This is a genomic window from Pullulanibacillus sp. KACC 23026 (assembly GCF_029094525.1).
Classification (GTDB): Bacteria; Bacillota; Bacilli; order Bacillales; family Sporolactobacillaceae; genus KACC-23026.
Genome location: NZ_CP119107.1, coordinates 4,383,035 through 4,613,720 on the forward strand (window position 1 = coordinate 4,383,035; position 230,686 = coordinate 4,613,720).

The 230,686-nt window shown below is 40.0% G+C and carries 206 protein-coding genes, 10 tRNA genes, 3 rRNA genes, 1 pseudogene and 3 riboswitches (2 of these 223 cut by a window edge); of the genes and pseudogenes, 42 read left to right on the plus strand and 178 right to left on the minus strand.

The window, feature by feature from the left end:
• The 4 genes from PU629_RS20315 to PU629_RS20330 all read left to right on the plus strand — a co-directional run.
• Positions 1–142, plus strand: the 3' portion of a protein-coding gene (locus PU629_RS20315) for a sensor histidine kinase (protein WP_275281840.1). The gene continues 1,367 nt to the left of window position 1, outside the view; the window shows 142 of its 1,509 coding nt (coding positions 1,368–1,509); its start codon lies beyond the left edge, outside the window; its stop codon occupies positions 140–142.
• A 1,058-nt stretch (positions 143–1,200) separates the two neighbouring features.
• Positions 1,201–1,707 (plus strand): RNA polymerase sigma factor, encoded by a 507-nt coding sequence (locus PU629_RS20320; RefSeq protein WP_275281841.1) that lies wholly within the window; start codon positions 1,201–1,203, stop codon positions 1,705–1,707.
• Positions 1,704–2,918, plus strand: a complete 1,215-nt coding sequence (locus PU629_RS20325; protein WP_275281842.1) for a hypothetical protein — start codon at positions 1,704–1,706, stop codon at positions 2,916–2,918. Before PU629_RS20320 ends, PU629_RS20325 begins: the two co-directional genes overlap by 4 nt.
• A gap of 574 nt (positions 2,919–3,492) precedes the next feature.
• A complete protein-coding gene (locus PU629_RS20330) occupies positions 3,493–4,077 on the plus strand; it encodes a hypothetical protein (RefSeq protein WP_275281843.1) in 585 nt (194 codons plus the stop codon).
• A gap of 171 nt (positions 4,078–4,248) precedes the next feature.
• Here the strand turns inward: PU629_RS20330 and PU629_RS20335 are convergent, their stop codons facing one another.
• The 4 genes from PU629_RS20335 to PU629_RS20350 form a co-directional block, all read right to left on the minus strand.
• A complete protein-coding gene (locus PU629_RS20335; RefSeq protein WP_275281844.1) occupies positions 4,249–4,446 on the minus strand; it encodes a hypothetical protein in 198 nt (65 codons plus the stop codon).
• 180 nt (positions 4,447–4,626) lie between these two features.
• Positions 4,627–5,133, minus strand: coding sequence for a CBO0543 family protein (locus PU629_RS20340; protein WP_275281845.1), 507 nt, complete (start codon positions 5,131–5,133; stop codon positions 4,627–4,629).
• A gap of 198 nt (positions 5,134–5,331) precedes the next feature.
• A complete protein-coding gene (locus PU629_RS20345; protein ID WP_275281846.1) occupies positions 5,332–6,522 on the minus strand; it encodes an MFS transporter in 1,191 nt (396 codons plus the stop codon).
• A 592-nt stretch (positions 6,523–7,114) separates the two neighbouring features.
• On the minus strand, positions 7,115–8,674 hold the full coding sequence (locus PU629_RS20350; RefSeq protein WP_481900522.1) for a right-handed parallel beta-helix repeat-containing protein: 1,560 nt from the start codon (positions 8,672–8,674) through the stop codon (positions 7,115–7,117).
• A gap of 635 nt (positions 8,675–9,309) precedes the next feature.
• On the opposite strand from PU629_RS20350, the gene PU629_RS20355 reads away from it, so the two are divergent.
• Positions 9,310–10,581, plus strand: a complete 1,272-nt coding sequence (locus PU629_RS20355; RefSeq protein WP_275281848.1) for an FAD-binding protein — start codon at positions 9,310–9,312, stop codon at positions 10,579–10,581.
• A 307-nt stretch (positions 10,582–10,888) separates the two neighbouring features.
• Here PU629_RS20355 and PU629_RS20360 read toward each other — a convergent pair whose 3' ends face one another.
• The 10 genes from PU629_RS20360 to PU629_RS20405 all read right to left on the minus strand — a co-directional run bounded on the left by PU629_RS20360 (position 10,889) and on the right by PU629_RS20405 (position 18,477).
• Positions 10,889–11,245 carry a GNAT family N-acetyltransferase gene (locus PU629_RS20360; protein ID WP_275281849.1) on the minus strand — a complete coding sequence of 119 codons (357 nt, stop codon included), beginning with the start codon at positions 11,243–11,245 and terminating at the stop codon, positions 10,889–10,891.
• A 431-nt stretch (positions 11,246–11,676) separates the two neighbouring features.
• Positions 11,677–12,039: a hypothetical protein gene (locus tag PU629_RS20365; RefSeq protein ID WP_275281850.1), complete on the minus strand. Its 363-nt coding sequence runs from the start codon at positions 12,037–12,039 to the stop codon at positions 11,677–11,679.
• Between the two features lie 121 nt (positions 12,040–12,160).
• The gene (locus PU629_RS20370; RefSeq protein WP_275281851.1) at positions 12,161–12,670 is read right to left on the minus strand and encodes a nucleoside deaminase; all 510 of its coding nucleotides are present in this window, start codon (positions 12,668–12,670) and stop codon (positions 12,161–12,163) included.
• A gap of 115 nt (positions 12,671–12,785) precedes the next feature.
• Positions 12,786–13,577, minus strand: a complete 792-nt coding sequence (locus tag PU629_RS20375) for an SDR family NAD(P)-dependent oxidoreductase (protein WP_481900462.1) — start codon at positions 13,575–13,577, stop codon at positions 12,786–12,788.
• Between the two features lie 151 nt (positions 13,578–13,728).
• On the minus strand, positions 13,729–14,079 hold the full coding sequence (locus tag PU629_RS20380; protein WP_275281852.1) for a hypothetical protein: 351 nt from the start codon (positions 14,077–14,079) through the stop codon (positions 13,729–13,731).
• Between the two features lie 134 nt (positions 14,080–14,213).
• Entirely contained in the window at positions 14,214–14,600 is a 387-nt protein-coding gene (locus PU629_RS20385) for a DUF5071 domain-containing protein (RefSeq protein WP_275281853.1), read from the minus strand.
• A 246-nt stretch (positions 14,601–14,846) separates the two neighbouring features.
• Positions 14,847–15,296 carry a YrvL family regulatory protein gene (locus tag PU629_RS20390; RefSeq protein WP_275281854.1) on the minus strand — a complete coding sequence of 150 codons (450 nt, stop codon included), beginning with the start codon at positions 15,294–15,296 and terminating at the stop codon, positions 14,847–14,849.
• 164 nt (positions 15,297–15,460) lie between these two features.
• Positions 15,461–15,760: a hypothetical protein gene (locus PU629_RS20395; RefSeq protein WP_275281855.1), complete on the minus strand. Its 300-nt coding sequence runs from the start codon at positions 15,758–15,760 to the stop codon at positions 15,461–15,463.
• A 532-nt stretch (positions 15,761–16,292) separates the two neighbouring features.
• Complete coding sequence (locus tag PU629_RS20400) at positions 16,293–16,979, minus strand: NAD(P)H-dependent oxidoreductase (RefSeq protein ID WP_275281856.1); 687 nt, start codon at positions 16,977–16,979, stop codon at positions 16,293–16,295.
• Positions 16,980–17,172: 193 nt separating this feature from the next.
• On the minus strand, positions 17,173–18,477 hold the full coding sequence (locus tag PU629_RS20405) for an MFS transporter (protein ID WP_275281857.1): 1,305 nt from the start codon (positions 18,475–18,477) through the stop codon (positions 17,173–17,175).
• A 581-nt stretch (positions 18,478–19,058) separates the two neighbouring features.
• Between PU629_RS20405 and PU629_RS20410 the strand changes: the two genes are divergently transcribed.
• Entirely contained in the window at positions 19,059–19,400 is a 342-nt protein-coding gene (locus tag PU629_RS20410) for a hypothetical protein (protein WP_275281858.1), read from the plus strand.
• Between the two features lie 12 nt (positions 19,401–19,412).
• Here PU629_RS20410 and PU629_RS20415 read toward each other — a convergent pair whose 3' ends face one another.
• The 26 genes and pseudogenes from PU629_RS20415 to PU629_RS20535 form a co-directional block, all read right to left on the minus strand.
• On the minus strand, positions 19,413–20,246 hold the full coding sequence (locus tag PU629_RS20415; protein ID WP_275281859.1) for an AraC family transcriptional regulator: 834 nt from the start codon (positions 20,244–20,246) through the stop codon (positions 19,413–19,415).
• Between the two features lie 149 nt (positions 20,247–20,395).
• Positions 20,396–22,492, minus strand: a complete 2,097-nt coding sequence (locus PU629_RS20420; RefSeq protein WP_275281860.1) for a beta-galactosidase — start codon at positions 22,490–22,492, stop codon at positions 20,396–20,398.
• Between the two features lie 50 nt (positions 22,493–22,542).
• Positions 22,543–23,391, minus strand: a complete 849-nt coding sequence (locus PU629_RS20425; protein WP_275281861.1) for a carbohydrate ABC transporter permease — start codon at positions 23,389–23,391, stop codon at positions 22,543–22,545.
• Between the two features lie 2 nt (positions 23,392–23,393).
• Positions 23,394–24,245 carry a carbohydrate ABC transporter permease gene (locus PU629_RS20430; RefSeq protein WP_275281862.1) on the minus strand — a complete coding sequence of 284 codons (852 nt, stop codon included), beginning with the start codon at positions 24,243–24,245 and terminating at the stop codon, positions 23,394–23,396.
• A gap of 412 nt (positions 24,246–24,657) precedes the next feature.
• Positions 24,658–25,947: an ABC transporter substrate-binding protein gene (locus PU629_RS20435; protein ID WP_275281863.1), complete on the minus strand. Its 1,290-nt coding sequence runs from the start codon at positions 25,945–25,947 to the stop codon at positions 24,658–24,660.
• 692 nt (positions 25,948–26,639) lie between these two features.
• Positions 26,640–27,815, minus strand: a complete 1,176-nt coding sequence (locus PU629_RS20440; protein ID WP_275281864.1) for a glycoside hydrolase family 53 protein — start codon at positions 27,813–27,815, stop codon at positions 26,640–26,642.
• Between the two features lie 512 nt (positions 27,816–28,327).
• Positions 28,328–28,468 (minus strand): hypothetical protein, encoded by a 141-nt coding sequence (locus tag PU629_RS20445; protein ID WP_275281865.1) that lies wholly within the window; start codon positions 28,466–28,468, stop codon positions 28,328–28,330.
• Between the two features lie 73 nt (positions 28,469–28,541).
• Positions 28,542–29,750 (minus strand): hypothetical protein, encoded by a 1,209-nt coding sequence (locus PU629_RS20450; protein ID WP_275281866.1) that lies wholly within the window; start codon positions 29,748–29,750, stop codon positions 28,542–28,544.
• Between the two features lie 2 nt (positions 29,751–29,752).
• Positions 29,753–30,214 carry an RNA polymerase sigma factor gene (locus tag PU629_RS20455; protein WP_275281867.1) on the minus strand — a complete coding sequence of 154 codons (462 nt, stop codon included), beginning with the start codon at positions 30,212–30,214 and terminating at the stop codon, positions 29,753–29,755.
• A 175-nt stretch (positions 30,215–30,389) separates the two neighbouring features.
• Complete coding sequence (locus PU629_RS20460; protein ID WP_343076320.1) at positions 30,390–31,511, minus strand: hypothetical protein; 1,122 nt, start codon at positions 31,509–31,511, stop codon at positions 30,390–30,392.
• Positions 31,512–31,553: 42 nt separating this feature from the next.
• Positions 31,554–32,012: pseudogene (locus tag PU629_RS22500) on the minus strand (immune inhibitor A domain-containing protein); the annotation flags it as partial.
• Positions 32,012–32,596 carry an immune inhibitor A domain-containing protein gene (locus tag PU629_RS20465; protein WP_275281868.1) on the minus strand — a complete coding sequence of 195 codons (585 nt, stop codon included), beginning with the start codon at positions 32,594–32,596 and terminating at the stop codon, positions 32,012–32,014. The pseudogene PU629_RS22500 and the gene PU629_RS20465, both read right to left, overlap by 1 nt.
• The gene (locus tag PU629_RS20470; protein WP_275281869.1) at positions 32,583–32,825 is read right to left on the minus strand and encodes a hypothetical protein; all 243 of its coding nucleotides are present in this window, start codon (positions 32,823–32,825) and stop codon (positions 32,583–32,585) included. Before PU629_RS20470 ends, PU629_RS20465 begins: the two co-directional genes overlap by 14 nt.
• 309 nt (positions 32,826–33,134) lie before the next feature.
• A complete protein-coding gene (locus tag PU629_RS20475) occupies positions 33,135–33,260 on the minus strand; it encodes a hypothetical protein (protein WP_275281870.1) in 126 nt (41 codons plus the stop codon).
• An 82-nt stretch (positions 33,261–33,342) separates the two neighbouring features.
• A complete protein-coding gene (locus PU629_RS20480; RefSeq protein WP_275281871.1) occupies positions 33,343–33,468 on the minus strand; it encodes a hypothetical protein in 126 nt (41 codons plus the stop codon).
• A 134-nt stretch (positions 33,469–33,602) separates the two neighbouring features.
• Positions 33,603–33,728: a hypothetical protein gene (locus PU629_RS20485; protein WP_275281872.1), complete on the minus strand. Its 126-nt coding sequence runs from the start codon at positions 33,726–33,728 to the stop codon at positions 33,603–33,605.
• 134 nt (positions 33,729–33,862) lie between these two features.
• Positions 33,863–33,988: a hypothetical protein gene (locus PU629_RS20490; RefSeq protein ID WP_275281873.1), complete on the minus strand. Its 126-nt coding sequence runs from the start codon at positions 33,986–33,988 to the stop codon at positions 33,863–33,865.
• Complete coding sequence (locus tag PU629_RS20495; protein WP_275281874.1) at positions 33,967–34,092, minus strand: hypothetical protein; 126 nt, start codon at positions 34,090–34,092, stop codon at positions 33,967–33,969. Before PU629_RS20495 ends, PU629_RS20490 begins: the two co-directional genes overlap by 22 nt.
• 412 nt (positions 34,093–34,504) lie before the next feature.
• Complete coding sequence (locus PU629_RS20500) at positions 34,505–35,386, minus strand: STAS domain-containing protein (protein ID WP_275281875.1); 882 nt, start codon at positions 35,384–35,386, stop codon at positions 34,505–34,507.
• Between the two features lie 339 nt (positions 35,387–35,725).
• On the minus strand, positions 35,726–36,496 hold the full coding sequence (locus PU629_RS20505; protein ID WP_275281876.1) for a DeoR/GlpR family DNA-binding transcription regulator: 771 nt from the start codon (positions 36,494–36,496) through the stop codon (positions 35,726–35,728).
• Positions 36,497–36,808: 312 nt separating this feature from the next.
• On the minus strand, positions 36,809–37,798 hold the full coding sequence (gene glpX, locus PU629_RS20510; protein ID WP_275281877.1) for a class II fructose-bisphosphatase: 990 nt from the start codon (positions 37,796–37,798) through the stop codon (positions 36,809–36,811).
• A 226-nt stretch (positions 37,799–38,024) separates the two neighbouring features.
• The gene (gene rpiB, locus PU629_RS20515) at positions 38,025–38,489 is read right to left on the minus strand and encodes a ribose 5-phosphate isomerase B (protein ID WP_275281878.1); all 465 of its coding nucleotides are present in this window, start codon (positions 38,487–38,489) and stop codon (positions 38,025–38,027) included.
• A 359-nt stretch (positions 38,490–38,848) separates the two neighbouring features.
• Positions 38,849–40,126: an MFS transporter gene (locus PU629_RS20520; protein WP_275281879.1), complete on the minus strand. Its 1,278-nt coding sequence runs from the start codon at positions 40,124–40,126 to the stop codon at positions 38,849–38,851.
• Between the two features lie 253 nt (positions 40,127–40,379).
• Positions 40,380–41,027: a dihydroxyacetone kinase subunit DhaL gene (gene dhaL, locus PU629_RS20525; RefSeq protein WP_275281880.1), complete on the minus strand. Its 648-nt coding sequence runs from the start codon at positions 41,025–41,027 to the stop codon at positions 40,380–40,382.
• 12 nt (positions 41,028–41,039) lie between these two features.
• The gene (dhaK, locus tag PU629_RS20530) at positions 41,040–42,041 is read right to left on the minus strand and encodes a dihydroxyacetone kinase subunit DhaK (protein ID WP_275281881.1); all 1,002 of its coding nucleotides are present in this window, start codon (positions 42,039–42,041) and stop codon (positions 41,040–41,042) included.
• A 67-nt stretch (positions 42,042–42,108) separates the two neighbouring features.
• Entirely contained in the window at positions 42,109–42,930 is an 822-nt protein-coding gene (locus PU629_RS20535) for a sugar phosphate isomerase/epimerase family protein (protein WP_275281882.1), read from the minus strand.
• 278 nt (positions 42,931–43,208) lie between these two features.
• On the opposite strand from PU629_RS20535, the gene PU629_RS20540 reads away from it, so the two are divergent.
• From PU629_RS20540 to PU629_RS20550, 3 genes are all read left to right on the plus strand, one after another.
• Positions 43,209–43,982: a DeoR/GlpR family DNA-binding transcription regulator gene (locus PU629_RS20540; protein ID WP_275281883.1), complete on the plus strand. Its 774-nt coding sequence runs from the start codon at positions 43,209–43,211 to the stop codon at positions 43,980–43,982.
• A gap of 212 nt (positions 43,983–44,194) precedes the next feature.
• The gene (locus PU629_RS20545; RefSeq protein ID WP_275281884.1) at positions 44,195–45,094 is read left to right on the plus strand and encodes a 2-hydroxy-3-oxopropionate reductase; all 900 of its coding nucleotides are present in this window, start codon (positions 44,195–44,197) and stop codon (positions 45,092–45,094) included.
• A 219-nt stretch (positions 45,095–45,313) separates the two neighbouring features.
• Complete coding sequence (locus PU629_RS20550) at positions 45,314–46,204, plus strand: AEC family transporter (protein ID WP_275281885.1); 891 nt, start codon at positions 45,314–45,316, stop codon at positions 46,202–46,204.
• An 85-nt stretch (positions 46,205–46,289) separates the two neighbouring features.
• Here PU629_RS20550 and PU629_RS20555 read toward each other — a convergent pair whose 3' ends face one another.
• The 18 genes from PU629_RS20555 to PU629_RS20640 all read right to left on the minus strand — a co-directional run bounded on the left by PU629_RS20555 (position 46,290) and on the right by PU629_RS20640 (position 66,298).
• Positions 46,290–48,083, minus strand: a complete 1,794-nt coding sequence (locus PU629_RS20555; RefSeq protein ID WP_275281886.1) for a C40 family peptidase — start codon at positions 48,081–48,083, stop codon at positions 46,290–46,292.
• Positions 48,084–48,718: 635 nt separating this feature from the next.
• Positions 48,719–48,844: a hypothetical protein gene (locus tag PU629_RS20560; RefSeq protein ID WP_275281887.1), complete on the minus strand. Its 126-nt coding sequence runs from the start codon at positions 48,842–48,844 to the stop codon at positions 48,719–48,721.
• Complete coding sequence (locus tag PU629_RS20565; RefSeq protein ID WP_275281888.1) at positions 48,841–49,152, minus strand: STAS domain-containing protein; 312 nt, start codon at positions 49,150–49,152, stop codon at positions 48,841–48,843. The genes PU629_RS20560 and PU629_RS20565 overlap by 4 nt, the downstream gene beginning before the upstream one ends.
• A 23-nt stretch (positions 49,153–49,175) precedes the next feature.
• Positions 49,176–51,224, minus strand: a complete 2,049-nt coding sequence (locus tag PU629_RS20570) for a FapA family protein (protein ID WP_275281889.1) — start codon at positions 51,222–51,224, stop codon at positions 49,176–49,178.
• 44 nt (positions 51,225–51,268) lie between these two features.
• The gene (locus PU629_RS20575) at positions 51,269–52,072 is read right to left on the minus strand and encodes a PP2C family protein-serine/threonine phosphatase (protein ID WP_275281890.1); all 804 of its coding nucleotides are present in this window, start codon (positions 52,070–52,072) and stop codon (positions 51,269–51,271) included.
• Complete coding sequence (locus PU629_RS20580) at positions 52,072–52,392, minus strand: STAS domain-containing protein (protein WP_275281891.1); 321 nt, start codon at positions 52,390–52,392, stop codon at positions 52,072–52,074. Before PU629_RS20580 ends, PU629_RS20575 begins: the two co-directional genes overlap by 1 nt.
• Before the next feature lie 12 nt (positions 52,393–52,404).
• Complete coding sequence (locus PU629_RS20585; protein ID WP_275281892.1) at positions 52,405–54,012, minus strand: methyl-accepting chemotaxis protein; 1,608 nt, start codon at positions 54,010–54,012, stop codon at positions 52,405–52,407.
• A gap of 13 nt (positions 54,013–54,025) precedes the next feature.
• Complete coding sequence (locus PU629_RS20590) at positions 54,026–55,465, minus strand: class I adenylate-forming enzyme family protein (protein ID WP_275281893.1); 1,440 nt, start codon at positions 55,463–55,465, stop codon at positions 54,026–54,028.
• Between the two features lie 4 nt (positions 55,466–55,469).
• Complete coding sequence (locus PU629_RS20595; protein ID WP_275281894.1) at positions 55,470–55,706, minus strand: acyl carrier protein; 237 nt, start codon at positions 55,704–55,706, stop codon at positions 55,470–55,472.
• Positions 55,696–56,784 carry an alpha/beta hydrolase gene (locus PU629_RS20600; protein ID WP_275281895.1) on the minus strand — a complete coding sequence of 363 codons (1,089 nt, stop codon included), beginning with the start codon at positions 56,782–56,784 and terminating at the stop codon, positions 55,696–55,698. The genes PU629_RS20595 and PU629_RS20600 overlap by 11 nt, the downstream gene beginning before the upstream one ends.
• A gap of 59 nt (positions 56,785–56,843) precedes the next feature.
• Positions 56,844–57,800: an ATP-binding protein gene (locus tag PU629_RS20605; RefSeq protein WP_275281896.1), complete on the minus strand. Its 957-nt coding sequence runs from the start codon at positions 57,798–57,800 to the stop codon at positions 56,844–56,846.
• Positions 57,801–57,812: 12 nt separating this feature from the next.
• The gene (locus tag PU629_RS20610) at positions 57,813–58,505 is read right to left on the minus strand and encodes an SDR family oxidoreductase (protein ID WP_275281897.1); all 693 of its coding nucleotides are present in this window, start codon (positions 58,503–58,505) and stop codon (positions 57,813–57,815) included.
• Positions 58,506–58,511: 6 nt separating this feature from the next.
• Positions 58,512–59,330 carry a 6-carboxytetrahydropterin synthase gene (locus PU629_RS20615; RefSeq protein WP_275281898.1) on the minus strand — a complete coding sequence of 273 codons (819 nt, stop codon included), beginning with the start codon at positions 59,328–59,330 and terminating at the stop codon, positions 58,512–58,514.
• A gap of 14 nt (positions 59,331–59,344) precedes the next feature.
• Positions 59,345–59,914, minus strand: a complete 570-nt coding sequence (gene folE, locus PU629_RS20620) for a GTP cyclohydrolase I FolE (protein ID WP_275281899.1) — start codon at positions 59,912–59,914, stop codon at positions 59,345–59,347.
• 119 nt (positions 59,915–60,033) lie between these two features.
• A riboswitch (cyclic di-GMP riboswitch) is annotated at positions 60,034–60,120 on the minus strand.
• A gap of 776 nt (positions 60,121–60,896) precedes the next feature.
• Positions 60,897–62,978, minus strand: a complete 2,082-nt coding sequence (locus PU629_RS20625) for a LuxR C-terminal-related transcriptional regulator (RefSeq protein ID WP_275281900.1) — start codon at positions 62,976–62,978, stop codon at positions 60,897–60,899.
• Positions 62,963–63,214 carry a hypothetical protein gene (locus tag PU629_RS20630; RefSeq protein WP_275281901.1) on the minus strand — a complete coding sequence of 84 codons (252 nt, stop codon included), beginning with the start codon at positions 63,212–63,214 and terminating at the stop codon, positions 62,963–62,965. Before PU629_RS20630 ends, PU629_RS20625 begins: the two co-directional genes overlap by 16 nt.
• A gap of 13 nt (positions 63,215–63,227) precedes the next feature.
• The gene (locus tag PU629_RS20635; protein ID WP_275281902.1) at positions 63,228–64,649 is read right to left on the minus strand and encodes a DUF7125 family protein; all 1,422 of its coding nucleotides are present in this window, start codon (positions 64,647–64,649) and stop codon (positions 63,228–63,230) included.
• Between the two features lie 155 nt (positions 64,650–64,804).
• A riboswitch (cyclic di-GMP riboswitch) is annotated at positions 64,805–64,885 on the minus strand.
• A gap of 591 nt (positions 64,886–65,476) precedes the next feature.
• Complete coding sequence (locus PU629_RS20640) at positions 65,477–66,298, minus strand: methyl-accepting chemotaxis protein (RefSeq protein WP_275281903.1); 822 nt, start codon at positions 66,296–66,298, stop codon at positions 65,477–65,479.
• Positions 66,299–66,837: 539 nt separating this feature from the next.
• Between PU629_RS20640 and PU629_RS20645 the strand changes: the two genes are divergently transcribed.
• Positions 66,838–68,529 (plus strand): MutS-related protein, encoded by a 1,692-nt coding sequence (locus PU629_RS20645; RefSeq protein WP_275281904.1) that lies wholly within the window; start codon positions 66,838–66,840, stop codon positions 68,527–68,529.
• A 182-nt stretch (positions 68,530–68,711) separates the two neighbouring features.
• Here PU629_RS20645 and PU629_RS20650 read toward each other — a convergent pair whose 3' ends face one another.
• The 9 genes from PU629_RS20650 to PU629_RS20685 form a co-directional block, all read right to left on the minus strand.
• A complete protein-coding gene (locus tag PU629_RS20650; protein ID WP_275281905.1) occupies positions 68,712–69,251 on the minus strand; it encodes a PilZ domain-containing protein in 540 nt (179 codons plus the stop codon).
• Positions 69,252–69,254: 3 nt separating this feature from the next.
• Complete coding sequence (locus PU629_RS20655) at positions 69,255–69,971, minus strand: EAL domain-containing protein (protein WP_275281906.1); 717 nt, start codon at positions 69,969–69,971, stop codon at positions 69,255–69,257.
• Positions 69,972–70,048: 77 nt separating this feature from the next.
• Positions 70,049–70,133, minus strand: a riboswitch (cyclic di-GMP riboswitch).
• A gap of 95 nt (positions 70,134–70,228) precedes the next feature.
• Entirely contained in the window at positions 70,229–70,384 is a 156-nt protein-coding gene (locus tag PU629_RS22675) for a helix-turn-helix transcriptional regulator (protein WP_481900523.1), read from the minus strand.
• Complete coding sequence (locus PU629_RS20660) at positions 70,366–70,617, minus strand: hypothetical protein (protein ID WP_275281907.1); 252 nt, start codon at positions 70,615–70,617, stop codon at positions 70,366–70,368. Before PU629_RS20660 ends, PU629_RS22675 begins: the two co-directional genes overlap by 19 nt.
• 688 nt (positions 70,618–71,305) lie before the next feature.
• Positions 71,306–71,806 (minus strand): carbonic anhydrase, encoded by a 501-nt coding sequence (locus PU629_RS20665; RefSeq protein WP_275281908.1) that lies wholly within the window; start codon positions 71,804–71,806, stop codon positions 71,306–71,308.
• A 92-nt stretch (positions 71,807–71,898) separates the two neighbouring features.
• On the minus strand, positions 71,899–74,529 hold the full coding sequence (locus PU629_RS20670) for a DUF2309 domain-containing protein (RefSeq protein ID WP_275281909.1): 2,631 nt from the start codon (positions 74,527–74,529) through the stop codon (positions 71,899–71,901).
• Entirely contained in the window at positions 74,504–76,060 is a 1,557-nt protein-coding gene (locus tag PU629_RS20675) for an NADH dehydrogenase subunit 5 (RefSeq protein WP_275281911.1), read from the minus strand. The genes PU629_RS20670 and PU629_RS20675 overlap by 26 nt, the downstream gene beginning before the upstream one ends.
• 180 nt (positions 76,061–76,240) lie before the next feature.
• Positions 76,241–76,603: a Na-translocating system protein MpsC family protein gene (locus PU629_RS20680; protein WP_275281912.1), complete on the minus strand. Its 363-nt coding sequence runs from the start codon at positions 76,601–76,603 to the stop codon at positions 76,241–76,243.
• Between the two features lie 479 nt (positions 76,604–77,082).
• Positions 77,083–77,541, minus strand: coding sequence for a divergent PAP2 family protein (locus tag PU629_RS20685; RefSeq protein ID WP_275281913.1), 459 nt, complete (start codon positions 77,539–77,541; stop codon positions 77,083–77,085).
• A 970-nt stretch (positions 77,542–78,511) separates the two neighbouring features.
• Here PU629_RS20685 and PU629_RS20690 point away from each other — a divergent pair.
• Together PU629_RS20690 and PU629_RS20695 are read left to right on the plus strand one after the other, a co-directional pair.
• Positions 78,512–78,655 carry a hypothetical protein gene (locus tag PU629_RS20690; protein ID WP_275281914.1) on the plus strand — a complete coding sequence of 48 codons (144 nt, stop codon included), beginning with the start codon at positions 78,512–78,514 and terminating at the stop codon, positions 78,653–78,655.
• Positions 78,656–79,143: 488 nt separating this feature from the next.
• A complete protein-coding gene (locus PU629_RS20695) occupies positions 79,144–79,704 on the plus strand; it encodes a hypothetical protein (RefSeq protein ID WP_275281915.1) in 561 nt (186 codons plus the stop codon).
• 344 nt (positions 79,705–80,048) lie between these two features.
• Here the strand turns inward: PU629_RS20695 and PU629_RS20700 are convergent, their stop codons facing one another.
• The 12 genes from PU629_RS20700 to groES all read right to left on the minus strand — a co-directional run bounded on the left by PU629_RS20700 (position 80,049) and on the right by groES (position 94,261).
• Positions 80,049–80,612: a DUF6241 domain-containing protein gene (locus PU629_RS20700; RefSeq protein ID WP_275281916.1), complete on the minus strand. Its 564-nt coding sequence runs from the start codon at positions 80,610–80,612 to the stop codon at positions 80,049–80,051.
• A gap of 310 nt (positions 80,613–80,922) precedes the next feature.
• Positions 80,923–81,159, minus strand: coding sequence for a hypothetical protein (locus PU629_RS20705; RefSeq protein ID WP_275281917.1), 237 nt, complete (start codon positions 81,157–81,159; stop codon positions 80,923–80,925).
• Positions 81,160–81,279: 120 nt separating this feature from the next.
• Positions 81,280–82,527, minus strand: a complete 1,248-nt coding sequence (mmsB, locus tag PU629_RS20710; protein WP_275281918.1) for a multiple monosaccharide ABC transporter permease — start codon at positions 82,525–82,527, stop codon at positions 81,280–81,282.
• Positions 82,524–84,089 carry a sugar ABC transporter ATP-binding protein gene (locus PU629_RS20715; protein WP_275281919.1) on the minus strand — a complete coding sequence of 522 codons (1,566 nt, stop codon included), beginning with the start codon at positions 84,087–84,089 and terminating at the stop codon, positions 82,524–82,526. The genes mmsB and PU629_RS20715 overlap by 4 nt, the downstream gene beginning before the upstream one ends.
• 109 nt (positions 84,090–84,198) lie before the next feature.
• The gene (locus PU629_RS20720; RefSeq protein ID WP_275281920.1) at positions 84,199–85,413 is read right to left on the minus strand and encodes a substrate-binding domain-containing protein; all 1,215 of its coding nucleotides are present in this window, start codon (positions 85,411–85,413) and stop codon (positions 84,199–84,201) included.
• A 509-nt stretch (positions 85,414–85,922) separates the two neighbouring features.
• Positions 85,923–87,161 carry a response regulator transcription factor gene (locus PU629_RS20725; protein ID WP_275281921.1) on the minus strand — a complete coding sequence of 413 codons (1,239 nt, stop codon included), beginning with the start codon at positions 87,159–87,161 and terminating at the stop codon, positions 85,923–85,925.
• Positions 87,161–88,978 carry a cache domain-containing sensor histidine kinase gene (locus PU629_RS20730; RefSeq protein WP_481900524.1) on the minus strand — a complete coding sequence of 606 codons (1,818 nt, stop codon included), beginning with the start codon at positions 88,976–88,978 and terminating at the stop codon, positions 87,161–87,163. Before PU629_RS20730 ends, PU629_RS20725 begins: the two co-directional genes overlap by 1 nt.
• A gap of 15 nt (positions 88,979–88,993) precedes the next feature.
• The gene (locus PU629_RS20735; RefSeq protein ID WP_275281923.1) at positions 88,994–90,001 is read right to left on the minus strand and encodes a substrate-binding domain-containing protein; all 1,008 of its coding nucleotides are present in this window, start codon (positions 89,999–90,001) and stop codon (positions 88,994–88,996) included.
• Between the two features lie 1,251 nt (positions 90,002–91,252).
• Positions 91,253–91,444, minus strand: coding sequence for a YwbE family protein (locus PU629_RS20740; RefSeq protein WP_275281925.1), 192 nt, complete (start codon positions 91,442–91,444; stop codon positions 91,253–91,255).
• The gene (locus tag PU629_RS20745; RefSeq protein WP_275281926.1) at positions 91,441–91,722 is read right to left on the minus strand and encodes a hypothetical protein; all 282 of its coding nucleotides are present in this window, start codon (positions 91,720–91,722) and stop codon (positions 91,441–91,443) included. Before PU629_RS20745 ends, PU629_RS20740 begins: the two co-directional genes overlap by 4 nt.
• 545 nt (positions 91,723–92,267) lie before the next feature.
• Complete coding sequence (groL, locus tag PU629_RS20750) at positions 92,268–93,893, minus strand: chaperonin GroEL (protein ID WP_275281927.1); 1,626 nt, start codon at positions 93,891–93,893, stop codon at positions 92,268–92,270.
• A gap of 83 nt (positions 93,894–93,976) precedes the next feature.
• Positions 93,977–94,261: a co-chaperone GroES gene (gene groES, locus PU629_RS20755; protein ID WP_275281928.1), complete on the minus strand. Its 285-nt coding sequence runs from the start codon at positions 94,259–94,261 to the stop codon at positions 93,977–93,979.
• Between the two features lie 423 nt (positions 94,262–94,684).
• On the opposite strand from groES, the gene PU629_RS20760 reads away from it, so the two are divergent.
• Both PU629_RS20760 and PU629_RS20765 read left to right on the plus strand, forming a co-directional pair.
• Positions 94,685–95,371 carry a CPBP family intramembrane glutamic endopeptidase gene (locus tag PU629_RS20760; protein WP_275281929.1) on the plus strand — a complete coding sequence of 229 codons (687 nt, stop codon included), beginning with the start codon at positions 94,685–94,687 and terminating at the stop codon, positions 95,369–95,371.
• On the plus strand, positions 95,371–95,559 hold the full coding sequence (locus PU629_RS20765) for a hypothetical protein (protein ID WP_275281930.1): 189 nt from the start codon (positions 95,371–95,373) through the stop codon (positions 95,557–95,559). The genes PU629_RS20760 and PU629_RS20765 overlap by 1 nt, the downstream gene beginning before the upstream one ends.
• 386 nt (positions 95,560–95,945) lie before the next feature.
• Here PU629_RS20765 and map read toward each other — a convergent pair whose 3' ends face one another.
• The 5 genes from map to moaC all read right to left on the minus strand — a co-directional run bounded on the left by map (position 95,946) and on the right by moaC (position 99,250).
• On the minus strand, positions 95,946–96,713 hold the full coding sequence (gene map, locus PU629_RS20770) for a type I methionyl aminopeptidase (protein WP_275281931.1): 768 nt from the start codon (positions 96,711–96,713) through the stop codon (positions 95,946–95,948).
• A 464-nt stretch (positions 96,714–97,177) separates the two neighbouring features.
• Complete coding sequence (gene tatC / locus PU629_RS20775; protein WP_275281932.1) at positions 97,178–97,921, minus strand: twin-arginine translocase subunit TatC; 744 nt, start codon at positions 97,919–97,921, stop codon at positions 97,178–97,180.
• On the minus strand, positions 97,921–98,097 hold the full coding sequence (locus tag PU629_RS20780; RefSeq protein ID WP_275281933.1) for a twin-arginine translocase TatA/TatE family subunit: 177 nt from the start codon (positions 98,095–98,097) through the stop codon (positions 97,921–97,923). The genes tatC and PU629_RS20780 overlap by 1 nt, the downstream gene beginning before the upstream one ends.
• A 1-nt stretch (position 98,098) precedes the next feature.
• Positions 98,099–98,746 (minus strand): redox-sensing transcriptional repressor Rex, encoded by a 648-nt coding sequence (locus PU629_RS20785; RefSeq protein WP_275281934.1) that lies wholly within the window; start codon positions 98,744–98,746, stop codon positions 98,099–98,101.
• A gap of 18 nt (positions 98,747–98,764) precedes the next feature.
• Positions 98,765–99,250, minus strand: a complete 486-nt coding sequence (moaC, locus tag PU629_RS20790; protein WP_275281935.1) for a cyclic pyranopterin monophosphate synthase MoaC — start codon at positions 99,248–99,250, stop codon at positions 98,765–98,767.
• A 561-nt stretch (positions 99,251–99,811) separates the two neighbouring features.
• Here moaC and PU629_RS20795 point away from each other — a divergent pair.
• Complete coding sequence (locus PU629_RS20795) at positions 99,812–101,749, plus strand: ABC transporter ATP-binding protein (RefSeq protein WP_275281936.1); 1,938 nt, start codon at positions 99,812–99,814, stop codon at positions 101,747–101,749.
• Positions 101,742–102,068, plus strand: coding sequence for a hypothetical protein (locus PU629_RS20800; protein ID WP_275281937.1), 327 nt, complete (start codon positions 101,742–101,744; stop codon positions 102,066–102,068). Before PU629_RS20795 ends, PU629_RS20800 begins: the two co-directional genes overlap by 8 nt.
• Before the next feature lie 1,682 nt (positions 102,069–103,750).
• Here the strand turns inward: PU629_RS20800 and PU629_RS20805 are convergent.
• The 6 genes from PU629_RS20805 to PU629_RS20830 all read right to left on the minus strand — a co-directional run bounded on the left by PU629_RS20805 (position 103,751) and on the right by PU629_RS20830 (position 108,714).
• Entirely contained in the window at positions 103,751–104,533 is a 783-nt protein-coding gene (locus tag PU629_RS20805; protein ID WP_275281938.1) for a methyltransferase domain-containing protein, read from the minus strand.
• A 370-nt stretch (positions 104,534–104,903) separates the two neighbouring features.
• Positions 104,904–105,938 carry a tRNA (adenosine(37)-N6)-threonylcarbamoyltransferase complex transferase subunit TsaD gene (gene tsaD, locus PU629_RS20810; protein WP_275281939.1) on the minus strand — a complete coding sequence of 345 codons (1,035 nt, stop codon included), beginning with the start codon at positions 105,936–105,938 and terminating at the stop codon, positions 104,904–104,906.
• The gene (gene rimI, locus PU629_RS20815) at positions 105,935–106,414 is read right to left on the minus strand and encodes a ribosomal protein S18-alanine N-acetyltransferase (protein WP_275281940.1); all 480 of its coding nucleotides are present in this window, start codon (positions 106,412–106,414) and stop codon (positions 105,935–105,937) included. The genes tsaD and rimI overlap by 4 nt, the downstream gene beginning before the upstream one ends.
• Complete coding sequence (gene tsaB / locus PU629_RS20820; RefSeq protein ID WP_275281941.1) at positions 106,381–107,085, minus strand: tRNA (adenosine(37)-N6)-threonylcarbamoyltransferase complex dimerization subunit type 1 TsaB; 705 nt, start codon at positions 107,083–107,085, stop codon at positions 106,381–106,383. Before tsaB ends, rimI begins: the two co-directional genes overlap by 34 nt.
• Positions 107,082–107,543, minus strand: a complete 462-nt coding sequence (gene tsaE, locus PU629_RS20825) for a tRNA (adenosine(37)-N6)-threonylcarbamoyltransferase complex ATPase subunit type 1 TsaE (protein ID WP_275284508.1) — start codon at positions 107,541–107,543, stop codon at positions 107,082–107,084. Before tsaE ends, tsaB begins: the two co-directional genes overlap by 4 nt.
• 22 nt (positions 107,544–107,565) lie before the next feature.
• Positions 107,566–108,714, minus strand: coding sequence for a trans-sulfuration enzyme family protein (locus PU629_RS20830; protein ID WP_275281942.1), 1,149 nt, complete (start codon positions 108,712–108,714; stop codon positions 107,566–107,568).
• Positions 108,715–108,915: 201 nt separating this feature from the next.
• On the opposite strand from PU629_RS20830, the gene pepF reads away from it, so the two are divergent.
• A complete protein-coding gene (gene pepF / locus PU629_RS20835) occupies positions 108,916–110,730 on the plus strand; it encodes an oligoendopeptidase F (protein ID WP_275281943.1) in 1,815 nt (604 codons plus the stop codon).
• 810 nt (positions 110,731–111,540) lie between these two features.
• Here the strand turns inward: pepF and rrf are convergent.
• The 13 genes from rrf to PU629_RS20900 form a co-directional block, all read right to left on the minus strand.
• Positions 111,541–111,656 (minus strand): 5S ribosomal RNA (gene rrf, locus PU629_RS20840).
• Positions 111,657–111,720: 64 nt separating this feature from the next.
• A 23S ribosomal RNA gene (locus PU629_RS20845) occupies positions 111,721–114,637 on the minus strand.
• Between the two features lie 124 nt (positions 114,638–114,761).
• Positions 114,762–116,322 (minus strand): 16S ribosomal RNA (locus tag PU629_RS20850).
• The 16S, 23S and 5S rRNA genes sit together here with 10 tRNA genes alongside, the layout of an rRNA operon.
• Before the next feature lie 196 nt (positions 116,323–116,518).
• Positions 116,519–116,595: transfer RNA gene (locus PU629_RS20855), tRNA-Ile, on the minus strand.
• 14 nt (positions 116,596–116,609) lie between these two features.
• Positions 116,610–116,683, minus strand: a tRNA-Gly gene (locus tag PU629_RS20860).
• Positions 116,684–116,690: 7 nt separating this feature from the next.
• Positions 116,691–116,767, minus strand: a tRNA-Arg gene (locus tag PU629_RS20865).
• Between the two features lie 11 nt (positions 116,768–116,778).
• Positions 116,779–116,864: transfer RNA gene (locus PU629_RS20870), tRNA-Leu, on the minus strand.
• A 39-nt stretch (positions 116,865–116,903) separates the two neighbouring features.
• A tRNA-Lys gene (locus PU629_RS20875) sits at positions 116,904–116,979 on the minus strand.
• Between the two features lie 4 nt (positions 116,980–116,983).
• A tRNA-Gln gene (locus PU629_RS20880) sits at positions 116,984–117,058 on the minus strand.
• A 5-nt stretch (positions 117,059–117,063) separates the two neighbouring features.
• Positions 117,064–117,139, minus strand: a tRNA-Asp gene (locus PU629_RS20885).
• Between the two features lie 16 nt (positions 117,140–117,155).
• Positions 117,156–117,230 (minus strand) — tRNA-Glu (locus tag PU629_RS20890).
• 18 nt (positions 117,231–117,248) lie between these two features.
• Positions 117,249–117,339 (minus strand) — tRNA-Ser (locus PU629_RS20895).
• A gap of 5 nt (positions 117,340–117,344) precedes the next feature.
• A tRNA-Asn gene (locus PU629_RS20900) sits at positions 117,345–117,419 on the minus strand.
• A 1,112-nt stretch (positions 117,420–118,531) separates the two neighbouring features.
• Here PU629_RS20900 and PU629_RS20905 point away from each other — a divergent pair.
• A complete protein-coding gene (locus PU629_RS20905; RefSeq protein ID WP_275281944.1) occupies positions 118,532–118,675 on the plus strand; it encodes a hypothetical protein in 144 nt (47 codons plus the stop codon).
• A 169-nt stretch (positions 118,676–118,844) separates the two neighbouring features.
• Here PU629_RS20905 and PU629_RS20910 read toward each other — a convergent pair whose 3' ends face one another.
• Positions 118,845–119,330, minus strand: a complete 486-nt coding sequence (locus PU629_RS20910; RefSeq protein ID WP_275281945.1) for a SprT family protein — start codon at positions 119,328–119,330, stop codon at positions 118,845–118,847.
• A 90-nt stretch (positions 119,331–119,420) separates the two neighbouring features.
• Here PU629_RS20910 and cmpA point away from each other — a divergent pair, with 90 nt between their 5' ends.
• On the plus strand, positions 119,421–119,540 hold the full coding sequence (gene cmpA, locus PU629_RS20915; protein ID WP_275281946.1) for a cortex morphogenetic protein CmpA: 120 nt from the start codon (positions 119,421–119,423) through the stop codon (positions 119,538–119,540).
• Positions 119,541–119,877: 337 nt separating this feature from the next.
• Here the strand turns inward: cmpA and PU629_RS20920 are convergent, their stop codons facing one another.
• The 14 genes from PU629_RS20920 to acpS form a co-directional block, all read right to left on the minus strand.
• A complete protein-coding gene (locus PU629_RS20920; protein ID WP_275281947.1) occupies positions 119,878–122,067 on the minus strand; it encodes a Tex family protein in 2,190 nt (729 codons plus the stop codon).
• 240 nt (positions 122,068–122,307) lie between these two features.
• Complete coding sequence (locus PU629_RS20925) at positions 122,308–122,928, minus strand: SpoIIE family protein phosphatase (protein ID WP_275281948.1); 621 nt, start codon at positions 122,926–122,928, stop codon at positions 122,308–122,310.
• Entirely contained in the window at positions 122,925–123,722 is a 798-nt protein-coding gene (sigB, locus tag PU629_RS20930; protein ID WP_275281949.1) for an RNA polymerase sigma factor SigB, read from the minus strand. The genes PU629_RS20925 and sigB overlap by 4 nt, the downstream gene beginning before the upstream one ends.
• Entirely contained in the window at positions 123,691–124,173 is a 483-nt protein-coding gene (gene rsbW / locus PU629_RS20935) for an anti-sigma B factor RsbW (RefSeq protein ID WP_275281950.1), read from the minus strand. The genes sigB and rsbW overlap by 32 nt, the downstream gene beginning before the upstream one ends.
• Entirely contained in the window at positions 124,170–124,496 is a 327-nt protein-coding gene (locus tag PU629_RS20940) for an STAS domain-containing protein (RefSeq protein ID WP_275281951.1), read from the minus strand. Before PU629_RS20940 ends, rsbW begins: the two co-directional genes overlap by 4 nt.
• A gap of 57 nt (positions 124,497–124,553) precedes the next feature.
• Positions 124,554–125,561: a PP2C family protein-serine/threonine phosphatase gene (locus tag PU629_RS20945; protein ID WP_275281952.1), complete on the minus strand. Its 1,008-nt coding sequence runs from the start codon at positions 125,559–125,561 to the stop codon at positions 124,554–124,556.
• Positions 125,562–125,581: 20 nt separating this feature from the next.
• On the minus strand, positions 125,582–125,983 hold the full coding sequence (locus PU629_RS20950; RefSeq protein WP_275281953.1) for an anti-sigma regulatory factor: 402 nt from the start codon (positions 125,981–125,983) through the stop codon (positions 125,582–125,584).
• Positions 125,983–126,342 carry an STAS domain-containing protein gene (locus tag PU629_RS20955; protein WP_275281954.1) on the minus strand — a complete coding sequence of 120 codons (360 nt, stop codon included), beginning with the start codon at positions 126,340–126,342 and terminating at the stop codon, positions 125,983–125,985. Before PU629_RS20955 ends, PU629_RS20950 begins: the two co-directional genes overlap by 1 nt.
• Before the next feature lie 2 nt (positions 126,343–126,344).
• Positions 126,345–127,175, minus strand: a complete 831-nt coding sequence (locus PU629_RS20960; protein WP_275281955.1) for an STAS domain-containing protein — start codon at positions 127,173–127,175, stop codon at positions 126,345–126,347.
• Positions 127,176–127,376: 201 nt separating this feature from the next.
• Complete coding sequence (locus PU629_RS20965) at positions 127,377–127,727, minus strand: type II toxin-antitoxin system PemK/MazF family toxin (RefSeq protein ID WP_275281956.1); 351 nt, start codon at positions 127,725–127,727, stop codon at positions 127,377–127,379.
• 5 nt (positions 127,728–127,732) lie between these two features.
• Positions 127,733–128,008: an antitoxin endoai gene (locus tag PU629_RS20970; protein WP_275281957.1), complete on the minus strand. Its 276-nt coding sequence runs from the start codon at positions 128,006–128,008 to the stop codon at positions 127,733–127,735.
• Between the two features lie 116 nt (positions 128,009–128,124).
• Entirely contained in the window at positions 128,125–129,273 is a 1,149-nt protein-coding gene (gene alr, locus PU629_RS20975) for an alanine racemase (protein ID WP_275281959.1), read from the minus strand.
• Positions 129,274–129,418: 145 nt separating this feature from the next.
• Positions 129,419–130,420 carry a LolA family protein gene (locus tag PU629_RS20980; protein ID WP_275281960.1) on the minus strand — a complete coding sequence of 334 codons (1,002 nt, stop codon included), beginning with the start codon at positions 130,418–130,420 and terminating at the stop codon, positions 129,419–129,421.
• Positions 130,421–130,701: 281 nt separating this feature from the next.
• The gene (acpS, locus tag PU629_RS20985; RefSeq protein ID WP_275281961.1) at positions 130,702–131,067 is read right to left on the minus strand and encodes a holo-ACP synthase; all 366 of its coding nucleotides are present in this window, start codon (positions 131,065–131,067) and stop codon (positions 130,702–130,704) included.
• A gap of 152 nt (positions 131,068–131,219) precedes the next feature.
• Here acpS and PU629_RS20990 point away from each other — a divergent pair, with 152 nt between their 5' ends.
• The 3 genes from PU629_RS20990 (at position 131,220) to PU629_RS21000 (ending at position 133,902) form a co-directional block, all read left to right on the plus strand.
• Positions 131,220–131,834: a rhomboid family intramembrane serine protease gene (locus PU629_RS20990; RefSeq protein WP_275281962.1), complete on the plus strand. Its 615-nt coding sequence runs from the start codon at positions 131,220–131,222 to the stop codon at positions 131,832–131,834.
• 448 nt (positions 131,835–132,282) lie between these two features.
• Positions 132,283–133,551 (plus strand): helix-turn-helix transcriptional regulator, encoded by a 1,269-nt coding sequence (locus PU629_RS20995; RefSeq protein WP_275281963.1) that lies wholly within the window; start codon positions 132,283–132,285, stop codon positions 133,549–133,551.
• Between the two features lie 117 nt (positions 133,552–133,668).
• A complete protein-coding gene (locus PU629_RS21000) occupies positions 133,669–133,902 on the plus strand; it encodes a 4Fe-4S ferredoxin (RefSeq protein WP_275281964.1) in 234 nt (77 codons plus the stop codon).
• A 420-nt stretch (positions 133,903–134,322) separates the two neighbouring features.
• On the opposite strand, the gene PU629_RS21005 is transcribed toward PU629_RS21000, so the two are convergent.
• From PU629_RS21005 to PU629_RS21015, 3 genes are all read right to left on the minus strand, one after another.
• On the minus strand, positions 134,323–134,796 hold the full coding sequence (locus PU629_RS21005) for a helical membrane plugin domain-containing protein (RefSeq protein ID WP_275281965.1): 474 nt from the start codon (positions 134,794–134,796) through the stop codon (positions 134,323–134,325).
• Positions 134,789–137,755 carry a formate dehydrogenase subunit alpha gene (fdhF, locus tag PU629_RS21010; RefSeq protein ID WP_275281966.1) on the minus strand — a complete coding sequence of 989 codons (2,967 nt, stop codon included), beginning with the start codon at positions 137,753–137,755 and terminating at the stop codon, positions 134,789–134,791. The genes PU629_RS21005 and fdhF (PU629_RS21010) overlap by 8 nt, the downstream gene beginning before the upstream one ends.
• A 485-nt stretch (positions 137,756–138,240) precedes the next feature.
• Positions 138,241–139,389: a site-2 protease family protein gene (locus PU629_RS21015; protein WP_275281967.1), complete on the minus strand. Its 1,149-nt coding sequence runs from the start codon at positions 139,387–139,389 to the stop codon at positions 138,241–138,243.
• 191 nt (positions 139,390–139,580) lie between these two features.
• Between PU629_RS21015 and PU629_RS21020 the strand changes: the two genes are divergently transcribed.
• Positions 139,581–139,889, plus strand: coding sequence for a hypothetical protein (locus PU629_RS21020; RefSeq protein WP_275281968.1), 309 nt, complete (start codon positions 139,581–139,583; stop codon positions 139,887–139,889).
• A gap of 439 nt (positions 139,890–140,328) precedes the next feature.
• Here PU629_RS21020 and PU629_RS21025 read toward each other — a convergent pair whose 3' ends face one another.
• From PU629_RS21025 to tlp, 9 genes are all read right to left on the minus strand, one after another.
• Positions 140,329–141,213, minus strand: a complete 885-nt coding sequence (locus PU629_RS21025) for a peptidoglycan-binding protein (protein ID WP_275281969.1) — start codon at positions 141,211–141,213, stop codon at positions 140,329–140,331.
• Between the two features lie 156 nt (positions 141,214–141,369).
• Positions 141,370–141,906, minus strand: coding sequence for a GNAT family N-acetyltransferase (locus PU629_RS21030; protein ID WP_275281970.1), 537 nt, complete (start codon positions 141,904–141,906; stop codon positions 141,370–141,372).
• Between the two features lie 137 nt (positions 141,907–142,043).
• Entirely contained in the window at positions 142,044–142,604 is a 561-nt protein-coding gene (locus tag PU629_RS21035) for a hypothetical protein (protein ID WP_275281971.1), read from the minus strand.
• 18 nt (positions 142,605–142,622) lie between these two features.
• Positions 142,623–143,039, minus strand: coding sequence for a disulfide oxidoreductase (locus tag PU629_RS21040; protein WP_275281972.1), 417 nt, complete (start codon positions 143,037–143,039; stop codon positions 142,623–142,625).
• A gap of 11 nt (positions 143,040–143,050) precedes the next feature.
• A complete protein-coding gene (locus PU629_RS21045; RefSeq protein WP_275281973.1) occupies positions 143,051–143,818 on the minus strand; it encodes a DsbA family protein in 768 nt (255 codons plus the stop codon).
• A 244-nt stretch (positions 143,819–144,062) separates the two neighbouring features.
• Positions 144,063–144,794, minus strand: coding sequence for a polysaccharide deacetylase family protein (locus PU629_RS21050; RefSeq protein WP_275281974.1), 732 nt, complete (start codon positions 144,792–144,794; stop codon positions 144,063–144,065).
• 157 nt (positions 144,795–144,951) lie between these two features.
• The gene (locus PU629_RS21055; RefSeq protein WP_275281975.1) at positions 144,952–145,107 is read right to left on the minus strand and encodes a DUF1540 domain-containing protein; all 156 of its coding nucleotides are present in this window, start codon (positions 145,105–145,107) and stop codon (positions 144,952–144,954) included.
• A gap of 320 nt (positions 145,108–145,427) precedes the next feature.
• Positions 145,428–145,595, minus strand: coding sequence for an aspartyl-phosphate phosphatase Spo0E family protein (locus PU629_RS21060; RefSeq protein WP_275281976.1), 168 nt, complete (start codon positions 145,593–145,595; stop codon positions 145,428–145,430).
• A 211-nt stretch (positions 145,596–145,806) separates the two neighbouring features.
• The gene (gene tlp / locus PU629_RS21065; protein WP_275281977.1) at positions 145,807–146,034 is read right to left on the minus strand and encodes a small acid-soluble spore protein Tlp; all 228 of its coding nucleotides are present in this window, start codon (positions 146,032–146,034) and stop codon (positions 145,807–145,809) included.
• Between the two features lie 395 nt (positions 146,035–146,429).
• Here tlp and PU629_RS21070 point away from each other — a divergent pair, with 395 nt between their 5' ends.
• From PU629_RS21070 to PU629_RS21080, 3 genes are all read left to right on the plus strand, one after another.
• Entirely contained in the window at positions 146,430–147,587 is a 1,158-nt protein-coding gene (locus PU629_RS21070) for an MGDG synthase family glycosyltransferase (protein WP_275281978.1), read from the plus strand.
• A gap of 264 nt (positions 147,588–147,851) precedes the next feature.
• Positions 147,852–148,631 (plus strand): undecaprenyl-diphosphate phosphatase, encoded by a 780-nt coding sequence (locus PU629_RS21075; RefSeq protein ID WP_275281979.1) that lies wholly within the window; start codon positions 147,852–147,854, stop codon positions 148,629–148,631.
• A gap of 110 nt (positions 148,632–148,741) precedes the next feature.
• Entirely contained in the window at positions 148,742–149,791 is a 1,050-nt protein-coding gene (locus tag PU629_RS21080; protein WP_275281980.1) for a YkvI family membrane protein, read from the plus strand.
• A 239-nt stretch (positions 149,792–150,030) separates the two neighbouring features.
• On the opposite strand, the gene resA is transcribed toward PU629_RS21080, so the two are convergent.
• From resA to PU629_RS21095, 3 genes are all read right to left on the minus strand, one after another.
• Positions 150,031–150,555, minus strand: a complete 525-nt coding sequence (resA, locus tag PU629_RS21085) for a thiol-disulfide oxidoreductase ResA (protein ID WP_275281981.1) — start codon at positions 150,553–150,555, stop codon at positions 150,031–150,033.
• A 137-nt stretch (positions 150,556–150,692) separates the two neighbouring features.
• On the minus strand, positions 150,693–151,619 hold the full coding sequence (locus tag PU629_RS21090) for an alpha/beta hydrolase (protein ID WP_275281982.1): 927 nt from the start codon (positions 151,617–151,619) through the stop codon (positions 150,693–150,695).
• Between the two features lie 218 nt (positions 151,620–151,837).
• Positions 151,838–153,013, minus strand: a complete 1,176-nt coding sequence (locus tag PU629_RS21095; protein ID WP_275281983.1) for a MalY/PatB family protein — start codon at positions 153,011–153,013, stop codon at positions 151,838–151,840.
• Between the two features lie 177 nt (positions 153,014–153,190).
• On the opposite strand from PU629_RS21095, the gene PU629_RS21100 reads away from it, so the two are divergent.
• The 3 genes from PU629_RS21100 to PU629_RS21110 are packed head-to-tail and all read left to right on the plus strand — an operon-like array spanning position 153,191 to position 156,715.
• Positions 153,191–154,519, plus strand: a complete 1,329-nt coding sequence (locus tag PU629_RS21100; protein WP_275281984.1) for a spore germination protein — start codon at positions 153,191–153,193, stop codon at positions 154,517–154,519.
• 14 nt (positions 154,520–154,533) lie between these two features.
• A complete protein-coding gene (locus PU629_RS21105; protein WP_275281985.1) occupies positions 154,534–155,628 on the plus strand; it encodes a GerAB/ArcD/ProY family transporter in 1,095 nt (364 codons plus the stop codon).
• Complete coding sequence (locus PU629_RS21110; RefSeq protein ID WP_275281986.1) at positions 155,612–156,715, plus strand: Ger(x)C family spore germination protein; 1,104 nt, start codon at positions 155,612–155,614, stop codon at positions 156,713–156,715. The genes PU629_RS21105 and PU629_RS21110 overlap by 17 nt, the downstream gene beginning before the upstream one ends.
• A 114-nt stretch (positions 156,716–156,829) precedes the next feature.
• On the opposite strand, the gene PU629_RS21115 is transcribed toward PU629_RS21110, so the two are convergent.
• The gene (locus PU629_RS21115) at positions 156,830–157,687 is read right to left on the minus strand and encodes an aminoglycoside adenylyltransferase domain-containing protein (RefSeq protein ID WP_275281987.1); all 858 of its coding nucleotides are present in this window, start codon (positions 157,685–157,687) and stop codon (positions 156,830–156,832) included.
• 383 nt (positions 157,688–158,070) lie between these two features.
• On the opposite strand from PU629_RS21115, the gene PU629_RS21120 reads away from it, so the two are divergent.
• A complete protein-coding gene (locus tag PU629_RS21120; protein ID WP_275281989.1) occupies positions 158,071–159,627 on the plus strand; it encodes an ABC-F family ATP-binding cassette domain-containing protein in 1,557 nt (518 codons plus the stop codon).
• A gap of 237 nt (positions 159,628–159,864) precedes the next feature.
• Here the strand turns inward: PU629_RS21120 and PU629_RS21125 are convergent, their stop codons facing one another.
• Both PU629_RS21125 and fdhF (PU629_RS21130) read right to left on the minus strand, forming a co-directional pair.
• Positions 159,865–160,338 carry a helical membrane plugin domain-containing protein gene (locus PU629_RS21125; protein WP_275281990.1) on the minus strand — a complete coding sequence of 158 codons (474 nt, stop codon included), beginning with the start codon at positions 160,336–160,338 and terminating at the stop codon, positions 159,865–159,867.
• Positions 160,339–160,356: 18 nt separating this feature from the next.
• Positions 160,357–163,293 carry a formate dehydrogenase subunit alpha gene (gene fdhF / locus PU629_RS21130; protein WP_275281991.1) on the minus strand — a complete coding sequence of 979 codons (2,937 nt, stop codon included), beginning with the start codon at positions 163,291–163,293 and terminating at the stop codon, positions 160,357–160,359.
• Positions 163,294–163,781: 488 nt separating this feature from the next.
• Between fdhF (PU629_RS21130) and PU629_RS21135 the strand changes: the two genes are divergently transcribed.
• The 3 genes from PU629_RS21135 (at position 163,782) to PU629_RS21145 (ending at position 166,076) form a co-directional block, all read left to right on the plus strand.
• Positions 163,782–164,123 carry a Na-translocating system protein MpsC family protein gene (locus PU629_RS21135; RefSeq protein WP_275281992.1) on the plus strand — a complete coding sequence of 114 codons (342 nt, stop codon included), beginning with the start codon at positions 163,782–163,784 and terminating at the stop codon, positions 164,121–164,123.
• An 11-nt stretch (positions 164,124–164,134) separates the two neighbouring features.
• Positions 164,135–164,932: a formate dehydrogenase accessory sulfurtransferase FdhD gene (fdhD, locus tag PU629_RS21140; RefSeq protein ID WP_275281993.1), complete on the plus strand. Its 798-nt coding sequence runs from the start codon at positions 164,135–164,137 to the stop codon at positions 164,930–164,932.
• 337 nt (positions 164,933–165,269) lie between these two features.
• On the plus strand, positions 165,270–166,076 hold the full coding sequence (locus tag PU629_RS21145) for a formate/nitrite transporter family protein (RefSeq protein WP_275284509.1): 807 nt from the start codon (positions 165,270–165,272) through the stop codon (positions 166,074–166,076).
• 66 nt (positions 166,077–166,142) lie between these two features.
• Here PU629_RS21145 and corA read toward each other — a convergent pair whose 3' ends face one another.
• A complete protein-coding gene (gene corA, locus PU629_RS21150; RefSeq protein ID WP_275281994.1) occupies positions 166,143–167,090 on the minus strand; it encodes a magnesium/cobalt transporter CorA in 948 nt (315 codons plus the stop codon).
• Between the two features lie 237 nt (positions 167,091–167,327).
• Here corA and PU629_RS21155 point away from each other — a divergent pair, with 237 nt between their 5' ends.
• A complete protein-coding gene (locus PU629_RS21155) occupies positions 167,328–168,488 on the plus strand; it encodes an MFS transporter (protein ID WP_275281995.1) in 1,161 nt (386 codons plus the stop codon).
• 1,214 nt (positions 168,489–169,702) lie between these two features.
• On the opposite strand, the gene PU629_RS21160 is transcribed toward PU629_RS21155, so the two are convergent.
• From PU629_RS21160 to PU629_RS21190, 7 genes are all read right to left on the minus strand, one after another.
• Positions 169,703–170,980: a sensor histidine kinase gene (locus tag PU629_RS21160; protein ID WP_275281996.1), complete on the minus strand. Its 1,278-nt coding sequence runs from the start codon at positions 170,978–170,980 to the stop codon at positions 169,703–169,705.
• A 10-nt stretch (positions 170,981–170,990) separates the two neighbouring features.
• A complete protein-coding gene (locus tag PU629_RS21165) occupies positions 170,991–171,662 on the minus strand; it encodes a response regulator transcription factor (RefSeq protein ID WP_275281997.1) in 672 nt (223 codons plus the stop codon).
• Between the two features lie 273 nt (positions 171,663–171,935).
• A complete protein-coding gene (locus PU629_RS21170) occupies positions 171,936–172,505 on the minus strand; it encodes a nitroreductase family protein (RefSeq protein WP_275281998.1) in 570 nt (189 codons plus the stop codon).
• Positions 172,506–172,562: 57 nt separating this feature from the next.
• On the minus strand, positions 172,563–174,449 hold the full coding sequence (locus PU629_RS21175) for an ABC transporter ATP-binding protein (protein WP_275281999.1): 1,887 nt from the start codon (positions 174,447–174,449) through the stop codon (positions 172,563–172,565).
• Positions 174,446–176,170 carry an ABC transporter ATP-binding protein gene (locus tag PU629_RS21180; protein WP_275282000.1) on the minus strand — a complete coding sequence of 575 codons (1,725 nt, stop codon included), beginning with the start codon at positions 176,168–176,170 and terminating at the stop codon, positions 174,446–174,448. The genes PU629_RS21175 and PU629_RS21180 overlap by 4 nt, the downstream gene beginning before the upstream one ends.
• Before the next feature lie 118 nt (positions 176,171–176,288).
• Positions 176,289–177,074 carry a prolipoprotein diacylglyceryl transferase gene (gene lgt, locus PU629_RS21185; RefSeq protein ID WP_275282001.1) on the minus strand — a complete coding sequence of 262 codons (786 nt, stop codon included), beginning with the start codon at positions 177,072–177,074 and terminating at the stop codon, positions 176,289–176,291.
• Positions 177,075–177,407: 333 nt separating this feature from the next.
• Positions 177,408–178,316 (minus strand): aldo/keto reductase, encoded by a 909-nt coding sequence (locus PU629_RS21190; RefSeq protein ID WP_275282002.1) that lies wholly within the window; start codon positions 178,314–178,316, stop codon positions 177,408–177,410.
• A 247-nt stretch (positions 178,317–178,563) separates the two neighbouring features.
• Here PU629_RS21190 and PU629_RS21195 point away from each other — a divergent pair, with 247 nt between their 5' ends.
• Both PU629_RS21195 and glmS (PU629_RS21200) read left to right on the plus strand, forming a co-directional pair.
• Positions 178,564–180,072, plus strand: coding sequence for an MDR family MFS transporter (locus PU629_RS21195; protein ID WP_275282003.1), 1,509 nt, complete (start codon positions 178,564–178,566; stop codon positions 180,070–180,072).
• Between the two features lie 356 nt (positions 180,073–180,428).
• Positions 180,429–182,264, plus strand: coding sequence for a glutamine--fructose-6-phosphate transaminase (isomerizing) (gene glmS / locus PU629_RS21200; RefSeq protein WP_275282004.1), 1,836 nt, complete (start codon positions 180,429–180,431; stop codon positions 182,262–182,264).
• Positions 182,265–182,403: 139 nt separating this feature from the next.
• On the opposite strand, the gene PU629_RS21205 is transcribed toward glmS (PU629_RS21200), so the two are convergent.
• From PU629_RS21205 to PU629_RS21230, 6 genes are all read right to left on the minus strand, one after another.
• On the minus strand, positions 182,404–182,856 hold the full coding sequence (locus tag PU629_RS21205; RefSeq protein ID WP_275282005.1) for a CBO0543 family protein: 453 nt from the start codon (positions 182,854–182,856) through the stop codon (positions 182,404–182,406).
• Positions 182,857–182,918: 62 nt separating this feature from the next.
• A complete protein-coding gene (locus tag PU629_RS21210) occupies positions 182,919–183,395 on the minus strand; it encodes a hypothetical protein (protein ID WP_275282006.1) in 477 nt (158 codons plus the stop codon).
• Positions 183,396–183,695: 300 nt separating this feature from the next.
• Positions 183,696–184,787, minus strand: coding sequence for a GNAT family N-acetyltransferase (locus tag PU629_RS21215; protein ID WP_275282007.1), 1,092 nt, complete (start codon positions 184,785–184,787; stop codon positions 183,696–183,698).
• Between the two features lie 139 nt (positions 184,788–184,926).
• The gene (locus PU629_RS21220) at positions 184,927–185,637 is read right to left on the minus strand and encodes a cytochrome c biogenesis protein CcdA (protein WP_275282008.1); all 711 of its coding nucleotides are present in this window, start codon (positions 185,635–185,637) and stop codon (positions 184,927–184,929) included.
• A 318-nt stretch (positions 185,638–185,955) separates the two neighbouring features.
• Entirely contained in the window at positions 185,956–187,029 is a 1,074-nt protein-coding gene (locus PU629_RS21225) for a Gfo/Idh/MocA family protein (RefSeq protein WP_275282009.1), read from the minus strand.
• A gap of 125 nt (positions 187,030–187,154) precedes the next feature.
• Positions 187,155–187,961 (minus strand): sugar phosphate isomerase/epimerase family protein, encoded by an 807-nt coding sequence (locus tag PU629_RS21230; RefSeq protein WP_275282010.1) that lies wholly within the window; start codon positions 187,959–187,961, stop codon positions 187,155–187,157.
• Between the two features lie 122 nt (positions 187,962–188,083).
• Here PU629_RS21230 and PU629_RS21235 point away from each other — a divergent pair, with 122 nt between their 5' ends.
• Both PU629_RS21235 and PU629_RS21240 read left to right on the plus strand, forming a co-directional pair.
• Positions 188,084–188,947: an AraC family transcriptional regulator gene (locus PU629_RS21235; RefSeq protein ID WP_275282011.1), complete on the plus strand. Its 864-nt coding sequence runs from the start codon at positions 188,084–188,086 to the stop codon at positions 188,945–188,947.
• 124 nt (positions 188,948–189,071) lie between these two features.
• Positions 189,072–189,977, plus strand: coding sequence for an SDR family oxidoreductase (locus PU629_RS21240; protein WP_275282012.1), 906 nt, complete (start codon positions 189,072–189,074; stop codon positions 189,975–189,977).
• Between the two features lie 325 nt (positions 189,978–190,302).
• Here the strand turns inward: PU629_RS21240 and PU629_RS21245 are convergent, their stop codons facing one another.
• On the minus strand, positions 190,303–191,331 hold the full coding sequence (locus PU629_RS21245; RefSeq protein ID WP_275282013.1) for a YeiH family protein: 1,029 nt from the start codon (positions 191,329–191,331) through the stop codon (positions 190,303–190,305).
• 253 nt (positions 191,332–191,584) lie between these two features.
• Here PU629_RS21245 and PU629_RS21250 point away from each other — a divergent pair, with 253 nt between their 5' ends.
• A complete protein-coding gene (locus PU629_RS21250; protein WP_275282014.1) occupies positions 191,585–192,208 on the plus strand; it encodes a phosphatase PAP2 family protein in 624 nt (207 codons plus the stop codon).
• Positions 192,209–192,280: 72 nt separating this feature from the next.
• Positions 192,281–193,168, plus strand: coding sequence for a LysR substrate-binding domain-containing protein (locus PU629_RS21255; protein WP_275282015.1), 888 nt, complete (start codon positions 192,281–192,283; stop codon positions 193,166–193,168).
• A gap of 21 nt (positions 193,169–193,189) precedes the next feature.
• Here PU629_RS21255 and PU629_RS21260 read toward each other — a convergent pair whose 3' ends face one another.
• The 3 genes from PU629_RS21260 to PU629_RS21270 form a co-directional block, all read right to left on the minus strand.
• Positions 193,190–193,609 (minus strand): hypothetical protein, encoded by a 420-nt coding sequence (locus PU629_RS21260; RefSeq protein WP_275282016.1) that lies wholly within the window; start codon positions 193,607–193,609, stop codon positions 193,190–193,192.
• Between the two features lie 1,346 nt (positions 193,610–194,955).
• Positions 194,956–196,767 carry a cation:proton antiporter family protein gene (locus tag PU629_RS21265; RefSeq protein WP_275284510.1) on the minus strand — a complete coding sequence of 604 codons (1,812 nt, stop codon included), beginning with the start codon at positions 196,765–196,767 and terminating at the stop codon, positions 194,956–194,958.
• Positions 196,768–197,101: 334 nt separating this feature from the next.
• Positions 197,102–198,028, minus strand: a complete 927-nt coding sequence (locus PU629_RS21270) for an AEC family transporter (protein ID WP_275284511.1) — start codon at positions 198,026–198,028, stop codon at positions 197,102–197,104.
• 248 nt (positions 198,029–198,276) lie between these two features.
• On the opposite strand from PU629_RS21270, the gene PU629_RS21275 reads away from it, so the two are divergent.
• Positions 198,277–198,948: a TIGR00266 family protein gene (locus tag PU629_RS21275; RefSeq protein WP_275282017.1), complete on the plus strand. Its 672-nt coding sequence runs from the start codon at positions 198,277–198,279 to the stop codon at positions 198,946–198,948.
• A 432-nt stretch (positions 198,949–199,380) separates the two neighbouring features.
• Here PU629_RS21275 and PU629_RS21280 read toward each other — a convergent pair whose 3' ends face one another.
• The 12 genes from PU629_RS21280 to gsiB all read right to left on the minus strand — a co-directional run bounded on the left by PU629_RS21280 (position 199,381) and on the right by gsiB (position 213,371).
• A complete protein-coding gene (locus tag PU629_RS21280; protein ID WP_275282018.1) occupies positions 199,381–201,357 on the minus strand; it encodes a S9 family peptidase in 1,977 nt (658 codons plus the stop codon).
• A 144-nt stretch (positions 201,358–201,501) separates the two neighbouring features.
• The gene (locus PU629_RS21285) at positions 201,502–202,170 is read right to left on the minus strand and encodes an alpha/beta hydrolase (RefSeq protein ID WP_275282019.1); all 669 of its coding nucleotides are present in this window, start codon (positions 202,168–202,170) and stop codon (positions 201,502–201,504) included.
• A 98-nt stretch (positions 202,171–202,268) separates the two neighbouring features.
• Positions 202,269–202,808, minus strand: a complete 540-nt coding sequence (locus PU629_RS21290; RefSeq protein WP_343076296.1) for a GNAT family N-acetyltransferase — start codon at positions 202,806–202,808, stop codon at positions 202,269–202,271.
• 306 nt (positions 202,809–203,114) lie between these two features.
• Positions 203,115–204,083 carry a phospho-N-acetylmuramoyl-pentapeptide-transferase gene (gene mraY, locus PU629_RS21295; RefSeq protein WP_275282021.1) on the minus strand — a complete coding sequence of 323 codons (969 nt, stop codon included), beginning with the start codon at positions 204,081–204,083 and terminating at the stop codon, positions 203,115–203,117.
• A gap of 419 nt (positions 204,084–204,502) precedes the next feature.
• Positions 204,503–205,723, minus strand: coding sequence for a macrolide family glycosyltransferase (locus tag PU629_RS21300; protein WP_275282022.1), 1,221 nt, complete (start codon positions 205,721–205,723; stop codon positions 204,503–204,505).
• A 366-nt stretch (positions 205,724–206,089) separates the two neighbouring features.
• Positions 206,090–206,830, minus strand: a complete 741-nt coding sequence (locus tag PU629_RS21305) for a gamma-glutamyl-gamma-aminobutyrate hydrolase family protein (RefSeq protein ID WP_275282023.1) — start codon at positions 206,828–206,830, stop codon at positions 206,090–206,092.
• Between the two features lie 54 nt (positions 206,831–206,884).
• Positions 206,885–207,850, minus strand: coding sequence for a winged-helix domain-containing protein (locus tag PU629_RS21310; RefSeq protein WP_275282024.1), 966 nt, complete (start codon positions 207,848–207,850; stop codon positions 206,885–206,887).
• A gap of 22 nt (positions 207,851–207,872) precedes the next feature.
• Entirely contained in the window at positions 207,873–208,835 is a 963-nt protein-coding gene (locus PU629_RS21315) for an ABC transporter ATP-binding protein (RefSeq protein ID WP_275282025.1), read from the minus strand.
• 1 nt (position 208,836) lies between these two features.
• Complete coding sequence (locus PU629_RS21320; RefSeq protein ID WP_275282026.1) at positions 208,837–209,823, minus strand: ABC transporter ATP-binding protein; 987 nt, start codon at positions 209,821–209,823, stop codon at positions 208,837–208,839.
• A 22-nt stretch (positions 209,824–209,845) separates the two neighbouring features.
• Positions 209,846–210,709, minus strand: coding sequence for an ABC transporter permease subunit (locus tag PU629_RS21325; protein ID WP_275284512.1), 864 nt, complete (start codon positions 210,707–210,709; stop codon positions 209,846–209,848).
• 53 nt (positions 210,710–210,762) lie between these two features.
• Positions 210,763–211,683, minus strand: coding sequence for a glutathione ABC transporter permease GsiC (gene gsiC / locus PU629_RS21330; RefSeq protein WP_275282027.1), 921 nt, complete (start codon positions 211,681–211,683; stop codon positions 210,763–210,765).
• 77 nt (positions 211,684–211,760) lie between these two features.
• Entirely contained in the window at positions 211,761–213,371 is a 1,611-nt protein-coding gene (gene gsiB, locus PU629_RS21335; RefSeq protein ID WP_275282028.1) for a glutathione ABC transporter substrate-binding protein GsiB, read from the minus strand.
• Positions 213,372–213,653: 282 nt separating this feature from the next.
• On the opposite strand from gsiB, the gene iadA reads away from it, so the two are divergent.
• Positions 213,654–214,805, plus strand: a complete 1,152-nt coding sequence (gene iadA / locus PU629_RS21340) for a beta-aspartyl-peptidase (protein ID WP_275282029.1) — start codon at positions 213,654–213,656, stop codon at positions 214,803–214,805.
• Positions 214,806–215,973: 1,168 nt separating this feature from the next.
• Here iadA and PU629_RS21345 read toward each other — a convergent pair.
• The 12 genes from PU629_RS21345 to glmS (PU629_RS21400) form a co-directional block, all read right to left on the minus strand.
• Complete coding sequence (locus PU629_RS21345) at positions 215,974–217,530, minus strand: Eco57I restriction-modification methylase domain-containing protein (RefSeq protein ID WP_275282030.1); 1,557 nt, start codon at positions 217,528–217,530, stop codon at positions 215,974–215,976.
• Position 217,531: 1 nt separating this feature from the next.
• A complete protein-coding gene (locus PU629_RS21350; RefSeq protein WP_275282031.1) occupies positions 217,532–218,134 on the minus strand; it encodes an HNH endonuclease in 603 nt (200 codons plus the stop codon).
• A gap of 4 nt (positions 218,135–218,138) precedes the next feature.
• Positions 218,139–218,753 carry a hypothetical protein gene (locus PU629_RS21355; protein WP_275282032.1) on the minus strand — a complete coding sequence of 205 codons (615 nt, stop codon included), beginning with the start codon at positions 218,751–218,753 and terminating at the stop codon, positions 218,139–218,141.
• Between the two features lie 14 nt (positions 218,754–218,767).
• Positions 218,768–221,065, minus strand: coding sequence for a sensor histidine kinase (locus PU629_RS21360; protein ID WP_275282033.1), 2,298 nt, complete (start codon positions 221,063–221,065; stop codon positions 218,768–218,770).
• 300 nt (positions 221,066–221,365) lie between these two features.
• Positions 221,366–222,058: a Tn7-like element transposition protein TnsE gene (locus PU629_RS21365; RefSeq protein WP_275282034.1), complete on the minus strand. Its 693-nt coding sequence runs from the start codon at positions 222,056–222,058 to the stop codon at positions 221,366–221,368.
• Between the two features lie 141 nt (positions 222,059–222,199).
• Positions 222,200–222,916 (minus strand): hypothetical protein, encoded by a 717-nt coding sequence (locus PU629_RS21370; protein ID WP_275282035.1) that lies wholly within the window; start codon positions 222,914–222,916, stop codon positions 222,200–222,202.
• Complete coding sequence (locus tag PU629_RS21375; protein ID WP_275282036.1) at positions 222,894–224,750, minus strand: TnsD family Tn7-like transposition protein; 1,857 nt, start codon at positions 224,748–224,750, stop codon at positions 222,894–222,896. The genes PU629_RS21370 and PU629_RS21375 overlap by 23 nt, the downstream gene beginning before the upstream one ends.
• Positions 224,751–224,832: 82 nt before the next feature.
• Positions 224,833–226,527 (minus strand): ATP-binding protein, encoded by a 1,695-nt coding sequence (locus PU629_RS21380; protein WP_275282037.1) that lies wholly within the window; start codon positions 226,525–226,527, stop codon positions 224,833–224,835.
• A complete protein-coding gene (locus tag PU629_RS21385) occupies positions 226,502–228,658 on the minus strand; it encodes a transposase (protein WP_275282038.1) in 2,157 nt (718 codons plus the stop codon). The genes PU629_RS21380 and PU629_RS21385 overlap by 26 nt, the downstream gene beginning before the upstream one ends.
• On the minus strand, positions 228,655–229,491 hold the full coding sequence (locus PU629_RS21390) for a TnsA endonuclease N-terminal domain-containing protein (RefSeq protein ID WP_275282039.1): 837 nt from the start codon (positions 229,489–229,491) through the stop codon (positions 228,655–228,657). The genes PU629_RS21385 and PU629_RS21390 overlap by 4 nt, the downstream gene beginning before the upstream one ends.
• A gap of 23 nt (positions 229,492–229,514) precedes the next feature.
• Positions 229,515–230,357, minus strand: a complete 843-nt coding sequence (locus PU629_RS21395) for a hypothetical protein (RefSeq protein ID WP_275282040.1) — start codon at positions 230,355–230,357, stop codon at positions 229,515–229,517.
• 180 nt (positions 230,358–230,537) lie between these two features.
• Positions 230,538–230,686, minus strand: partial view of a glutamine--fructose-6-phosphate transaminase (isomerizing) gene (gene glmS / locus PU629_RS21400; RefSeq protein ID WP_275282041.1) — the 3' end only. 1,654 nt of this gene lie beyond the right edge of the window; 149 of the gene's 1,803 nt are visible here — the last part of the coding sequence; the start codon falls outside the window, past its right edge; the stop codon is at positions 230,538–230,540.

A 230,686-nucleotide genomic window follows, 5' to 3' on the forward strand; every position in this document is an offset into this window, starting at 1 on the left:
GCGCGGAGATGAATCGAGGCACACTGAAGGGTCTGGTCTAGGACTTGCAATCGCAAAATCCATCATCGATCTTCACGAAGGAGACCTAGAAATTGAAGTAGACGGTGACCTATTTAAAGTAACCGTTAAACTGGATAAATAAACCAACACAAAAACCCCGTTCCTCAGGTAGAAAAACGTGTGATGGAGACTCCAACACACAAAAACCCCTGCGACTCGGGTGAAAAGCGTGTGATGGAGACTCCAATACACAAAAACCCCACCTTCCTCGGGTGAAAAGTGTGTGATGGCGCCTCCAATACACATAAATCCCGCAGCCTCGCGTGAAATGTGTGTGATGGAGACTCCAACACACAAAAAATCCCTGCGACTCGCGTGAAATGTGTGCGATGGACACTCCAACACACAAAAAATCCCGCAGCCTCGCGTGAAAAACGTGTGATGGAGCCTCCAATACACAAAAACCACTGCACCACAGTTGGAAAAGCGTGTGATGAGGGGCTCCAATACACAAAAACCCCTGCGACATGGGTGAAATGTGTGCGATGGACACTCCAACACACAAAAAATCCCTGCAACACGCGTGAAATGTGTGCGATGGACACTCCAACACACAAAAAATCCCTGCGACACGCGTGAAATGTGTGCGATGGAGCGCCCAATACACAATAACCCTACCGTCCTCGGGTGAAAAACGTGTGATGGAGCCTCCAATACACAAAAATCCCGCAGCCTCGGGTGGAAATGTGTGCGATGGACACTCCAACACACAAAAAACCCCTGCGACTCGCGTGAAATGTGTGCGATGGACACTCCAACACACAAAAAATCCCTGCGACTCGCGTGAAATGTGTGCGATGGACACTCCAATACACAAAAAATCCCTGCGACACGGGTGAAATGTGTGCGATGGACACTCCAACACACAAAAAATCCCTGCAACACGCGTGAAATGTGTGCGATGGACACTCCAACACACAAAAAACCCCTGCGACACGCGTGAAATGTGTGCGATGGACACTCCAACACACAAAAATCCCGCAGTCCCCGGTGAAATGTGTGTGATGCCACCTCCAATACACAAAGCGTTCTTTCAGACTCGTTATTACAAGTAAAATAAAATACAATAAAATAAAGTGAAATGAACAGTCTCACTTACTCGACTAATTAATGATTTGAATGTTTTGGGGTGGTTTTTTAGTGGAAGATCAGACGATTTCAAACCTGTTTTATTTATACAACAAAGATATCTACCACTTTTTGGTTTATTATACCGGTCTTTCTGATGTAGAAGATCTCGTACAGGAAGTTTTTATCCGTGCCATAAAGGGATGGGATTCTTATGAAAAAAGATCTTCACCCAAAACATGGCTGATTTCCATTGCGAGGCATGTCGGTATTGATGAAATAAGAAAAAGGAAAAGAAGACAGTTTCTCAATCAAATCTACTTAAATAAAGAAGCATCACTTATCGAGGAACAAACACCTGACCACGCATTAGATATAAATGAGTCCAACAAAGCGCTTTATCAAGCCATCCAATCATTGAAATCCAGTTACCGTGATGTCGTCATCTTAAGAGGAATTAAAGAATTGAGTGTAACAGAGACAGCCGAGGTTCTCAATTGGAGTGAGAGTAAAGTACGTATAACCTTCCACAGAGCCCTTAAAGCTCTGAAGGAAAAAAAGGAGAGATTATCTCTATGAAAGAAAACGACTCCCATGATGAATTAATGAATGAACTCAGATCTCTGCCAGAACCCAATTATGAAAAAACATTCAATGACCAAATACAGGCTGACATCCACCAAAATCTTATCAACTACTTGCACACGCATAATGATAAAAATCAAAGCAGAAATAAAGTTAATAAATGGAAGCTTGGCCTTTCAAGTTTGGCAGCGGCATTACTCATACTTTGTTTAGCGCTCAGTACAAATTTCGCCCATGATAGTTTGAACCCAAACGCTCATGATTCGATTAAGAATGCCTCCAACAAGCAGATAGCGGAGCCCGCACCCCAAACGCATCCATTAGAAGAGCACACTTTCTCAAACTCGATCGAGGCTGTTAATTCCATTTCAGCCGTGGAGCAAGCCGTTTCTCAAAACTACCCATCAAACAAAATAGTAGATTTGGGCTTAGACATCAATGCCGACTATTATAAAGGGGCGGGATATTATAAATATAAATGGAACGAAGGACGATGGACGATCTATTTGGCAGGGCAGGGAAACAGCTCCAAAGGAACGCAAATGGCAAAGAATGTGGTGTCCTATCTCCATACAAACACTTTACCGGCTCCTGATCAAAAAGGGGTCATAACGATTCTGCCGCCAAGTCAAGCAACCGGCTCCATCACGCAAACGAGCATTGCCAGACAGGTTGGGAATACTGTCCTTTCCTTCAAACAGTCCGGAGATCCAATTAATACCTTACAAGCATTCATTAATTCGAGTTCAAGTACCCGTCCATCTAATAACACCATTAAGAAGCAAAACTTTCCAAGCTCCTCAAAAGCGTTGGATGCTCTTGCAAAAACAGAACAAAACCTATCCTTAACTTATCCATCAGGTACCCAAGTTGATTTAGGCTTAGGGATTAACGGAGTTTTATATAAAAACTCAGAACACTATAAATATACATGGTATGAGGGACGATGGACGATTCTCCTTGTCGGGAAGGCGGACAGTCTTAAGGGCAAACAGGTTGCCAAAAGCATTGTCACCTACCTTCACACACACTATTTGCCGGCACCAAGTCAAAAAGGGGTCATTATCGTGAATCAACCGAGCTCCTCTCACTCCCCTTTAGGCACGGCTAACACGATTTCCTGGCAAGTCAAAAATAAAGTATTTACGCTAAAACAAACAGGTGACCCCATTAAAGCCTTACAAACGATTATAAATAAGCATTAATTTTTAAAAGCGGCTTGCCAACTGAGACCCATTTGGCGATGGGGTTACCCTCTACCTAATACTGTTTCAAAGCTTTGAGATATAACTTGCTAAAAAAGCTGACAACCTGGAGAAGATCTAAAATCGCAAGACAAAAGCTTGGGGGTTTCCCCCAAGCTTTTGCCTTTTAATAGATTTTAGTTGTACAAGTTCATCAAACCCTTTGATAAATAAGCTGGGAATTTTCTCTTAATTAGAAACTACCACTAAAAATCGCTTAAATAGCCGGAGAATTTCCGCCTATTGACTCCAAAAAGCATGGCTCCGAGTCATTTTGCCTTGTTTAACTGGAAAATCTCCGTTTATATACCCGCACCCGAACACTATTTTGCCGTTTAAACGGAAAACTTCCGCTTATTTTTGGCTACTCAAAAAGATCAGGTTTGAAAATTAGAGTAATTCAAAGAGACGCATTATTATAAACTATTTCAAACTATTTTAATAGGTTAACTATATTACATTTTATTTACTTTTTTAAATATAATAGTAAAATATTAAGGGCTATCATAGATAAAACGATCAAGGGGGATGCAAGATGAAATTGAAAGCTATTTTAATAGGCTTATTAGCCGCATGCTTATTGGCTGTAGTGGGCTGTGGTTCGAATTCAACACCTAGCCAATCCACAAATTCAGATAAAGATAGTTCACAATCTACTAAAAAGGATACAAAGAATGCCGATATGACTGCATTAACGGGATTCGAATTGGATGTAATCGAGGATATGCACGTTGCCATCAAACCGGTTAATGACCTTGTTAGCCTAAGCAACGCAAAATCCTTTAATGCCGATGCTGTCAAAACATCTGCAGAAGCAGCAGCAAAATCAGCTGATGATTATGCAACTAAAATCAAAGGCTATTCGCTGCCATCAGGCATGTCTAGTGCTACCAAAACTAAAGTAAAGGCTGCATTAGCTGATTTGGCAACCTCTTTCCAACAACGTGCCGATGCCGCTAAAGCCTGTGAGAACGTTACCTCCCAAGCTGAATTAAACACAGCTGTTGCAAAAATCGATACAGACAGCAAAGACTCCTTCCAAAGCTTTGAGGATAAAATGAATGCGGTCCACAGCGATCTAGGCATGTTAAGTTCTGATTTCTCTAAGGAATTGCAGTAATATATTGAAAAAAGCAGCCTTCATTGGCTGCTTTTTTTGCTGTCCCGTCAATTTTTTAAAGCCTCTCCCATTTTTTGGGGAAGCGCGATGCTATTGCCGCATCGTCTTTGAATCAATTCCCCTGCAAAATCTAGTGTTCTTAAATGTAAGGTGCCCCATAAAAAACATTTCTTATAAGATCACAAAGGATAATAAATAGATCATTATTGCAATGAAAGCTGCCCCACCAGTCAATCGCAGAAACTCACCTGAATTAATATGGTTTTCATTATATTCAACGTTTACGTCATTTTGACTTTTAGAAACAGAGTGAGCAGCCTCTACCTGCTTGCTATGTAAGATTGCCGAATTAAAGATACGTCCTTCCATTTCATTTCCCCTCCATTACTAATATTACATTTATGTTACATTTATTATCTCATTATGAAACATTTTTGTAAAGGGGGTGATTAATTTTTTCCTATATTACACTAAAAAGTCTTTAATGGAGACTTCAAGCCTCTCTTCCTTAGAGATCAGTTCATTGTAATCTTTTTGTAACATAATGTTTTATCTTAGATTATTTAGCGTTAATCCAAAATGGAACCATAAAAATAAGATAAAACAAGCCGTTAAGAGCCAGGCAATTAAAGGGTTCTTATAATGAATAATTAAAAAGAGATACATGAAAAGATCAAAAAACAAGGACCAATAGTAATTCCAACCGTTATGATAAGTTATTAAGTGGAATTTGACAGCTATCAACTCAATAGCTCCTGAAATCGCCGTCCATAAAAGCAAGTATAAGCAAATCTTAAACTTCTGTTTGGGAAAATGGGGAATATACATCAGAACGATTGCCGGATAACAAACAAATGCTAGATATATGGAGATCAAGGTATCTGTCGGGATGATGGATTTTTTCAAAAGCCACATGGGCTGGTTATAAGTGAGTACCTGATAAATCAAATTTCCTATAATGAAAAAGAGTATGGTTGGATAGTACATTTTCCAGTGCTTCCAGTCCCCCCATCTCCAAGCACATACAATATACATAAGCCCTAAAATTAGTCGCATAAGAATGTCCCTTTTCTTCTTTTCGCTTATTTTTCGCCACATGTATCATTTCATACTTCGATTGAGAAGAAAGAGTATTCCGAGTAATTAGGATCTAAATGAAAGATGTCATCCTCACGACATCTAGTTATATCTATACTAAAAAGCCCCCAACTCGTTGTTTTAACAACCGTTGAGGGCTTAATGTTTCCCTAAGCCTTAAGCGTGTTTAGGGACTTTTCCAAGTTTTTTATTAAACGCGATCATCGTGGCATTTATCAAAAGAATGATCATTGTAATATAAAACACATAGCGAATATTGTACATCGCGGCGACACTGCTTCCAAGCAGCGGGCCCAATAAATTCCCCATAAACTTAAAACTTGAACTGAGGCCAAAAGCCTGGGCCTGAAGTTCATCCGGAGCGTGCTTTTTCACTAGCACATTGAGCGCCGGAAGCATTCCTCCGACAAATAAACCGAGAAGAAATCGCCCGATCATCAACATGACGACATTATGCGCAAGGACCTGTGGCAAGAACGACAAGGCTGCCATGATTAATGAGAACGTCAATATTTTTTTCTGCCCGATTCGATCACTGTATTTTCCTAATATCGGAGCGGCAATAAGAGTGGCAATACCAGACACCGCCACAACTAATCCCGCTATCGTCTCGAGGTGTTTCCCTGTATAAATTGTTTTGGTGTAGATAGTCAATATCGGTTGAATGGACATCATCCCGAGTTGGGTAATCAAAGTGGCAATAAATACAGGAAAGAGCATCAAGAAGATTTTTTTCCTTGTTCCTTTATGGATAACGCGTTTCTCTCTCTCCTTTTTAGCGACATTTTCTTTCACGAAGAAAAAGACAACGGCACTTGCTCCTAGTAAAAGAACTCCAGTTACAATAAAGACGGCTCTGATCCCAATCAATTCGGCGAGCACTCCGCCGATCAGCGGTCCGATTAAGGTCCCCGCTGTTTGTCCAGTTTGAAGGGTTCCAAGTGCTTGTCCGGACTCTTCATCCGGAGTAACCGATGCTTGAAGTGAAATGGACATCGATATGAATCCAGAAAAAACACCGTTAATCAAACGGAGTCCAAGCAATTGCCAAGGGGCGGTAACAAGCCCCATTAAAATGGTCATGACACCCATTCCAATGCTAGCCCGTAAAAGCATCGGCTTTCGTCCATATTTATCCGCCATAGCTCCCCAAATAGGTTGAAAAATGGCAGCCGTTAGCATTTGCGCCGCAAAAATCCATCCAGACCACTGGACAACTGAGCTCATCTTGTGAACACCCAGTCTTTCGATATATAAAGGCAGAAATGGCATGATTAAGCTCATGCCTGCAACTGCTATAAAATTTGATATCCATAAAATACTTAATGTTTTCTTCCAATTATTCATCGTTAATCATCATCCCCAATATGTGCTGCCTATCTAGATTTCGTATTATTTCAGGACATCTTTATGTCATTCCTTTTAAGCATTCATGTTAATCTTGCCTTAAAGTTCTTAAAGCCGATGTTCCTCTACCTGAAAAGTCTCAGGGATTAACCCCTGAGCCCTCTTTGGATTTTTCTAAAATACCCTATTATAGGCTTTTTTAATACATGAAACCATTTCAAATTACTGATCCCGACACATGCTCGCACCCATTCTAGTTTTAGGCCAAAGCTTTCGTGATTAGGCTGTACGTGTATAGCAATCACGAAAAGCAAAAAAAGACTCACTTACTAATGATAATCCCCTGGCTACATAACTTCCAATTACTATCATGCATGAAATCAATGCACGATAATTATGAATAGGCGCAAGAACTACTATCCGTAACACCATGAAAGGTTAAGCTACCCGAAGTTTTTCCCTATATGACTTTCTATATAAAAAAAGCCTCCCACCAGTTTAATAAAACTGATGAAAGGCCTTTTTCTAATTAGAGCCCTAATATTATTTTCAACCCTTGAGACAGTCCATTTCTAAAATAGAGTGCTCGGTATCAGGATTCCTGATTCATTATTGCCTGAGCTTCAATGGTTAGGACGCGTGTAGTGTCCTTGTCGATGTGCTTGCCAGATTGAGCAGTTAGCTCATTAAGGAAGGCATGAAGGTCATGATTTTGCAGCTTCTTATTGAGGCTGTTCTCAATTCCCGCATTGTCAATATTTCCATATTGGGTGTATACAGATACTAATTGTTGTAAGGATTCCGTTGGGTCCTTTTTATCTGCCAAATAGCCCAAACCGTATTGGGAAAGAGGACTTGATGCGACAGGTTGCATAAAGGTCACATCAGGTAAGCTGCCATCTGATTTTCTAGGAGCAGATAATTGAGATGTATCCAGGCTTTTAAAATCGTTATCAGTGAGTGTTAGTCCGCCGTTGATGGTCCAAGAGTTATTCGTTTCATTTTCAGCTGGGGTATTGTCATCCGCCGTTAAGGTTCCACCATAAGCAATGTTATTGTGCAGAACTTCTCTGTAACCCGCAATATTATTGATATCGGTTGGACTCACACGCTCTAGCATGTCGAATTGAGCATGACTATTCCCATAGGCGGTATTGTTCGTCCAATTCGCGGATTGCCCTGGCATATGGTTCGCATAGAAACCATTGGCTCCGTTATTAACCGATAAACAGTATTCAACTGAATGGACAGGTAATTGATCTGGAATATATTGTTTAGTTGAGGTATTCACTTCATAAGCATAACCGCCAACCTTAAATCCATTCTTATCCCCTATTCCATCATTGTTACCTCGATTATTGAAGGACCAGTCGTGATCATAGATAACGTGCCCCCATGAGTTAATACTGTCAAAGCCATCATCACTGTTGTGCCACGAGCGGTCATTTATGAAAGCAACGTTATCCCCATGGCCGCCAAAACCATCTGTGTTTCCGGCATTAGCAGCAGTTGGTCCAAGGTTGTTGTACGCATCACTATTAATGACCGTTCCTGAACCGTGAACATTAACATAAAAACCATTCGCTTCACTATCATGAGCCGCTACATCATCGATAAAGACATTACCTCGAATATTAAAATTTTCGGATTGTTTTTGATCACCCGCTTTAGTTCCAATCACATCAAACCCTTTGAATGTTAGATCTTGAGCACTTGGGTCTATAAAGAAAGCAGCCACACGTCGATCGGTTGACACCCCACTGAAATCAAAAACAGGCCTTGGATCTCCAGGATAGGCCTCATAAGTAATCCCACTCTTCGTAAAATCATTGACATAATGGTAAGTGTCATCGGTTTTTGCCACATCTGCATCTGTTAATTCGAAATCCCCTGCATTTCCACGAATGTAGACAATATCTCCAGAAGATGCCACCGATTGCGCTTTCATTAAAGTTCTAAAGGGAGAACTCTTAGTTCCTGGATTATGATCATTACCAACAGGAGAAACGTAATAAGTGTTTGCCAAAATTGGCTTTGTCGTAGTTGCGGCGTTTGATCCCGTCTTACTCGTATACCCTTCAGCATGTGCACCAACTGCACTCATTGTAAGCATTGTTGCAAGCATACAACCCGTCATTAACAAACTTCCCATTTTTCTCACAATATGTTCCCCTCTCATTTATCCATTCTTCCGAGCTAAACTGCCCTTGATTTTAAAATTTAATAGACTGCTAATTTTCCTGAACGAGCGTATAGGCCACAAATGTTACTGAAAGTCACCTCCCCTTTAAGCCTACCAATGCTTCGCCCGGCCAAGTGCCTATTCCACAAAAAAAATTAGCTTTCTCTTAAACGGGCCCACTCGGAGTTGCAACCGCTATTTTAACCACCCAGCTGCACCTGTCTTTATGTCATAGACTTCTGTAAATCGCGATTTATGTAAAGCGGTTACAATGTATATTGTATACAATATATAAAATGCAGTCTGTCGAAAAAAATCGCAAACATAGACTACTTTTGTTTTCTTTTGCAAGAATGAGTCGAATCTAGTAAAAAGGCTCTATGGTTTTAATGTATTGAGTAAAAGAAAATCCTAGTTTATTAACAAATAGAGTTATATTAAGGAATAGAAACTTCAATACCTAGATGAGAAATTTACTTAATAGACCGGGTTACTTGATTGGTATACTCTGTCTCTGTTGATAGATAAAGATCGAAATAATTGAAAATTTCCTCTCTTATGCCTATAGTAAGCTATATGGCACAAGTAGAAATGGAGTGAGCTTCATGGATTTGAGGAGAAATTGGGCAGGGAATTTTCAATACAGCACGTCAAACTGGCACGAACCTGAATCTGTTGAGGAAGTCCAACAATTGGTTTCAACGTTAAAAAAGATGCGGGTGGTTGGAACACGTCACTCGTTTAATAGCATCGCCGATTCTAATGATAATATAATATCCTTGCAAAAAATGAATAAGGTCTTATCTATTGATCGAGAGAAGGAAACCGTGACCGTGGAAGCAGGCATTAGATATGGGGACCTTTGTCAAATGCTTCATCAGCATGGTTATGCCTTACATAATCTCGCTTCCCTCCCGCATATTTCAGTTGCTGGCGCTTGCGCAACTGCCACACATGGTTCAGGGAATCACAATCAAAATTTAGCGGCAGCCGTAAGCGCTATGGAAGTGGTCACAGCCGATGGCAGCCTTGTAACTTTTTCAAAGGAGAAATCAGAAGAGGAATTACATGGCGCAGTTGTTGGATTGGGTGGTCTCGGCGTTGTCACAAAGCTAACGCTGAATATCCTTCCCAGTGATCAAATGAGGCAGGATGTATACGAGAACCTTCCTTTAGCACAACTCGAAAATCATTTTGATACTATCTTTTCCAGTGCCTACAGCGTCAGTCTGTTTACAGATTGGCAGGATGATCGATTTAACCAGGTATGGCTCAAAACCAAACTGACCGATGATCAGACTTTCTCGTTTGGAGAAGACTTTTATGGAGCCAAAGCGGCTAAAGAAAGTCTCCATCCCGTACCAGGGGTTGGAGCAGAGAATTGTACCGCTCAGCTCGGTATTCCAGGGGACCCGGTTGATCGCCTGCCCCACTTTCGAATGGACTTTACCCCAAGCAAAGGTCAGGAGCTTCAAAGTGAATATATCTTGTCCCGCGAGCATACCTATGACGCTCTTTGTGCAATTAGTCAAATTCGTGAGCAAATCGCCCCTCTTCTGCTTATATCCGAAGTTCGGACCATTGCTCAAGATGAGCTTTGGTTAAGCCCTTCTTATAAGCAGGATTCCGTTGCCATTCACTTTACTTGGCAGGATAAATGGCAAGAAGTTCAACAAGTCTTGCCACTCATCGAAGCCCAGCTTGAGCCTTTCCAAGCCAAGCCGCATTGGGGAAAGCTCTTCACAACTTCACCTGACGCACTACAATCATATTACGAGAAAATGCCTGACTTTCAGCAGTTGCTTACAAAGTATGACCCGAACGGCAAATTCCGCAATACCTTTTTGAACAAATATATATTTAACGAGGGAAAATGAAAACGCTTGGAATGACGATCCCCCTATCCCTCAATACGATTGGGAAAACCAACTTTCAGCAAACAAATCAAAACCACCCTTGTGATAACTAACGGGTTATTTGTGAGGTGCAAAACCATAAATCACAATCCAATTCACAGCACAATTCACAGTATATATCACATAGAAAAAAGGGCTAGAGAATTCCATCTCTAAGCCCCTTTTTTTATTATCTTATTCCACTAAAGGATCTGTTAGTTCAAGAACACAAAATTTTAACTATTATCCAAAAGGCACTGAAAACGCTCAACCCCAGGATACTTTTCCCCTAAACTTGAGATTTAAATCCATATTTCTTATAGAAATTTACAGCCTCGTTATCAGTCTCTGCCAATACATAAGCTAATGAGTATTTTTCTAAAATAAAATTAATCATCTTGCTTTCTATGCTTTCTTTTCTACGGCTTGGTAATACTGCGATATGCCGTATCTCACACCGCTCTTGACCCAATAATTCAATTCCAATACATCCAACAATTTCATCTTCAATCATATAAGCAAATAGTTTTCTATTTGGCAATTCCATATATGCTCTATATTCTTGGTCGATGTTTTTTTCTGAAGTAGCAAAGGATAAAAGACTCCACACAATGGGTTGAATTTCTTTTGATTTCAATTCTTCCAAGAAGGCTCCTCCTTTAGTTGCACACAACAGCGACACCCTTACTCAACAAAAGCTCGCCGATAGTTTAACAACAATTGTTGTTTATATCAGCTTTATAAATATAATAATAAGTCGGAAAGTCTTTTAATACTGAGGTATTTCCTGCTTTCTTGAGAGTTTCGTCTTGAAAGAGCTAAAATTGACTGTATACTCATATTAGTGGCACTATCTAAGTTTTTTTCATAATCATCAATAAAAACCGTTTCACTTGCTGGTAGATTCATTACTCTGATTGCGTTTCAAAGATAACCGAACTAGGTTTGTATTCCCCAATCTCAAAATTAAATGTAAAATTGTCAAAGTAATCGTATATCCCTGCGTTTTTTAAGACTCTTATAATAGAAGGGTCTGTATCTGATATTACCCCGGCTTTATACTTTTCTTTTAATGCTTCAATTGTTTTTTTTAGCATCATCAAAAAACACATAATTGGAATCGTTATACACTCTATCATAAGCAATAATTTCAGCTTGTTGCATCGATAATTTGATTTCAGGTAGCATTTCAGAAAATTTTTTATAATAATTCGTATACCTTTCAAGTTCTTCGGATTCACTCTTGTATATTTCCTTTTTTAAGATTTCGTTTGCTTTTAAAAATGCTTGATTAAGTCTTTCCTTTGGTATTGAACGGAGAATATCAAGATTAATATATTGCAAAGCTTTCTCAGTTAATTTCCAATCGCCTGTGGCAGGATGAAAAATTGTCCAACCAAGATCGAAAAAAATGCCCCGTATAGGTTTCGTTAATTCCATTTTCAATCTCCCCCCCTGTTCATACATTAATACATTTTCTTCTTCAACTATTCTGACCGATATTTCAATAAGGAACGGCGATATCCTTATTAAATAAAAGCATTCGTTTGTTGAATAAGGATTACTTCTTAACAGATCCTCTTAAATTAACCAGGTTATTTGGATTTATTGCCCACTTGTTCATAAGTTCAATTTGCTTCTCTTTTAAATCCTCGTAGGGCTCAATAATAAGCTCAACTTCATTAAATCGTTCATCAAAAGAATTTGAACCTTTGAGCTTTCTATACCCACCAAACCCTTGTTCATCATTTAGTAACCACACAACTTTTTTTATATTTGCAAACAAAATACCGCCTGTACACATAGGGCAAGGTTCTAAAGAAGTATAAATTGTAAACTTCTCACGATTTACTTTAGCATCCAGAATAGCTTTACCCGCGTTTCTTATGGCATCTATTTCAGCGTGAGCTGTTGCATCTTGTTCAGGATGTACCCGATTCCGTCCTTTGGCAATTAAATTGTGGTTTTCGTCAACAATAACTGCCCCGATTGGATATGTATTTTCATTTAATGCCTGTACAGCTTCTTCTAGTGCTTTTTCTAAAAAATATCTATCTCTATCGCTTTTCATATCTCTTCCTCCCCTATGCAGTTTTCCGTTCTAAAACTGTACTTAACCTTAACTTTAACAAAAAAGGAGACATCTCCTTCTTGAAGAATAGCCCCCGTTTTGTACAAGAAGTGGATTATCCTTCAAACGGCAAAGGTTGAGTTCCATCGACATCGGTGAAGCCATATTTTCTTGCTAGTTCAGCCACCATTATTGTGTCACCAGAAAACTTAAATACTTTGTTGTCTGATGCCAATGCCACAACCGCACGACCTACATATGCTGTTGTTTCCGTTGCTCCATCCTCAGATCCAAAACCTGAATCTGTAACTCTTTCTGTCCTCATCCAACCAGGACAAACTGCAACCGCTGAAACATTAAAGTCCCTTAATTCCTTTGCCAGTCCTAATGTCATTCGATTGATAGCATTCATAGCCAAATCGTAGTATAAATTACTTGAAATTTTGTCCTTGATAAAAAATGTAATGTTAACAATTAGACCTTTTTGGTGTCGTTTCATAAGTGGTACAGCGTATCGAGCAGTCAGCAGATAAGCTTGTGGTCCAGCAACCATCATTGCATCCCAATGCTCTAGTGGTCGTTCCCAAAAATGCCGTCCATCTCCTGATGGTAGAGAACTTTCGGAACCACCAAATACACAATTGACTAAAATGTCGATACCACCGTGTTCCCTATCAATTTGATCAAACAGTTTTCTCACGTCATTGTCGTTTGTATGATCACATCGTATTGCGATTCCTTTACCTCCTCGTGAAGTGACACCATCGGCAGTTTCCTCAATGGTTTCTGGACGGTTATCGGTTGTTGCTCCTTGAATGCTCCTTCCAGTCACATACACAGTTGCACCCGCAGCACCAAGTTCATAAGCTATACCCCTCCCAGCTCCACGAGATGCACCTGTAACCACAGCAATCTTACCTTGTAATGGTTTTATAGCTAACTACCACCTTTCAAAATATGTGAAGCCTTCTATATTATCTTCCTTATACTTCAATGATAAAGGGCCATTCTCCTTCTTGAAGAATAGCTTCCGTTAGTTTAATAAGCCTAAAATCCTTTTATCTAAGTCCATCATCTTCCAGACCTTTTAGATAAATGGTTGTAAAGAATTCAAGAAAATATGTATTTTGGTCAAAGTATTTCTTAAATGAAGACAATACATCATCCTGAAACTGTCTATTTTCTACCCAAATTGACATTGCACCTAAATCGTTTGCCAACTGTTCTTTCACTAATTCAAGAGTATCATCTGTAAATGAATTACTGTGTTCCGCTAACCATTCGAACCATTCTTTTACCACATCATTAATAGGAGTTGGTTCTCCTTTTAAAACATATTCCTCTATATCGTTTAAGGCAATTGCAGTAAAATAATCCAAAGTAACCTCGGCAAAATTTCTTATATCCACTTGTAAGCACCTTCCCTCATTCCAATTATATTAGAATATTATGTTCATTCCTTATTGAACTATTCTGAGTCAGCCTTTAGCTCAATAAGAAAACAGCGATACCTTCTTGAAGTATCGCTACCTTTAGTTAAAAATCATAGTTCCTTTAATATCTCCTTAGCTTTAACATCAACTTCTTCTAATTTCTCACCTTCAGAAGGTCGTTCCGCTAATCTAATCAAGTCATTTTTAAGTGCCATTTTGGATTCAGCAGGAAAACGCTGCACTAAAACATCTAAACACCAATATTTCCATATGTCATCTTCGGTTTCAAATACTTTTCTGATATGTGGAGTTGTCTCATTTGGAAAATCCAAGAGTAAATCAGCTATTTTAGGAGCAATTAACCAATTCATATCCTGAATCCATTCAAGAAGTTTTGGCACAAGATAAATAATTTCTTCACGATCAAGTCCGTTTAATTTTTCTACACTACTGATGTCAAATTTATCTTTAGGAAGCAAAACCTCTAAATGTTCCATTTATGGACGACCACCTCAATACTGTTTTATTTTATCCTGCACTTATACAAATATATAAATCCTTATTCAACAAACGCTCTCGTTAGTGAAGTAGCGCAATATTCTATATTTTTAGCATTCATTATTTTCCTGTTTCTGGTTAAAAAATAAAAAGCATCTTTTCATTTTAGTGAAGAGATGCTTACTTTTAAATGAGACAAGACAGCCTTGTTCAACAATCGCTTATCGTTAGTTGAATATGAATTACTATTTTCCTTTATAAATTTTCACTTTATTACCAATTGCAACCTCAATAAAAACAAACAAAATTACAGCAATAATCTCAGTTTTATATGAAATTGTAATATTAGTCATTAAGCTATCAGCCACATATAAGGCAAGCCAAGTAAAGATGCCATCTATTATCATTCTTTTTATCAAAAAGAATTTTCCTGTTATTAAAAATTTAATGATTGGAGTTGTGACTAAATCAAATATAAAATCAAGAACGAAGAAAAATATTATGAACCTAATCAAGGCATATAAAGATGTATAATTAACGCCAAACAACTTGAAAAAACCAGTTTCACCAAGAATAATAATGCCAATGATAACGGTAATCGATAATATTATAAGGACAATTATCCCTATAACAACTATTATTTTTTCTAATAAGTTCATTCTATCGACTGGCAACTTATCATTATCCTGAGACAATTATTACACCACCAATAAAATCAGTTTCAATTCCTTTCTTGAATTTTTAGTGTTCACCATATTTATGGAACGCTTCCTTCTTCAACTATTCTGAACCTTGTTTGAAGAAGCGAAGGCGACAGCCTTGTTCAACATAAGCTCTCGTTAGTGGAATAACAATTTGCTTACAGCTCACCAATGTGACTAAGAATTAGAGCAATCGGAATAACAACTAAAATTATTAAAGAAAATAATATTACCATTAAAATCTTTCTAATTGATATTCTCCAAATAAGCCTCAAGCTACAAATGATGAAAACAACCATTACTACAAACGTAAGTAAAGTTCCTATTGGCTCAACTATTCCAAAAGTTCTTTGTATAAAGGAAAATCTTCCTGTAATGAAAAAGAAATTCTTAATAAGTACACCAAACATTATTAATGCTAACAAAAGAGATACAAAACCATATACCTTTCTAGTCAACAGTTTCCCCTCCTTTGAAGACTCCCTTTTTTTTGCAACATATTCGTATTCCACTCTTTTTCACTATACTGATCTTTAGTTTAAGCGAAATTATTCACATTATTTTTAATGGTTATAATATAATATTATATTAACATAAATATCCGAATACTCTGTGTAAACGCTTTATAATTCATGCTCAAAATCACAGCAAATTCACACACCCTACACAATAATTATTTCATCCTTGTGAATTGATATGCGACTTGTTAAGTGAATTATATATAAAAAGGTCAATAGGCTGATATTACAATAAAAATCGCACGGTGAAATTCATTGTGAAAGCCCGTGCGATTTGCCTTGATAGTTAGTTGTTTGCACCTCACAAGCGAACCCGTTATGATGATAACGATTGGTTTTGATTCTTGAGCGAACGGTGAGTTTCGTGGAGAAGCCAGGATTGCCCACCATTTTCCTTACGCACGCAGCCCTTTTTCGTGGGAAAGGCACTTTTACACACCAATAAAACTCGTTCGCGGTGAAAACCCTTATCCTATTTGACCCACTCGACAATGTCCTTAAGATTCTGCCGGGATTTTGGTCGTGGCTCTCTCACTCGATATCCAAAGGCGGCAAAGCAGGCGACACCAAAATGCTTCTCATCTAAAATGCCCTCTTCTTTAAGAACTTGAGTTACCTTATCCCGATCAAACCCCTCGATTGGACAGGAATCGATTCCCATGATCGCGGCAGTAGTCATCATATTACTTAAAGCTATGTACGCCTGTTTGCATGCCCAATCAAACATAGCCCGATCGCTTTCCATCAGTTTAAAATCGGATTCAGCAAAATTCTTATAGTTTTTATCAATTAACAGTTGGACGATCTCTTCTGGAATCTGATGGACCTCCCTCATCATATGAGAAACATAATCCGAGTCGTATTTGAGATCCGTCATGGTCCGGGCTAAAACTACCATAAAGTGACTGGCAGTCGGGGCTTGCCCCTGTGCTCCCCACGAGACATTTTTTAGTCTCTCCCGAATCTCTTGATTTTGAATGATGACGAACCGCCAAGGCTCAAGACCCACTGAGCTAGGCGATAACCTTGCTGCTTCTAAGATCAAGTCAAAATCTTCATCCGGAATTTTCCTCTCTGGGTCAAATTCCTTACAAGCATGGCGAAAGTTAAAGGCTTTTAATAAAAGATCCTTATTAGCATGACTATTCGTAAGCTTCATACAAACCTCTCCTTTAATTATAAGAAAAATCATCATTAGGATGTCTTTTCCCCGTAAGGATATTCTTATCTCTTGGAGCATTCTATCGCCAAAAAGGCCACTCTTTCAAGCAATCTGCCTTCAACCATTAAAAGAAAAAGGCCTCCCACAAGTTTCAACTTATGAGCGACCTCCATTTATCGGTTTCGTTCGCTTACTCTAATGCTTTCCCCTTCGTTTCAGGGATACAAATAAGCATAATGATAAGACCAATAGGGTAAATCAAGAAGATCAGTGACAAGGCACCATACAAACTGCCTCCTGTTGCAACTAATCCAATGATAACCGGACCGAAGCCGGCCAATCCCCGTCCTGTACCAAAGATAAAGTTCTCAGCTGTTGAGCGAGCTTCCGCCGGAAAGTTTTCAGCTAAGACGGCACCGATTCCGCCCATCATACCATTCACAAAAAATCCGAGCAATGCGCTACCCCATAATAATAACGTTTGATCATTAAATACGAAGAAATAGATCACACAATAAATGGTTCCACAGATATAATAGAGAGCAAATGTCTTTTTCCGTCCAATTTTATCGGCCAGGATTCCAAAAATGGTAATTCCGATTAACATACCAATCGTGGAAATGAGCATCCAACCGCTTGCTTTGCTCAAAGTATACCCATATTTATTAGCCAGAATGGTAGGCATCCATGTGAAGATTCCATAATAACCAAAGTTCTGAATGAAGGACATGAAGATCAAACCGATTGTCGTAACCGCTAATTTCCTATTGGCAAAAAGCTTTTTCAAAGGGAATTTTTTCAAGTTATCTAATTGAAGCTGTTCTTCAGCAGTTATTGTCTTTTGTTCGGCTTTTCTTAATAAGGTTCGTTTATTGAGATTAGATTGTCTCCACATTTCCGGTTCTTCTAAACTTTTACGTACAAATAAGGCTAGTAGTGCCGGAATTAATCCGACTAAAAAGACCGCTCTCCAGCCAAATGCCGGTACAATGAAGACGGGAAGAACGGAAGCCGTTAAAACGCCTACTTGCCAGCCCAAGGCAACAATGGAGGTGGCTTTTGCACGTTGATTTTTCGACCATGTTTCTGTAACAGCTGTCATGCCGATGCCAAACTCTCCGCCTACTCCCATTCCGACTAAGAATCGAAGGATTAAAAGCTGTGAATAATCCTGTGCAAAATAAATTAGCCCTGTCGCAACGGTAAATAAAAGAATCGTGTAGGCTAATGTACGCATTCTGCCAAATAAATCCGCAATAAATCCAAATAGGTAAGATCCCGCAAGCATCCCCAGTGTTGTCGCTAATGTCAGATTACCGCCTTGAACCGTTGAAAGGTGGAAGTCTCTTGTAATATAGACTAATACGAAAGAAATCAAAAGGAAATCCATACCTTCAGATCCATAACCTAGAACTGAACCTATTAATGTTTTAATGCGTTGTGATCTCGAAGAAACGGCTACACCTAACTGCTCAGGCTTGCTCAATGTCGCCATTATTATTCCCCCTAATGTCTTGGTCTACAGTCTCTTTGGAAGAATAACAAAAGCCTTCTCGCCGCATGACGAGAAGGCTTCTAAAAACATAATAGTCCTATTACTAGACTATATGCTTTAATCCGCTTCCTTCTCAGCCTCACAGGACTGGGTTAAAGGACTGTTTTAATTATATTAATCTTTACACAGGTTTCCCTTGCTGTCAAATGCAAAAATAGGAAATAAATAAAGGGATGACCGAGGGAACCTGAACTATTATTATCATTAAGAAAAATAAAGGAGAGTTGTCTCTTATAAAGGATAACAAGTGCAAATCTTGTGCAATCGTAGTAATATAAAAATATGTTTTTTTAAAATAAACATAAAATAAAGAGTTAGAAAGTTATTAAATTTGAACCGATTTCTTATTAGATTGAATTTAGGGATTCCAATTAGATGAAATTACCCTTTAGGAAAATAACGTCCCAGGCAACTTCAGCCTCTCTATTCCTAACCAAAAATCCTCTCCCTCCCCTCTTGCAGATTAGATTAATGAATGAAGGAAGGCTACGAACCATTAGATAGAAACAGGAGGCACCACTATGATTGAAGTAATAACATTTGCCGATATTATTTTGCGTTTACCAAGTGAAGATAATTACAAGGATTATATAACGAACCACCTGCAAAGCTTGAAGCCTAAAATACGGACCGAAGAGATCCTCTCCATTTCAAAGCCACATAAAAATGAAGAGAATTGGGCCATTGAAAGTAATATTTTAGCTCAATTTATCCTTAATATTCCGGAGAGGGAACCTGGACTTCGCGTTCAAGCTTATGTGGATGACATTATTCCTTTTTTAAAACGGCACATTCCAAAGTGCAATGAAGTATTAAGTACAAAAGTAGTGCAATTGAAAAGAAGTTTAGAAGATGAACGATAAAGCGTTGTTGCTTTATGAGCGATCATAAAAACTACGATATTTTTTTGGCGTTACCCCTTCGATTCTTTTGAATGTGGCGATAAAATGGCTGACATCATTAAATCCAACATCATGAGCGATGTCTTTTAATAACACCTCTTCCCCCGAAGATAAGCGCCTTTTGGCTTCGCGAATTCGAAGGTTTATAAGAAACGCATAGGGACTCATGTTGAATGTGGCTCGAAAAAGGGAGCTCAAATGCTGAGAACTCATACCAGCATAATCAGCAATCTCACGAAGGCCAATGTTTTCTGGATACATCACATCAAGCCATTGGATAATCGGTCGAAGCTTCTCATAGTTTTGCGAAAGTGAGCTTTGACCTTGATGGCGTCCAAATTTCTTTAACATGATTAGAAAACTATATAAATCTGCTGAGCTATCAAGACGAGCGAGTTCCGTTTCCTTCTCAACCCGGGCGAGCATCTCCTCCACTTTTTTAGAAAAAGGAAGTTTCTTTGTATCGACATATAATGAAGAAAAATTAATTTCCAGCGCGTTTAAAATCGACGTCACAACCGAACCGCCAAACGTCAAATAAAGTGTAGACCACTCACGAGTCTTTGCATAATAAGAATGCGGTGTATAGGGCGTCAATAAGATGCCTTTGCCGGGAGTTAAAAGATAATCGTCTCCATTAAAGGTGAAAATCCCCTCCCCTTTCACCGTTTGCAGCCAATGATAGTAAGGATAACCTTCTGGTCTGGCAAAATCTTCTTCACGAGGATTATAACCAATAGTATCAATAAAAACAGGAAGCGGTGTGCCCATTGACAAAAACGTATGTCGTTTCTTAACTTCTTCCATTTTTTCTCACCCCTCACCTTGTTTGTTCGTTACTTGTGAATGCTCTCGGAAGGCCTCTCTTGCACGCATCTCATAGAACTCCCTATAGTTTATAATAGTAAAAAGACGGACATCGCCTATACTTGAATGCGAGCGCCCGTCCTTTATTCCTAATCCCTTTTTAAGATTAACACTTCATACGGCTTAAGCTTGACCGTTCCGGAAACGACCTTATCGTTGATTAGTTCTTGATAAGAATTGCTAGCTGGAAGAGTAATAGTTGATTCCGATTCGTTAAAATTCATCACGAATGTATAGTTAGTTTTACCGTGAGAACGTGTTGAGACACTCACACCTTTTGGAAGTTCAGTCTCTAATGCCTTTGCCAACTCAAGATTCGAGCTTAATCTGTTATAAAAGTCATCAAGGAAACGCTGCTCATTTCGGGAAGCCATGTAGAAGGCTTGACCGCTGCCAAACTCATTCACGGTAACCGCCGGCATGCCTTTGTAATACTCCGACTGATACTCGGCAAGGACCGTAGCCGTTTCAACATGAATCACTTCACAGTAGTCACTTGCTGAATAACGCCCTTCACCAGACAGTTTACCCATGCCATGTGCTTCGTCCCCTGTAAATAGTAACTCATTGGTTTCTGAATCGTAAAGTGAATCAATTTCTTCAGCCCAAATACCAAGAAGCTTTCCTAGTGGGCCAGGGAATCCACCTAAGAAGGTCAAATCATTTTCGTTAACAATGCCGCTCCAGTACGTTGAAACAAGCGTTCCGCCGCCTGAAACAAAGGCTTCAAGGTTTTCAGCTACCCCTTGGCGAATCATGTATAACATAGGTGCCACAACAAGCTTATATTTTGAGAGGTCCGCTTCAGAGGCAACAATATCAACCGGAATGCCTTGCTTCCAAAATGCTTTGTAATGCGCCTGGCATGTTTCGATATAGTTTTTCTTTTCAAGTTTTAATCCTTGCAAATCATCAATTGCCCATTGATTTTCCCAGTCATAAATAATGGCAACCTCTGCATCAATGGTCGATCCAATGACCTCAGCTATTCTTTCTAATATCTCACCAATTTCAGCGACTTCACGAAAAACACGGGTGTTTTCATGGCCGGCATGATCAACCACAGCCCCATGGAATTTTTCGGAGGCACCTCGACCCTTTCGCCATTGAAAATAGAGATTCGAATCCGCGCCATGAGCAACAGCCTGCAGACTTGCCAACTTGTGCATATTAGGTCGCTTTGGCTTATTGACTGGATGCCAATTGACCAGGCTCGGAGTATTTTCCATAATCAAAAACGGTTGTTGTTTTAATGAACGATAAAGGTCGTGCATGAATGAAACGTCTGATGACAAGTCGGAAGTATCTTGAGTATCGTTGTGCCACGCTGGATACGTATCCCATGTAACGACATCGACCTCCTTGGCAAACTTGTGATAGTCGAGACCAAGAAACGGGCCCATGTGAGGATGATTCCCCATAAAGTTGGTTGTAACTGGAATGTCCGGTGTCAATTCGCGCAACGGCACGATTTCATTTTTATAAAAATCAATGGTTTGATCTGTGACAAATCGTTTCCAGTCTAGATTATGAGCATGAACAAAATTCTCCCCATGTGGAGCCGGTGATTCGATTTGTGACCAATCAGTATATGTGTGGCTCCAAAATGACGTCCACCACGCATGGTTCAAGTCTTCAAGCGTTCCATACTTAACTTTTAGCCAATCACGAAAAGCTTCCTGGCAGAGGTTACAATGACACTCGCCACCGTATTCATTAGACACATGCCACATGATGAGTGCCGGATGATCTTTATAACGATCAGCTAGGATTCTATTGATGTTTTGCGTCTTCTCACGATACACAGGGGATGTGTAGCAATGGTTGTGGCGTTGACCATGCAGATTTCGTTGTCGATTAGGCTGTACGCGAAGTACTTCTGGATATTTTTGCGACATCCATGCTGGTCTTGCTCCGCTTGGTGTCGCCAAAATAACATAAGCACCTTGTGCCGCAAGTCTATCCATAGTATTGTCTAACCATTCGAAGCTGTACTTTCCTTCTTCAGGCTCTATCGCACTCCAGCCAAAGATATTTAATGAGAAAGCATTGCAATGAGCAAGCTTCATAAGGCGATAATCTTCTTTAATTATTTCAGGATACCGCAGCCACTGGTCCGGGTTATAATCTCCGCCGTGTAAAAAAGCTTTGACTTTGTCCTGAATCGCTTTAAATTTAGTATTCATAGGTCCTCTCCTTGTTAGCCTGTCTTCCATAAGTTAGTTAGTCCCTACACTTACTTCACTGCACTTCCTAGCATTCCAGAAATGAATTGTTTTTGTAGAAGTAAGAAGAAAATGATAATCGGTATTGTCGCAATCGTAATCCCTGTCATGACCTGGCCATAATCGATGATCGAGACACCAATCAAACTTGAGAGAGCGACTGGGAATGTGTACATATTGCTCGATGTTGTCGCAACAAGCGGCCACATGAAATTGTTCCATTGCATCATGAATAAATAAATGGCTGTTGCTGCAAGTGCTGGTTTCATTGATGGGATGACAATTGTCAAGAAAATTTTCAACTCTCCAGCGCCATCAATTCGTGCAGCTTCCATTAAAGCTGTTGGGAAGGCAATGAAGTTTTGCCTCATTAAGAAGATCGCAAATGGGAATACAAGCTGGGGAGCAATGAGTGCAAAATAGGTGTTAAGCAAATGAAAATCCGCCATCAAACGGAATAGTGGAATTAATGTTGCTTGATAGGGAATCATCATTGACAGCATAAGCACCGTGAAAATCACTCTTTTACCTTTAAATTCAAATTTGGATAAGGCATAGGCTGCGAGTGTACAAATAGTCAATGATAGTGCGACATAGACCAAGGAAACCAATAATGAGTTAAAAAGGACTCTCCAAATGCCTACCGAATCATTTAAGTTACTTAAGTTTGTCGCCAGTTGATTACCGAACGAAAGCGTCGGTGGATTAGTAAACATTTTACTTGAATGGTTGGTAGCTCCGACAATCATCCAATAGAAAGGGAAGATTGAAATAATCAGCGTAATAATTAAAGGAAGGTAAAGCCCAACTTTAGTTCCAAAGTAGCTTTTATTTTTGTGTGTGACCGTTGTCGTCGCCATGTCTATTCATCTCCTGTCACTTTAAATTGCACATAAGAAAGGATTGCAACAATAATTACAACAATATAGGCAATGGCTGAAGCGTAACCGAAGTCGAAATATTTAAAGCCATTTTGATAGATATAAAGTCCAAGCGTCATGGTTGCATCGCCTGGTCCACCTTTTGTTAAGTTATAGGGTTCATCGAATAACTGTAAGGTTGAGATAGTAGAGATGATGGCTGTAAACAATATCACCGGTTTTAATTGCGGAACCGTGACATTAATAAACTGTCTAAATTTCCCTGCTCCGTCTAAGCTTGCGGCTTCGTACAGTTCTTCAGGAATGTTTTGCATAGCCGCTAAATAGATAACCATGTTATAGCCAGTCCAGCGCCACGTCATCGCTAGAATAATAGAGACCTTTGCACCGATTGCTGTCGTTAGCCAATGAACCGGTTTAATCCCAACATAACCTAATAAGTGGTTGATAAGACCATTATCTTGTAAAAGGATGGAAAAAAGGATGGAGTAAGCAACCAGTGAAGTGACAGCTGGCATAAAGAAACTTACTCTGAAAAAGCCTCGAAGTTTTAATAGCTTACTATTTAATGCAGAGGCTAGAATTAAAGCCAGAATCAGCATAATAGGTACTTGGATGACAAGAATAATAAAAGTATTTTCTAATGCTTTATAGAAAACAGTGTCATGAAATAACCGGACGTAATTAGCAAATCCAGCAAAGACATAGGTTCCTTGGTCGAGTTTTTCAAAACTTAAGATCAAGGAAGAAAGTATCGGATAGATTGTGAAAATAATGAACAATATTAATGCTGGCATTAAGAACCAATATGGGATTGATCTATTACGTGTCATGATTTTCCCCCTCACCCTTTTGATCAGGCTAATTGATAACTAGCCTATGTAAAATATGATTTTCTCTTCAGGAGAAACCTTTTCTGCAAATTTTTAAGTAGACTTTGCGAGGCTTGAGAATAGTTTGGTGAAACCCAAAACCACGGCCAAAACGCTAGTCTCATTTGGTTAGGCAATCCCTAATGAACTTGAAGTATCCAATAAAGCCTATCCGTTCAGGTGCTTATTTATAGTCATCGGAAATAGTCCGTTTCTCGGGATTTTAATGGATTTATATGATCCCGTTCCTCCCGGATTCTATATTTGCCGTCACTTTCGTTTTTAAAATTTAGTTTTTAACAAGCAGTCCGATTCAAAATATACAAGAGACGCCGCAACGTCCCTTGTTATTTTTAATTAAAATCTTGCTTCTTTATTGATTGATGTGTGTTTTCACGTTAGCTTTCGCTGTATTTAATGATGATTTAACATCTTTACCATTTGTAATTTCTGATTGCATCTTGATGGCTTCATCACGTGCAACCGCGTCGTTAGCTGTATAGAAAACAGATGGAATGTTTTGCATTTCGTTTGCAAACAATTGCCACACTTTTTGATCGCCAAAATATTTTTCTGGTTGGCTAAATAAATCATCTTTATACACTGGCAAGTAACTTGGGAATAATCCCCCCTTCATAGTTTGCACCTGCGTATTATAGTTAGTTGTAAACCATTCTAAGAAGTCATAAGTGGCATCAACATTTTGACTTGATTTGGAGATAACGAATGAGCTGCCGCCTTGGTTCGCTGCACGTGTTCCTCCTTGTGTGTATGAAGGTAATAGCATTACACCCCATTTACCGGATTGATCAGGAACCTGTTGTTCAAGCGTACCCACTAACCAAGCACCAGCTATAGCAGTCGCTGTTTTGCTGTTTGAAAGTGAGGATACCCAAGCGCTCCAGCCAGATGCACCAAGTAAAATTTTATCTTTTGCCATCTCTTGCATAATGTTTGCTGCTTTTACTGAGTCAGGTGTACCTAATGTTGTTTGTGTACCCGCTTTGTTGAAATACCCTTGACCAAGTTCACTTAAAAGAATCGTGTAAACCGTGATATCCGTGTTGTCATAACTTAGCATGTCGACGCCCGTTTTTGCTTTGATGGTTTGTCCTGCTTTGATGTAATCATCCCAAGTTTTAATAGAATTAGGATCAACACCCGCTTTTTTGAAAATATCGGTGCGGTAGAATAAACCTACAGGACCCGCATCAAGTGGTAAGGCATACATATCACCTTTGTATGAAACACTATCAATTTTGTATTGTGGGAAATCACTCTTGTGTTTATCAGCAAACCCCTGTTTCGTAATGTCAACAAAAGCGTTAGGGAAGCTTGATAAGTAACCATTAATCCCATCATCAACCAATAAAGCAGCATCTGGAAGGCCCTGACCTTGAGCTTGCAGACCAGTTGTAATCTTTGATCGAATATCATCATTCGCCATTTCAACGATATTGGCATTGAAGTTAGGATGATCCTTCTGATAAGTTTTAACAGCCGCCTTTAAGATTGGAACATTAATATTTGTTGCCCAAATTGTAATATTGGCTTTACCGTCACTTTTACTCCCACTGCCATTACTAGTTGAACTACCGCAACCAGCAAGTGCAAGCACAGCGATAAGCGCAATAACTGCTAATAAAGAAATCGACTTTTTCACTTTAGTTCCTCCTATCTAAATTCATCTAAAAGTATAAGTATCTTAACACAAGGTTGTATTTTGAATAGGCCTCTTGTGTCTGCATAATTGATTATAAAACGTTTTCATTGCTGCCGAAATATGAAAATCTGTTTCTAAAGTATAAGAATATGAAACTGAAATAAATCCCCGTATCAACTTAATTCAAACTTTCGCGTTCGCGATCAAGGATGATCGTGAGCCAGCTTGCTGCTTGAAATAACCTCGTGATTTCACATCTTTGAACGACTCCGTGCTGGCTTGCTAAATACGAGGTTCATTTGTATCTAGTTGTTAGATTGATTTTTTACTAAAGCAGGTCACCTGAGTAACAAAAAATAAGCGGAGATTTTTCCGTTAAACGGCAGAATCGAGCTCAGATGCGGGTATATAAGCGGAGGTTTTCCGGTTAAGCAGGGAAAAATGACTCCCAACCACACTTTCTGGAGTCAATAGCCGGAATTTCTCCGTCTATTTTAGCTATTTTCAGCACTATTTCCTAATTAAGAGGAATTTCTCCGCTTAATTAGGAAATCCGCTACCTTAGCGTCTCCTATTAAAGACAAAAGCTTGGGGAAAACCCCAAGCTTTTGTCTGCTAATTATAGTGTTCCATAGATTTTCTCTCACGTTTCGGAACTAGTTAGTCTAAGGACGCGATCCTTTTTAAATTCTTTAGTGTTTGGTTAAGACTGGACGATTCATTTCAAACACATTTAAAGAAGGTAATGCGTTTCCATTTTGGTCGAACAGGGTTTGGTTATCCCAACCATCGCCGCCTCCGTCAATCCAGCCAGCACCTTGAACTGGAATCCATGCCGGTTCCCAATAAAAGTAGCCCAGCGCTTGGTCATTTGGCACGCTGAAAAGTGTTTTCGTTAAATCTTTCATAAATTTTGCCTGTCCTTGAACGGTAGCAGGATATCCTTGAACGACATCATCAGCTGTAAAGTTGTTTGGTTCATTATCAAAGTCTTGCAAGGTATAAGCGTACGCCGTCTCAGCGATGACAACGGGTTTGTTGTAACGAACGGTAATATCATCCATGTTGTTTTTCAATTGAGCAAGTGTACCATGCCAATATGGATAGTAAGATAAGCCAATAATATCGAATGGTACATCACGTTGGGTAATATTATCAAAGAACCAACGAGAGGTATCATTATTACCCCCTTGGTCTATATGAAGCATTATTTTTGCATGGGGATCATTAGCTTTAACCCCACTAATGCCTGCTTTTAATAAGGTAGCCAGATTATCAAAACCTTCGGATGTCCAATCTTTTCCATAAGGCCATAGCATGCCACTTGTGATTTCATTCCCAATTTGGACCATATCTGGCGCTGCATTGTGCAGCCCTAACTGTCGAATAACATTTACCGTGTAGTCATGGACTTGTTGTGTTAATTGATCAAACGTATCATTTTGCCATGCTGCTGGAACAGTCTGTTTGCCTGGATCTGCCCAAGTATCAGAATAATGAATGTCTAGTAAAAACTTAAAGCCCATGGCCTTCGCTTCACTGGCCACTTTGATTGTATTCGCTAAATTGTTATAACCATCTTCTTGGACAGGGTTCACCCATAGCCTTAGACGAATATAATTTACTCCATGGTCCTTTAATATTTTTAGAAGATTCTCTTGTTGACCATGGTCATAGAATACACCGCCGTGATCAACAATCGCCTGATAAGACGAAATATCCGCACCTTTAATAAATGGTGCAGTTGGTGCTTTGCCATTCTCATGATTCGTTTTTGCGAAACTGACCGTTGTTGTTGAGATGACCATAAAGACTCCCACAATAACTGACATGAAGATAGCGCCTATTCCCTTTAATCTTCTACGCATTCCGAGTCCCTCCAAACGCAAAATTATAACCGCTTTCATAAAACGGCCATAAAAATATGGTAAAACAATTCAAACAATTTATTAATATAAAAAAATGAATTCAAAATATAAAAAAATGAAAATCAGTACCATTCAGAATTCCTCATCCAGCTTGAGAGCGAAATAGCCACCAATCCATCGGTTCAACCACTTCATTGACCATCCGACTGAGGTGACTCTTTATGGAAATTTGGCGCTGATTACCTTCAAGATCCTGCAAACCAACTGCTTGCCTCACGATCTTGAGTGCCCGACCCGAATTTCCTTCAAGCTGGTTTACCTATTTTACGCAGATACAAATGCAGCCTTCTCACCTAATGTCCCGAATTTTTTGGGGGCTTAGGTAAGAAAGCTGCACGAAGAAAATTCTAGAACTGAACTATCATAAACCCCAAGCAGCAGCCTGGATGGCGGGTCTCCCTCAAAAATCGAACAAGCTCCCCACAGCATGGCTTTCTTTTGGAAAGACGCTTTCAGCCTTTCATATAATATTGGCTGCATTTTTGTTTGGCTTCCTCATATAATTGCTTGATCCGCTGATGTTCTAGATAGGATGATTGCCTGCGGTTCATAGAGATGGTTATGGTAAAAATGAGGCAATTAGCTCGAAACATGGAACGACCCCCTTTTCAGAGAATTCTTCATATAAAGTGGGATTAGCTGATCCCTAATCCTTTTTTCTTTAAATCAAAGCGTTAATTGGCCAAGGTTACTAAGTTGAGTGCTTTGTCCCTCTGTTTCAGTCTCTTCGGCATTGATTTCTCCTTCATTGATTCGAATGAGGCTTTGCAGCGTACCTCTTAAGCTTTTTACGGGGATGATCACCTCTCCAAATATATCGAGCGTTTTGATCTTGGCTAGCAGGGTGTCCTCTTGAACATCTTGGTCAAAGGTGAGTTCGCCTGTGACGATAAAGGAAGTTGGTTGTTTCAAAGCCAAAAGCTGATCATTCGACCACTTTTGATCGTCTTCAATCAAAACAAAGCTATTTTCATAGGTCACCACCTCGGTCTCTATGTCATCGGTTATTTCGAAGACCAAGTCTTCTACCTGTTCATGACAGATGATGATTCCGGTTGAGCGAATATGGGTAATGGCCTCAGATAACTGTTCACGACTAATATCTGCTTCAAGAATAATTGGGTATTCAGTATAGAGCTTTTTCTTTCTTAATCGGCGGATTGAACGCGCATTTAGTCTGAGCGATTTTTTCAAAACGTCATAGCCTTTTGGAAGAATAGTCACTTTGGTCTTAGCAAGTGACGGCATCTTTTTATAAAGATAGGGTTCTTGCTCCTCGTTGATTGTCACCGATCCTTTGACCTCTAACCGACTTACTTTTTCCATAAAAAGATCGGGATCAAGGTCCTTGGCGAATTTTAATAGCCCCTTTAAAATTAAATGTTGCGGTCTATCAAATGATTGCAGATAAGAATTGGTCAACTCAAGGTAACCTTTTTCGATTCGAGGTGGGGCGTCTTTATAAGGGATGATAGCGGCTGCTTCTTTGGACAAGAGATAGTGAACAGCACCTGCCAAATGGGACGGACAATAGACATTCCCCTTCACACAAAGTTCTAGAAAGCCAGTTTTCAGCTGATCTGGCTCAATCGTCCAATCTAATACTACATTTTCAATGACAAAGAGCTTCAAAGGGGCGGTAATCGTATTTAAATAGTCGCGATCAAGGTAAAGGGAATCCTTCAATAAGCTATAGCCTTCAGGGATCTCAATACCTTGGCCAACATTATCAATAGATAACTTTGTCAACAGACCGGCCGTTTCACTCGTGTAATAGACAACCCCCACATTTTGAATTCTTTCAATGCCTTGAATACTTTCTTCTGTTGCATGTAATAGATTTAGTACCCCCACATTTCCAATTTTCTGTCCCATTGTTAGTCCTCCCTCAACATTTTCCTTAGTTTTTTTACAGCTAGATGAAGCTTGTAACGCACGGTAGAAGCTGGGAGTTGTAATTGTTCCCCAATTTCTTGACTAGATAATCCAATCCAATAGCGTTTAAATACAATATCACTCAAGTCGGCTGATAAATGGGAGAGCAACTCGACCATTTCGACCTCTGAACCCACCAAGTCTTGAGCGGGAAACTCAAGTTCATGATCCCACGTAACGAGACGCCGCTCCTTTCTTCGATCATCAATTAACCGGTTCTTCATGACCCGATAAAACCAAGCGCGTTGCTTATAGTCTGGTAGATAAACAAGCGTCTCCTCGCTTAATGATTTTATTAAGGCATCCTGCACCAGATCTTGCACTTCCTGCTCATGCCTTGCAATGGAGCGGGCAAATCGAAACAAATCCGATTTTAAATGGTCATAGATCCCACTCGCTTCCATCCTGATCACTCATTCCTACTTTAATTAATTACCTCCATTTTAACCTGTTCATATAGATAACGGTCCAGCCTACCAAAGTGTTGGAGATTTTTTTATAAAATTTATTCTCTTTTAGGAAACTGACATAAAAAAACAAACCGTCCTCTTTTAGAGAACGGTTTGTTGGGTGCGACTTTTAGTCTTGGAGATGGATGGCACCAACGGACATATCTTTTGCTTGGCCAATAACATGGATCTTCAAACCATCTTGTGGAAGTTGAACACCGATGTATGGGTAAGTTGGATTGTAGTAAGACTTCGCATCGTTAAAGAACGAAGCAGGGGCAAAGCTGTCAATAACGAGGTTGTGATTTGCAACACCCGTGTAGCCTAAGAATTCAGCAGCTGTTTTGTTCAATGAGAAGGCAGCATCTTTCGCTTGGTATCGGTTTGATGCAATACTACCATCTGTCCATGCGAGGACATTTTGGTGTGCATCAACAACGTTTAAGAATCCATTCCCTGGATGGTCTGCCTCAACGTTATCACTATACTTATTATCTACATACCACACGGCAAGGCCTGGATCATAGCTAAGCAATGAATTTCCGCGGGCGATATGAGCCAATGCTTCATCGGTTGCGGCATAATTGCGCCATTCAAGAAGGTAGTAGTTTTCCGTATAGGTTTTTCCTTGATCTTGTTTAAAGCCGTCAAGAGTAAATGGTGATTGACTGCTTTCTGCACCGTCAGATAAAAGGGTCGTTCTGTCAGCAGTTACGTTAATATCATCCACATAGAAACCAGGATGAATGGCTGCAACATCTGTCCAATAGTTGAAGCGAAGCATTAGCTTTTGTCCAGCATATTTGGAGAGATCGAATTGGGCATCCACCCATTTCCCATCAGATGACCCTGTAATACCATTCCCCGGATTTTGAGCATTCGGGTTAGAGGTTGTAGTGATATTTCCAGGAACCGTGACCCATTTGCCATTTTGTTGAACCTGGATAGACGCATAATCCCAGTCGGGTTCGATGTCGTACCAAGTTTTGAAGGTGAGCTCTGCAGACGTTTTACCTGTCAGATCCACCGTAGTCGTCATCGAATTATCAAGATTATTATCGCTTCCACTGAAATATTCATAGGAACCGCTCTCAGATTGATTGATGTCGGTTTCCTTATCAGGTAAGTTGACCCGAACAGCGTCGGCATTTGTTCCTTTGACACTGGCTTCATCTAATTTAACGAATTGTCCATTTCCTTTTAGATTATCGAGATCGAAAGTGGCCGGTTTAAACCAGTTCGCATCAGGCATCGTGCTTTGTAAAAATTCTTTATCCTTTGCGTTGAAGCCGGTTGGTTCGGTCCCTGCGATCTTTCCTCCCCAGCTACCCGCAGACATGATGGACCAATAAACAACAGGCTCATCATATGGGGTGCTGTAATTAATATCATAATCATCTGGGAGACCAAGATTGTGTCCAAATTCATGTGAGAACACACCCGCTGCTCCGTCTTCTGGTTGAACCGTGTAGGCATAGCCGGTTAATTGACCACCCCAGTAGCCCACTTTAGCTTTTGTTTCTGGAATAGTTGTTGGTGCAGCGAGGTTCCAGCTATGGGACTAAATGGCATCCTCGCCCAGTGAACCACCGCCGGATTCTTCGCCAATTCCCGCGTGAACAACGACGAGATGATCAATAATTCCATCTGGCTCACGGGTATTACCGTCTCCATCAAGGTCATATGGATCCTCTTGATCATATTGATTAAGATCTACACCAGTAGCTGCAACATCCGCTAAGGCTTCACTAATTAAAGCACGAGATTTTGGTCATTCCCTCCTGATGCACTATGTCCACCGTAATAAGCTGCATTATGTTTGGCGGTAAACCAACCATAGACATCCCCGTCAACGGTGTAACTTCCTCCAGATTGCTGTTCATAAAATTGTTTTTCAGAAATAAGATTTTGACCGTTTGGCCCTTCATAGCCATTTTTACCAAAAATCATATTTTGGTAGTGGCTAGTTGGGTAAGAAGGTAAGCTCAATACAGCACCAGGATCATCTCCATCTCTTTGTGGCAAGGCATCGTGCGGATAATCAGGATAGTCCATTAAGAGGACTAATTCTTTGTCCTGACGGACCGAACCGTTCCAAGCTTCCGGTTGGATAGGATTCACATCCCCATTTCCGATTCCCGGATTAGTTTTTGGCGTAGTCTGGTCATTCTGTACCTCTTTTGATTTTCCAGGTGGGTTTTGTTTTAAACCCGCCTTTGTTTGCAGCTTACTTCGAACCTCTTTGGTACTCGCGTTTCCAGCTATTTGGCTTGCAGCTTTGGCTCTTTGCTGGATGTATTGAGTTAATGCTGTCTGTTGCTCTTTAGTGCTGGCCATTTTTGTCAATTACCCCTTGTTTAGTCAAGGATTTGAGTAAGGCATCATCATTCACTAACCCAATGTCAAAAGGGCCGCCTTGGTATTTCTCAAAAGTTGGATCTGCAGCAACTGTTGGATCTGAGGTATTTTCTCCTGTCGATTTGGCAAAGGCCGCTGGGCCAAATGTGCCAAATACTAATCCAGCCGAAATAATAGATGTCCCCAATGTTTGTTTCCAATTAATCAAATTTGTTCCCCCCATAATACATGTTTTAGACGGTTGTGACACGATCCCCCCTCATGCCCCCGTCAAAACGAAATATTTGATTACTCTAAAAATTCGATTAAATGACGCGATATCCCTCTCTATTTTCCTTTATTTCAGTAAAATAAATCTATTTTACTATTGTTTCGACTTTTCTCCCCTCTAAAGACCTAAACTTACGACTTTTTTATACAAAAATCGTAAGGACTTTAATAAGCCTTTATTAGTTATTTTGGCATTCATCCCCTCGATGAACGCCATTCTTGCCTGCTCTCAACCTTATTTTGGCGTTCATTCCCTCAATGAACGCCATTCCGGCTGCCTCATCCACCTATTTTGGCGTTCATCCCCTCGATGAACGCCTTTCTTGCCTGCTCTCAACCTTATTTTGGGGTTCATCCCCTCGATGAACGCCATTCCGGCTGCCTCATCCACCTATTTTGGCGTTCATCCCCTCAATGAACGCCATTCCGGCTGCCTCATCCACTTATTTTGGCGTTCATTCCCTCGATGAACGCCTTTCCGGCTGCCTCATCCACTTATTTTGGCGTTCATCCCCTCGATGAACGCCATTCTTGCCTGCTCTCAACCTTATTTTGGCATTCATTCCCTCAATGAACGCCATTCCGGCTGCCTCATCCACTTATTTTGGCGTTCATTCCCTCAATGAACGCCATTCCGGCTGCCTCATCCACTTATTTTGGCGTTCATCCCCTCGATGAACGCCATTCTTGCCTGCTCTCAACCCCATTTTGGCGTTCATTCCCTCGATGAACGCCTTTCCGGCTGCCTCATCCACTTATTTTGGCGTTCATCCCCTCGATGAACGCCATTCTTGCCTGCTCTCAACCCTATTTTGGCGTTCATTCCCTCAATGAACGCCATTCCGGCTGCCTCATCCACCTATTTTGGCGTTCATTCCCTCGATGAACGCCATTCCGGCTGCCTCATCCACTTATTTTGGCGTTCATCCCCTCGATGAACGCCATTCCGGCTGCCTCATCCACCTATTTTGGCGTTCATCCCCTCAATGAACGCCATTCCGGCTGCCTCATCCACTTATTTTGGCGTTCATCCCCTCGATGAACGCCTTTCTTGCCTGCTCTCAACCCTATTTTGGCGTTCATTCCCTCAATGAACGCCATTCCGGCTGCCTCATCCACTTATTTTGGCGTTCATCCCCTCGATGAACGCCTTTCTTGCCTGCTCTCAACCTTATTTTGGCGTTCATTCCCTCGATGAACGCCATTCTTTCCTGCTCTCAACCCTATTTTGGCGTTCATTCCCTCGATAAAACAGAAAAAGCACCCATATGGATGCTTGTTTTCAACATTATTTGAATGAAATTCTGAAGCCTTTGGGCTATTAAGCGGAGATTTTCCGGTAAAACAGCAGAATCGAGCTCAGATGTGGGAATATAAACGGAGGTTTTCCGTTTAAGCAGGGTATAAGGACCCTTATTCACGCTTTCTAGAGTCAATAGCCGGAATACCTCCGTCTATTTAAGCTATTTTCGGGCACTATTTCTTAATTAAGGGGAATTTTTCCGCCTATTTATCAACTCGCCCTGAGCGTCTAATGAACATTTATAGCTTCAGAGATCTCTAGGTGAAGGGGTTGTGTGTGACGTCTTCCAACTCACAAGTCAACCCGTTACGTTATCAAAGGGTGTGACTTGATTCTTGCTCATTTTTCGTTTTAATTGAATTGATCATTTCCAATGCGTGATGCGGTGTTTTCTTAATGATGACGCGATCTAAATTAATGCCCAATGACACCGTTGTTTGGGCAACATCGGGTCTTATCCCCGTAATGATCGTTTCAACACCTAGTAAAGAAAGAGCATTCACTACTTTAAATATTTGATCAGCTACCATTGTATCGACTGTTAAGACACCCGATAAATCTAAAACAAGGTATTGTAATTTCAATTTTTCTGCTTGTTTCAAGGTCTCTTCCATTAGGTATCGGGCTCTATTCGTATCTATTACACCGATTAAGGGAAGTATGCCAATCTCTGAATCTAAAGGAACAACAGGCACTGTTAACTCAAGTAAAGCCGATTGTGCTTTTTGAATAGACTCTTGGTAAGATTCTACATAAGCAAGACTAAAATAATAGACAGCCTTGTCCAAAAGGGGATCAATAAATGAAATGGCTTCAAAGACGACATCTAATGAAAAGTCCTTATCTTTAACTTCTTCTTTAATCGCGTTCCATATTGATTTTCTGTAAAAACTTGTATCTTCTAGCGCTTCGTTCAATGAGACTCCATTATCAAAAAAGATTTTGCCGTTTTCTTCTCCCCATTTATGTACCAAACTTTCCGCGTTAAACGGGTCTAATTGATTAACGATTGCTTCTCCAAACAAACCAATAAAATTAGCACGGATTTCTAAAATATATGGTTCAAATTTATCAAGCTGCTGCTTTTGAAATTCAGTCAATCGAACTTTAGAAAGTCTACTGCTATGAACTTCTTTTGCTAATTCATATTTTCTTTTAAGAATCATTTCCCCCAAAAGCAGAAGTTCATCCGTCATTTTTATTCCCCATTCCTTAACGCTCTTTTTCAATTCTTACCTTATTATTAAGCTTATTACAATGAAAGTCCAACCATAACCAGCTCTTGTTTCCATTAGCGACTTGTTTTTTGATTAGCCGCTTCCTAAGAGCTTTTAAATAGTCGTATGCCCCTTGGTTACCCAACCTACTTTATGGCTTATGCCGTTAATGTCAACAAACGAAAGAAGCCCCTTCTTTCCAAGGGGCTTCGGCTCTGGTGCTCTTAATTTATCACACCCGATCTCTGGCTATAAAAAGAATCCGTTTTCCTTTTCGTTAATACCTGCACTAATGGGACCTTCTTGCTAAATTGGTTATTACTCCACAACTTCTAGCTCAATTTGATTTTCGATAAAGAAATCACGTGTTTCTTTCTCAACTTTTTTGTCCGTAATGATTAAGTCGATTTCTGTTGGACGAGCAAATGTTGCAATTGAGCTTTTATCAAATTTGCTATGGTCGAGTAAAGCTATGACTTTATTTGAGACAGCCACCATGGTTCGTTTTAATTCAACCTCGTAGTAGCTAAAATCAGAAAGACCATCTTTAGTATTAAAGGCAAAAGCAGAGGTAAATAAGATATCAATATTTATCTTCTGCAAAAGTTCCTTTCCAAGCAAACCTTCAACTGAATTGGAATGATTACGAACAATTCCTCCAATAATAATGACCGTTAAATTCGGGTTTTCCTTTAACAATGCCGCTGTTGCAATTCCCGTTGTGACAACCGTCAAATTAAATTTTACATCATTTAAAAGTTTTGCAAGTTCAAAACAGGTTGTACTTGCATCCAGCAAAATACAATGACCAGATTGAATATATTTTAAGGCAGCACTTCCTATACGTTGCTTCTCACTGCGAAACCTTTTCTCTCTGAATTCATACATTTTATCAACTTGCTCTGCTTCTTCTTTCTGAATAGCCCCGCCATGAGTACGAATAAGTAACCCTTGTTTCTCCAATGTATTTAAATCAGCTCGGATGGTAGCTGCAGATGTATTTAGTAAACCAGTTAGTTCATTTACTGAAACGGTGCCTTTTTCAGCAATCATTTCAAGTATTTTATTTCTCCGTTGGTCCACAAACATTGTTTCACCTTCTTACCTTTCAATTCTTTACTATACAATTTTTACATGAAACAATAAAAAAAACCATTTTTAAACATCTTTTTACTTCTATTTCTCTTTAAAGCAATAAGAAACAACGAAATACAACTTAGCTTTTATCCGAACTGGCATGTAATTCCTATCAAATCTTAATGTAGAATTAAGTTACCCTAGATTTTCAAAATAAAATCCAATTAAAAAGGAATTGACTTTAGTTAAGCTGGATTTCATTAAGGAAGAAAGGCATTCGCTCACAGGCTATGTAAATTATTTCATTTTATTGCTTCAGGAACTTTAAAAGTTGCTGTCAATTGGAAATTCCCCCGTTACAAATTGAGTGCTTTTCATGTTTCCACCAGTAATTACAAGAGAGTGGGTTTTAAGAAAATGTTTCTTGGTCATGTGTGCACCCTTTAATAGCATACCATCTGTAATACCAGTCGCAACAAAGAAACAATCATCGGTCCTAACAATTTCATCTAATTTTAAAGCTTTTTCTGGGTTCTCTATCCCCATTTTTTTGCAACGCTCCACTTCAGCTTCATTTTGCGGAACAAGTCTTGCTTGAAAGTCTCCTCCCAAACATTTTAATGCTGCAGCCGTGATGACACCCTCTGGCGCACCACCAATTCCAACCAATATATCAACGTTAATATCATCAAAAGCTGTAGCAATAGCCCCTGTTATGTCTACATCAGAAAAGAGTTTAACACTTGCACCTTCTTGCAAAACTTGCTGAATATAGGATTCATGACGCGGGCGATCCTGAATCATAACGGTGAGTTCAGAGACATCTTTGCCTAAAGCAGCTGCCACTGCTCTCATATTTTCTGTTAGAGAGCTTTCAATATTAATAACCCCTTTAGCTTTTGGGCCAACCGCTATTTTCTCCATATACATGTCTGGAGCGTGCAGCAAGCTTCCTCTATCTGCAACCGCCATTACAACTAGCGAGTTTTCTCTCCCTGTTGCCATTAGATTTGTCCCCTCAACAGGATCGACGGCGATGTCAACATGGGGACCTTTGCCGGTGCCAAGTTTTTCATCAATATAAAGCATCGGGGCCTCATCCATTTCCCCTTCACCAATAACAATGACCCCATTCATGTCAATCTGATTCATGCGTTGACGCATGGCCTTTGTACCAGCCCCATCCGCCTCCATTTTATCACGGCGTCCAACGAAAGGATAACAAGCCATGGCTGCTTGCTGAGATACAGCCAGAAACTCCATTACGAGATGTTGGGTGCAAATAGGCTCAGCTAAATCGTTTTTTATTCCCATAATAAGTATCACTCCTCTTAGTTCACAGTCTCGAAATTAACAAAATTTGTATCACTATTCAACCCCAAATAAAAAGACTGTAAACTCAATAGTTCTAGTTATACAGTCCTTCGAATAGTATTCTCAATTTCCTTTACAGTTATCTGTATCGAATACCGTCTGATTTTATTAAATTAATCGTTTTATAACAAACCCTTAGATTAAGCAATAAATACTTATTTCCTAATTAACAACCAAAACCTTGTTTAAGGAACTCTTGTTCTTTATCCATTATTTGATCAATCTTTCTTCCTGAGTTCCCTCCTTGGAAAGAGACACTCAAATAAGCTTCGGCAATTTTCTTTGCTGCCTCTTCGCCAACAACTTTAGCACCTATAGTAATGATTTGGGCATTGTTACTTAGCTGAGCACGTTCTGCAGAGTAAGTATCATGGCACTGTGCTGCTCGAATACCAGGAACCTTATTTGCAGCGATCGCCATCCCAATTCCTGTTCCACAGAATAAAATAGCTCTATCGACTGACCCTTTCATAACTTCAGTTCCTACATTAAACGCTACTCCAGGATAATCAATAGCATCCTTTGAATAACACCCGTAATCCACAACTTCATGTCCCAAGCTCTCAATATATGATTTTACTGCTTCCTTTAAATCAAACGCATTATGATCTGCTCCAACTCCAATTTTCATAATTTCACTCCTATCGTCAATTTATAATCATATTATTTCACTTGTTTTCGTTTATGTCAACGAAATTCTTCAAAAACGAAAATAAACGAAAATTACCAAAAACGCACCAGGTCGTTTTTTCAAAAAAAGTCGTTATCTTATCAACTCTTTAATGAGGACGATAAAAATTTTGGATTATAAATAACAAAAGCGGTTCTATATTTTTATAAAATATATTTCCTTTATCCATTCATAATCATCTGCCTGACTCTCGTATTTTGAAAAAAAAGGAGCGGATTTTCTTATAGAAAAAGACAGGTCCCTTAGTAATCAGTTCCTGCCTTTTCCCTATTAACCTAACGTTTTTAGACAATTCTAGTTTAAGCAGCTTTCTTACTTTCTGCTTTTCCGGATGTTACTTTTGGAAGCGTCATAGTCAGAATGAACCCTATTGCTAATGAGATAACTAAACTGTAAATACCTGCATTTTGGTTCACTACGGTTGTCAACCAACCAACGAGGTATGGTCCTAAGAAACCACCTAAGTTTCCAATACCATTGATTGCACCACGTGCCCCGCCTGCCACTTCATTTTTAAAAAGAAGTGGCGGCATGGTCCAGAAAATACTACTTGCAGATTGAACGAATACACCACAACCAACCAAGAAGGCAAACGCTACCCAAACCTGATGGTGGAAGACGACTGCAAGAATTAAACAAATGGCAAATCCCGCCATTGGAAGTGCAGTATATAGCTTACGGTTACCCGTCTTGTCTGAAAACTTAGCGAAGAAATACAGACCAAAGATAGCACCAATATAAGGTAAAGCACTTAAAAGTCCAACGCCAGTCATCCCAGAATTTGTCAATCCTTTAATGATTGTAGGAAGCCATAAAGAGAACCCATAAATACCTGTTTGATAGAAGAAATAAATAAGAATTAACTTCCACATATTCACATTCGCAAAAATATCTTTAAACGAAGCTTTTGCCCCTCCGCTGGCACTTAATTCTTCTTGTTCTTCACGGAGTTTGTTGACAAGATAATCGCGTTCTTCTTTAGAAATCCATTTTGCATCCTCAGGACGATTGCTGATAAGTGGCAACCAAACCAAAATAAGGGCTAAAGAGATAATTCCTTCAATAATGAAAACATCTCTCCATGATGAGAAGCTTAATATCCATCCAGATAGAGGGCCTGTAATAATTGAAGCAATTGCAAGGTTCATTAAAAAGAAAGCATTCGCACGTCCAAGTTCTTCGCGCGGAAACCAGTTAGCAAGAATAACTAAAACCGCTGGCCACACGCCACCTTCTGCGACTCCCAAAAGGAAACGTACAACTAATAATTGAGTTGGATTTTGAACGAAACCAGAAATAATAGCTAAAACGCCCCAAACAATAATTGTACATGCTATAAATAGCTTGGCGTTCCCTTTTGATGCAATGAGTCCGCCTGGTACTTGAAGAAACAAATAACCTACAAAGAAAATACCAGCTGCTAATCCACCGAATGTGGCGGTCATATGAAGCTCTTTATCCATTCCACCTGCAAGAGCAAATGAAATATTAGAGCGATCCATAAATGCTACTATATAGACTAAAATTGCTGGTGGGATGATGTGCAGCCAACGGCCTTTAGGAATTGCTTTATTCATGTCAATTTCTCCTTTGTTGTCCTATACAAACTAACTATTATAAATAACTTCTTATAGCCCATATGAGAATGCGCTTTCACAACGAAGTTAGTTCAACAATCAAATTTTGCTTACACTTGCCTCTTGAATCGAATTGTTTATCTCCCTATTCTCTTAAGCATATTTATATTAAGAGAATAGGGATTTTCAAAAAAGGTATCCGTTAAAATTCGATCAATAATGGGTTTAAAAAAATTTTAACTTTATATACCACTTATGATTGGTGTTGTTTTACACACGTATGGAAAGTATCTAAAAGTAAATAAGCGGACGTTGCACCTGGATCTTGTGCCCCTTTTGATCGTTCCCCTAAACGGCTCGACCGGCCAAGTTTTGAAACCATATCGATTGTCGATTTCATTCCCTCTTCTCCGGCTTCAACCGCTTTCTCAAATGAAGTCACAAAATCTTGAGTTTCGGCAAAATTGGCTTCAAGTGCCAGTAACGCGGGTTCTAATGTATCAATCATTGTTTTATCGCCCACTTTAGACTGACCGCGTTCTTTCACGCCATTAATAAAGGCAATCCAGAAATTGGTGAGATCTTCATCAGTCAACTCAGATTTCTGAGCCACTGCTTTTGATCCTCTTAGGAATCCGGTTGCATATAAAGGTCCTACTGAGGAACCAACCGCATTCAAAAATGTCATAGCGATAGTAGAACTAATCTTCCCACAATCTGTTTCATCCGCTAGCTCGTTATTTAACTTCTCATTAACAGCCTGCCAACCAATTGACATGGTGACGCCATGATCTCCATCACCTAATTTCCGATCAAGTTCACAGAGATAATCTTTTTCATTTTCAATGACTTCAACAAATTGTTGAAAAGAAGCTTTAAATTCATTTGCCGTTAGTTTCATATAATTCACTCCTTACTTTTGAACAAACATCGGACAATCAACTGGATGGTCAATCATCTTTTTAAGTTCATCATCTAACTTTGTAATGGTTATTGAACAGCCACCCATTTCAAGGGATGTGATATAGTTCCCAACATAGGAGCGATAAATAGTAATCCCTTTCTCCTTAAGAACCTGTTCAACTCTTCTAAACATGATATAGAGTTCCATATGCGGTGTAGATCCAAGACCGTTCACTAAAACCGCAACTTCTGATCCCTCTTCTACCGGCATATCTTCAAAAATGGTATTCAATAGTTCATCCGCAACTTGATCAGCTGGAGCTACCTTTGCTTTACGAACACCTGGTTCACCATGGTGCCCTAAGCCAATTTCCATTTCATCGTCGCCAATTTCAAAACTTGCTTCACCGGTCTGTGGTAATGAACAAGGTGTTAAACCAACACCCATTGAACGTGTCACTTCATTGGTTTTTCGTGCAACTCTTGCTACATCTTCTAGATTGTAGCCTTGGTCAGCTGCCGCACCCGCCATTTTGTATACAAATAACTCACCAGCAATACCGCGACGTTTTTGTTTTTCTTCTTTTGGAGCTGAAGCAACATCATCTGTTGTTAAAGCCATTTCAACACGAATGCCTTCCATCTCAGCTAATTCAGCAGCCATTCCAAAATTCATGACATCCCCAGCATAATTTCCGTAAAGGTACACAACACCGGCACCTTTGTCGATCGCTTTTGTCACCTCTAAAATCGGAGCGGGCGGTGGAGAAGCAAAGATATTACCAACGGCAACACCATCTGCCATTCCGTCCCCAACATATCCCATAAACGCAGGTTCATGTCCTGAACCACCGCCTATAAGGACGCCAACTTTGCCTTCAACTGTTTTTCGAGCAGTTACCAAGGCACGATCATTCTCAGGTAATCGGCGAATGTACGTTGGATGAGCTTTAACATAGCCATCAAGCATTTCTTCTACAACATATTTAGGATCATTTATTAGCTTTTTCACTATTTGTGCTCCTTATCTTATAAGATTTTTCAATCAACTTTCTATCTGCGTTCTTGCATTCCTCAGTTTATTTAGAAGTGAGTAGTGGATATAAGTTTTTCTCTACATACTTTCCAATTTCAGCAATGGTTTCAGTGGTTTGAAGCTGTGCTTCTGGCGTTTCTTCTTCAACCATAATCCAACCATCGTAGCCGCCGTCAACAAGAACCTGAACACATCCAGCAAAATCAATGTCACCTTCGCCCATCTTCTTCCACTCACAAGCTTTAGATGCATCTTTGAAATGGACGTGTTTAATAAGAGGTAAGTACTCTTTGAAAATTTTAACTGGATCCATACCGCCAAAGATAATATGACCAACATCCGGGGTATATCCCATATATCTTGGATCTAAGCCTTCGAGAAGGATTTTGTAATCCTCTTCAAATCTCCAATAGGATGTTTTATAAGAAATAGGATGCATGGAAGCCGTAATCCCATTTTCATATGCACGCTTACCAAGTTCGTTAGCACCCTTTATAATTTCTTTTTGTCTTTGTAATAAATTATCACGATTTGGTCCAACCCTTGATGGCACATTTAATTTAGCACCTGGGAACTGTTTCAAATAATTCAAATAATAATCTGTATTTTCTCTTTCAGTTGGCGATTCTTTCCCCCCTATAAAAGCAGTCGGCAAGGTTAATGCCGCCAATTCGAGTCCTCTTTTATCCAATTCCTCTTTAAGACGCTGAGGATCACTTTTATATCTTCCCAGTAAAGCCACTTGCATGTCCAAGCCTTTAAATCCACCATTTTTAATATCATCCATTATTTTATCTAACATATCTGCCTCGATATCATAATCAAGCATCCATGTTGAACCTTGACAACCAAATTTAATAGCCATGAAGTCTGCCTCCTTATGTCATCTTCCTGATCAGTTAGAATTTCATTTACTGTTCAACGAATCTACAAAACTTGTTAAAACCACTTTTTCCTTGAGTACGCTTTCAATTTTATTTATATATTATCATTTTGTCAATAATATTTTCGTTTATTTTTTTTTCGAATAAAAACGAAAGGTTATTTAACTGTTTGTTTTTAAAACGGCAGTGAGATTGATCGTTATTATTGCTATTAAACTCTAAATACAATAGAATTGAAAATGAAAGGATAGGGAATAAAATGAAAATGTTTGTGATGGAAAGAAGAAAAAAGATACTTGAACTTCTAGAAGCAAGAAAGCGCTTAACCGTAAATGAACTAGCTGACAGCCTTGTCGTCTCAGAAGCAACGTTGCGTTCAGACCTTAATAATATGGAAAAAGAAGGCCTTCTAACCCGAACCCATGGAGGTGCCATTCTTAATGAGAATACAAATAGCGAAACAAGTTTCTCCGCTCGGCAAAAGAGAAATCAAAAGGAAAAAGTATTAATTGCAAAAGAGGCCGTTCAATTTATTAAAGAAAAACAATGCATATTACTTGATGCAAGCTCCACCGCTCTAGAGCTTGCCCACCTGTTAAAACAATTGTCCATACGAATAACCATTGTGACTAGCAGTGCGGCTATTGCTTTGGAATTAAATGAGAGTCCAGAAATAACCGTGATTCTTATAGGTGGAATGATGACAAAGGGTGCTTCTTCTGTTGAAGGGACACTGGGATTGAACTTAGTTGATCAATTTAATATTGATATTATGTTTACATCAGCTAATGGATTTACCCCTGAAGCTGGGCTAACCGATTTTAACTTATATGAAGTTCAATTGAAAAGTGGGTTAGTAAACAAAGCTCATATGGTTATTGCCTTACTCGATCACACAAAGATTGGGTCTAATTCAAGTGCTGTTTTTGCGGAGACAAACCAAATTGATATCATCATTACTGATAGAGAAATAGATAATAAGATGGCAACCCATCCTTTAATGGAAACTGTAAAAATTATTGTGGCTAAATAAATCCACAAGATAGCACTCTCTTAATTTATAAGTAAAAGCACCTCTTCTGCTTTTAGATATTTATAATATTTATAATCAAATTTAATCGTTTTATGCATTTATCTTTCGGAAATTTACGTTTTCTGTTAAAACGAAATAAAACGCTATATACATTTTTATAATCTGGAGTTAAAATAAAAGTGTACAATATTTGTTAATTGGAGGTTTTTAAAATGAAAGTTGGTTTTATCGGACTAGGTATAATGGGTAAGCCAATGGCTAGCCATCTAATTAAAAATGGATTCGAAACATATCTATTGGATTTAAATAAAACTGCGGTAAATGAATTAGCCGCTCAAGGCGGATATGCTTGCAATTCAAATAAAGAAATTGCTGAGAAATCTGATGTCATTATTACCATGCTTCCTGCTGCAAAACATGTTTCTCAAGTTCTTTTTGGTGAAGATGGTATCGCTGCCAATGCTAAATCTAATACAATTGTGATTGACATGAGTTCCATTTCCTCTGCGGATGCCCAATCTTTTTCAGACCAGCTCAAGGAAAAGGATATCTTTTTTCTAGATGCACCTGTTAGCGGTGGGGAGCCAATGGCAATTAGTGGTAAACTATCGATTATGGTTGGTGGAGAAGTAGAAGCCTTTAATACAGTTTTACCAGTATTCCAAGCAATGGGTGAAAATATCGTCCATGTCGGTAACAGTGGCGCTGGACAAGTTGCTAAACTAGCCAATCAAATTATTGTCAGCATTAATCTTGCTGCCGTATCTGAAGCGGCTGTCTTTGCAAGTAAAGCTGGGATTGATTTGAATAAATTATATGAAGCCATTCGCGGTGGATTAGCCGGCAGTGCTGTCTTAGATGCTAAAATGCCCAAAATCATTGAAAGAGATTTTGAACCTGGCGGACGCATTGAAATTAACTTCAAAGATTTGGGCAATGTGCAATCAACAGCCAATGCACTTGGAGTTCCACTTCCTGTCACCAATCTTGTTAAAGAAATTTTCAGTTCTGAAATTGCAAACGGTCATGCAACAAAGGACCATTCTTTTATTATTGATTTCTTTGAAAGAATGGCAAATCATCAAACACCTAAAGGCGGTAAACTTCAATAAGCGTTCCTCCCACTGATTCCAAAAATTTCAAATGAATTTCAGAATCTCCATATTTTCTTTTTAAGTAATTGCTTAATCAAAAGCTATAGCCTAAACTAAAAAGGTGAGGAAGCCCATTTTCCTCACCTTTTTTTGTCTGCATTATACTTTTAAGTTTATGTTGGTTTTAGGCATATAATCCGATTGATAACAAATTGCACTAAACAGAAAGGAACGGCTATGAATAATATATTATCTCAACTCGTTTTATTATTTGGTTTAATGGCAATAGGATTTATTTGTAAAAAAGGCAAGGTCTTAGATGGAAACAGCGACAAAAATATATCGAAATTCCTTGTAAATGTAACGATTCCTGCGACCATTATCAGTTCCTCTATTGGCCAATCCATCGAAAATCGAATGCAGGTCATGGTTGTCTTATTATTAGCGGCCGCCGTCTTTATCATAACACCGCTTTTCAGCCATTTCTTTGTTCATAGATTAAAGCTGGATAACACCTATAAATTAATGCTGAACTACAGTAATCTTGGATTTATGGGCATTCCGATCGTATCAAGTATTTATGGGAATAAGGCTGTTTTTGATGTTTCGATTTTCATGATGGTTTTTAATATCAGTTTGTTTTCCTACGGGGTTTCGGTGCTGCAAGAGCATAAGCAAAGCTGGGACTTCAAAAAGATGATTAATCCAGGGATTCTGTCAGCTTTTTGTGCGATTGGCATTTTCATGTTTGACCTGCCAATTGCGTCTCCCATTGCGAATTTGATTTCCTCTGTTGGAAGCATTACGACCCCTCTTGCCATGATCATTATCGGCTCAACAATTGGAACGGTAAATTTGAAGGATGTTTTCCAAGATAAAACCATCTACCTCTACACTCTCTTAAAACTTGTGGTTTATCCAGCCGTGTTATGGGTCATTCTTCATTTCTTTATCCACAATTCTATGATCCTTGGAATAACGGTGATCTTATCCAGCTTGCCTACTGCTGGTAATGTCTCTATGCTTTGTTTGGAGTATAACGGGAATATCCAATTGGTTACAAAAGGGACTTTTATGACGACTCTATGCTCCATTTTCACGATCCCTATTCTTATGTATCTTTTTTAATAAGGAATCCTCGTGACACCAAGACCCATTAGGCGTAACGAGGATTCACTATCTATCCGCCTCTAAATGGGCGATTTGAGCAATCCTAATAAATACGTTTTGCTCCTACATAATAACTCTTCCAGTAGGAATTATCCATTGAATAAACGGCAATCCCTTTTGAACTCGTCGCTGAAATAAATTCATTGTTCCCTATATAAAAACCAACATGAGAAATCGTTCCCGGCGTATTGACTGCAAAGAAAACAAGATCTCCCGGCTCGAGTTTTGCCCTGTCAATGGTTTGTCCTTGAGTATAAAGCCCAGCAGACGTGTTCCGAGACATCGTGACACCCTGCTGATTAAACATGTAGTAGACAAACCCTGAACAGTCAAATCCTTTTGGGCTGGTCCCTCCCCATAAATAAGGCACTCCAATGTAGTTCTGAGTATCACTAATCAAAGACTTTTTGACAACAGCATGGCTAATGGCCGTCTGAGTAGCTTGGTCCGCTGTTCCTGTAACTGGAAGTCCATAATCTGATTGAAAGTTCCTAATGGCTTGTTGGGTGGGTGAATCATAGGTCCCCGTCATAGTAGTGACGGTATAATACCCCAATGTCTCTAGGCTCTGCTGAATACCTTTTAAATTACTGTCTGTAGCAGCCGTGCTATTAACTGTTGATGCTTGTCCCCCTGGAATAGTTAACGTTTGACCAACTTGAATCGTGTCACTTGTTAACTGGTTCGCTTGTTTGATGGCGTCAACCGTAACATTGTATCTTTTGGCAATGACAGACAAACTATCACCAGATGCCACCGTATAGGACTGAGTCGATGCTGCCGTTGTCGTTGATGCTGAAGAGGCAGCGCTCACAGTGCCTCCACTCGCTGGGATAGTTAAAGTCTGGCCAACTTGAATTGTATCACTTGTTAATTGGTTCGCTTGTTTGATGGCGTCAACCGTAACATTGTATCTTTTGGCAATGACAGACAAACTATCACCGGATACCACTGTATAGGACTGAGTCGATGCTGTCGTTGTAGTTGACGCTGAAGCAGCAGTTGGCACAGTGCCTCCATTCGTTGGAATAGTTAACGTTTGACCAACTTGAATCGTGTCACTTGTTAACTGGTTCGCTTGTTTGATGGCGTCGACCGTAACATTATATCTTTTGGCAATGACAGATAGACTATCACCTGATACAACCTTGTAGGTCGTATTTTGGGTAGAGGATGAAGTTACAGAAGGTGCAGCTGGGGTTTGTTGGTCTCCAATCATTTGAGGAATGATTAAGGTTTGCCCTAGATAGGTACTATCACTTGTAAGTCCATTCGCTTCTTTAATGGCATCAACAGAAATGTTATATTCCTTGGCTAAGACCGTTAAATAATCGCCTGTTCCAACAATATGAAACGCCATCGGAATAATAAGTTGCTGATTAATTTGCAACGAATCGGATGTCAGATGATTGGCTTGTTTGATGTTATCTATGGTGGTATTAAACTTTCCCGCAATGATCCAAAGCGTATCACCAGCTGAAACATTATAATAAATTGAATCAGAGTTCTTGTTTGTTTCCGTTTTTTGATTGGTTTCACTTTTTATAGGTGTCGATGAGGTGGATTCAGCTGCTTTTGCTTTTAGTGGAGCGGATCCAAGGAGTGGAATGGATGTGATCGCCATGCCACCAACCAGAACTTTTATCATCGTGACTTTAACTTTAGGAAACCGTTCATTAATAATTTGCTTTGCTGTATCAACCAGATTGTTTCTTTTTTCTGATAGCGTTCCTAGCTCCTCCGCAAACTCCATTGTATAGCCATCAAGATTAATCACTAATTCATATTCATCACGATCTGGATGGAGCAAGCTTAGTTTGTAATTGAGAATATCCATCCTTTTTTCTCCTCCTATACCTTAGTTTCTTAGCCAACCTCTCACTAAATCCGTTACCCCTTGCCTCTTTATATCCATATAGTTCTCAACTTAATTGAAAACCATTCTTTTAATGCTATATAAGGATTTACATGATCCCTTCGTCACAGAATATTTACTTGAATCATTCAAAACCTGCTATAAAAGATCCGATGTTGCTCGCTAAGTGGTCATTCTTCCCAAAAAAATCGCAGCATCAACTTTTAAAAACATTAAAAGACTACCTCTTTATAATTAGAAAGTAGTCGATCCTTCAGAAAAAACGTTATTTATATGACGAGTTCTCAATAGAGATAGAAAAATATCTCTAAATTCAATTAAAAATGAGGATGGGACAGAAGTAGTTTACAAATAGAAAAAACCGAACTTATTCACACCTTTTAACGTGATGGATTCGGTTTTTCATTTATAAGTTAAGTCATTGATGAAACGCTAGTCAAAATACGTCGCTTTCCGCGGGCTGGCCCAAGCCTCCTCAGCAAGGAAAACGCTTGTTTGCGGGGTCTTCGGACACGTGCTGTTCCCGGTGGAGTCTCCGTATTTTGACTACGCTTCCTAATTGTTTCTATACTTATAATAATTTATTGTTCGGAATTTCAGTCAGTTAGTTTCGTTTTGTCCCAGCCTCTTATAGATCCGTTAGTGAAGACGAACTGATTAACCATTTCCACGGTAATCGGTGCATGACTAACAAGTTCTTCAGCCCATTCAATACCACTCAAATAAATGTTTCTCTTCCTAAAATGTCAGGTAATTGAAGTAGCTCAAATACCTCAAAGACGCTTTCTTCAACCTCTGATATAGTCAGCTTTTTTTCATATGTCTTAATTGTTCTAGCTAAGTCAATTAATAAACCCATTCCAGATGAATCAACAAATGGAACTTGACTTAGATTTAAATTTACTGATAAAAAATCACCTATTAATGGTTTAATTTCATCATTAAAAAGTTCTGTTGCTTCAATATCTAAATCCCCTTCAAATGCTATAACAAGATGGTCTTCCTCTTTCCTAAGCTTATACTGAAGCATTTTAACTCCCTCTTCCTTTAGCTCTAATTGATTATAATTTCTCCACTATGGTTTAAATAAGCTTCAACGTCATACCGGATTTCATTAAAGGTATATTTGATATTACCAATTTTTAAAACGGTTCCTCCAAGTACCTTCTTTATTTTAATTTTTTGATCTAAAGGGACTGCCAAGACAGTTCTAATTCCCATTTCTGAACCTACCTCATTTATTTCAATGCCTTGTTTTCCATATAATTCTCCACCTCGTACAACACCATAAATTTTTATTAAACCTCCAGAATGGATTATGGTATTAACACTCCCCTGCCCAATCACGGAAACATTCCCACTACTATAAAGCTTACTATTTAAAATACTAAAAATTGTAATAAATGATTGAGGTTCAACAGGAGATTTGCTCCATTCAAGCAGTTCTTTCATTTTTGAAGTTATGTCTAATAAACGCTCATAAGTAATTAATTGATTAGTTAAAGATAGAAATATTTGTTTTAAAGATAGGGCTATAGACTGCCAATCATCCGAATCGAATTGTTCCTTGTCTTTTAGGGCCACTTCAACATACTGCTTCGCAAGCGGAACAATACTTTTAAACCTCTTTTCTAATAATAATTTTATTAAGGGCTGTAAACCTCTTTTATCAAGGTCAGTCTGTTTAAATGCGGTTGAGTTCCTGAGTTGATTTATTAATGCATTCATTTGATCAATTTGTTGGTAAAGTCCACTTAACATATGTCCGCATTCTGCAATTGTTAAATTATTTCTACCAGCAGATAATTCTGAGTTCGCTATATTTTTCTTCACAACAATTGCACCTTTTGATGAAACTGTTGCAAAATTTACGGTTGATTGAATTAAAATATCTCCATCTGCTTCAACCTCTATCTGTCCTTTAACATGACCTATAATTTCAACATCCCCTGAAAATTGAATATTTCCAGACTTTAGATCCACAGCACCTGGATGGACCAACTTTGGTAGGATACTTACATTAACACGCCTTCCATCTATAATAACTTTGGGGCGGCCAGACTCTATTGCAACGATTTGATCCTTAACTAAAGTAGCGCCTTTCCCTAATTTTAAATCTATTGGAAAGGTCTGCTTCGGAGGTAATGGTTCACCTGTGACGGTTAGCCCCAGTTTTCCAGGAACTGGGGGATGAATAACCGCAATAATGTCCCCTCTATCTACAGTTGAATTTATTCTACTGTCTCTAAAATCCGCATTTCCTTGCTCATCTACTTGTAAGCCCTGTGTATTATCAATTTCAACCTTCAATTCAATCCAGCCATCCTGACCATTTTTTGCTTTTATTCCAGTAGCAATTTCAAAATTGCCGGCCTCCGTACTTTGAACGGCATTCAGAATGTTTTGTTGATTAATCCCTTGTTTAATCCTCAAAAATTCCAATCTTTTCATGATTTTTTCAAATGAAAGAGAATTATAAACTTGTTTATTCTCCATTGCGATTAATGCCAGATGGACATCAGGGCTCATATCCTGGACATTTCGGGTTATCTTATACCCTGGCTTAACAACAAGGAGAGCACTTAATTTATTTGGGTCTAAAACAATGTTCCAAACCGTATCCATCTCTTCATTAGTTGTAACAATTTCATACGAATCATTATCAGTTAGGACTACAGTTGAATCATTAACAGTTCTACCATTCTTAAGAAGTTTTACATTGTTACACACAGAAACAGTAGGGTAATGGGTGGGAGATGCGCTCCAATAAAGTTGACCATCCTTAACCCACACTTTACCCCCACGTCTATTCCGAGTTTCAGTAATCCTACCTTCATGTTTTTCAAATTCTAGTTGAGCATTTTGAATGTGCGGATCACCTTCCTCATTAAAAGTCTGCTCCAATAGATCCACAGCCTTAATTACAGTTAAACTTTTAACGGAGAGTTTTACAATTGCCCTTTTGGCTCCAATACCCCAAAGCCCTTTTGACTCTTGTTGAATAATCTCTACATCGACATTATTACTATCAGCCCCCAACAATTTTAAACCAAGACCAATTGCTTCTTTAACATTTTTTCCCCTAGAAACAATACTTTGCATAGTTATCCTCCTAAGAAATCTGGGGATTTTAAAATCTATTGTATTCACATATTTTCACTAATCTTTAAAAGCACCATTGTAATATCGTCTTTTTGCGGAAGATCCTTTGTGAAGCTATTAATCGCTTCAATTACTCGCTGCCCTATTAGTTCAGCACTTTCATGTTTGTGCTCAGTTAGTGTGTTAATAAGTCGTTCTAGCTGAAATTGTTCACCCTCTTCATTCTTTGCCTCTACAATTCCATCCGTATAAAAAAACACAGTGTCGTTACATCTTAATTGTATATTGCCCTCCTGATAGGTTTGATTAGGAAGACCGCCTATCATAATTCCAGACGTTTTATGTAAAGATGAAATAACGTTATTTTCATTATTGATGTGTAAAGGGAGATTGTGACCTGCATTCGCATAGGTTAGTATCCTCTTTGAGGGATCCCAATCCGCACAAAACAATGTGACGAACGATCCTAACGCCCTTAAGTCATCATAAAGAGCTTGGTTAATTGCATTTAGTGTCTCCCCCGGACCTTTGCAACTTCCGGCGGCACTGCGAAAGGCCCCCCTTGTCAAAATCATAAGCATAGCGGCTGGGATCCCTTTTCCCATCACATCCCCTATTACAATGCGAATAGTTCCATTCGAAAGTGGATAAAAATCATAATAATCCCCCCCGATTAATCGTGCTGGTAAGGTTTGTCCAGAAACTTTACCGCCTTTAAATGTAGGAACTTTACCATTTAATAATGTCATTTGAATGTTTTTGGCCAATTTTATTTCTCGTTGTAAGCTTTTATCTATTTCAGGTGAAGAATTAGAATGAAATGGAATGGAAAGTGCGTCATAAACCATTAATTACACTCTCCTTGTAAGGCCTCTAAAATTTTATAGATGCCTACCATCTCAAACACTTCATTTGTGATCTCATTCACCCCTTCAAATTTAAGCTTAAATTGTTTTTCTTGAGATAAGTGAATAGCATTGATGATCGAACCAATTCCCGTTGAATCTAAAAATTCCAATGAAGTAAAATTAAACACTAACAGCTGGATATCTTCTTCTAATACTTGTAGGTGCAGTTCAATTAAATTTGTTGTCGTGATATCAAGGATGCCATCTAAGTGTAGGATTGTTGTAGTGTCCTTAATTTCTTTTTGAATCGACAATTCCATTAGATTCACCCCTCATTTCAATTTGAACTGATACATGTTATTAAATAATGAACCGGAGATATCTGAAAGTTCTATTGATTGGTTATGCAAGGATTGGATTAAATCCGATAGAGTCAATGTGATGTCCGTTGTAGATTCCGTACGATTGTTAGATAATTCTTTAATAGTCATGATTCTATTCATTATTTCTTCCCTATCCGACTTAGCCTCTATTAACTTAGTCTTCTCTTCCAACATATCTAGGAAGTTGGAAACCTCAAAATTATCTTCTCTAGCTCTGGAAGTAAGATCTATAGATAGTGAATACACTTTTTCGACAGAATTATCTGTGTCAGACTTTAAGGCTAAGGCAAGACTTTGCACCTTTTCTGCATGTTTAGTTGTATCTTTTAAAACTTCATTTAATGTCTCAGTCATATGGTTTGTACTTGCGGAAAGATCTGCTAGCTCTCCAGTATCTGTTACAATACTTCGAGCTGTAAAGTCCCCAACTTCTAATTGCTTAATTTGAGTCATAATGGCTTGGATGTTTTTATAAATAGAATTAAAGAAGCGTGTCGCAAGTACAAATAGAGCTAAAAGGGATAATAGGCTAAACACAAGAAGAATCCAAGACATATTCTTCAATGGTGCACTCATTCGATTGTAATCTAAGGCGACATAGATCACTTTGCCATCTTTCATAGGGATGAACATCTTATAATAAGAAAACCCGTTTTGCTTTTCAATATAAGATACTTTTTGAGGGTGTTTAACCATACTAGCAATAACTGAACTGTCTTTCTTAGTTTCAGAATTAAATTCTCCGTATTCTACCTTTTTCAACATGTTGTACTTATTCTTAAGTAAAGACGGATCTGCATACACTTTCGGGTCCAATACCGCTACTTCTTTAGCATCTTTATTTGTCCTTAGGACAGTCTTAATCCATGAATTGGGACCAACCGATTGTGTAAACTGGTAAACTTCGTTGGCTTTAATAAAAGGATTGATGATATAGGTTGAACCATTAGCATGATAATAACCGTACTTATAAAAAATAGGTGTATTACTTTTATTAGAACCTGATGGCGCAATGGGTAAAATAGTTGTATTAGAATCAACATAGGACTCTTCATCCCTAATTACAGGCTTACCGTGCAACAAATCTATAAGAGATTGCAGAGAATGATTATCTGCTCCAAGAAACTTTTTAAAACTAAAACCAATATCGCTCGGCGTAGTAGAACTTACCCCTACAATATCGTCACCTTTTTGCACGAAAATGGTAATTCCGCCAATCCCAAAATCTTTACTAATTTGAGCTAACTCAGAATTAGTTATTGTATTAACTGACTGATTACCAAGTCGGTCACTAATACGTTGAGCTACCAATTTTAGCTTTAGATCTATTTGATTTTCGATTGAGCGTGACGCTGTGTCTGTTTCTTTTATTCCCTGTTCGATACTAGCACTGACTTTTGAAGATTCTACTCTAACGTTCGAATCAATAATAGAATTTAAATAATAATACTGAACGATTCCAGATACCCCTAAAATGACGAGTAGAACCACTAGCATCCTTGTTGTGAACTGCTTCAGCAAGGTATTACTGACATTTTTCTTCTGTTTCTTTGCCATTAAACCGGTCCTCCTAATTTAGCACAGCTCTTAACTTCAACTTATCGGTCTTCCCTTGATTTAATGGCATTTTATCAATGAAAACCACTTTATCTGGTACTTTATAAGCAGAAATTTTTCCTATGCAATAATTTCGAATATCTGCAGATGTGAGACCATCCGCTACTACGAAAGCCACAATCTGTTCGCCATAGATCGGATGTGCTGAACCGACCACAGCAACGCTTCTTACTCCATTAATAGTGGCTATTATTTGTTCGATCTCACTTGGAACGACCTGCTGTCCACCTTTTTTAATGATATCTTTCTTCCTTCCAACTATCTTAAATCTCTTATCATCTAGAAACTCAACTAAATCCCCCGTTTTATACCAGCTATCTTCAAACACCTCTTGAGTTAGTTGAGGGTTCCCGTAATATCCAGAAAATAATGCCTCTGTTATAACATATAGTTCACCTTCAACCGCCTTCGCTTGTGCACCAGCAACTAGTTCATACTCTAGTTCCTTTGACTCTCTCTCTAGGAGAGCATTAGCAAGCGCACTAGTCTCAGAACTTCCATAATGTGAGATAAACTTGCTGTTTCCCATGAGTGGGAATGAATCTATTAAGCGGTTTGGAATCTTCTCTCCTACAAAACAGATCAATTCCAAATCCGTCAAAACTTCAGGATTTAATTTACTTGCAAAAGTATAAAGCGCCTTAAAAACAGAGGGGGTCGTGGCAACTTTGTTACAGTTAGAATTCTTCATCATGTCTATGATCTTAATCAAGTCAAATTCATTAGCCACCAAAAGATTTGCCCCTGCTTTTAATACAGAATCCATAGAATACAAGCTGAAAATGGTACTGGTTGAAGCATAAACAAGGACCCTATCTGTAGGCTTTAATTCCAACGCCTCAGAAACATGATTAAATGAGTAGTCTACTACCTCTTCTTTAAACACCATCCCTTTTGGTATGCCTGTACTTCCTGAAGTAAAACAAATGATCTCTCCTGAAGATGTCTCCAAGCCGATTGACTCACCTTGGAAGAGCCGGGTTTCCCAGGAGATACAATTATCAGAAGTGAAAACCAAAACTTCTTTCCCTTTATCTTTGGCCCAATTTGTTACAGCCTCTGAAAAGTTGAATCCAGTATGTTCATTAACAGTGAAAATAATATGAGGATCAAGAAAATCCAAGACATTCTGCAAATCTTCTTGCCGAAATTGCCAGCTTAAAGGCGCTGTCACCCCTCTGAGCTTATTTACAGTCATAAAAAGCGGGATATATTCTTGAATTGCAGGAACTAATAGAGCCACCCGTTTCCCCGCAATATCTAAAGGACGTAACATCGACTCATATTTAGATACAATAGCCTGTAAATCACCGGCTGTATAATTTGACTTTAATGTAGTTAAAGACGAATTACTTTCCTTTAATCCTGCTAATACTCTTTCAAATAGACTCATATCATCACTCCACCCCTTCCCTTACCACTTCGTACAAGCTACCAACAGTATTGAGCCTATTTGCATTCTCAATGAAGTGATCAAATGGAATGTTGAAGGAGTCTGCTAGGCAGGATATGAAATTCACCATCTGTAAAGAGTCCACTTCAAGTTCTTCTTTTAAACTTGTCGTTTCACAAACATGTACAGAGTCTTGTTCTAACAGAGAAAACATAGCCAAACAGAACTCATCAAATGTCATTTATATCCTCTCCCTTGAACCAATTAGAAGCTCTACGGCGGATTTCCGGTAATTTGAAGTTACAGCAATGTCCCTCTTCCTCATAGACGATAAACCGTTTTTCTGGTGAGAATCGACTATATAGCTCGTATAGATCGTCACCCTTCACCATTAAATCTTTACCCCCATGAATAATTAACATGTTATTAATCTCAGTCACATCATCTAATACTGGCAGACTGCCTGCATCGAAATCTGCCAACATGTTGTGGAGACGTTCTCTAAAGTAATCTGGAAGGCTAATATTTATCAGATGTCTAGGCGCAGGGCTTACAGCTACCGTCTTTGCAACAAGTGGATGTCTACTAGCTTCAATTGCCCAAGATCCCCCTGAACTACACCCAAAAAGATTGATCGAGAGTTTCGGAAACAAATTATGAACAAAATCAACGAGCTCTCTGACTAACTTATACCAAGATGCTTGATCTGCCTTATGACCATTTATAATAAGTGTCTCACCTTGGCCAGTTCCATCGAAACTGACTACCGCCATGCCGCTTCGAGCGAAATCCGATTCATATGTAAACATTTCCTCTTTTGTAGAATCAGTTGGGGTGACAATAATAACTACCCCTTTAGGTGTTGTTCCCGGTATACGCACTCGACCTTCGTATTTCTTACCATCAAGCATCAGTGAGTGATGAGTAATCTTGTCCATTGATACACGGTCTGCAAGACTAAATTGTTCCAGACATAATCCATACCACTTTGCCTTATCACCACTAGGTTCAGGATACACCCACTGAATAAGATTATAATAAAGGGCTGCTATTCGATAATTAAGCTCTGACTGAAGAGAATCCCCGGAATCTTGTAATTTCTTTGCAACCAAGGAATGCTCTAAGGCCTTTTCCTGTAACTTTTCTACCCAATTTTCTAGATTCGTCATCTTGCCCCTGTTCTTTAGGATGAATTCTTGATCTATTCCATGAGCAATCCATCGTTCCCAAAATCCATTATCCATAACACTGGCAAAGATGGTCTTTTTAATGGTTACTTCTGGTGTAAGTCGATTAACCTGATTTTGCAATTTCCCCATTCTTTTCACCTTCATTTTCTTTGAATACAATGATCCTCTTGTTTGGCTATGGAAGCGTATTAGCCACCTGTTCCATTTCTCACGCCTTCGTTATTGTTGGTTTCAAATGTTAAAATAATTGTTGAACCTAGATTAGAGGTATAGAGTAAAACTTGTTTTGACAATTTAAGCATTAATTGAAACCCTTGACCCAATGACTTTTTTGTCGAATAGCCAGCCATCAAGGTTGCTTTAGGTAAATTTTCTAAATCAAATCCCGAACCCTTGTCTTCTACGATTACTCTCAGTTCTCGTTTTTCCTGATTTTCAATGACTGTTAACTTTCCTTCTTCAGCGTGCTTAAGTGTATTGGTGATAGCCTCTGATATCACCAATAGCCAGGTCATCAATTCAGATTTAGTGTATCCAGCAAATTCAAGCCTTGTTTTAACTTCCAACCGACTTTTTGGAATATCTGAAATCACTTTGATATCATTTTTAACTATCACGCTTCCGTCTTTTAAAGCCTCTGCCTCTTCTTTACTTATAAGTAATAATTTTTCTTGGGTTGCCGAATAGATGACATCACGATAAATCTTCCATTTATCAAAGGATTCATTTTGTGAAGAACGCACAGTTTGAACGGATTGATTCTTGAAATGAATTTTATTAAGATCATAAACTTTAAGGATGGCATTTTTAACCTGGTTATTTACAGGCAGTTCATCAACCTTCTTTTGAACCTCATCCCCCTCTTTTATCCAGCCTAATAAACATTCACTGCAGTAGATACATTGATGATACGGACTTTTGTCATTCTCGAAAGTATTTTCTGATAGTGATAAAAAATAAATTTCATTCAAGTCCTTTTGATCCATTTCTAGGTAGGACGCCAATTTTTTAGCTAAAAAACCTCTCTTGGTCCTATAAATCAATTCGTCATAAGAAATATTATCTGGTAGAGACGGAGCAGATATTGGATCTTCTTTTAGTGGAACTTTTGGTTTTTCTTTTAAAAGATTTAGGAACCGCCTCATTAAAAATCCTCCTTAAAGAATTCCTAGAGGTGGCATTAGTGTGATCTCATCAATAAAGGCTCCTAGTGGCTGATTAATTATATTAATCAAGTGTTGAGCAACTGTTTCTGCAGGAATCATTTTTGAGAAATCTGGCTTTGGTTCAATCTCATCCCAAAAATCACTCTTTACTGCCCCAGGGAGAATCGCGGTTACTTGAACACCCCTAGTTCTTAGCTCCGCTTGCAAGACTCTCGTTAAACCCAACGCACCAAACTTTGAGGCTGAATAGCCTCCACATCCAGGTAGTGCAGTTGTCCCTGCAATTGAAATAAGATTAAGAATTAAACCTTTTCCATTTTCGACCATGTGTTTCCCAAAGTATTTACATGTGAGATAAGTACCACGTAAATTCACTGCTAACATGTCATCGAAGGCTTTGGTAGAAGAATCTAGCACATTTTCAAATTCCCCTAGTCCAGCGCAGTTAATTAGGATGTCAATCGTTCCAAATTTTTGAGTAGCCCTTTGATAAAAGTTTGTGACTGAATTTTCATCAGACACGTCTAGAGACAGTTCAAGACTCTGATTGGTTTCCACTTCTTTGTTGCTACGGCTACCTAACACAAGATTAACTGTATCTCTCCTAAGCAGTTCAGCTGTTGCTTTTCCTATTCCTTTACTTGATCCAGTTATAGCGATCGTTAACTGATTTTCATTATTCATAATGAACTACTCCCTATCCGTTCCGTAATACTCAAAGTAGTTTTTTTCAGTTTCATAGAGTCCAATTTTATAAAGTTGATCAAGATCACCCTTTAATAAATCCCAAATGACAACTGCAACATTTTCCGAAGTAGGATTTAAGTGTTTAAATTCGTCAGTATCTAAATTTAGATGTTTATGGTCAAATTTTTTCAAAACATTGTTTTCCACAATTTTGTCAAGTTGTCCGAGATCGGTTACCATTCCCGTGATAGGATCCGGCTTTCCACTAACTGTTACCTCAAGGTAGTAGTTGTGGCCATGTCCATATGGATTATTACATTTACCAAAAATCTCTATGTTTTCTTCCTCACTTAACAAATCACTATGTAAACGATGTGCTGTACTAAAGTGATATTTTCTTGTAAGATGCACCATAGGCAAGCTCTCCTTTTCTGAATACAGAAAGTCATTTTCCCTTAATGTAATTTTGTGTAGGTCACAATTAGAAAATTGATATTCCAATTCATTCCATATATAAGTGACCAGATTCTCAGTCGTCGGAATATGCTCTTTAAAATAGGCATTCTCTTTATTTAAGAACTTCCCATCCAATTCTTTTTCAACTAATTCATTCATTATTTTTTGAATATCAGTGATGTTAACCACAATTCCTGAATTCGAATCTAATCTTCCTTTTACCATGACTTCTAGTGTGTAATCGTGACCGTGTCCATTCAAATGGCTACATGGACCGAAAACGAGTCTGTTTTTCTCCTCACTCCATTCACTGATGGAGTAAGAGTGAGCAGCCGAGAATATCATCTTCCTAGAGAGGTAAATCATGAAAGTCCCTCCTATTAATCTCTTTTAAGAGCATTCTCAAATTCCTGTACGAAAGTGGAGTCAGTTTTCAAGACCCCTCTCTTTATGGTTGTGACAGTTGCACTCCCAGTTTTTTTAACGCCGCGGGCACACATACATAGATGCTGACCTTCAACACTTACGATGACACCTTCTGGTTGCAAAACATTCATAATAGCATCCGCAATTTGCGTTGTCATTCGTTCTTGAACTTGTGGCCGTTTGGAAACAAGTTCAACTAATCTTGCAAATTTACTTAGTCCAACCACTCTGCCCTTTGGGATATAACCTATATGAGCTTTTCCAAAAAAGGGAATGAGGTGATGCTCGCAAAACGTATAGTAATTAATATCTTTGACAACAATCAACCCATCATAGTTTTCTTCAAATGTCGTAGTGAGTGCCGTTTCAGGAGCAACGCCTACACCCGCAAATACCTCCCTGTACATTTGGGCAACACGCTTTGGCGTATCAAGTAAACCATCTCTATCAGGGTTTTCACCAATTAAGGATAAAATTTCTTTGATATGTTCTTCTATTAAGTCCTTTTTTAATTCAACAGTCATTTTTAGATCCCCCATATTTAAATAAAAAATCCACCAAAAAGGATTGGTGGATTTTTTAAAATTATAGAATAGTTATTGCAATAAAGGATAACTATTCTATGAAGATACCCAACACCCTTTTCGGTAACCCGACTGTCATAGCTTATAAAAGCCTTAGACCCGCAGCTTTGCGTCCTTACCTTTCAGTAAGTTTGCCATTATCGAAGGAATAATTTTTTATAATGTTTTTATCGACATATAACCATGAAAACTTTATATAATTTTGTTGGTAGTTTGTGGAAGAGGCATGATTAAATAAATAAATTAAGTCTTTGCTTCCTCCTATAAATGCTTCCCCATTGCTATAATGGCTCTCGCAATAGTTGCATCTTTCTCATTCACCGTACAATAGGAAATTCTTTTAAATAGAACAATGAACTGAAACCCGTTCCAAAGTCATCTAAACTAATTACCTGGAGTTTTCATATACGGTATTGTTCTGTCTGACCTTTGAAAACATCGTGGCTTTTCTAACATCTTTAATCATGCTTAAGGAAATATGCCCCGTTTAATCCAATTGATGACCTAGGAGTTTACTCTTTCATATTAAAATAGACTATCTCCGGGATATTATATCGATACTTTAATAATCCATCTGCGACTTCTTTTTTTAGGATAGATCGCTGGACCCAATTATGGATACAGTCTACAAAGTCTTCAATACCCACATCAAGTCTAAGACACAAATCTTTAAACGAGATACATCCAAATGGATGATCCTGAAAGAAATTTATACATTTTAACTATGTCTTAACCATGCTGATAAATTTCCCTTTCTTTCTGCCTATTTATACGTCTATTGTCTCAATCTATATCCAAAATAAATATCCCTTGTTAATCCTATCTTTAGTCCTACTGATATATAGGATTATCTTCCTATTAAATCCAAAACAAAAAGCCTCTCTCCACTTTATTAAGCAGAAAGAGGCTTTTTTAGTATAAGTCAAAGATCCTCCATTTTTTGTTTATAAAAATAAGCAATTAGACCCGCCCTATCTTTTACATTAACCTTCTGGAAAATATTTGTAATATGATTTTTAACGGTATGTTCACTAATAAATAACTGGGAAGCCAGTTGTTTATTATTCAACCCTTTCACTACTAGCATAAGGACTTCATTTTCTCGATTTGATAATTTATCAATTTGGAACTCAAGATCTTTAGTGGAAATAGTTTGATCTAACGCACGCTCTCTAAGGATGAATTTTCTAAACTTTTCACTCAATAACGGATCAATAGGATTATCTATGGAATCCAACTCATGATCTTTCAGATGGTTAGATAATAGTGCAAGCAGTTGCCCTCCAAGGTCGAATCTTTGACCATATCGATTATATTTGGGATAATTCGTTATTTCAACAAAGTCTTGCAAAATTTTATATACCGATGAATGATCAGGTAGTACATTTGCTACAAATTCAGGCGTATACGAAGATAATAAACAAGCATATTCAATATCTTCTCTTTCCTTCAAAGACATTTCCAAGTAATCCAAAAACAAATGAGCGAGTTTTTTTAATTTTGTTGTGAACTCATAACTCTGAGGATCCCAATACCCTACACTTTCATGTAAAAGTGCTATTGAATGTTGAATCTCCACTTTTGTATGATTTGTCCTATTAATAGCCAGTGCACCGATGGTTGCTAGAGAAGACAAGAATGTTAAGTGATCCTCATTATTAAGATTCTGAGAAACACTTAATACACCATAAAGCTTTTGGCTATATACAGGACATTCTATAATGGTTTCTCCCCAATCTGAGACGCGAATAACAGGAGAAGCCTTTGATAAATTTCCCCCTTCATCTTTTAATTGGTTGTATCTCCTTAATACCTGCTTTCCATACTTTTCACTTTGGTCCTTTGTTAATCCCCTCGAGACAATTCTAACCTCTCCCGAATTAGAATCGAGATCGAACAGAGTAAGTGAAGAAAAGCTGACTTGCATAATATTCATGCTCATATCAACAAGCATTAGAGCAATTTTCTTAACATCTTGAATGCGGGATAACAGTTGACTTATTTCTATTAAGGCATTCAATTTCTGAAGCTGGTACCTAAATTTTTCTCTTGTTATCCTATTGAACAGATATGAACTGATTATATCCGTTATGACTTGACCGATACTTAGAATAGATTGTCCAAGTTTACCTTTTTTAAAAGAGACACCAAATAATACACCTGTGATACTATTATCAACAGTGATTGGGTAACAAACAAGTGATTGAGGTTTGATATCGTTAACTTTAAACAGTTTCCCTCTAGGATCAATATCAATCTGCTCCCAATAACCGGCTATTCCGCTAACCAACACTTGACCTAAAAAACCTTCCCCAACTAAAAAATTTGTTCCTACTAATGATTGATAATCTATGTGTCCCGTCACTAAAGAGATCACACATTCGTTATCGTTATTTTTTTTAGCAAGGCCTACAAAATCAAGATCAGAATCTAAGTTCAAAAACTCATTTAATATTTCAGAGACCGTATCTTTTTTTTCCTGTGCAGCAAGTTCAAGCACATTTTGTACACTTCTAATCAGTTGAATGTCTTCTGTTTTCTTTTGATCATTCTCTAAGAGCTTACTTATGACCTCAGATAATTCTAAAATTCTACTTACAATTCGCTTCTTTTCTTCGCTCGTTGTCTCCGGAACTTCCTCAATTGCGTTTTCCCAAATTGATGGTTGCGTGACTTTTTGTCTTATATATTTATAAAGGTCCGAGCGGGATTCCGTTTCTATGATAACACCCGCCCATAAATAATACTTAATCTCACCCCTTATACTTACTGGAGAAAGTACAATCTTTAGGCCAGGAAACGTGTCTAAAACGCTAGACCCCACTGCACTTTTTATCCATTCATAATATAAGGAATGGTTACTTTGGACCATTTTTGCCAAGCTGTTTTCTCCTGAAAAAGAAGTGACTGGATTTCCTTTAAGGTCTAGTAATATTATGGCTAGCTTGCAATTAGAAGCAAACACATCTTGCACTTGTTGAATACTGTCTAGTGCGTTTTCCATTTGTCATCCAGCTTTTCACTTAAAATATTCGGTTGATTATATCTATATATAGAATCATTTCCAGATTCAATTTCAGTTAATATCGATAAGGCAACTAAACTATTTATTATTGGCTTCAGATGTTCAGTCGATCGTCCTAATCGACTTGCTAGACTTTCTAATGTTTCCATTGCAAAAGGATTTTCTTCAAAAAAATAGGTGCATTCCACTTGTAATAATAACGATATATCTGTCATATAATCTCGCTCCTTAAACCAATTGGATAAGTGGTTTCTCCGAAATCGTTTCCACAAGAAGGGGTTCAGAAACAAACCCACTTGTTGATTTGGTTAATTGGAGATATTGATAATTACCATCAACCCAAGTACGAATAACTCCATTTGATGTCCTCTCTAAAAACGAGGAGGTTTCTTTACCTATTTCAGAAAAATTGCAAAGAGCAAGTATTGTGTTTCCGGTAGTTCTTGCTCTGGTAGATTCTTCAGCAAAAATTCGTTTAACAAAATCCGGTCCTCTTAAAGAAAAAATTGCGCTTAAATCATAAAAAACAAACCAATCATCTAATGTGTTAAAGTTTCGAGTTACCATTTTAGTCAACTCACCATTTAAAAAGCCTAAGTAATCTTCGTTCGATACATCTTTTACATTCAAGACATTGTCTTTGAAGACATCTGGGACTTCCCGATTATACTGTTCTATAAAATACATCTTATCTTGTTTGCAGGCTTCTTCTAAATCAACACCATATAATTTATAGACTTTTTGAAGATCCTCGATAGTGGTCAGACTAGAGGGTTGTGCAATGATTCGATCCCCCTCTAGTATTCTTTTCGTTATAATAGAACCAATTAGATATTTGTAGTTTGCTTTACTATTTGTGTCAATTAATAGCGTTGATCCTCTTGTGATTCCGCCGGAGAGTAGTTGATCTAATTTTCCAATTCCAGTTGACACTTTATCATGTGCTTTAATTAATACATCTTCAACAACTGAGAGTGCTGGAACTAGATGAATCCCTTTATCTGTTAGTCGATAAATATGTTCACCTTCAATAATTTTGCGACCTCTCATTTTTATAACTTCAAGTGTCCGTTTACGAAATTTCTGCATTTGTTCTTCTATAGAAAGACGGATTACCCCATCTGCTACATAATGTTCAAATGTATCTTCACTATTTGAATTTGCCCGTTCACTTAGTAACATTGAAGTTAGCGAGAATTTACGTAGAATATTCCTCAGATTATAGAGTGCCTCTCTATTTTCCTTCTGATCTTTATAGATATATTGAAGGAGACTAATACTATCTACTACAACTCTCTGGCAATTTATTTCTTGTATTAATTGCTCAAATAGACCATTAGGTTGTTTCATTTGCTCTAAAAGAACTTCAGGTTTTATACTTATAAAACGTAAAAGATTCTGCTTTTCTAGTTTTTTTAGATCCCAACCAAACGCTTCCATATCTTGATAGATCTGGTGAGGGAATTCTTCAAAGGTAATGTATATACCCGTTTCACCAGATTTCAAAGCTCCATGTACAAGGAATTGTACACCTAATGTTGTCTTTCCCGTTCCTGGTGCCCCTTCAACAATAATTGCCGATCCTTTTGGCAGTCCTCCATATAATATTTTGTCAATTCCAGCTACTCCTGATTCAGTAATATTCTGCATAAATGCCGCCCTCTATATTTATATATTGTTAAAAAAAGGATCTTAAAATGATACCTTCATAATCACATCAAATACTTAAAGGCAACCTACCTAAAATACGAGCAACTAAAAGAGCTCCCTCCACGAAGTTGGACGAGCCCTTGAACTCTAACCACTTCGGTAACCGGCTACCATAGCAACGCTTTAGGTCCGTGGCTTTGCGTCTCCATCTTTCAATGGGTTTGCCTTTTCGGATTCGATTTTATAGTTTATCCGAATGATCATGAACTTCATTCCATTCGTAAATGACTTTGGATCTCAAACAAAAAAACGTCTCAATTATATAATTTATATTATCACAAAAATAATTTATCCGATATCATGAACCAGATAGCCCTTATAATAAAGCCAAGTCTAGCCTTCAATGAAATTGGAACTATAATGGTCAAACAGCCAGTCAAGTACAAGATACGGGTACTTATGCCTTTGAAGTTCAAGCTGATGGAGATTGGTCCATAAAAATTCAATAGAGGCTGGGACAAAGCTAAACTAACTGACTTAAATTCCGAACACTAAATGTTTATAAGGACAGAAACAAATAGGAAACGCAGTCAAAATACAGAGACTCCTCGCGGGAACAGCATGTGTCAGAAGACCCCGCAAGCAAGGGTTTTCCTTGTTGAGGAGGCTTGGGCCGTGCACGCGGAAAGCGATGTATTTTGACTAGCGTTTCATCAAAGATTTAACTTATAAATGAAAAACCGAACCCATCACGTTAAAACGTGTGAATAAGTTCAGTTTTTTTCTATTCGTCAACTATTTTTGTCCCAGTCGCTTTCTATAAGTGACTAATTAACCATGATCCTTGCGAGTTCCGCTAACTTCTCGCTTATGGTGACGATTTGACTTAGAGTCTCTGATGTTGCGTTAATCGTTTTTGTTTGTACACTCAACTCGGCTACAAGATCTCCTACTTCGCGTTGAATTTGATTGAGAGAATCGATGACATGATCCGTCGAGTTAAGAATGGTTGTCGATGATGTCTTAGTGTTTTGAGAAAGTCTTCTAATTTCATTGGCTACGACAGAAAAACCTTTCCCTTGTTCTCCAGCACGCGATGCCTCAATAGCTGCATTGAGACCGATCAAATTTGTTTGAGAAGACACTTTTGCAATAACATTAGCCACTTGACTAATTTCAACTGTAGAATCCTCCACCCTTTTACTATTATTAACGAGTTGTTGTGAAGTGGTTTGTAATTCTGCTGCAGTATGGCTAATCCCTTCTAAGGACGTGTTCAACGTTTGCATCATTGTCAGCAATTCATCGGCTGCATTTTGCAGGATCTCTTTGTTCTCAGTGGATATAAATACACACATAGAACCCACTATACTTCCATCGCTAATAATCGGAACACCCGTACCTTGATAAGGAATTCCACCGGTCAATTGTTTATTCCCTATTCGAGATATAACCTGACCCGTCGTCACAACTTCCTTCCCAATACTTCCCTCTAATAATGGCTTGCCTTCTCCAAAGACATCTAGATAGAAATCATCACCTGAAATCGCATGTATATACCCTTCCTTGTCTGTGACAACAAGTTGGGCATATGGAATTAATTTGTGGAAGACATCAGATACCATAATTATAGTTTCAAGTTTATTCATTATATAAGGTTCTCCTTAAAATCGATTTCACTTTTTTCAGCTTCCTATACTTTATCGGAAGTTTTAAGAAAAAATTTAAATCTTCCCTATTTAAGCACCTTTTTTCTTTTATAACCTGTCAATTCATGGTAATGGTTGCTACTCTACCCTTTTTATCAAGTTTAACGCCATCCATTTCCATATCCACCCACTTTTAACTCATTATCCGATTAACTCGATATACGAGTATTCTTGGAAAATATTTAGAAATACGCTTCAATAGACAATTTGGCCGCTCTCCGTTTGGCGTAAATAAGGCGAGGCGCTCCCGCTATTCAAGGCACCATGCCTGCCCCTCCAATGAAACCTCCATCTAACTATTAAACTCGTATTTGTTATTCAATAGCAAATAAAATTAAGTTAACAACATAATAAAATAACCCCGAACAGTTCCAAACCATTTGGGGTTACTTTCAACTTTTATGGGTAATGGAATTTTATGTTAGAATAAATAAGTAAATATTATGAATAATTATTAAAAAAGCAAAGGATGTTTTAAATTGAGCACTATTTTTATTATCTTATCAGCTAGTGTTGTAATAACTCTCTTGGTGTTTTTTAATAGCAAAAAACACCGACTGCAAGAGAATAAAAAATTAGTGAACCAATGGAATGATAAGGATTATAAACGAAACGAGGAACCTATTAAATCTGTAAGAATGTATTGGAATAGCTATGAACCTACAAAGAATCAAGTTTCTATAGATGATCTCACTTGGAATGATTTATCTATGGATACTGTATTTCAAAAAATTAATTTAACACACACTAGTATAGGGGCGGAGAAATTATACTGTAATCTTAGGTCTATTAATTTAAATGAAAACTACTTTAATGAAAAGGAGCCCTTTATCAGAGCGCTCTTTGAAACAAGAGCATTGCGAGAAGAAATTGAATTAAAGTTAATGGCATTAGGGAAGAAGTCGTTTACCGATACTTCTTCTTTCCTTTACCAAATTACGGATAAATTTATGAAACATACTTATCTTTATATCCTTTTAAGTCTTTTGTCCATCACGCCTCTAGTACTAGTTTTTGTTAACTTAAAAGCAGCCATTATTACATTTTTTTGTTTGGTTATGATAAACAGTGGTATCTATTTTTTTAAAAAAAGGGAGTATCAGCCTAATTTTTATTCATTATCTTATATTACGTCCATTATTAATTGCGGAAAACATCTAGTAAAAATACAACATAAAGAATTTGGTGGGAGAAGGGATAAAATAAAGTTGTGTTTGAAGAAACTAAAGAAAATATCCTTTTGGGGAAGTGTGTTATCTTCAAATAACAGTTCGATAAATTTAATAGTGGATTATTTAAGAATCTTTTTCTTACTTGATTTCATCGCATACAATCGCATTTTAAGAACGATTAAAAATAATCAAGAAAGTTATATTTCTTTATGGCACGAAATAAGTGATTTAGATTTGGCGATATCTATCACACACTTTAGAAATTTATACCCAGATCATTGCATACCAACATTTATTGAAGAAATGAAACTTAAAGGGACAGACTTATATCATCCGCTAATTAAACACCCTGTAAAAAATAATATTGAGATTGATAAAGACATCCTAATTACAGGTTCCAATGCTTCAGGCAAATCTACTTTTATTAAAGCCGTTGCGATAAATTGCATTTTAGCACAGACCATTAATACTGTATTAGCAAAAGGGTTCCTTATTAAACCGTCCCACATTCTTACTTCTATGGCAATAAGTGATGATGTCTTAGGAGGTGACAGTTACTTTATTGCTGAAATTAAATCACTAAAACGGATCATTGATACCATTAAACAAGGTATGTCTTGCATGACATTTATTGATGAAATTTTAAAAGGGACCAATACAGTAGAACGAATATCTGCATCCGCTTCAATTTTAAATTGGATTAATTACCAGAAGAATAATTTGTGTATTACAGCTTCACACGATATAGAGTTAACACAAATTACAAAGGATTACTATGAACACTATCACTTCAGTGAAACAATTGAAAATAACTCGATATCATTCGATTATAAATTAAAGAAAGGCCCTTCGTATACAAGAAATGGAATCAAATTATTAGAGCAACTACACTATCCAAAAGAAATTATTAATCTGGCCTCTAAGTTAGCTAATTCCTTTGAGGCAGATGGGAACTGGATGACCTTTAATCATGTGAATTACCCGTTTTATCATAATTGATCAAACAACATTAACCTTCGAAAAAACATTCCCAAATGCAATTCTTAATTAAACAATGGAAGTAGCCGGCTAATAATTTCGTATCCTTTTGCCTGCCTTACTAGCTTTAGAGTGACAACCCTTTATAGAAAAACAAAAGACCTTTAAACATCATGTGTTTAGAGGCCTTTTAATCTGTCTAGTTAATTTATGCTTTTTTTTGAACGCGCCAAATGATTCACTAATTGGTTTAACTTAGCTTCTTCATTTAAACCCATATTTGTAAATTGTATTCCATATAACAAGTTATTACTTCCTTTATGGCCCTCTTTTCTAACAACAATTCCTGAATAGATATAAGTTTCCTCTTTTAGTGTAAAGCTAATATCAACTAAAACTGGATCAGTGACAGGAAAATCAACTTCGCATAAAAATCCTAAGCCACCGACACTTAGATCTAAAATCTGTCCACTAATTGACTTATTATTTAATTTCCTTAAAGTCTGATGACCAAAATCAATAATTTTAAGCTTGCAGGTTAGATCCTTCACTGAAACCCGGTGATATTTCCTTCTGTTTTTCTGGATATTGATTGGATTTTTTGATGTCTTAGCTTTTTTCATTTTATTCTTTAAACGGGCTATTTCAGCTTTCTTAGTTTGATTGTTTTTTACAGATTTCAGGAAAAGGAAAACAATTATTAACAACATGAAGGTTTCGATCCACACTATATCATTCATCATCACTCATACCGTCTTTTCCAAAACATCAGGCTTACCCAAAGCATACCCCTGACCATATTTGATGCCAAAACTCTTGGCAAAGGCCAAATCAACAGGGGTTTCTATCCCTTCTAATATGAGATACGTCTTATACGCATCACAATAATTTTGAAGGAATCTAACAAAATCTTGTTTCTTCTTTGACATGTAAAGATCATGTGCAAAATACTTATCTAATTTTATAAAATCTGGGTTTAATTCGATTATTCTTTGGGTATCTTCAATTCCTTTGCCGATATCATCAAGCGCAATTAAAATCCCTGACTTTCTCAATAAATTTATTATCTTTTGGAATTGTTTTAAGTCCTTTATTTTCTCTGTTTCGGTTAACTCTAGTACTATTTGGTGCCTTGACACATTAAATTCATTCATTATATTAATAATGAAAGAGGGGAAATCCCCATTTGATATGGTCGACGGATAGACATTTACAAATAACTTACCTTCTCTTTTTGAGTATCCTGCCATATGGTAGGTACTGATAGCTTTATGGATGGACCGCGAATCCAATTCATAAAGCTTTTCTTTTTGTTTGGCAAGACAAAATGGTATTTCTGGATTTGAGAATTCATTGGATCTTAGCAAGACTTCTCTACCAATTAAGTACCAATTTTCAATATCATAAATAGGTTGAAAGTGATGATAAAACTGTTCTTCCCTTATAAAATGATCGATTAACATTAAATTCTCCTCACCTCTCCATAAAAAAAGAGGACTCCCCGAATTAATCAGAGAATCATCTACAATGCGCTCCTTTCTTCGGTAACCCGGCTGCCATTGTTGTTTCCATTAGGCCCGTGGCTTTGCGTCCTTTCCTTTCGAAAAAGTTTGCCTTTTCGGTATAGGTTTTTTATTTATAGAAAAAACCTATTTATGAAATTTATTGGATAACTAAGTTTTTTCAATAAACAAACGTTTTGGTATTTATGACAACCTTTTTATATATTGGTAAAATTTGTTATGAGTTCCCACCTATTAACTACACCCAATTTTTTATAAATACTATTCAGATGTATTTTAACTGTATTAGGTGATATCTTCGTTACTTCAGCGATCTCTTTATTAGATAAGCCAGTTAAAACATAACTATAGATTTCAAATTCCCTAGCTGAAAGTTTTTTTTTACACTATTTTTTATACTATCTTTATTATTATTCTCACGGGTTGCGGCTAAACTTGAGAATTCATTTATTAAATAACTTAACAGCCTTCTTTTTTCTTCAGTAAGGAAAACGTTTTCCTTATCTTGTTCTAACGTGTATTTCATACATGATAAGATCAACTCCTTCTCCTTATCCGAGAGCGTTATTCCTAAAATAGTATCCAATAAACCATTCCCCCATATTAGACCAAAACATCTGTTACCTGAAATATTTACCATTATTTATTATCTTTTTTAATAATAATGGTTAATACTTTATAAAGGAAGTAGTCATGGTTTACTACTTTACAGTACCAAGCTACTATTTTTCGACAATTTTCAATCTATTGAGGCAGATAAAATTTGTATCGGTCTTGATAAAGCTTAACTAATCTATACACTGTTGAGTCAACTCAAGAGAAAGCTCATTTATTTACATCCCGTTAGCATTTGGTTAGTAGACTGCTCAAAAAACCTATATATCAAGGAGGCTCCCCCATAGAGTGATCATCTGTAATAATTTGCATGTTATGTCCTAAAAACACGGTGCAGCAAGGATTTTCAAATTTCCAACTCGTAGCGTCTTGACGTACAGTTTCTTTTTTAACTTCAATGCATTTGTAAAATGTTTACATCTTGATCTTGTTATAGGGGAAATCATTACCTCTGAACATGAGAAAAGGCCCCCTCAGTTAAATTCTGAAAGGGCTTTTCAAAACCAATGTTAGATTTAGCATTAGAGATAGAACCATGTCTACTCACTCAACGTGTCCAACGTGTATGTAGCAACACACGACACTCCACGGAGGATATTGGCAGTTTCTAAAGTGCTCCTGTTTTTTATTGAATCTGTATCTCTTTATTACATTCGCAATTAGTTGATCGTTGAAAACTCTCTATTTTTATTCACTATTAAACCATTAATCTTAACATACGATGGTACTAATGGATGCTGGCGAATCATCTCAATACTCTTTTGGACAATCTCAGCAACATCCTGCTCTCCTTTTTCGATCCATTCTTTTAAAGTTCCATCCATAAATTCAGGCATGCAATGTTCAAAAAGATAATCCATCGTTCTTAGTTTTTCCTTCATTTGTTCACTTTCTGAATCAAGAAGACTTTTTAGATCGGGTGAAACGTTCCTCTTGCCTTCTGTACCAACTACAACTACTTCTTGAACATCTTCCTGATAAATAGCCATTATAATCGATCTCATAATATCTCCATAAGGATTGGAGATAACAGAGCCGTAGCTTTGTAAAATCAGCATGTTTTCAAGTTCAATATTCATCTCTTGTTGGAGGAATGGCTCTATTCTAGGTTCTATGTCTGTCAAAAATAAAACTTTTTTGTTGTTTTTATTTATATCCATAACGTACAACCCCTCTTATAAAATAATTTATGATGCTTTAATTTATACAAATAAAAATAGAAAACTAAATTGATAGACCTTTAATTTAACCACTACCAGTTTTCCCAACATCCTTCTGAATCAATACTTGCAAGTCTAATCCATCCATTTTTAACTTTTTGATGGAAAGCAACATCTTTCTTTAATAAACGCTCCACATATTCTCTAGGCGCTTGAATGACAATAAGTAATCGAAGAGGAGCATGATAGACCTTATAATCGGATTCCATAACAGATTGCCAAGGCAAGCCAGTTAACAAATCACTAGCAGTCCCCTGCATAACACCAAGACCTGCCGTCACGGTTTGCGTCCTTTTATTCCCGCTCCCATAATAATGGGGGGCAACAGTTGAGGCGTAATACTGCAGATTAATCCACTGTGCTACTGTTCCTGGTCCAGCGATAATATTAGAAAGAAGATTTCCGTTTTGATCCTGTTCCCAATCATAATTATGAAGAAACACTCGCCCTTCCAAATGGCAATCCTTAGTTAGTTGCCGCTTGCCAATTATAAAAGCAGCATTACGAGCCAATCCCCATTCGGGACGAATCTCACTCCAATCTTCTGCAAAACGATGAGCTTCCTCTGTCGGGTCTTTGAGATGAGATTTGATATTAGGTAATTGAGCTAGACGTTCTTCATTAGCATCATGGCTCACTTTAGGTAATACGGCCTTGATGCGTTCAAACGCGTCTTGAGCTTGATTTGAAAGTTTTGGAACATAAATCCACTTTAATTCGTCCACCGTCGTTTGGTGCTCAGCTGCAACAAAAACCGTTTCCTCTGGGATTTTTATCCCTTCCACTGAAAGTTTCTCTCTTACCTCCTGCAAGTTGCACAAAGTCGCTAAAACCCGTGCGTTGAATCCACCTGCCGCTCCACCGCAGGCCCCACATTCAAGAGACGCTGCATACGGGTTATTTAGGCTTTGGCTTCCATGCCCACAGATTACAACTAACGGTGCAAAATTCTTCGTAAGACCCATCATTTTGAGTGTTTGGCTTGCATAGCTTACTCTTTCTTCTTCAGTAAAGCCAATCGGAATCTCAGACTCTATGTCATGGTTGTTTTCAAGTTGAAGCTCGGTATCCGGTTTTTGTAACCACGTCTCTCGAAGTCGACGTATGAATCGACTGGCTACCCGTGGAATAAAACTCCGTGACACCATACTGAGACCAAGCCATGGACCACTGATCTCTGGTAAAAGTAAGCTTGCCAGGACATTTTGTTTCATTTTTTTAAATGTATAACCAGTCGAATCCACCACTTGTTTACGTTGTTGATAGGACTTCCGTTGAGTTTCATTTGAAGTCTCTATTATTTTATGTTGGGGGTTGTGCATAACTGGTAAAGAGGCATGGCAATGCTTGCTTCCCAATTCACTCGTTAAGATCGGTAAGCCAAAGAAACCCGCCACCCCAATCGTTTCAAAGGGTCCTTCCTTTTCCAGATGACGGCGAAAAGGTTCTGAACGCGTATCAATACAAAATGCCAATTGAGCTACTACCGCTTTCGCACTCTCTGCCTCCATTTGCCTTTTAGAGATTAGCTTCTCAGCTAATTGATTTTCAAAAGTTTGTTCCCAGGCTTCTAACCAAATCTTGTACCGAATCCTATTATTGAAGTGGTAGGCGAATTTTAAATAATCGATTTGTTGATGGTCTGACATTGTTGACCATTTTTTAATGGTAAGGCCTCCCCATTCGATCCAAGAGGCTAAAAGAGGAACAAGCTCTATTTTTTTCCCAACATTTTTTCTCGGTATGGGCAAGTAAGGCTTCATAAGAACCCATTCAATCGTAAGTCGAACAGCTAAATAATCGATTAGAAGCGATTGTTCATATGTGGATTGTTGGGAGCGCCAAAGCATCATTCCTGCCCAACCAGGTAAAGCAAGCAAATGGCCTTCAAGGTAGGTTTGCTTCTCTGATTCAAGAATATTAAGTGCTTTTAGCGCTGTATCTATTGCTGAATGGGCATCCTTAGGCCAATGTTTTAACCGCTCGCGCTGATATTTGGTTAATGCTGGATCGTACTGAATGAGTCGACGCCACGCACCATAGAAACCTTGATCACGACTTGGCATTTTCCAGGCTGCTTGTGCGTCATCAAGATACAACTTACACCACTTAATAACTAACTGATCAAGAATTTTTGCCAAAGTCTCGCCTTTTTTATGTTCTATATGCTCACTCATTGGTTGCATGGTATCGTTTTCTAAACCAGCTATACTCAAACGACCTATGGACTCTGCCATTTCTTTTAACTCTGGTGATGCCAATAGACTAGAAGGCAAAGAGTCTAATTTTAGAGAAGCTCTACAAAAACGCTCCGCCATATCCCTTGGTACATTAAATGAGTAAGAGTTAAGCCACTCTTCTAGGCCCTTTTCTAGAAAAATTCGATCAATCTCATCACGCTCTTTGGCTGATAGGATCAATGAAGGGCTAGGATATAGATCGACATCTTCAACCTTTTTTAACCAATCGGCAACCTGATCAAAGGTTAGTTCTTCTAGACCCTCCCAAGGATGACGGGCAGCAAATGTAGAAATTGGCGATAGGGGTACAATCACTCGACTCGCTAATTGAACACATTCGTCTAGACCGATCACTTTATAATCTGTTTTTCGTTCATCTTTTTTCCTTGTATCTTCTTTAGGTAATGTTGACGTTCCGCTCATGAGTGATAACCTCCCTTAGAAGATAATGTTTAAGGTAATTGGGGTGAACCTCCATCGCTTTTGATTGTCCTTCACCTAATTTGACTAACCAAAGGTAGAGGATAGCAAAGGCAATAGAAGAAGGAAAACGCCTCGCGAGTACGCTGATCAAACTGCCAAGTATTAAAAGACAACCGACAAAGATCACGACAGAAAGGGGAAGTTGGACACTTTGGTCAACGACAGTAGAATGTAACCACTTATAGAATAAGTGGTGGATCATAAAGTAAACGAGGGCAGAGCCTCCTAAAAGTGCAACACCTGCTAATCTTTCAATTCTCCCCTTGCCAAAAGCAACTAGTTGTGTCCAAGAAAAGGATAATGACCAGCCTAAGATTAGCGCATTCACCAAACCATACCCATTGCCAGAAGCCATCACCCAATATGCAATCCCTGCCAACAAGCCTAAAACCCAACCGAACATGGTCGATAAATAAGACGGCTTTTTATTAACGCTGCCGAATCCTTCATATGGATGGACAGCCGAACCAGATTGCAAAAATAGAGTTGCTTTGAACAGCCCATGTAATACAAGGTGAATAATCGCTGCCAAATAAGCGCCTAACGCACATTGAACGAGCATAAATCCCATTTGGGCAATTGTTGAACCCACTAATTGACGCTTATAGTCAACCTGGACCATACTAATTCCCGTTCCGATTAAAACAGAAATAGTAGAAAGAATAAGTAAAACAATTTGGGCTACCCCTCCATCAAACAATGGTGAAAACCGTGTAAGAATGATTCCACCTGCATTCACTAAACCCGCATGCATGATGGCAGAAACCGGAGTAGGGGCAGCTACTGATTCAATTAACCATCTTTGAAAAGGCCATTGAGCGGCTGGGATCATGACGGCCAAGATCAAAAGTAAATTTAGGACCGTTTTCTCCATTGATCCGAGTTGAGCCAAATTCCTATTAGTTAGAACTTCCGATAACTTCCAAGTTCCCGTGACATGAGACAACCAAACTATAATTAGTAAGAGTGAAAGCCAACTGACTCCAAATAAACACCCTGAAAGTGCTCCGGCAACATTCCTTACCTTCCATCCTCTATTTAAACCGATAAGTAAAGTTAACATGAAGAGCGTGATCCCCCAGCATACGATAAATAAACGAAGATCATCGCTTAGCCAAGTCATAGAAGCAGCACCGGTAATAATTGTATAAAGAGTAAAGTATTTTCGATACGAACGATCTCCCAATAAATAATGGACAGAGAACCGTTGAATAATTAACCCCACCGAAAGTATGAAACAAGCTAAGAACCAAGCAAGCGAATCGAGATGCCAAGGGCCTACGATCTCTTTCCCACTGGCCCTAAAAAAAGCCAAAATGGCCACTAGAGGCGGTAAAGCATTGATGCCGATATGAACCCGAACAAAACCTAAGGGAACATGATTAGATAGCATGATTAATCCACTTAATCCAGATAGAATAAGGGCGATGAAAAATAAGATAAGTAGTGGTGATAAACTAAGCGAATACATAAGCAAACCTCCGTCACTGATGACCGAATCCAAACTAAATATTTGAAGCAACTGTTTTATCCAATAAAAAAACCAACAATTTCAAAATTTAGTAGTTGTCACCACTAAAAATGAATTGTTGGTTTTTCTTCAACTGGCTTATTAAAAGGCCCTTTGAAGAACTCCCTTTTATTCTTTTATTTATAGTTTTTTCTCTAAGTTATTAAATAATTTAAAAACAATCAAACGTTCTCCTGTACGAGAACTTAGATCCGTATGAAAACTCTTCACTTCTTCTCCGGTTATCGTTAAAATGATTTCCTTTAAATCTGCTACACCTGATTCAACTAATTCATTTCGAGTTTTTTTAATAGATAGCATACCTTCTCTTGTTTCACAAACATTATATTCAGCAGGTGTTAATATACCATGTAAATAAATGATGATCATATCACGTAATATATCTGTCTTTACGGAAATAGACCCACGGCCCAAAAAATCCTTTTCCCATTGAGTGATGGCTTTACTTATTTCTGATTCAATGGACCCCTTTGTTTTAATCATATAGGCTCCTCCTCAAACAAAAAAAGGTATACTTCAAGACTACTTCCTTCTAGTCGTGAAATATACCGATTTATCTTATCCCTAATTTCTTTATGCAAAAAAACCTTTTCATACTACCAAGTTTAGATAAATTTAATAGTATGCTAAAGTTCTTTCCTGAATAAAGAAAAGGAAATATTATCTTTCGGATAACAATTTAATAAAATTATATCTAGAGATATTAATTTTGTCAATACTTCTCGTCCAAAGCAGCTATGAGGAGCAAATTATGTTTATTGCGGTATCAGGCTTATTGGATAAATAACAAGTTGCTCAAGAGGGTGCGCAATAAGCCTGTCATAACTACACATTCCATTCGTTAGTTTGAACGATCATAATTAATAAGTGATATAAGTGGCAAGATTATAATTAAGGTTAGATCCCTCCCTCAAATTCGTTGATTATGGACGTATAGCGAAAAATGGAATTCTGTCATTAACTCATTTTTTTTCGGTTAGGTAACTAATCGTACCAATAACAGCCCCTAATACGGCACCGCCTGCCACCTCTCTTGGTAAGTGTCCCAGCATTTCATTTAACTTCTTGTGACGAATATGATGGTAAACGCCAGGCTGTTCTCCTGATAAACGTTCAACTTGTAAGTCTAATTTATTTACTGCCATAGCAATCTCTCCAGCTTGTCTTCGAATACCCATCGCATCATACATAACAATTAAACTTAACAAGCTGCTAATTCCAAATTCTATTGAACCCAATCCTTTTTTAAAAGCGACATATGTAGATAGGGCGCTGCATGACGCGGAGTGAGAACTGGGCATGCTTCCTGTTTCTAAAAATTTTTCCCAATGCCATTCCCCTGTTTGGATATATTCCAATGGAATCTTTAGGAATTGCGCTGTCCCGATTCCTATAAGTGCTGTCATTAAAGAACGATTCACATAGAGTCACCTCAAAGATAGGATGAGAAACCTGCCACGTTTTTATACAAATTGGGAAGTAATGAAATGACTAATGTGGAGTGTCCTCTTTTGCGAAGTATACTGCACGTTTTTTCCACTTTGGAGCAAAGAGGCGGATTCTTAAATTAGAAAGAAAGTTAACATCTGCAGGGAAATAAAAAAGCCCCCACCATCGGACTATCCGAAAGGTTGAGGGCCAAATTAATTTAGTCACTCATGAGTTCTTCTTCTCTTTTTAAAATAAAAGATTATCCCTAAAACAATTAATACTAAAATTATAAATGGAGCAAATTCAGGCATTGCAAAAAGTGTTACAAACACATCTGAGAAAGCCATTATATCAAGGATTCCTAGTATAAAAACGGTCAAAATTATATATTGGAATTTATTATATATCATGAATAAGTACGCAAAACCCTTTCGGAACATTCATTCATCCCCCTAATTTATCCCCATTATATAATATTTATGGCTGAGAAAGGAGGGCAATTCGATAAACTTTTGATCAATAAGATGAGGGTTTTTTCGCCTTACATCATGCCGTACCTAAGGTTAGGGCTGTCTTCGAAAAATACAGTAAACCAAAGAGTTGATAATTCCCCTCCAGATCACGAAACATCACTAAGGCACCTACAACAACGAAAGCATCATCCTCATGATTAGTTTAAGAGCTTTCAGCTTAGGCCTGCGCAACTGTGTCCGCGTTGAAAACTTGTTCTTTGTGGATAGTAGAATAAATAGGGTAGAGAGCAGGCAAGAGGGGCGTTCATCAAGAGGATGAACGCCAAAATAAGTGGAAGAGGCAGCCGGAAGGGCGTTCATCAAGGGGATGAACGCCAAAATAAGTGGATGAGGCAGCCGGAAGGGCGTTCATCGAGGGGATGAACGCCAAAATGAGTGGATGAGGCAGCCGGAAGGGCGTTCATCAAGGGGATGAACGCCAAAATGAGTGGATGAGGCAGCCGGAAGGGCGTTCATCAAGGGGATGAACGCCAAAATAGAGCTGAGAGCAGTTAAGAAGGGCGTTCATCAAGAGGATGAACGCCGAAATAAGTGGATGAGGCAGCCGGAAGGGCGTTCATCAAGGGGATGAACGCCAAAAAGAGTGGATGAGGCAGCCGGAAGAGCGTTCATCAAGGGGATGAACGCCAAAATAAGTGGATGAGGCAGCTGTAAGGGCGTTCATCAAGGGGATGAACGCCGAAATAAGTGGATGAGGCAGCCGGAAGGGCGTTCATCAAGGGGATGAACGCCAAAATAGAGCTGAGAGCAGTTAAGAAGGGCGTTCATCGAAGGTAGAGAATCCCCATTATTCTTAAGAAAGTATGAAGGTTTTCATTTTTATCGAAAACAAAAACAGGTGTCGGTTTCCCCATATATTTCATCACCCGGAAATTAAAAGCAATAAAAATAGCCAACTCTATAAGAGAGCTGACCATGGATAAAAAATTTAAAAATACTTTTTATAAAGTTCGTCTATCCGTTTATAGGAAAAGCTCAGCATATAAAACACCGTATAAATCTGAATATTAACTCCGCCAAAGTTTAATAATAGAACTAAATCAATACGGAGATGATTTTATGCATTATAGAGAGTTATTAAATCAAATTTATGATAAAAAAAGTGAATTAAATTCACTTTTATCCATTTACTGGAATCATTATTCAAACCTAGGAACTTGGCAATTTTGGGTTATAGTTGCAACACTGATCTTGCCGCTTGTCTTGCTCTATTTTACAGTCGATAGAAGAAGAATTTTCGAAATATTTTTCTTTGGCTATACCATACATGTACTTTGGACATATTCTGATATTGTGCTCGAAAAATACAATCTATTTATTCACACCTATCTTTTAGCTCCATTTTTTCCAATTGCTCTTAATATGACTACATCCGTATTGCCCGTTGGATTTTTACTGGTCTATCAATATTGTACGAATCGCCAAAAGAATTTCTATTTATACACTTTAGTTTTAAGTGCATTTTTCTCCTTTGTACTCGGGACAATAGAATATCTTTTAGGCATGTCAGAGTTCAAAAATGGCATGAATGAGATGTATCTTTTCTTGATAGATGTCGTTGTAACATATGTTTCATATTGGTTTACAAAGTTCATAAAAAAATTAGTGCCACTCCAATAACATAAACGTGTACCCATTTGAACTGTTAATAAGTAAAGGACCGACATTAGTTGCCTTTCAATAGAAAGAGGTTGGGACAGAAGTAGTTGACGAATAGAAGAAACCGAACTTATTCACACCTTTTAACGTGATGAGTTCGGTCTTTCATTTATAAGTTAAGTCATTTATGAAATGCTCCGTCAAAATACGTCGCTTTCCACGGCCTCAGCCTCCTCGCCCGCGTAAAGCGAGTGCCTGTAACGGAAAATCAACAGCCCAATCTACTGCGCGCTGTTAAAAGGGGACTTTTTCAGTGGCCTCACATTTACGGTGACCGTATTTTTTAGAGCAACTTTTTCAAACACTCAATTCCCAAAATTTTTAACAATGAAAGCTTTTTCTTCAGATGGCGTTAACAATCGAGTGGCTTTACCGACATTACCTCCGAGCAATGCCCACATATCATTATGGTCTTGCACTGCGTGGCTGAAGTCACCATTTTGCCAGCGCTTTAAAATTTCAAGATAAAGGTTGCAATTAGCCTCATCATATTTGCCATTTTTTTTATTAAATTCAACAACTTTGATTAAACGATCGATTCGCGCTTTAGTGATTTCTAAAACACCCCATTTCTGATCAGCATAAACCAACTGGTGAGTCATTTCATGAATGTCCTCTTGAACGGTTTGCTCTTCCATATCCATTGGCATATCCTTCAAATAATTTTGAGAAGTGTCAGCATAAGTTTTCGCGACATACGTTTTAGCTTCTTTCTCCTTTTTGGTGGTTGGATGTTTCACCTCTTGAGCTGCTTGTTTCGCAGATATTTGGTGAGCAGAACTAAACCTCCAAATGCCAAGACCCCCAAGAATGATAATGGCTGCTCCTACAATTAACATAGGTAATAGGATGTTAATTTTCTTTTTCATCATTTTTCTCCCGATGGCAATGAGTATGTATATTCAGAATTATATCAGATTAAACTGCCATTAACAGGGAATGTTTTAATTCCAAAGTTGTCCTTAATTGGCACTTCACTCCCTAACCACTTGAACTTCGGATATATAAATTGACGAACTTACCTCACATAGGCTTGCCGGCCGAAAATTCCTGAAATACAAAATTTAACAACATAAAAAACCACTCCCTAAATTTAGGGAGAAGTGGTTTTTCTATTGAAAATCAATATTTACAAGAGGCTGAAAAAACAAGATTTTAGGCTCTCTTTCAAAGGTTTGGCTAAGACTGTTTTCGTAAGCTTTGTTGCTTTTTTACAGATTTCCCATTCATCTTCCACATTTGCACTGCAGAGTAGGCGGTGTACAGGATGACCAAAATAATGCACCCATAAAAAATGAGATTTAACAACGACCACATTTGGCCTTTTTGTCGATCTTGAAGCATTGCTTGGACTAACCATGCGAAACACGAAATAGAGGTCAAGGTATATAAGCGCGCTTTTGCTTTATCGTTCATTCTTCTCCCTCTTCCAAACTCCAAATTTCTTCATTACAGAAATACTTTTTAATTTTCGGGTCATCTATTGAATCTGCTTGGCAGTTAATAGTCAGTGGGCGAGTCCCATTCGCTCATTTATTAATGTTTTCTGAGCTTGGACATAATGTCTACCGCAACTGCTAGGAGTAGTACAAGACCTTTAATCGTTTGAATTAATGCAGAATCTACCCCCATAATCGACAATCCCTGGTTAATAACTCCCATTACTACTGCACCAATAACAACACCTGGTACCGTTCCAATACCACCTGTAACAGCAGTACCACCAACAAAGCAGGCTGCAATAGCATCAAGCTCGAAAGAAGTACCCGTTGCAGCTGATGCGGAACTCAAACGTGAGAGCATCGCAATAGCAGCAACAGCTGAAAGAAATCCCATGTGAATGAAAAGCGAAAAATCGACACGACGCGTGTTAATACCCGAAAGACGTGCTGCTCGACGATTTCCACCAATCGCGTAGACGCGACGACCAAACACTGTACGAGTCAAAATAAAGTTGTAAGTTAAAACAAGAACTCCAACGATAACCAACATAATTGGAATACCGCCTTGAGTAGCATTTCCAGAAGATGCAAATTCGAATGTAAGAGCAGCGATTACGACTGTTGCAATCGCAATTTTGATGTAAGTTGCGGTGATCGGCTCTGGAACCAATCCCACCTTAGCAACTTTGGTACGCTTACGAAGTTGAGTCCATGCAAAAGCGACAATAGCAAGGATTCCAACAACAATACTAAAACCATCAAATGGTCCCCACCACCCGAGAATATTTGGGAGATAGTTTGCCGCGATGGCATTAAAGTACGTATTGTTGACTGGGACAGATGCATTAATCATCGTGGTTGCAAGACCACGGAAGATAAGCATGCCCGCCAAAGTGGTAATGAAGCCTGGAATTCCAACAAAAGCAACCCAGAACCCTTGCCACACTCCTACGAGAAGGCCAATAAGTAATCCGACAATAATGGCTAAGAACCAATTCATATGTGCATTCTGCATGAGCAAAGCTACACAACCACCGATAAAGCCTACTAAGGAACCAACTGACAAATCAATATGGGTTGCAATGATGACCATAACCATACCAACTGCAAGAATAATAACGTAAGCATTTTGCTGAATTAATTGAACAATTGTATTCGGCTGGAGTAAAAGTCCTCCAGTCAAAATTTCAAATACGATAATGATGACGACAAGTGCACCAACAATTCCATATTGGCGAGCATTTGAAGCAAAAGAGGCTAACACTGCTCCTTTTTTAATACTTTCGTTATTCTGAGGTGTTAAATTTTCCTTTTTCTGAGGCTTTAAAGATTCTGAACTCATTTTTCTCCTACCTTCTTTAACTGAGTCTTTTCTTGAGTCATACCCTTCATGAGGTATTCCTGAGTAAATTTTGTTTTAGGGACATCGTCCGTGATGACGCCCTGACTGACTGTGTAAATACGATCACAAATACCAATAAGCTCAGGAAGCTCAGATGAAATAACAATGATTGCCTTGCCTTCATCCGCAAGTTGATCAATGATCTCGTAAATTTCGTATTTAGCCCCCACATCGATACCACGCGTTGGCTCATCAAGGATCAAAATATCTGGATTAGAAATCACCCATTTTGCTAAAACGACCTTCTGTTGGTTTCCGCCTGATAGATTAGAAACTTGTTCTTCAATGCTTGGGGTTTTGATATTGAAGTCCTTGCGATACTTTTCAACAGCAATACGTTCTACGCCATCATCCATGACACCATGCTTTGAGTGCTTGGTAAGAGCTGCCAGCAAAGCATTTTCGCGAATATTCTGCAAGAGATTGAGACCATACACCTTGCGATCTTCAGTTGCATAGGCAATACCTGCTTCAATTGCCTTCTGGACTGTCGATGTGTCAGTCTCTTTGCCACGCACATAGACTTTTCCTGACACACCTGAACCGTAAGTATGACCAAAGATGCTCATCGCCATCTCTGTGCGACCTGCCCCCATGAGTCCCGCAAGTCCGACAATCTCACCTGCACGCACATAAATATTGGCATGATCAACAATCACACGTTGCTGATCAAGTGGATGATGGACTGTCCAATTCTCCACACGAAAGATTTCTTCCCCAATATGGGAAACATGCTTGGGGTAAAGATTGGTAAGTTCGCGACCGACCATCTTATGGATAAGTTCATCTTGATCAAGTGGATTCTCTTTTGTATTCGTCATCCGACCTACCGTAGAACCATCGCGAATAATCGTCACATTGTCGGCAATCGCTTCAATTTCATTCAACTTGTGAGAAATAATTACCGATGTAACACCTTGGTTATCACGCAAATCACGAATGATTTGCAGTAAATGAGCCGAATCTTCATCATTCAAAGCGGCAGTGGGCTCATCGAGTAACAGAAGTTTAACTTCCTTCGATAAAGCTTTCGCAATTTCCACGAGTTGCTGCTTACCCACACCAATATCCATAATCTTAGTGTCCGGATTTTCTTGAAGACCAACTTGCTGCATCACCTTAATGGCATCAGCGCGAGTGGCTTCCCAATCGATCACACCATTCTTCTGACGCTCGTTACCGAGATATATATTTTCAGCGATTGAAAGGAATGGGCTCAATGCCAACTCCTGCTGAATCACTACAATGCCTAGTTCTTCCGAGTCCGTGATCTTTTTAAATCTGCATTCTTTACCATCAAAAATAATAGTGCCCGAGTATGTACCATACGGATACACTCCTGACAATACATTTATCAATGTTGACTTTCCAGCACCGTTCTCACCACAAATTGCATGGATTTCACCACGAGCAATCTCCAAATTCACATCAGTAAGAGCTTTAACAGGGCCGAAAGTTTTCGTGATGTTTTGCATCTGTAATATCATTTGGGAATTTGACATATTACACTCCTCGTTAGGAATCTCTCAAGATTTAAACAGATAGCTACTCGTAATCTTATAGCGACTTTGCTACTACAGTTCGCAAAGTCGCCATAAAATCTTCAATTTACTATTTAATAATCGGAGCAGCTATATCTTTCTGATATTGTGCTTCAGTAATGAATCCAACCTTAACTTCATAATGTAAATCTTTTTGGTCACCTGTTGGATTCTTAACTAATTCGTCTGACTTCAACAGCCAAGTTGGAACATCTTTCTTACCATTGTTCATAGGGGCATCGGTTGATGTTGGCTTCTTGCCGTCAGCAATTTGGGTCAAGATTGACGTTGTCTTATCTGCAAGTAGGGCAACATTCTTGAAGACAGTCTCTGCCTGTGCACCGTACGTAATGTTGGTGATACCGATATCCATCCCATCTTGGCCGGTGATAATTGGCCATGCAGATTTGTTCTGTGGATTTGAAGCAGAGAATGGAATAGATGGAGACATATCAGGACGTGCATTCTTGATTGACTTCATAACACCAAGTGAGATGGCATCATAAGGCGAAAGAACAGCGGCGAGTGGCTGTTGTCCAAGCTTGGTCATAAATGCATCCATTTGCTTTTGCGCTTGGTTTTGATCCCATGCGTGAACAGAAATCTTCTTCCAATCTGCATCTGTCGTGTCTTTGGTTACAAGACCTGATGGATCAACCAATTGTCCTGACTGGAAGTATGGCTTTAATAAATCCCAAGCCCCCTTGAAGAAATAAGGTGCATTGTTATCATCATCAGAACCAGCAAAAAGTGCGATGTTCAGGGGTTTAGTCTTACCACCGTTACCCTTTAGATCAAGTTTATTGATAATGGTATTTGCCTCGAGGATACCAGTGCGTTCAAGATTGAAAGTCACATAATAATTGACGGCTTTGGTATTCATGACTAAGCGATCATAAGCAATGACAACGTCACCTTGCGATTCCGCCTGCTCGACAGCCGGTCCAACAGCAGTGCCATCAACGGCTGCAACAACAATTGCTTTTGCACCAGCAGAAACCAGATTGTTGATATCATTTGACTGCTGTGATGGACTGTTATTTGCATACTCGAGCTTAGTCTTGAATCCTGCTTTTTGGAGATCCTTAACCAAATTGGCCCCATCAACATTCCAACGCTGATCTGCTTTAGTAGGCATGGAGATACCAACCAAATCACCTTTTTTAAGCGAAGGACTTGTTGATGTAGATGCTGAAGTACCACGGCTAGAACTGCTGCAAGCTGTCAACATGGCCGCACCAGCAATGGTTATAAAAGCCGTCTTTGCTAATTTTTTTAAATTCATTTTAAGTTTTCTCCTTTTTTGTTTGCAATTTTAATTTGAATTTTCCGATATTTAAAAACATGTTCTAAAAGTAATGTTCATCTTGAAAACGCTTAACTTCATTTGGTGGAAATGAGCGGTTAATACATTAAAAAGTTGATTTCCCGGCACCATGCTCTCCAAAAGCAAATTACTCCAGCGAAAAACTTAATCAATACACTATTCAAAGCCACAGTTGCCACATACCTTTTACACTGTTACCGTTTTCAAAAGTGGGTTCAACAAGATGTTCTCACTCCTTTTAAATCTCTTCTTCAAAATTTTATTAAAGAGATTATTTTAACTCCTTTTTCCTAAACTCTTTTTCATGTCTTCATTCTAGAAAAAAGGGGGTCTTGAGTCTTTAAAATAAAATGTCATTTTTTATAATTTTTTAACCTTTGTTAAATTTTCGTTTTATCTCACCACTTTGCGAGCCTAAAAAAGGCCTTCGGGAAACCATCCCCGAAGACCTTACGTAATATTTCAATTCATGAGTTTTCTTTCCCGAATTGGATCACTTCAAATGCAGCACCATGTTTATACTGATTGGGAGAGACACCTGTAACCTTTTTAAAAACGGTGCTGAAATAGTGTTGACTTACATAACCCACACATTCTGCAATTTCTAGAATGGTTAAATCTGTTGAATTTAATAATTGAATGGCTTTATTAATTCTAAACTTAGTAACTAAGGAAATAAATGAAACACCTAACTCTTGCTTTATAACTCGGCTTAAATAACCGGGAGATACCTGGAGAATATCGGCCACCCATTCCAATGATAGTTCTTGATTTTCGTAATTTTGCCTTATGAATTGACGAGCTCGCCTTACTACTGGGGAAACTTGAGCATCTCTAAATACTTGGTAACGGCATTCTTGGAAAACAGCTTCTAAAGCCGTTAGCCTTTCATTCTGAACAGTTTCAAAGTGAACATTTACCGTTAGCTTTAGAAATACTTGAGCTGCTGTTTCAATTTGATTGATTTCTTCTTCTGAAACTAAGTCCCATAAACAGATCACAATAGAATCCGTTGACTCCCGAAAACTAAGATAATCCTTTCCTTTAAATAGGTCTGAAATAATATTATTAAGCGCGAAGAGAAAGAGCTGCCGGTCGTTCTCTTCTAAGTGAACCGGATCAACATGGTATTCTGGCCAACGGATAATCCCTAATTGTTTGGGTGACATAACGGGGAGATGAAGAAATTCTAGATGATTAATAATTTCTTCTTCTGCTAGATGACCCTGAATCCAATCTAAGCCAAATCGTTCACGCAAGACAGCCATGTTTTTTGATATTTGCTCATAAGCAGTCTTTAAATAGGTATCCTTCTTTAACCTATTATCCAATTCTATACTCAGTTTCTTCAAAATGCTTTGAAGTTGATCTGGGTTTGTTGGCTTTAAGATATAATCCTCCACATTCATCCGAATGGCTTCTTGTGCATAAGGGAATTCATCATGTCCTGTAATAATAACAATTTTACATTCGGGAAGGTGTTCACGAATATGCTTTATAAGAGTTAATCCATTCATAATTGGCATATTTATATCAACCAATAGAATATCAATAGCATGCTCTAAACAAAGTTCTAGTGCCTCTTCACCATCTTCCGCTTCTCCTACTACTTTCATGCATAGTGACTCCCAATCGACAGAATCGCGGACTCCTTCTCGAATTATAGGTTCATCGTCTGCAATTAAAACCTTCCAAGCCTGCTTCATCAATCGCTAACTCCTTTCCCCGAATTCTCAATCCACGGATGAACGAATGAAACTATTGTCCCAACCCCTTGATTACTCTCAATATATAAACCAAAAGGAGACCCAAAATGAAGATGTAATCGTGCTTGGACATTTAAGATTCCATATCCATTTAGAGCCTCTTCATTCTCAGTAAGCTTAGCAGCCTTGTCTAAATTCGTTCTCAATTTACTTAACGTCTCTGTGTCCATGCCTGCTCCATTATCTTCAACCCTGAAAAAAAGAAATTGTTTGTCTTTATAAGCTGAAATCCGTATAAGGCCAGGCCCTCTCCGTTCTTTAATACCGTGGTAAATAGCATTCTCAATGATGGGCTGAAGGATGATTTTTAGAACACTAGATTGACGTGCTTCAGGACTCACATCAATTATGTAGTTTAATTTATCTTGATATCGTGTTTTTTGTATTTTTAAGTAGCTTTCTATATGCTCAATCTCATTTGAAAGAGGGATAATATCTTGTCCTTTGCTTAAACCAATTCGAAATAATTTGGACAAGGCTTCGACAACCTCGGTTACATCATGTGCACCTCGTTTTCGAGTCATCCAATGAATCGTATCAAGTGTGTTGTATAAAAAATGCGGTTTTATATGGGCTTGTAGACTTTTTAATTCAGCTTCTCTTTTTAACCTGCTTTGTTCTTCAGAGAGTTTCATCCATTTTTTAATTTCAGTTAGCATTTTATGATACCTCTGGCCAAGCAACCCAATTTCATCTTTTCGATTTTCCCAATGATGATCTTCCAAACCATTAGACTCCACATTTTTCATAAAAGATATCAACTCATATATGGGTTTGGATAAACTATTGGCTAAAATCAGTGATGCTGTTATCCCTAATACAATCACAATATAAACGAATGTGATTACATAGAATCGTATTTTTTTTAGAACGAAAGCAGATTCCGTCTTTGGAAATACCCCAATGGTTAACCAGTTGGTATAGGGAGACTTTTGATAGATAAACTCCAAGTTTTGGCCATGAATGTTTTTTGAAAAATTACCCGAGCTATTCGAACCAAACCAGGATAATGGGATTTTTGAAATAAGCGGCTTTTCTGGGGAATAGATGGTATCCCCATGTTTGTCCAATACAGCTAAATAACCGTTCTTCCCTAGATGAATATCTTTTACTGTTTCAGCAATGACTCTTAAATCAAGTTCGATCATCACAACCCCCACTAATTTCTGAGTGTTAGGATCCGTAATCGAACGAGTGACCATCACCAAATCACTTGATTGATAGTTAGCTTGATTTTTTACATCATTATTTTTGGGGTGCCCTATTATCTCAAATATCCCGCCATTATTTTTTGCTTCTTTGTACCAAGATTCATTCGTCAAATTAACATCTGAACCTGTATATAATTCATTACTAATATATGTACCGTTATTTTTAATAATCATAATTCCTGCCACTTCAGGATACAGTGTTGGAAATTGCTCTAAGTAGGATCGAATTCCATAAAAATCGTTGTCCGCATCTCGTTTACTTAAAACGCTCTCATTTAGGAACTGATTCGTTTTTGAATCCGATGCTATAAAATAGGTAATGTTCTGCATATCATCCATGTAGAATTCAAGGGATTTATTAACCTTGCCAATGAGCTGCATCGTATCACTATCAATCTGAGTATCAACAATCCGGCTTGTAGTCAATTGAATAAAAATACCAAGCCCTATAGCTGGAAGAATACTTATTAATAAAAAGAAAATGATTAATTTATAACGAATCGGTAAATTATTTAACTTTAGTAAACTTAATCTTGACAAGTCCATCAACCCGATCAATCTTTACTTTGAATAAAATTTGTCCACATTCTTTTTGGTGACAACGGTAATACCGGTATCAACATTGGGCGGTACGGACGTCATTGAAATCGACTCATTACTGCTCGATTTAATTAGACCATGCTTAATTTGGAATAAGAATTGTAATGCCCAGTATCCCATCTCCCATGTTCCTTGAGATAAGGTTGCTGAAATCGTTCCATTCTTAACCATGTCTAGTATCCCTTTATCCGTATCAAAGCTTATTATCTTAACATGTGTGTTTGATCCCATATCCTTTTTGGCTTCTGCTATACCAAGACCGCCATTGGCCTCTGTAGCAAAAATACCTGATAAATCAGGGTATTTTTTTAGGACCTTGATAGCCGCCTCTTTTGAAGCAAGCTGATCCCCTTTACCATTTTCAATAGCAACAACATGAATATTTGGGTAATCCGACTTGATCTCATCCACAAATCCACTGGTCCTATCCTTATGATTCTGTTGATTGGGTAATGTTATAACAGCCACGTTCCCTTTCCCTTTTATGAGCTCTGCCAGTTTATCTGCTGCGATTTCTCCTGCATTATAATTATTTGTCCCTAAGAAGGAATAGGCCTTACTTCCTGTTGCACCAGAATCAAATGTCACAACCGGTATTCCATCCTGAACCGCTTTATCAATTACATTTTTTAGAGCCTCAGAATTGATTGCTGATACGGCAATACCTGAGGGGTGTTCACTAATCACTTGCTCCATGACCGTGGTTTCTTCATGAACATCCCGCTGCATCGCTCCCCTGTATTCAACCGATACATTGAGGAGATTTGCAGAGTCCTCAAATCCTTTAAAACAATTTTTCCAATAGTCCATTCCGGATTGAAACGTCACCATCACATATTTTTCATTAATCGATCCATTAACTCCTGAACTCGTCCATTCACTATTAGTGGCACTTGTATATTTGTAGTATCCAAAATAGGTAAGATATATAATAACCAATAAACCATAAACCAAAAAGATTTTTTTCATTCTACCCACCTCAGGCGGAATCGGATTTATCATAAATTAAATAATACTCCGTAAGTTCAAAAATGTAAACGCTAGCATTTGATCCGTCAATAAGGATTAATAACTAATTTTAAAGACGAAAAATAGGCTATGAAGCTAATTAAAAACTTGAGGGTCCTAGGAGGATCTTTTAACACCGTTCAATACGTGTATTTGTCACGAACAATAAAAAAGGAGGCTCCCCAAAAGTTATAACAACTCGTGAGAAGCCTAACGGGTTTACTTGTGAGGTGCAAAACTCTAATTATCACCTTAAATCACACTACTACTCACAATAAAATGACAGAAATAAAAGACTAGTAAACGTCAAAACAACCAAATCTTTTGAGATTCGGTTGTTTTATTTTCATAAAATGAAATCGATTACCTATTTCATTAAATGGCTAAAGTGAACTTTCTAATTAAGCGGAGAAATTCCGCTTATTTAGAAATCAGCATTGAAAATAGCTAAAATAGACGGAGAAATTCCGACTATTGACTCAAAAAACATGAAAATGGGTCATTTCTTTTTGTTTAAACGGAAAATCTCCGCTTATTTACGACGAACTGAACGCTACTTTGGTTGATAACGGAAAAATCTCCGCTTATTTCAACGATCACAGGTGACGCTAAAATTTCTTGTTAACCATGACAGTCCGTTTTTTACTTTAAGAACCATTTTTCCACAAACTCTTCGATAATCTAACTTTTATTTTAACAGATAGATCCAAATGGCTTGGTAATCCCCCTACCTTTCACTTGCTCAATCACAGGTTAATTCAAACACCTCGAATAACTATATCCACCCATGTAAATTAAACTGTGATTTGGAAAGGTCAATAAACATTGATATTACAATAAAAATCGCATGGTAAAACCCGTGGGATTTACCTCGATAGTTAATTGTTTGCACTTCTGAAGTGAACCCGTTATGAGAAGCCTCTTCATTTTTAATTTTGTTGGCAAGCAGTTCAGAAGTCCTTATATATCAAAGCTCTGAGGACGTTATTAAATCATGACGCCCGTAAGCTTTTAGAGTGTAACATGTTAACATGATGTTAGCATTACAAATAAATGATTTAGGAATGGGTAATACCTTAATTTGACTACTCTACAGTATAATATTAAGCATTTGTATTTAACGAATGACGTGTCAAATTAGAACCTGTTTACACGTCATTTATCGTATGCATTTATTTTTGTTGGAACCGTTTCCCCTTGGAAGGAAGGGACCTATTTAATGTGCTGAACTCTACCCACTTGTCCATCCGTGAGCCTGACTTTGATTCCATGCGGATGAAAACTGGATTTAGTCAAAATATCTTTCACAACACCGCTCGTTAACTTACCTGTTCTTTGATCGGCTTTAAGAACAATTTCAACCGCTGTCCCTGGCGCCAAATCTTTGCGGTTCTGCCCGTTCATTCCGCACCCCCTCGTCTTAACTGGCTCATTATATTTGCTGGCTCGTTTTTCTCTATGCGATTAACAGCTGCTTCGATTCGCTCTGATCGTTGATCCATAACATCTAACCTGTCTTCAACTTCTTCCAATCGTTTATCGACATTATCAAAACGGCCATTCAAAGCAGTTATGTTTTCTTTATTGTCAGCTACTATGCTTATGAGCTGTTGCATCATTTTTTCTTGGCGTTCTAGTCGTTCATTCATTTTGACAAGAAGATCTTTTAATTCATCGGGCACATTATTGCCTCCTAACATTCATTCCTAATTCTAATACGTATGTACTCTAAAAGCACCTGCCAAATTTTATAAATTCACCTATTTTTAAGTTGGATCCGGTACACAAGCTTTAGTTGGACCATTCGGCGCTGACCACGATCATTTTGTTGTTTTTGTATCCTTAGAGTTCACAGTGTAAACTATTACGCCACTGTAGTCTTGATGAGGTGCATTACTCTACCATCAGTATCGTAAATATTTCCGCACTTCAACATATCCGAAGTGGCGGATTCATTTATTGAAGCAACTGCCCCATTATTAATTGTAACAATTATATCATAGGGTCCAACTGTTATGGAGTTATCAGTATTATTGTCTATCCCAAGTTCTAACATGATTTCTGGTTGAGGAGATAAGCTGCTTAATGTCCCAGCAACAGCACTCAGTATCCCTGATAAGCAAATTTTGACAACAAAAAAAGAAGACTACCTCCTTGTTTTAGGAAGTAGTCTTTTCTTTATATAAGTTATTGCGTTGATAGGTTCATAAGATGAAGGCTTTTTGCCTTACATCATGCCGCCCATTCCGCCCATGTCTGGCATTCCGCCGCCAGCTGCAGGTGGTTCTGGGATTTCAGCTACGACAGCTTCAGTTGTTAGGAACATAGCGGCAACGGAAGCAGCGTTTTGAAGAGCTGAACGGGTTACTTTAGTTGGGTCAACGATACCCGCTTCGATCATGTTTACCCATTCGCCTTTAGCAGCATCGAATCCGATACCCACTTTTTCATTCTTGAGGCGATCCACGATGATGGAGCCTTCAAGACCGGCGTTGTGAGCGATTTGACGAACTGGCTCTTCAAGAGCGCGAAGAACGATTTTAACACCAGTCGCTTCGTCGCCTTCAGCTTGAACAGCAGCAACAGCATTGTAGACATTCACAAGAGCTGTACCACCACCGGAAACAATACCTTCTTCAACAGCAGCACGAGTTGAGTTAAGAGCATCTTCAATGCGAAGCTTGCGTTCTTTAAGCTCAGTCTCAGTAGCAGCACCAATTTTGATGACCGCTACACCGCCAGCTAGTTTAGCAAGGCGTTCTTGTAATTTTTCTTTATCGAACTCAGAAGTTGTTTCTTCGAGTTGTGCTCTAATTTGGTTAACGCGAGCAGCAATCTTTTCAGAGTCGCCAGCACCGTCAACGATAGTTGTGTTTTCTTTTGTAACAATAACTTTTTCAGCTGTACCAAGCTGAGTAATGCTAGCAGATTTGAGGTCAAGACCGAGGTCCTCAGTGATGACTTCAGCACCAGTAAGAGTCGCGATATCTTCAAGCATGGCTTTACGACGGTCACCAAAGCCAGGAGCTTTAACCGCAACAGCGTTGAATGTACCGCGAAGTTTGTTCATGATAAGGGTAGCAAGAGCTTCACCTTCAACATCCTCAGAGATGAGAAGAAGAGGTTTGCCTTGTTGAACCACTTGTTCAAGGACTGGTAAAACTTCTTGAATGCTAGAGATCTTCTTATCAGTGATTAAGATATATGGATTGTCTAAGACAGCTTCCATTTTGTCAGAATCAGTGATCATGTATGGAGAAGCATAGCCACGATCGAATTGCATCCCTTCAACCACTTCAAGCTCAGTTGCGAAGCCTTTGGATTCTTCAGTCGTAATAACACCATCATTACCAACGCGCTCCATAGCTTCAGCAATCAATTGGCCGACTTCTTCGTCAGCAGCCGAGATAGCCGCTACTTGAGCGATGGAAGATTTGCCTTCGATTGGCTTAGAAATGCTTTTTAGTTCTTCTACAGCAGCTTTAACTGCTTTTTCGATACCGCGGCGAATAACCATTGGGTTAGCACCGGAAGTTACGTTTTTGAGTCCTTCACGGATCATTGCTTGAGCAAGAACCGTAGCAGTTGTTGTACCGTCACCTGCTACATCGTTCGTTTTGCTGGCAACTTCAGAAACCAACTGTGCACCCATGTTTTCGAATTTATCTTCAAGCTCAATTTCTTTTGCAATCGTTACACCGTCATTAGTGATTAGTGGTGAACCGAATTTCTTCTCAAGGACGACGTTGCGGCCTTTTGGTCCTAGTGTGACTTTAACCGCATCTGCCAAAGCATCGACACCGCGTAGCATAGCGCGACGTGCATCTTCACTAAACTTAATTTCTTTAGCCATGTGTCATAGCCTCCCTTATTTATGTAGTAGACTAAAAACTGTCTACCTCTGTTCTTCTTCAAAAATAAATTTCTTTACTTTGATTAACCTACGATTGCAAGAACATCGTCTTGGCGAAGAATGAGGTACTCTTTACCTTCGTATTTAACTTCAGTACCTGCGTACTTAGAGAAAATAATGCGATCTCCCTCAGCTACTTCAAGAGCAATACGTTCGCCGCCTTCAGTCACGCGACCGTTACCAACTGCAACTACGCGGCCTTCTTGTGGTTTTTCTTTTGCTGAGTCAGGCAATACAATGCCGCTCGCCGTTTTCTCTTCTTGCTGTACGAGTTCGATAATAAGACGATCTCCTAAAGGTTTTAACATTGGAAAAACCCTCCTTGTTGGATCGAAATTTTTTTGTTAGCACTCACTTGTCGCGAGTGCTAATTCCATTTAATATATTAATCAATTCTTCTACAGTTTGCAAGTCCTACCCTATAAAATTTTTACCTTTTTTTCTCTTTTTAACCCTAACAAATAGTTAAGCCTCTATAGACTAGTTGGCTAATTACTGAATTTTTCATTTTTATACCCAAAATAATAAAACTTGCAGATCGGGCAAATGAAGTGGCTTTCTTTTGAATATGATAAAATAAGTTCCAAAAGCTGTCCCAGGTGTTACTTAATCAGGAGATTCTTACCTGTTTGCGAAATGAGCGTTTGGCGCTAAAATCCTGTTCATTTTATCATTACTAGATTGTTTGCCTTTTAATAAAAAACTACCTAGAAAGAAAAGGAGATTAACTATTGCTTAAAAGGTATATTATGATCATCATTGTCTATGTCCTTTGTCAATTGTCTGGCTTTCTAGCCCTTACTCCCATACTTTCCGTTGTACCAAAGGGCCAAAGAGAAGGCTTTATGATCTCCCTAAGCTTTATTGTTTGCTTGGTCCTTACGCTTCTCATCCTTATGCCGGAAAGACATATTAAGCGGCCTTATATGGAGCCTAGCACCATTGTTTCATGGATAATTGGCGGTATTTTTTTAGTTTATCTTACTCAAATGGTCGCTGGGATCATTGATTATAATCTCTTCGGCAGTCCAGCGCAGTCGCAAAATACAGAAGATATTATGAAACTTGCTCGGCAATCTCCCTATATCATCTTGTCCGTAGTGGTGATTGGTCCTATCTTAGAAGAAATCATTTTCCGAAAAATCATCTTCGGATCCCTAAATCGGTTTATGCCGTTTTTCTTTGCTGCCGTCATTAGTTCGTTACTCTTTGCCTTAGCTCATGCTGATGGGCATCTGATTATTTACGGTTCAATTGGCTTTGCCCTCGCTTTTTTGTATCACAAGACCAAACGGATATATGTCTCGATGTTCGCTCATGGTTCTTTAAATGCGATTGCGACCATTTTGGCCCTGTCCCCGCATGTCCAGAAATTTCTCGAGCAGCATCAGCCAAGCTGGATTGGATGGTGGTTTTAATGTCCTATATGGCAAAAAGCCTCCTCTATCTCATCTTTGGCTTTTTATTTACTTATTACGCCTGCCGTGTGGCTACCCCATCCGTTTGGAATTGGCGCATCTTATTTCTTGTCGCTTTTGCCTCCTACGATGTCCAATTGGGGCTCATCAATTGGGTCCGCTATAGTCAATTTAAGTTTAAGCACTAAGAGGCTGGGACAGAAGTATGTTACGAATAGAAAAAACCGAACTTATTCACACATTTTAACGTGATGAGTTCGGTTTTTCATTTATAAGTTAAGTCATTTATGAAACGCTAGTCAAAATACGTCGCTTTCCGCGGGCACGGCCTCAGCCTCCTCAGCAAGGAAAACGCTTGCTTGCAGGGTCTTCGGACACGTGCTGTTCCCGCAGGGGTCCCCGTATTTTGACTGCGCTTCCTATTTGTTTCTGTACTTATAAAATGTATTGTTCGGAATTTAAGTCAGTTAGTTTAGTTTTGTACCAGCCTCTTAGTTGGTTTTATTTAGTTGCAGCGAGCCCGTTGCTTGATTTCCTTCATGATTGGGCTTAAGTAGTAAAAAAACGCCTTCTCTTAAAGAGAAAACGTTTCGTCATCTTGCAAGGTAAGAATCACAGGGCCGTCCTTAGTAATGGCAATCGTATGCTCAAACTGGGCAGAGAGTGAGCCGTCAACAGTGCGTGCGGTCCAACCGTTGTCGTCCATTTTGGATCGCCAATCCCCACTATTAATCATCGGTTCAATTGTAATGACCATTCCCTCTTTTAAGCGCAGACCTTTTCCAGGTAAACCGTAATGCGGCACTTGGGGTTCTTCATGAATCGTCGGTCCAATACCGTGTCCTACAAAATCTCGAACCACACTGAAGCCTTCTCCTTCTGCATAGGCTTGGATGGCATGACCGATATCGCCAATCCGATTGCCAATAACCGCTTCACGAATCCCTTTATAAAGAGATTCCTTTGTTACGTCCAAAAGCCTCTGCGTTTCAGCTGGAACCTCTCCGACTGCATAACTCCAAGCGGAATCGGCAAGAAATCCATCTAAGTTAACAACCATATCAATCGTAACGATATCGCCATTTTTCAAAGGCGTTGATCTTGGAAACCCATGGCAGATTTCATCATTTATAGATGCACAAGTGGCGAACTGATAGCCATTGAAGCCTTTTTGCTCTGGGGTTGCCCCGTTCTTAGCCAAATACCGATCAACAAATTCTTCTATTGCTTGCGTGGTGATGCCTGGTTTGATCATTTTTTTGATTTCTTTATGAACGCTTGCAAGCAAGACGCCTGCTTCCCTCATCTTCTCTATTTCATTTGCTGACTTTAATTGAATCATGTCAGACCTCCTATTCTCTGCAATGCTTCCTGAACGTTCACAGCTAACCGCCATCCCTAAACTATATGGAGATTTCTTCGCTAATACTCAAGATTAAAGCAGTCTATTCTTTGTTCATCGTATATGTGAAACGCTACCCTCTTATCATACCAATTATAGTCACCCAGGCTCAAATAATTATGAGCGAAAGGACTGGCAGAATCGAAAATAATTAAAACGGCGCTCCCCTCTTTGGGTGCGGTTCTCCTCGTCAGCTGTAACGAGCCTACTACTTGAAAGCCCATCATGAATTTGTCATCTTTGGATAGTTGTTCGTGCTGGCTTGCGCAAAATCTCTATCTTTAATCAAGGATTTTTAGCACAGCTGACAAGTCAAGATTTGGGAATTTATGCCCATGTGTCCTTTAGAAATAGAAAAGATCCAAAAAGTGGTGTCACCTTATTAAAAAAAATAAAAACCACGATCAGGATTCATCGTGGCTAGCCATTCGTTTTAATGATTGATTAAATGTATATCTCGATATAAGAACGCTTATTTCGTACAAAATTACTAGCGGCACCATGACGATCAACTGTGACATAACGTCTGGCGGGGTGATTAACCCTGCAACAACGAGCAAAACAAAATAAGCATATTTTCTTATTTTAGTAAGAAAAAAAGGTGTAATAATACCGAGACGTGTTAAAAACATCACCAATACGGGCAGCTCGAATACAAGGCCAAACGGCAGCGTAATCTGAATTAAAAAATGAAAATATTCATTGATCCCGATGACGCTTGTAATATGTAAAGAACTGCTGAGCGTTCCCATGAAATGCAGCACATAAGGGAACAATACATAAAATGAAAAAGCCACACCTGCTAAGAAAAGAACGATCATAATGGGAATGTAAGATAAAGTAACCCGGCGCTCGTTTTTATAAAGCCCAGGGCTCACAAATGCCCACAACTGGTAAAGGAGGAGCGGCGAAACTAATATAATTCCAATAACAAAGGCCATTTGCATGTAAATATTAAAGGGATCGGTCACCCGAAAATAATTCATTTGAATATGATCGGCAGCTTTAATGTGCTGAAGATAGATGATCAGCGGCTTTGCCAAGAAAAAACCAATGCCAAAAGAGACAGCGAAACCGATGGCGCTTACAATCAACCGTTTCCTGAGCTCTTCAAGGTGTTCGGTCACACTCATAGAAGTATCTTGCATCAGCGATCATCCTGCTTCTCTTTTACGTCATCTTCATCGACAATCCCTTTAGTTGCATTACGAAATTCACGCAGCGTATTTCCAGCTGCCTTTCCGAATTCAGGAAGTTTTTTTGGTCCAAATATAATAAGAGCTACGATCGCAATTAAAGCAATACTGCCCGCACCAAGACCCATATTAGTCACCTCCCTCGTCATCAATAGGATAATTCTTTAAGAAATAAATTAAAGTTTGAAGTTCAACCGCCAGATCAATATGATGAATACGGATTCGATCAGGTAAAGATAATCGGACAGGTGTGAAGTTAAGTACGCCAGTCACTCCCGTTCGGAGGAGCTGGTCTGCCACTTTTTGGGCCGCCTCTTGTGGAACGGTAAGAATAGCGACTTGAATATCGTCCAAGTTATCCGTTTTTAACTGATCGACATGACGGATGGGTGTTCCGCCTATTAAGGTCCCAACTTTATTATAATCGGTATCATAAGCGACTACAATTTTAGAATTGTTATTTTTCAAAAAATTATATTTGAGTAGGGCTGTTCCTAAGTTTCCAACCCCAATCAGCATTACCTTTGTCAGCTCGTCCTGGTCAAGCTTTCCACGAAGAAAGGTTAAAAGTCTTTCTACATTGTAGCCATAGCCCTTCTTCCCCAGGGCACCAAGGTAAGAAAGATCACGGCGAATGGTTGCCGAATCAATCTTGACCAGTTCACTTAACTCCGAAGATGAAATCCGCCGTCTCCCCGACTCAGACAAATGCTGCAAAAACCGATAATAAAGCGGCAGGCGCTTTGCGGTTGCCTGAGGAATTTTCTCTTGTACCATGTTCTACCTCCCGGCAATTTAATTGGTTTCTCTCTGATAATCGCCGCTTTTTCCCCCTGATTTACTTTGAAGATAAGTCGGACCAATCACCATGCTTTTATCAAGTGCTTTACACATGTCATAAATTGTAAGGGCCGCTGTGGTTGCAGCCGTAAGGGCCTCCATTTCCACACCCGTTGCCCCCTTGTTTTTCACAGTCGCTTCAATCCGGAGTAAATATGCCTCCTTGTCATCCCAATAAAAGAAAAGATCGACCCCTGAAAGCATCAGCGGGTGACACATTGGGATAATCTGTGAGGTGTTCTTCGCTGCCATAATCCCCGCCACCTGTGCAACCGCAAGGACATCCCCTTTTTTGATCGTGCCTTGATTGATTGCTTCATAAATCTCTTGATTCACCTGAATACTTGAGCACGCCACCGCCATACGGCGCGTTTCTTCTTTATCAGAGACATCGACCATTTTGGCCCGTCCCTGTTCATTTATATGCGTTAAATCCGACACTTTTTCCTCTTCCTCTCAACTATATCACGAGTCCCTTGGTCTGTCTTTTCCAATGGCAAGACCAAAGGGTGCTGAAAAAATTTAAATAATTTGGATGCCTTAGACGGCTAGCCTGCACCCAGTAGCATGAGCTTAGATGCAAGTTCCCCGGCGCAAGTCAACACGTAAAAGCCTCTGCATCAATCCGCTCTCAGCAACCATCTGTGCTTATAACCTTTTGCCGAAAGAATGAGGTTATAAGAACTCCTATACGTTTGGCCTTCTTCTATTAAACATTTGTCTATCCACTTACGACAACTTATTGTGCTTATAACCTTTTTTCAAAAGAATGAGGTTATAAGCAAGCCTGCACGAAGCTACCTTCAAGCAAAAGTTATCTATTCAATTTATGTAATTGGCCGCTGCCCCTACGTCTACATGCAAATGCTTCGATGTAAGCTTCCTCGGGGCAATCCCGCACGGCGCTAAGCTTTGAAGATAACTCACAGAGGAACTTCAAGTAGAAGGATTGCCATGGGATTAAAGAATCGGCTAAACTAGTAGAAGCTAGGGGTGATTCCTTTGATTCTATTACAAACTCATCAATTAACAAAATCTTTTGGAACTGATCTTATTTTATCGAATATACACATTGAAGTCCAAACAGGCGAACGCGTGGCTTTGGTCGGGAGAAATGGAAGTGGGAAATCAACACTTCTGAAAATCATCGCTGGACAAATGTCTTATGATTCCGGCCAAATCATGATCCCAAAGGAAACAAGTATTGGTTATCTTGAGCAAAACATGCGCCTGGATTCTAAAAAAACTTTAATGGACGAGCTCAGAGACGCCTTTAAAGAGGTCATCCAGCTTGAACACGAACTTCGCGAACTGGAGTTCAAAATGGCCGAGCCGCTGCCACAAGAAGCGTTTGACCAATTGATGAAGACTTACGACCAAAAACAAACCTATTTTCAAAATAGAGGTGGCTATACGTACCAAGCAGAAATTAACAGTGTTCTGAATGGATTGGGCTTTGGAGATTTTCCTGAGGATACTAAGGTGCACATGCTTTCTGGAGGACAGAAAACTCGCCTCTCACTCGGTCGCCTGCTTTTAACCAAGCCGGATCTCTTAATACTGGACGAGCCGACCAACCACTTGGACATTGATACTTTAACATGGCTGGAAAATTATCTTCAGCATTATCCAGGTGCTATTCTTATTGTCTCACACGACCGTTATTTTCTCGATAAAATCGTTGGAAAGGTCTTTGAGATTTCGAACCATTCCGCCACCAAGTATCACGGCAACTACTCAGCTTATCTGAACCAAAAGGCTCTAGACTTCGAAAGAGACATGCAAGCTTTTGAAAAGCAGCAAAAGGAAGTCGCGAAACTAGAGGACTTTGTTCAGCGTAATATTGCGAGGGCCTCGACAACAAAACGGGCTCAAAGCCGCCGGAAACAGTTGGAGAAGATTACGCTATTGGATCGACCTGGTCAAGAGAAATCAGCTGCTTTTTCATTCCAAATTGAAAAGCAAAGCGGAAATGATGTCCTAATGGTCCAAGATTTGGCGATTGGCTATCCCGACCAACCTGAACCGCTTTCCGCTGGCTTTTCCTTTCAGCTTCATAAGACCGAAAGCGTTGCCTTAGTGGGGCCAAACGGGATCGGAAAGTCAACTCTGTTAAAAACGATTGTGGGCTACTTATCTCAAAAAGCTGGAAACTTCACCTTAGGAACCAATGTGTCGATTGGCTATTATGATCAAGAGCAAGCAACCTTATCTTCTAATAAAACCGTTTTAGCCGAACTTTGGGACGCCTTTCCACTATTACCGGAGAAAGATATTCGCACAGTGCTAGGACAGTTTCTTTTTTCAGGTGAAGATGTTCTGAAAACAACCGGACAGTTAAGCGGTGGAGAAAAAGCACGTGTCGCACTTGCCAAGCTCATGCTTCAAAAAAATAACTTCCTTATTTTGGACGAGCCCACTAACCACCTTGATTTGGACAGTAAAGAAGTGCTGGAAAACGCCCTAATTGACTACCCTGGTACATTGCTCTTCGTCTCCCATGACCGTTATTTTATCAACCGGATTGCGACCCGTATTTTGGAGCTCTCCCACGATGGTCTGACGGATTATCTTGGTGATTATGATTACTACATTGAAAAGAAAGCAGAAATGCAAGAGCGCGAGGCATTAGAGCTGCAAGAAGCGAAAGGCTTAACAACTTCTGCCAAACAACAAGCTCAAGCCCCCTCTTACGAAAAAGATAAAGAACGCAAACGCAGAATGCGCCAATTAGAGCGAGCCATTGAGCAAAGCGAAGCGCACATCCACACCCTAGAAGGCGAGATTGAAACCTATGAGAATCAACTCACCCTTCCAGAGATCTACACGGACCATGAAAAAGCAAACGAAATTCACCAACAACTAGAAGCCGCCCGAGAAGCATTAGACAAAGAAATGGAAAATTGGGAAGCCCTCCAACTAGAGCAAGAAGATGAATAAAAACATGGTGCTTACAAACGTGAGCACCATGTTTTTTAATACTTGGGGGTTGAGGCTCCTGCGCCTAGGTCGAGCTTTTTGGGTTTCTCCCAAACTGGGGACTGCGCTGGTCGAGCTTCTCCGATTTTTCGCGCACCTTCTCGGATTTTTTGGTGACCTTCTTGGATGTTTTTCAAACTTTCTTGGATTTTTGACTGACCTTTTGGGATTCCGCCAAAACTGGGGACTGCTCTGGTCAAGCTTCTCCGATTTTTCGCGTACCTTCTTGGATTTTTGGGTGACCTTCTTGGATTTTTTTCATACCTTCTTGGATTTTTAGTCAACCTTTTGGGATTTCTCCAAAACCGGGGACTGCGCTGGTCGAGCTTCTCCGGTTTTTCGCGCACCTTCTTGGATTTTTGGGTGACCTTCTTGGATGTTTTTCATACCTTCTCGGATTTTTAACCGACCTTTTGGGATTCCGCCAAAACTTGGGACTGCTCTGGGTGAGCTTCTCCGATTTTTCGCGTACCTTCTTGGATTTTTGACTAACCTTCTATGATGTTTTTCAAACCTTCTCGGATTTTTGACTGACCTTCTATGATGTTTTTCAAACCTTCTCGGATTTTTGACTGACCTTTTGGGATTCCACCAAAACTGGGGACTGCTCTGGTCAAGCTTCTCCGATTTTTCGCGCACCTTCTCGGATTTTTTGGTGACCTTCTTGGATTTTTTTCAAACCTTCTTGGATTTTTGACTGACCTTTTGGGATTCCGCCAAAACTGGGGACTGCGCTGGTCAAGCTTCTCCGATTTTTCGCGCACCTTCTCGGATTTTTTGGTGACCTTCTTGGATGTTTTTCAAACCTTCTTGGATTTTTGACTGACCTTTTGGGATTCCGCCAAAACTGGGGACTGCGCTGGTCGAGCTTCTCCAATTTTTCGCGCACCTTCTTGGATTTTTGGGTGACCTTCTTGGATGTTTTTCATACCTTCTTGGATTTTTAGCCAACCTTTTAGGATTTCTCCATAACCGGGGACTGCTCTGGTCAAGCTTCTCCGATTTTTCGCGTACCTTCTTGGATTTTTGGGTGACCTTCTTGGATTTTTTTCATACCTTTTTGGATTTTTAACCGACCTTTTGGGATTTCTCCCAAACTGGGGACTGCTCTGGTCGAGCTTCTCCGATTTTTCGCGTACCTTCTTGGATTTTTGGGTGACCTTCTTGGATTTTTGACTAACCTTCTGGGATTTCTGGTCAAGCTTCTATGATCTCTTCCCAACTTGGGTTTGTGCTGGCCGAGCTTCTCATCTTAACAGTAGAGTTATCCACAAACAATTAACATTATCCACATTTTCTCTGAAACAATAGAAGCCGCTCCAATGTTAGTAAGTAATTAGTTTCCAGGGCTCCTAGTCTATCTGATTTAGAGTTTTTATCCACAATCTGTGTATAACCACTGTTAATTCTGTGGATTATTTTAATATCCAGACTTTCGTTGGTTTAGGTGCTATTTTTCGCCAAATTTCGCTGTGAATAAAGAATGGTTATCCACAGACTTATACACATATCCCCTATTCAACTTTCACACGGCTATCAGGGGGGACTTGACTCCTTTTTCAAATCTTTATAGAAATGGATCCGCTCCACATCGTGACATTCGATGAAATGACCCATCCTTTGATAAAAAACGAATTCTTATTCATGTCTTGGCCAATTGTTGAGCAGATCTAGCTTGCGGCCCCAGCCTCTAGCCGCTTTAGCATCCTTTCAAGCAAGACCCCATCTCCGGCCAGGATTGTTTAATTGACATCCTAACCCCCCGCTTAGTGATGGGAATCAGGCCACTAGTAACAAGCCTCCCTCCTTGAGTACTCTAACTAGAAAAAGGCAGTTGAAATAAACTTCATCGCAAATAGCAGTTATATCCGAGCTCTGAAGAAATCCCTCTACTATTAACTCTTTTGTCTTTGTCCTCATAGGCCTTTGAAATGAGCAAGATGATCAGCCTTTTGATTGCTCTTACCTTTTTACCGCTTTCCAAATCGTCCATCGGTCCTTTTCTATAATTGGTTTTAGACCGGCTTCTTTTACATTATCCACAATGAGACTGACAAGCTCACCTAATTCTTCATTAGATAAATCATAAAGGATCGAGCGTCCTGTTCTGTTTAACAAGTCTTCTTCTAACTCCTCGATATTTTCGTAAGTCTTTCTCACTTCCCAAAGCTTATGCACTCCCTCCACTTGAAATCCCGTTGCCTCAAGAGCATGAACAACTGTTTCAAGATCATATCTTCTTTTAATCTCTTTTTCTTTGAGTTTTGGAAAAGCGGAGAAAAAGTACCCTCTTAAGTGGGCAGGGCTACCTTCTAATAGACAATCTTCAGGGGTGCGATCTTGAATGAGACAAACTCCTCCTGGCTTTAATAAACGATGGGCCTCTTTAAAACAAGCTTCTAAATCCGTTATGTGATGAATGAGGGCTCTTTCAAGAAGAGTATCAAATTGGTTACTTTCAAGCTTTGTATCAAGAGCATTGCCTTCACAGAACTCCACTTGTGGATAGCCGACACTTGTTTCACGTGCAGTTGTTAAGATGGGTAATGAGAAATCCACCCCTTTAACGATGGCCGCCCCCATATCGGCAAAAGCTCTTGTGTAAATCCCGCCGCCGCAGCCAATATCTATGATGTACTGACCTTCTGGATTTACAAGCTCTTTGACTTTAGCCAGCCAGTTTGGATCTGCTGTTCTTAAAGCATAAGTCATACGATTATTTTCATTATGAAAATCGATGGCCATCTCGCCCACATCCTTTTAAAGTATCTTTCTATTCCATTCTATTCTCCTCGATTTATAAGTAAATTCTATTTTATTTATCATCTTCGTTTCAATTATCTTATTAAGAGAAACTGCCTTACCTTAAAGGCCCCTCATGACCTACAACATTCTTGGCTCATATCCAGAGATCTCCACCAGCCTCTTCAAACTGCCAGTAAAACCCTAAGATGGGCTAAACGATGTTTTTTTATGTCTAATAAAAAGTCTGCTAGAAGGATGACAAAAGACACTCACCGAAAAAAGTGAGTGTCCTTTATCTATAATCTAGGTTAACTAGAATTTTATTAAAGTGTCGTTTCGTTATAACAATTTTGCGTTAGGGCCACACCATTTATAAAGTATTAAATCCTTCTAACGATAGACCTGGGTTAGCATTAAGGGCTAAACCCGCCCGGTGACCTTTTATAAAGCCAATGGTTCCAGCTGCTGCGATCATCGCCGCGTTATCGGTACATAGTTTTAAAGGCGGAACAATGCAGGGAATGCCCTCGTCCTGACACATGTGGTTTAATGCTTCACGCAACCCGCTGTTCGCGGCTACGCCACCTGCAAGCAGCACTTGATTGACGCGATACGTTCTGGCCGCCTGCCGCGTCTTTTCTACCAAAACATCGACAACACTCGCTTGAAAGCTTGCGGCCACATCCTCTGGAGCATAGTGCTCGCCTCGCTGTGCTGCGTTATGCAAAGTATTGATAACCGCTGATTTCAGACCGCTAAAGCTGAAGTCAAAGGACCCCTCTTCTAGCCACGCCCTTGGGAAGTCAAGAATGTCGGAGCCTTCTTGAGCGAGCCGATCCATTTGCGGACCACCTGGATAAGGCAAATCCAGAGTCCGAGCTACTTTATCGTAAGCCTCTCCTGCCGCATCGTCGCGCGTCTCCCCAATAACCATATAATGGCCGTGCTCTTTCATGTAGATCAGCTCCGTATGACCTCCTGAGACAATAAGCGCAAGTAAAGGGAATTTCATTTCTGAAATAAGACGGTTGGCATAGATATGACCTGCAATATGATGAACCGGGATAAGCGGCAGCTGATGGGCGAAGGCAAGTGCCTTTGCCGCATGAACCCCAACCAAGAGTGCCCCAACAAGACCAGGTCCTTGAGTCACTGCAATCCCATCTAAATCAGCCCAGGTGACATCCGCTTCCTTCATCGCTTCCTCAATGACTAACGTGATCTGTTCCACATGATGGCGTGACGCAATTTCCGGTACGACACCGCCAAAGCGCTTATGACTTTCAATTTGTGACGCGACAACATTCGAACGGATCTCACAGCCATTAGCTACTACAGATGCCGCTGTTTCGTCACAGCTTGTTTCAATTCCTAATATCAACGTTTCTTTTTCCTGTTCATTCATAAAGTCACCCACATGACATATGCATCTTCATTATTATCAGTATAATAGTTTTTTCGTATTCCGCCGCGCTGAAAGCCCAGCTTTTCATAGAGATTCTGAGCAACAGTATTGCTTACCCGAACTTCAAGGCTCATTCGTGTTGCCTGCTTCAGCCTGGCGAGCTCCATCGCCGTCCTCAAGAGGGCTTCACCAATCTTTCTGCCTCGGTAGTCCGGTAATACGGCAATATTGGTTATGTTCGCATCATCAATCACAACCCAACAGCCAATATAGCCTAACAGCTGTCCTGCCTCTTCCGCAACAAAATAAGTCGCAAATTGATTGTGAAGAACTTCATTGACGAATGCGGATCTGGACCAAGGTGTCGCAAAGCAGGCCGTTTCAATCTTGTGGACCCCATCGACATCCTCTAACGTCATCACCCGAAGCTCGACATCCCCGCTCAATTCAAAGTCTTCTTTTGATTGGCTTGCCATTTCGCCTCTGCCTCCGCCATCTGTAAATATTCTGGTACAAATTGATGAACCATCTCCTCAGGTGAAAGAGCGGCGCCAACCCGGGCGAGCTCAGCCGGCCTCGGAATGGTTAAGGAGGGTGGTGCAAACACAGCCTGTTCTCCTAGAGCGGATCGGATCCGGCTTTCAAACGCCGACAGATCTTGTCCAACAAATAATATCGCTTCATTTCTATTTTTTAGAGAAAGTAACCATTCATCAACACTGACAATGGCGTCTTGGATAACCGGATTCAAGTGGCTCTCCCCCTCCTTATACAAGCCAGCATAGACACGGTCCCGGCGCGCATCAAAGAAAGGCGCCACCATCCCAGTGAAAAAAGTGCCGTTTTGCGCTAGAACCTGCAAAGTGGAGACTCCCACCAACTCTTTTTTTAACGTCCATGCCAATGTCTTGGCAACCGTTACTCCCATTCGAACGCCCGTATAAGACCCTGGCCCTTTTGCAACAGCAATTCTGTCTAAATCTTGAGGAGAAAGCTCGACTTCACTGAGCACACGCTCAATCGCCGGCATTAAACGAACCGAGTGATTCAATTTTAGGTTCGTCGTGTATTCCGCAAGCAATTTCCTATCTTCCATGACCGCCACTCCCATAACAGTAGTGGACGAATCAATCGCTAAAATTTTCATCGATTCAACTCCTGACACAACGTCTGCATTCTCTCTCCATGAGGAATGAGCGTTATCTGCCGCAACTCATCATCGAGTCTTTCCATTCTGATTTCTAACCGCTCGGAAGGAAGCTGTGATTCGATCTGACTCGGCCATTCAACAACCGTAATACCGTCGCCATAGAAATAGTCGTCAAAGCCCAGATCTTCCCCGCTTTCTTCATCTAGACGATAGACATCCATATGATAAAGAGGCAACTGAGTTCCCTGATATTCCTTGATAATTGTAAACGTGGGGCTGTTTACCATGCGCTGAACACCCAGCCCCTTAGCAAGACCTTTTGTAAAGGTCGTTTTGCCCGCTCCTAAGCCGCCTTCTAAAGTCAAAACCATGCCTGGCTTCAGCAAGCTTGAAAGCTCCTCTGCTAACTTCATCGTCTCTTCAGTTGAAGCCGTTGTTCTTTCAATCATGGTAATCCCTCACTGCTTTTTATATCTCTTAAGCTTTTTTAGAAGCTTTTAAAATAGCTTCTTCAAAAGCTTGAATAATATCTTTTTCATCTTCAATTCCAACCGATATCCGAATAACATTTTGATTAATTCCTAGCTTATCACAAAGCTCCTTCGGCAGCGCACGATGTGAGGTTGTTGTTGAGTGACTGACCGTTGTCTCTACCCCTGCAAGTGAGGCAATAATTTTGACCCAAGATAAGGATTTAAAAAATAGACTTAGATCCACAAACTGATCATTCAACTCAATCGTGACAATGGCGCTTTGGCCCTTCCCATTAATTAATTCAGGATAGTAAACGTGCTTAATCTCTTGACGTGTTTTTAGATAGGCAGCAAGACTTGCCGCATTACTGACTTGTCTCTCCATCCGCACACTCAATGTTTTGAGTCCACGGCTAGCAAGCCATGCTTCAAATGGGCTGAGAGTAGTTCCAAGATGGACACCTTTTGTCTTTGCTTTTTCAACCAAATCAGCACGACCGACAACAACTCCAGCTGTTACATCACTATGTCCACCAATATACTTAGTCGCACTGTGAACAACAAGGTCAGCCCCTTGTAAAAAGGGTTGCCGTAAATAAGGTGAGGCAAACGTGTTATCAATGATCGTGACTAATTGATGAGCCTTTGCCAGCGCTGCTAGTCCAGCAATATTTTCCACGCGAAGTAAAGGGTTCGTGATGGATTCAGAAAAAAGAAGTTTTGTATTAGGCTGAGTCGCCTTCTCCACCTCATTCAGATTGGAAAAATCGACCAGGGTAGATTGAATCCCAAAATCACTTAATTCTTCAGTGATCAGCTGGTAAGTGCCTCCGTACAAATCCCAGCAGGCCACCAAGTGATCGCCCGGTTTTAATACGGCTAAAAAGGCGATTAAGATCGCGGACATCCCAGAAGAAGTCGCAACACCAGCTTTCGCCCCTTCGATTTCTGCTACCGCTCTTCCTAACTCATTTGTATTCGGATTGTCAATTCTGGAGTATAAATAGCGCTTGTCTCCTGTATAAAAGGATTCCAATTCCTCTAAACTTTTACTTTGAAAGGCAGATGTCTGATAAATCGGTGTTGTCTTTGAACCATTATCGATTTGATCGTCTTTTGATATATGTACAACACGCGTATTAAATTCAACCATCCCTAACACCTCACCCTTTTACATGTTAGTTTTATTATATCAATTCACCTTAAAAAAGCCTATTTAAGATCATTCGGATTTAACACCTGATTCGCGAGTATTTTTTGAAAGTTATAAATTATCATACCTAATTCTCGGTATTTCGTTTATAATAATTTAGGAAATCGAAATAATAGTTATCTCTGAGAGGAGAGTCTGATTATGCAACAAGTAAAAGCAGGTCGCTATAAAAGAGATGAAGTTCCCGTCGAATTGACATGGAAATTAGAGGATCTATTTCCTGATGAACAAGCCTGGGAGTCAGAGCTTAACCAAATTGAACAAGACTTATCTACGGTCACAAAGTTTAAAGGGAGACTAGGTGAAAGTGCGGACACGTTACTTTCTTGTATTTTAGCTTATGAAGCCCTTTTAGAACGCTTTGTAAGAGCCGGTACCTACGCCAATCTTCGCTCTTCAGAGGATGGGTCTAATCCCGTGAATCAGGCCAATTCCTCAAAAGTGGCGTCATTGAATGCAAAGCTGGATGCTTCCCTATCCTTTATTTCCTCTGAGCTATTAGAACTTGAGGAATCATTAATCGAACAATACATACTTGATAATTCTGAATTAGAAACGTATCGCAAGTTCTTATTTGACTTAATAGCTACAAAACCTTATAAGCTTTCTCCTGAAACAGAGGAGGCACTCGCTGCCCTAGGTGAGGTTCACTCTGCGCCATACAGAATTTACGGATTAGGAAAATCATCCGATATGCAATTCAATTCGATAGAAACTGGGAATGGGGAAGAACTTCCTGTATCCTTTGCGCTTTACGAGGACGTTTATGAATTTTCCCCAGACACAGCCGTCCGCAGAAAAGCCTATGATTCATTCGTTTCGACTCTAAAACAATATAAAAATACGTTTGCTGGAACCTTTGCTGCAGAGGTCAAAAAACAGGTCGCTTTATCTCAAATTCGCGGCTATGAATCGGTCACTCACAAGCTCCTTCACCCACAACAGATCTCCTTGGACATGTACCATAACCAGCTGGATGTCATTCAGAAAGAACTTGCTCCTCATATGAGACGTTTTGCTAAGCTCAAACAGCGCGAGCTCGGCTTAGATAAAATGATGTTCTGTGACCTTAAAGCTCCACTTGATCCCGACTTTAATCCGAAAACCACTTTCGAAGAAGCTTCTGAAGTGATTTTAAAAGCACTTGAAGTCATGGGACCGGAATATAGTGCGGCTATGAAAAAAGCCCTCACTGAGAGATGGGTAGACTTAGCTGACAATGTGGGCAAATCAACCGGCGCTTTCTGTTCAAGCCCATACGGTTCTCATCCTTATATTTTGATTACTTGGGGAGACACCATGCGCAGCGCATTTGTCCTTGCCCATGAACTTGGTCATGCTGGCCACTTCTACCTGGCAAATAGTCACCAAACCTTATTCAACACTCGTCCATCCATGTATTTCATTGAAGCACCCTCAACTATGAATGAACGACTCTTAGCTCAACATTTGCTTTCAACAACTACGGATACTCGCATGAGACGCTGGGTCATTACCCAGCAATTAGCCACTTATTATCATAATTTTGTCACACACCTGCTTGAGGGCGAATTACAGCGCCGCATTTTCAATCTCGCTGAAAAAGGAACGCCTATTACAGCTAATTTACTCTCTGATCAGAAAACGGATATCTTAACTTTCTTCTGGGGAGATGCTGTCGAAATAGACGAAGGTGCCGGCCTGACTTGGATGCGCCAGCCGCACTATTATATGGGCCTTTATCCTTACACCTATTCAGCTGGTCTCACGGTTTCAACCGCCGTTTCAGAAATGATCCAAAAAGAAGGACAGCCTGCTGTCGAGCGTTGGCTAGACGTTCTAAAATTAGGTGGAACCAAAAAGCCTGAGGAACTCATCCGCCAAGCAGGACTCGATATGACCTCACCAGAACCAATTAAGAAAGCCGTCGCCTACGTCGGCTCCCTCATTGACGAACTAGAGAAGAGCTATGAATAATTAAAAGGAAAGGGCTCCCCCTTTCCTTTTAATTATTTACAATCACGAAGTAAGACTTTACTTACAGATTGCTATACTCTATAAAGCGTTAATCCCGCAAAACTAGAATAATGACGTCCATAGGCTGATAGCTTTAGAAGTTCGGATTCATCATCAACCCATGTCACAAGCTTCGATAGCCATCACCTGACCCCACATCGAGAGGATTCTCAACCAAACAACCGCTAAGTGATCCATAGCGGTTGTTTGAGTTTTTAGTTGTAATAAACTAGGATAGACTTATGTATTGGATTACCCGTTTTTCTTTTTCTGCTCTCTCGCTGCTTTTTTTCTTGCCTTTTTACTCAAGCTAGACTCCATTGAAAATTCCGTATCACTAGCACTCTGAGTTTTTTTACGATTGGCCATTTTGACCTCCCTTTTCCACTTTTCTCCATCTTCTTTTGGTCACCATTTCGCTCGCTGAAACCCTGCACCTAGTCATTACAACCTTAAAGTTATAATAGCCAAGTATTTCTAAAGTAATCCCTTTAGATATGCTCTCATGTGTCCTGTTGCGAGCCTGCTGCGTGAGGATTCCTCTTGATTTGTTTTGTTCTAACGGACATACAGTCCATTACAGGCCGATTTTTGGTGTTTTTATTAGTGTAACAGACACTCAGTCCGTTACAGACACATTTTGCCTCTTACATGGGCCGATTTAGTCCTCTAATGGACTCAGTGTCCGTTAGATTTCTAGGAACTCCATTTTTGCCCTTCTATAAACGCGAAAAAGGAGAACTGCTTAACGCAATTCTCCTTTTTTCAGTTGCCCGGCGGCGTTCTACTCTTGCAGGGGGAAGCCCCCAACTACCATCGACGCTGAAGAGCTTAACGGCCGTGTTCGGGATGGGAACGGGTGTGACCTCTTCGCCATAACCACCGGACAAAGTATTCAATTGAAGGATCATACCTTCAAAACTAGATAGGAAGTCAAACAAACAATAATTTAAGGTTAAGCCCTCGATCGATTAGTATCCGTCAGCTCCATGCGTTGCCGCACTTCCACCTCGGACCTATCTACCTCATCATCTCTAAGGGATCTTACTGACTTAAAGTCATGGGAAATCTCATCTTGAGGGGGGCTTCATGCTTAGATGCTTTCAGCACTTATCCCGTCCACACATAGCTACCCAGCGGTGCTCCTGGCGGAACAACTGGGACACCAGCGGTGTGTCCATCCCGGTCCTCTCGTACTAAGGACAGCTCCTCTCAAATTTCCAACGCCCGCGACGGATAGGGACCGAACTGTCTCACGACGTTCTGAACCCAGCTCGCGTACCGCTTTAATGGGCGAACAGCCCAACCCTTGGGACCCACTTCAGCCCCAGGATGCGATGAGCCGACATCGAGGTGCCAAACCTCCCCGTCGATGTGGACTCTTGGGGGAGATAAGCCTGTTATCCCCAGGGTAGCTTTTATCCGTTGAGCGATGGCCCTTCCATGCGGCGCCACCGGATCACTAAGCCCGACTTTCGTCCCTGCTCGACTTGTAGGTCTCGCAGTCAAGCTCCCTTGTGCCTTTACACTCTGCGAATGATTTCCAACCATTCTGAGGGAACCTTTGGGCGCCTCCGTTACTCTTTAGGAGGCGACCGCCCCAGTCAAACTGCCCACCTGACACTGTCTCCGAACCGGATCACGGTCCCGGGTTAGAATGTCCATACCGAAAGGGTAGTATTCCACCGACGCCTCCACCGAACCTGGCGGTCCGGCTTCAAAGGCTCCTACCTATCCTATACAATCGATACAGACATCCAATATCAAGCTGCAGTAAAGCTCCATGGGGTCTTTCCGTCCTGTCGCGGGTAACCTGCATCTTCACAGGTACTATAATTTCACCGGGTCTCTCGTTGAGACAGTATCCAAGTCGTTGCACCTTTCGTGCGGGTCGGAACTTACCCGACAAGGAATTTCGCTACCTTAGGACCGTTATAGTTACGGCCGCCGTTTACTGGGGCTTAAATTCAGAGCTTCTCCTAAAAGGATAACCCCTCCTCTTAACCTTCCAGCACCGGGCAGGTGTCAGCCCCTATACATCACCTTTCGGTTTAGCAGAGACCTGTGTTTTTGCTAAACAGTCGCTTGGATCTTTTCACTGCGGCTCAGCAGGGCTATTCACCCCGCCAAGCACCCCTTCTCCCGAAGTTACGGGGTCATTTTGCCGAGTTCCTTAACGAGAGTTCTCCCGAGCGTCTTAGGATTCTCTCCTCGCCTACCTGTGTCGGTTTGGGGTACGGGCACCTTGAGACTCGCTAGAGGCTTTTCTTGGCAGTGTAAGCACGGGCACTTCGGTACTAAAATTCCCTCCCCATCACAGCTCAGCCTTACGAAGGCGGGATTTGCCTCACCTTCAGCCTTACTGCTTGGACGCGCATATCCATCAGCGCGCTTGCCTTGCCTTCCTGCGTCCCCCCATTGCTCAAACGTCTCCTGGTGGTACAGGAATATCAACCTGTTGTCCATCGCCTACGCCTTCCGGCCTCGGCTTAGGTCCCGACTAACCCTGAGCGGACGAACCTTCCTCAGGAACCCTTAGGCTTTCGACGGAGGGGATTCTCACCCCTCTTTTCGTTACTCATACCGGCATTCTCACTTCTAAGCGCTCCAGCAAACCTTCCAGTTTACCTTCTCTGCCCTTAGAACGCTCCCCTACCATCCCATTGGGATCCATAGCTTCGGTGATACGTTTAGCCCCGTTACATTTTCGGCGCAGCGCCACTCGACCAGTGAGCTATTACGCACTCTTTAAATGGTGGCTGCTTCTAAGCCAACATCCTGGTTGTCTGGGCAACGCCACATCCTTTGCCACTTAACGTATACTTGGGGACCTTAGCTGATGGTCTGGGCTGTTTCCCTCTCGACGACGGATCTTATCACTCGCCGTCTGACTCCCGAGGATGAGTCCTTGGCATTCGGAGTTTGACTGAACTCGGTAACCCTGTGGGGGCCCCTCACTCAATCAGTGCTCTACCTCCAAGTCTCTTCCCTCGAGGCTAGCCCTAAAGCTATTTCGGGGAGAACCAGCTATCTCCGAGTTCGATTGGCATTTCACCCCTACCCACACCTCATCCCCGCACTTTTCAACGTGCGTGGGTTCGGGCCTCCATTCAGTGTTACCTGAACTTCACCCTGGACATGGGTAGATCACACGGTTTCGGGTCTACAACCTTAAACTATCGCCCTATTCAGACTCGCTTTCGCTCTGGCTCCGTCTCTTCAACTTAACCTTGCTTAAGATCGTAACTCGCCGGTCCATTCTACAAAAGGTACGCCGTCATCCATAAAAGGACTTCGACTACTTGTAAGCACACGGTTTCAGGATCTCTTTCACTCCCCTTCCGGGGTGCTTTTCACCTTTCCCTCACGGTACTGGTTCACTATCGGTCACTAGGGAGTATTTAGCCTTGGGAGATGGTCCTCCCGGATTCCGACGGGGTTTCACGTGTCCCGCCGTACTCAGGATCCACTCAGGTTGGGGGTCTGTTTCGACTACAGGGCTGTTACCTTCTCTGGCCGGCCTTTCCAAACCGGTTCGTCTACAGCTCCCCTTCCGGGATGAGTGTCCTACAACCCCAAGAGGCAAGCCTCTTGGTTTGGGCTGTTCCCGTTTCGCTCGCCACTACTAAGGGAATCGCATTTGCTTTCTCTTCCTCTGGGTACTTAGATGTTTCAGTTCCCCAGGTCTGCCTTCCATACCCTATGTATTCAGGTAAGGATACTGCCCGTTCAGGGCAGTGGGTTTCCCCATTCGGAAATCTCCGGATCAAAGCCTACTTACAGCTCCCCGAAGCATATCGGTGTTCGTTCCGTCCTTCATCGGCTCCTAGTGCCAAGGCATCCACCGTGCGCTCTTATTCGCTTAACCTTGTTATAATTAATGTCTTGTTTGCACTTCATTATCCAGTTTTCAAGGGACGATTTCGAGTGTTCACACACTCAAAACCAAACAAATAACCAAAAGCACCTAACGCTAAGAATCGTTTCCTTAGAAAGGAGGTGATCCAGCCGCACCTTCCGATACGGCTACCTTGTTACGACTTCACCCCAATCATCTGTCCCACCTTCGGCGGCTGGTTCCTTACGGTTACCTCACCGACTTCGGGTGTTACAAACTCTCGTGGTGTGACGGGCGGTGTGTACAAGGCCCGGGAACGTATTCACCGCGGCATGCTGATCCGCGATTACTAGCAATTCCGGCTTCATGCAGGCGAGTTGCAGCCTGCAATCCGAACTGAGAGTGGCTTTATGGGATTCGCTCGACCTCGCGGTTTCGCTGCCCTTTGTACCACCCATTGTAGCACGTGTGTAGCCCAGGTCATAAGGGGCATGATGATTTGACGTCATCCCCACCTTCCTCCGGTTTGTCACCGGCAGTCACCTTAGAGTGCCCAACTGAATGCTGGCAACTAAGATCAAGGGTTGCGCTCGTTGCGGGACTTAACCCAACATCTCACGACACGAGCTGACGACAACCATGCACCACCTGTCACTCTGTCCCCCGAAGGGGAAAGCCCTATCTCTAGGGTGGTCAGAGGATGTCAAGACCTGGTAAGGTTCTTCGCGTTGCTTCGAATTAAACCACATGCTCCACTGCTTGTGCGGGCCCCCGTCAATTCCTTTGAGTTTCAGCCTTGCGGCCGTACTCCCCAGGCGGAGTGCTTAATGTGTTAACGTCAGCACTGAAGGGTGGCCCCTCCAACACCTAGCACTCATCGTTTACGGCGTGGACTACCAGGGTATCTAATCCTGTTTGCTCCCCACGCTTTCGCGCCTCAGCGTCAGTTACAGACCAGAGAGCCGCTTTCGCCACTGGTGTTCCTCCACATATCTACGCATTTCACCGCTACACGTGGAATTCCACTCTCCTCTTCTGCACTCAAGCTCCCCAGTTTCCAATGACCCTCCACGGTTGAGCCGTGGGCTTTCACATCAGACTTAAGAAGCCGCCTGCGCGCGCTTTACGCCCAATAATTCCGGACAACGCTTGCCCCCTACGTATTACCGCGGCTGCTGGCACGTAGTTAGCCGGGGCTTTCTGGTCAGATACCGTCAAGGCGATAGCATTTCCTCTATCACTTGTTCTTCTCTGACAACAGAGCTTTACGATCCGAAGACCTTCATCGCTCACGCGGCGTTGCTCGGTCAGACTTTCGTCCATTGCCGAAGATTCCCTACTGCTGCCTCCCGTAGGAGTCTGGGCCGTGTCTCAGTCCCAGTGTGGCCGATCACCCTCTCAGGTCGGCTACGCATCGTCGCCTTGGTAGGCTATTACCCCACCAACTAGCTAATGCGCCGCGGGCCCATCTGTAAGTGATGGCAGGACCATCTTTTACATTGACACCATGCAGTGTCAACGATTATCCGGTATTAGCTCCGGTTTCCCGAAGTTATCCCAGTCTTACAGGCAGGTTGCCCACGTGTTACTCACCCGTCCGCCGCTCGATCCACAACCATCACCCCGAAGGGATCTGGAAGTTTCACGCGCTCGACTTGCATGTATTAGGCACGCCGCCAGCGTTCGTCCTGAGCCAGGATCAAACTCTCAAAAAAGTGCAGTTAAAGCACTGCTGGCTTTTGCCGAGAACAGATCTCTTCTAAAAAGAGGTCTGTTCTCCTTAAAAAATATGTTCGTTTGATTCCTAGCGTTAAACTCAAAGTATGACTTTGACTGGCGCTTTTGGTTTTTGTTTAGTTTTCAATGTGCGAATAACCCACTATGAAACATTTAAAACAACATTTCATATAATGGTGGGCCTGAGTGGACTCGAACCACCGACCTCACGCTTATCAGGCGTGCGCTCTAACCAGCTGAGCTACAGGCCCATTAAATTAATAAATGGAGCGGGTGATGGGAATCGAACCCACGACCAGAGCTTGGAAGGCTCTTGTTTTACCACTAAACTACACCCGCATTATTATGGCGCGCCCTGGAGAACTCGAATCCCCAACCTTCTGATCCGTAGTCAGACGCTCTATCCAATTGAGCTAAGGGCGCATATTTATTTATGGTGCGGTCGAGAGGACTCGAACCTCCACGGGGTCTCCCCCACTAGCCCCTCAAGCTAGCGCGTCTGCCATTCCGCCACGACCGCATAAGCAGCACGATTAACACTTGAATATATTTAATAAAATGGTGAGCCATGAAGGATTCGAACCTTCGACCCTCTGATTAAAAGTCAGATGCTCTACCGACTGAGCTAATGGCTCGCAATGGCTGGCCCACCTGGATTCGAACCAGGGCATGACGGAATCAAAATCCGTTGCCTTACCGCTTGGCTATGGGCCAACAAATGGCGGACCCGACCGGGATCGAACCGGCGATCTCCTGCGTGACAGGCAGGCATGTTAACCGCTACACCACGGGTCCAATATGAATAAGTAAATGGTGACCCCTACGGGATTCGAACCCGTGTTACCGCCGTGAAAGGGCGGTGTCTTAACCGCTTGACCAAGGGGCCGTATATCATTGTACTACATGGCGGAGAAGGTGGGATTTGAACCCACGCACGGTTTAACCCGTCTACTCCCTTAGCAGGGGAGCCCCTTTAGCCACTTGGGTACTTCTCCATAAATGGCTCCGCAGGTAGGACTCGAACCTACGACCGATCGGTTAACAGCCGATTGCTCTACCACTGAGCTACTGCGGAATAATTTTAATAAATCGTAATTATTCTTAAATTTCAGTGTGGCCCCTGTCCCTTCCTCTTCTCGCTCAAACTAAGAAGCGTTATGCGTCGGGACAACTCGCAGTCTATTCTAAGAAGTAAACCTCGTCACTGAGCTACTGCGGAATAATTTTAATAAATCGTAATTATTCTTAAATTTCAGTGTGGTTCCTGTCCCTTCCTCTTCTCGCTCAAACTAAGAAGCGTTATGCGTCGGGACAACTCGCAGTCTATTCTAAGAAGTAAACCTCGTCACTGAGCTACTGCGGAATAATTTTTAATAAATCGTAATTATTCTTAAATTTCAGTGTGGTTCCTGTCCCTTCCTCTTCTCGCTCAAACTAAGAAGCGTTATGCGTCGGGACAACTCGCAGTCTATCTAAGAAGTAAACCTCGTCACTGAGCTACTGCGGAATAATTTTAATAAATCGTAATTATTCTTGAATTTCAGTGTGGTTCCTGTCCCTTCCTCTTCTCGCTCAAACCAAGAAGCGTTATGCGTCGGGACAACTCGCAGTCTATTCTAAGAAGCAAACCTCGTCACTGAGCTACCGCGGAATAATTTTAATAAATCGTAATTATTCTTAAATTTCAGCGTGGTTCCTGTCCCTTCCTCTTCTCGTTCAAACTAAGAAGCGTTATGTATCAGGACAACCAGTTAATCATTTAAGGCAGCGGTTTTTACCGTTAAACTTTAAATGCTTTTTGTTAGTTAATCAGTCTGTCTCTCGACAGCGACATGTTATATAATAACACGTCCGCTTTTTCGTGTCAACATCTTTTTCAAAAACTTTTTTTCAAGGTGTTTGTTCTTATGAACAAGCCCTCTTGATGCGACTTTTATAATTTAACACACCACCAGTTAATTCGTCAACACTTTTTTTGGACATTATTTAACAAGCCAGGATCATCCTTGCTAGCAAAGGGAAATTTACTCATTTGTAGTCCATAACTATAGCGTTTAGCGCGGTTTGCCTCCACTCATCCAACGCCTCTTATCTCATAAGACTGTTCTTATTAACATTCTTGCACTAAACTCGCTAGAAACGCTTGTCTCCCCTGTTTTATTTAACCTTTATAGAAAGAGATACTCAATGGTGATTCAGATGAATCATAGCTCAAGTCTGATAGATCAAGGTTATGATCATCTGATTCATTCCCATCTTGATCCTAATCCTCTTTTGAATTCGAGCGGCAATGACAACTTCATCACCATCAGAGATACGGAATCAACTTAACTCCCATATGCCTATCCATTTATTATTAATATGTCTAGAAGTATAAGCTTTCATTCACACTCATTGACTCAAATGATCAAAGGGCATTCCTTTACCTCTTATTTAGATGTGTCCCCTCTACTTGTTCTCTGAGTCAGGCATCCTCATTGACGCTACATTTCTGACGTTTTCAGCTTGATTGATCGGCCTCTTCCCTTCTTAATTTAGATTGAAGCTTTAGTCTGCCTCCGCATTTCCCGCACCTATAACGCTTCACATCCATTTGTCTCTTTCTAGGATAAGGCTGGGCACAGGATTTACAGGTATACAAGTATATCCATTTTGATTGGCGTCGGCTGCCAGGAACAGATTGACAGTAACGGCTTCCTCCAACCTGCTTTAGCAACGTCTTAAATTCTATATCTTGATGTTTATACCCTCTTCCTTCTATATGAAGGTGGTAATGGCAGAGCTCATGCTTAACTATTTTAATAAACTCTTCCATTCCAAAGAGCTCCAGTTGCTTGGGGTTAAATTCGAGGTTATGTGTACGTAAAAGGTACCGCCCTCCTGTAGTACGGAGTCTTGAATTAAATGTAGCTTGATGAAGGAACGGCTTATTAAATGATTGCTTGGATACCGTCTCAACCAATACCTGCAAGTCTTTTTGTTGCATGACTTCTCTCCTTTTTTGCACAATCCGTAAAACCTTAACATACATTATAAAAAAGTGGGCACACCGCATTATCTAAAGGAGGTTCCATCCATGCCCGCCTGGCTAATCAACCAACTTAGAAACGCTTATTTTAAAAAAGATCGCCATAAAGTGAAACTGCTCAATCAATGCTGGTTTTTTTACCAGGACAAAATGGATCATACCAATTAAAAGTCGAGTTATACTTTTCCTTAATTGCTTTAGCGAACTATTACTTAAAGTCATCATAATAGGACTTCTTCTAAGCTTCTTTTCTTGCTGGTTTTCAAACACCACTTGAAAGATCTCTATGAGCAGTTTCTGCGAATTAACTTCATGCTGACTTACTTGGAACCCCACTTCTTTTAATCCGGGAGTTCTAAGCATCTAACGACAAGATGTTCAAGTCTTTAGATTTTGAGCATGGCTTTTCTTAAAGAATAAAAAGAAATGGACCTTATTAGAAGACGGTTAGTCTCTTATAAGGTCCATTTTATAATAACTTGTTAGCCATGGGAATGGATTCGTTTTATACGGATACTTTTTCTGTTAATGGAAGCATAGAAAGGGCAATCCTTCCTTTATTCACATCAACTTGGTCAACCCAAACCGTCACAATTTGACCTACATGAACGACATCAAGCGGGTGTTTCACATAGCGATTGGCAAGCTTGGAGATGTGAACTAATCCATCTTGTTTTACTCCGATATCAACAAAGGCCCCGAAGTCCACCACGTTGCGGACAGTCCCTTCAAGCTTCATGCCGGGTTTTAAATCATTTAAATCTAAGACATCCGTCCGAAGTAGCGGCTTGGCAATATCATCACGCGGGTCTCTGCCTGGACGAATAAGCGAGTCAATAATATCCTTTAATGTCATTTCACCGACATTAAGAGCTTCTGCCTCTTCTTGAATATCTAGTGTCTGTAATTTTTCTTTGACAGCCTCAGTTCCAATATCCGCTAATTTTAAGCCCGCACGATTAAGCAATTTTTCCGTTGTTTCATAGCTTTCCGGGTGGATCGGTGTTCGGTCAAGCGGATGCTTACCATCTAAAATTCGCAAAAAGCCGGCGCACTGTTCATACGCCTTTGCCCCAAGACGCGGTACTTTAAGGAGGGCATCACGTGATTGGAACTTCCCTTTCTCTTCGCGCATTTTCACAATATTCTGCGCGACTGATTTAGATAGGCCTGATACATATTGCAGCAAAGAAGGTGATGCGGTATTCACATTCACGCCTACACGGTTAACCGCTGTTTCGACAACAAAGGTAAGGGAATCGCTGAGTGCCTTTTGTGACACATCATGCTGATATTGCCCTACTCCGACCGACTTAGGATCAATTTTAACTAATTCAGCCAATGGGTCTTGAAGGCGGCGTGCAATCGATACCGCGCTCCGTTGTTCGACTTGAAAGTCAGGAAATTCCTCTCTCGCAAGTGCTGAGGCTGAGTATACGCTAGCTCCCGCCTCATTCACAATGAGGTAATGCAAGTTGCGATCTTCAACTTCCTTAATCGTATCTGCTATAAATTGCTCTGTTTCACGAGAGGCTGTCCCGTTTCCAATCGCAATCATTTCAATCTCATATTTTTCGATCAGTGCTTTTACTTTCTTTTTCGCTCCGTCAATATCCGATTTAGGAGGGGTTGGGTAAATCACATCAATCGCTAAAACTTTCCCCGTCTCATCCACCACTGCAAGTTTACAGCCTGTCCGATAAGCAGGGTCGACACCCAAAACCACTGCGCCGCGCATTGGGGGCTGCATCAGCAAATGACTTAGATTTTCCGAAAAAATATGAATGGCCTGTTCATCCGCTTTTTCTGAGAGAAGTTGGCGAACTTCTCTTTCAATTGAAGGAGCAATTAAACGTTTATAGGCATCTTGAATGGTGACTTTCATTAACTCAGCTGCCGGCACATCCTGATTCTTTATAAACCGTCTCCCAAGCCGCCTCAGGATCTCCTCTTCGGGTGCTTCTATGGAAACCTTTAATACATCTTCCTTTTCGCCTCGATTGATGGCTAGTGTGCGGTGAGGGACGATGTTCTTCACCTTTTCTTGATACTCATAGTACATCCCATAGACTTCTTTTTCATCTTCCGCATTTTTCTTTTTCTCAGTGAGTAGTATCCCGTCGTTAATCGTGAGCTCACGGATCCACTTTCGACTATCGGCATCGTCTGCAATTTGTTCAGCAATGATATCACTTGCTCCTTGTAAGGCGTCCTCTGCTGTTAAAACCTCTTTTTCTTCAGATATGTATTTAGCTGCTTCTGTCTCAAGGGCACTAGCAGGAAATGTTCGTATCCAATCAGCCAAAAGCTCGAGTCCTTTTTCTTTGGCCGCAGTTGCACGGGTTCGACGCTTTTGCTTATAAGGGCGGTACAGATCCTCCACCTCTTGAAGCCTTGTTGCAATCATGATTTTCTCAGATAGGTCGGCAGTTAGTTTCCCTTGCTCTTCAATCAGACGAATGACTTCTTCTTTGCGTTTATGAAGCTGTACCGCATAATGCCATTTCTCATAGATGGTGTTAATCTGTACCTCGTCTAAGCCGCCAGTCATTTCTTTTCTATACCGGGCTATGAACGGAATCGTATTATCTTCCTCTATCAAATGAATAACATTTTGAATTTGATCTTTTCTAAAATGAAGCTCTTTCACAAGATCTTGTATGAATTGCTCTTGGTTCTCTTTCTCAACCGTCATCACACAGCCTCCTTCATTATTACTTATTTAGTTTATCAAAGATTATCGGTTTCCACACCTTGTTTCAATCAGGATTCACTAACCGTTTTATACAACTTAATGAATAGGTTCTCCCCTGAATGGATGCTTGAAATTCTCGAATTGGCAGAGATACCCCTGTCAATCTTTTTAGATGATATCTATCTCCTTTACTTTCTAACGGCAAAAAAATACCCATTTCCCTTAAATATGGAAATGAGGCTAATGGGGTTTCCCGATTAGGATTGTTAAATCATCATGATTAACCAACGGGGCGTGATCTGATGAACTAAAATAGGTATTAATTTGTTCATCTGTACAGGAATTGAAGAGCTCATAAAGATCAAATAGCTCTCTTTGGTGAAAATCAATTCCATCCGAGTACATGATGAGCCAGGCATTCGGTTCCACAATCAATTCATGAACTTCTAAATCAATAGGGCGCCCTGACAGAAAGCCGTTCTTTGATCTCGGTTGAATCACTTGGGTCATGCTCATCACTAATTTCAACCGAATATTACCTACTCCACAATATTCAAGTTTGCGAGTTTTTTTATAGTACTTAATGATCGAAAGGACAACCCCTCTATAGTTGCTTTGGTCCTTATTAACCTCAAGAATAATCCTCTTAATCGGTTGATCCTGCAGGCGTTTGACGGTCTCAATAGCTGCCTTAGATGCCTTTTGAGCTGCTGGTCCGCTTCCTAATCCATCGGCGATGACACCTATCATGGTTTCATCCGTTTCTTTTAACCAGTAGCTGTCTCCACAAGCCATGTGATCGTTTTTAGGTTTTTGAAAAACCGAGAATATATATGATTCAAAGGTGAATTGTTCAATCATTGCATCATTTCAATCCCATCATTATTGAGAGCCTCGCGAAGTTTAACAAGAGCTCTTCTTTGAAGTCGCGAAACATGCATTTGAGAGATGCCTAGACGTTCACCTGTTTCCTTCTGACTTAAATTATCAAAATAAGTGAGCTTCAGAATGGCACGCTCCCGTTCAGTGAGGATGTTCAATACTTTCTGAAGAAGCAGGCCCTCATTTATTTTTTCATAACCAATGTCCTTTTTTCCGATTAAATCTAATAAAGTTACCGTTCCGCCTTCACTATCAGCCTCTATTTTCGAATCAACCGAAATAGCGTTGTAACTTTTCCCTAATTCCATCGTTTCCAAAACGTCCTCTTCTCCCACATCAAGGTAATTAGCAATCTCATCTATCCTCGGCGAACGCTCAAGCGAACGAGTCAATTCATCGACAGCCTTCTTAATTTTTGGCCCTAGTTCTTTTACCTTTCGCGGAACATGAATGCTCCATGTCTTATCTCTTATAAATCGCTTGATTTCTCCAGCAATAGTCGGCACCGCAAAAGCTTCAAACGACTTACCAAAAGAAGGATCGAATCGACGGATAGCCGAAAGCAAACCAATCATTCCTACTTGATACAGATCCTCTTGCATCATTCGATCTCGCGCGAATTTTCTTGAAATAGAATGCACAAGGTCTTGATATTTCTGAACTATAATGGTTTTGATTTGTTCATCATCAGGGTTTGCTTGATGTCTCTTTATTAAAGAATAAATATCGTCCTCAGAGGGATCAATCATGTGATAAGTAGGCCCTGTTTTCATGGTGCTCCACCTCATCCCCACTTAAGAACTTGGTCATGAAAACGACAACCCCAGCTTCAATATTAACCGTTACTTGATCCATTAAGGTTTCAATTAAATAGAGCCCTAATCCGCCCTCGTTCAATTGTTCTAAGGTCATCGAAGCATTAAGAGGCTTCATTTCTTGAATAACTTTCTTTGCATCAAAGCTTTGCCCGTGATCAATCACCATAATCTCTAATCTGTTCTCATAGGTGAGAAGTTTAATATGAACTTGCCCTTCTTCTCCCTCCTTATAAGCATGATTAACCGCATTGGTACATGCCTCTGACACCGCAACCTTTATATCTTCTATGTCATCATACGAGTAACCCATGCGATTGGCTACTCCTGAAGTGGCGAGCCTTACAATTCCCACATATTCCTTTTTGGCGGGGATCGTCAATTCGACGACATCTGAAATCCCTTTCATGGTCTTCCCTCCAAATGCTGAACTTCGACTATCTCTGAAAGCCCCGTAATATCAAAGAGCCTCTTAACCCGCGAGGTTAACCCTTTTACAATTAAAGAGCCCTGATTCTTTTTGGCAGATTTATAACCGGCAATAATAACCCCTATCCCCGTACTGTCCATATAAGAAACCTGACTCATATCCAAGACTACTTTATTAGCTTCTTTTTCTGTCAACTCAAGCAATGCTGTTTTCAGCCTTATGGCAGTAAACGCATCGACTTCACCATTTATAATTAGAATCTCTTTGCCATCTTCACTTTTAGACTGAATCGTTAAATTCATATTCATCCTCCCACTCGACGGTCACTCTTTTTTTCATTTACCCTAGTAAAGACTAAACTAAACCTGACGTTTCATAATCACAAGAGTAAAATCATCCCTCAAACGGAAGTCTTGCAGCCTTTCTAATTCCTTATAAACAAGTTGAACACTGTCCGCTGCTGGCTGATCCAAATAACGGGAAATGATCGCTGCCACTTCCTCGCGTTCAATAAAGCGATCTTTAGCACGGCATTCGGTGACTCCGTCAGAAAAGAGAATGATGGCATCCCCCGGATTAATCATCACTTCATATTCTTGGTAAACGGTCCCTCTAGAGAGTCCCAAAACCCTCCCCTTTGAAACCAATTCCTCGAATTGCTTCGTTTTGGAATTGTATAAAAAACCTGGTTCATGACCAGCAGATGAATACGTAAATAAATGAGTCTCCGGATCATAAAGTCCATAGTACATAGTTATGAACATGCTAGGGTCCACGTTCTGTTCAACCACTCGATTTAGACTTTCAAGCACGGCACTTGGCTTGGATAGTTGGTGTGACAAGCTGTCCATCGAATATTTAATCATGGACATACTCATGGCAGCAGGAATCCCTTTTCCAATAATGTCGGCTATGGCCACACTTAAACGGTCCTCATCATCTTTAACAAAATGATAATAGTCTCCACTCATTTTCCTTGCCGGCTTACTAATGACCCCTATATCAAGATAGTCGTAATTCGGGAGTTCCTCAATAAAAAGGGATTTCTGGACATTCGCTGCTATTTCCAATTCAGAATCAAGCTGCTGCTGCTTATCACGCAAGCTTTGATGTTCTCTATAAGCAAAGCCATAACCAATCATGACTTCCAGCAAAAATTCAAATGAAGCTCTTAACCGCGCATCTATTTCTGGAAATAGTTTATTTAAAACGTCAATGTGCAAGCTAATAACTTCGTCTGGAGATACACTTTGTTCAAGCATATATCGGCTAAGAATCTGGCCCTTATATAGTGTTGTTTCATCTCTTTCTCTAATGTATCTGTCTAATAAATCCTGGTATTTCTCAAACCAATTATCATGTGCCATGTATGCGAACTCCCCTCATCTTAACGGAGAAATTTCATCGCAGTAATAACGGTTCCCTCGCCTACAGTTGACAAAAGGTCAAACTCATCCATAAGGCGCTTAACCCCCGGCAGTCCTGCTCCTAAACCTCCTGATGTTGTATAACCATCTTCCATTGCCTTGCTAATATCCTCAATTCCCGGCCCCTGATCCTCTGCTTTAATCCGTAAGCCGACTTTGCCATCCAATTCTATCGCTTCAATCCACACTCGCCCTTTTCCGGCGTATAAATAAATGTTTCTTGCCAATTCAGAAATAGCGGTAGTTATCCTTGCCTGATCGACATAGCCAAACCCTAATTCCTTAGCAAGCTGCCTTCCTTGCTGTCGAGCATGAACAATGTCCCACTCATGCTTAATCTCGACACAAGTTGGAGATGCCATCATTGCTCCTCCAGGTCTTGCTGCAATTTTTCAAGACCTTGTTCTAAATCCAGAGCAGTGGGAACTCCTCTGAGGTTAATCCCAAGATCAATAAGCGTAATGGCAACAGCTGGTCGAATGCCTGTTAGAACTACTCGGGCACCCAACAACTCTGACATCTTAACAACATCCCCCAAAATCTTAGCAATGTAGGAGTCGACGATCTCAACGGATGTTAAATCAATGACGACACCGCTCGCACCCGTTTCATGAATCTTATTAAGCAAGTCCTCTTGAAACTGAACCGCCGTCTGATCGTCTAACTCTACTTGAATAGTAGTTAGAAGGTATTGCTTTAATTTTAGTATTGGGATTCTCATGGTCATCCCTCCCCATTTGTGTGAATAATCTTCCTCTTGGTCAACTTAAGCGCTGTTTCAACTCCCTTTTGAAGGGAACTTCTTGTTGGAAAATCCTTCAGATCAATCCCCAGGTTTACAATGGTTTGTGCAATTTCGGGGCGGATACCTACAAGAATGCAATTAGCACCAACAAGACGAACCGCCTCAGAGGCTTGAATGATATGGTGTGCGACCATCGTATCTACAATTGGAACACCGGTTATATCAATTAAAACAACTTCTGATCGATGCTGGATGACTCCGTTTAATAAATTTTCGATAATAAGCTTGGCTCGTTCCGTATCAATCGTGCCAATAAGCGGCATGACCGCAATATTGTCCAAAATTGGAATTAACGGCGCCGACAATTCCAAGAGAGCGCGCTTCTGAATACTTACGGTTTCTTCCCAAGAATTTGTGGCATCCTCAATCAATTGTTCAAATATAGGATTCATAATGCTATCCATTTCTTTAAATAGCAAAACGAGTTGTCCCTTGTTTTCATTGTTTTCTTCTAGGAGAATCGAAACAAGTGCACTCCGAAACACTTGAAGCCCGCTCATGAGATAACTTAACGGCCAGCCAAACGCAAGGAAACGTTTGACAAGCCCCTGAAGGTGCACGTCATCACTTTGGGTACCATTTAAATAATCAAAAATTAAATCTATGTAGTTATCATTGGTTGATTCTAATATCTTCTTATCAAGAGGAATAACCGTATTCTTTGGGCGCGCCTCAATCATGCGTTCATTCCAATAGTCTTTAATCTCCGTGCGTTTTGATTCAATCAGATTTCCAAACGTGTATCCCATAACTTCCCCCTTAATAAGAGTTTCGCCTTTATCTCCATAGTTTAATAGCTTAATAGAGTTCACCATCTTAGTCGTTAATGACCTTCCTCTATTTGAAGTCACCCATATTATATATTTGAATATTGGGAAAACACCCAATACTGAAAACGATGAGACTAAAATAAAAAGTTGCTCTGATTCGACCGAGCAACTTTTCTGCGATTAAAAATCTATTAGCCCTAAACTAATCTGGATCGCCTCATTAACACGAGCCATCATCTCTTCATCTAGATGCGTAATTTTATCGGTTAGCCGTTGTTTGTCAATGGTGCGAATTTGCTCCAATAATATAACGGAATCTCGGTCAAATCCGTACCTTTTAGCATCAATTTCGATGTGTGTTGGGAGTTTTGCTTTTTGTATTTGAGCAGTAATGGCGGCAACAACGACGGTAGGACTAAAGCGGTTCCCGATATCATTTTGAATAATGAGGACGGGGCGGACACCACCTTGTTCAGAACCGACAACCGGAGACAGGTCGGCAAAGTACACGTCACCGCGCTTAACTATCACGCTGCTTACACCCCACTTACTAGACGCTCGAGAGTATTTTCGGCCTCCTCTTCAGCTATAAAAGCCTCCGATGCAAGGTTCAGATTTATTTTGGCCATCTCCATATATCCCTGTCTCATCGCTTCACGAATTTGGCGTTTATTTCGTTCTTTTAAATAACTACTGACGGCTTGGCTAAGGAAATCATTTCGATTTAAATTGTCTAATCTTGCCATCCCATCAATCTCCTGCAAAAGATGTTGCGGTAATCTTACCTTAATTTCTTCTGACGACTCAGCCATAGTCGTGCACCTCCAGAAAGTGGGTTCCCTCAATAATATTCTATTGTCTATCTTAACATTACAAAGAACTCATTGCAAAATTATCTTTTTAAAAACGGGTTGGCCATTTTCTTCCTTTATTCAGGAAGAATGGGATTCTTTTCTTTCACCTTTTTTCCGTTTTTTAAGTATATCCTAGGAATACGTTCGTTAATCATGCAAGGAACCTCATAATTAATGGTCTCTAATCTGTCTGCTATTTCATCAATTGGAATATCCTTACCAATCAATGTGACGGTCGTCCCAATTGGGTAAGGGCGATCAAGTTCAAGCATCAACTGGTCCATGCATATACGTCCAATAATTGGGACCCGCTTACCGTCAATAAGGACATCGCTGCCCGACAGTCGACGAAGCCATCCATCGGCATACCCAATTGGCAGTGTCCCAATCCAAGTCTCCTTCTTGGCCTTATATGTGGCACCGTAACCAACCGTCTCTCCCTCGGCAATTCTCTTAACATGCACTAATTTACTATACAGTGAAAACGATTCTTCTAATTTAAAAGGAAGCTGTTCCTTCATGGCTGGTGACGGGCTGAGCCCATACATGGCAATCCCATACCGAACCATATTGTAGAGGTTCCCTTCCTTTTTCAAAGCCGCAGCACTATTGGCAGCATGAATGACATTAGGTTGTACGCCTAATTCATTAAAATAATCAACAAAGTCTTTAAAGGAGCGCTCTTGCTCATGAAAGAAGGCAGGGTCTGGTTCATCCGCAGTTGCGAAATGAGTAAAGGCACCTTCCAAAATAAAACGAGGCTCCTCCTGAATGATTTTGACAACATCGGCTAATTCTTCTTTTGTGCGAACGCCGATACGCCCCATTCCTGTATCACATTTTATATGCAGGAAGACTGGATTCTCCCCTTGATAAAGCCGTCTTGCCTCCAAAAGCCATTCGTTTTGAAAAACAGTCAGCGAAATAGAATAGTCGCTAGCGATATGGATATCCTCTGGACGAGTCCAACCTAGTACAAGAATAGGAGCTTTAATCCCCTGTTTTCTTAATACGAGTGCCTCATCAAGAAGTGCAACACCAAGCCAAGTGGCCCCTGCTTCTAAAGCGGTCTCGGCAACCTCCACCGCACCATGGCCATAGCCATTTGCTTTGACTATCGCCATGACTAGTGTTTGACTTGGCAGATGCTGTTTGATGTGGTTTACATTTTGATAAATAGCGTCTAAGTTAATTTCCGCCCATGAATCTCTATAATACAACATAAGGCTGTCTAATCCTTTCCATAAACTCTGGCCTCATTTTATCACAGTGCTTATAGGCCTTACAATCGCCCCCTTTGGCAGATAAAAGAAGAAAAGCGCTCCAACAATTCAATTGGAGCACTTTAATCAGGTTCTAAGCCGTTATTTATTTAGTCACTTGTCCAGAAACAGATTCAGCGATTTCCTGCATCTCACTTTGTGTGAGGTTATCTGAGACAAGATAGAAATCCATACCGTCTTTGGACCATGAAAGCGAATGATCCGTCATGACACCAAAAGATTCTTCCAGATCAACAGGCTGTGCCGTCGTTTCGATCGCTTCACTTGTCGGCGATACTTGACTTTGAGTTTCAATCAACGTATAACCTTTGTCACCTGTATACTTCATGATGAATTTTTGAGGGCCGCTATTCGTAACTTCCTGTGAATAAGAGAGTTTAGCACCATCTAGATTCATGGTTGGTTTCATGACTGTAAATGGTTGAGGTGTGGCGGATGTTTGTGCATCCAGCTTAGCCGTCGCCATGTTTTTATCTACATCAAATGTACTGTTATCAAATGATGGGTTGACTTTAAAAGACTTGAAGGTAATGTCGATCATGACATTCATGTCTTTGTCCATCACTTTAACATTTTTCGGAGTCAGGCTCTTTTGATCAAGCGTAATGCTTTGATTAGCAAGCAATTGCGTTTGATAATTTGTTTTGGTTGTAAAAACATAACTTTTGTCTTTTGCTTCAAAAGCCGCGTTGGCATCCTTTTGGATATCCTTGACCAATGATTGGTACAGATAATATTGACTTCTGTTATTAGGCCATTCACTTTGGAAATGATACTTTTTATTTTGAGAAGGTGTTAGAACGAACACTCCGTCTTTATTCTTTATAATCATTTGGGTGTTTTCTTTCTTCCCATCATTTAAAACAACTTTATAATTATCCGGCTTCTGATACCAAATTTCAGCCTCATACACCTTTTTCTGCTCACCATTTTTAAAAGTCATTTCAGCAACCGTATGATAACCTTGCAGAGAGTCCATCTTCTTACCTAAATCTTTGACCACATCCGCTTGAGATTTCTGTCCACAACCAGCAAGTATGCCGACCAGGAGGATCCCAAGGATAAATACAAAAATTAATTTTTTCAACTTATCCAGCCCCTTTGTCTCATGTTCAGTGACAAAGAAGGGATTCTATTCTAGCTCATGGCACCCGACTTATAACCTATTTTGATCGACTTTTATAGACCCTTCCCCCTCCTCCTCTCCTTATTAAGAAGGTTGGGGGCCTTATCCAAATTGCTATATCCATGTTTGCCCCATCCTTTCTAAAGCTCGTACGTGTATCAATCGGTTTTCGGCATGCCATTTGCCAATAGTCCCTCCTAACGTACTAGCAATATATGAGACAAATCCTCTAGATATGCAGACTAGCCTGACAAGCCTTCAATAATTACATAAGCAGCCGCCATTTCTTTGGTATGTGTTAAGCTAACATGGACCGATTCAGTCTCCGAGCAGACGGTTGATGTAAGTATGGGCTTTCCTGCCGAATCGTTTAATATCTCTACGTCCTGCCAGGATAAGGCTTTCCCTATACCGGTTCCAAACGCTTTCGAAAAAGCTTCCTTAGCCGCAAATCTCCCCGCTACAAATTCAAGTTGACGCCGTTCGCTTAGTGTTAAATAGACTTGGTATTCACTTGTTCCCAGGACCCGTTTAATGAACCGCTCATTCTTCATCGCCTGTTCAATGCGATCCATTTCTACAAGGTCCATGCCAATCCCTTTAATCATGACATCCCTCTTTTAATTCTTTGTCTTCGATTGTTTTTCTATAATATAATATAAAAATACGACCACTTCATTTAATCACATCGTATTTTTGAATGAAAGGTGTTCAGTGTGTTGCATTAGATATCCAATGATACCATTAGGAGGCTGTACATTTGTTTATAAGAACGGAAAGCTTTCGAGATTTTCTAAAATTCTACCCGGTTGTTGCATCGATATTGGCTTTGACTATTTTTCTCTTCCTTGTCTATCAGTTGGCGAGTCTTTTTCATATCACCCCGTTGATTGCTCTTTTCAATGATGGCGTCGGCTATAATCTCGGCATTGCCCAAGGCCAATTATGGCGATTGGTGACACCCTTGTTTTTGCATTTCACCTTCTCCCATATTTTGTTCAATGCCTTTTCTATTTTTCTCTTTGCGCCGGCCCTTGAAAGGATACTAGGGAAAACAAAATTCATCATTGCCTTTTTGGGATCAGGAATTATAAGCAACCTTCTCTGTTACTTTTTTGGTGATCTTGCCCTCGCATACATAGGCGCTTCATCGGCCATTTTCGGTTTGTTCGGCATTTATTTATTTATCATTGTCTTTCGGAGAGAGCTCATAGACCGCGTGAACACCCAAATCATCGGGATTATATTATTACTAAGTGTTGTGATGACCTTTTTAACCCCTTCAACTGATATTCTTGGTCACTTATTTGGGCTCCTCGGCGGCTTTATACTTGGCCCTATCCTTCTCTTCCAAACAACAAAACGCCGCTTTTAGAAAAAATTAGCTTTCCCTGAAGGACACCTATGTGACCTGGATCCATTTTAGGTGTGATCGTACCCAATTGCATTTAAAGGATTCAAGAGATTTTGGCCCTCCAAAATCTCTTTTTTTCAGCAACGGTTTAAGTATACTTTTCCCATTTAATTACTTGGTTATTAACCGAGCTTTGGTGGATCAGACCGCGATCAACCGGCTTATAGCGCATTCCTTTGCCATCCAGCAGATGGGGGTTTCTATAAAAAAGAATGCCAAATTAATTGTATATCTCCATAAAAACTTCCATTTTTTCTTAACAATTCTTGATTTTTTTATTAAAATTAGAACAGATTAACGGACGTCACGGCATCAAATACGACCTTTTTTCAAAATAACATCCCATAAGAGTACAAGCAAACCGCTGTAATTTTTAAACGAGATTTTTTATTTAGAAGGATGACAATGAATGATCGGACAACGAATTCGCTTTCACAGAAAAAGACAGGGACTTACGCTTGAACAGCTATCGGAAGGGATCTGTTCCGTCTCTTACCTTAGTAAGATTGAACACGGTGATAAATCAAGTGATGAAATCTCACGTTTACTCTGCGAAAGACTAAATATTGAACATGAAGAAATGAGTCATACGGAACAAATTGACCAAATCCATCAAGAAATTAATCATTGGTACTCCCAAATGATTACGATCCCTAATCCCATTGAACTTAATCCCATAAAGGAATCATTGGAAGAAAAAATAGCACTTATACAAGATCCTTGTCTATCAATGAAGTATGAATTAATGTGCTTCTATTATTATTTAGCCCTCCAGCAATATGACAGCTCAAGTCAACTCAAAAAAAAGCTCCATATATTTGAGGAAATGTTTGATGTTGAACTTCAATATTATTACAACCTTTTTAGCGGGATTTACTTCAGCAACATCACTCATCTAGATGAGGCTTCAGAGTGTCTATCTAAGGCTGAGGAACTCCAGAACAGACTGCCTCATTCCGATCAAAATGAGGCTGAACTTTGTTACCAAATAGGAAGGATGGAATGCTTAAGGTACCAAATTTCCAAATGCATTCAATATTCATCAAAGTCCCTTTCCCTATTTAACCAGTCCTATAATTTAAAACGCATTGCAGACTGCCAGATCCTGCTCGGTATCAGCCATCGAAGGATTAATAATTTTGCCCAATCCGAACATCACTTTGAACAAGCGCTCAAATTCACTTCAATATTGAAGAGTGATCAGCGCACCTCCATACTTTATGATAATATGGCTTATTGTTACGCCGGGCAGAACAATCATACATTAGCAATCGATTATTTAACCAAAAGCATCGAAATAAAGAGGAAGAATAAAGAATTGGCTTTTTCCGTTACCTCTACGCTCACCCTCTTGGCTGAAGAGTATTTTCGAATCGGGGAATTTAACAAAGCAAGAGAAACAGTAGATGAAACCATGGAACTAATTATTCCATCGGATCAATCGATTGATTATCTAAAATTAGTCGTACTTGATTATCAACTCAGCGACCCTATACATCCTGATTATGAAAGCTTCCTAAGGCAGAAAGTCATACCTGTTCTGGCTGAGCGGAATATGTGGGAAGAAGTTTCCCTTTATTCAGAGCAATTAGCGGAATATTACTTCAAGAAGCATCGCTATAAGCTTTCTAGCGTTTACTTTAAAAAAGCCAACGAGGCAAGAAAAAATATTTTATAAGCCTTATCCTTGATTATTTTAGTTATTTAGAATTGAATTTTTCGTTGGGATTCGGCATACTAAAGAGGAATGATTAATAATAGGCAACGGTTTATCATAGAAAGGAGAACATGTTTCATGGCTTTTGTTATTACATCTCCATGTATTGAAGAAAAGGCAGGAGAATGCGTTGAGACCTGTCCTGTAGATTGTATTGTTGAAGGTGACGATCAATTTTATATTGATCCCGATATTTGTATCGACTGCGGAGCTTGCGAAGCGGTCTGCCCAGTGGAAGCCATCTATCCAGAAGAAGAAGTACCAGAAGAAGAGCAAAAGTACATTCAACTCAATCGCGATTTCTTTAAATAATAGAAATCCCAAAAGAGTTTATTTAGAAAGCGACACTTTTAAATTTTTTTTGGGACGAGGCTGAGACAGAAGAATTTTACGAATAGAAAAAACCGAACTCATTCACACCTTTTAATGTGATGGGTTCGGTTTTTCATTTATAAGTTAAGTCATTTAGGAAACGCTAGTCAAAATACGTCGCTTTCCGCGGGCACGGCCCAAGCCTCCTGAGCAAGGAAAACGCTCGCTTCCGGGGTCTTCGGACATGTGCTGTTCCCGCAGGAGTTTACCTATTTTGACTACGCTCCCTATTTGCTTCTGTCCTTATAAACATTTAGTGTTCGGAATTTAAGTCAGTTAGTTTCGTTTTGTCCCAGCCTCGTTCCCACTTTTTTTACTGGACTAAAGAGGTCTGTCCCCACTATTAATCGTGGTCATTCTTTAACTATTTGACCCGGCACCTTTGAGGAAGCCAATTAACGATGTAAGGGCTCGATTCACATCCGGATCCTTAAAAGCTCTGAGCAAATCAAACACATCGGTTTTATTCCCATTAGCTACCGTTTCTTCCGCTTTCTCAATACCTTTATTCACACGTTGAATGAGCGGCTGCAGCTTTTCCACATCGAGCTCCCCAACCATTTGAGCGAGCTTAATCAAATGGACAAGCACCGAGGTGTTTGAAGGCTTATTAAGTTCTCGTGCCGCAATGCCTATAAGTTGATCCCCTTGCCCCACAAGTGCTGTCATGAGATCCAAAAGTCCGCGGTCATCCATCCTTTGGAGAAAATGAATCGATTTTTCAACGGCTTCTCTTTGCTCATAAAGAGCTTTAAGCAGCGCTTCCTTGTCCTCTGACTGCTTCACTTCAGTAGAAACAGGCATTCGTTCAATTTGTTGGATTGCCTTAGCCACGGGTATTCAGCTCCTTCTTTTGTTTCACCAGTTCTCCAGGATAAACATAGTTTGTTTGAGACCACTTCTTCTCAATATTCACTCCTGGTTGCGGGGTGCGTTTTCCAAAGCGATGATTATTCTTAGGCAGCGGAATGTTGCCCTCCACCTCTAGAACCTCCATTCGAACAGCTGTATCTTTATAAGCTGGCGTATCCGTATCTTTATCAACCTCACTTGTTGTCAGTTGATTGACTGCCCCTTCTCCATTATCGTTCATTGGGACATAAACTTCCTTACCTTTAACCCTGTCCGTCACTAAGACACGCCCCTTGGCCGCACCCGTTTTCGATACTAAACGAATGAGAGAACCGTCTTTGATTCCGCGTTCTTTGGCGAGTTCTGGAGATACCTCAAAGAATACGCCGGGTGTTCTTCTAGTGATGCCTAAGGATTTATAAGTCATATTGCCCTCATGAAAATGTTCAAGAAGACGTCCATTATTTAAATGGAGGTCGTACTCATCACTCGTTCCTGTTGTTTCCGTCCAATCAACTGGGAAAAAGCGAGCTTTACCATCAGGAAAATGAAATTGCTTCGTATAGAGAAGCGGTTCATCCGTCCCATCTGCATGGACAGGCCATTGAAGACTGTCATATCCCTCTAATTTATCATACGTGACACCTGCCATAAGTTCAGTAAGCGGTGCCGCTTCAGCCATGATTTGAGAAGGATGAGTATATCCCCAATTAACACCCATTGCGCCGGCAATCATCTGGAGAATTTGCCAGTCTGGTTTAGAATCCCCTAATGGTTCTAGGACCTGGTAGAGGCGCTGAATGCGACGTTCAGTATTCGTGAAAGTCCCCTCTTTCTCTAGGCTTGGAGCAGCCGGCAAGACCACATCTGCAAACTGAGCTGTTTTGGTCAGGAAGACATCTTGAACGACAAAAAAGTCGAGTTTTTCAAAGGCATCCTGGACATAATTGATGTTGGAGTCTACAATTCCCATGTCCTCACCCATGAGAACAAGCGCCTTCAATTTGCCCATATGAATGGCATCGACCATTTGATGGTTATTAAGCCCTACCTTACCCGAAAGTTTGGTTCCCCAAGCCTTTTCATACTTAGTCCTGACTGCATCATTCGTAACAGCCTCATACCCCGGAAAGTTGTTTGGCATACTTCCAAAATCTGAGCAACCTTGAACGTTATTATGACCTCGCAATGGATAGGCGCCTGTTCCTTTTCTCATATAGTTACCGGTCATAAGCAGCAGGTTAGAGATTGCTGTTGATGTATCGGAGCCGCCTTTTTGCTGAGTGACGCCCATCGCCCAACAGATGCAAACCCCATTTTTCGCTTCATGGATCATCTTCGCCACAGCAATCAGAGTTTCTTTAGGCAAGCCCGTTTTCTTGGATGCATACTTAAGAGTAAACTTTTCTAGCGATTTCTTGTATCCTTCGAAATTAGTCACCCATTTATCAATGAATGCTTGATCTTGCCAGCCTTGATCTAAAATATACTTCGTAACAGCAGATAACCAGATCAGATCGGTTCCGGGTTTTGGATGCAAGTGAATATCTGCTCGTTCTGCCATTTCATGCTTACGAATATCGGAAACAATGAGCTTCTGCCCTCTTGTTTTGTGAGCGCGTTTAATCTTAGCTGCCAAAACCGGATGAGATTCTGCCGTATTCGTTCCAATTCCAATAACAAGATCCGCCGCCTCAAGGTCACTGATCGAACCAGAATCTCCACCGTATCCGACTGTACGGAATAACCCGATGGTGGCAGGAGCCTGGCAATAGCGTGAACAGTTATCCACATTATTGGTTCCAAACACTTGTCGAGCGAGCTTTTGCATCAGATAGGATTCTTCATTGGTTGCTTTTGATGAAGAAATAAAAGCTAAGGCATCCGATCCATAGGTAGTCTTAATGGACCCCAACTTTTCACCGATTACCTCCATTGCTTCCTTCCAGCTGACTTCTTTAAAAACGCCCCCTTCACGAACCAATGGCTTCTTTAACCGTTCTTCACTGTTCACATAATCCCAGCCAAATTTTCCTTTCACACAGGTTTGAATTCCATTAGCAGGTGAGTCCGGCTGCGGTTCAACCTTTAAGATTTTACGGCCTTTGGTCCACACATCAAAGCTGCAGCCAACCCCACAATAGGTACAAACCGTTTTGGTTTTCTTAATATGCTCGTTTCGAAGAGCGGATTCGCCGTCTGACAGAGACATTAATGAGCCATACCCCGTCTCGACCTTTTTCGTCAAGTCAATCATCGTTCTTAAGGTATCCGGCTCAATACCTGTTAAATAGCCTGCTTCACCAAGCATCGACTTTTCCATTAGAGCATTACATGGACAGACAGTGACACATTGTCCGCAGTTCACGCAGGACGATTCATCGATTGTACTCCCCCCGTCCCATAGCACTCTAGGGCGATCACTGGACCAATCGATCGATAGTGTTTCGTTCACTTGAACATCCTGACAGACTTGTACACAGCGTCCACAGGCAATGCATTGATCGGGGTCATAGCGATAAAAGGACCCCGAATAATCCGCTTCATAAGGCTTAAAAGAAAAAGGTTCATCTTGATGTTCAATACCCATGCTTTTTACCGTATTATGTATTTCACAGTTACCATTGTTGTTATCACATACGGTACAGTAGAGTTCATGATTGACCAAAATCCGATTCATGGCAATTCGTCTTGCTTCCTGGAGTTCTTTGGTCTCGGTTTCAACAACCATACCTGGCTCTACTGTCGTCCCACAGGCGCGAACCAGCTCTCCATTCACCTCCACCGTACAAGTATCACAAGTTTGAATTGGACCGAGCGAAGCATGATAGCAAAGACCCGGTACATCCATTTCAGCTTCTCGGATAAGATCCATCAAATTCTGTCCTGGATCAGCCAAAAACGCCTTGCCATTAAGTGTCACCACCACATGTTCTGCCAAAACTTAACCCTCCTTGTAAGCGCTCTTATTTATTTTGGACTATTATAACATCTAAATTAAATATTCCAAAAGTTAAAAACACTATAATCGACCTATTTCTGCCTTAAAAAGGTGAGTGATCCCATCATCCTTCACTCCATTATATGCGGATCCTTTTAGAAAAACTTGGCTTGCCCTAAAGGACACCTCATGTGATCTTCTTACATTTATGGATCACAAATAGAAGTTGCCCTAAAGGACACCTCATGTGATCTCCTTACATTTATGGATCACAAATAGAAGTTGCCCTAAAGGACACCTCATGTGATCTCCTTACATTTATGGATCACAAATAGAAGTTGCCCTAAAGGACACCTCATGTGATCTCCTTACATTTATGGATCACAAATAGAAGTTGCCCTAAAGGACACCTCATGTGACAAACTTAGCGTATAAAAAGAAGCTGTCCACAAAAGTTAAACTTTTGGAACAGCCTTCTCATTTATTTAATAGATAGAGCCTGGCACGATGGATTGAGCGTAAAAGAATAAAAGACCGAGCGCTGCTGCTAATAGCAAATAAAAACCAAACGTTATCCACTTCGTTTTGGCAGTCGCATTGTAGTACTGATTTATCGCAAGCCGTTCACTCTTTAATCGCCTAATATCACGATCAAGCTCTTGATGAAAATAAGTAATATCCTCCCAATTCTGCACGCCCTCAAGCCATTTCATCATTTGCGAATACTTTTCCGCTTTCGAAATAAAGCGATAGTTATTTAGTTTCTGTTTATCATGAAGAATGGGAAGTTTGAAGCCGTCCAAACTGCGGGCTTTATTGTAGATGGCTTTTCTTGTCCGATCCCATTCCCTTAAGAAGTGCATTTTCATCACATCATTAACCAAACGTTCTTCTCCGTATTGATAACTTTGATAAAAGAGATCATTCCAGATAGAAGCCATGTCCCGCTTCATCTCTTCTCTTAGCTCAATCTCAATGGTCAAACGCGAAATTTGGAAATTTTCTCTCAAACGGCTCCACACTGACAAAACACCAAGAATAATGATTATAATAAGTAATGGAGAAGGGAAGAAGTAAGTAAAAACGCCAATGCCTATCAACCCTAAAAGCCATAAATAAGGCGATAAAACGCCGATAATTCGTCCTCCATCTAATGGTGAAACAGGAATCAAGTTAAACAGATTTAACATAGCACCTACAAGTACGGTGACACCCCAAATCGGCTGATGAGTGAGTTGAAAGAGGATCAGCGGAGGCAGGGTTGAAAATAAGCCAAACAGCGGCCCCCCATAAGCAACATAGGCCTCAGTTGCAGCATCTTTCGGACGTTCCTTCATTCCAATTAACGCTCCCATAAATGGAATAAAGATAGCAGGTGTCGTCTTAATTCCTTTTATTCTAGCTGCAACGAGATGCCCCATCTCATGGACAAAAAGGACATAAATGAGGGCAATGGCGAATTGCCATCCGAACAGTACCGCATAGGTGACAAGAGAAAGCACGAGACTGATAAGTGTGCCGCCGAATTTAAACACCTTTAGTGTCACGAGAAGCCATTTAAGCTTGGTCAAAATAAGAAGGCCAATCGTCGCCATGGCACCTTTTTGCTTTCGGCTTCCCTTATTTTCCTTCACATTGGTTCCCCCCTAACGTCATTCATCTATTTTTTTTACCATCATATCATACATTGATAAAGCTAGAGGTAGAACTTTGTCCAAAGGGTCCATTCATCGGCTGACACTTGATTTGTTAATCAGTTTAATCTTAATAGGACCTGTGCTAAACTTTCATGGAGAGGGGAGCAAGCCCTCTAAAGGAGGATACGATGAAACTAATCAAACGAGGCGACCTAGTCCTTGATAAATACGGTAATTATTATTACGCAACAGATATCTCCCCTACTTATGTTCGACTGACTAATGCTTTCATGGATCTCTGCTTTCGTCGAACCTTAGATGACCTATACTTCGAAGAATATAAAGGCCAGCTTATTGGAGAACGCCTGCTTTCTTTACTCAAAGGGAACATCGAAATGATTTTAAATAAGAAAAGCCGCTTCTCCATCATCCCCCTCGAGGAAGTTGAGTCCCACTTCGACGTTTTTATTGATCAACCAACGGATATAACCAATTAAGAGGCTGGGACAAAACTAGACTAACTGACTTAAGTTCCGAACACTAAATTATTATGAGTTCAGGAACAAATAGGAAACGCAGTCAAAATACGGAGACTCCTGCGGGAACAGCACGTGTCCGAAGGCCCCGCAAGCAAGCGTTTTCTTTGATGAGGAGGCTTGGGCCGTGCCTGAGGAAAGCGACGTATTTTGACTAGCGTTTCATAAAGGACTTAACTTATAAATGAAAAACCGAACCCATCACGTTAAATGTGTGAATAAGTTCGGTTTGTTCTATTCGTCAATTACTTTGTCCCAGCGGTCATTTATACTTGGTGCTTTCCCCCTGAATGCTTTGAGACAAACGTGCGTTGGCAAATCGTTTTGTCAATCTACGTTTTTCCCAAAGATGCCGCCCTTTTTGCCAATCGAGAAGCTACTATTTCTTTAAAACTCCTTATTATGAACCTAATATCGTGACTTTTACCGTTCGGCGTCCCCACTTAAGTGCATCATCACGGCTCGACATAAACAAATCAACATGTTTGCCCCTAATTGCCCCGCCAGTATCCCCTGCAACGGCGTATCCGTATCCCTCGATATACAGCTTTGTACCAAGAGGAATAATATTGGGATCCACCGCAACGACTTTTGAATTTGGATTGGCTCTAAGATTGATGCCCGTTGCGGTCTTACCTGAGCACCCCGCACAATAGGCGGTATAAGCCGTTGCACTTACATACATAACGTTTGAAGAAGCAGCAATACTCCTGCTCGTTTTTTGAACCGTCTGAACGGTTTCACTAGACCGGCTCGCCCTTTTTGGGGATCCATGAAGCCTTTTTAAAGTATTTGGACCCACAATCCCATCCATAGAAAGATGATTTGTTTTTTGAAAATTAAGAACTGACAAACGTGTTTTGGTCCCATATATCCCATCAAGATGGCCCGTATAATAGCCAAGTCTTTTTAGCGTTTCTTGAATCTCTTTTACTTTTGGTCCTTTTGAGCCGATAGTCAAATTATGGTCTTGCTTCACATACTTTGATAGTTTTGCTTTTGTCTTTGGACCAACAAGACCGTCTACCTTTAGATCATGGTCTTTTTGGAACTCCTTTACTGCTTTTTCCGTTGTTGAACCGAAATAACCGGTTGGCTTAGTTAACTTATAGTATCCCTCCGTCTTTAGGACGGTTTGAAGACTTTTAACATGTTCACTGTGCTGTCCCTTATACAAAAGCTCTTTGCCAAAGTGGGCGCTGACTAAAGAGGGCAATGATAAGAACGTTCCCGCTAGCGTTGTTGTCATCGCAATATTTTTGACAACTGCTGATCTGGGCTTCATTTCGTGGCCTCCCTTTTAAAAACTTCTTCTTGTTAACTACTATTATGTGGGGTTAAAAGATTCATGTCTTACAAAAAGATTACAAACATTAAGAGAAATTAATGTTATAGATAGAATAAAAAACTGCCCCAAAAAGGACAGCTTCTCATTTTTGATTTATTTTTTTAACCACTCTTTCCGGAATAGACCCATATATATCCGGTCGTATCGTTGATTATCCCGGTAGACCGCTTCACGAATTCGGCCCTCTTCAACAAACCCTGCATTTTCATATAATCGAATGGCGGACTTATTGTAACTGATAACATCCAGTCCAACCCGATGCAAGTTTAATTCCAAAAAAGCATACTGAAGCAGTAAGTTCAAAGCTTCCGTCCCATAGCCTTGTCCACGATCCTTTGTCTGACCAATCCCGATAGACAGGACGCCTATTCCATTTCCCCATTCAATACTGTGAATCGCACCAAAGCCAATCAATCGTTTATCCTCTAATAAACGAATCCTAAAACTGACATGGCTCAAATCCCGTTCATCGCTATCTTGGAAAACGGAGGCGGGTAAAGGAGCAGCAAAATCGGTATCCACGTTTCTGAGATACTCACTATCTTCACTCCACAATGCCATGACTTCAGCATCTTCCTCATATTTACCTGTTAAACAAAGACGGTCTGATTTAAATAAGTCTCTTAGCAATTTATAGGTCCCCTTTATTTTTTTGGGGTGTGCTACGTTTGGCCTCACCCGCAGTTTAGTTGAATACTGTACGGTTAAACGCAACACTGTCCATAGGCGCATCTCCTCTTTAATTAATTTAGATCATTATTACTCACCTATTCTGCTTCGTCAATCGTTTTTTTCCTATTTTGACGCCGAACCATGTAAATAAATAGACCGAGCAAGATCACAATAAGTAAGAGAATTCCTCCATACGCCCATAAGGTTCCCTTCTTTTCAGGAGGATGAACCGCTACTTCAGTTGTCAATGTATACACATTGCTGGAATCCGCTGCTTCCTTCTCACCTTTTCTAAGAGCCATTACCAAAACATCCCACTGTCCTGAATCAGGAAGTGTTACCGTTCCCTCATAGTCACCTGCTTTTTTAAAAACAGGCTTGGATTTAATGAGCTTATTATCGGTATTCTTAAAATAAACCGTCACATTAGCGCCATTATAATTTTTCATCGTTGCTTTTGGCTTATTGGGATCCACCGACACAACTTGGACTTGATAACGCTCCTTTTGGTCAGCATATACCGAGTTTGCGGTTTCCAGACTTGTAATCATCAGATCCTTCTTAGCCGCAGCAAACGCCAAATCTTTAGATGAACTAAATAGGATGAAACTAACGATGACGACACTAAGAAGTGTATAACCTGCATAACGTTTCATGTTAGATCTCCTTAGGGCTCAGGATTCGTCCTGATTGATGGATTCTTTTCGTATAAGAATCATTAACACACTTATAAGAATAAAAGCAATAAGTGCTAAAAGCGGAATCGTAATAAACCCAAACCAATTAATATATCTTCCACTGCAAGGAACGCCACCACCTCGGCAAATCCTTTCAAACCAATGAAAATGCTGCTCACCCAGATGAAGCAAAGAGAAACAGCCGCCAATAATCGTAAGAGGCAAGACATACAGACTAATAGAGCGATCATTTCGGAAACAGGCCATACCGAGTATCAGCGTTAATGGATACATACAAATCCGTTGAAACCAACAAAGCTTGCATGGAGTAAAATCAGCAATTTCACTAAAATAAAGACTCCCGAGCGTTGCAATTAACGCAATCACCCATGCCAAATACAATTTTTTATTCATAAGATAATCCTTTATTTTTGGATTTTATTTAGAGCTTGGTTGATTTGCTGCTTCAAAGCCTCATAATCCAAAGGACTGCCTTTGGTCATCACACCATTAATAAACAAAGTTGGGGTCCCTTGAACGCCTGCTCTTTGTCCCATTAACGTATCACGATCGACCTGATCCTTATAAGAAGACTGCGCTAAGGACCATTTAAAAGCCTTCTCATCTAAAGATGGCACAGCCTGCTTCGCGATTTTAGTAAGCAGATCTTGAGTCACCCAATTTTTGGTTTCATCCCCTTGATTCTCGTATAGAAGTTCATGGAATTTCCAAAAATCAGCTGAATGTTCTTCATAGATCGTTTCACTTGCATTAGCTGCCAAGACGGAATCTTGAGCTATAATAGGATAATTCATAAAATAAAACTGTACTTTTCCCGTATCAATGAAATCTTTCTTCAATTGCGGAAAAACTTGAAGTTCAAAGGCTTGGCAGATCGGACATTTATAATCGCCAAACTCAGCCAATTTAATGGGAGCATCAGCCTTTCCCATTGCCGGTTCATTCTTATATTGAATAACGGAAGAGGTGGTTGGAGTGCTTGTCCCACTGTTTCCGGTTTGATCCGTCTTGACTTTTTGCTTGTTTTGGATGACAATCCCGACAATTAAAACAACCAAGAGTAAGACAACCAAGGTACTCATCATGATTAACCAAGTTTGCCGCTTCTTTTTCTTCTCTTTTTCGCGTTGTTTCAAACGCTGATCTTTGGAAACGTTCTTTTTCTTTGCCATGCACTCACCTCTGCCATTCATTTTATAAGTAGTTTATCACAATTATGAGACAGGTAAGGCCTTCAAGCCTCTACACCCGGCCTAAAATCTTTTCCTTTATAATTAGTCACGGCACTCTATGTAAAAATCAACGCAGCAACGCTTCCCCTCCATGGATTTAGCCAGAGGAGCTTGATTGCCACGTTTTTCCCATTGGTATCATTTTAGACGCCTTGCAAGGAAATCCTTAATCAGAAGCTCTGACTTAAGCTTTTGCTCGAGCCTCATGACGACCTGCTTCATCCAATTCGCGAATCGTCACAAATTTGAATCGATGGTGATACTCCTCAAGAAATGGCTTGAGAGCTTTTAACGTGTTAGCGGGAGCATTAGGATGAGCACCCGGCGTTTTCCCACAATCGTGAAGACATATAATGGCTCCATTCCTTGCATGTTTCTTTAATCGTTTCAGGAGACGTTCACTGCCCAGCCCAAGGTTCCAATCGCCGAGTATGGCTGTCCAAATAACCATTCTGAAAGGTTTGGCTGTCCAATAAGAAAATAAATTCAAGTGCCCCCATGGTGGACGATAATAATAAGGCGCCTGACCGGTGATCTTTTCAACCACTTGCCCTGCCCAGTAACACTGCCTTTTAACATCTATTGGGGTTAGAAGCCAAGTGCTTAAATGACGATAATGGTGGGTCCCAACTTCATGCCCTTCATTCACCATTCTTCTAACCAGATCAGGATATTGTTCAGCAAATTCACCGACAACAAAAAAAGTGGCCTTAGCCTGATACTCCGCTAATAAGTCCAACAGCTGAGGCGTGTACTCCGGGTCAGGTCCATCATCAAATGTTAAAGCCATCTTGCCTGGCACAGATGATCTGTTCAATACCCCCAGTGAAAATAGACGCATTACAAAGGTTGGGAGTAATGTATAAATGATATATAAAATAAGAACCGCTAATATAATGACACCTAACATCAACATCAACGCCTTCTACGGATAATAAATTGTCTTAAACTATTTTAGCATGAAAAAGATTTTATGGAGACGAAAAAGTTTCAAGACAACCTATCGCTTCCGGTGTAAGAAAAGGAGCAGCTTTTGCTGCTCCTTTTCCTGACTGAAATAAACGTTTGTTCTATTAATGGACGGGATCAAAGGTCTTACAATCCGTTTCCTCTTGATCAGAGGCCTGTTCACCAGCATGACTTACCACATAGATTTCTTCCGCTGAACACCGATTTCCCTTTTCCCAAAATTTGCAATTGCTTACTTCACATAAAACATCCTGGGCCATATGACAACACTCCTTTACCTGAAGGATCTTGCTCGTCCATCAAGTGAACGTTGTTGCCTTTATATTTTCTGCAAGACTTCTCTTACTATCCGTTCATCCTTTTGTTAGAACTGCCTCTTTTTCCCTCTTACACCCAATAAACTAAATAATAAATAACGGTCATTAATAAGACAATTCCAAGTGTTAAAAAACCTAAATTGCGATTGCTCATGATTCGTCTCCCCCCAAGCGATTGATCCAATCCATTTGGACAATCAATGTTAATTTTTAAAAATCAGGATTACAAAGTTTTAAAAAGGGGAATAGAAAATGGCGGGAATTCAGAGGCACTTCTTCATATATCTAATAATTAAAACGTCAAGCTCTCGACTCTTTTCGAGCGTTTCTTTAGTATGTATCCCTTGCAGCTCTGCCAAGGCAATCATTTGACTTCTTTTCCTATTAATGGAAGATATAAGCTCCTGGTGGGTTTCTTTTAAAAGATTCATGTTTCATTGCTCTCCTATCCACTTATCGGCTTTTCAAAGAAACATTAATAATTGGTGAACAAAGTCCTACAAATTGTGACAAGTCTTTCAATGCTTCTATTATGATAATGAATGTTAGAAAATTCAATTGTTTAGACAAAACTTATAATTATTCGACAAATTCTCACAAGAAAAAGCGGGGGCTAATGCAAAATTAGCCTCCCGCTTTCAATCATTGCTGCTGGTCCATTTCATCCTTTATCTCTTGTTGCATAAATTGAATCGCTTCTTCACGGCGGGCGTTTTTAGCTTCGATACCTGAACGGTCGCGAGCGGAGCTTTGGGCATCCAATGTTTTTTCCGCTTCTTCCATATTATCTACTGTGTTTTGAACCATCTCCTGAAGCTTCTCAACATTATCGCTGCGGTCATCTGGATTTGGTTTATTTTGATACGCCATTGTAATGGCCCCCTTTAGAAGATGGATTCAGAATTAGTGTGCGATAGAGCGATAAGCTTATGCCTTCCAATTTTTATCTGAATGGCCTTAAATAAAACCTTAATTATTTTTTATATGTTGGTTCAGTTTGTCCCTAAAGAATAATACTATTACTTAATAAGAGACTTGTGATAAAATCTAAAATGGTAAGAAACCTTTATGATTATCGCTCGTCTTTATTAAAAAGGATCGTCTTTATAAAATCTTTATAAGAATTATGGATGAACTTATGTGATGGAGACTGGCTTTAGCCCGGATAACTTGGCGAGGTTTTATGACATTATAGTTTTTATATTGGTGTAGCCAAGTCCTATGCTTTCCTTAAAGGCTCGAAAGCCCAAAGGAGTGACCTAGACGTGACAAAGTCAATACTTATTTTGACCGGTAGATATGGTGATGGCCATCAAAAAGCGGCAGATGCGATTGCTGAAGTGGTTAAAGACCATTATCCAGATGTAAAGCCCATTGTCTTTGATGTAACGGATCTTTTACCAACCATGTTTGACAAGCTTGGTAAACACATTTTTATTAAAGGCATTAAAAGGTTCCCTAATCTATACGATTATCTATACGAAAAAACAAGAGAAGAAACAAAAGCTTCTGTATTATTTAAAAACATAAATCGAATTGGCCTAACCGATCTCGAACAATACATTGAATCGGTTCAACCAATGGGAGTTGTGAGTACATTCCCGGTCGCTTCCGGCATGCTTTCTTTACTCAAAAGAGAAGGGCGCCTCCAAGCTCCCATTTTCACAGTGATTACAGATCATACGGTTCACAGTTCTTGGGTTTATCCAAATATTGACCATTATTTCGTGGCCTCTGAAGATGTGAAAAAACGCTTGATGGATTTCAACATAAGAGAGACAGCGATAACCGTAACAGGTATTCCCATTCATCCAAAGTTCTCGTCCCCTTATTCGAAGCCTTGGATTAAGCGAAAGCTTGGATTAAGTGATGCGCCATGCCTCCTTTTAGTTGGGGGCGGCTTTGGTATTTTCCGAAACTTGGCATCCATTCTTGAAGAGCTTAATGAGATACCGATTAAAATGACACTGGTCATTATTTGCGGGAGAAACGACAAGCTTTACAGAAGATTAAAACAGCAGACCTTTTATACCCATCACCGCCTCCAAATATTAGGGTTTGTTGAAAATATGAATGAATGGATGGCAGCAGCGGACCTCTTGATAACAAAACCAGGCGGTATGACCGTTTCAGAGGCTCTCGCGCTCGAAGTACCGATGATCATCGTTCAAGCTTTGGGCGGTCAGGAAAATGATAACTTACGCTTTTTATTAGATTCTGGGACCTCTCTCTATGCCAAAGATCCTCAAACCCTTATCAAACAGTTGAATTATTTATTTTTGGCCAACGGGATTGAGGATTTGAGAGAAGCCCTAAAGAAATTTGTCTGGCAAAAGCAATCTGCATTAAATGTCGCTAAAGTTATGATGGATGTCATTAAAACCAAACAAAAACAAGCACTGCGTTTAGTGAGTTTAGGCTAACGAAAATGTAAGTGTCCAAAAAGCAGGGGAGCCGAGAACATTGGCGACCCTGTTTTTTGTTATGGCCTCTCCCGCGTGCCGCCCAGTCAATAGGAAAAACCCGTTCAGACTCCTTGGCCCACTTGAGGAGTCTTTTTTTCATGGATTTCTTTAATATCTAGACAAGCCAGTCCATATATATAGACTATCTAGGATTGTCCTAAGTTGCTCAAGGAACGGTCCTTCATCAAACGTCTGATTTTGGACAAGGGGAGATTAACCATCATGAACGGTTTTGAAGCATTTATCTTAGGCCTTATTCAAGGCATTACCGAATTTTTGCCTATTTCAAGTACAGGTCACTTATACATAGGTCGTCATTTGTTTGGCCTGGACGAAGCGGGACTCTTTCTAGACACCATGCTCCACTTTGGAACCTTAATTGCCATTGTTGTTTTTTATAAGGACGTATTAATCGATCTTCTGCTCCATCCGTTTCGAAAGCTTACCCTTTTGTTAATTATCGGCACTCTGCCAGCGGTTATCTTTGGACTTGCTTTTGAATCCTATTTTGAACAGCTGTCCAAAACGGGAGCCACGATCGGCTGGGAGTTTCTCATTACAGGTGCTCTCCTCTGGTTTGCCGATTCAGTAAAGGGCGGGGCCAAACAGCTTGATCAAATAACGGCATGGGATGCCCTCATTATTGGCTGCTTTCAAGCAACCGCTATATTCCCTGCGATATCTCGATCCGGTTCAACCATTGCGGCAAGCCTATTCCGAAAACTCGATCGCGATACGGCCGCTTATTTTTCCTTTCTTCTATCCACTCCTGCCATTGCCGGGGCAGTTGCTTTACAGTGTAAAGATTTATTTGATTCAAGCGGTCCGGACATTGGCCTTGTCCCATTGTTTATCGCAACCTTGTCCTCTGCTTTATTTGGGTATCTTGCCATGAAGTGGATGATCGGTTATTTAAAGAAACACTCTCTCAAAATCTTTTCGTTTTATGTTTGGATTTTAGGCCTCTTTATCATCTTTGCTCAAGCATTAGGGCTATTTTAACTGACGAAAATAAGTTGATCTTGGCTGCGGTCAAGGCTCTTGTCACATCTAATGAGTCCATGCAAAAAAGAGTTAATGATCCTAAAGCCAAATTGAAAAGAGGGGCGCGAATGAAGTCATATCTGACTAGTTTAAAAATAGCCTTTACCTTGGTTGGAACCATCATCGGTGCTGGTTTTGCAACCGGTAAAGAAATTTTTCAATTCTTCACCCAATACGGAGCATGGGGAACCATTGGTGTTGTGGTTTCAGGTCTTCTATATATGTGGACCTCTACCAAGATTATGGTGATTTCCTACCATATCCAAGCCCGTTCCTTTAATGAATTTAATCACTTCCTATTCGGCAAACATATAGGACGTTTCTTAAGTGCCATTACCCTTTGCATGATGATCGGGGTCACTGCGGTTATGCTTTCAGGTGCAGGGGCCCTTTTCAAAGAACAACTAGGCTGGTCCCCTCTAATCGGAAGTTTTATCGTCATTGGCATTTGTTTTCTATCCTTGCAAAGAGGGATTGATGGGGTGTTAATCATCAACAGCCTTGTCGTTCCCATTATGGTTACGATTGTTATCATCATGGCTTTCATTCAATTTCCCGTCCTTCACGTTTCCGACTGGTTTCCTGTCCAAGCTCCATCCCTGCACAGTTTCTGGCTGATCAATGCCATCTATTATGTTTCCTTTAATCTTGTGACAACACAGGCCGTTCTCGTTCCTTTAGGACATGATATACAGGATCTAAAAGCGATAAAAAGAGGCGGTGTTCTAGGAGGACTTCTGTTTGCCGTGTGTTTGTTTGCCGGTCACTTGGCGATCTTATCCTTATCTGATGCTAAATTATTTGACATTCCGATGGTCGTCTTAGCTGAGCGCATTGGTCCCTTATTTTATGGATTAGTCTTTGTCCTTATCATTGGTGAAATTCTGACTACTTATGTCGGAAATATCTACGGGATGACACGCCAAATGACGAGTTTCATTAACGTACCGGAATCTCTATTGATCATTAGCCTGTTGGTTATCACTTTTCTTGTTAGCTTATTTGATTATGGAACTCTCATTGAATCCTTATATCCGTTCTTCGGTCAACTCGGCCTCTTCTTCACCGCTATGGTTATTGTCAGACGAACACCCTCTAACATTGCATTAAAACGCTGAAATGAGGGTATTGAAGGCATTAAGCAATTCTTACTTAACATCAACAGAAATCAAAAGGAAAGGGACCGACACATTTGTCAGTCCCTTCACTTATGTGGAGATAAGAAAATTGGATTCAGCGTGTAGAGTAACCCTAACCATCATGCGTAAAAGAGGAGATCCTCCCTGCATTAATAGGTTACTTGTTTATTCCCTTTAAGCGGTCCGTTTAAACACAAGATAAAAATGAGTTCAGGCTTTTAGGGCTGAACCAGCTTCATCGTTTGCTCCACTTCCTTGACGCTTGTCATACTGCCAACAATCTTTTTGACGACTTTGCCATTCTTATCGATTACAAAAGTCGTCGGGATTGGCCCAATATTGTACTTATCAGTCACAAGCCCCTTACTGTCAAGTACAACCGGAATGTCTAAATCATTGTTTTCAAGAAATGAACGGACTGTAATGGGACTCTCTTGAATATTGACCCCGAGAACCGTTACGCCTTTGATTCCACTCTTTAAGGCTTTATTAATATAAGGCATCTCCGCTTTGCATGGATCACACCATGATCCCCAAAAATTCAAAAGAACCCCTTGTCCCCGGTAGTCCGCCAGCTGCACATTTTTACCGCTCAAGTCCTGAAGTTCAAAGTTCGGGGCGGTATCTCCCACATTAATTTCCTGTTTTCCCTTAACAACTTGATAGACAGTGAAGCCAATGGCTACGACCACAATCACTAATATGATCGTCCTGATAAAAAGCCGCATTCGACGGTTTAACAAACTGTCACCACCCTCTCACCCCAAAACTCCTCCTGTTTCGTGAGTGCCTCCATCCATCGTCCAACTATAAAGAATATTGTTATTAGTTTACCACATTTTGAACTCACTTTGGGGACATCCTTAGAGTTAGATTTACTTTATACCCATTTGTTCATCCACTTAAGAAGATCCAGCATGACCTCCTCGCGATTGAGTTCATTTAATAATTCATGCCGAGCCCCTTCATACAACTTAATATCGATTTGATTGAGTCCCGCTTTCTCATAGTTTCGTTTCGTTTTATAAATGGCTTTACCAAAGTTCCCTACAGGATCACTATCCCCTGCGACTAAAAGGATAGGCAGGTGATGTGGAATAAGCTCACATTTTTGCCGATCATCCATTTGACTCATGCCTTGAAGCATATCACGATAAAAGCCAGCAGTCAGTTTCCCGCCACTAAGAGGATCCTCTACAAATCGATCCACTTCCGCCTCATCTCGACTTAACCAATCACTCTCAGTTCGTACGGGTCGAAAGCGTTTATTATAATTTTGGGAAACGATCGGTGCCAACGTTTGGCTAAGCCCCTTAGCACCATATTTTCTGACGTCACGTTTAGCCAGCCACAAAGAAATTCTTGCCAACCATTTTGGCATAAAACCAGTACCTGAAAGAATGACCCCTGACAGATCACTCGCATAGCGTTGAATATAACATTTGCTCAAAAAGGATCCCATACTATGACCAAATAAAAGGCAAGGCAATGTCGGATAGTCCTCACGAATAATCTCATGAAGGCAATTGACGTCATCGACCACTTTATCCCAGCCGCCTTCATCATCAAAGTAAATAAGATCATCCTGTCCCGACGTCTGTCCATGTCCTCGATGGTCATGTCCAAACACAACAAAATTAGAAGTTGTCAAGGCTTCTGCAAATCGACGATATCGGCCAATGTGCTCAGCCATTCCATGGACAATCTGAACAACACCTACAGGCTCCGCTCTATTGTCTGGCTCCCATTTAATGGCATAGAGGGAAAAACCATCTCTACCTTTAAAGTGAAATTCAGTTTCCTTCATGCTCGGTCCACCTTTTATCAACTACTTTTAATTGTTATTAAATTCCCAGAATAAAAAGAGGGATCGCGCCTCACTCACTCTGTATTGACAAAATTATAGCGCTTCCATTTAAAAATAATCAATAACAAATCGAAAAAAAACAAAGGATAGTGGAGTAAGTGGGGACAGTTCTCCTTAAAAATGGCAAAACTGCCCCCTCTAACTGCCACCGCAAAAAATTAAAGCTTCTTAAGGGCCGCTTCTAGACGGCTAATGGCTTCTTCCAAAAGACTTCTTGGGCAAGCAAAATTCAAGCGCATGTAGCCGCTCCCTTGTTTTCCAAAGGTGATGCCTGCATTTAAGCCTAAACGGGCCTCGTGAATCATCCACTGTTTTAAAGCCTCATCATCCATTTTCAACTCACGGCAATCAAGCCATGCAAGATAAGTCCCCTCAGGCTTTGTCATTTTAATTTGCGGGATTCGCTCTTGGAAGGATTTAACAAGATAATCCGCGTTTCCATCTAAATAACGACGCACCTCTTCCAGCCATTCATCCCCAAATGTATAAGCCGCCTCCATCGCTTCAATTCCAAAGAGATTTAACCGTCCTGCTCCCGTTCGAGCTAATGCATTCTCAAATTCCAAACGGAGCTTCTTATTCTTTATCAGCGCATATGAAGCAAAAAGTCCGGCTAAATTAAAGGTTTTGCTTGGAGCCATGAAACAGATGCTTTGTTCAGATAGCTGGTCTGGCAGTGAATAGAAAGGGGTTTGAACATGTTCTCCAAGAACGAGATCGCCATGAATCTCGTCAGACACCACGATCAAGCCATGTTTAACTGCAATCTCACCAAGCTTCGTCAATTCCTCCCTTATCCAAACTCTTCCTACTGGATTATGTGGACTACAAAGGAAAATCGCTTTAGTATGACGATCAATAATCGATTCCAGTTGATCAAAATCCATTTCATAGCGCCCGTTATTATCAATCAAGGGATTTTCAACGACGTGTCGTCCTGTTTTTTCTACAGAAGAAAAGAACGGTGGATAAACAGGGGATTGCACAATGATTTTATCCCCAGGCGATGTAAGAGTCATAGCCGCGAGATGGAGTCCATAAACAACCCCTGGGAGAAATACGAGATGGCTCGTATCAATTGATGTATGCAATCGGCGCCCAATCCACTCTTTTATCGCTGTTTTCAGAGACTCAGGGGTACCGGGATAACCGTAGATGGGATGCTTGGCCCGTTTTAAAATAGACTCTGTTACTTCAGCAGGGGTTTGAAAGTCCATATCTGCTACCCATAAAGGCAATAAATCATCGTGTCCAAATACTTGCTTTGTGTGTTCCCACTTTACTGAATTAGTGCCTCGGCGATCAATCCATTCATCTAAATTAACTTCACTCATCCTATCCCCACCTTAATATTAATAGTCACCTGATTCATAGCTTGTTTTTCATTATTTTATCATATTCCTATTAAAAACTAATTAGTTTAGACTTTGCTGGTTTTAGAGCGTTGTCATAAAATCCTCATCTATCGGGGACACTATCCTTAGCCTACAAATCTTGGAGGTTTGATGTTAATGAAACGAAAACATTCAATAACAGAGCTTACAGGTTGGATTAGACAGAAGCTGCAAACCTCCTCGGATTTCACTAGTAAAACCATGGAGAAAGAGGGATCCTCGATTGAAGTCTTGTTTTTATCCGCTGCCTGTGATCCGGTAACGATTGAAAAACAGCTCATCCAGCCCTTTTACTCTTTCGAAAACAATGATGCCTTCATGGATTACCTTCTGTCCCATTCCAATAGCCAGTTAAATCCCTCTAAAGAAGAGGCACTGATGGATTTGTTATCCGGGTCAGTCCTCATAGACATAAATGATCAAGTGATTACCCTTAAGGTGACAAAAAAGAATCTGAATACGGTTGAAGAAGCGAAAACTGAGAGAGTTGTCATAGGGCCAAAATCGGGTTTAAGTGAGGACCTTGAAACCAATTTGAATATGATGAGAACCTGGTACACTTCATCTAACTTACATATAGAAGTCTTTCAAAATAAAGTCGCTGTGGTCTATGATGAATCCCTTGCTGACAAACAACTTGTTGACTCACTCTTAAAAAAAATTCGTCGTCACACATTTTACCGTCATCAAAATTTCCATCATCTCGAAAACGTTCTACTAGATGAGAAAAAGTATCTTGTTCCTAGAATGAATCAAACAGAAAGAAAAGACCGTATTGCTCTTAATCTTACTGAAGGGAAAATCATCTTCTTCATAGATGGCACACCATTCGCCTTTATAGTACCTGCTCCATTCTTCGATATGATGCGATCCATGTCTGACTTTTATTATCCATTTTGGATCAGTTTTTTCATTAAACTCTTAAGATACTCCGGTTGTCTCGTCACGATCCTGCTGCCTTCTTTATATGTTGCTATGACTTCCTATAATCCAGAGCTTTTTCGAATTGAATTGACTCTATCCATTGCAGGAACACGTTTGGGTGTCCCCTACCCTTCTTTTGTTGAAGTGCTTTTGATGCTAGTCATGATGGAATTATTAACCGAGGCTAGTGTTCGACTGCCAGAGGCGATTGGCCCAACGGCTACAACCGTAGGGGGACTTATACTTGGAGAAGCAGCCACACAAGCAGGACTTGTCAGCAACATTATGATCATTGTCGTTGCGGCTGTTGCCATCTCTAACTATGCCATACCTAATCTCCAAATCGCCTTTGCCTTACGGGTGATTAAGTATCTTGTTCTAACCTTGACGATTTTTACCGGCTTGCTTGGACTATTGGTAGGAGTGGTAGGTGTATTTGCCTATTTGTGTCAGATTGAAAGCTTTGGGGTTCCTTATTTTAAATTGTTCTCAAGAGAAAAGGATTTGCTTTTGTCGAAATAAAAGAGGTGCCCTTCATGCAACGACGTTTTAACTATTATTTAATTTTATTAAACATGATTTCAAATATTATGATGTTCACACCTGAAATTCTTATTAGAGAACGCTTTACAGGGGCTGTCCAAGGGTTAATTTGGGCATTCCCCATCGGTACTTTTTTCATTTTCATGTTTACTTATTTAATAAATGACTTTCAAGGTCAATCTATTATTGAACTTATGAAGAACACCTTGCCGGTTTGGCTTCAAAAAGGAATTCTCGTCTATTTTACCGTTCTATTTTTCATCACCGGGGTCCTATCCATCAGTGTATTTACTTTCATCATGTTAACTTTCATGAACCAAGATACGGATGTCTTGCTCCTTACCCTTATGTTAGGCGGATTTGTCAGTGTTTTTTCGGTGATGAAATCCGATAAAGTGCTTTACTTTCTCGAGATCATCCTAGTACTTGCCCTGCCATTCTTAGCCTTTATTCTTTATAAAACACTCGTGAACCCCTATCTCAATTGGACATCCATTATCCAAATGGCCACGTATGTCAATCGCTTACCTGATTATATGACATTAAGTACAGCCACTTACATCTACTCTGGCTATGCAAACATGGTCATATTTAATAAGTGCTTTACTAAGAAAAGCGACTATAAACACATTTGGGTGATGGGAATACTAGGCTTCTTAATTTCCGTTCACACCTTTTTTGTCCCCATTGGATTTAACGGCACGGTTTCTGTTGGCGTCTACGAATTTCCTTGGGTGATAACCGCTGATTCCATTCGATTATCACTTGGAATTATTGAACGCTTAATCTACCCTTTCCTATTGCTCTATACAATGATAAGCCTGATTAATTCGGTCATCCATCTTCATGTCACGACTGAATTACTAAAAGGAGTTATTCCCTCCCCACGTTTATGGAAAGGAAAATTAAAATGGGTTTGTCCCTGTTTCTTTTTGGTCGCTATTTTTCTTTTCAACTCCTATTCGAATGACCAACAACGATTATATTTATCTGTTATTTGGTTAATGGTGCGTTTTCCAAGCGAAGGCATCCTTCTTCTACTTTTATATTGGATAAAAAGGAGACGACGCAATGCCCAAAAAACATAGGATTATTTTAAGTTTTATAGTCCTCCTTTGTTTTTTTACATCAACCGGCTGCGGCTATAAGGATATCGATAAGCGCTATTTCGTTGTGAACCTTGGAATTGACCATCATGAAGGAAAGAAACCTTATACACTTTCAATTAAGATCGCAATCCCTACCCAAGAAGGGGAAGAGCCTGCTTCTAGTGATCAAGCGACGGTTTTAAGCATCAACACGACGTCATTATCTGAAGGACTTGAGCTGCTGAAAACCCGTTTGGACCGTAAATTAGATTTCGGCCATTTAAAAATCTTGTTAGTTGATCCCTATGTAGCAGCGCATGAAATGAAGACTATTACAGCATGGCTTATAGAACGACGAGATATCCAAAAAATTGCTTATGTTGCGATTGCTGACCCTAGCTCCAAAAAAATCCTGTCGTTTACACCTATAACTGAAAAAATGCCTTCTGGGACTCTCATCCTTCAATTTGGGGACACAGGGTATTCGTCGCCTTATACCAATACAGAATATCTCTTTAATTTTTTTCGTGATCTTAATGAAAAAGGAAAAACTGCCGTATTGCCTATAATTGAAATTAAAAATGGGCGATTCCAGATTCAAACGGTAGGTTTGTTTGATCAAACCCATCTGGTCGCTAAGCTCTCGCCACAAGAAACCTTGCTATTGAATTCCTTTCTTAATCATCGTTTTTCCTATGAATTAAAGGTTCCGACTAATAAAAAGCAAGGGGTGGCCTCCTTCCGCGTCGTTCGGACGAAACTGCATCTTCACACTGAAAGAGAGCGCCCTTATTTATCCGTCCAGATCAAAGCGATTGGCGAAATCGGATTGCCAGGGAAAACCTCGACATTAGAAAATACACAATCTGACGCAGCCGCAGTAAACAAGTTTTTAAAAAAGAAATACACTCATTTATTTAAAGCTATGCAGAGGATGAGAACAGACCCTGCTGGCCTAGGTTTGATGTACCGATCTCATCACTTTAATCATCAAAATGAAGATGAGCGATGGGCCGCCATTTATCCAAACCTCACTTTTAAAGTCCATGTCCAGACAGACTTTAAAGAAAATGGAATCAGCGGATAATTCGCTGATTCCATTTTTATTTGGAGTATAAGACCTGATCGCTTTTGCCTATTACAACGAGTTCAGACCTTATTCCCGCATTGTTTCGTTCAACCTTCAATCAGCCGTACCGTTCTAACTACTTTTTTGTTGAAGATCTGCCCACTCAAAAATATAATGTGACAGCTTGTAAGTATCTTCAAGCTTGGCTTCATTTGTTAATGAAATGGTAGAAATGGGGGCTTGCTTACGGATCCTGACCGCCTCTTTTATAATGGTATGAAAAGCTTCAGGCAGATGTTGAAGCCCATAATCCGCTGCTGAGAGCTTCGAGATTACTTTCTGTTCTCTTAATGTATAGAGTTGTCTTAAGAGTCCTAAAACCGTCCACGCCACCTCACCGTCCAACTCATTTTGGGGAAGTGAGGCTTCATGATAAGCAGCCTGCCAAAATTTTTCCACCCGTTTCTTCCAATACACCTGCATATTTTCATACACATAGTCGACTAGATCCTCTTCATTGAGTTTAAAAGGGAGGTCCACTGGTTCTGGTCCTTTTAACGGTATCCCATTCTGTTTGAGGACCCACCAGGTGACGGGATTAACGTTCTCTTTGGCTGACATAGTCATCATAAATCCATCAAAATAAGGAGCCGAAACCTTCTTGTCATTTTCCGTCCTAAGTCGGTCCATCAAAGGAAGACATGAACTGTCCTTTTGATCGCTCCAATTAATATAAGAACCCTGCATGATTCGATGCGGATATTTATCACTAATATCGCTATGCAAATCGGTTAACAGAGCCATTTCTTCACAATTCAAATCATGGTCAAGCATCGATACAAAATCCACTTCACTGCATGAGTCAAAATCATTAAGTGCTAGTGAACCGTGCAGATAGACACCTCTAACCGAATCGGCAAACGTTTCTTCCAGTCCCTTAAGATAATCCGTTAACATTTCTTGAACCGAAGAAGGTATTCTAGAATCCACTCTTATTCCCCCACTCCTGTTTATCTCACGTCCCTATAAGCCTCATCTAATTAGACGAAGAAACACATCGATTCGTTTCAACTTTTTACATTTTTTTAGGAAAAATTAACTAGTTGCCTTCACTTACTTGCAAGCTGCCGTCTTCTAGTTCTCATCAATCTTGCTTGATTACAGAAACCATCCACTTTATAGATAATGGTATCATTACAAGTTTAAGATAAAATTAACGGTTTATTAAACTCCCTTTAAAACCTTCAGAAAGACTGGACAACATTGTTCGCGTCACTCTCCCTAATCAAGGCAATCCATGATATAATCAGTGAAGTTAATTTACAATCTACTAGGAATACACCTATTACTATAAAAGAAAAAGGTGGCTAATCATGAGCCTATTAACTGTTAATAATTTAAGTCACGGCTTTGGTGACCGTGCCATATTTGATCATGTTTCTTTTCGTTTACTAAAGGGTGAGCATATTGGACTCATCGGGGCAAACGGTGAAGGAAAATCAACCTTTATGAACATCATTACAGGGAAACTCCAGCCTGATTCGGGCAAAGTTGAATGGGCAAAACGGATACGTGTCGGCTATTTGGATCAGCACACGGTTCTCCAAAAAGGGCAAACTATACGCGATGTATTAAAAAGCGCCTTTCAGTATCTTTTTGATATAGAAGCAGAAATGAATAACATGTATATGAAGATGGGAGAAGCTTCACCTGAGGAAATGGAACAGCTTCTAGAAGGTGTCGGTCCCCTGCAAGACATGTTAACGAACAATGATTTTTACGTGATTGATGCGAAGGTAGAAGAATTAGCGCGTGGTCTTGGATTAACGGACATTGGACTTGAACGAGATGTTCATGATTTAAGCGGTGGTCAGCGGACTAAGATCCTATTAGGCAAGCTGTTGCTTGAAAAACCCGATATCCTTCTCCTTGACGAGCCAACCAACTATTTAGATGAGCAGCATATTGAATGGCTTAAGCGTTACTTACTTGATTATGAGAATGCGTTTATTCTCATTTCCCATGACATTCCTTTCTTAAATAGTGTCGTCAATCTTATCTATCACATGGAAAATCAGGAGCTTAACCGCTACGTGGGAGATTATGATCACTTTATCGAAGTCTACGAAGTGAAGAAACAACAGCTTGAAGCGGCTTTTAAAAGGCAGCAAAAAGAGATTGCGGAGCTTGAAGACTTCGTGGCCCGCAACAAGGCTCGCGTCTCAACCCGTAACATGGCAATGTCACGTCAGAAGAAGCTTGATAAAATGGACGTTATTGAAATGTCCAAAGAAAAACCGAAGCCTCATTTTAATTTCAAGGAAGCGCGGACATCCGGCAAAATGATCTTTGAAACGAAGGATCTCGTCATTGGATATGACACCCCTCTTTCCAAGCCTCTTACCCTAAGCATGGAGCGCGGACAAAAGATTGCGTTGACTGGTGCAAATGGGATAGGTAAAACCACCCTGCTCCGAAGTATTTTAGGAGAAATAAAACCTATTTCTGGTGAAGTTACGCTTGGGGAATATTTGCACATCGGCTATTTTGAACAAGAAATGAAAACCGAGAATAGTCAAACCTGTATTGATGAAATTTGGAATGAATTCCCGTCCCTCACCCAATATGAGGTCCGTTCAGCCCTTGCCCAATGCGGCCTCACAACCAAGCATATCGAAAGCAAAGTCAGCGTTTTGAGCGGTGGGGAAAAGGCAAAGGTCCGGTTATGTAAACTGATCAATCGAGAAAGCAACCTGCTCGTTTTGGACGAGCCAACCAACCACTTGGACGTGGATGCAAAAGATGAACTCAAACGGGCATTGAAGGCCTACAAAGGCAACATCCTGCTCATCAGCCACGAACCCGACTTCTACCAAGACATCGCAACAGATATCTGGAACTGCGAAAACTGGACCACAAAAGTATTTTGATTTTTTTTGGGGACAGACCTCTCGAGGAGGTCTGTCCCCTCCCTTTTAGTCGTTTCTATTTGCAACGGCCAGTCTCTCCCTTGCAGCGTCCTCTCTAGGCCCCCCACCAAAGCCGGTCCCACCTAAACTAATAAAAAAAACACCGTCTCGAACAAGTCACATTGACTTATCCGAAGCGGTGTTTTTAGTTGTCGGGGACTAACCTCTATTAAAAAGGTCTGCCCCTGCCAAGTTTCATTAAGATTTTAAAGATTTGCCTAAGCCCTTCATAAATGAAAGACCAAAGCTAATGGCACGATTAATATCTGGATCACGCAGTGCTTTAAGCAGACCAAAGGCACTGACCTTTGTATCCGTTTGGGCGCCTGCCTCACTCAGCCCCTCGGCGACACCGGAAAGGAGCTTCGTTGTCTGCTCTGGGTCAATAGCAGCAAGAACACCTGCCGCACCCATCACATTGTTAATCATATTCGTCACTTCTTTGCGGGTCGCTTGGCCTAGAAGAATCTCTGTAATCTTCCCTTTTGCTTTTAAGGCCGCTTCTAATCCATCTAAAATACCGCTCTCGTGAAGTTCAGCTAAGATGCGCAACGTCTGATCAAGCGCTTGGCCATTATCCGATACCGAATCCGTTATCTGCTCAAGGCGCTCTGCTTTCTCTTCCTCAGCGGTGTACTCACGCTTTTTGATAAAGCTAATGGCTTTTGCCATAAGAATCCCTCCAATCCGTTAGTCTACGAGAGAGACATAGCCCTCACGCTTCCATTTTCGATTAACCTCAACCCCATTTTGCGGATGACGCTTCTTGTTACGCGGATTATTTAATGGGAGTGGATTTGTTCCTTTTATGTTCAAAATCTGCATGCGCACTTTTGTTTGTTTATAAGCAGGTGTATTAGTTCGCACGTCCACTGCATTCCCTGTCAAGAGATTGACGGCACTCTCATGACTTACCGAGTGCATAGGGACATAGACATCTTTTCCACGAACCCGGTCTGTCACCAAGGCACGAAGCTTCACGGCGCCATTCGGTGACTCTAGACGTACAAGAGAACCGCTTTCGATGCCACGCTCTTTCGCGAGTTCTGGAGACACCTCGACAAACACTTCTGGGAACTTAAAGTTGATCCCATCCGCCTTATTTGTCATATTTCCTTCATGGAAATGCTCAAGTAAACGTCCGTTGTTAAGGGTAAGATCATATTCAGCTGGATATTCCACAGGAGGCACATAATCAACAAGTGAAAAACGTGCTTTTTTATCAGGGAAATTAAACCCATCTGTATAAAGAAGCGGTGTATGTTCTCCGCTATGTGAACCCCAACAGAAGCTGCCCCAGCCTTCTAGGACATCGTAATCACATTGTGCAAAGAATGGTGTAAGACTTGCCATTTCAGCAAAAATTTCACTTGGGTGAGAATAGTTCCAGTCAAAGCCAAACTTATTGGCAAGCTGTGTCATAATCCACCAGTCCGCCTTGGATTCGCCCATTGGCTCAAGCACTTTATACAAGCGTTGAACACGACGCTCCGTATTCGTGAATGTCCCATCTTTTTCGAGAGATGGTGCTGCCGGTAAAATCACATCCGCAAATTGAGCGGTTTGAGACAAGAACACATCTTGCACGACTAAAAAGTCAAGTTGTGAAAGAAGCGCTTGGACATGGTTCGCGTTCGAGTCCACCCATGCCATGTCTTCACCAACGATATACATGCCTTTAAGATCGCCTTTTTCAATGCTATGAAGCATTTGAATGTTATCCATACCAGGCTTCGGAGAAATTTTCACGCCATAAGCTTCTTCAAATTTTGCCCGTGCTTCATCATTCGTAACATGTTGATAACCTGGGAGCCATGGTGGAAGAGTCCCCATGTCACAAGCTCCTTGCACGTTGTTATGACCGCGCAGTGGATAAGCGCCAGCACCTGGGCGCATATAGTTTCCAGTTGCCAATAACAGATTGGAGATCGCAGCTGATGTGTGAGACCCGCCTGTATTTTGAGTCACACCCATTCCCCAGCAAACTACTGTTCCATCTGCATCACGGATCATCCGGGCAACGTTAATTAATTCCTCTTTTAAAATCCCAGTCTCTTGTTCAGCAAAATCAAGAGTAAAACGGTCTAGACGCTCTACAAATTCTGGGAATTGGTTCACATGCTCTTTAATAAAGGCTTCATCGTGCCAGCCTTGGTCGATCATATATTTAGCAACGGCAGAAATCCAAACAAAGTCAGTTCCTTGCTTTGGACGCATGAATATATCAGCGCGCTCAGCCATCTCATGCTTACGAAGGTCAGATACAATAAGCTTCTGGCCGTGTAATTTATGAGCTCTCTTAATACGAGTAGCAAAGACTGGGTGTCCTTCAGCCGGTGCACAGCCAACTAAGATAACAAGTCCTGCAGAAGCAATATCCTTGAGCGTTCCCGCATCTCCGCCGATACCAACCGTTGACATAAGACCATCAGACGCCGGTGATTGGCAATAACGTGAGCAGTTATCGACGTTATTCGTTTCAAAGATTTGTCTTGCTAGCTTCTGCATAAGATAGCTTTCTTCATTCGTAATTTTTGATGAGGAAATAAACCCTAGTGCATCACTGCCAAATTGGTTTTTAATTCCGCCAAGCTTTTCAGCAACGAGTGTTAAGGCTTCATCCCATGTTGCCTCTTCAAAAGCCTCGCCTCTACGAATGAGCGGTTTAGTTAAACGCTGGTCACTATTCACATAATCCCAGCCAAATTTACCTTTAACACAAGTTGAAACAGCATTCACAGGGGCATCAGAAGAAGGCTGGACTTTAAGAATTTTACGGTCCTTCGTCCATACTTCAAACGTACAGCCAACACCACAGTATGTACAAACAGTTTTTGTTTTCTTAGTGCGAGTCTCGCGCATAGCTGCTTCTACTTCTGACACGGCAAAAATACCACTGTAGCCTGGTTCAACTTCTTTTACCAAGTCAATCATAGGATCGAGAAGTTCTTCTCCCATCCCTGACATAAAGCCTGCTTCCCCAAGCATTGATTTTTCCATCAACGCATTACATGGACAGACGGTTACACACTGACCGCAGCCTACACAAGAAGATTCGTTAATCGGTACCCCGCCGTCCCAAAGCACACGAGGACGATCTGCTTCCCAATCAATCATAAGCGTTTCATTGACTTGAAGATTTTGACAGACCTCCACGCATTGTCCGCATGCAATACATTGGTTAGGATCATAGCGATAGAATGGGTGGGAATAATCCACCTCACTTACATCCGCTTTAGGAGAATAAGGGTATTTCTGATGCTCAATCCCCATTAATTCAGCCGTATTATGCACTTTACAGTTACCGTTGTTATTGTCACACACTGTGCAATACAACAAATGGTTTTCAAGAATGCGATCCATGGCCTCTGTTTGGGCTTCTTTTGCACGGCCCGATTGCAGTTCAACGCGCATGCCCTCTTCCGCTACTGTTGAACAGGAACGAACAAGCTTTCCATTCACTTCAACAATACACGTATCACAGGTTTGTATAGGGTCCACTTCAGGTAAATAACAAATTTGCGGATGCTCGAGGCCAGCCAAATTAATCGCTTCCACAAGTTTAGTCCCTGGCTTTACCTGATAAGGAATCCCATTTAACGTTAGATTCACCATATCCAGTCCCATCTGACATGTCCATCTCCTTTATCCCTAGAATTAATTTACGGTTTGGTGGATTATGGAGAACACGACGCCTTCAGAAACTGCGGACTCGTTCCAGATTCCGCAGACTGGCATGTCAAGTAAACCCTTGTTGTGCCCGAGAAAGGCGATGTTTTCCATTTCCCCAAAGTAATAAAAAAATCAAAAACTCCACCCCAACAATTCTCAAAAATAGATTAAGAGAATCGATGTGGTGGAGTTAATCAATAAGCTATAAAACTTATCCATCAATCCGCCAAAGCATTTATGTGCATAGAATTTTGACAATCCCTATCAAAATCCCATCAAAATTTATGTGTTAAACCCAAAGACCATTATATAATCATTCAGCCAGAAATTACAATCCTTTCAACCCATTTTATTAATTGACTGACTTCGTGCATTCCTTTTGTGTAATAGCCCAAAACTATTGTATAGTTTACCATATCATAAAAATGAGGAGACAAAAGGCAATGAAAAAAGAAATGGCCTTCAATGAAATCATCCGAAAGGTAAGAAAAGACCTATTCGGTAAGGGCCCTGAACGTATTCGAACCGTCTTTATTGAAAACATGGCCATCACCACCATGCATGGAAATCTTACTTCTACCGAGAAATTCATTTCGCAAAATGAGGAAGGGCGCAAAATGGTGCATAACGCTCGCACTCAACTGATTCAAGACTGGTACGATCAAGAAGTCCCACCTGGTTTGGAAGACCTAGTTGGAGCGAAATTAACGCATTTATTTTCGGATATCAAAGTCGATCAAGACATGGCTGTATCTGTTTTTATTTTTGAACACCCTATTGTCTAGGAGGGCAAACCATGGAACCAATTGTAAAAAAAATAGGCAACATCATTCATTATGAAAATGGACAAACCGAAGAAAGAGAAGATCTGATTGTAACGGAACATCCCGTTACAATTAAGCTTAACGGGGAAGAATTCGCTACTCTGGTGTGCACACCAGAGTACACGGAAGATATGGTCATCGGTTTTTTAGCTTCTGAAGGTGTCATTCATTCTTTTGATGACATTGATGATATTTGGTCACAAGATGAAGAAGGTTTTGTTCATGTAAAGACTGACAAATTCAATCCCCTCTTTCAGCAATTTCATAGTAAGCGCTATATTACGTCTTGCTGCGGGAAGAGTCGCCAGGGCTTTGTCTTTTTTAACGATGCACGTATTGCCAAACGCTTGCATGATGTTGATCTGACTCTAACATTTGATGACTGCTTTCGATTTATGAAAGATATGCAGGAGAAGGCGACCATGTTCAATCAGACAGGCGGCGTTCATAATGCGGCTCTCTATGATTCGAATGGCCTGGTCCTCTCACGAATGGATATTGGCCGTCACAATGCACTTGATAAAATCTATGGCTACTGTCTAAAGAATCATATTTCCATGTCAGATAAAGTAGTGGCATTCAGTGGCAGAATTTCCTCTGAAATTTTATTAAAAGTCTCAAAACTGGGCTGCTCGGTTATTTTATCAAAATCAGCACCCACCGCTCTCAGCCTTGAGCTTGCTAACAACTTAGGGATAACAACGGTTGGTTTTATCCGTGGAAACTCGTGCAATGTCTACACTCATTCGCATAGAATTACTCTAAATTAAATGTTTTAAAATTTTTATTCTTGACAAACCTGTGAACTCAAAATAGAATTTTATTTGAACTTAATAACTAATTTTAAGTAAGTGAAGGATCCGTATACATAAATGCTCGTCCTTTACATGAGGAATACTTATGCCATTGATACTAATCTCTTGTTAAAGAATAGGTATTAACCAGCACGACTAGCTATTGTTCCGTATATCTAGTAAGGCTGGTTTTTATATGAATTCAGATGACCCTGTTAATGAGGTGCTCAATTAAGAAAACGCTTTCTTTTATCGATTATCTTTGAAGGCCTTGTCAGGTTCCATCTGAAATAAAAAGACATAAGGAGGAAATATCATGTTTAATTCACCTTCACAAATTGCCGAATTAGCGATCGAAGCTGGTGTGAAAAAAGCAAAAATGTCTGTACCTAATATCCTAATCTTGAGCTTCTTTGCAGGTGCATTTATTGCATTTGGATTTATGCTGGATATTAAAGTTACGACTGGAACACCAGCCGAATGGGGCGGCTTCACTTCTTTCTTAGGCGCTGCTGTCTTCCCAATCGGACTCGTATTGACCCTTCTTGCAGGGGGAGAGTTATTAACTGGGAACTTTATGACAGTCCCAATGGCTTGGTTTGCTAGAAAAATCAGCTTTGGTGCCCTTCTCAGAAACTGGATTCTTGTCCTCATTGGTAACTTTATTGGATCCATTTTTGTCGCTTATGTATTTGGTGATCTTGCGCAAATTGCAAATGCAGGTCCTGTTGCAGACAAAGTAGCTGCTGTTGCAACAGCAAAAGATTCTCTTCATTTCGGCGTTGCCTTCGCCTCTGCCATCGGCTGTAACTGGCTTGTCTGTTTGGGCGTTTGGTTAAACTTTGGAGCGAAAGATTTTGCTGGGAAAATCCTTGGTATTTGGTTCCCAATCATGACTTTCGTTGCAATTGGCTTCCAACACGTTGTCGCAAACATGTATATCGTTCCACAAGCGATTTTCAATGGTGCTGAAACTTGGGGTCATTATTTCCCTAACCTCATTTCAGTCCTTCTAGGTAACATCGTCGGCGGCGCTATCTTCGTAGGTCTTGCTTACTTCATCGTCTATAAGAAAGACATTGAGGCGAGCCAAGACGCTCAAGTTAAAAAATCAGCTTAATTATTAAAACCCTCCTGAGTCATCAGGAGGGTTTGTTATTTCTTCTATTGTGTCCACCTTTATCTGCTACGACCTAAACCAGCCTTTATATTTAAACCAGCCAATCATCCCCAGAGTCACAGCAACCATGACAATCCAACAAGCCAAATACCCATACCTAAAGTGGAGCTCCGGCATATGGTCAAAGTTCATCCCATACACACCAACAATAAATGTCAGTGGAATAAAAATTGACGAGATTACCGTTAGGGTCATCATCACCGAATTCATCCGATTAGAGTTCAGTGAAAAATAACTGTCTCGCATATCTGCTGTCATATCACGACTTGATTCAATAATTTCAGTCAATCGCAATAAATGATCATAAATGTCATTAAAATAAGCTTTATGCTCAGCAATCTCCTCTAAACGTTCTGAATATAGCATTCGGTAAAGCAATTCCCGCATGGACTGAAAAGAACGTCTTAATTTAAGCAAGTCCTTTCGCATGTCAAATAGCTGATCAATCAAATCCTGGTTAATGCGAACTTCCATTTCATCGTCTAGATCATTAAGCTGATCTTCAATTTGATAAGCCGCTGGAAAATAAAGGTCCACAATATGATCAAGAACATGATAAAGGATAAGAGCAGGATTCTTCCTTTTCATTTGTGGAACACGCTCCCACACTTCATCAATTTCCCTAATTGGAGTTAGGTGGAAGCTGACGATATAATTAGTTGAAACAAATAAATCGACCTCAGATATATCTAACGTTTTGTAATCTAATGAGTGGAAGACATAAAAATTATAACCTTCATAATAATCCAGTTTAGGGCGCTGCAAAAAGTGCATACAGTCCTCTATAGCAAGAGGATGAAAGTGGAAAAACCGATCCAACTCTTGAGCTTCTTCATCCGTTGGCTTTGAAAAATCAACCCAAAACCATTTAATCCCTGGCTGTTTTAGATCGGATAGCTCAATATCTTTTAAAAGCTCGCCAGTATCTGTAATTGCAAGGGTACTAATCGTCATCAGAAAGTATTCCTTTCTTCTTCAATCCGTAATATGTATGCGTTTCAAAAAGATTAACAAAGTCCTTCTTCAAAAATTCGTGTTTAGGAATCACCCGCAAATTCCTTTTGGAAAGGGAACATCTTAATCCGAGAAAGCCCCTATTTAGCTCTACCTCCCAGCTATTTTTATTAATCCCGCTAATTGGCATGTCTATTTTCGGGGACATGCTCATAGATTTTTGTTGGAGGCGACGCTATGAAAACAAAACAAACAGGGCTTGGTGCTCTCTACCTAATCCTTTTCTTATCTTCTCTAAGTTTACATGTTCAAATGCCAATTTTCACCCCTTATGCCATCGCACTTGGGGCCACAAGTTTTTTTATTAGTATTATGATGAGCTGTTCCTCATTTACAAGCTTCTGGGGTCACCTGATCGCAGGACCGCTTATTGATAAAATTGGAAAGAAAAGCTTTATTGTCGTTCCGTTATTCATCACTGCCATTCTAATAACCGCTTATGCCTATGTAAGCAGTCCTGTTATGCTCCTTGTGATAAAAGTGAGTGATGCCCTTGTGCTTTCTTTTATGGGCCCAGCAGCGCTTTCTTTATTATCAGCTTATGCAAGAAACAGCCGGGAGCAAGGGAAAAACATGGCCATCCATGGATTAATGGGCACCATAGCAAATATTATAGCCCCCATTTTAGGCGGTAAGCTGGACAGCCTTTTTGGCTATAAAGAAACCTTCCATCTAATTGGAATCAGTTTGTTTGTTGCTGGCGCTATTGCCATCTTCTTTGTTAAAGAAGCCGATGCGATTGTGGTCCATAAGAAGGGCGCCACACGAATCAAGACAGTTTTATCAGAGAAGGGGTTTTTTTCCATTTTGTTAATCGGTTTTGCCATGATGTACGGATCAGGCACTCTTCATTTCGAACTGCCTTTTTTGACCGTCGAACGGGGCTTATCCACCTACCAAACGGGGCTGTTATTTAGCTATATGGGGCTTGGAACCCTCTCCGTCTTAATTTTGTTTGGTCTTCAGCGAATTTCTGCCTTTATCCGAACTATAACGGGGCTCATTTTATTGTGTTTAATCTATTTCCAGCTGGCTGCCCATTTGGGACATCTTCACCTCGGCGCCTCGCTTTTTTGTTTAGGTGCCGTTATGGGACTATTATTCCCGGCACTCACAACCTTGCTCTCAGAAAAAGTGAGTGCTTCCCAATTTGGGACAGCATTTGGCCTTCTATCCGCTGCCTTTTCGCTCGGATTTATTGTAAGCTCCTTGGCTGCCGGGGTCCTCAGAACTCACCTTTCCCCCTATTTCTTAGTCTTTGCAACCTTAGTTGTCGCCATTACTTACAGCATTTATGATCATTTGAAAGAATCGCCGACCTCAACGGTTGAAACATAATTGGAATTGGGTTGCCGATTCCAGGGGCGTGGGTGAACCCTAGGGCGTGGGCGAACCGCCATTTAGCGTATTCTCGTTACGCCTATTTCATTTAGGCGTAACGGCATTTCCCTATTCCCTAATTTTTCGCCGTTTTCCCGGGCATTAGCGTATTCTCGTTACGCCTATTTCATTTAGGCGTAACGTCATTTCCCTATTCCCTAATTTTTCGCCGTTTTCCGAGGTTTAGCGTATTCTCGTTACGCCTATTTCATTTAGGCGTAACGTCATTTCTCTATTTCCTAATTTTCCGCCGTTTTCCGAGGTTTAGCGTATTCTCGTTACGCCTATTTCATTTAGGCGTAACGGCATTTCCCTATTCCCTAATTTTTCGCTGTTTTCCGGGGTTTAGCGTATTCTCGTTACGCCTATTTCATTTAGGCGTAACGCCATTTCCCTATTTCCTAATTTTTCGCTGTTTCCCGAGGTTTAGCGTATTCTCGTTACGCCTATTTCATTTAGGCGTAACGCCATTTCCCTATTTCCTAATTTTTCGCTGTTTCCCGAGGTTTAGCGTATTCTCGTTACGCCTATTTCATTTAGGCGTAACGGCATTTCCCTATTTCCCAATTTTTCGCCGTTTTCCGGGGTTTAGCGTATTCTCGTTACGCCTATTTCATTTAGGCATAACGGCATTTCCCTATCCCCTAATTTTTCGCTGTTTTCCGAGGTTTAGCGTATTCTCGTTACGCCTATTTCATTTAGGCGTAACGTCATTTCCCTATTTCCCAATTTTTCGCCGTTTTCCGGGGTTTAGCGTATTCTCGTTACGCCTATTTCATTTAGGCGTAACGGCATTTCCCTATGCCCTGTTTTTTCGCTGTTTTCCGAGGTTTAGCGTATTCTCGTTACGCCTATTTCATTTAGGCGTAACGGCATTTCCCTATTCCCTAATTTTTCACTGTTTCCCGAGGTTTAGCGTATTCTCGTTACGCCTATTTCATTTAGGCGTAACGCCATTTCCCTATTCCCTAATTTTTCACTGTTTCCCGAGGTTTAGCGTATTCTCGTTACGCCTTGCTCGGGCAGTGGCCGCTTTTCCAGGCAAATGAACAGCTTGCCGCGACTTCGTGACCTCGCTACCTGCCCCCCTGCCACCAGCTCCAACCACTAGCCCCAGCCTCACCAGCCCCAGCCCCTTTTTTAGCATGGATCTCAAAAGCAAAAGAGGACCCTCATTGGCCCTCTTTTTCCTCTTTATGATTAGGCTTGTAAGCTGGAAACTGAATAGTGAATGTAGTGCCCTTTCCAAACTCGCTCTCTACATTCAGTTTTCCCTTATGCTTGTCAACAATCCATTTTGCAATAGAAAGTCCAAGTCCTGTTCCTTCGCGGTCCGTTCGAGAGGTATCCACTTGGAAGAAGCGATCAAAAATCCGCTTGAGATTCTCAGGCTTAATTCCAATGCCGGTGTCCTTAATCTCTAATAGAACATTGTTAGATTCCTGTCGGCAGGCAACCGTTATCTTATCGCCTTCTGTTGTAAACTTCAAGGCGTTATCTAGAAAAATTACAAGCAGCTGGTGAAGCCGTTCTTTATCACCCAGAACCGTAATCGGCTGGTGCCCCATTTCTAAGGCAATCTCTTTCTCATCAAAAGAAGCGAGCTCTGCAAATGGTTCTGCGACAGTCCGAATCAGTTCATTCATTAATACAGGCTCGGCACCCATCTCGATTTGATTGGCATCTGAGCGGGCAAGCGTCAATAAGTGTGACACGAGTTTTGAAAGCCGGCGTGTTTCCTGCAGAGATGTTGAGATATCCTGAACCTTCTCTTGTATCATCGCTCTTGGGGACTGGAGCAGCATCTCGATTCGTGATTGAATAATGGTTAAAGGTGTCCGAAGTTCATGAGAAGCATCTGCCACAAATTGCTGTTGCCGATCCCATGCCAGTTGAATCGGCTTCAGTGCACGGTGGGCTAAAAACCAACCAGCTCCAAAGGCCAGTAACAGACCGATTATCATAAAGGCGATTAAGATGACCAATAAAGTATGGAGAACCTGTATATAAGGGTTGATAAACATATAAACCCCGACTTTTACATAGCTACCGTTGTAGATCACCTTAGTTGGCAATATAAAAATTCGATAATAATCGCCACCCGCTTTATAATTCACAAACTTCCCTGGCTCAGAAGGCTTTACATTTTTGAAAGTCTCTAATAGCGAGGCATCACTATTGGAGTTATTGGTATTGTCCGAGAACCCAACCCGAGGAGAAGGCGCAAGGATAAGCTTATTATTACTGTTCCATATTAAGAGACCCGTCTGCTGACCTCGAATTTCTACGCCCTGCGCAAAATGATTACTTGCTGTAAAAAGCTGCTGATTGATACTGCTATAGACGTAGCTCTTAGTATAGAAGTAAACAGAGGTACTTAACAGTGCCAAAATAACTAGAAAAATAGCCGTATTAAGGAGGGTAAGTTTAAATAATGTCCGGCGAAACATAGTTGTCCCCTTACTGGTCAGAGATCATATAGCCGATACCTCGGATGGTCCGCACATCCTTGTCATAACCATAGCTCTGGAGTTTTTTTCGAATTTGGTGGACATAGACTTCCACAATACCTATTGTGGTATCCGAGTCGAAGCCCCATACCCGATCATAGATTTGTTCACGGGTTAAAATTTGTTCTTTGTGCTGAAGCAAGTATTCAAGCAGTTCAAACTGCTTAATAGTAAAAGGGACGACATCCCCATCCACCGTTACCTGCTTTTTGGTAATATCAATACTGATCCCTTTATAATCAATGGTTTGATCCATTGAAATTTTAGCGCTTCGGCGAAGGATGGCCAAAATCCGTGCCTTTAACTCCTGATTTTGGAACGGCTTGACGAGATAATCATCTCCCCCAAGAGTGAGACCTTTCACGCGATCTTCTAAGGAGTCTCTTGCTGTTAAAAATAAAACCGGTGTTTGAACTTGCTTTTTTCTCAGTTCCTTCAGAATTTCAAACCCATCCATTTCCGGCAGCATAACGTCTAGGATAATGACATCATAGATCCCTTGCTCCGCCTGATAAAGGGCATCATCCCCACGAGTAGCCGTATCGACATCATATTCTGTTTCAAGCAATTGGACAATGGATTTAAGTAAGGCTTCATTATCTTCTACCACCAATAGTCTCATATATGTCTCTCCTAACACGAAAGGTTTATGATTAGGTATTCTATTTAGTTCAATGCTTAATGTTTCATTTAAAAGCCTTTTCTATTTAACTGCTTGTATATAGAAGTGCCTTTTGTCACTCTTATCTTAACAAATTAAGGTTATGAAAACGAGGCGGTCAGGCTATTCTCTTATAACTAATTATATTGGAGTATGCCCGATCTTCCTTAACTTTTAATTAATATAGAACGATCAACAAGGAAAGAGGCCCGCTCCTGTGGAGGGACCTCTCTTTTACTTCAACCATTTTGTCACTTCAGAAAAAGGTTTTCGAGGCTGCCTGTCTTTTTGGCTATCAGGGTAACCAATGTAGACAAATCCAACCAAGTCCTCATAGTCCTCTAGATGAAATGCCTCTCGCATACGGGGATGATAAGCGGGTTCGCCTGTTCGCCAAATGGCACCAAGTCCTAGCCCGTGTGCTGCAAGGAGCATATTCTCGATCGCCGCGTGCGTGGCTGCTCGTTCTTCTTTCTGCTGAATCTCATCATCGCTTGAGTAAGCAGCGGCAACAGCAATCACAACCGGTGCCCGCTCTGCTTTTTCTTTTTGTTTTTCTGCAATCAAGGCTCTATCCTTTTCGGTGAGATTTGCAACTTTTTCTAGAGCAATATCCGTATAAGCGTTCCCCAGAACCTCTCGACCTGCACCTGTCATCACATAAAAGCGCCATGGTTCAGTATGGCGATGATTTGGGGCTCTTGTTGCTAGTTCCAGTATCTGCTCAATCAAACTTTGATCAACAGGGTCCGATTTAACCTTGCCAATGCTTTGCCTTGTATGGATTGCCTCTAATACGTCCATTCTATCCACTCCCATCTTATTGACTCTTTAAAATACCTTACTTCTATTTTATGCGACTCAAACGGACTCACTCGATTTTCCAAGAAATTGACTGTTATAAAGATCGGCATAAAAGCCATCCTGAATCAGCAGTTCATTATGGGTACCTTGCTCAATAACGCGGCCATGGTTCATGACCAGTATAAGGTCCGCATCACGAATCGTTGATAACCTATGAGCAATCACAAAGCTTGTTCGGTTCTTCATTAACTTCTCCATCGCTTTTTGAATATAGAGTTCGGTCCGGGTATCGACACTGCTTGTGGCTTCATCTAGAATCAGAAAAGCAGGATCCGCCAAAAAGGCCCGTGCGATAGTTAATAATTGCTTCTGCCCTTGTGAAAGATTAGAAGTTTCCTCATTAAGAATCGTTTCATAGCCATCGGGAAGCGTTCGAATAAAAGGATCCGCATAAGCCGCTTGAGCCGCTTCAATGACCTCTTGATCGGTCGCCCCTTCTTTTCCATAAGCTATATTATCTCGAATGGTGCCGTTAAATAACCAGGTGTCCTGCAGAACCATCCCGAATAACCCGCGAAGGTGATCTCTTTCAAAAGCTGTGATCGGGACATCATCAATCGTGATCGTCCCTTTATCCACCTCATAGAAACGCATTAACAAATTGACAAGAGTCGTCTTTCCCGCCCCAGTTGGTCCGACGATCGCCACCTTTTGCCCTGACTTCACATTTATATTGAGATCCTCAATTAGAGGTGACTCTTGTTTATAGCTGAAGGAAACGTTTTTAAAACTTATATTTCCTTTTGGTGCTTTTAATTTCGGTGCATCTATCGGCTCAGGTGACTGCTCGGTTTCATCCAGTAATTCAAAGACGCGTTCCGCCGATGCAATGGTCGATTGGATGACATTGGATATATTAGCGACTTGAGTAATCGGCTGGTTAAACTGACGGGAATATTGCAGAAAGGCTTGCACATCCCCTATTGTAATCATTCTTTTTGTAACAAAGATTCCCCCGACAACTGCGATGATGACATAGCCAATGTTCCCAATGAACATCATGATCGGCATGATCATTCCTGAAACGAATTGGGCTCGCCAACCTGATTCGTAAAGTTCATTGTTTATATCATTAAATTGCTTAATGGAAGCTTTCTCCCGCCCAAACGCTTTTACAATCGTATGCCCTGTCACCATTTCCTCGACATGCCCATTTAATTTCCCCAGCGCCTTTTGCTGACCCTTGAAGTAATTCTGTGAGCGAGTAGCAAATTGCTTCGTTGCGATTAAACTAAGCGGTAAGGTAAGAAATGTGAACAGTGTTAACCAGCCATTTATCGAAAGCATCATGACGAGAATTCCTATTAAAGTCACGATCGCCGTAATTAATTGAGTCAAGCTTTGCTGCAAGGTTGAGCTGATATTGTCAACATCATTGGTGACTCGGCTGAGCAAGTCTCCTGTTGAACGCTGATCAAAAAATCTTAGCGGCAATCGAAACAGCTTCTGATCGACTTCCTTCCTCAGATCAAAAACCGTTTTTTGGGCAACGCCTGCCATCAAATATTGCTGGAAATAGCTAAAAATGGCACTTACTACATATAGAATCACCAGGATGGTTAATATTCTAAAAATGTAGTGATAATCTATATGCGCTCCCGGAACGCCTTTTAGCTTCGCCATGACCCCCTCAAATAGCTTTGTTGTGGCATAGCCCATGACTCTAGGGCTGAAAATGCTAAAAGCCGTGCTCAAAACCGCCATGAGAACAACAAGAGCCAATTGAAAGGAATGGGGCCGCAAATACCTTAAAAGACGCTTTAATGTGCCCATAAAATCTTTTGGTTTCTGAACAGGCATGCCGAAACGGCCAGGGCCATGGCCGGGCCTCCCAAAATTCCGAGGAGGTCCGCCGGCTCTATTTCCCGATCGTTCTTGACTCATCCTAACGCCTCCTCTGATAATTGGGATGCCACAATTTCCCGATAGACAGGAGAGCTTTTGATCAACTCTTCATGAGACCCTTTTCCGACCATCCTGCCATCCTCTAAAACAATGATTTGGTCAGCATCCATTATTGTATTGACACGCTGTGCAACGATTAAGACGGTTGCCTCTTCTGTCTCTCTACGGAGCGCTTGTCTTAGCCTCGCATCCGTTTTGAAATCAAGCGCTGAAAAACTATCATCGAACAAATAGATTTCGGGTTTTCTTACTAACGCACGGGCAATAGCCAACCGTTGTTTTTGGCCCCCAGAGAGATTGACTCCACCTTGATTTAAGAGAGAATCGTAGCCATCAGGTAACGCTTCAACAAATTCAGCCGCTTGAGCAATTTCAGCTGCGTACCTCACCTCTTCATCGGTTGCATCCGGCTTGCCAAAGCGAATATTGTCCGCAATCGTTCCAGAAAATAGAATCGCCTTTTGCGGAACAAGACCAAGCTTATCTCGAAGCTCTTCTTGGAGAAAGGCATGATGGTCCAACCCATCCACAAGAAGCCGTCCGCTCTCTATTTCATAAAAACGCGGGATCAAGTTAAGCAAGGTCGATTTGCCTGAACCCGTCCCTCCTATAATGGCAGTCACTTGACCCGGTCCAGCTGTAAAACTCACATTTTCTAAAGCCGGCTTCTCTGCTCCCGGATAGCGGAAGGTCACCTCACGAAATTCCAGTGTTCCTTTTTCCTTGGTTTCCCGGTGTGAACCCGTTTCCAAAATACCGGTTGTCAGCTGCAGCACTTCACCAATCCGGTTAGCCGATACTTGAGCTCTTGGAATCATGACGAACATCATTGAGACCATCATTAAAGCAAACATCATCTGCATCGCATATTGAATGAAAGCCATGAGATCACCGACTTGCAGATGCCCGGCATCAATCCTAAAGCTCCCTGCCCACATGATCGCAACGATGGCCAAATTCAAGATGAGAGAAAGACCCGGAAAAAGTAATCCCATTGTTCGATTCGCCTTAAGAGAGGTTTTCATAAGGTCACGGCTTGTTTCATCGAACCGTTCCATCTCATGATGATTACGACCAAAGGCACGAACGACTCGAATCCCGGTTAAGCTTTCGCGAAGCACGCGGTTGAGCCCATCAAGCTTGACTTGAAGCTTTTGAAAATAGGGAACTCCGTGTTTTTGAACAAAGTAAATAAGAGCAAAAAGAATAGGAATCGAAGCAACGAGAATTAAAGCCAGTAAAGCATCTTTTGTGAAAGCAAGCACAACACCGCCAATACTCATGAGCGGTGCACGAACAAACATGAGAAGCATCATCACGATTAATTGCTGAATCTGATTAATATCATTAGTTGTTCTCGTAATGAGAGAAGACGTGCCAATTTGATCAAATTCATTTAACGAAAAAGTTTCAATATGCGAGAAGACAGCCGTTCGGAGACTCCTGCTAAACCCTGTTGATATTCGAGAAGTTAAATAACTTCCCAGAATCATGGAGCCTGTCCCAGCTGCTGCCACAAGCATCATAAAGACTCCCACTCTAATAATGTAAGGTGTGTTGCCTTTTACAACCCCAATATCCACAATATCCGCCATTAAAGTTGGCAAATACAGCTGAGAAAGGGCTTGGACAAATACAAGTGCGATACACAACACGATTTTCCACCTATAACTTTTAATAAAAGGCATAAGCTGCTTCATTCCGTCACCCCTTAAATCTTACATTGGCCGCCGAAAAGTATGAATATTGAATATCTTTCCGAGAGACCGAAAGCCTTTATTCCCTAATAAATGGGATAAAGGCTACGTTCGAAAGCCATTAAACTGCCGGTGTTTTTCGTTTGTTTCGGATAAATAAGAAAATAGCTCCAAGCACAGCAAGAATCATAAGAGCGATAGCAGACCATTGTCCACCTGTTAAAGCTCCATATCTTGGTGAATCTCCTCTGAAGTATTCAAGGATAAAACGCTCAAGGAAATAAAGAAAGACATATAGACAAACAATAAGTCCTTTTGGAAGCTTATGTCTGTAGAAAATAAAAATCATAAATAAAATACAAAATAGAATCATATTGCCTTGGCTTTCCCATACCTCCGCCGGCCAGAGCGGCTGACTTCCATAGTAATCATAAGCAATCGTGCCTTTAGGGTATACAATTCCCATCTTCAAATGTGTCGGACTGCCAAAAGCATCTCCGTTCATAAAACAAGCAATACGTCCAATCCCCTGTGCCAGAATCAAAGCGGGTGCGGAATAATCGGCCATTTCCCAAAAACTGATTTTATGTATCCGTGTATAGATAATTAAAGTCACAATGCCTCCGACAATAGCTCCCTCAATCGAGATACCGCCTTGCCAAATCTCCAGGATTTGAAGCGGATGCTGGGAGTAAGTTGGCCATTGGAAGACAAACACATGCCAAATACGCGCTCCAATTATGGCACCCACAACACCATATAAGATAAATTCTTGTAGGTGTTTGTAATAAACGGTTCCTTTCATCATGGCTAGTCCAACCCCATAGCCCAAAAAGATGGCAAGGAGGGAGATCACCGCATGGGTCTGCACCACATAACCAAATAAATTAAACAAGTCCTTGTGCATCGTTACATCCCTTCTCTCTCTAGAAAATTCAAATAGCCTCTCAGGCCATAAATTACACGCTAATTTTCAAAATAAGTTGTGCAGTTGAGGTCTATCTCTGTCTATTCTACCCTATCCCTTCTTCTTTTTAAAACAGAATCTCTAATAACTTATCTATTATTTCTATGAATGGTTAATAGCGAGTCACATAATAGTCTTCAACTCTAATAGACCGTTCTTCTGGCCTCACCAAAATAAGACAGAATCCCCCCAAAAAGCGGGCGACATATTATTGATCATAAAAAAAAAACCGACTCTTAGGCGTCTTGGCCTTAGAATCGGTTTTCATTATAACTAGGCTAAAATGGCTTCAATTTCTTTAAGATCAGCAGCCGTCAATGTAAGGTTTGCTGCAGGCAGCAGCCCTTCTACTTGTTCAGGTCGGCGTCCGCCAGGAATAACAGCATCGACCCCCTTTTGAGCAAGCAGCCAGGCAAGAGCGAGATTCGGTAAGGTGACATCAAGCTTTTGAGCAACCGTCTTTAATTGATCAGCTTTTTCAACCATGGTTCGAAAAGCAGCAGCATCTCTGCCAGGAGGAACAGGATCCGTGACTTTATAGCGTCCGCCTAGGAGACCAGAAGCTAAAGGGAAATAAGGAATAAACGAAATTCCCTTCTCAGCACAGAATGGCAGAACATCCGCCTCCACACGACGGTCAAACATATTATAGCCGGATTGAAGGGCCGCAATGTCCGCTGTTTGGGTGGCTTCTTTTAATTGGTCCAAGTTAAGATTTGAAACCCCAATGGCTCTTATCTTTCCTTCTTCCTTTAGTCGGCTAAGCTCACCCACTGATTCTGAAATAGGTGTGTCCTCATCAGGAAAATGCAAATAATAAAGGTCCACATAGTCTTGGTTTAATCTTTTTAAACTGGCTTCAAGCGCTTGTCTTAAATAGGCCGGCTTATTATTCTTGCGGTCCTTTTCCCACTCCACACCGCCTTTTGTTGCCAGCACAATAGCGTCACGCGGTGTATCAATCTCTCGCAAGACTTCGCCAATTAATTCCTCAGAGCGGCCATGCCCGTACACATCAGCTGTGTCGATGAAATTAATACCGAGCTCAATTGATCGTTTGACGAAATCCTTTCCTTCTTGTTCGCTTAGGTCTTTGTAATAATTATGCCCGCCGACCTTATTTGTCCCAATGCCAAGAACAGAAATTTCAAGTCCAGATTGTCCAAGAGTTGTTCGCTTCACCTATTCCACCTCACATTTATATTTTCAAGTTTAGTATAAGCCACTTCCTGAACATCTAGCATGTATTTTGCTCCATAGGGCCTTCCTCCACATTAACTAAGAGAACATGATTTTTCGCTTGCTGCACCTATTAAAAAAGTTCATATTTTTAGGGTGATTTCCTCGCTTAAGCCATTAAAATCCGCTATACTTTCAAAGGGTATTATTTTATTTTTTGTCATTATTTATTAGAATAGGAGATTAGTGCATGCCTAAAGAAACAAACAGAAAAATGGCTACGGTCGCGATGCTCGTTGCAACTTTCCTAGTTGCGATCGATGTCACAGTCGTCAGTACTGCAATGCCTAAAATTGTAGCGGATCTGAGCGGTCTCAAACTAATTAGCTGGGTATTTGCTATTTATACTCTAACCACCTCTGTGACCACCCCTATTTATGGGAAGCTGGCTGATCTTTTTGGTCGAAAAATTATTTTTATCATCGGGGTTATTCTATTTGTATTAGGCTCGATGCTCTCCGGGGCTGCTCACACCATGGCGCAGCTTATCTGGTTCCGTGCTTTTCAAGGGATTGGTGCAGGAGCCGTTATGCCGGTTACTTTTACAATTATAGGCGATCTCTTTCCTGGTGAGCAGCGCGCAAGAATGCAAGGCGTTTTTAGTTCAATTTGGGGAATTGCCGGTCTATTAGGCCCTCTAGTGGGTGGCTTTTTTGTTGACCATATTTCATGGAGATGGATTTTCTATATTAACCTTCCTGTTGGGTTAGTCTCCTTGATTCTTATTACTCTCTTCTTCCATGAGACATTAGGTGAAAGAAAGAGCCGAAAAATCGATTACTTTGGTGCGATTACATTTACAATAGGGATTTCATCACTTCTATACGCCTTATTAAACGGCGGTTCCAAATACGCCTGGAATTCCGCTCCAATATACACGTTGTTTGCTGTCGCAATAATATTCATTATCTTATTTGCAATACTTGAAACAAAAGTGACTGAGCCGATGCTGCCGCCTTCTCTCTTTAAGAAGCCAATCATTCTCACTTCCAACTTGATGGTCTTCTTATCAAGCGGGGTCTTAATTGGCGTCAACGTTTACCTTCCAATGTGGATCCAGACCATTCTCGGTCACAGCGCTACTAGCTCTGGTCTCACCCTAATGCCGATGTCGATCGCTTGGCCCCTTGGAGCTACTTTTGCTGGTCGATATATGTATAAGATTGGTTCCAAAACAACAGCTGTTATTGGTGCCGTGCTTATTGCTTTAGGGTCAACATGGTTACTAGCTCTCAGCCTCAACTCACCTTATTGGTATTTTGTCGGAATCATGATTGTCATCGGTCTTGGTATGGGCTATTCCACAACACCCGCCACTGTCCTTGTCCAGTCAGCAGTTGGCTGGCAAATGCGTGGGGCAGCAACGGCTTCCAACACCTTTATGCGATCCGTTGGCCAAACCGTTGGCGTCGCCGTCTATGGAACGATCTTTAACAATACCATTGTGACTTATGGTGAAAAGGTTTCAGGAGGCAAGATGTCAGGAGAAAGTATCAGTGGGATTCTGAACTCCAATGCCGCTGTCAGCAAGCTGCAGCCTGCTGTCTTAGAAATCATCCAAAAAACACTGGCGCATACCTTGCACAATGTTTTTGTTCTTTCCTTTATTATTGGACTAGCTACACTTGTCGTTACCCTTTTCTTACCATCACACGCTAAAGTTCTTGAACAGCAAAAACAAACAAAGCCCTCTCATTAATCATTAAACAACCCGATTGATTTTGTTTTTCTCGACAAATCAGTCGGGTTTTTCAATTTCTCTTCGCCCCCTTAACGATTCCGTATGTTTATTCCTATCTGCAAAAAGGGAAGTTGTACCGAAACCTCTCATATTTTGGGACATTCTCTTTTTGCATATATACACATGAAACATTAATATAATATAATCCCCCTATGCATTAACAATCTCTAACTTAGACAGTTGCTTATTTGTTAAAACGTTACACAATTCGTGCCATTTTAACAAATTTGGTTTATCATCATACCAAAGAAGCTTTACTTACAAAAAATCAGAGGGCCCTAATGCCTAAGCTCTAAAAATGAGGTGATCAAAGGATGAGTGGTATTGTTGGGTATATGGGGCAAAAACCTGCCCAAGATATTCTCCTTACTTGTCTAAAGAGGCTTGACTATAGAGGCTATGATTCAGCAGGAATTGCGCTTTCTAACGGACAAATCATTGAAACAAGGAAAGAGGAAGGCCGAATTGAGGACCTTGAGGCTTCTCTATTTCTCGAACCTATCATTAATGGCACAATCGGAATGGGCCATACAAGATGGGCTTCACATGGAGCGCCAACAGCGGCGAACTCTCACCCTCTTAGCGATTCGGAAAACCGTTTTTTTGTTGTCCACAATGGCATTATTGAAAATGACCATACCCTAAAGAAGGAACTGCGCTTAAAAGGACATACCTTTAAAACCGAGACAGACACAGAGGTCATTCCCCATTTACTCGCAGAATATGATACAGGGGATTTCGTCACAACGGTTCAGAGAGTGATTCCTCTTCTTAAAGGAGCATTTGCACTTGTCATTATGTCTTCTGCTTCTCCAGGAAAGATGATTGCAATTTCTCAAGATAACCCGCTAATTCTCGGGTTTGGGAATCATGAATACTTTCTTTCTTCGGATATTCCAGCGCTCCTCCATTATACTAAGACGATCTATCCCATACGAAACGGTGAATTTGCTTTAATCTCTTCGAATGAATGCCTGATTCAAACGTTTGAAGGCGAGATCGTGGAACCCAAGAAAGTCACGCTTGAATTTGATCAAGAAGACATTGGCCTGCAAACCTATGATCATTTTATGTTAAAAGAAATTATGGAGCAGCCAAAAGCGATTCAAGCTACTTTGGAAGGGCGTCTCTATCCTGCACATGTTCATCTGCCAGAACTAGAACCCCTTTTTAAGTCTTATGATTTTAAAGCGCTTAGAAAAATCGATATCGTCGCTAGCGGAACCTCTTATCATTCTGGCATGATGGGGAAACGCGTGTTTGAGTCTATGCTTAATATCCCGATTGAAGTCTCTCTTTCAAGTGAATTCAATTCGGATCATGGTCCCTTAGATTCGAGTCACTTGGTCATCGTCCTCAGTCAGTCTGGGGAAACGGCAGATACTTTGTCCGCCCTAAAAGAGGCGAAGTGCTCAGGGTGTACGACTATTGCCATCACGAATTATTTAAGGCGTAACATTGCTCGGAAGGCGGACTATACGGTGTTAACCAAAGCAGGACCTGAGCTCGCCGTACCAGCCACGAAGGCTTATACAGCCCAAATGACAGCCCTGCTGCTTCTTGCTATTTCTTTAGCCGAACATCTCGACCGTGCAAATAAAGCGCTTGTCCCTGAACTCATCCATGCTCTTCAAGGATTGCCTGCTGCCGTCGAAACCTCCCTCATTATGACCGAGGATGCGATTGACCAATTTGCACAGGTTACAAACGACCAAGACCACCTCTTCTTAATTGGAAAAGGCTTGGATTACGTGCTGGCTCTTGAAGGCGCGCTAAAGCTTCAGGAAGTCGCGTACCTCCACGCTGACGCCTATCCAGCTGGAGAAATGAAACATGGAACCATGGCTCTTATTACCCCTGGTGTGCCTGTCATTGCCTTGGCCACCCAACCGCATCTAAAAGAAAAAACGGTCAACAATATTCGTGAAGCCAAAGCTCGGAAGGCGTTTGTTGTTGGGGTCACAACCGTGGGAGATGATGAGGTAAGCGACGCTGTTGATGAGGTCCTATATATTCCAGAGGCTCATCCCTTTCTCATGCCTATAATAGCGGCCATCCCGCTTCAGCTCCTCGCTTATTACGCGGGAACCGTTAGAGGCTATAATGTCGACCGACCGCGGAATCTTGCCAAAAGCTTAACAGTAGAATAAGGAATATGAAGAACCTTCTTCAATTAACTCAAGTAATGGCTTGCAAACTGTCCAAACAGATTTAGCAAGCCATTATTTTTTCACAGTGCCTCTTATGGTCAGCTTGCTTTTTACCTCTAAGAACAAGAACATTCCCCATTTATTTGGAAAGCCGTTTTATGAGCATATAATTTAAAACAGTAATAGTAAGACTAAAAGGATAACACATCGCAGAGTAAAGAAGTGACCATTTTCTATAATATAAAAGTCCGCTTTTAAAAGCCAAATATTCATAAAAAACGGCTATCATTGCCCAAATTAATATATAGCGAATTTTAATTACTAATTTTTCTCCATATGGAAATCGATTCAGGTAAATTATATTGAATGGCGGAAAAATGCCAACCAATACCAACAGCGTCTCATAATCTGGCCCTTTTTTAAAATAACCATATAAATCAAGCCGGAGATCAAGATAGACATCAACTAAAGTATTAAATAAAATGGCAAAAATTGAGGTTGTGTACATTTCTGAATAAGAGAGTCGTTTCGGTACAAAATAAACGATTGTATACAAAACAAGTGCAGACATTAGAATAAAGGTGTAGGGCATTTTTTCCACTCTCTAATCTTTTATGTTTAATACGAAACGGTCACTTTGCGCTTTCTATTGAATTATTTATAAAATTGAGAAGCCCTTTTACCGCTCAAACCAATGATAGATTGAAACCCATATAAAACCAATGCCCTTAAAATGTCGATGCCCAAATAGTGACGCTTTGTTAATCGTTTTAAAGAAAATAGTTTAAAGTGATGCACAAACTTTAGTCCTCCAAGATAAATAAAACAAATGTGTAAGATGATATTGGAAATAAAATAGAGGATTAATTTTCGATAGCCCAATCTTAACATCCAGAGACTTGAAATAAGGTAAGGACCAAAATTAAAAAAGTTCATACTATTAAATGGTGGGATTCCTTTATAGAACTTCCACCATTTTTTAGTTTCACCATAGTTATCTAATGCCTTTGTAAAAGTGCACATAAAAATAGCAGCAGGTAAATAATTTATAAAGTTCTTCTTCCCGAGTAAAGGGATACTTAACCATGGAAGTGCCAAAATAGCCAACAAAAAGAACTTAGAGTTTTTCAAGATTCCCACCTCCAAAGTTATATTGTCTATTTCAGACGAAATCCATTCAAAAATTGCATCTTCAGTCAATTCTTGTAAGCAGCCGAGATCTTGAGCCGCTTGACTATGAATTCTATAACTCGTGGTATTAAAGCAAACTTCGCAGCAAAAAATGGTACAGAACCATCCTGCACCATTAAAAAATTCCTCATAACGTTCGTTTGCCTTTAGCTTTCCCCTTCGTTATTTCCCAAAAATAAGACCCATCCGAAATTATTTCCCTCTGAATAAACAGACAATTTCGCGAATAATAACTTATAGCTAAATATAGTTTAATCCTGCGGTATAAGGGAAGGGTAAGGCCTGTCCATTAACCGCGCCTTTCTTATATTCCGGGTTGAAGAAAAATTGAAGCATTTCTTCTAGTGAAAGCTGAATCGTTTTCCCGGCAATGAAGAGCTGTCCAGCCCCTTGCCCTTTGTTCCAACTTAATGATAGACTTCCTCGTAATTGCTTATAATAAGGGGCCGCTTGTTCAACCAACCGGTCCGGGTTAATGATTAAAATCGTCCCTTGGTTGCCTTTGGTTTGATACTCATAACCCTCTAGTGCTTTCTGGAGAGCAGAATCATGCCAAGGTACAGGAAGCGAGATTTCTGTCAGTTCCTCACGGTTTAGCAGCTCCTTTGCAAGCTGAACCACATCATAAGGTTCCCCTGCCCACTCAATTCCAGTCGCCTTTGCAGAGTCATCCAAATTATTAGGAATACCCGCTGCCAAAAAGGCTTTAACTTCGCCGTCATTCTTAAGGACTAGCACTTTGTGATGCAGGTTCAAACAGCTCGCATAAGCCTCTGCTTCAATAAGGATTGCGAAGTCCTGAACACTCAAATCATAGCCCGTCTCACGTTCTCTTGCCAAACGAGCACAGGCATGCAAATCCTGAGGCTCCATCTCCCTTATTGTCAAGCCAGAATTAAGCGGTTCGGAAGTCCTAGAAACTTTATAATGATTCACCTGTCCAAAGGGCCTGCATCCGACACGGGTATATAGGGACCGATCACCAGAAACAAGCAGCAAGCAGGCTTCCGTTTGCTTCAGATCTTCTAGAATCTGATCAAGAATAGCGGCGGCATAGCCCTGACCACGGTGGCCAGGATGTGTACAGACCGACCCGATGGAGTAAACTTGAAGCCTGGCCGGCCCTACCTTAATCGTCGAAGGAACGAGTCCAAAGAAGGCCACTAGTTCTCCGTCAACAAATCCGCCATACGAATGCGAAATAACATCTGGCAAAAAGATGCTTGGGAAGGCTAGTCCCATTGATTTTTGATGATCATTTCGAAAAACCCTATCTGACAATCTATAAGCCATCTGTTCCTCACCGCGCTGCAATCGGCGAATTTCCACCATTTTGATTTCCCCCATTCCGTTTAGCCTCTATATTAATCACTATAATTCGTTAACCTAATCCTCAATTCCTTTTTAGTTCTTTTAATTTTTAGAAAAAATCGCCCTTTCTCAAAGAAAAGGGCGATTTATAAAAGCCTGATCAAAATCCAGTAAAGCCACCGAACAGGCTTACAATATAGGAACTCAGCTTTGGCATCCAATCAAAGAAGAGGAGTACCCCCATCACAATCATGATAATCCCGCCAGCTTTGGTCAATACCGAGCTATAGGTCCGAATCCACTTCAATCGGCCAATGAAAAAGGCAAGAACAACAAACGGAACAGCAAAACCCAGGACGTAAGCTGCCATATAAAATAGTCCAAGCCCAGGGTTAGCGATGCCCATTGCCATTACAGACACAAGGATCGGTCCCGAGCAAGGGGTCCAGCCTGCCGCAAAGCCCATTCCAATTAAGATGGATCCGAAGTAACCAGCAGGACGGTTTTTAAAGGTGATCTTCTTCTCCTGCATGAGAAATTCAGGCTTAAATACACCAACGACTACAAGCCCAAATACAACGATCAGAATTCCACCGATACGTCTCAAGAAATCCCCATACAAACTGAACAATTGACCAATGAAACTGGTCGACGCGCCTAGCGCAACGAAAATGATTGAAAATCCGAGCAGAAATAATAAGGCGTGTAGAAGGGCACGGCGCTGCCTCATGCCTTTTTGATCTCGTAATTCCTCTACCGATACCCCTGTGACGTAAGACAAAAAACCGGGATAAACCGGAAAAGTACAAGGTGAAATGAAGGAAAGCAAGCCCGCACCAAAAGCGAGCAGTAACGTCACATGTGCAGCCACCCCAGGTCCCTCCTTTACACAAGCAAATAATCCAATTAATAAGAATCTTATGTCTACAAGGTTAGTATTATCTCTAGATTACTATTTTTCTTGAAGTATGGGAAGGGCTGCTAGTGTTCCGTGAGGCAAAAACACGTTTTCTTTAATTGTAACGGACACCCAGTCCGTTACAGCCACTTTTTCCCCTCTTCGACCCTTCATTTCGCCCTCTAACGGACTCAGTGTCCGGTAGAGTCCGGTTGTCCGGTCCGATCTAGCCCTGGGGCTCGGCCCGGTCCTGATCGCGCCTCCCCGATTGCTTAAGGTCACTGTAACGCCTTAAATCTCCCAATCAATGGTTACTTCATGACCAGTTTTAGAAGACTCACAGATCGCATCTAGTACAAGATTATTTTTAAGACCTGTCATAGCAGAGGTAATAGGTTCTTTTCCTTCTCTTATACATTCTAAGAAGTGCTTGCTCAGCAGCAGGCGGTCCTCAATTTGTCCTTCTGGTTTTACAAGATCAATATCAATCGCACGGTCAAATTTTTCAGTGACTAGTGTACACCGATCACCCACTAAAGAAGCACCGCCTTCAGACCCCATCAAATGAACAAATGGTTGATTATCGCTTGCCATATTGACAGCCCAGCTGACCTCTAAGGATAGAGTGGCCCCATTATCCATTTTAATTAAGGCGGTTGCTAAATCCTCCACATCAAAGTGACCGTTCCAATTAGGCTTCCCCCATGTTCCGATTCCTTTTTTCTTAGGACCAAATGCGGCATAGGTTGAGCCATAGACTGAGACAGGCTTCGGGTCACCCATGAGGGACAAAGCGAGATCCAACATGTGCACACCGATATCAATGAGGGGGCCTCCGCCTGATATTTCTTTCTGTGTAAACCAAGTTCCCCAACCTGGAATCCCTTTGCGGCGCCACCAGCCGGTTTTGGCATTGTAGACATCCCCGATTGCCCCAAGGTCCATTTGTCGTTTCATTTCAAGCATCTGCCATTGCCAGCGCATTTGATGTCCGACCATTAACACGTTTCCTGATTCCCTCTGAACCCTAACAATTTCTTTAGCCGCTTCTCCATTAATCCCCATTGGCTTTTCTAAAAGGACATGCTTGCCTGCTTTTAAGGCTTGAATAGCAAGAGGAGCATGAAAAGCGTTGGGTACGCCAATAATGACCGCATCCACTTTGTCATCCTGAATGAGTTGCTCAGCTGATTCATGAATGGTATCAATCGCGTACTCTTTAGCTGCTTTTTCTGCAAGCGGACGGAAGTCATCGGTTACTGCGGCGAGCACCGCTTCATCCTTCAGCTGACTAAACACACTCATATGAACGTTGCCAATATTTCCCGCTCCAATAACACCTAAACGAACCTTACCCTCTGACATCTATTGTCCCTCCAATTATTTATTAAATTCCTTGTTTTTTCTAATGCTTCTTGGACCCCTGCCGCTCCCCAACCTTCTTGGATTGGGAGAACACTTTGACCCAGTTTCTCGCCGTTCCCTTTCTATTACTTCTCTAATTCAGCCTGCCAAGCCTTTACGCGTTCAAGGCTCACTTTGACTTCTTCTGTTGGATCATAAGTATGGGGTTCATGCTCCACGGTCATTGGCCCCGTAAACCCAATCTCCTTAAGTGCAGCCATCACACCTTTGATATCCACGATGCCGTCTCCAAGCGCACAAGTATCATGAGCTCCTGGCGCTTTTACATCCTTTAAGTGAACATGGACGATATAATCCTTTAAATCATAAACGGCTTGAACAGGATCATAGCCTTGTGTAGCAAACCAGCCTGTATCGATGGCTGACCCCACCCAAGGAGAAAAAGGACCAACCTTATCAATGACCTCTTGAGGCGTTTTTTCAGGATGATTTTCCAAACCCACTTTAATCGTGTAAGCTTCTGCTAATTCACTTACCAAAGGACCGTTATCAGGGTGAAAACCTTGTGCAAAGACAGGGGCTCCAATTGCTTTTGCCGTTTCAAAAATTTGGACAGCATCCTCGTGTGTGATCCCTGGCTCCCCAAAACCCGCTGTATAAGAGATCACACTCATCTCATACTTCTTCAAAATGGCATTGGCCTGCTCAATCATTTCTGGCGTTGCTTTAAACGGATCAAGATGGGCCACCCATAACTCAATAGCATCAAACCCCATCCCTTTGATTTCTAAGATTAACTCCTCAAACTTAGCCGAAAATTGAGGGCCGTGGAACGCTTCAACTGTTGCCTGATGACATTTTCCCCAATCCAAGCTATCGGTATAATTCAATTCTCGTGCCACAAAATTGGCTGTCATAAACGCAAACGTCATCCGTCTCTCCTCCTATAAGTTACAGGGTTTTAATAAATATGTTAAGCTAAAGTTATCGGAAAAGCGTGTCACTTTTTCAGCAGTCTATCTCATTTTTTCATCTAAAGGGGGCTTGGGCCAACATGACGGTTCTTCCATTGTATTTATCAGACTATCCCAATATGAACAGCCATTTCCCCTTCCATCTTTCCATTCATACAATCAAGACCTTATTTCCTTCTCACCGGCATGATTTTCTTGAGTTTTCACTTGTCATTAAGGGACACGGAACTGAAATAGTGAACGGCAAGCCGCATCCAATGAAGCCTGGAACCTTCACCTTCATTTCACCCTATCAGATCCATGAAATTCATTCCGATACACACTCACCGTTAGAACTTTATAATTGTAATTTTGACCTTAGTCTTTTTGAAATGAGTTTGGGTGAGACCGACCTGAACCGTTTTCTTATGGGGGAAACGAATGCCTATCCAGTTCCTGCTTATCTTCAATTAGATGAAGAGACCTATCAGCAGTTTGAGGCTCTTTTGCGAGAAATGCTTAAGGAGTATAACGGGAATGAAACGGGGCGAGAGCTGTTAATTCGAGCCAAGCTTATCGAAGTTATGATCCAATTTATTCGTTTAAGAAAAAATAGGCATCACCTTCCGCCTGAAGCTGCCTCTTCTTATCCAAAAGGAGTGGTTTGGCAGGTTGTTCACTATATACATAACCATTATCAAGACCCCCTTTCCCTCACTCATTTAGCCAAACTTTTTAATGTCAGTGCACCTTATTTAAGTGAACAATTCAAGCAGCAGATGGGAGAAAGCTTCGTCACATTTCTGCATGAAGTGCGCTTGCGCCATGCCTGCAGTCTACTGATCTCGACCGACTCTCCTGTCACAGCCATTGCCCACGAAGTCGGTTACAATTCCTTTAAGACCTTCTCCCGTGCCTTCCGCAGCTTTAAAGGGACCACCCCATCCGATTATCGAGCCAAATAGGAAACGAAGGGACGGTTCTCTTGTTCCATTTAGGAGAACCGCCCCTGAAGCTGGTCATCTCATCACCTTTTTCTAGGCACTTCAATAGGATATTAAGTGACTAAATGAAGAGGAGAGGCCATTTATGTATCCTGAATATCCTTATTTTAAGAAAACCACTCAGAGTAAAGAGAAGATCTTATCTTTTCCCCCTCAACATCAGGTTAGGCAGCCTGGGATTGAATCCATTATGTACCCCCAGCCTATTATTGAAAACCCCGCATACAAAGGAAGCGGTAAACTCAAAGGAAAGACAGCTATTATTACTGGAGGAGACAGCGGGATCGGTGCGGCGACAGCCATCGCCTTTGCCAAAGAGGGAGCGGACCTTGTTATTCCTTATTACAGTGATTATGAAAAACAGGATGCGGATCGAACGCAAAAACGTATTGAAGAGCTCGGTCAAAAAGCCATCATGATTCCGGGAGATTTACGTGACCCGGACCATTGCCAATCTGTCGTTGAAACAGCACTCGATACTTTTGGTCAGTTAAATATACTTGTAAATAATAACGGCGTTCAGTTCCCGCAGGAGAGCCTCCTAGATATCTCCATTGAGCAGTGGGATGCCACATTTAAAACCAATATCTACGTCTTTTTTTATATGTCAAAAGCCTCCTTACCTCATTTAAAAGAAGGGGATGCGATTGTGAACACGGCTTCTGTCGTGGCCTACGAGGGGAATAAAAAACTAATTGATTATACCGCAACCAAAGGAGCCATAGTCGGCTTTACACGTGCCCTCTCTCAAAATCTTGCCTCACAGAATATTCGTGTCAATGCGGTTGCACCTGGTCCGATTTGGACACCTCTTATTCCTTCAAGCTTCTCAGCGGAAGACGTGGAAACCTTTGGCCTAGACACCCCTATGAAACGTGCTGGCCAACCTTTTGAACTCGCACCCGCTTATGTCTATTTGGCGTCAGATGATTCCAGATATGTAACTGGACAGGTCATTCACGTCAATGGCGGAACAATGGTCAGTTCCTGAAGAAAATAAGAACAGACCTCTATTGAAAGAATCACAGCTTAAAGAGGTCTGTTCCCACTGCCTTTATTAAAAAACAGCACTTGCAAGTGAGCCACCACAAGCTATTGCCGTTTCTAACCAAGAAATACTACATTAACGGATCTACTAATGCCTCACACAGGCAATTCAGTTCACTACACTCAAAACAGGTCCAATTTGAATAGCTATCCCATTCCCATTCATAGAGCGCTCCATATTTGAAAATCGATAAAAACTTGAAGGAACACTCTGCCCGCCATCCGTTTCCCTTCCATTATTCATTGGTTTTCCGAGACGTCTCTCTGAATCAAATTGCAAGCGTAAAATATGTGACAAGAGAGAGTAAAAGAGATGTAATGACCATAGCAATGAGCGGGCGCAATGCCTTCGTCCTCAGAGTAGCCAAACTCACATTCAATCCTAAACCAATCATGGCCATTGTAAGAATAAAGGTTGTAAAACTAGATAGCGTGTTTAAGAATGACCCGGGCACAGGAATCACTTTGCCAAACCCATATGTCCCCAATAGACTCATAATAATAAATCCTGCTAGAAACCAAGGGTATTCAAGCTTCACCGGCTCATTTTCTAGTTTTCCCTTTCGCTTCATCCAAACCATTAGGATAAGGCTGACAGGGATAAGCAGGAACACACGCCCCAGCTTCGCGAGCAGGGCAATGGCTAAAGCATTAGGACCCGCTGGTGCCCCGGCTAAGGCCACTTGGGCAATCTCATGTAAGCTTACACCTGACCAAATCCCGTAATTAGAAGCTGATAACGAGACATGGGTTCTTAGAATCGTATACAAAATAGAAAAAATCGTTCCGACGAGCGCAATAATCCCCGCACCAATTGCAGTGTCCTCTTCCTTTGCCTTTACAATTGGTGAAACAGCGGCAATGGCAGCTGCCCCACAAACTCCTGTTCCGATCCCTAGCAAGAGGGACAAATCAAAATCTGCTTTAAACCACTTAGCGAGAAGGAGCATCACAATTATGGCAAATACAATGGTGCCAGCCCCTCTTACAAGAAGACCGAGCCCCTGATGCAGCACCACATCCATATTTAGTTTGAGGCCAAATAGGATGATGGCCAAACGAAGCAATCGTTTTGAAGCAAATTGAATCCCCGCCCTCAGCTTTTCAGGGTAGCCCCAAAACTGTCGATAAAGAACGGCGATTATAATGGCACAGGCCAAAGGGCCAACCGATTTAATTCCAGGGAGTTTAGCAAGACCGAACCCTAATAATGCAATGACGAAGGTAAAACCAACTCCAGCTATCCAATATCTCCACACAGAAGAAGGAACCGCTTTTGTTTTTTCCTTATTGATCATCTGCGTTACCTCCAAATTATGACTTCTGACTCTAGCTTAATCCCTGATTTAACATAAGTAAAATAGATTATTATGATTGTAACCATAACCTTTTAGTTATGGTTACTCCATTCTGTTCGGTCAAGGCTGGCCATCACCATCTAGAACGAAAACTCAGGTTCATAGTTCCCTAGTCTTAAGCATATATGTCTAACAAAGCGTGTCTGTCAGTAGGCTTTGTCATTCATTACCTTTCTAGGGAAGGATCGTGATCATGCGCAGCCCTCAACTCAACCGTCATTTTATATCACTTATTATCTTTAGTCTTTTATTTTTGGCCTTATCTCTATTATACGAACAGCCTTTTTTATCTCAAATCAATTTAACACTCCAACGATTGATCTATAACTATTCAAATGGCGCTTATTTGGACTTCTTTACAAGAATGACCCGTCTAGGATCGGCTCCCTTATACATTATGGTGAGTCTCATTCTCATGCTTGGTCTAAGTCTCATGAAAAATTACAAAGGGCTTATTTTTGTACCGATTAATCTCATTGGCTCTGCCTTGTTGAATGTTTTATTAAAGCATTTACTACTAAAGCCTCGACCTGAAGTCGAGCATCTCGTGTATGCCGGGTCCTATAGCTTTCCAAGCGGTCACTCCATGAATGCGATGGTTTTCTACGGCTTTCTTGCTTTCTTGCTTATGGAATTTTTGGGGCCTATTTGGGCAAAATGGCTAACCTTATTAATTGCTGCCTTGTTCATTCTCTTAATTGGGATGAGCCGTGTTTATTTAGGGGTCCATTATCCTCTCGATATTATTGGAGGCTATTCAGCGGGGCTTGCTTGGCTATCTTTAATCATTTTTATCTATAAACAAATTGAATCCTAGAAACATTATGTAAATATTAGTTTATAATAGGGGATAGCTTTCATTTCGCAACTTTTTTCAGAGGTGATAGGAATGGACCAATCCCTTCTTGTCTTTGTGACTGTAGCCGAGCAAGCTAACTTCACACGGGCAGCTGACATTTTACATATGACCCAACCGGCCGTCAGCAATCACGTTCACTCCCTAGAAAAACAGATGGGGACAAAATTATTAGATCGGACCAACAAATATGTCAAACTTAATAAGGCTGGAGAAATTGTCTATCACCATGCCAAACAAATATTAGGCCTGTATACAAAAATGGAGAGCCTTCTCGCCGACTTAACCCAGATGGCTAGCGGGGCTCTAAAAATTGGTTCAAGTTTTACGTTTGGTGAATATATTTTACCGCACTTAATCGCCAAACTGCATGATCAATACCCTTTAATTCAGCCCAGTGTGACAATTGAAAACTCAACCCATATCATTGATTCCGTCCTTCGTCATCAGTTAGACATTGGCATTATTGAAGGCGGCGACTTTTCAGCGACACGTGTCAACATTACCCCTTTCATGGAGGATAAGATGTCCATTGTTGTCTCAAGCAACCATCCTCTATTATTTAAAAAAAACCTTGTCCCGAAAGACCTTGAAAAAGAGACATGGATGATTCGTGAGGAAGGGTCCGGGACAAGAGTACTGCAGGATACTGCTTTTAACCAGATGGGCATTTCCCCGCAGGATACCATGTCGTTTGGAAGTACACAGATGATAAAGGAATCCATTGAAGCAGGGCTTGGTATCTCGCTTCTTTCAGAGTCAACCATGCGCAAGGAGCTCAAATGGGGATCCTTGTCCATTTTAAAAGTGGATGGCTTCCCAATGACACGGCAATTTTCTTTGGTGCTGCCAGATGAAACCTATCATACCAAAGCAACAGAAGTGTTCATTACGCTTCTTCAATCTTTACAAGAGTTTTAAAACGAGCGAAATTTCAGCCGGTTACGATGCAGGTTTCTCGCCTCTGACATCTAATTCGCCTTGACTCACACCACCAGAGTGACTGATTTCAATCTGGTAGCCCCCGCCATTTGGTACAAACTTAAAGAGGTGTTCAAAGGGACGGTCCTTCGAATAATTACCTTTTATATGATAAGACCCATAGTAGTTTGGAATGAGTCGCCAGCGTTTTCTAATAACCGCGTATTGGACAATTTGATTTTTAGACACCGATTGGATCCCCTTTATTTGAACAACGCGGTCCCGAACTTTAAAAACAGGAGTATACTCCACAACAACTTCTTTACCCAACTCCCATTTTAGAGTAGCTTGCGTTCCTTTCTGACGACTCCTCCTCCAAAGAAAGAGAACGGAGACCACCATCAACAAACCGAAGAGAACAAACAGATTTACCATGCTCATATGCAAAGACCTCCTTTGTTAATTCCCTTCACAATTAGTTTATGAAAGTGGTACAAGTCTTGCGAAGGCTCCCATCGCCCTTTTTTAAAAGGGGCATGACGTTACGCTTGTTTCACGGGAGCGGCGGATAGGCGGATGGGCGGGGGTGGCTAATAAGCGAATCTGGTTACGCTTAATTTTAAAAATAGACGGATTTCGGCTAGTTAGCGTATTCTCGTTACACCTATTTTATTTAGGCGTAACGGCGTTTCCTTATTCTCTGTTTTTTCGCTGTTTTCCGGGGTTTAGCGTATTCTCGTTACGCCTATTTTATTTAGGCGTAACGGCGTTTCCCTATTTCCTAATTTTTCACCGTTTTCCGGGGTTTAGCGTATTCTCGTTACGCCTATTTTATTTAGGCGTAACGGCGTTTCCTTATTCTCTGTTTTTTCGCCGTTTCCCGGGGGTTTAGCGGATTCTCGTTACGCCTATTTTATTTAGGTGTAACGGCATTTCCTTATTCTCTGTTTTTTCGCCGTTTCCCGGGGGTTTAGCGGATTCTCGTTACGCCTATTTTATTTAGGTGTAACGGCGTTTCCCTATTCTCTGTTTTTTCGCCGTTTCCCGGGAGTTTAGCGGATTCTCGTTACACCTATTTTATTTAGGCGTAACGGCGTTTCCCTATTTCCTGTATTTTCGCCGTTTCCCGGGGTTTAGCGTATTCTCGTTACGCCTATTTTATTTAGGCGTAACGGCGTTTCCCTATTCCCTAATTTTTCGCCGTTTCCCGGGGTTTAGCGTATTCTCGTTACACCTATTTTATTTAGGCGTAACGGCATTTCCCTATTCCCTAATTTTTCGCTGTTTTCCGGGGTTTAGCGTATTCTCGTTACGCCTATTTTATTTAGGCGTAACGTCGTTTCCCTATTTCCTGTATTTTCGCCGTTTTCCGGGGTTTAGCGTATTCTCGTTACGCCTATTTTATTTAGGCGTAACGTCGTTTCCCTATTTCCTGTATTTTCGCCGTTTTCCGGGGTTTAGCGTATTCTCGTTACGCCTATTTTATTTAGGCGTAACGTCGTTTCCCTATTTCCTAATTTTTCACCGTTTTCCGGGGTTTAGCGTATTCTCGTTACGCCTATTTCATTTGAGCGTAACCAGGATTCGCTATTTCCCTAATTTTTCGCCGTTTTCCGGGGTTTAGCGGATTCTCGTTACACTTGAATAGCCGCCGCGGTTAACGCATGCACTCCTCCTCAAACGAAAAGAACCTTTCCAGTAGTAGGGGAAAGGTTCTTCTCGTACGGGTCTTCTAATAGTTTTTGGCTCATTGCTTAAATTCCTTCGCAAAGGATTCTATTGGCTCTTTACTTAAATTCTTTTGCAAAGACTTCTAATTGTTCTTCATCACCATTAATTAAGATTCTGTCTCCATAAAGCAATTTTGTATTCCCGTGCGGTATGATGACTTCATCGTTGCGGATGATTTGCAGCACTAACGCATTGCCAAGAAACGGTAAGCTTCGAAGGGTCACGCCGCTGTAATCCCAATTTCGCATTTTAATTTCTTTAATATGTCCGTCTTGATCGGTTATCAACCGCATCAGACTAGGATTCATAATCATAGCTTTGAGCAATACCTTAGAAGAATACAGCGTTGAAAAAACACCATAGCCTTCATTCTTAATCAACTGATCATGAAGAATCGGATTTTCGGCCCTGACAATAACATGCTCCATTCCTTTGTTCTTAGCATAGGAAGCGATGTCTACATTCAGCTTCTCATTGGGAGTCGCAATGACCACAATCTTGTTGTCAAATGCCTTATTCTCATCTAATTCTTGAATGGAGAATTCATTTAAGACAAGTTTTGTAAGATGGCTGGACTCTTCCAGATGATCAAACCGGTCATTTGCCTCTTGATTCCCATATACCACGACTTTATAATCCTGCTTAACAAGCTCGATAGCAACCGGCAACGTAATCTCATTCGCTCCAAGAATCGATACCGTTAATAGATCTTCCTGCTGCTTTGGAAAGATAGCCTTAAACAAGATCGGTGAGACAATCGATGTCAATACCCCGACTAAAATCAAGGCAGAAGATTGAGTCGCTGAAATAATCCCTAACTTAGTTCCAATACTGGTGGCGGCAATGACTAATGTCAGCTTGGACGACAATAACAAGCCAGAGCCAATGACTCGGTCCCATGTATACCACTTTTTCAAAATAAGGGTTGGAATGACTTTGGCCACATACATAGCCACAAGCAATAACGGAATTAAGAGCAAGGTTTTCGGATTGGTCAAGGTATCCTGCAGTTCCATCTTGGCTCCAACCATGACAAAAAAGGTGGGAATAAAAAAGCCGTAGCCAAATGAATCGAGCTTTCGGACCATCTCAGGATTCGGCGACAGCAAGGAGACCAATGCCCCTGCTAAAAAGGCCCCAAGTATACTCTCTGCACCAACTGTTTCCGAAATGGCTACTAATGCAATTATAAGAGTGAAAATGGCTCTTGTATCAATTTGCACGTTCCCCTTAGCCAACTTGTCAACATAAGGGAGTTTCTTCATCCCCTGCAGCAGAAAATAAAAAATTACGCCGGCTCCGAACAAAATCAAAATTAGCCATGTGTTTTGATTGCCTTTAGAAAAAACAGAAGCAAATACCGTCAAAAGGACCATTGTCGCCAAATCCCCGACAACTGCAGTTAAGAGAATGGTTTGACCAATTTTTAATTTAGAGATGTTGGCATCTCTTAATGCAGGTACGACAATACCCAGTGAAATGGTGGAAATGACGAGTGTTAAAAACATGGCACTTTTGGTCAAGTGGATTTGCTTAAACATCAGTGACAGGAGATAGGAAATGATGAGGACACCGATGAAGATCGATAAAGCGACGAACAGAGAATTCGGTTCCTTTGCTTTATTTGCAGCCTTTTTCTGCTTTTGGAACAGCAAACGAAAGTCGATTTCAAGACCGCTTAAAAACATTAAAAAGATAAATCCCAATGATGAGATGATATCAAGCCAATTATTAAGATGAATAAAATTAAAGCCGCTTTTTCCGAGGATGATCCCTGCCACTATTTCTGCAACCACAACAGGTACGATATGTAATCGAAATCTCTGAAGGAAGATAGGAATTAAAAAAGAGGTGATCATGACAAGCATTAGTGAACCCACGAACAGCATGCCTCCTTTTCATTTCAATCATATTTAGATGAGCTTAGAGGTACAGTTTAACATAGTTATATAAACGAACTCTAATCATAGCGTTCGACCTGACAAACCTTTTTGAGGACCTCTAACTCGGGTTAGGATATTAACAACTCCTTCATCCCTATTCGTTTTAGTTTAGCCAAATTCCATTTATTTTGTCACCTGTCTTGACATATTTACTGACAAATAGGCTATTTTCTGGTTGCAGTTCCGTAAAACGCCCCTCACCCTGGGAGGCTATCGATTTTTGAAGTCACCCTCTTGTAAAGTGAGCGTAGAAGTGCCTTTATGGAAAAAGTAATTGAGAAGCATACACCACAATCGTGACAGTTATGATGCTAAATAGAGTCGAAACGAGCACAGCTTGGGCGGCATATTCAGGATGGTTATTGTATTCCAAAGCAAAGAGGGAGCTATTCCGATTAGTTGGAAAGGAGCTTGCGATCAATAAAGCCTGAGCAATAACACCATGCAAGTGTAGGACTATGATGATGAGCAGCGCCAAACAAGGCGAAACAAGCAATCGAACAATGAGCGTTAAAATTAATGGAAAAGAAAAACGGCTGATTTTCAGAAAAGCGCTTTGTGCCCCCAATGTGATCAATGCGATCGCGACAAAGGCATTGGATACGTTTTTAATAGGGGACCACAAAAAGTCAGGAAGCTTTATTGAAAAAGAGTGAAAGAATAAGCCTAGAAGGAAGGCATAAATAACAGGCATCTTCAAAAAGACTTTAATAGCCCCGAACCCCTTATTTCTTACCGATAAAGCATTATATAATCCGTAAGTGTAAGTAAGCAGGTTTTGAACGATTAGAACAACCACCTGAACAGATGCCCCCAAAGGATTATGTTCAAACACAAGTTGACTGACAGGCAGACCAAAATTTCCAGAATTCATTAAAACAACGCTATTTTTAAAAGTAGAGGAAAGACTTCGCTCAAACTTAAATAGCCTCGACAAGCCTGAACTTAGAATGATCATACACAGATTTTGCAGAAGAAGAAAACCAATGACATGAATAACCTCCGCCCCACCCATCTTACTTTGATAGAGATTAGCGAAGCTCACCGCCGGCATTAACAAATAAGTATTGATTTTCGACAATGTGTTCATATCAAACTTAAATAGACGGTGAAGCCATGCTCCAGCAGCAATTAGCAGAAAGATAGGCAAAATAATATGAATCAAGATCAGAAACAAAACATTCATAAGCGCCAAGCATTCCTTTCTATCCCCAGATGACCAAGACACAAAGCCGTGAATTCGCATAGCCTTGCTCTTTTATTTTATATTATATGATGGTTTTTCCCACGAATTAAAACACTAGAATAAGAGTGCCCTCAATTTCCTATTATGAATTCTGTAACTTTTGATAACTGACTACGTATTTATTCTTAGAGCCTATCTACTCAACAAAATAAAATCAATGAAAAGCAGAAACCCTAGGAGGCATTTTTATGGACTATCATATAAAAGGAAGCACCATGCAATCGTTGCAAATTCATCTTGAAGATGGGGAATCCATATATAGCGAAGCGGGATCCCTGCTCTCTATGTCCCCAACCATTGAATTAAACACCAATTTTACAGGAGGAGTGGGCGGTGTTTTTAAACGAGTCATCTCAGGTAATACCGCTGTTCTCAATCATTTTAAGGCTGTTAAAGGGGACGGTCATGTCTCGTTTACCACCCGCATGCCCGGTCATATCGTTTCATTAAAGATGGATGATTACCGCTCCATCCATGTGCAGCGCCATAGCTTTCTTTGTGCGGAAGAAACCGTCGCCCTTGATGTGGTTGGGAATATGGGTCTGACAGGCTTTTTTGGTGGAAACGGATTGATTTACAACAAGCTTGAGGGGAGCGGACTCGCTTTCATCTCCGTTGACGGTGAAGTTGAAGAACTGGATCTCAATGAGGGTGAAACGCTTTTGGTACATCCAGGGCATCTCGCGGCTTATGAATCAAGAGTTAGCTTTGAAGTGCAAAGTATGAAAGGCTTTAAAAATATGTTTTTGGGCGGTGACGGTCTGTTTTTAGTAAAACTGACAGGCTCCGGCAAAGTTTGGCTCCATACCTTAAGCCTTCATGGGTTAGCAGAAGTTATAAAACCGTATGTAGGAAAATAAAAGCGAGTCGTTCCAATAACGTGGAGAAACTCTAACCTCGCCGTATTGAATAAAGCTTGGGGTTTTTCCCAAGCTTTTGCCTTTAATAGGAGTCGCTACCGTGGATTTGATAAATAAGCGGAGAATTTTCTCTTAATTAGAAAATAGCACTGAAAATAGCTTGAATAGACGGAAAAATTCCGGCTATTCACTCCAGAAAGCCTGGATCGGAGGTGTTTTTCCCTGCTTAACCGGAAAACCTCCGCTTATTTGCCCGCATCTGAGCTCTATTTTACCGTCTAACCGGAAAATCTCCGCTTATTTCTGGTTACTCAATGACCAGCTTTAGTAAAAAAATTAACAACAATAGTCAAGCTATTTTTTAGCATGCGCTTTGACGGGATCGTCCACCGCAGCGAAACTTCTTACCTATGACCTTTTTGTTCGCTTTACTTAGTATTCTCTCTTCTCATCTCTCGGTTCACCTAAAATATAATGAGAAAACCAATCTAAGTTTTGTTTAAGGATGGCACGGTTAATCCCTGGTTTTGTGGCCCCATGCTTCATCCCCTTAAAAATAACGAGTTCCGTCTCGACTCCTACATCTTTTAACCCACGGTAGAGTTCATAAGCGTTTGGAACAGGGACGCGCGGGTCGACTTCACCATGCTGGATTAAGGTTGGTGTTGAGGCATTATTAATATAAGTCATCGGCGAGGTTCGGCGATAGATCTCCTCATCCTTCCATGGGTCGCTCCCCAAATAGAAACGGGTGAAATGAGTAATATCTGTATTAACGTAGTAAGTCATCCAGTTTGAAATACCCGCTCCGACAGAGATAGCTTTGAACCGGTTGCTGTAGGTCGCACAAAAAGCGGATATATAGCCGCCTTGACTCCAGCCTAATATCCCAACTTTGTCACGATCAACATTCCTGTTTTCAATGAGATAATCCACACCTGAAATGACATCCTCATAATCGCCAAGACCTAATTTCCGAAAATTAGCTTTCCTAAAAGCCTCCCCATATCCCGCACTGCCTCTGTAATTGGGTTCTAAGACAAGGAAGCCCTTTTCAACGAAAGATTCGACCGGCTGATATTTGTTCATTGTAGGGATGGCAAGAGACGTGCCGGCCGGTCCACCATGGACGGCGAGAATAAGCGGATAGCTTTTTGAGGCATCATAGTCCACAGGCTTAGATAAGATCCCTTCAATCTCCAATCCATCACGTGTCCGCCAATGTATCACTTCTTTTTGACTTTTTACTTTCCCCTCGTAAAGCTTATATTGCTCAGTAATCGCTTGACCGTCCACATAGACTTCAAGCGGTTTTTCTGAAGTCGCCTTCACACAAACAAATTGCTTGCCATCGTTCGTTATGGAGCTATTTAAGGCAACGGAATCTTCCTCGGCAACTAATGACGTCAACTCGCCTTCCTCCGTCACCAAACCAGCTAGGTAGTTAGTTCGATTCTGCCAGCTGATTAAGATTCCTGCCATGGTCCAGCGAATCGGGCTCACATTCTCATCAATTGACTTCATAGGCAGGCTAGTCTCTTTGGAATGTAAATCATAAATTTCTAAAGTTTCATTATTAAAAAATGCCTTTTCCTCTAAATAACGAGTGTAGCATAGCTTAGAACCATCTGGAGAGAAAAGGACACGTGTTCCGGCAAGGAGCGATGTGAGGTCCAAAGGTGTCACTTCTTTAGTCCGAATATCTAGCATGTAGGCCTTTGATTCTTGGTAGTCAATCATTCTCGATGAGGGGGCTGCTGTAAAAACAATGGTTTCATGAGTTGGGGAAATATCAAAATCGTGAATATAGACATCTAAGGTGATATTGAATGGACTAACCGCCTCGAGCTCATCCTTTTCTTTTAAATCTTTAGGGAGTGACTGAGTACGTTTGGCGCTTTCGAGACCGACATAGACTAAATCATTAAATTGAAAATCCTGATCGACATACGTAAATTCACCATAAAGCTCTTTTCGTTTTTTCATCCTTTCAGTTTCAGGACGCTTTGCTATAAAGTAAATTCCCTTCCCATCAGGTGACCATTTGAAACGATCAACACCTTGCTCTGAATGGGTGACTTGAATCGATTCGGTTGTCCCACAGGTATGTATAAACAGTTGTTTTTTCTTCTTTTCCCCTTCTCCAACAGGACTTATATAAGCAAGTGTCTGCGAATCGTTCGAGAATCTCGGGCTCATGCTTTCATTTTGACCTGCTGATACCGGGTAGCTGTTACCTGATTTTACATGGTAAAGCCAAACATGCTGCGGATAAGTATTCTCTTCCCAATCCGTCGTTTGTTTGACATACGCGACATACTCCCCATCATCACTAATGGAAGTATCTGTATACATCGGCAAAGACACGATTTCCTCTATCGATAAATAGCTAACCTTCTTACTCATCATATCCCTCCTAAAATTATCCTATGGTATTCAATTCGACACCCACCTTCCATTCCTTTTTTTCTAAGAGAAATAACGGTTGTAAAATATAAAAAAAGTGCCCCCTCAAAAGTTAACTTGGGGCACCTTTTTATCAATAAACGCACTTTAATTTTCTTCACTAGTTGTTTTAATAATAAACTTATCTATATCAGTAATAATGGTTTTTAAGACATCAATGGATTTTATAGGGTCATCATCGTTGTCAAGACTATGATTTACACCCTTTAGTAGTTTTGATTGGATAGTTTCATTATTTCTTAGTTTTAAAAACAATTCCTCTGTGTAAAAGTGGTCATTATCACCGATAAAGCATAGCCCTTCATGTTTATTCTTAATCATAGCTTCATACACTTCATTGCAATTTAATATTGGCGTTAACCAAATGACTTTTGCATCCTTAAAAACGTCCTTACTCAAAAGAGAACTCAAAGCGATAGTGCCTAATGACTTTCCTATAAAGTAAAAATTGTTATAAAAGTTGGTTTCAAGAACCGTATCTATTACTTTTCTTGAATCGAATTTTACAGCAGTATATAATTCTTCAGAACTAAAATCATTATAAAATTCATGCTTGTACGGATAGTTTACTTCTAAAATATCGATGGAATGATTGAAGAAAATATCCGATGAATAATGGAACACGGGACTGTTAACGGTATAACCAGACCCTGGGAGTAAAATGGCTAGATCCTTTGAATGATTTGTTTTTCCATACAATGTGTACGGTATCTTCATTCCTTTGTATCCGTCTACGCTACTGTTTATAAATTTCACGTTATATCCCCCTCCCATTTTTTATATTTAATTTTACTTCGATAAGAATAACACCATATATTCTATTCTTTAAGTATCGCTTATATAGTGAAACAAGTTCATTGGTAGTATTCACTTTTCAAAAGTCCATACACGTTTACATCTTCATAGTTGCCTAAAAGGAGTCTATTCTGTTTCAACATTCCTTCTTTTTTTAATCCGTTTTTTTCCAAGACCTTAATTGAGGCCTTGTTTTTAGATAAGGCTGATGCACAAATTTTATTTAAATTCAGTTCATTAAACCCAAAGAAAATCAATGCGCGAACTGCCTCACTTGCATATCCCTTACCCCAATAATTTCTACCCATCCAATAGCCCAACTCGCCTTTATTATTATTCTTATCAATTCTTATGGTAATCGTCCCTATTATTTCATTTGATTCTTTTTGATAGATTGCGAAAGGATATTCTATTCCCTTACTTATTAGTTCCGGCTGGGAAGCCACCCAATCTTGTGCCATCTCCAATTTGTACGGATGTGGAAGACCTAATATATCGGCTAGCTCTTTGTTGTTCGCTAATTCTGCAATTCTAGGGGAGTCTTCCACCTTAAACGGTTGTAAATATAATCGTTCACTCTCTAAAATCACGCTTTTCACCTCTATTTCAAGTAAATTCAGTGTTCGTTAAACCGAATATTCTATACTTTAGAATAGCATTATTTTCCTTTTTATGTTAGAAAAAATTCACTATGCTTCCCTTTGGCGAGAATTAGGTAAAGATTTTAAGAGAGTAGTAAATGTCCCTTTTCTATACATAAAAACACATGGTTTGCGAATATCACTTTGGAATCAATTCAGTTCTGTGAAAATGTTGCTAGAAAGTTTATAGACATTTTAATATTAAAAGGCCCAATTTCTCAGTACTCTACTAAGAAATTGGACTTTTTTAGTTGCTTCAGATTGTTAGCTCCTATTTGTTATTTGCAAAAAAAACTTCCAATAAACTAAACAAATAAAAATACAAAGCCAAGATATTAATCCAAATACAGTAACGATCATGGTTTCTGACCAATTATATTTTAATCTAAAATGAAAATGGATGGGGGTAAATCTAAAAAGTCTTTTTCCTGTTAGTTTAAAAAATAAAACTTGCAGAATAACGGATAATTGTTCTACGAAGAAAATAAAAAATAGGATTGGAATTAAAAGCTCTACTTTTTCATAAACAGCGAGGAAGGAAAGCGAGCCCCCAATTGCCATTGAACCTGTATCTCCCATAAAAGCTTTAGCAGGGAAAATATTAAAAATAAGAAAGCCTAATAGGCACCCAATCATAATTAAACAAAACAATTTCACTTCTAATCTGTCTGAGATTATAAAAAAGAAAAAATAAACCGGAATGGATACGACTCCCAACAAGCCATCCAATCCATCCGTAAAATTAATAGCATTGGCCGATCCTACAATAAATAAAGTGATGATTGCAAAATATAACGCAGTTGGTAAATCCAATGAGATATTTTTATACAAATCAATTGTGGAATTGATTTCTTGTCCATAAACAAGATAAAAAAGTAATAGGACCGTGAAAGCAAATTGTAAGACTAACTTGGTTTTACCTGATATTCCTCCTGGATCTTGTCGTGATGCTTTCCAGAAATCATCTATAAAACCGACAAAGCTAAATAAAAGGTATGTACTTATTAAGAAAAGCATTGTTGGTGTTTGAAGGTAAAAAAGCGCTAACAGAATCCCTACGAAAAAAATACTTCCATACATTAAAGGGGTACCCTTTTTTAATTGATGGTCAGAGGGTAACTCTTTCCTAATGGGTTGGGTAAGCTCCAGCTGCTTTAATAGCGTAATTAGCAAGGGTGAAAGGATAACCACAGATGTAAATGCTATCAATCCTGGGGTGATGAGTCTAATCACTTTTTTATAACTCCTCTCCTTTATTCTAATTACTAGTTGCTCCTTTAAAATCCCATTCAGTTTGTAGAATGGCCCCTTTTTAAGACGGACGAGTTATTCAACTATTATAAAATATGCCTAAAAAAGGTTTAAAGAATAAAAGTTTCAAATTTAATATCCCCTTTTGAAATTCCTTTTACAGGGGGCTTAATCCTACTAAGCATAAAAAAACACCGACTACAAGGTCGATGCCTTTACTAATATTCCAATTTTCTATCCGAAATGGTTGTGCTTTAACAATAAAATTGGCACATCAATGACTCCGCACGAATCTGACGCAATTAATCGTTGCAAGTCAGTTCATGAAATAGGCATGGTATTTTTTATGAAAAATATGTTCACTATCTGGTTAGCTGGGGATTCTTCCGGTTGACTCTCTTTCATTTCGTAATGCCAAGACTTTGTTTAAACGCGAATATTTCTTCAACAGCTCGATCATATCCGCCTGCCTCACGAAAGGAATCCCGAACATCCATGCATACCTGCTTGAATGACGGATCCTCGAGCACTTGTCTTGTTGCCTCTCGGAGCTCTCCCGCCATCAAGTCTTCCTGGTTGAGGTGGATTCCCGCACCGATTTCAGCCACACGTCGCGCAATAACCGGTTGGTCGATGCTTTGTTGAGGAATCACAATCAGCGGCACACCGTAATAAAGACCTTCACTCGTGCTGTTCATACCACCGTGCGTGATAAACACTTTTGCATGTTGCAGCACTTCAAGCTGCGGGACGTAATTATAGACAGCAAAATTTGCGGGAATATCTCCCAACTCCTCTATTTGGGTTTGTCTGCCGATGGACAAAATTACTGTATATTTAGTAGTTGCAAACGCCTCAAAGCAGAGTTTATAAAAATCGATTGCCTGACCAGCCACTGTACCGAGTGAAATGTAAATCAGATTATCCAAGTCCACATGAGAAAAATCAAACTGACCGTGTGAGCGTGAAGCGACCGACGGCCCAACAAACTTGTACGATTCATCGAAGCTTTCTCCATCGGGCTGGAAGTGTTTAGACGTGTAGACAAGGGTCAAAGGTGCAGGATTGAAGAAAACCTCATAAGTAGATTCAACTCGCACATTGTATTTCGCTTGGACGTGAGTGACCTGCTGTTGAAACTCCTGCTGTGCAAGCTCATTCATGTCTTCTGTAAATCGCCTAGAGAGGTGGTCTTGAAAATGGTCAAAGTTGTTTCGTTGAAAAGCAAAACTTGTGCACGAGTTGATCGCTGGCAGGTCAAGTGTTTGGGCGATCAGATGCCCACAGCCAAACTTAGAATCATGAATGATGTAATCAAACTGTTTTCCTTTGGTTTGTTCCAGAAAACTGGGAATAACGATGTCAGCGGTGCGTAAAAGACCTGCCACCTGGCCCCATGGATTAAGGCTCCACGGACTAACCTTTCCGGCACTTAATGCTTCAATGAACTTCCCTGCATCGTAGGTGATCACATCCGCACCTGTTGGCTCAACACGATCACGAAATGGCTCCATCGTAAAATAAACGACTTCTTCTCCACGACGTATCAGTTCTTGGACCACTCCAAGTGTGGGATTGATATGCCCTTCAGAGCCACCATTAATAAGTAAAACACGTGCCATACTTATCACCTTTTCGTAGTTAATCGACCTTCAAAAACCGATGGAAAAATAAACTGTGTTATAGGCAAGGACAAAAAAATTCAGACGATGTCAAACACAAGTTTGTCGTTCAAGCAGACCCGAAATACTGTACTTGCTAAATCCGTTTTGAGCCACGCAATCTCAACAGCCTTAAGCCCAGAAAGCCGACTCCAGCTTTAGAGACCAGAGAGAAAAAAACGCTCGACATGACCTCCATACAATTTTATCAAATGGCATCTTGGCCCCACAACGGACTTATCAGATTTCGTATTCAGCCAAAACCTGATTATTTCTATATAAGCAAAAAGCCACAATCAGTTTACTGTTCTGATTGTGACCCCAACATTAACAAGGCTGTGTTTTTTTCTTTTTAGCTTCTGCCACTAAATTTTCAAATAAAGTAAGCATTGAAGAATTCGTAGCAGCCATCATTTCTGGATGCCATTGGACGCCCAGAATATAGCTATCACCGACATACTCAATTGCTTCAACGATACCATCAGCAGCCTTGGCTGTCACTTTAAAACCAGGTGCTATATCTTTAAGGGCCTGATGATGGAATGAGTTGACCCTGCTTGTTTCACCAAGGATGTTACTCAATTGGGATTGGGGCTCAATTGTAATAGTATGAGTGGCTAAGCTTGGTGATGAATACTGATTATGTTTAATGTAACATCCATCAACATAAGAAAGATCTTGGTGTAGTGACCCACCAAAGGCTACGTTTAGGATTTGGATTCCTCGGCAGATAGCGAACACTGGTTTTTTTTGTGCCAGCATTTGGCGAATTAATAACATATCAAACTGATCTCTTTCTGGGAAGATCCCCCCGAGTTTCTGAAGTGGTTCCTCATTGTAGAAAACAGGAGAAACATCCTGGCCTCCGGATAGAACTAAACCGTCAAGATTCTCAACTTGATGTTTAATAACCTCTTCATCATAAACAAGCGGTATCATATAAGGAACTCCACCAGCTTTGACCACTGATTGAATATAATTATCGTTTACATATGCTCTTGTATAACCAGGCCATCGGCCACTCTGATCTATAATATGGCTGCCTGATACACCGATTATGGGCTTCATTTATCGTCAATCCTATCTCAATTAAAATGGTTGAAGTGCCTTTAGTCCCTTAATTTATCCTGGGAATGATATAGAATTATTTTTCAAAAAGGTTTCCCCTAATTTTGATATTGTTGTTCCTGCCCGGCCTTGTCTGACATTTACTAACCCTAATTCCTGTAGAACTTTTAAACGTTGTCTAAGCTGTTGCTCTGTTAACTCTATGGTACTGCTCTCGTAAAGCATCTTCTCCAATGATTTCCTCCCGTATGAGGAAAAGTTCTCTTTTCCCTGTAAAAGTATTTTTAGAATATGGAGGCTTTCTTCTAAAAAGCCATGCTGTTCAATCACATAAATCATGTGACTATTATCCTTATCCTCTAAAATAGCATTCTCTAAAATCTCTCCTCCTTGTACAGGAAAATGGGTACTTAATCCGCCTTCGTTAGACAGATAAACCAAGGATCTCATATAAAGAAACATCACGTCTTCATGGCTATCATAAGACAATCCCAATGTGTTGATTATTGAAAATACAGTACCCAAATCCAACACTCTTGTACCAACGTCAATTACCTTTTTGAAGAAAGATGGTACTAAATCTCGTTCACCAGGAGTCACAATATAATCTATTTCTTTGTCAATTGGATAATCAGGATAATAAGGAATGAAATGATGTTCAAAAACAATTTTGTTTAAGTTTTCTACCGTTTCATCTGTGTTTTGCTTTTGGTCATTTACAACTAAAATAGTTTGACCTTTAGGTAGTTCCATCAGTTCTTTAATATTAAAGGTGTTAACAGCTCTTTTTGCAAAAATAACAGGAATATCCTTTGGTAAGAACCCCTTCACTAATTGGTATATAAATGTTCCCGATAAAAGGATCGCATCAGCCATTTTGTACGAGTCATGATTAAGTTCTTTTACAGTAACAGAGCTTACAGAAATCCTATCTCTGAACAAATCTTTTATTTGCACAGATAAGATTTTGAGATATTTTTCTTGAATAGCAATAACTAGAAGGTGCTTCCTGTTCTTCATTTACATCCATCCTATCTCTGCCCTATTGGTATAGATGACAGGATACAAAATGCCCATCTTTAATTTCTTTAATTTGCGGAACAACTGTACGGCAAACATCCATAGCCACTGGACAACGTGTGTGGAATAGACACCCGCTTGGAGGATTTGATGGACTAGGAATATCTCCTCTAAGGACAATTCGTTCTCTTTTGATTTTGGGATCAGGAATAGGTACCGCTGAAATAAGTGCCTCAGTATATGGGTGTAATGGTTTTTTATAGAGCGACTCTTTATCCGCCAATTCTACTAATCTGCCAAGGTACATAACACCAATCCGATGACTAATATGTTCAATAACGCTCAAATCATGGGCAATAAAAAGATATGTTAAACCCATCTCTTCTTGAAGGTCTTGAAGCAAGTTTACAATCTGTGATTGTATGGAAACGTCAAGTGCAGAGACAGGTTCATCTGCAATAATCAATTTAGGATTGATGGCAAGTGCCCTGGCAATCCCAATTCTTTGTCTCTGGCCTCCGCTAAACTCGTGTGGATATCTCTTGGCCTGTTCAGCATTTAACCCCACAAGATCCATTAATTCTGCAATACGACGAGAAATTTTATCCCGGTCATACCCATGAATAATTAAAGGCTCGGCAATAATGTCTCGAACCTTCATCCGCGGATTAAGTGAAGCATAAGGATCTTGAAATACCATCTGAAAATCCTTGCGTACTTCTCTGAGTTTCTTAGGTGACATTTTAGTGAGGTCATCACCATTAAAAATAATTTGGCCTTCTGATGGTTCAATAAGACTCATGAGCATTCTGCCAGTGGTTGACTTTCCACAACCGGATTCTCCGACCAGACCTAGGGTTTCCCCTTGATTAATTTCAAATGAAACACCGTCAACAGCTTTTACATATTGCTTCTTTGAAAACAGTCCACCTTTAACAGGAAAATGTTTTTTTAAATTTTTAACTTCAACAAGTGGTGCGGGCATATTAAACACCTTCCTTCGTTGGCTCAGTTTGATACAGCCAGCAACGACATTTATTCCCAGTATCATCCATTAATAAATTGGGTTCTTTCTCCCAACATAGCTCCATAACCTTTGAACAGCGCGGGGCAAAACTGCAACCCCTTGGCATATTTGTAGGACTCGGAACATTTCCTGGAATAGATCCCAGACGGTCTCTCTTCTCATTTAGTTTTGGGGTGGAAGCCAATAGTCCTTGAGTGTAAGGATGTTGTGGATTATCAAAGATTGAAAGCACATCACCTTCCTCAACCACTTTTCCTGCGTACATAACCACTACACGGTCACACATTTCGGCAACAACGCCTAGATCGTGTGTAATAAGAAGAACGGATGTCTCATTTTTTTCATTTAAGTCCTTCATTAGTTCAAGGATTTGCGCTTGAATGGTGACATCAAGTGCAGTAGTCGGCTCATCTGCAATCAAAAGCATTGGCTCACAAGACATGGCCATGGCAATCATAACTCTTTGACGCATCCCGCCGGATAACTGATGGGGATATTCATTGTATATTTCCTCTGCTCTTGGGATCCCCACCAGTTTGAGCATATCGATTGTTCTTTTCTCGGCTTCTTTTTTAGATAGATTCATATGAAGTTCAATGGCCTCTCTTATTTGCTTGCCAATTTTGTGAACTGGATTCAGAGAGGTCATGGGTTCTTGGAAGATCATGGCGATATCGTTACCACGAATTTTTCTCATTTCCCGTTCTGAGACATCTAATAGGTTTTTTCCATTGAAAGTAATCGAACCACCCATCGTTTTGGCACTTGTATCATGTAATAGTTTCATGATGGAAAGCGAAGTAACACTTTTACCAGAACCAGATTCTCCCACGATGCCTACAGTTTCCCCTTTATTGACTGTAAAGGAGACGCCATCTACGGCAGGAATTGGCCGACCATCACTAAAGAAATAGGTTTTAAGATCATTGACGTCTAATAATGTCATTTCCTGATTCTCCTCCCGTCTTTTATTCCTTAATTTTTGGATCTAGTGCATCACGCAAGCCATCACCTAATAAGTTGAATACTAGAACTGCGAAGAAAATAGCAAGACCAGGAAAGATAGCGACATAAGGTGCTGTATTTAAATAGTCTCTACCCGAACTTAGCATGGCTCCCCACTCAGGTGTTGGCGGCTGGGCTCCCAATCCCAGGAAACTAAGACTTGCCGCAGTAAGAATGGCGTTGCCAATCCTCATAGTAAAATATACGATGATACTGGAGAGGGTCCCAGGAAAGATGTGTTTCCAAATTAATCGGCGATTTGAAGCTCCCATTGATTTTGTCGCTTCTACATAAAGGGCTGCTTTTACTGACAGTGTCGTACTTCTTACAATTCGAGCAAATGTAGGGATACTAAAGATAGCTACGGCAATAACCACGTTTGTTAACCCTGGTCCGAGGATGGCTATAATTCCAATCGCGAGAATAATACCAGGGAAGGCAAATAGGACATCACAAATTCTCATGATCAGGCTGTCAATCCATTTACCATAGAATCCACTGATAAGCCCCAATATGGTTCCACCAACTGCCCCTAAGAAAACAGAAAAGAAACCAATAAACAGTGAAATACGTGTTCCAACAAGAATCCTGCTAAAAATATCCCTGCCATAGGCATCTGTTCCTGCCCAATGCTTTGCTGAAGGCCCTTGTAAGACCGAGTTATAATCAAAAGCACTTGAAGCATATGGCGCAATTAATGGTCCAAGGATAGCAATTATTATAAGAACTATAACAAAAAAACTAGATACTAATGCCATTTTTTGTTTTTTGAACTTTTTCCAAAAATCAGTAAAGGGAGTTTCTATTTTTTCCTTTTTATCAATCATTGGCTTTGGTGTGTATATTTGTTTTTGTAACTCTGCCACAAGTTCTCCCTCCTTTAATTGTAGCGTATTTGTGGATTGAGAATGCCATATAGTACATCAACAATCAGATTGATTAGTAGAAATTCGAGTGAAAATAATAGCATCTCAGCTTGAATAACAGGGTAATCCCGAAAAGCAATAGAATCAATCATTAATCTCCCCAGTCCTGGCCAACTGAAGACCGTCTCTACAACCACTGAACCTCCAAGGAGAAAACCAAATTGCAAACCGGTCATTGTGACAACAGGAATGAGCGCATTTTTTAAAGCATGGTCCCAAATAACTTTTCGTTCCCATAAGCCCTTTGCCCGGCTAGTCCTAACATAATCCTCCTTTAATACTTCCATGAGTGATGAACGTGTAAATCGGGCAATGACAGCCGCAATCCCCAAACCTAAAGTAAGTGAAGGAAGAATATAACTTTTCCAGGACTCAAGTCCACCGGTTGGCAGCCAGCCAAGTTTAACAGAAAAAAGCTGCATAACCATAAGCCCTAACCAAAACGAAGGTAATGAAATCCCTGAAACCGCTGCGGCCATTCCGGTGAAATCCTGCCACTTATTTCTTTTGGTTGCAGAAATAACACCAACTAATAGACCGGCAATCACAGCCCAGACAATGCTTAACAGGCTCAGCCAAAGGGTAGGCATAAATCTCTGAGCAATCATGTTTGTAACTGGTTGCTTAGTTTTAAGAGACGTTCCTAAATTCCCATGGAGAATATGATTAATAAAAGTAAAGTATTGCTGAATCAATGGTTTATCTAAACCTAAGCTCTTTCGAACAGCAGCAACATCTTGTGCTGTAGCATCTTGTCCTGCAACAAGTCGAGCGGGATCACCAGGAATCAGATGAACAAACAGAAAGATAAAGATTGATATAACAATGAGTATTGGGATAATTCCCAGTAAGCGGCGAACAATGTACTTAAGCATCTTCTTATTATCCCACCTTTAAAAATTAGAAATAGGAGAATGAAGCGCTAATTCATGAATTAGCGCTTCATTTTTGATCATTGTTGAATTTCAGCGTTAGTTACATCAAGTGAACCATCTGGTAATAAGTAGGCACCTTTAAGGTAGTCATGTGTTGCATAGATGGTATCATCAACGTCTAATGCAGCCCAAGGTGCATCATTCCAAATTATTTTTTGCATTTGGTCATAAGCCGCTTTACGTTTGGTTGGGTCAGCTGTCTTTAGGGCATCTTGAATTAAGCTGTCCACTTGATCGTTCTTGTAATAAGCTGTGTTATAAGAACTTGGAGGGAAGGAGTCTCCTGAAAGCAGTGGACGAATACCCCAGTCAGCATCACCCGTAGATGGTGACCAGCCACCATAGTACATTTCAATTTGAGCCTTCTTAGGATCTTGTACTCCCCAAATCTTATCAGACATTGTACCGGATTCCATTGGAACTACATTTACTTTGATATTAACTTGCGCCAATTGCTGTTGGATGAACTCCATAGCTTTTGTAGACGCAGAAGTATTACTACCCCACAGAGTTGTCGTGAAACCGTTAGGATAGCCGGCTTCCTTCAGCAATTCTTTTGCTTTGGCTAAGTTGAAAGTGTATGGTTGTTGCTCAGAATAAAATTGTGTGTTAGGAGCAATGACTGATTTCATTGGATCAGCATAACCGTTCATAACGACTTTAATGAAAGCATCTTTATTAATTGCATAGTTGATGGCCTGTCTGACCTTAACATTATTAAATGGTTTTTTGTTGACGTTCATGGAGAGGTAGCGAACAATGATGGATGGCTTTGCAACAACACTAATGCCATTTTTACCATTTACGCTCTTCGCTTGTTCTGTTGGTACTGGATAAATCATATCAGCTTCACCTGTCTGGAGCATTGCAATACGTGAACCATCCTCTGGAGTTGGTTTAAATGTAATGCTGTCTAGTTTAGGCTTGCCTTTCTGCCAGTAGTCTGGATTTTTTACTACTTTTAAATGATCACCGGGGACCCACTCAGCAAATTTATATGGGCCAGTACCTACTGGATGTTTCGCAATGTCGTTACCATATTTTTTCAAAGCGGTTGGACTAATCATCATAGCTGCTGGGTGAGCAAAGTTATTAATCATCGCACCAAAAGGCTGACTTAGGATAACTTTAACTGTGTAATCATCCACAACCTTAGTTTCCTTTACCATGGCAAACAGGCTGTGACGCTTTAATTTACTGTTAGGGTCTGCCAAACGGTCGATATTTGCCTTTACTGCTTCTGCATTAAATGGCGTACCATCTTGAAATTTGATACCTTTTTTAAGTTTGAAGGTAAATTCCGTTGCATTAGCGTTGGCAGAATAACTTTTAGCCAATACTGGAACAATTTTCATATCCTTATCAAAACCAACGAGACCTTCATACATGGTTTTCTCTGCTGAAAAGGATAATGTGTCATTTGTATCATGAGGGTCAAGGCTGACAAAATTATCAGAGACTCCAATAGTGATATCTTTGTTATTTTTGGTAACTTTCTTTGCGGAACTACCACTTGAACCACCGCCAGTACCCGTTGAACCCGCGTTTGTTGATTTTGAACTGCATCCTGCCAATGCCAGCATGAGGACGAGCAAAATCGCCATTAATCCGAAAAGAGACTTTTTCATGGTTTTCCCCCAATCATGATTTAAGTAGTGTAATAGATTATATTTGTCCAATATAACCTATTAAACCCTATTTTCAATCAAGAGTAACTATTTTGTCAATTAAAATATATATCATTATTAAAATTTTTAGATAAATATAAAGGAAAGGGTTATCCAAACCATTTGGAAATGTTTTCATTCCCTAAAAAGAGCACTAATGTTATATTGGTATTAATTGGTTGTAAACGGTTATATTGTATAAAGATTGAAAATTCAACAAAATAAAAGAAGGGAAGAAGGCAATTGATTACAATTATAAAAAACGGTGAAGTCTATGCCCCTGAGCCTTTAGGTATAAAATCTGTTTTAATAGTGGATGGAAAAATCGCCAAAATTGGTGAGATTGATGAGTCACTCTACCAAAAGCTTGATCTTCCTGTAGAAGTCATTGACGCCTCAGGTGATGTCGTTGTCCCTGGTTTTATTGACCCACATGTTCATTTAATCGGTGGTGGGGGGGAAGGCGGATTTGCAACAAGAACACCTGAACTTCAACTGACTGATTTGACAACAGCAGGTATAACCACTGTTGTTGGTTTATTAGGAACAGACGGGACAACCCGTCATATGACATCTCTTCTTGCTAAAGCAAGGGGTCTTGAAGAAGAAGGGGTCACTACATACATTTATACAGGTAATTATCATGTCCCCACACCCACCATTACAGGATCGGTAAAAGATGACGTGATTCTCATTGATAAGGTCATTGGTGCAGCTGAGATTGCCATATCGGACTCCAGAGGGGCACAGCCCTCTTTACATGAATTAGCTAAATTGGTAGCTGAAGCACGCATTGGGGGATTACTTAGCAAAAAAGCCGGTGTCACCCATTTTCATACCGGTCCTGGAAAGGAGAAACTTGGCCTCTTACATCAGCTTCTGGAGAAATTTGAAATCCCCCCTATCCAACTGTATGCAACCCACATTACAAGAAGCCAGGAATTAGTTGATGATGCTATTGCTCTTGCCAATAAAGGCTCATACGTGGATATCACTTGTAGTAAATCAACCCCTGAGTGGATTGCTTATTTCAAAAAGCACGGAGGAGATTTATCACACCTAACCTTGTCCTCAGACGGCAATGGCAGTTTGCCCGTATTTGATGACAAAGGGCAATTTATTGGATTAGGTGTAGCAAGTCCCTATACTTTATTTGAACAGGCCATGGAAACAGTAAGAACACAGGATCTTCGGCTAGAGGAAGTTCTTCCATTAATCACTTCAAATACTGCAACCGTTTTGAAATTGACCTCTAAAGGAAGGTTAGCGGAAAATTATGATGCAGATGTTGTGGTAATGCAAAAGGGAACCTATGCCCTTCGACACGTTTATGCCAAAGGAAAGAGGATGGTGGAAGAAGGACTAGCTGTTGTAAAGGGGACATTTGAAAAATAATAGTCAGGCAATCCCATTTAAGTGAAACTGGGATTGCCTTATTTATAAAGGATAAATTTAAGGACCTAACATACTTTATACTAATATGTTGGGTCCTTTCTTACTAAGAGTTCTATTCTTTTTATGAAAAATAAGCAAACATCTCCTATCTTTTAGTTAAAGTCACTATCCTCAAAGATAAAAAATATATAACTTTTTATTTTTATATTCAATGGGCTTTCCAACATTTTTTTGATCACTTATTCCACAATTTTGCCTATACGGAATATCCAACTGTATTTTTTAAGCAATTATTTTAGAAAATTCTTTGTTTGAAATGAATCTTCTCTACTGTCATTCAATACAAACCATCCAATTAAAACAACCCTGTTTGCAAAAGCAGCCATTTACAAGTACAAAAAAAGTACCGGCCATTTGACCGATACTTTTTATAAACAATTAATTGAGTACCATCTTTTTTTGTCCGAGTACAATTTGTAGCTTTGGAATAAAGTTCGATCAAAAATGCGCCACAAAAATTGATTTTATAATAGTAAAAACCCACGCGTTTTGAACAAAGATTGATCAAAATGCGTGGGTTTGATTTATAGATTGTGAAAGTTTTTATAAAAAAGATTGATTATTCCTAACTTTAATCCAATATTATCACATAGTAATTTTGAATCTACTCTAAAATTAAAAAAACTGAGATCTCCAATAAAAATGAGTTCTCAGCTTTTTTCTAATAACGTACATAAACTACTTACTTTTTTGGACGTATCAATGTTTTATGAGAAAACACAATATGTTTTTTTAAAGTTATTAGACATGCACTTAGATCAGTAAAAAGATGTTAGTTCTAAAAATAAAATTGCTAACGTGGATATTAGATTGAGAAAGGAGGTATTGCAAATTTTAACGGAATTACCCAAAATTGTTGTTCTGTGTTTTGGAATTACCGAATTAGTCAGAGATATATTATCGAGAATCTGATACTGGTAATGAGCAAGTTGAGCTGAGGGTAATTACTATCCTCAGCTTGATTTGTTTAAAACAGTACTACTATGAAAGCTTTTTATTAAACTATTGTAGGTTTGAAAGAAAGTTAAGATTTGAATAGATTTTCAAGTGTAAATAAAAGTATAACTATCAATAAGCCCTTGCAGTGAAAATATTAATAATCATTTCTTTAATGAATTTTTAAACGTCGAGACAAGTATTTGTTCCGAATCATTTTTAATTGAAATATATCTTTTTCATCTAATTCCTTCAACACTATCCCATCCACATAATCAACTATCTTTTCGAGCTTCTCGTTATTTCTAAACATTAAATCTAATTTTTCAACATCATACTCATCAATTTTTTTATAAGGCATGCTTAGTGACTTAAATTCACTTGGTACTAATTCACAAACGCCACCACCGTAAAAACGCCCCTGATATTCACAAAGAGTAATAGTTAAAGAATTATAAAAACAAAAAGCAATGGAAGAAGCATCAAAATTTTTGTTCAGTCTTATGTTATATGCAATATCTGTAGTGTAAACTCCAGCTTTATTAACAATAATCCTAGGCAACTGATTATATCTTTTAAAAAACATCAAATCCCCGTATTTAATAATAGGTACGTCATACCAACGTTTTCTTTTAGCGCACTTATATCTTAGATTAAACCCTTGATCAATACCAGTTAATAAATATGCTTTTAATTCTTTGCTGAAATTTGAGTAGTCAATACTATTTAAATTTAACATAGAAGTATTTTTATTATTGTCAACTGCACTTTCAAAGTCTCTTTTTGTTAGTATTAGTATACTGTTGATGGTTGTGCTTTTTTGTATTATGGGAATAGTATTCTCTTTACTTTTCAATTTTTCTGTAAGTAATTTATTAATAATAAAAAAATTATTTGCTCCAGTAACGATCCCTGGTGATATGTGCCCAAACTCTGCCACTTTTATATATTTATTAGATAATTTTACTAATAACTCAATTTCATTATCATTAAGTATTGCGTTTGACCACTTTTTTAATGGCTTATTTCTTTTAATTTCACTCTCTTCAATAGGATGAAAGTCATCAATACTTTTTACAGTAGTATATCTTACGATTGGTTCTTTATCCTTTTGTTCATTGCTCATATAAACTAAACAAACATCTTGTTGAATTTCAGGAAAGACACTCTCTTGGAATGTAGTTATATGAATAAAATTGAACATTTCTTCAAGAAATGTTCTTAATTTTTCCGCATAATGAACTTGTAAGAATTCAAATGGCAGAACAAAAAAAATAGCCCCTTTCGACTTATCCAACAATTTCAATGCACCTAAGACAAAAGATACCCATGTATTCTGAAACAATTCTTCTGATAAAGACCAATGTCTTATAGTTTTTAAGTTTATTTCTCTTTCCTCTACAGACAAATTTTTTTTTGCTATATATGGCGGGTTTCCTATTATTAAATCATATTGTTTATCACATTCCATTGCATACTTCATAAAATTATCACAAATTAATTCTGATGAACCTAGCTTTTTATCTTTAAGGATATTTATTTTTTGCTGATCTATCTCAACTGCGTCAATAGACAATTCTTTATATTTTACTAATTCCTCTAAAAACCTTCCATCTCCAACTGACGGCTCTAATATTTCATTTACCACATTTTTTTTTATAGCGTAGTCACACATGTACTTAACTAGAGGTTTAGGAGTATAAAAAGATCCTGTCTTCTTTTGATCCATTTTACTCTCCTATTCCTAACAAATACTCTAAAAGACCATCAAGCTCTTCCTGAATGCTCATAAATAGTTCTAACTCTTGTATCTTAAGGTTGCTTTTTCTTTTAATTTGATATAATGTTTCTTTTCTTTTATTTAGTTCCATACACTTCCATACTATATCTGTTGGCCGAAGATCAAACTTAAAGACTTGATGCATGTACTTACCAACCTCAGTATAATGTTCTATTGATCCTATTGAATTTCTACCTAAATGGTTATCAAATTCTTCTGATGTTGGATCAATAAAACCTCGTATACCATCATGACACAAGTTTTTATTTTCAGTTGGCCACTTTTTACTTTTTTTCCTGTTACAAGTAAAACAAGAAAAGACAAGATTATTATAATCAGTTTCTCTGTCGATATCTGTAGATACAGGTACAAAGTGGTCAATTTCAAAGCCCTTTCTAGAAACCACCATATGTTTTCCACAATATCCACATAGTTGAGAAAAATCCTCCTTGAGAGATTCTCGATACTTAGAATAATGATTTTCTACAGGAAAGTCTTTCCTTCTCTTTATTTTTATTTCCCCATGGACTCTATATCTAGTAGCTGTCTCCATAACCCTACTCCCTATTTATGTCGATAAACCGATCTAATTTTGCCATTAGATTATCAACTTTTTTATGCACCTCTGTTTTTAATAACTCTGTTGAAATATCATCAACTTCTCCATAAGATTTCAAAATTTTATACAGATGCAAAAAAGTTTCCTCATCTTCAGAATTTATAATATCGGATTCTCTTTTCCGAAATAATGTTTCATACTCTGATAAATGAATTTCCAATCGATTACGGAATACAAATACTGCTTGTTTTATGATATCACAAATTTCACTAATATCATCACTAGACATAATATTTCGATCCAAAATCAGGTTCTTAACGACTAAATTCTCATCTTTAGAATCCTCTGGATAATTTGTCAATATTAAACAAGGTAAATCAGGGAGCTTACTATTAATATAGGCAACAACTTTAGTTCCATGAAACGCATATTTTGCAGTTAACTTATGATCAACAATTAGACACTCTATTGAATTTAAAAGGATCCACTCAACTATGTCATTCAATTCTCTCCAGTTATCCAAATAATGCAAATCAATGTCTTTCCTACGTAATCTTTTCCTATAGTCTTTGTATGCTTCGGAATCATCATCTACAAATCCAACTTTAAACAATTAGATTCCTCCTGTCATAAAGTTTTCACTTTTCCTTTTAGTCTTATTTTAATAAAAAAGCCTGTTTGACTAGATATATTCTGCGATAAATCGACTTCTCCATTATATTCACTAACAGTTTTGTCAATTATCCACATTCCCATTCCAGTTCCTATCTTTTCACCCAACTCATTAAATTTATCTGTTTCGTGTGGTTTTAATATTTCTCTTGGATTATTTTTATATCCTGCACTTAAACCTGCCCCTGTATCAGAATATTCAATCATAACGCTCGAACTCGACTGATATACCTTTATGTTTATCTCTTTATTCTTTACATTTATGCTTTCAAAAGAAGTAATACTATTAGTAATTAGATTATTAAATAAAATTTCTAGTTCATAAGGAAAGCACTTGAATTTTATTTCTTCTATGCTTAAGTTTACACGGATCCCTTTATTACTGGCTACATCATTCCATGAAGAAACAAGACCCTGTAATAATTGTTGAAGATCAATTTCTTTCATTGTTCTCTTATCTCGCCTTACAGATTCAATTGTTACTTTAAACCAAGAATTAAATGAATTTTTTATTTCACTTGCTTCATTTATATACCCAATTGCTTCATTTTTATCATCATCTAATTCCAGTGCCTCTTTTGCCATGACAATTTTCATGCTTAGTTTATGTGTGGAATCTTTAATTTCATGTATGTAAGTGTTTGTAACAATACCTGTCGTTGCCAAGGCTCTTAATAATCGGTTTTCATCTTCTAAATCCCGAATTATGTTCTCCTTATCTTGAATGACGGTCTTTGCTTTTGTAGCCTCTATTAATTGGGGAATAAACTGGCTGCCTGGTTTGTTCTCCTTACTTTGATTGTCATCATTATTCTCCTTTTTCTGGTTTTTTTCATCATGGTTAGCTTTTGTAAATATCTCATGTTCATATTGAGCAGTATAATGGGTTTTCTCATGATACTTATTTAGTAATCTCATTACATATTGACGATCTTCTTCGAATAATTTAATGATTCCTAGAAGTATCTCTCTAAAGTTTCGAAATTCTGGTGTTTCTACAATTCCTTCTCTGTTTGCTTGGTCTGGCATAGAAATGTTTGTTCTTGAAATATATATTGATCCCAACATCTGATCAGAATTGACTCTCCACTGTCCATTACTTGCAATAGCTGCTGGTGATTTTGCTTTCCTATTTGATAACAATAACCAATCATAATTTGAAGTCTTTGGCTCTCCATATGGACGAATTCTAAAGTTATCTCTATACATCTTTATTCCGCCGAAGGTCTCTTTGTAATCCATTCTTCCTGAAAAATCTTTATAATAGTATTTTTCCTTATCAATTCTAGTTGCAGAGAGTTTAGAAAAATAAAGAACTCCAGAAAATTCCCCAATGTTATTAATAAAAGAGAGATTTTTACTAGGCATCAATTCATGTAAGGTCTTATACTGAATAATTGGTGTACCTGAAAAATATTCCTTATCTTTTGAAGAAAAACCTGCCTCTCTTATTATTTGTTCAAGGTTATCATTGAAATCAAATTCATCTCTATGTATTTTGATAACAACTTTCCCATCAGAACTTGCTTCAAACTGTAACTTGTAATCATATGAAAACAATCCATCATTTAAACTCACTCTTGCTTCTTCTATGCTAGTATTTTCGGTAAAAAAATAAACTTTAAAGATATTTTCAATTTCAGGTGGAATTAGTGTTGCAAGATTATTCTTTATTCTCTCAACTAAATCCAAAGACCATTCTTCCCTCAATGCACTTAATTTGAAAATTGTACCGGTATTTTTGAATTCACGTGAGAACAGTTCTCTTATTTGCTGATTTTTTATATCCTTAACAAAGTCATTAATCTCATAATCAACTTCATCTAATTCTGCGTATATTTCAGTAATCCTACTACCTGATTCAAAATCACTCCAATTTACATTCCATTCTATTTTTGAGCCCTTTGTTTCTGTAAACATTTTACATTCATCCGAAATTCGATCTAATGCAAAGCGTCCTATACCTTTAGCACCCGTTTGAATTCTTCCCTTTTCTGATCTGTAATTTATTACTTTTGAAGAATTTCCTATAGTCATCCAATGTTCCTCAATTATATCTTTTGTCATTCCTTGCCCATTATCGGCAATATAAAGATTTTTAGTGGAGTTTTCATAATATAAGATACAATGTGAGGCATCTGCATCGTAAGTGTTTTTAACTAATTCAAGTACTGCCCCCTCTAACTTTGAGACATTCTCTCTCCCGATTAATCTAGCTGTATAAGCGTGCACATTAAAATTTACCTTTGGCAATGTCCTTCCCCCCAATTCTACACTTGCCATTTTAAAACTAAAGAATAAATCTTCATATTTTAGTCTATGACTTATTTTTAAACTAACAAAAGCTATTCAATTTAATTATAGCAGTTATAGTCCAAATCAAAACGACAATATACATATTTTCCCTTGAGAACAATCTTATCAGCCATTTAACGCTTTTAACTAATTATGTTTTCCATACAGTTGGTTTAAATGTTCTAAAGCTGTGATGAGAAATCCTACCGGAATTTCCATAGCCCCCTCTTAAAACTATACCTCTACAATAGACTCTATTTATTGTGTATTTAATAACTTTTTCAACAGATTTTCTGCTTTATGATAGACATTCTTCCTACTATGTTTTATTTTTTTCACAGTAACTCCTTTAGTTTCAATATATGTAATTATTTCCTTCAGCCAAGTACCGTTCTTATCCACTAAGCTCATTAGCGCATTTTGAATAATGGATGTCCAATCCACATTACTCTTTGTAGATAATATCAATATTGATAAAGAGCGATTCTCTCGCTCAATTTCCAAAACTCTGTAGCGCTTCCCATTAAATAATTCAACTATTGCAACTATGTATTTACGATTAGTAATTTCGTCTTCTAAGTAACTAAATTTTTTCTTTTCCCTACCTCTAGGTAATAAACCTGAAGCTACATTGACCGCTTTAATCTCTCGAAAACTTTCTAGAATCTTAAGAATATTTATGAAATCACTTAATTCACCTTGTGCTTCTATTTCATATAGCGATCTGTTTTCAATTCCTCTTGCAACTTTACTTCCTCCAACATCAGAAGTAGCTCTACGCCCTTTATCATCAATAAAGTATTTCTTTGTATTTTCATCTTCTCGCATTCGTTGTTTTTTAGAATTAGTTTTTATGTTTGTCACCTTGGGAAGCTTTACATATTCATGAATTTGAGTGTTCATTTCGATTATATCAAAATTTTCTGTTGTTCCTTCGACCTCTTCATCCAATTCTATTTTGGATTCATTAGTTTCTGTATTCGGTTTTATATAGAAGGCGTATCTCTTAGTTTCTCCTGACTTTTCATATTGTAGGTTTGCTGGATGAGTAAAAGAAATTTCGTTATAAGGAATTATTTTACCTTTTACATTCTAAATTCGAAGAATTGTTCCACCACCGGAACTTGTTTTAACCACTGCTTTAATGTTAATAGGTTGCTTAAATATCCAGTCAAACTTTAATATACCTGTATTTATAAATGTAAACGCAACATCCTCAAATACTTTTCTTATATCTGGATTTGTTAATAGCCATACAAGTTGATACAAAAAGGTACCTTTTGTATATTTGCGATGGTACTGTAACGAGAAGTCTAGATGGAGTTTATTCGTTTCATAATACTCAATAAAGTACTGTGGGAAAGAATTTGCCTCGAATAGACGATAGAGTAAAAAACGATTAGGTGCTAAGATACTGCGAACCACCTCAATGAGTGGTAGGATGTACTTTTTATCGTTATATGAAACGGTAAAGCTACGAGAAATATCTTTATCATTCGTACCGAAAATACTCCATTCTCTCTCAGAAAAAGTGACATTATTCGAAGAAATTGTAATATCTACTTCTTCAGTATCAGTTGATGCAGTACTTTTATTAATATCACCATTAATATAATAATGCTGAATAGCTAGTGCCGGTAGTGTCCCCCAATCAAGTAGAATCTTCTTGGTTCGTCCATTAGCTCGGAAATAAGCGTGTATCATGATTTTCTTATCTTTAGAAAATGGAGCACTAATCCAAGTTAATTGCGCTTTCTCTCCAATCTTAAATGGCCAATTATTCAATTTAACCTGTTGTTGTTTGTTCATCTTTTTTCACAACCTGTTTCTCCTGTAAATATAATTCCAATTGGGGTCTTATTTTATGAAAATGATTCGATTTAACTGCTGCTATTAGTTGTATTCTCCATAAATGTACTTGTTCATTTTCTAATATCATTTGGTCGATCACTCTACAGCAACGTCGAATTTGATACCGCTCTACAGATTCAGTTATTTCTTCTAACAATTTCTTTGTATTTGGCAACTTCTCTAAATGTTTCTCTAAATTGGCAAGTATGCCTAGTCTGTTCCCTAATACTGATATAGTTATACGGACTGTATTTTCTTCCTTCAATAGTTTCTTATAAAGCTTCTTTATACACTTAACATAATCTTTATCTCGTTTTTCCCAATCCACCTTTTTAGTGGGCTGATGTTTCCTCTTATAGTTTGGTAAGTTTTCCATAAGCCATTGTTTGTCATGACGGTATAGAAAAATATATTGCTTCTTTATTTTTTCTCGTAACGCTTTTCTTGATAAATATGGATTCTTTTTTATTTCATCAAGGATTTCATTCTTATACTGTTGAAGTTGAAATTTATTTATTTCATAGCCCGCTTTATTTATTTCTATTTTTTCTGTTAAATACTTTTTCACCGTTATAGAATCAGCACCCAATTTCCTAGCGATTTCCCTCATACTAAAGTTTTGTCTAGCTAACTCTTCAAGTTTTGCTTGCCACACTTCTCCAAATGCTTTTTTTCGTCCTATTCTGTATTGATCTCTTACTGAGTTATCTGGACCTTTTCTAGCGTAAACAAAACCACAAGAACATCTAAATGTACCTATAGGTAATTTTGTTTTAAAATCCCTAGTAATTTCTACTGTATGAATAACTCTTTGTTTATAATGTAATGCAGCTTGATTCAAGCATGGAAATGGTCCAACTCCAAATGGCCCTGCATCAGTTTTAAAATCTATAAGATCATCTACATCTAATTCTAGGAAATAAAGCATTAACAAGTGTCTAAATGGATGCACATGCCGTTTTAAATTACGAGTAATAACCTTCAGCCAGTTATACTCTTTCTCCATATCCAATGCACATTCATGATGCTCTAAAAATCCTTTTGGAAAGGTACTTAGAAAAACTTGATACAATTCTTTTTGCCTTATTCGACTAGAAACTGTAACCAAATTCATTTTACGTAGAATAGCCCGATATTTTAGGGTTATTTCCTCACGTGAAATTTGGTTTAATGGCATGGATAATAATTTATAGGCTTGCTTAGCTAGATAAATGGATATCTCTTCATAACGATTACCTTCATAGATTGGAGAAAGATTCATTTTATCTATTTCAAAACGAACATATTCAATACGGCTAGTAGTTCCACTTTCGTATTTTCGTAGCTGAAGCTCATGATGCGGACAATAATTTATTCCCTGTAACTGATGTTCTCGATGAATATAAGGCTCACCATTTTGATTTAGATCTTCTTTTACACATTCTACACAATATTGCAAACCATCTTTTTTGCAAATGCTTCCAGCCACCATACCGAGTCTTGTATAAAGACCTTGTCCATCTCCCGCAATATCTTGCAAAATTCCTTCTTGACGTTCTTTTGAAAGGAATGACGAATAGTAAGGATAAATTGTATAGTTCGCTAAAATACTTTCAACAGAGTAATTAGAACCCAATTGTTCAGCTAATTTAGAGAAGTGACTGCCAATCTCCTCACTCGGAATCACCGAACGATTTTTAAATAATTCATCTAACGTGTCTTTGTAATCTATATTGCCACTATAAAAGTGGTAACGAGCAATTGCTGAATATATCAATTCATTTAGATATGGGTTAGTAAAGAACGGTAGCATCCAAAAGGTCCTCCTAGTTGTAATCGCCTTACTTCTATAATGTCGATTAAACTAGGTTTTTAGACGCCTCATGACTTAGCTTCTAATTTATGTTATAGAATTCTTGTAATGGATCTTTAATAAACCCTTTTAATTTTAGCAGATCATATGAGTGCTGCTTTTTTTCAACTGCTCTTTCTCTTAATGTTAATAGTGGTAATAATTCTCCTTGTTTTAGCTTTGGTTCTTTTATTTCTTGCTTTTGTTGGTTCAGAGTAATTGCTCGTTTAATTGAATCTGCTTTTAGCCCATTGAAATTCGCATCGATTGGACTATTTTCTACAATTTTAGTTATTATTTTCTTAAGGTCATTGACTTGCAAGTTGTTAAAAATACCTAAGGATGCAACCTCAACAGTTAAATTTTCAATAGTATCTTGTCGTCTATATTCCAAGGTATTTTGTCTTTCTTTCATTGCTTCTTTGATTTTTCCTTCGTACTCTATATTTTGCTTATGGTTGATCATAAGATCATCTAGATTAATCATAATATCCTCATACTTGTACATTGCTTTTAAGTCGTTTTTACGAATTGCATTGAGCATAGGTTGAAGAATCTTCATATCCTCTTTTGCTGTCTTTTTCAAAACGTTTGAAGTAATTCTTTCTTCTTCATTTGATTCATCAAATAAAGCACGCTCCTGAGCTAAAATAAACAAATTTACAGCAACTGAAGTTATACCCTGACATTCCTCATAAAAAGTCTTTTTCACTTCTTCTGTAAGTTCTGAGCGCTTTTTAAGACATTGTAATTCCCATAAAGTTTCTAAAAAGAAGTCCCATTCCTCACTATTCTCAGCCATACGATCCCAAATAATTGCTCCATCACTGGCTGCACGGCGAGCTTGTCGGAAATTCCCTTTAAATAGTTGCTGTGCTTTTGAAGTACCAATTAGTACTGTTGGGATACCTACTGTATTTGATAACGTAACAAAGAAATTCAGCATTTCTTCTTGGTCGTTTTTGGAATGTAAAAGGTGCTGAATTTCATCGATAACAAGCACACCGATACCGTACATACTCGCTAATGAAGTCATATGTAATAGCATTGTTGATGTTACACGATTCAGATAGCCGTATTTTTCTAAGTATCGAGTTCCTAATAAATCATCAATTGCTTTGAAAAAGCTTTTACAAAGTGTTGATAAACTACCATCATATGGACAATCGATTTTTAACCAAACAATTTGTGTTCGGTTAAAAGGCTGACCTTCATACGTCTCATGCTTAACGACTTGAGGATACATAAGTAACAATCGTTCAATTGCCGTTGTCTTACCGATACCAGAGATACCAATAATAGATAAACTATCTGCTGTAGAACGAATATAATTCAAGCGCTCATCAATGTATTTATGGGAATCTTCTTCTTCGCGCAATTTATGTAATTCTCGAATACGTTCTAAAAACGTTTTATCTAAAGGATTTCGAGCTAAGTAACCTCTACGAATGAGAGTGGATAGTCTCCGTTCTACATCAAAGTGAATTGGCAGAGGCTGAATAAAATTTTTTATGCGTTTCAGCACGTGATATCGGATATTTTTTTCACTTTGCTTTTCTTGCAGTGTAATTCGTGGTGTTACCAAGAATCGCTCTAACACATTATCTTCATCGAAAATTGGCGGTAGAGCTTCAATGAATGGATTTTTACTATACTCTGATAAAGCTTGTTCCTTATATGTTGCCCCCTCAAAATCACCTTTAAGGACAAGATTATTGGTCTTTTCCAAACTTCTCATCTCGCTTCTTCCGTAATTTATCCAATAAGCGTGAGTTTGACTTTTGAGTATCTGATGGTGCAACTTCTTTTTTTGTGAGTTCAATTACTTGTGCAGGTTGTATTTTTGGTTTCTCAGCTATATCAAACATTTCTTCTTCCCTATTTATCAGCTTTTCTGCTTTTCTATTCACTCGAATATCTTTTAGCTTCTCAGACTTACTAATTGGCTCAACTGATGCTTCTTTTTTCTGTTTGACCGCTTGCTTAATAATTGATTCTATTGCAGCATCTGAATTGACTGTACTTTCAACTTGCTTAATAGCTTCCTGCTTTTTTGTTTCTTGTAACAGCTGCTGATAAAACTCGATTTCCTCTAAAGAATCTCCACTATATTGCTCACTTGTATCTAACAAATAACATGTATCAAAATTTTGTCCGTCTTTATGCGGAACATAGATTCGATACATCGAACGAGGATCATACAATACCTCAATACTTTGGTTTTTCATCTTTAAATACCATTGCTCAGTTAGTGCCTTATCAGAGCCGTATGCTAACCCTTTAAACTTAATACCTGCTCTTGTGATACGTGCTTTACCCTTAGGCAATAAATTTAATCGCAATATATCTTGATTACTTACTGTTTGAAGACGACCCTTTTTATTAGCAATGCCCCAATTCCATAAATTAATTGGGGTTGCTGTTAATTGATCTGCAATCATTTCTTTTTCCAGTGAATACTTTTCAATGATTTTCTGATTATGATGTAGCACAAGGTGTATAACGATTTTAGTAAACTCCTCTAAGTTTAAACTAGCATCTAAGCGATAATCTCGGTCGCCTCGCTCACGATATTCTTTTTGAATAGCACCCGGAGCTTTTCGTTTTATTTTGCCATTGATTGTACGGAATTGTCGCTCAATAATTCCTTTTAAATCGCCTCGATATGGAGACGTATTTTCGATTTTCACATTAAAATTATTGATTAATCTTTCTACGGAATAGCCTTCAAATTCACCTCTGTCCGCAATAATAATCTCTGGCAAGTGATGCGAAGGCCACTGTGATTCATCTATTTCTATACCATATGTCGCACAAAACGTTACTTTATCCGCTACCATATTGTCTAAAGCCATCATGGCACCTATCCATGAAGGACCTTCCAAACCAATATAAACACCTGTAATCAAGCGTGAATATACATCAATTACTCCATAAACAACTGGGCGTCCTATAATTAAATTCCGATTAAATGAACTTACCAAGTATACGTCAGCAATCGTTGCATCAATCTGAAATCGTGTTCCTGGTCCATCTGTTTCTAAAGCTGAATGACTTAATATTGGTCGATGATTTAATTCGAACTCTTTTTGGCTATTGCGCAACTGAAAATCAAGTTTTGGGTCCTCTAATTTCTTGAACCAGTAGTAAAACTGATGATATGTAGGAATTCTAGAATCATCCCAAATCTTATATTTAATCTGGTTACCCTCATAATATTTGTCTGAGTAAAATTCTCTTAACATATATTCATAGGTATTGGTTAAAGATAACTGCTCCTTTTTGCGATAATATTTTTTCACTACATAATCAAACTGCTTTTTCACATCTTCCGTAATGTTAATTCCTTGCTCTGTTGACGTATACAACCTAGGACGTCCAACTTTAGAGTTCGTCGATAATTGTCTTTCCTTACCTTTTCCACCTGAATACATATAATCAGGAAGAAGTGCGTTCTTATTTAAACCACGCTGCCAAAAGCGAGTAAAAATCCGTTTTACCTTAATTTTAGCGATGCTGTTCTGCCGTGCAATTTGTTCAAATATCGCATCCCGTTCTTTTTTGTTAAGCAACTCATCCTTAAATGTGTTCCAACCTTCAGAAACAATTTGCCAGTCCTCATCACGCTTTTGAATTTGCTTTTCTGTTAAATCCGTATCTACATAACTTTTCAAATATGGATCAGGGATTGGTATAAGCAAACCAGTCTGAACTTCAATTTCTAAATCTGACAAAATAGATTTCTTAGGCATCGATGTATCTCCGTATAGGTCAACAAGATAGGCAATTGATTCTTCAATAGTGATAACACGAATTAGATTTTTTTCCTCTTTATCTATATATTGATAAACTTGATTGTAAAAAATCATATCGCTCTCACCTTAATAGAAAAGTCTTTTCGCACTGCTTTAATTTGTTGAATTTTATTTAAAACTAATTTATCTAGTAGATCCACTTCAATTGCTTTCGTTGCGATTAAATGCTTGAATAGCGAAAGACCACAACCGATAACCATCCCAAAATCTAATTCAAATCCTTTAGCGAGATGTTTAACTGTTTTATCCTCGGCCAACAATTTACTAATAAAATAAGTACTCATATCTTCTATATCGCTTGCTGTCACTTCTTCAAATCCTTCAATAGTAGAGAGATCCCAATAGCCATGAAAAAAAGCAATATTATGTGCCATTTCCTTGGGTATTTCTAACTCTGTGACAATTCCCCAATTTATATCTTGTCTTTCCCAATAAACACGTTCAATTTCAAACTTCTCCAGTGTACGCTCATTCATTAATTCATCTTTGTACTTCAAAGTTCGAGCTAAATATTGATGTTGCTGATTATTAATTGTTACTAGAAAATCAGTTGTCATCACAATTGGCTCACCTGTTTTAGGATCAGTTGGGTGCCTAATACCTAGTTCATCTGCAATGACAATCGTTTCCTCAATCGGCAATAATGGGAATTGTTCACGTATATCAATTACAGCATCGGAGTATTCCAGTAAATAAAAATAGTTTCGTTCCAAGTCTGAGAGGAATTCGAATTGTCTTGGTATTTTTAAGCCTTTTAATCGAGTTGCTCGTCCTAAAGAAGGTACATCTTGTATCGTAATCCATGGTTTGTAATCAACCCCTATCCCTTGTCCACGACCATCTTTAAGCCTTTTATCAATAGATAATGAACGTTTGCGTTTAGACATAAGAACCCTCCAAATTGGTTTTCTTAAAAATTAACTAAACCATTTTCAACAATTCTAGAAAAATCACGTGGCAGTATGCCCTCAATATTTAGTTCTAATTGTTGTATACCAATTGGTTCAAAGTATTGTTCACAGTAGTAATTGTGATATTGTGCTACCCACTCATATTTAGCATAAAGCTTTGCTTCATTGCTAAATTGTTTTAACTTTTCTTCAACAATTACTTTATGTTTTTTTAATTGTTCAACATAGATATCCAAATCCTCTTCACTTCTATCACTACAATTAAAGTTTTCATGCAAGCCATATAAATAGTTAATAAAACAACTTCCATCACCGTCTTTTAATAAATGAGAAAACTGTGGCGCTAACGTTAGTGGTGAATAATAATTTAGATGTTTAACTACCATTTTAACCATGTTGTCACTTAAAATAATTCTAGGATTACTTGCTTTATTGCATTCTAGATCGTGTGCTTCGATTAACGCTGGTCCATATGCAAAATCATCATCACCATAATAATCTCCTAAAGCTATACCACCACGTAAGAAATACCCATTTAACGTCATCTCTAATTGATAATCGATAAACGACATAAACAAACTTCCTGATTGTCCTCCGCCATCTTGAAACTTTGGATATGCTAAAATGACATTGTCAGTAAATGTTTTAAAATGACCATATGGGTTCATCTCTCTCATTGACGCATATTGTTTTGTAAGAATTTTATGAAGATCTTTAAGTAACTGATTTCCAAACTGTAGGTTAGGTGTGTTTATAATTAAACTTGAAAAACCTAAAATATCAGTAAAACAAACTATCGATTCTAATAGCCTGGGGGTTTGGGGATTATATTTAGGCAACATTCTGATTCCACCTTTTTCAAATAATAAAAAATAACCTCTTATGGATATCATAGCCATAGAGGTTATTTTTAATCAATCTTTTTTATAAATAATCAATCTTTATTTCAAATGATCGAACTTTGTTTTAAATGATCAATCTTTTTTTCAAAGCAACACAATTTTCTTTTTATCTATCTAAGCTTATTCAACCGTCACGGATTTGGCCAAGTTGCGTGGCTTATCAACATCACAGCCGCGATGTAAGGCGGTGTAGTAAGCCAGGAGCTGTAATGGGATGACGGAAACAAGTGGTGTGAGTAAATCGTTAACTTCGGGCAATACAAGCTGAT

Coding starts and splice junctions, on each gene's coding strand:
- PU629_RS20325 (WP_275281842.1), top strand. CDS start 1,704: ATGAAAGAAAACGACTCCCATGATGAATTAATGAATGAACTCAGATCT.
- PU629_RS20330 (WP_275281843.1), top strand. CDS start 3,493: ATGAAATTGAAAGCTATTTTAATAGGCTTATTAGCCGCATGCTTATTG.
- PU629_RS20335 (WP_275281844.1), bottom strand. CDS start 4,446: ATGGAAGGACGTATCTTTAATTCGGCAATCTTACATAGCAAGCAGGTA.
- PU629_RS20340 (WP_275281845.1), bottom strand. CDS start 5,133: ATGCGACTAATTTTAGGGCTTATGTATATTGTATGTGCTTGGAGATGG.
- PU629_RS20345 (WP_275281846.1), bottom strand. CDS start 6,522: ATGAATAATTGGAAGAAAACATTAAGTATTTTATGGATATCAAATTTT.
- PU629_RS20350 (WP_481900522.1), bottom strand. CDS start 8,674: ATGGGAAGTTTGTTAATGACGGGTTGTATGCTTGCAACAATGCTTACA.
- PU629_RS20355 (WP_275281848.1), top strand. CDS start 9,310: ATGGATTTGAGGAGAAATTGGGCAGGGAATTTTCAATACAGCACGTCA.
- PU629_RS20365 (WP_275281850.1), bottom strand. CDS start 12,039: ATGGAATTAACGAAACCTATACGGGGCATTTTTTTCGATCTTGGTTGG.
- PU629_RS20370 (WP_275281851.1), bottom strand. CDS start 12,670: ATGAAAAGCGATAGAGATAGATATTTTTTAGAAAAAGCACTAGAAGAA.
- PU629_RS20385 (WP_275281853.1), bottom strand. CDS start 14,600: ATGGAACATTTAGAGGTTTTGCTTCCTAAAGATAAATTTGACATCAGT.
- PU629_RS20400 (WP_275281856.1), bottom strand. CDS start 16,979: ATGAAGCTTACGAATAGTCATGCTAATAAGGATCTTTTATTAAAAGCC.
- PU629_RS20405 (WP_275281857.1), bottom strand. CDS start 18,477: ATGGCGACATTGAGCAAGCCTGAGCAGTTAGGTGTAGCCGTTTCTTCG.
- PU629_RS20410 (WP_275281858.1), top strand. CDS start 19,059: ATGATTGAAGTAATAACATTTGCCGATATTATTTTGCGTTTACCAAGT.
- PU629_RS20415 (WP_275281859.1), bottom strand. CDS start 20,246: ATGGAAGAAGTTAAGAAACGACATACGTTTTTGTCAATGGGCACACCG.
- PU629_RS20420 (WP_275281860.1), bottom strand. CDS start 22,492: ATGAATACTAAATTTAAAGCGATTCAGGACAAAGTCAAAGCTTTTTTA.
- PU629_RS20425 (WP_275281861.1), bottom strand. CDS start 23,391: ATGGCGACGACAACGGTCACACACAAAAATAAAAGCTACTTTGGAACT.
- PU629_RS20430 (WP_275281862.1), bottom strand. CDS start 24,245: ATGACACGTAATAGATCAATCCCATATTGGTTCTTAATGCCAGCATTA.
- PU629_RS20440 (WP_275281864.1), bottom strand. CDS start 27,815: ATGCGTAGAAGATTAAAGGGAATAGGCGCTATCTTCATGTCAGTTATT.
- PU629_RS20445 (WP_275281865.1), bottom strand. CDS start 28,468: ATGTTTCGAGCTAATTGCCTCATTTTTACCATAACCATCTCTATGAAC.
- PU629_RS20450 (WP_275281866.1), bottom strand. CDS start 29,750: ATGGGACAGAAAATTGGAAATGTGGGGGTACTAAATCTATTACATGCA.
- PU629_RS20455 (WP_275281867.1), bottom strand. CDS start 30,214: ATGGAAGCGAGTGGGATCTATGACCATTTAAAATCGGATTTGTTTCGA.
- PU629_RS20460 (WP_343076320.1), bottom strand. CDS start 31,511: ATGCCTGATGCGAACTGGTTTAAACCGGCCACTTTCGATCTCGATAAT.
- PU629_RS20465 (WP_275281868.1), bottom strand. CDS start 32,596: ATGGCCAGCACTAAAGAGCAACAGACAGCATTAACTCAATACATCCAG.
- PU629_RS20475 (WP_275281870.1), bottom strand. CDS start 33,260: ATGGCGTTCATCGAGGGGATGAACCCCAAAATAAGGTTGAGAGCAGGC.
- PU629_RS20480 (WP_275281871.1), bottom strand. CDS start 33,468: ATGGCGTTCATTGAGGGAATGAATGCCAAAATAAGGTTGAGAGCAGGC.
- PU629_RS20485 (WP_275281872.1), bottom strand. CDS start 33,728: ATGGCGTTCATTGAGGGAATGAACGCCAAAATAGGGTTGAGAGCAGGC.
- PU629_RS20490 (WP_275281873.1), bottom strand. CDS start 33,988: ATGGCGTTCATTGAGGGAATGAACGCCAAAATAGGGTTGAGAGCAGGC.
- PU629_RS20495 (WP_275281874.1), bottom strand. CDS start 34,092: ATGGCGTTCATCGAGGGAATGAACGCCAAAATAAGGTTGAGAGCAGGC.
- PU629_RS20500 (WP_275281875.1), bottom strand. CDS start 35,386: ATGACGGATGAACTTCTGCTTTTGGGGGAAATGATTCTTAAAAGAAAA.
- PU629_RS20505 (WP_275281876.1), bottom strand. CDS start 36,496: ATGTTTGTGGACCAACGGAGAAATAAAATACTTGAAATGATTGCTGAA.
- glpX (WP_275281877.1), bottom strand. CDS start 37,798: ATGGGAATAAAAAACGATTTAGCTGAGCCTATTTGCACCCAACATCTC.
- rpiB (WP_275281878.1), bottom strand. CDS start 38,489: ATGAAAATTGGAGTTGGAGCAGATCATAATGCGTTTGATTTAAAGGAA.
- PU629_RS20520 (WP_275281879.1), bottom strand. CDS start 40,126: ATGAATAAAGCAATTCCTAAAGGCCGTTGGCTGCACATCATCCCACCA.
- dhaL (WP_275281880.1), bottom strand. CDS start 41,027: ATGAAACTAACGGCAAATGAATTTAAAGCTTCTTTTCAACAATTTGTT.
- PU629_RS20535 (WP_275281882.1), bottom strand. CDS start 42,930: ATGGCTATTAAATTTGGTTGTCAAGGTTCAACATGGATGCTTGATTAT.
- PU629_RS20540 (WP_275281883.1), top strand. CDS start 43,209: ATGAAAATGTTTGTGATGGAAAGAAGAAAAAAGATACTTGAACTTCTA.
- PU629_RS20545 (WP_275281884.1), top strand. CDS start 44,195: ATGAAAGTTGGTTTTATCGGACTAGGTATAATGGGTAAGCCAATGGCT.
- PU629_RS20550 (WP_275281885.1), top strand. CDS start 45,314: ATGAATAATATATTATCTCAACTCGTTTTATTATTTGGTTTAATGGCA.
- PU629_RS20555 (WP_275281886.1), bottom strand. CDS start 48,083: ATGGATATTCTCAATTACAAACTAAGCTTGCTCCATCCAGATCGTGAT.
- PU629_RS20565 (WP_275281888.1), bottom strand. CDS start 49,152: ATGCTTCAGTATAAGCTTAGGAAAGAGGAAGACCATCTTGTTATAGCA.
- PU629_RS20570 (WP_275281889.1), bottom strand. CDS start 51,224: ATGCAAAGTATTGTTTCTAGGGGAAAAAATGTTAAAGAAGCAATTGGT.
- PU629_RS20575 (WP_275281890.1), bottom strand. CDS start 52,072: ATGGTTTATGACGCACTTTCCATTCCATTTCATTCTAATTCTTCACCT.
- PU629_RS20580 (WP_275281891.1), bottom strand. CDS start 52,392: ATGGAATTGTCGATTCAAAAAGAAATTAAGGACACTACAACAATCCTA.
- PU629_RS20585 (WP_275281892.1), bottom strand. CDS start 54,012: ATGGCAAAGAAACAGAAGAAAAATGTCAGTAATACCTTGCTGAAGCAG.
- PU629_RS20590 (WP_275281893.1), bottom strand. CDS start 55,465: ATGAGTCTATTTGAAAGAGTATTAGCAGGATTAAAGGAAAGTAATTCG.
- PU629_RS20595 (WP_275281894.1), bottom strand. CDS start 55,706: ATGACATTTGATGAGTTCTGTTTGGCTATGTTTTCTCTGTTAGAACAA.
- PU629_RS20600 (WP_275281895.1), bottom strand. CDS start 56,784: ATGGGGAAATTGCAAAATCAGGTTAATCGACTTACACCAGAAGTAACC.
- PU629_RS20605 (WP_275281896.1), bottom strand. CDS start 57,800: ATGAGGCGGTTCCTAAATCTTTTAAAAGAAAAACCAAAAGTTCCACTA.
- PU629_RS20610 (WP_275281897.1), bottom strand. CDS start 58,505: ATGAATAATGAAAATCAGTTAACGATCGCTATAACTGGATCAAGTAAA.
- PU629_RS20615 (WP_275281898.1), bottom strand. CDS start 59,330: ATGATTTACCTCTCTAGGAAGATGATATTCTCGGCTGCTCACTCTTAC.
- folE (WP_275281899.1), bottom strand. CDS start 59,914: ATGACTGTTGAATTAAAAAAGGACTTAATAGAAGAACATATCAAAGAA.
- PU629_RS20625 (WP_275281900.1), bottom strand. CDS start 62,978: ATGGAAAACGCACTAGACAGTATTCAACAAGTGCAAGATGTGTTTGCT.
- PU629_RS20630 (WP_275281901.1), bottom strand. CDS start 63,214: ATGACAGATATATCGTTATTATTACAAGTGGAATGCACCTATTTTTTT.
- PU629_RS20635 (WP_275281902.1), bottom strand. CDS start 64,649: ATGCAGAATATTACTGAATCAGGAGTAGCTGGAATTGACAAAATATTA.
- PU629_RS20640 (WP_275281903.1), bottom strand. CDS start 66,298: ATGAATAAACTTGAAACTATAATTATGGTATCTGATGTCTTCCACAAA.
- PU629_RS20650 (WP_275281905.1), bottom strand. CDS start 69,251: ATGATGAATGATATAGTGTGGATCGAAACCTTCATGTTGTTAATAATT.
- PU629_RS20655 (WP_275281906.1), bottom strand. CDS start 69,971: ATGTTAATCGATCATTTTATAAGGGAAGAACAGTTTTATCATCACTTT.
- PU629_RS20665 (WP_275281908.1), bottom strand. CDS start 71,806: ATGGATATAAATAAAAACAACAAAAAAGTTTTATTTTTGACAGACATA.
- PU629_RS20670 (WP_275281909.1), bottom strand. CDS start 74,529: ATGAGCGGAACGTCAACATTACCTAAAGAAGATACAAGGAAAAAAGAT.
- PU629_RS20675 (WP_275281911.1), bottom strand. CDS start 76,060: ATGTATTCGCTTAGTTTATCACCACTACTTATCTTATTTTTCATCGCC.
- PU629_RS20680 (WP_275281912.1), bottom strand. CDS start 76,603: ATGATTAAAACAAAGGGGTCCATTGAATCAGAAATAAGTAAAGCCATC.
- PU629_RS20695 (WP_275281915.1), top strand. CDS start 79,144: ATGCATTATAGAGAGTTATTAAATCAAATTTATGATAAAAAAAGTGAA.
- PU629_RS20700 (WP_275281916.1), bottom strand. CDS start 80,612: ATGAAAAAGAAAATTAACATCCTATTACCTATGTTAATTGTAGGAGCA.
- PU629_RS20705 (WP_275281917.1), bottom strand. CDS start 81,159: ATGAACGATAAAGCAAAAGCGCGCTTATATACCTTGACCTCTATTTCG.
- mmsB (WP_275281918.1), bottom strand. CDS start 82,527: ATGAGTTCAGAATCTTTAAAGCCTCAGAAAAAGGAAAATTTAACACCT.
- PU629_RS20715 (WP_275281919.1), bottom strand. CDS start 84,089: ATGTCAAATTCCCAAATGATATTACAGATGCAAAACATCACGAAAACT.
- PU629_RS20720 (WP_275281920.1), bottom strand. CDS start 85,413: ATGAATTTAAAAAAATTAGCAAAGACGGCTTTTATAACCATTGCTGGT.
- PU629_RS20725 (WP_275281921.1), bottom strand. CDS start 87,161: ATGAAGCAGGCTTGGAAGGTTTTAATTGCAGACGATGAACCTATAATT.
- PU629_RS20730 (WP_481900524.1), bottom strand. CDS start 88,978: ATGGACTTGTCAAGATTAAGTTTACTAAAGTTAAATAATTTACCGATT.
- PU629_RS20735 (WP_275281923.1), bottom strand. CDS start 90,001: ATGAAAAAAATCTTTTTGGTTTATGGTTTATTGGTTATTATATATCTT.
- PU629_RS20740 (WP_275281925.1), bottom strand. CDS start 91,444: ATGAACGGGCAGAACCGCAAAGATTTGGCGCCAGGGACAGCGGTTGAA.
- groL (WP_275281927.1), bottom strand. CDS start 93,893: ATGGCTAAAGAAATTAAGTTTAGTGAAGATGCACGTCGCGCTATGCTA.
- groES (WP_275281928.1), bottom strand. CDS start 94,261: ATGTTAAAACCTTTAGGAGATCGTCTTATTATCGAACTCGTACAGCAA.
- PU629_RS20765 (WP_275281930.1), top strand. CDS start 95,371: ATGTCCTATATGGCAAAAAGCCTCCTCTATCTCATCTTTGGCTTTTTA.
- map (WP_275281931.1), bottom strand. CDS start 96,713: ATGATTCAATTAAAGTCAGCAAATGAAATAGAGAAGATGAGGGAAGCA.
- tatC (WP_275281932.1), bottom strand. CDS start 97,921: ATGCAAGATACTTCTATGAGTGTGACCGAACACCTTGAAGAGCTCAGG.
- PU629_RS20780 (WP_275281933.1), bottom strand. CDS start 98,097: ATGGGTCTTGGTGCGGGCAGTATTGCTTTAATTGCGATCGTAGCTCTT.
- PU629_RS20785 (WP_275281934.1), bottom strand. CDS start 98,746: ATGGTACAAGAGAAAATTCCTCAGGCAACCGCAAAGCGCCTGCCGCTT.
- PU629_RS20800 (WP_275281937.1), top strand. CDS start 101,742: ATGAATAAAAACATGGTGCTTACAAACGTGAGCACCATGTTTTTTAAT.
- PU629_RS20805 (WP_275281938.1), bottom strand. CDS start 104,533: ATGGCCATCGATTTTCATAATGAAAATAATCGTATGACTTATGCTTTA.
- tsaD (WP_275281939.1), bottom strand. CDS start 105,938: ATGAATGAACAGGAAAAAGAAACGTTGATATTAGGAATTGAAACAAGC.
- rimI (WP_275281940.1), bottom strand. CDS start 106,414: ATGGCAAGCCAATCAAAAGAAGACTTTGAATTGAGCGGGGATGTCGAG.
- tsaB (WP_275281941.1), bottom strand. CDS start 107,085: ATGAAAATTTTAGCGATTGATTCGTCCACTACTGTTATGGGAGTGGCG.
- PU629_RS20830 (WP_275281942.1), bottom strand. CDS start 108,714: ATGGTTGAATTTAATACGCGTGTTGTACATATATCAAAAGACGATCAA.
- pepF (WP_275281943.1), top strand. CDS start 108,916: ATGCAACAAGTAAAAGCAGGTCGCTATAAAAGAGATGAAGTTCCCGTC.
- PU629_RS20905 (WP_275281944.1), top strand. CDS start 118,532: ATGGTGATTCAGATGAATCATAGCTCAAGTCTGATAGATCAAGGTTAT.
- PU629_RS20910 (WP_275281945.1), bottom strand. CDS start 119,330: ATGCAACAAAAAGACTTGCAGGTATTGGTTGAGACGGTATCCAAGCAA.
- cmpA (WP_275281946.1), top strand. CDS start 119,421: ATGCCCGCCTGGCTAATCAACCAACTTAGAAACGCTTATTTTAAAAAA.
- PU629_RS20920 (WP_275281947.1), bottom strand. CDS start 122,067: ATGACGGTTGAGAAAGAGAACCAAGAGCAATTCATACAAGATCTTGTG.
- PU629_RS20925 (WP_275281948.1), bottom strand. CDS start 122,928: ATGATTGAACAATTCACCTTTGAATCATATATATTCTCGGTTTTTCAA.
- sigB (WP_275281949.1), bottom strand. CDS start 123,722: ATGAAAACAGGGCCTACTTATCACATGATTGATCCCTCTGAGGACGAT.
- rsbW (WP_275281950.1), bottom strand. CDS start 124,173: ATGAAAGGGATTTCAGATGTCGTCGAATTGACGATCCCCGCCAAAAAG.
- PU629_RS20940 (WP_275281951.1), bottom strand. CDS start 124,496: ATGAATTTAACGATTCAGTCTAAAAGTGAAGATGGCAAAGAGATTCTA.
- PU629_RS20945 (WP_275281952.1), bottom strand. CDS start 125,561: ATGGCACATGATAATTGGTTTGAGAAATACCAGGATTTATTAGACAGA.
- PU629_RS20950 (WP_275281953.1), bottom strand. CDS start 125,983: ATGGCATCTCCAACTTGTGTCGAGATTAAGCATGAGTGGGACATTGTT.
- PU629_RS20955 (WP_275281954.1), bottom strand. CDS start 126,342: ATGAGAATCCCAATACTAAAATTAAAGCAATACCTTCTAACTACTATT.
- PU629_RS20960 (WP_275281955.1), bottom strand. CDS start 127,175: ATGGGATACACGTTTGGAAATCTGATTGAATCAAAACGCACGGAGATT.
- PU629_RS20970 (WP_275281957.1), bottom strand. CDS start 128,008: ATGGCTGAGTCGTCAGAAGAAATTAAGGTAAGATTACCGCAACATCTT.
- alr (WP_275281959.1), bottom strand. CDS start 129,273: ATGTTGTATTATAGAGATTCATGGGCGGAAATTAACTTAGACGCTATT.
- acpS (WP_275281961.1), bottom strand. CDS start 131,067: ATGATTAAAGGGATTGGCATGGACCTTGTAGAAATGGATCGCATTGAA.
- PU629_RS20995 (WP_275281963.1), top strand. CDS start 132,283: ATGATCGGACAACGAATTCGCTTTCACAGAAAAAGACAGGGACTTACG.
- PU629_RS21000 (WP_275281964.1), top strand. CDS start 133,669: ATGGCTTTTGTTATTACATCTCCATGTATTGAAGAAAAGGCAGGAGAA.
- PU629_RS21020 (WP_275281968.1), top strand. CDS start 139,581: ATGAAACTAATCAAACGAGGCGACCTAGTCCTTGATAAATACGGTAAT.
- PU629_RS21025 (WP_275281969.1), bottom strand. CDS start 141,213: ATGAAGCCCAGATCAGCAGTTGTCAAAAATATTGCGATGACAACAACG.
- PU629_RS21035 (WP_275281971.1), bottom strand. CDS start 142,604: ATGAAACGTTATGCAGGTTATACACTTCTTAGTGTCGTCATCGTTAGT.
- PU629_RS21040 (WP_275281972.1), bottom strand. CDS start 143,039: ATGAATAAAAAATTGTATTTGGCATGGGTGATTGCGTTAATTGCAACG.
- PU629_RS21045 (WP_275281973.1), bottom strand. CDS start 143,818: ATGGCAAAGAAAAAGAACGTTTCCAAAGATCAGCGTTTGAAACAACGC.
- PU629_RS21050 (WP_275281974.1), bottom strand. CDS start 144,794: ATGTTGATGTTAGGTGTCATTATATTAGCGGTTCTTATTTTATATATC.
- PU629_RS21055 (WP_275281975.1), bottom strand. CDS start 145,107: ATGGCCCAGGATGTTTTATGTGAAGTAAGCAATTGCAAATTTTGGGAA.
- PU629_RS21060 (WP_275281976.1), bottom strand. CDS start 145,595: ATGAATCTTTTAAAAGAAACCCACCAGGAGCTTATATCTTCCATTAAT.
- tlp (WP_275281977.1), bottom strand. CDS start 146,034: ATGGCGTATCAAAATAAACCAAATCCAGATGACCGCAGCGATAATGTT.
- PU629_RS21075 (WP_275281979.1), top strand. CDS start 147,852: ATGAACGGTTTTGAAGCATTTATCTTAGGCCTTATTCAAGGCATTACC.
- PU629_RS21080 (WP_275281980.1), top strand. CDS start 148,742: ATGAAGTCATATCTGACTAGTTTAAAAATAGCCTTTACCTTGGTTGGA.
- PU629_RS21090 (WP_275281982.1), bottom strand. CDS start 151,619: ATGAAGGAAACTGAATTTCACTTTAAAGGTAGAGATGGTTTTTCCCTC.
- PU629_RS21095 (WP_275281983.1), bottom strand. CDS start 153,013: ATGAGTGAAGTTAATTTAGATGAATGGATTGATCGCCGAGGCACTAAT.
- PU629_RS21100 (WP_275281984.1), top strand. CDS start 153,191: ATGAAACGAAAACATTCAATAACAGAGCTTACAGGTTGGATTAGACAG.
- PU629_RS21105 (WP_275281985.1), top strand. CDS start 154,534: ATGCAACGACGTTTTAACTATTATTTAATTTTATTAAACATGATTTCA.
- PU629_RS21110 (WP_275281986.1), top strand. CDS start 155,612: ATGCCCAAAAAACATAGGATTATTTTAAGTTTTATAGTCCTCCTTTGT.
- PU629_RS21120 (WP_275281989.1), top strand. CDS start 158,071: ATGAGCCTATTAACTGTTAATAATTTAAGTCACGGCTTTGGTGACCGT.
- PU629_RS21125 (WP_275281990.1), bottom strand. CDS start 160,338: ATGGCAAAAGCCATTAGCTTTATCAAAAAGCGTGAGTACACCGCTGAG.
- fdhF (WP_275281991.1), bottom strand. CDS start 163,293: ATGGGACTGGATATGGTGAATCTAACGTTAAATGGGATTCCTTATCAG.
- PU629_RS21135 (WP_275281992.1), top strand. CDS start 163,782: ATGAAAAAAGAAATGGCCTTCAATGAAATCATCCGAAAGGTAAGAAAA.
- fdhD (WP_275281993.1), top strand. CDS start 164,135: ATGGAACCAATTGTAAAAAAAATAGGCAACATCATTCATTATGAAAAT.
- corA (WP_275281994.1), bottom strand. CDS start 167,090: ATGACGATTAGTACCCTTGCAATTACAGATACTGGCGAGCTTTTAAAA.
- PU629_RS21155 (WP_275281995.1), top strand. CDS start 167,328: ATGAAAACAAAACAAACAGGGCTTGGTGCTCTCTACCTAATCCTTTTC.
- PU629_RS21160 (WP_275281996.1), bottom strand. CDS start 170,980: ATGTTTCGCCGGACATTATTTAAACTTACCCTCCTTAATACGGCTATT.
- PU629_RS21165 (WP_275281997.1), bottom strand. CDS start 171,662: ATGAGACTATTGGTGGTAGAAGATAATGAAGCCTTACTTAAATCCATT.
- PU629_RS21170 (WP_275281998.1), bottom strand. CDS start 172,505: ATGGACGTATTAGAGGCAATCCATACAAGGCAAAGCATTGGCAAGGTT.
- PU629_RS21175 (WP_275281999.1), bottom strand. CDS start 174,449: ATGAGTCAAGAACGATCGGGAAATAGAGCCGGCGGACCTCCTCGGAAT.
- PU629_RS21180 (WP_275282000.1), bottom strand. CDS start 176,170: ATGAAGCAGCTTATGCCTTTTATTAAAAGTTATAGGTGGAAAATCGTG.
- lgt (WP_275282001.1), bottom strand. CDS start 177,074: ATGCACAAGGACTTGTTTAATTTATTTGGTTATGTGGTGCAGACCCAT.
- PU629_RS21195 (WP_275282003.1), top strand. CDS start 178,564: ATGCCTAAAGAAACAAACAGAAAAATGGCTACGGTCGCGATGCTCGTT.
- glmS (WP_275282004.1), top strand. CDS start 180,429: ATGAGTGGTATTGTTGGGTATATGGGGCAAAAACCTGCCCAAGATATT.
- PU629_RS21205 (WP_275282005.1), bottom strand. CDS start 182,856: ATGCCCTACACCTTTATTCTAATGTCTGCACTTGTTTTGTATACAATC.
- PU629_RS21215 (WP_275282007.1), bottom strand. CDS start 184,787: ATGGTGGAAATTCGCCGATTGCAGCGCGGTGAGGAACAGATGGCTTAT.
- PU629_RS21225 (WP_275282009.1), bottom strand. CDS start 187,029: ATGTCAGAGGGTAAGGTTCGTTTAGGTGTTATTGGAGCGGGAAATATT.
- PU629_RS21230 (WP_275282010.1), bottom strand. CDS start 187,961: ATGACGTTTGCGTTTATGACAGCCAATTTTGTGGCACGAGAATTGAAT.
- PU629_RS21235 (WP_275282011.1), top strand. CDS start 188,084: ATGACGGTTCTTCCATTGTATTTATCAGACTATCCCAATATGAACAGC.
- PU629_RS21240 (WP_275282012.1), top strand. CDS start 189,072: ATGTATCCTGAATATCCTTATTTTAAGAAAACCACTCAGAGTAAAGAG.
- PU629_RS21245 (WP_275282013.1), bottom strand. CDS start 191,331: ATGATCAATAAGGAAAAAACAAAAGCGGTTCCTTCTTCTGTGTGGAGA.
- PU629_RS21250 (WP_275282014.1), top strand. CDS start 191,585: ATGCGCAGCCCTCAACTCAACCGTCATTTTATATCACTTATTATCTTT.
- PU629_RS21255 (WP_275282015.1), top strand. CDS start 192,281: ATGGACCAATCCCTTCTTGTCTTTGTGACTGTAGCCGAGCAAGCTAAC.
- PU629_RS21260 (WP_275282016.1), bottom strand. CDS start 193,609: ATGAGCATGGTAAATCTGTTTGTTCTCTTCGGTTTGTTGATGGTGGTC.
- PU629_RS21265 (WP_275284510.1), bottom strand. CDS start 196,767: ATGCTTGTCATGATCACCTCTTTTTTAATTCCTATCTTCCTTCAGAGA.
- PU629_RS21270 (WP_275284511.1), bottom strand. CDS start 198,028: ATGAATGTTTTGTTTCTGATCTTGATTCATATTATTTTGCCTATCTTT.
- PU629_RS21275 (WP_275282017.1), top strand. CDS start 198,277: ATGGACTATCATATAAAAGGAAGCACCATGCAATCGTTGCAAATTCAT.
- PU629_RS21280 (WP_275282018.1), bottom strand. CDS start 201,357: ATGATGAGTAAGAAGGTTAGCTATTTATCGATAGAGGAAATCGTGTCT.
- PU629_RS21300 (WP_275282022.1), bottom strand. CDS start 205,723: ATGGCACGTGTTTTACTTATTAATGGTGGCTCTGAAGGGCATATCAAT.
- PU629_RS21305 (WP_275282023.1), bottom strand. CDS start 206,830: ATGAAGCCCATAATCGGTGTATCAGGCAGCCATATTATAGATCAGAGT.
- PU629_RS21310 (WP_275282024.1), bottom strand. CDS start 207,850: ATGAAGAACAGGAAGCACCTTCTAGTTATTGCTATTCAAGAAAAATAT.
- PU629_RS21315 (WP_275282025.1), bottom strand. CDS start 208,835: ATGCCCGCACCACTTGTTGAAGTTAAAAATTTAAAAAAACATTTTCCT.
- PU629_RS21320 (WP_275282026.1), bottom strand. CDS start 209,823: ATGACATTATTAGACGTCAATGATCTTAAAACCTATTTCTTTAGTGAT.
- PU629_RS21325 (WP_275284512.1), bottom strand. CDS start 210,709: ATGATTGATAAAAAGGAAAAAATAGAAACTCCCTTTACTGATTTTTGG.
- gsiC (WP_275282027.1), bottom strand. CDS start 211,683: ATGCTTAAGTACATTGTTCGCCGCTTACTGGGAATTATCCCAATACTC.
- gsiB (WP_275282028.1), bottom strand. CDS start 213,371: ATGAAAAAGTCTCTTTTCGGATTAATGGCGATTTTGCTCGTCCTCATG.
- PU629_RS21345 (WP_275282030.1), bottom strand. CDS start 217,530: ATGGATCAAAAGAAGACAGGATCTTTTTATACTCCTAAACCTCTAGTT.
- PU629_RS21350 (WP_275282031.1), bottom strand. CDS start 218,134: ATGGAGACAGCTACTAGATATAGAGTCCATGGGGAAATAAAAATAAAG.
- PU629_RS21370 (WP_275282035.1), bottom strand. CDS start 222,916: ATGAACAAACAACAACAGGTTAAATTGAATAATTGGCCATTTAAGATT.
- PU629_RS21375 (WP_275282036.1), bottom strand. CDS start 224,750: ATGCTACCGTTCTTTACTAACCCATATCTAAATGAATTGATATATTCA.
- PU629_RS21380 (WP_275282037.1), bottom strand. CDS start 226,527: ATGAGAAGTTTGGAAAAGACCAATAATCTTGTCCTTAAAGGTGATTTT.
- PU629_RS21385 (WP_275282038.1), bottom strand. CDS start 228,658: ATGATTTTTTACAATCAAGTTTATCAATATATAGATAAAGAGGAAAAA.
- PU629_RS21390 (WP_275282039.1), bottom strand. CDS start 229,491: ATGTCTAAACGCAAACGTTCATTATCTATTGATAAAAGGCTTAAAGAT.
- PU629_RS21395 (WP_275282040.1), bottom strand. CDS start 230,357: ATGTTGCCTAAATATAATCCCCAAACCCCCAGGCTATTAGAATCGATA.